Origin of the sequence: Klebsiella sp. 18074 (assembly GCF_902705905.1) — a bacterium.
GTDB classification, from domain to species: Bacteria; Pseudomonadota; Gammaproteobacteria; order Enterobacterales; family Enterobacteriaceae; genus Klebsiella; species Klebsiella terrigena.
On record NZ_CACSIS010000006.1, the window covers coordinates 1 to 223,701 of the forward strand.

Sequence of the window (223,701 nt, forward strand, 5' to 3'; positions counted from 1 at the left end):
TTTACGGGCCGTAAGTAATCCATAGATGCAAATGTCAGATTGCTATGCGCCTGTTAGGGCGCGGCTGGTAACAGAGCCTTATAGGCGCATATGAAAAACCTCCGGCTATGCCGGAGGATATTTATTTGCTCACCGCTCTTGCCCCGCCTCCCTGCCATTTTTAGCCGCTAGCTAAATCGACGATCGCCCTCTACACTGCCGGCACCCATCAACTAACTGAATAGAAAAGGAGGATCCCATGCCGTACTGTGAAATGTTTAATTTTTCACATACATTTGGCGATCGCACCCCCTCAAGCGTTATCGGTATCGTGCTGCGATAACTTTAGCTTGAGCGAAGAAACCAAACCTTAGTCCCCTTCCCTCGGGCTTACCGGGTTATCGTCAGCGATGTTTGACGAGGCATTCTCATGCCTGTAACTCTTGAGTAAGTTCACAATGAGCACATTCTTAACCGCACAATCTCTGTACGTTGAAACGGCATTTGGCCCCTTATTCAACGATCTCTCCTTTACCCTCAAAAAAGGCGACCGCGTTGGCCTGATTGGCTATAACGGCTGCGGAAAAAGTACCTTACTGCAGGTGCTCGACGGGACGCTTACGCCCAATTCCGGCCGCGTGGCGCTGGCTAACCACTGCCTGATGGCCCGCGTGGAGCAGCATCTGCCGCAGGCTGTACTAGCGCAATCTCTGGTGCAGGCGGTACTCGCTCGCCTCCCCGCCGCGGGTCGGGAAAACCATCGCTGGCAGGCGGAGCGCCTGCTGGCTGAAATGGGCTTTGACGGCGGCAGCTTCGAGCAGCTGGCGGCCACCCTGAGCGGCGGCCAGCATACCCGGCTGCTGCTGGCGCGGGCCCTGATTCAGCAGCCTGACCTGCTGCTGCTTGATGAACCCGGCAACCATCTCGATCTGCCGACCCTGCTGTGGCTGGAAAGCTTCCTGCAAACCTGGCAGGGGAGCTTCGTGGTGGTGTCGCACGACAACCTTTTATTGGATGCTGTAACTAATAGCAGTTGGATCCTCCGCGACAACTGCCTGCACGCCTTCTCTCTTCCCTGCAGCGCCGCTCGCCAGGCGCTGCAGGAGCAGGACGAAAGCGACGCCCTGCGCCATAGGGCCGAGCAAAAGGAGATCGACCGCGTCACCGCCAGCGCCAGGCGGTTAGCCACCTGGGGCCAGGTCTATGACAACGAAGATCTCTCGCGCAAAGCCAAACAGATGGAAAAACAGGTACTGCGTCTGCAGGAGAACCAAACCAGCGTGACCGCCGGAACGCCGTGGCGGCTGGCGCTGCACGGCGACGCGGTGCAGGCCGACCGGCTGCTGGAGATGGAAGGACTGCCGGTCCCGCCGGCGCCGGGTCTGCCCGCCCTCTTTACCACCGGGCTGGCGCGGCTGAAAAGCGGGGATCGGGTCGCCATTATGGGCCGCAACGGCGGCGGAAAATCGTCGCTGCTGCGCCTGCTGTGGCGACAGCTGCAGCAGCCGACGCCGGACGCCGGGCTGCGCCTGCATCCCCGCCTTAGCCCGGGTTATTATGACCAGACGCTGCATCAGCTTGACGATAATCACAGCCTGCTGGAGGCGCTTGAGGCCTTCGCTCCGGCGCCGGAGGCGCGTAAACGCGCGCTGATTTCCGCCGGATTCGGCTGGGCTCGTCACGGGCAGAAAGTCAGCACTCTTAGCGGAGGCGAGCGCTCCCGCCTGCTGTTTGTCGGGCTGTCGCTGGCGCGCTATAGCCTGCTGCTGTTAGATGAGCCCACCAACCATCTAGATATGGAAGGCAAAGAGGCGCTGGGGGATACGCTGCGGGACTACCCCGGCGGCCTGCTGCTGGTCAGCCATGATCGCCAGCTGATCGCTCGCAGCTGTAACCGCTTCTGGCTTATCGACGACCAGGGCCTCAGCGAATGGCACGACGTTGACGAGGTCTATGCCCGGCTGGGCAATGCGACCGGCCGCGGCGAGTGGTCAGCCCGGGCGCCAGCGGCGGTAACGCGCGTGGAGGAGAGCGACGCGCTGCTGGAACGGTTGATTAGCCTGGAGCAGCGCCTGGCCGAAGATATGGCGCGCAAGCCTAAGCACCAGAAACCGCAGCAGCAGGCGCAGTGGCTAGAGGAGATCGCGGAAATCAATGCCAGACTGAGTTAACACCCAACCCACCCGGCCCACGGCGTCAAGCCTGGGCCGGGTGGCGTGTGGCAGATTATTGCGGCTGCTTCGCTTTCCAGGCATCCCATGCCTGTTTAATTTCCTGCTTCGCCGCCGCGGCATCGTTAAAGCCGTTCAGCTCGACCTTTTTACGGCCCTCCGGCAGCTGCTTATAGACCCGGAAGAAGGCCTGCAGACGCTCCTGCTCCATTTTCGGCAGATCGCTGATGTTCTTAACATCATCATAGGTCGGGTCAATTTTGCTGGCCGGCACGGCGATGATTTTATCGTCCTTCTCGCCGCCATCGATCATCTTCAGTACGCCAATCGCCCGCAGCTTAATCAAGGTGCCGGGCGCCATCGGCGCACGGGTATAGAACACCACGTCAAGCGGATCGCCATCACCGGCCAGCGACTGGGTCAGCGAGCCGTAGTTGGCCGGGTAAGCCACCGGCATCGACTGGAAGCGATCGGCGATGATAAACCCGGTTTTGGCGTCAGTTTCATATTTGATAATACCGCCGGTCGGAATTTCAGTAACCGCATAAAACTCCTCCGGATTGTTTTCCGGCTGCGGAAAATCCAGCACGTTGTGGGCCTGAGCGGCGGCGGAGAAGAGCAGAGTTGTGGCGAGGATGCTTTTTACCAGATGCATTGGGTTATCACTCTGTTGTTATAAGAAATTGTCCGCTAACAGCCTGCCGGTCGGCTATGAAAGGAATATGACCAATTAATGACGAAAATATTAACAGCCATAATATTGACTAAAAAACGAACCTTTTGCTATCCGTGCTGATTGATACCACATTTTTCACTATCGAACTTGCATTACGCGGCATAAGAGTCAATCCTTAATGAGTATTATTCACAAAGAACGCGACGTAATTTGTCACTAATATCAAGGAGAAAACATGAAAGCTGCCGTTGTCACTCACGACCATCAGGTCAATGTAACGGAAAAAACGCTGCGCCCCCTGCAACATGGCGAAGCGCTGCTGAAAATGGACTGCTGTGGCGTCTGCCACACCGACCTGCACGTCAAAAACGGCGATTTTGGTGATAAAACCGGGGTTATCCTCGGACATGAGGGCGTCGGCGTGGTTCTGCAGGTTGGCCCCGGCGTCAATTCACTGAAACCCGGCGATCGCGCCAGCGTGGCATGGTTCTTTGAAGGCTGCGGCCACTGTGACTACTGTAATAGCGGCAACGAAACGCTCTGCCGCTCGGTAAAAAACGCCGGTTTTACCGTTGACGGCGGCATGGCTGAAGAGTGCATCGTCACCGCCAACTACGCGGTAAAAGTGCCGGATGACCTCGACTCCGCGGCGGCCAGCAGCATCACCTGCGCCGGCGTTACAACCTACAAAGCGGTGAAGGTCTCCCACATCAAGCCGGGCCAGTGGATTGCGATTTACGGCCTCGGCGGCCTGGGTAATCTGGCACTGCAGTATGCGAAAAACGTCTTCAATGCCAAAGTTATCGCCATCGACGTCAACGACGAGCAGCTGAAGCTGGCCGCAGAGATGGGCGCCGACCTGACCATCAACTCCCGCAGCGAAGATGCGGCGAAGGTGATTCAGGAGAAGACCGGCGGCGCCCATGCCGCGGTGGTCACCGCCGTCGCGAAGGCCGCCTTCAACTCCGCCGTTGACGCAGTGCGCGCCGGCGGCCGCGTGGTGGCCGTTGGCCTGCCGCCGGAAGCCATGAGCCTCGACATTCCGCGACTGGTGCTGGACGGCATCGAAGTGGTGGGTTCGCTGGTCGGTACCCGTCAGGACCTGATTGAGGCCTTCCAGTTTGCTGCCGAAGGGAAAGTGGTGCCGAAAGTGACGCTGCGCCCGCTGGGCGATATCAACGCCATCTTTAAAGAGATGGAACAGGGGCAGATCCGCGGCCGGATGGTTATCGACTTCCGCCGCTAGCCCCTGCGCCTCTCCCGAATCGGGGAGAGGCGTCTGCTCAGGCTATACGCACGGCCCCGTCGCGCACCCGTACATCATGTACAGCGGCACCAGCGGGATCAGCGCAATGGTTCCGAGGGTAGAAAGGGTTTGCGTTCGATCGTTGATCGAGACTACCACCGGGCTGGAGAGCCGCCAGGACTCTTCAAGCTCGTTCGGGTCCCCTGCCGTCCAGTAGCCGCTCGCTTTAAACAGCACGCCGAGATGTTCACTATCCAGCGCCGTCGCTTTATATTCATTGGTTAATATCGCCTGCTGCGCCGCGTCCAGCTTACGCTTATCAAGCACCACCAGATATTCCGCCACCACCTCATGCTGCTCAACCGCAAAATTTACCCGCACGCCCGAGGCAACTTTATTAAAACGCTGGTAGAAGCTGCTGTAGCGCTGGTACTCCTGCGGAGCGCCGTCGCGATAAAAGCGATAGGTATATTTATTGGACACCGCAATAACACCGGCCGAGATGGGCTTAACTTTGGTTATAGTATCGGTCGGCGGTAAATTCGGCGCCGCGGTACAGCCGGTCAATACCGCCACTGCCAACGCCAGTAAATATTTCAGCATTACCCTTTTCCCGTTTAGCAACATTCACTTATCAGCCATTAATCTATCAACCTTAAGTATCATCTCAATCTTTTTATTAAATTATGGGATTAGTGCCAGCCGACAAAATAAAAAATCCTTAACGCATTCACCCCGCAGTAAAGCGGCGAAAGAGGATCCCACCAACGCCGAAGTTATTTGAATACTGAAGCGTATTAATGCTTTTTACGCACATGCTTAGCGCAATTCCTTCGTTCCTTTGTCAATAACCGCGCCGGATGATGACAACACAATAGATAACAAAGGAATTCACCATGCAAAGCCGTTTTCGCCTGCCCGCGCTGGCAGCACTCTTTTTATCAGGCGCCTTTTCCGCCTGGGCCGCCGATACGCCGGTTAAAGGCGGCACCCTGATCTATCTTGAGCAGCAGCCGCACACCAACCTTTATCCGCCTGCCGGGGGCTTCTACCCCAACGGCGGGATCCTCAACCAGATCACCGATAAGCTGACCTGGCAGAACCCCAAAACCTTAGCGGTCGAGCCGTGGATTGCCGAAAGCTGGACCACCAACGCCGACAAAACCGAATATACCTTCAGGCTGCGCCCCGGCGTCACCTTCTCCGACGGCACCCCGCTGGATGCCAACGCGGTCGCGAAAAACTTTGATACCTACGGGCTGGGGAATAAAGCCCACCGCCTGCCGGTCTCGGAGGTGATAAACAACTACGATCGCAGCGAGGTCATCGACCCGTTGACGGTAAAGTTCTATTTCAAAAAGCCGTCGCCGGGATTCCTGCAGGGCACGGCGACCATCGGCTCGGGGCTGGTGTCGCTTAGCACGCTGCAGCGCAATTTCGAAGAGCTCGGCGACGCGCGCAATATTATCGGCTCCGGGCCGTTCAGCGTTAAAGATGAAAAGCCGGGCCGCGAGCTGACGCTGGTTGCCCGCAAGGATTATCAATGGGGACCCAAAAATCTGCCGCAGCAGGGGCCGGCGAACCTCGACGGCATTACCTTTATCGTGACCCCGGAAGATAGCGTGCGCATCGGCGCGCTGCTGGCGGGCCAGGCCGATTTTATCCGCCAGGTGCAGGCCTACGATGAAAAGCAGACCACCGACCAGGGCTTTACCCTCTACGCCGCGCCAACGCGCGGAGTGAACGACAGCCTGAGCTTCCGCCCGGACAACCCGCTGGTTTCCGACCTGCGCGTGCGCCAGGCGCTGCTGCATGCCACTGACGCAAAGCAGGTCGTCGATACCCTGTTTTCCGCCAACTATCCGCAGGCTACCTCGGCCATCGCCAGCTCGGCGGCGGGCTATATCAACCTCAGCGACAGGCTAACCTTCGACCCGGCTAAGGCCAACGCCCTGCTGGACGAAGCGGGCTGGAAAAAGGCCGCCGACGGCATTCGGGCCAAAGATGGCCAGCGGCTGGCGCTGACGGTCTACGAATCGCTGCCGCAGCCGCAAAATAAAGAGGTGCTGCAGCTGGTTGCTCAACAGTGGCGGCAGGTCGGCGTGGCGCTGAGCGTCAAGGCCGGAGACGCCGGCAGCCGCACCCTCGATAACCTCGATCCGCTGAAAACACCGCTCACTGTGTCCGAAGTCGGCCGCGCCGACCCGGACGTGGTGAAAAGCATGTTCTTCCCGGGCAACCGCGATGCCCTGCTGCAAAAAGGCGGCTCCAGCGACAAGGTGCAGAGCTTCCGCGACGATAAACTCAACGCCCTGCTCACCGCCATCTCCGCCGAGGTTGACGCGCAAAAGCGCCTGCAGCTGACCGGCGACGCCCAGCGCTATCTGCTGGATAACGCCTACGTGATCCCTATCTTTGAGGAGCCGCAGGTCTTTGCCGGCGCGAAATGGGTGAAAGGCGTCAGTTTTGAAGCGGTTGGCCGCCCGTCGTTCTACGGCGCGTGGCTCGACAAGCGCTAAGGAGCCGACGATGAGCCACTATCTTCTCAGCCGGCTGGGCCAGGGTCTCCTGGTGCTGTGGGCGGCGTTCACCCTCTCCTTCGTGCTGCTGCAGGTCCTGCCGGGGGATGCGGTGCTGATCAAGTTCCAGAATCCGGACCTTGGCCTCAGCCCGGCGCAAATCGCCGAAATGCGCCTCGCCTACGGCGCCGATAGCCCGCTGTGGCGGCAGTACCTGCACAGCCTGCTGGCGATGCTGCGCGGAGATTTTGGCTACTCGCTGCAGGCGGGGATCGCGGTCAACGCCCTGCTCGCCAGCAATCTTCCGCAAACCCTGAGCCTCGCGCTCCCGGCCTTTATCGTGGCGATCGCGCTGGCGTTTACCCTCGCCTTCGCCGCCCGGCTGCCGGGGCTGCCCTGGCTGAGCAACGCCCTGCAATCGCTGCCGGTGCTGTTTATCTCCCTGCCGACCTTCTGGCTCGGCATCGCCCTGATTCAGCTGTTCTCCTTCCAGCTGCGCTGGGTCCCGGTGATCAACCCCAGCCCGCTACAGGGGCTGATCCTGCCGATTATTGCCGTCGCGGTGCCGATCTCCGCGCCGCTGGCGCAAATACTGCTGCGCAGCATGGACCAGGTTGCCGCGCTGCCTTTTGTCGCCGTCGCCCGGGCCAAAGGAATGAGCGAAACCGGCGTGCTGTGGCGGCACGTCATCGGCAACGCGCTGCTGCCGGTGCTGAACATCGCCGGCCTGCTGCTGGGCGAGCTGATCGCCGGAGCGCTGATTACCGAAACTGTATTTGGCCGCGGCGGCCTCGGGCAGCTCACCCAACAGGCGGTGAATAATCAGGATATCGCCGTCCTGCAGGCGGTGGTAATGATCTCGGCCCTTGGCTTCGTGCTGATTAATCTGCTGGTCGATCTGCTGATGCCGCTGTTCGATCCTCGTCTGAAACCGCTCGCCGGAGGTGCCCTATGAGCCTGGTCGATTACGCTATCGCCGCCCGCAGACGGACGTTTAGCCGGCGCACCCTGCGCCTGCAGCCGGGGCTGTGGCTGGCCTGGGCGGTCATCGTTACCGCCGTGCTGCTGGCCGTCGCGCCGCAGCTCTTTACTCCCTATAACCCGCTGGAAGGGATACCCGGCGCCCAGCGCCTGGCGCCGCAGGCCGGACACTGGCTCGGCACCGACCAGCTAGGTCGCGACCTGTGGGCGCGAATTGTCTACGGCGCCGTGCACTCCCTCAGCGCGGCGCTGGCGGCGGTCGCCATCGGGCTGACCGTCGGCAGCGCGCTCGGCACCCTTGCCGGCGCCGCCGCCGGACGCGTGGAGTCGGTGGTGATGCGGCTGGTTGACGTCCTGCTGGCGATCCCTTCGCTGCTGCTGTCGCTGACGGTGATCATCATCCTCGGCTTCGGCACCGTTAACGCCGCCGTGGCCGTTGGCGTCGCCGCGATTGCCAGCTTTGCCCGTCTGGCGCGGGCGGAAGTGGTCCGCGTACGCCATAGCGATTACGTCGAAGCGGCTTACGGCAGCGGCGGAACCTTCTTCGCCGTCTTCTGGCGGCATATTCTGCCGAACTCGCTGACCGCCGTGCTGGCCTTCGCCACCCTGCAGTTCGGTCAGGCGATCCTCGCGCTCTCGACCCTGAGCTTTCTCGGCTACGGCACCCCGCCGCCGGTCCCGGAATGGGGGCTGCTGATTGCCGAAGGGCGTAACTATCTTTCAACCGCCTGGTGGCTGACCACCTTCCCCGGCGTGACGGTGGTGGCGGTGGTGCTCGCCGCCAACCGCATCAGCCGCCAATTTAGCGGAGAACGCGCATGAACGTATTAAGCGTCGAAAATCTGCGCATCAGCTACCGCTCCCGGCAGGAGTGGCGCGAGGTAGTGCATGGCGTCAGCTTTAGCGTCAGGCGCGGCGAAATGCTGGCATTCGTCGGCGAGTCTGGCTCCGGCAAGACGACCACCGCCCAGGCGATTATCGGCCTGCTGGCAGATAACGCCCGCCGCGACGGCGGGAAGATCGTCATTAACGCCGAGGATATCAGCGGCTGGTCGGGTAAGCGGCTCGATAGCCTGCGCGGCGCGCGCATCAGCCTGGTGCCTCAGGACCCGGGTAGCTCGCTGAACCCGGTGCAGACCATCGGCGCCCAGGTTGGGGAGATCCTGCGCCTGCATCAAAGGCACGGTGCCGCCGAGCGTAAGAGTCAGGTGCTGGCGCTGCTGGAGAAAGTCGGCCTTAGCCATCCGGAGCAGCGCTTTAACCAGTATCCGCACCAGCTCTCCGGCGGCATGAAGCAGCGGGTGCTGATCGCCATAGCCATCGCCCTGAAGCCAGATTTAATCATTGCCGACGAGCCCACCAGCGCCCTCGACGTCACGGTACAAAAGCGCATTCTCGACCTGCTCGATACCCTGCGCCGCGAATCCGGCACCGCGGTGCTGTTTGTGACCCACGATCTGGCGCTGGCGGCGCAGCGCGCCGACCGCCTGCTGGTGTTTCGCCACGGCGAGATTCAGGAGCACGGCGCTACGGCAGACGTCATCCACACGCCGCAGCACGCCTACACCCGCCAGCTGCTCAGCGACCTGCAGGGGCAAAACCTCACCATCTCCCCGGCGGACGGGCGCTGGCTGGCGACGCCGGCTATTCGCCTGGAAGGCGTCAGCAAGCGCTTCTCGTTGGGCCATTCGCATCTGCAGGCGCTGGACAGCGTGAGCTTCGAGGTGCGGCGCGGCAGCACCCACGCGCTGGTCGGCGAATCCGGTTCAGGGAAAACCACCCTCGCGCGGATCCTGCTCGGCTTTGAGCGCGCCGACAGCGGCGAGATTGCCATTGACGGCATCAATGCCGGACATTTAAGCCGCGAAGCGCAGCGCCAGCTGCGGCGCAAAATTCAGTTCGTCTACCAAAACCCGTTCGCCTCCCTCGACCCGCGCCAGACGCTGCAGGAAATTATCGAAGAGCCGCTGAAAAACTTTGACCGGTTCAGCCCGGCCCAGCGGCGCGTCCGCGTCGAGGCGGTTGCCGCCAGGGTCGCCCTCGCCCCCGAGCTGCTGGCGCGAACCGCCCGCGAGCTCTCCGGCGGCCAGCGCCAGCGGGTGGCGATTGCCCGCGCGCTGGTGCTGGAGCCGACCATTCTGGTACTGGATGAAGCCACCTCGGCGCTCGACGTCACGGTGCAGGCGCAAATTCTTGCCCTGCTGCAGCAGCTCCAGCAGCAGCTGGGGCTGACCTATCTGTTTATTACCCACGATCTGGCCACGGTGCGCCGCATCGCCCACAGCGTGACGGTGCTGCGCGCCGGCCTGGTTGTCGAACACGGTGAGGTTGGCCGCCTGTTCGCCGCGCCGCAGCACGATTACACCCGCGAGCTTATCGCCGCTATTCCCCACTTTTCCACCTCAAGCAAGGAGGTTGCATGACGCGTAAACGTCTGGGCTTTTTCACCCGTCTGCTGGACGACGCGGCGCCGAAGGAGCGCTATCGCCTGGCGACCGAGCAGATCCGCCACGCCGAACGACTCGGCTTCGATAGCGCGTGGATTGCGCAGCACCATTTCCATGAGCATGAGGGCGGCCTGCCGTCGCCGCTGGTGTTTCTCGCCCATGCCGCCGCGCATACCGAACGTATTCGCCTTGGCACCGCCATCATTACCCTGCCGATGGAGGATCCGCTGCGCGTTGCCGAAGACGCGGCGGTGCTGGATCTGCTCGCGGACGGGCGGCTAGAAGTGGGCTTTGGTTCGGGCGGCACGGCGACCTCGTTTTTACCCTTTGGCTTAACCAGCGAACGGCGGGGAGAGGTCTTCGCCGAACACCTGCATCTGATCCACAGCGCCTGGCGCGGCGATTCGCTGGCCCATCCGGATAACCATCTCTACCCGCCGGCGCCGCAGCTTGCGGAGCGCATATGGATTGCCACCTTCTCCGCCGAGGGGGCTGTCCGCGCGGGCCAGGCCGGGCACGGGCTGATGCTCTCCCGCACCCAGCCGCGCCCCGTCGGTCAGCCGCTGCTGCCGCTGGACGCCATTCAGAATCCGATTATCGACGCCTACCTCAGCGCGCTCCCGGCGGGGGTCGCACCGAGGATCCTCGCCTCACGCACCGCGTTTGTTGCCGACAGCCGTCAGTACGCCCTGCAGGTGGCGGAGCCGGGCCTGCGTCGTCAGGCGGCGGCGCACCGCGCTGCCGGACATCAGCTTATTGGTGACACCGTCACAGATTATCTTTCTCAGCTGGATGCGCACGTCGGCGATGTCGAACAGGTGAAGGCTTCGCTGGCGCAGGATAGCGTACTGGCGCGGGTGACCGATATTTCGTTCCAGGTCCACTCCGTTGAGCCCGCGCACCACGACACGCTGCGATCCATCGAGCTGATCGCTCAGCATATTGCCCCGCAACTACAGTAAGGAGTCACCATGACACTGAGTCAGGATATTTTGGCTGAGCTGGCCGATATTGCCCCAAATTCCGCATTGGCCGAGGCCCGCGCGGTGCGCGAAGCGGCCGCCCGCCATGCCCAGGGCAGCTATGAAACGCTGTTCGGTCAGCAGGAGGTGGATTTTCCGCTGAGCGAGCGCTTCGCGGTTGCCGCGAAGGTGGCCAAGCTGCACCAGGCCGACGCCCTCGCCGCCCACTACGCCGGATTCGGCCTTGCCGACCCGACGTCGCCGCGGCTGATCCCGGCGCTGGGATTTGCCCGCCTGCTGACCTTTACCCCAATCGAGGCCACGCCGTCGGCGCTGCAGGCGTTAACTCACGCCGGCTGGAGCCTGCGGGCGGTGGTCACCCTCGCCCAGCTCATCGCCTTTGTGAGCTTCCAGAGCCGGCTGATCGCCGGTCTGCGGCTGCTGAACGGTAAACCGGCGGCCAGCGCGGAAACGCCGGTGGTTGCCGGCTTCTGGCATACCGCGCCGCAGACGGTCAGCGGTAAGCGTGCGCCGGTGCACTTCACCCGCGATGAGCTGAGCTGGGAGCCGTGGATCGCCGCCAAACCGCTGGACGAATTCAGCGCAGCCGAACAGGGTATTCTGGCGAAATATGGCCACAGCGACTCGCCCTACTTTCGTCTGCTGGCCCGCAACCAGCCGCTGCTGGAGCAGCGCACGCTGACCGACAGGGGCATCTTCTACACGCCGGGTGGGCTGCCGCGCGCCGAAAGGGAGCTGGCGGCGACGGTGGCCAGCAAAGTTAACGGCTGTATTTATTGCGCGTCGGTGCACGCCCGCAAGGCGGCCCAGCTGGCAAAAGAGGAGACGGCGGTGGAAACGCTGCTGGCGGTAACGCCGGGCGATAATCTCAGCGACGGCCAGTCGGCGCGCTGGCAGACGGAAATTGATTTTGCCGCGGCGGTCTCTGTCACCCCGTCGGCGCTCAACGCTGCCCATCTGGCCGCCGTTGAGCATCAGGGGCTCGATACCCTCGCCCAGCTCGACCTGCTGCAATCCGCCGCCTTTTTCGCCTGGGCAAACCGCCTGATGCTGACCCTCGGGGAGCCGTTTACGGATTGACTCTTCGGCCCCGTGCGTCGCTCCAGGCGCACGGCGGCTAGCGGAGGCTGCGCTGATAGCAGGCGTAAATCAGCAGCGAACTCATAGCGAAGAAGGAGAGCCCGGCGGCAGGCAGCGCAACCGAACTCCAGCCAAAGCCCCAGGTCAGCATCATTCCCCCGCACAGGGCGCCAATCGCGCTGCCGAGGTTAAAGGCAATCTGTCCCCCCGCCGCCCCCAGCATCTCCCCGCCGCGGGCGTTTTGCAGCAGCAAGATTTGCAGCGGCGCCGCGAGCGCAAACAGACCGGTACAGCAGATAAAGGCCAGCAGCAGCGCCGCCGGCTGACGATCGCCGAAGATAAACATCAGCAGCAGCACCACGGCAATCATGCCGTCGGTGGCGGCAGCAATGCGCAAGGGGCTAAAGCGGGTGGAAATTTTGCCGCTGAGCACATTGCCCAGCACCATTCCCAGGCCGACCAGCATCATAATAAAGATGATCGCGCCTTCGGAAAAACCGGCAACGTTAATCATAAACGGCTTGATATAGCTGAACCACGCAAATACGCCGGCGTTACCAAACAGCGTCGCGGCAAATATCAGCCACGGTGCCGGTGATTTTAAAAAGTAAAACTGTTCGCGCAATCGCGTCGTCGATTTATCAAATAGCGTCGGCACCCAGCGGATAATAGACAGAAATACCGCGACGTTAAATATAGACAGAGCCAGGAAAGTGTCGCGCCAGCTAAACTGGTGCCCGAGCCAGGTTCCGGCAGGCACGCCAATGAGATTCGCTACCGTCATCCCGCCTATCATCCCGGCGACCGCCGCGGTGACTTTTCCCGGCGGGGCTATTTTCGACAAGATAATCGCGCCGACGCCAAAAAAAGCGCCGTGGGGAAAACCGGAGACCAGCCGGCCGACCGCCAGCATGGAATAGCTCGAAGAAAAGGCAAAAACGGCATTACCGATAACGCTGAGCGCGACCAGAAATAGCATGATCGATTTTAACGAAAAGCGGCTTGAGACCAGCGCCATCACCGGCGCGCCGATCACCACCCCACAGGCGTAATAAGAGATCATATTGCCGGCGACGGGGATCGAGATCCCCACGTCGTGGGCCACTTCCGGCAGTACGCCCATGATGCCAAATTCCGCCATTCCCAGACCAAAGGTGCCAAGCGCTAACGAAAAAATAGTCTTTTTCATACTTCTGAACCTTAAATAACTCAGGCCTGCTCTGGCCACAAACGGGCGCGACGACAGGCCGGGCAACGTGGCAAACAGGTCAATCCCGGGCGGTATAACCTTTTGTTTTTACTTTCGGTCGGCATTATTGTCCATTCGGCAACCGCAGGCCAGACAAAAACGTGAAGTGACCTGTTTATCCATATAACGGCGCGATCGCTGCATGAATATCGCTTCTGCCGCTTAATTAGCGGGCAGCGCGGCTGCGGTGAATGAATATTTTCCGCCGTACGCTGGCGCTGTTATTACACTTCATAGTAGAGCGCTGACCCGGCGCGATACACGACGGAGAAGAGCCCATGGGAAATAAGAAAAAGAGCAAAGCCATCGACAGCGTCGGTAAAACCGAGCCGCTCGGCGAAAAAGAGTATCAAAAGGCGCTACGCAAGCTGCACGTTGAGCTGGTCAAGCTGCAGCTGTGGGTCGTCAGCCAGGGGCTGAAGGTCTGCATCGTGTTTGAGGGTCGCGACGGCGCGGGGAAAGGCGGCACCATCAAAGCCATCACCGAGCGGGTCAGCCCGCGCGTGTTTCGGGTTATCGCCCTCCCGGCCCCCACAGAGCGCGAGAAGAGCCAGCTCTACTATCAGCGCTATATTCCCTTTTTACCCGCCGCCGGAGAGATAGCGATCTTCGACCGCAGCTGGTACAACCGCGCCGGCGTCGAGCGGGTGATGGGCTTTTGTACCCCCGAGCAGACGGATAAGTTCCTTGAAGGCGCGCCGATGGTCGAGCGGGCGATGGTCGAGTCCGGGATCATTTTGCTGAAATACTGGCTGGAGGTCACCCCGGAGGAGCAGGAGCGCCGCCTGCGCGACCGCATCAACGACGGGCGCAAGATCTGGAAGCTGTCGCCAATGGACATCAAGTCGTTTAACCGCTGGGACGACTACACCGCCGCCAGGGACGCGATGTTTGCCGCCACCGATACCGCCTGGGCGCCGTGGTTTGTCGCCCGCTCGGAGGAGAAGAAGCGCGTTCGCCTGAACATCATTACCCACCTGCTGGCGCAGATCCCCTACAAGAACCCGCATCTCGATCCGGTGAAATTGCCCAAGCGCAAAACGGGCAAGACGAAATCTACCGAGTACCCCTTCCGTTTTATCAAGGAACATTTCTAGTCTCTCCCGCCGGCTCCCGCCCGTTTTGGCGATCGCCGATGGCACAATTCGCACTTTACCTCAGGTTAACCTGAGGTATTACCGTTGTCGGCAGAGCAAAACGACCAGACAGGAGCAGCATGATGCAGGAGGTCGACAGCGGTTTTACCCACGTCGCTTTTATGGTGCGCGATCTGCAAAAAAGTATCGATTTTTATACCCGCTACACCGCAATGCAGGTGATCCACCGGCGCTCGCCCGATCTGCCCTCCGCGCGCCACGTGGCGTGGCTGAGCGACCGCACCCGCCCGTTTGCGCTGGTGCTGGTGCAGACGGATAGCCACACCGATACCCCGCTTGGGCCCTTCGGTCATCTCGGGGTAGCCTGCGCGACGCGCCAGGAGGTCGATGAAAAAACTGCGCTAGCGCGCCGCGAGGGGGTGCTGCGCAGCGAGCCTGAGCAGCTCGGCGAGCCGGTGGGCTACTACGTGTTTTTTGCCGACCCGGATGGCAATACCCTCGAGCTCTCCTGGGGCCAGCGCGTGGGGCTGGAGGTCCTGAGCGGCGAAGGCTAAAAAAATGGCGCGACATCGGTCGCGCCATGCAGAATTCCGCAGCAGGCCTATTTTATCCCCTGCGAACTCTCTTTCTTCGCCTCCAGGCGCTCGACGTCGCGGTACCAGCGCGGGTGGTGCTTTTTCGCCCAGCGGCGGCTCACCTTACCTTCGACCATGCCCTTAATCGACCCCTTCACCCAGAACGCCATATACATATGGATCAGGATGGCGTGGATCAGCACAATCGCCGACGCCGCGTGGATCAGCAGGCCGTAGCGGATGACCTGAATCGGGAAATAGTGCGCAAACCAGGGCCGCCAGATAATCACCCCGGTCACCAGCAGCACAAAAATCATGCTCATGATGGTCCAGAACATCATCTTCTGCCCGGCGTTATATTTCCCGACGCGCGCCACCTTATGCTCGTTGCCTTTCAGCACCTCAACAATCCCCTTCAGCCACGGAATATCCTGCTTGTCGGGGATGTTATGCTGCACAAAACGGACGAACATAAACATCAGGGCGATAAAGATAACCACCCCGAAGAAGGGATGCAGAATGCGCCCCATCTGCGGCGTACCGAAAGTTTCCGTCAGCCACTGCAGGGTCGGGAAGAAGAACGAGATCCCGGACAGTGAAACCAGAAAGAAGCAGATAACCACCGTCCAGTGACAGGCGCGGTCGATAAACTTCGTGCGCACAATCATCTTCGATTTACTCATCATGTTCCTCCTCATCGTCATCCACTTCCTTGTTCGGTCCGATACCGATGTAGTGATAGATAAGCCCGGCAAAGGTGGCGACAAAGCCCAGCGCCGAGAGCGGCTTCAGCACCCCTTTCCACAGATTGATGCTGGTATCGATTTTCGGCTCGTTCGGCAGCTTGTGGTACAGCTCCGGCTGGTCGGCGTGATGCAGCACGTACATCACGTGCGTGCCGCCCACGCCCGGCGGGTTGTACACCCCGGCGTGCGGATAGCCGCGCGCCTTCAGCTTATTGACCCGCTCCTGCGCCACCTCCAGCATCTCTTTCTTGCTGCCGAAATGAATCGCCCCGGTCGGGCAGGTTTTCACGCACGCCGGCTCCTGACCGACGCTAACGCGGTCAACGCAGAGCGTGCATTTATAGACCCGGTTATCCTCTTTATTGAGGCGCGGGACGTTAAACGGACACCCGGCGATGCAGTAGCCGCAGCCAATGCAGTTTTCCTGCTGGAAGTCGACGATGCCGTTCGCGTACTGAATAATCGCACCTGCGGAGGGACAGGCCTTCAGGCAGCCCGGTTCTTCGCAGTGCATGCAGCCATCTTTACGGATCAGCCACTCCAGCCTGCCGTTCTGTTCGGTTTCGCTAAAGCGCATCACCGTCCAGGATTTGGCGCTGAGATCCGCCGGGTTATCGTAAACCCCGACGCAGTGCCCCACCTCATCGCGGATATCATTCCACTCGGAGCAGGCCACCTGGCAGGCCTTACAGCCCACGCAGGATGACACATCGATAAGCTTGGCGACTTCCGCCTTAAAGTCCCGCGCGCGGGGCGCGGGAGTGATAGGGTTAGTCGCGGAGCGTTTAATAATGTCCTGTGTTTCCATCGCCATTGAATCGCCCCTTACGCTTTCTCGATGTTGACCAGAAACGCCTTATACTCCGGCGTTTGCGAGTTGGAATCGCCGACGTTCGGCGTCAGGGTATTGGCGATGTAGCCTTTACGGGCCACCCCTTCAAAGCCCCAGTGCAGCGGGATGCCGACGGTTTCCACCTGCTGGCCGTTGACGTTGAGCGTCTGCAGGCGACGGGTCACCACTGCCACCGCGCGAATAAAGCCGCGCATGCTGCTGACCGTCACCCGATCGCCGTTAGCAATCCCCTTGGCTTTCGCCAGCCCCTCGCTGATTTCGACGAACTGCTCCGGCTGCGCGATGGCGTTAAGCCGCGCGTGCTTGGTCCAGGTGTGGAAGTGCTCGGTCAGGCGATAGGTCGTACCGACGTACGGGAACCTGTCTTTCTTACCTAAGCGCACGGCATCCTCTTCATACAGACGCACCACCGGACTGGAGATAACGTTCGGGTGCAGCGGGTTGGTACCCAGCGGCGTCTCCATTGGCTCGTAGTGCTCAGGGAACGGACCTTCCGCCAGCTTATCCAGCGCAAACAGCCGGCCGAGGCCCTCCTGCTGCATGATAAACGGACCGGTTTTGCTCCCCGGCGGCGCGGTGTTGAAGTCCGGAATATCGTTCCCGACCCACTTAGCGCCGTTCCACTGGATCAGCATCCGTTTCGCATCCCACGGCCTGCCGTTGATATCCGCCGACGCGCGGTTATAGAGCACCCGGCGGTTTAGCGGCCACGCCCAGGCCCAGCCCAGGGTGTTGCCAAGGCCCGACGGATCGGCGTTATCGCGGTTGGCCATCTGATTGCCCTGCTCGGTCCAACTGCCGGTATAAATCCAGCACGAGGATGAGGTTGAGCCATCGTCGCGCAGCAGCGCGAAGCTGTTCAGCAGCTGGCCTTTTTTCGCCACCAGCGCGCCGTTGGCGTCGTAGAGATCCGCCAGCGCGTAGCCGTTGTTCTCTTTCGCCACCTCTTCCGATTCCGGACGATCCGGCTGCTTGTAGTCCCAGCCCATTTTCAGCAGCGGCTCGACGCCCTTGCCGCCCTCGGCGCGGTACATTTCGCGCAGACGGTGGTAGATCCCGGCAAGGATTTCGCCGTCGTTGCGCGCTTCGCCCGGTGCATCCTGGCCCTTCCAGTGCCACTGCAGCCAGCGTCCGGAGTTGGCGATAGAGCCATCTTCTTCGGCAAAGCAGGTGGACGGCAGGCGGAAGACTTCCGTTTGGATCGCCGCCGGGTCAACGTCGTTGGACTCGCCGTGGTTTTGCCAAAAGACGGAGGTTTCGGTCACCAGCGGATCGATAACCACCATGTACTTCAGCTTGCTGAGGCTGCGCACCACCTTGTTTTTGTCCGGGAAGGACGCCACAGGGTTAAAGCCCTGGCAGATGTAGCCGTTGACTTTGCCGCCATCCATCATGTTGAAATACTTGATAACGTCGTAGGTCTGATCCCATTTAGGTAACCAGTTAAAGCCCCAGTCGTTCTCTTTACGCGCCGCGTCGCCGTAGAAGGATTTCATCAGGCTGACGAAGAACTTAGGATAGTTGCTCCAGTAGTTCACCTGCTCGTCCAGCGTCGCTTTTGGCGTGTTGGCCTGCAGATAGCTGTGCAGATCCGTCTGCTTTTCCGACGGCAGCGTCAGATAGCCGGTCAGGCTGGTCGACAGCAGCCCGAGGTCGGTCAGCCCCTGGATATTGGAGTGGCCGCGCAGCGCGTTGACCCCGCCGCCTGCCATCCCCATATTGCCGAGCAGCAGCTGGATCATCGCCATGGTACGGATGTTCTGCGCCCCGACGGTGTGCTGCGTCCAGCCCAGCGCATAGAGGAAGGTGGTGGTGCGATCCGCCGCGCTGGTGGAGGCCAGCACTTCGCACACCTTGAGGAAGTCCGCTTTTGGCGTCCCGCAGATGTTCTCCACCACGTCCGGCGTATAGCGGGAGACGTGCTGTTTCAGCAGGTTCCAGACGCAGCGCGGATGGGTCAGGGTTTCATCGCGTTTGGCAAAGCCGTTTTCATCAAACTGGTAGTTCCAGGAGGACTTATCGTACTGGCGTTTTTCCGCGTCGTAGCCGCTGAACAGGCCGTCGTCGAAGGCAAAATCATCGCGCACCAGCAGGTTAGCGTTGGTGTAGTGCCTGACGTATTCGGCGTTAATTTTGTTATTTTCAATCAGGTACAGCAGTACCCCCGACAGGAAGGTAATGTCGGTGCCGGAGCGAATCGGCGCATAGATATCGGCCACCGATGCCGTACGCGTAAAGCGCGGATCGACGACGATAAGCGTCGCATCGTTGTTATTCTTTGCTTCTAACGCCCAGCGGAATCCCACCGGATGGGCTTCAGCGGCGTTGCCGCCCATCACCATCACCACGTTAGCGTTTTTGATATCAACCCAGTGGTTGGTCATCGCACCGCGACCAAATGTTGGAGCAAGACTTGCTACCGTTGGTCCGTGTCAGACGCGCGCCTGGTTGTCTACCGCCAGCATGCCGAGAGAACGCACAAACTTCTGCGTCAGCATGCCGGTTTCATTACTCGCCGCGGATGCGCACAGCATCCCGGTGGAAAGCCAGCGGTTAACCGTTACGCCCTGTTCGTTGTTCTCAATAAAGTTGGCGTCACGGTCGGCTTTCATTAGTTTGGCAATGCGATCGAAGGCCTCATCCCACGAAATACGCTGCCACCTGTCGGAGCCCGGCGCGCGGTATTGCGGGTAGCGCAGGCGGTTTTCGCTGTGCACGTAGTCCAGCAGACCGGCCCCTTTCGGGCACAGCGCGCCGCGGCTCACCGGGTGATCCGGGTCGCCTTCGATATGATAAATTGCTTCTTTTGCGTTCTTCGCGCCGTCGCCCAGGCTATACATTAATAGCCCGCAGCCCACGGAGCAGTATGTGCAGGTGTTGCGGATCTCTTTGGCACGCAATAGCTTGTAGTTACGCGCCTGAGCCAGCGCCATTTTGGGTGCAAAACCCAGGGCAGCAGCTGTTGTTCCGGCCATACCGCCTGCGCAGATTTTGAAAAACTTTCTGCGGCTGACGTCCATTGATTTTCTCCATACGGGAATTTTGTTCATCGCGGGGGAAAGCTAACAGCAATGTCCCTGTTTTTATTGCGCCAAATCAATGTCGAAAACGGTCGCCCCCTTAATAGTCAGACCTCGCAGGTTTAATTACTCACTTAGTATTAACGCCTAACGAAAATATCGGCCAGGCGGAATAGAAAAGTGTTATAAATCGAAGCTTAATTGGTATTGGCATCAGGTTTAAGATGGAAAAGAAAAAGGCAACGTTAACCGGACTGGTGGCTATTGTACTGTGGAGCACCATGGTCGGTTTGATTCGCGGGGTGAGCGAAGGGTTAGGTCCGGTAGGCGGCGCGGCAATGATCTACAGCCTCAGCGGTATATTGCTGGTGTTTACCGTTGGCTTTCCGCAGCTGCGTCAGTTCCCGCGCCCCTATTTACTGGCCGGCAGCCTGCTGTTTGTCAGCTATGAAATCTGCCTCGCGCTTTCTCTGGGCTTTGCCGGCACCCGCCAGCAGGCGATCGAAGTGGGTATGGTCAACTATCTGTGGCCCAGCCTGACGATTTTATTCGCCATTCTCTTTAATCAGCAGAAAAGCACCTGGCTGGTTATTCCCGGCTTATTTATTGCGCTGTTTGGCGTCATTTGGGTATTAGGCGGTGAGCATGGCCTGAATATTGATGAAATTATCAGCAACGTCGTCTCCAGCCCCCTGAGCTATATTCTGGCATTTGTCGGCGCCTTTATCTGGGCGGCCTATTGCACGGTCACCGCCAAATATGCGAAAGGCAAAAACGGTATCACCCTGTTCGTATTATTAACGGCGCTGACCCTGTGGCTGAAATTTCTGTTCAGCGAGCAGCCACCGATGAACTTTAGCTGGCCGGTGGTTATCAAGCTGGTGATGGTCGCGGTGGCTCTGGGGCTGGCCTACGCGGCGTGGAACGTGGGGATCCTCCACGGCAACGTCAGCCTGCTGGCGGCGGCATCGTACTTTACGCCGGTGCTCTCATCGGCGCTGGCGGCGGTTCTGCTGAGCGCATCCCTGTCGTGGTCGTTCTGGCAGGGAGCCGGCATGGTCTGCGCCGGCTCCCTACTCTGCTGGTACGCGACCCGACGCTAGCCGAGATCGCCCCCGGCCACCGGCAGCGTAACGCCGGTGATATAGCTTGCCTCATCGCTGGCGAGAAACAGGATCGCGTTTGCCTGTTCCGCCAGCGTCCCGTAGCGATGCATCAGGCTGCTCTGCACCGTTTGATCGACCACCTGCTGATACCAGGCCTGCTCCTGCGCCGTTGGCGTCTCGCTATTGCGTGGCGTCAGGCGCGCCGGGGCCTCGGTGCCGCCGGGCGCCACCGCGTTGATGCGAATGCCGCTGTCGCTGTACTCCATGGCAATCGAGCGGGTCAACGCGTTGACCCCGCCCTTGGCCGCTGAATAGGGAACCCGGTTCACTCCCGCGGTCGCCACGGACGAGACGTTAACGATAGCGCCCTTGCCCTGCCGTAGCATCCACGACAGCGCCGCCCGGCAGCCCCACAGCGTCGGAAACAGCGACCGGCGGATCTCCTGTTCAATCTGCTGCGGCTGATATTCGGCGAAGGGCCGCGCCCAGATGGTGCCGCCAATATTGTTGATCAGTACGTCGAGGCGGCCGAAATGGGCCACACCTTCGGCAAAAACCTGCTCGGTGCTCGCCCACTGCTCAAGGTCGGCCTCCAGCGCCAGCACGTCGCAGCCGGACTCCGCCAGCGCCGCCGCCAGCTCGTGTACGTAGCGGGAGCGGTCGATCAGCAGCAGCCGCGCGCCCTCGCGCGCCGCCTGCTCAGCCGTCTGGCGGCCGATCCCCTGGGCCGCGCCGGTGATCGCCACTACCTTATCCTGAAATCGCATGCTCTCTCCTTATGCCGCCGCGCTCTGGCTGGCAATAAACTTTTCATACCAAAAACCGGCCGGCTCAACGCCGCGGTCGCGAAGCGCGGAGGAGACCGCGTTAACCATCGGCGGCGGACCGCAGAGGTAGATATCAACATCCCCGGCGTTAAGCATGGATTCATCGAGATGGTCGGTGACAAACCCACGCTGCGGACAGCCGCTTTGCGGGTCGGCCACCACCGGCAGCCAACGGTAGCCACAGAGCTGGCCGACGAAGGCGTCCAGCGCCTCGGTTTTGACCAGATCGCTATCGCGGGTTACGCCGTACACCAGGGTTACCGGGCGGGTGCTACCCTGCTGCACGAGGGTGTGCAGCATCGACAGCAGCGGCGCCAGGCCGGTTCCGCCGGCGAGCATCAGCAGCGGACGCTCGCCGCCGCGCAGATAAAAGCTACCCATCGGCCCACTGAGGATCAGCCGCTCGCCGGGCCGTGCGCGCTGCGTCAGCCACTGGCTCATGATGCCGCCGGGCACGTTGCGGATCAGAAAACGGCCCTCGCGCGCCCCGGAAAGGGAGCTAAAGGAGTAGGCCCGCACGTGGGGGGTACCCGGCACCTGAATATTGATGTACTGCCCCGGCAGAAACGCCAGCGCTTCGTCAAGCGCGACCACCAGCTCAAGGGCGCTCTCCGACAGGGCGTTCACCGCCACCACCGCCGCGCCGACGCTGGCCAGCGCGGTTTTGCACTGCGCCGCCGCCACCGGCACGTCAATCACGCAGTCGCTGGTCGGGATCATCTGGCAGGTCAGCACCTGGCGCGCGGCGGCCTCCTCGTCGCTCAGCGCCTCTTCGAGATAGTCATCGCCGAGGGCGTAATCACCGCTGGCGCAGCGGCATTTACAGGTGCCGCAGACGCCGTCCGAGCAGTCCATCGGCAAATTCACCTTCTGTCGATAGGCGGCATCCAGCACCTTCTCCCCGGGGTTGCAGTGGATAAAGCGGGTGATGCCGTCCTCAAAATTGAGCGCAATATTAAAGGTCATAAGCCCCTCTTAAATATGGTAAACGTCGATGACCTGACGGATGTAGTCGTTGTTCAGGCGCACGGTTTTTCGCACAATCTGCGGCCTGCCGTCCTCGACGGTGAGAGTGCAGCAGGTCGAGCCAAAATAGGCATCGGTCTGCTGGTAGCGATGGCTCCAGGTCACCCAGCTGTAGCGCACCTCCAGGCCCTGCTCGCCTTCGCCCATTAGCTCCACGTTGCTTATCATGTGCGTGGTCCGCGGCTCCGGGGTGCTGGCGCCGGAGCGTTCCGTTTTGATGCGGTATACCCGGTCCTCAAGCCCGTCGCGGTTGGGGTAGTAGATCAGCGAAATCTCGCGCTGTGGGTCGCGGGTGAGCCGGTCGTCATCGCCCCACGCCGGCATCCAGAACACCACCTTCGGGCTGTAGCACGTCAGCCATTCGTCCCACTGGCGGTCGTCAAGCAGGCGGGCTTCGTAGTAGAGAAACTGGCGAACCTGTTCAAGCGTCAACATTACGCCACCTCCACGCGCTGGGTAATCGACTGGTCGTAGCGCTGCTGCTCTTTATCAAGCGCCGCCAGCATCACGTTCTGCCAGTGGTGGTGATGGGCGATATACAGGGCTTCATCCTCCGACTTGACTCCGCTCAGCAGCGGCGTAAATCCGGCGTGCCGGGCGTGTTCATCCGCGCCATCGACCCAGTGCAGCGCGCCGCGGCTGAGGTCGCTCCACGCCAGGCTCTCGCCGAGGTAGCCGCGCTGGCAGGCGCTGAACTCTTCGAGGTCATCCGGGGTGCCCATTCCGCTGACGTTAAAGAAATCCTCGTACTGGCGAATACGCAGGGCACGGGCCTCGTCGGGTTCCCCTTTTGGCGCAAAGCACCAGATGGTCACTTCGGTTTTGTCGACCGCGATCGGGCGGATCACGCGGATCTGAGTGGAGAACTGATCCATTAAGTAGACGTTAGGATAGAGGCACAGGTTGCGGGTCTCGTTGACCATCTGGTCAGCGCGCAGCTCGCCAAACTCCGCCTGCAGGCGCGGCAGGTGCGCGTAAACCGGACGCACCTCCGGATTGAGCGCGCGGGTCCACAGCAGCATATGGCCGTTTTCAAAGCCGTAGCCGCCGCCGAGGCTTTTCGACCAGCCGTTGGCGTCCACCGAGTGCGTCCCTTCCGCTTCGTAGTTGCGCCGCGACATCGTTGAGGCGTAGTTCCAGTGCACCACGCTGACGTGGTAGCCGTCGGCGCCGTTTTCCGCCCCCAGCTTCCAGTTACCCTCATAAACATAGCTCGAGGAGCCTTTGAGGACCTCCAGCCCTTCGGCCGCCTGATCGACCATCAGATCGATAATCTTCAGGGTCTCGCCGAGATACTGCTCCAGCGGCTGCACGTCGTCGCTGAGGCTGCCGAACAGAAAGCCGCGGTAGGACTGAAAGCGCGGGAGCTTTTTCAGGTCATGGGAACCCTCGTGCTTAAACGTCTCCGGGTAGCCGCCGGTGCTCTCGTCTTTCGCTTTTAGCAGCTTGCCGCTATTGCCAAAGGTCCAGCCGTGGAACGGACAGGTGAAGGAGTTTTTATTCCCGGTTTTGCGCCGACACAGCATGGCGCCGCGGTGCGCGCAGCTATTAATAAGCGCATGGAGCTGGTTCTGTTTATCCCGGGTAATAATCACCGGCTGGCGCCCGAGGGTCAGGGTATAATAATCTCCGGCCTCGGCAATTTGACTTTCATGGGCGAGGAACGCCCAGTTGCCTTCGAATATATGCTTCATTTCAAAATCAAATAGCTGGCTGTCGGTAAATATTGAACGATGACAGCGATAAATATGCTTTTCACGGTCAACAATTAATGCGTTGCTAATTTTAGCTTTTAACGTTGCGTACGTTTTTTGCATGAGTCAGGTCCTCCTGCATGATTCAGGATTAAAAGGCGGTGGTGAGATAATGACGACGCGGTACGGATTAATTAAGGCGATGGTACCGGTAGCCCGGACAGGGCGCGACGCCGCTGCCCGGGTTAAAAGAGCGGCTTACTCCTGCGCGCGCAGGCGGGTGCCGCGCTGCTCTTCATCGGCGTTTAGCGCCGGGCAGAGGGTGAAATCAAAGCACACTTCGGTATGCGCGCCGTCGAGCTTACGCTGCTGGATAAGCTCGCGATCGGTGATTTTAACCGGATCGGCGATCAGCCCGTCGCGGGTAGCAAAGGCGAAGTCATCCCACAGGTATTTATCGCCATTGAGGTTAATCTGACTGGTTAAATGCCTGTGGCCCGGCGCCGAGACGAAGAAGTGTATATGCGCCGGGCGATTGCCGTGGCGCCCCAGCTGGTCAAGCAGCTTCTGGGTCGGGCCATCCGGCGGGCAGCCGTAGCCGGAAGGCATGATGCTGCGCACGCTGTAGCGGCCGTCGGCGCCGGTACGAATGCGGCGGCGCAGGTTATATTCCCCCTGGCTCTGGTCGAAGAAGGAGTAATTTCCGAGGGTGTTGGCGTGCCAGATATCGACCACGGCGTTCGCAACCGGGCGCCCCTGGGTGTCGCAAACCTGGCCATGCAGCCACATGACCTCTCCCGCATCTTTGCCGTCATCCATTCGCGCGTGCCCATCGCTCAGCGGCGCGTTGGCGACGTACAGCGGCCCCTCAATCGTGCGCGGGGTGCCGGTTTCCCGGTGCTGGGCGGCTTCGATAGCGTCCTGGCGCAGGTCGAGGAAGTGCTCGATTCCGAGGCCCGCCGCCAGCAGCGCCGCCTCCTGACGCCCGCCCAGCTCGTGGAGATAGTTCACCGCGTGCCAGAACTCTTCCTGGCTAATATTATAATCATCGATCAGGGTGCACATATCTTCGAGGATGCGATGGACGATAGCTTTAAAGCGCTCGTTGCCGCCGGGAACGTTCAGGCCGGCGCTTTCACGTAATAATTTCTGCACGGCTTCTTGTTGTACGAAAGAATTTTTCATAACGATTCTCACTTATTGCTTGCAGCTTATTTGTAGGGTTTACGCCGATATAAACCGGCGCGAGGTTAATTATTATTATTTATCGTCTTCACGAATCGATGATGGATGACGGCAGAGCGCCTCCACGCGTATTTCCATAAACGGGTACAGCGGTAGAGCCATTAATATCTGATGCAGTTCTTCGGCATCCCGCACGTCAAAAATACTGACGTTGGCGTACAGCCCGGCGACGCGCCAAATATGTCGCCATTTACCTTCCCGCTGCAGCTGCTGCGAGTAGGCCTTTTCGCGCAGCTTGATCTCCTCAATTTCGGTGCCGGGAAACCCCAGCGGAATATTGACGGTCATATCCACTTTGAACAGCATTTCTCTCTCCTGTGCGCGCTTACGCTTTACGGGTATAAAACTGCAGCTTATCTTCGTCCAGCTCGACGCCGAGCCCCGGCGTCTGCGGCAGAACGACCTGCCCCTCGGCGAAGGTCAGCGGCACGCTGATGATGTCGTCCTTCAACAGCAGCGGGCCAAACATCTCGGTTCCCCACTGCAGCGGCAGCGTTGACCAGGCGTGCAGCGATGCCACCGTGCCGACGCTCCCTTCCAGCATGGTGCCGCCGTACAGGCCAATGCCCGCCGCCTGCGCCACCCGCGCGAGGGCCAGCACGCTGGCCGGACCGCCGGCTTTAGCAATCTTCAGCGCGTAGGCACCGCTGAATCCTTGCTGGGCCAGGCGGTAGCCGTCATAGTGGGTGGCGACGGCTTCATCCGCCAGGATCGCGGTCTCGACGCGGTGGCTAAGGCGCACCAGGGCGGCGTTATCCTGCGCGCTAACCGGCTGTTCGATAAGGTCGACCCCCATCGCCGCCAGCTCGCGGCAGCCCCTGGCCGCGGCGGTGGCGTCCCACGCCTGGTTGACGTCAACCCGGATGCTGGCCCGGTCGCCCAGCGCCTCGACGATCGCGCGGGTGTGCCTGAGGTCGGTAGCCAGCTCCCGGGCGCCAATTTTTAGCTTGAACGCCTGATGGCGGCGTTCGCTCAGCAACCGTTCGCCTTCAGCAATGTCCTTCGCGGTATCGCCGCTCGCCAGCGTCCACAGCACCGGCAGCGAGGTCTGCAGCGCCCCGCCCAGCAGCGCCGAAACCGGCAGCCCCAGCGCTTTGCCCTGGGCATCGAGCAGCGCGGTCTCAATCGCCGATTTGGCAAAGGTATTGCCTTTAACGGCGCCGTTCATGCGCTCGGTGAGCGCGTTGAGGTTATCCGCCGGCTGGCCCTTGAGCAGCGGCGTCAGATAGTGGGTAATGGCGGAGACAATGGCCTCCGGGCTTTCGACGCCATAGCTCAGGCCACCAATGGTGGTCGCCTCGCCGATCCCACAGATGCCGTCGGAGCGCGTGAGGCGAATAATCACCAGCGTCTGGCAGCCCATGGTGGCCATTGAGAGTTTGTGCGGGCGAATGGTCGGGACATCAACCAGCCAGCTTTCAATGCGTTCTACGGTCGCGGTCATCTTCTGTTCCCAATCGTGAAATAGCCGGACCCGGGAGCGTTCGCGCAGCGCCCGCGGCGGCCCCGGTAAGGTGGCCAGGCGCGGCGGCTGCATAAACGCTATCGGGTATAACTTTTTGTGCCCCCAACCATAACGGGAGGTGACGATGCCTTTGACAATAGGGGGCACTCGCCGGCACGGTCAACGGCGATAATCGAAATGTTGTGCGATTATCGACGCGCTTGTTAAATTGAGGTTAATAATGTGATCCGGGTGGAAAAACGCGCACATTCCGCCGCCGCCCGTTGCGCGCAGGGTATAGTGGTGCCCGCGAGCTTTGTCTTCGAATGGAGAGGAATTCAATGAGCGATAGACCCCCAACCACCCTCAGCGCCAGGCAGGCCGAACACGACCCAAACTTTATGCTGTCGCTGGCGCGCGGGCTGGAGGTGCTCAACGCCTTTACACCCCAGCGCCAGCGGCTGACCATTTCGCAGCTCAGCCAGAAAACGCAAATTTCTCGCGCCGCCGTGCGCCGCTGCCTCTATACCCTGGCGGCGCTCGGGATGGTGCACAGCCCCGATGGCCGCAGCTACGAGCTGCTGCCGCGCGTGCTGGCGGTGGGCCACGCCTACCTTGCCGGCACGCCGCTGGCAAAAGTGGCGCAGACCGCGCTGGATACGCTAGGCAAAACGCTGGGCGAGTCCTGTTCGGCCGCCACCCTGGATGGGGATAACGTGCTGTATATCGCCAGAGCCGCGGTCAACAACCTGCTCAGCGTCGACATCGGGCGCGGCAGCCGCCTGCCCGCCTGGGCCACCTCGATGGGCCGGGTGCTGCTCAGCGCGCTGCCGGAAGAGCAGCTTGAGGTGACGTTGTCACGGGCCGTGCTAATGCGCTACACCCCGCATACGGTGTGCGATCTGCCGGGATTGCGCGAGGAAATTGCTAAAGTCCGCATGCAGGGATACGCGCTTGCGGACAGGCAGATTGAGGTTGGGCTGTGCTCGCTGGCGGTGCCGCTGCTGTCGCGCGGCGGCCAGGTGGTGGCGGCGCTCAACGTTGGCGTGCCTGCGCCCGCGATGAGCGCCGGGGCGCTAAAAGAGCTGGCCCTGGCGCCGCTGCGCCGGGCCGCCATGGATCTCTCTCTCCAGCTATAGGGCGTCACTCACCGGCGGCACCTTCGCGAGGCTGCGCCAGATCCCCATTGCCAGCAGCAGCAGCAGGACGCCGGCCGTCGCCAGGACGATACTGTGGGCGCTGATAAACGCCGTTTTGGCCGCCTCAACCAGCGCATGGGCCGGAATAGCGGGCATCGACTGGGCCAGATTTATCGCCTCGCTGATAGAGGATGCGGCCTGCTCCGCCGCGCCGCCGTCAATACCGTTCGGTAATACAATCGACGCGCTGTAGCTGCGGGTCAGGATCAGGCCAAAGAGCGCTATGCCCAACCCGGCGCCGAGTTCATAGGCCATCGTTTCAATCGCTCCCGCCGCGGCCGCCTTCTCTTTTGGCGCGGCGGCCATAATCGCCGCGCTGGAGGCCAGCAGCGCGCTGGCAACGCTGAAGCCCAGCATCGTCATCAGCCCCCACGCCAGCCACGGCTGGCTGCTAAAGTCGGTCATCGACAGCCCGAGGAAGCTGAACGCGCTGAGCAGCATCCCGCCGGTGGCGACCTGACGCAGGCCGAGACGCGAGACCATCATCCCGGCGATCGGCCCGCTAAATCCGCTGGCCGCCATCAGCGGCAGCATAAATAGCCCGGCCTCAAACGGCGTTTTACCGTGCACAAACTGCAGCTCCTGCGCCATCAGCAGTTCGAAACCCACCAGCGTAATCAGCGCCGTCATTGCCATCATCACGCCGCTTAGAATAATGCGGTGCGTGAAGAGGCGCATATCCACCATCGGCCTCGCCGACGAGAGCTGCCGGCGCACGAAGGAGAACAGCATCCCCGCTCCGGCGAGGGCCACCAGTCCGGTGATCCACAGCTCAAGCTGCCCTTTGAGTGCCGTTTTGGCGCTAAAGACCAGCATCAGGATCGCCGTAATCAGCATCAGCGCCTGCAGCATATTGAGCGGCTGCTCGCGTCGCGCGGGCTGGCGCGGCACCATGCGCGCGCTGAAGGCCATAACCACCAGCACGATGGGGACGTTGAGCAGGAAGACCGATCCCCAGTAGAAGTGCTCCAGCAGCATTCCGCCCACCAGCGGGCCGAAAGCCGCGCCGCCTGAGCCAATCGCCGCCCACAGGCCCAGCGCCATGTTGCGGTGGCGGGCTTCGGCGAAGGTGTTACGAATGCCGGCCAGCGTCGCCGGGACGATCATTGCGGCCCCGATGGCCAGCAGCGCCCGGGAGGCAATCAGCGCCATCGCGCTGGGGGAAAAGGCCGCCGCCAGCGACGCAACGCCGAAAATCCCGCTGCCGAGCAGCAGCAGGCGCTTAAAGCCAATTTTGTCGCCAAGCGCGCCCATCGGCAGCACCATACCGGCCATCACTAATGAATAGATATCAATGATCCACAGCAGTTCGTTGCTGCTGGTTCCCAGCGATACGCTAAGCGTTGGCGCCGCCACGTGCAGCACCGTGGCATCGATCGCCACTGGCAGATAAACCAGCAAAATCGCTATCAGCGTTAACCATTGCCGAGACATACTACATTTCCTCAATTAACTAAATTGGACACGCGTCCAGGAATGCGATCCTGCCGGATTGTTGAACGACTGTCCAACTTTTTGTTACTATCGATGAAAACCACTGTGCGGCGGGAGAATATGAACTATTTAAGTCGGGAAGATCGGCGGGAAGTTATCCTGCAGGCGGCGATGCGCGTGGCCCTGCGCGGCGGCCTTGGCGCAATGACCGTTCGGCAGATAGCCGGCGAAGCCGGCGTGGCCACCGGGCAGCTGCACCACCACTTCACCTCCATCGGCGAGCTGAAGGCCCACGCCTTCGTCCAGCTGATTCGGGATATGCTGGCCATCCAGCTGGTTGACGATGCGGCGAGCTGGAACGAGCGCCTGTTTTCTATGCTCGGCAGCGAAGATGGCCGACTGGAGCCTTACATTCGCCTGTGGCGCGAGGGGCAGCTGCTTTCCAGCAGCGATAGCGACATCAAAGCGGCCTATCTGCTCACCATGAGCCTGTGGCACGAAGAGACCGTCAACATTATTCAGCGCGGAACCGTGGCCGGGGAGTTTCATCCCGGCGATAGCGCGGAGAACATTGCCTGGCGGCTCATCGCCCTCGTTTGCGGTCTGGACGGCATCTACGCGCTGGGAATGAAGGAGATTGATGACGCCACCTTTAGTCGTTATATAAAATATTATATAAAGATGGAGCTTCTACGTTCGCCTGAAAAGCCCCAGACCTGACGCCCCCGCCGCCTGCGGGAGGCGGCGTAGACCTTTCACCCGACGAGGCTCTTCTGTGGAAGCGGTAGCAAGCCCCTTAACCTCACAACTATTTTACATTTTGTAACAAATGAAAACCCTCTATTCACAGCGTGTTTTCTTCCGCCGCGCTTTTTTTATCTATTCTTTCAAACATTACAATAATTAAAACGACCAGCCTGCATAACAACCGCTGTTTTATTTTCTATTTTCCGCTCTTCCGATCTCTCTTTTCTTTGGTTACGGTGCAATCGAGGGCAATATGCCAACACAAAATGAGAAAGATAATCATTACCTTTTAAAAGACTGGAGACCCGAAAACCCGGCATTTTGGGAAAATAAAGGCAAAAAGATTGCGCGAAGAAATCTTTGTATTTCAGTCGCCTGCCTGCTACTCGCCTTCTGCGTCTGGATGTTATTTAGCGCAGTAGCGGTCAATCTTAATAAAGTCGGATTTAATTTCACTACCGACCAACTCTTCTTATTAACCGCCCTTCCTTCGCTTTCCGGGGCAATATTACGCGTGCCCTATTCGTTTATGGTGCCAATATTTGGCGGGCGCTACTGGACGGTAATCAGTACCGTTATATTAGCGATCCCATGCCTGTGGCTCGGCTTCGCGGTGCAGGACCCGGCGACGCCGTACTGGATATTTATCACCATCGCCCTGCTGTGCGGTTTCGCCGGTGCCAACTTTGCCTCCAGCATGGGCAATATCAGCTTTTTCTACCCGAAGGCTAAGCAAGGCAGCGCGCTCGGCGTTAACGGCGGGCTGGGCAACCTCGGGGTCAGCGTGATGCAGCTGCTGTCGCCTATTTTCGTGTTCCTCCCGCTGTTTACCTTCCTCGGCGTGCGCGGCACCGAACAGCCGGATGGTTCGATCCTCTGGCTCGGCAACTCGCCGCTGATCTGGGTTCCCCTGCTGCTGATTGCCACCGCCGCCGCCTGGTTCGGCATGAACGATATCGCCGGTTCCAAAACGTCAATTCGCGACCAGCTGCCGGTGCTAAAACGTCCGCATATGTGGCTGCTGAGCCTGCTGTACCTGGCGACCTTCGGCTCGTTTATCGGCTTCTCCGCCGGCTTTGCGATGCTGGCGAAAACGCAGTTCCCGGACGTCAATATTCTGCAACTGGCCTTCTTCGGGCCGTTTATCGGCGCCCTGGCCCGCTCGTTTGGTGGCATTATCTCAGACCGCCTCGGCGGGGTTAACGTGACGCTTGCCAACTTTGTCCTGATGGCGCTGTTTACCGGCCTGCTGTTTCTCACCCTGCCGGGCTCCGGCTCCGGCAGCTTCCTCGCCTTTTACGTGGTGTTTATGGGGCTGTTCCTCACCGCCGGCCTCGGCAGCGGCTCCACCTTCCAGATGATCGCCGTGATCTTTCGACAAATCACCGTCGATAGCGTCAAAAAACGCGGCGGGACCGACGAACAGGCCCAGCATGAGGCGGTGACCGATACCGCCGCCGCGCTCGGCTTTATCTCCGCCATTGGCGCCGTGGGGGGCTTCTTCATCCCCAAAGCCTTTGGCACCTCGCTGGCCATGACCGGTTCTCCGGTCGGCGCCATGAAGATCTTTTTTGTGTTTTACGTGGTTTGCGTGCTGGTGACCTGGCTGGTCTACGGGCGCCGCAAGCCGGCAACGAAATAAACAGAACAAGAAATACATGTTGAGCAGTGTAACCACGGGGGCGCAATCCCCCGTCAGGAGATAATGTCATGAGCAAACTACTGGATCGCTTTCGCTACTTTAAGCAAAAAGGCGAAAGCTTTGCCAACGGCCACGGCCAGGTGTACAACACCAACCGTGACTGGGAGGATAGCTACCGTCAGCGCTGGCAGTTCGATAAGATTGTCCGCTCCACGCACGGCGTAAACTGTACAGGCTCATGTAGCTGGAAGATCTACGTTAAAAACGGGCTCGTCACCTGGGAAACCCAGCAGACCGACTATCCCCGCACCCGCCCTGACCTGCCGAACCACGAGCCGCGCGGCTGCCCGCGCGGTGCCAGCTACTCGTGGTACCTCTACAGCGCCAACCGTCTGAAGTACCCGCTGGCGCGCAAGCGGTTGATTGAGCTGTGGCGCGAGGCGCTGACGCAGCACCCGGACCCGGTGAACGCGTGGAACAGCATCATGCAGGACCGGCAAAAATGCCTGAGCTACAAGCAGGCCCGCGGCAAAGGCGGGTTCATTCGCTCGACCTGGAAAGAGCTCAATCAGCTGATCGTCGCCGCCAACGTCTGGACCATTAAAAACTACGGCCCGGACCGCGTGGCCGGCTTCTCGCCCATTCCGGCAATGTCGATGGTCTCCTACGCCGCCGGTACCCGCTATCTGTCGCTGATCGGCGGAACCTGCCTGAGCTTCTATGACTGGTACTGCGACCTGCCGCCCGCCTCGCCGATGACCTGGGGCGAGCAGACTGACGTGCCGGAATCCGCCGACTGGTACAACTCCAGCTACATTATCGCCTGGGGCTCTAACGTCCCGCAGACCCGTACGCCGGACGCCCACTTCTTCACCGAAGTGCGCTACAAAGGCACCAAAACCATCGCCATCACCCCGGACTATTCGGAAGTCGCCAAGCTCTGCGACCAGTGGCTGGCGCCCAAACAGGGTACCGACAGCGCGCTGGCAATGGCGATGGGCCACGTGATCCTCAAGCGCTTCCACCTCGATAACCCCAGCGATTACTTCCTCAACTACTGTCGCCACTACACCGATATGCCGATGCTGGTGATGCTCGACAGGCGCGACGACGGCACCTGGGTGCCCGGGCGCATGCTGCGTGCTTCGGACCTGCTGGACGGGCTGGGCGAAAGCAACAACCCGGAGTGGAAAACCGTCGCTTTCAACGCCGAAGGGGAGCTGGTGGCGCCCAACGGCTCGATCGGCTTTCGCTGGGGTGAGAAAGGCAAGTGGAACCTCGAGCAGCTGGCGGCCGGCAGGGAGACCGAGCTGCGGCTCTCCCTGCTGGATATCAAGGATTCCGTCGCCGCAGTGGGCTTCCCCTACTTTGGCGGTAACGAAAACCCGCACTTTCGCAGCGTGAAGCAGGAGCCGGTGCTCATCCATCAGCTGCCGGTGAAGCAGCTGGCGCTGGCAAACGGTGAAAGCGGCCTGGTGGCCAGCGTTTACGATCTGGTGCTCGCCAACTACGGTCTCGATCGCGGCCTCGATGATGCCAACGCGGCGCAGGATTTTGACGATCTTAAAGCCTACACCCCGGCCTGGGCCGAGGAGATCACCGGCGTGTCGCGCCGACACATCGAGCAGATCGCCTGGGAGTTCGCCGATACCGCGCATAAGACCCACGGTCGTTCGATGATTATCCTCGGCGCCGGCGTCAACCACTGGTATCACATGGATATGAACTACCGGGGGATGATCAACATGCTGGTGTTCTGCGGCTGCGTCGGGCAGAGCGGCGGCGGCTGGTCGCACTACGTGGGCCAGGAGAAGCTGCGCCCGCAAACCGGCTGGCTGCCGCTGGCCTTCGCCACCGACTGGAACCGCCCGCCGCGCCAGATGAACAGCACCTCTTATTTCTACAACCACTCCAGCCAGTGGCGCTACGAAAAACTCACCGCCCAGGAGCTACTGTCGCCGCTGGCCGACGCCAGCCGCTTTAGCGGCCACCTGATTGATTTTAACGTCCGCGCCGAGCGCATGGGCTGGCTGCCGTCGGCGCCGCAGCTGAGCGTCAACCCTCTGACCATTAAGCAGCAGGCCGATTCCGCCGGACTCTCTCCCGCCGACTTCACCGCCCAGGCGCTGAAATCCGGCGATATCCGCTTTGCCAGCGAGCAGCCGGATAACGGCAAAAACCATCCGCGAAACATGTTTATCTGGCGCTCCAACCTGCTGGGCTCGTCCGGGAAAGGTCACGAGTACATGCTCAAATACCTGCTGGGCACCGACAGCGGCATTCAGGGCGATGAGCTGGGAGCGACGGACGAGGTGAAGCCGGAAGAGGTGGAGTGGCAGACCGCCGCCATTGAGGGCAAGCTCGACCTGCTGGTGACCCTCGATTTTCGCATGTCGAGCACCTGTCTGTTCTCCGATATCGTCCTGCCGACCGCCACCTGGTATGAAAAAGACGATATGAATACCTCGGATATGCATCCGTTTATCCATCCGCTCTCCGCCGCCGTTGACCCGGCCTGGGATGCGAAAAGCGACTGGGAAATCTACAAAGATATCGCTAAAGCCTTCTCCGAGGTCTGCGTCGGCCATCTTGATAAAGAGACCGACGTGGTGCTCCTGCCGCTGCAGCATGACTCCCCGGGGGAGCTGTCGCAGCCCTTTGACGTCTTCGACTGGCACAAGGGCGAGTGCGATCTGATCCCCGGGAAAACCGCCCCGACCATCGCGGTGGTTGAGCGCGACTACCCGGCGACCTGGGAGCGCTTCACCTCCCTTGGCCCGCTGCTCGACAAGCTGGGCAACGGCAGCAAGGGGATTTCGTGGAATACCCAGGATGAGATCGATTTCCTCGGCAAGCTGAACTACGTCAAGCTCGACGGTCCGGCCAAAGGTCGTCCGCGCATCGATAGCGCGATAGACGCCAGCGAAGTGATCCTCAGCCTGGCGCCGGAAACTAACGGTCAGGTGGCGGTGAAGGCCTGGCACTCCCTCGGCGAATTTACCGGGCGCGATCACACCCACCTGGCGCTCAACAAAGAGGATGAGAAGATCCGCTTTCGCGATATCCAGGCCCAGCCGCGCAAAATCATCTCCAGCCCCACCTGGTCCGGCCTTGAGAGCGAGCACGTGTCGTACAACGCCGGCTATACCAACGTGCATGAGCTGATCCCATGGCGCACGCTTTCCGGCCGCCAGCAGCTCTATCAGGATCACCCGTGGATGCGCGCCTTTGGCGAAAGCCTGGTGGTCTATCGACCGCCGATAGACACCCGCAGCGTCAGCCATATGAAGGAGATCCCGCCCAACGGCTTCCCGGAAAAAGCGCTGAACTTCCTGACGCCGCACCAGAAATGGGGCATCCACTCCACCTACAGCGAAAACCTGCTGATGCTGACTCTGTCGCGCGGCGGGCCGATCGTCTGGCTCAGCGAAACCGACGCTAAGGAGCTGGGAATTGAGGATAACGACTGGATTGAGGCATTCAACGCCAACGGCGCCCTCACCGCCCGCGCGGTGGTCAGCCAGCGCGTGCCGCCCGGAATGACCATGATGTACCACGCCCAGGAGCGAATAATGAACATTCCGGGTTCTGAAGTCACCGGACGGCGCGGCGGGATCCACAACTCCGTCACCCGTATCTGCCCGAAACCGACCCATATGATCGGCGGCTACGCGCAGCTGGCCTACGGCTTTAACTACTACGGCACCGTCGGCTCTAACCGCGATGAGTTCATCGTGATTCGTAAAATGAAAAACATTAACTGGCTGGATGACGAAGGTCGCGATCAGGTACAGGAGGCGAAAAAATGAAAATACGCTCACAGGTCGGAATGGTGCTGAACCTCGACAAATGCATTGGCTGTCATACCTGTTCGGTCACCTGTAAGAACGTCTGGACCGGGCGCGAAGGCATGGAGTATGCCTGGTTTAACAACGTCGAAACCAAGCCCGGCATCGGCTATCCGAAAAACTGGGAAGACCAGGAGGAGTGGCAAGGCGGCTGGATCCGCGGGATCACCGGCAAGCTCACGCCGCGCCTCGGCAGCCGCGTCGGCGTGCTGTCTAAAATCTTCGCCAACCCGGTGCTGCCGGGGATCGACGACTATTACGAGCCCTTTACCTACGACTATCAGCATCTGCACACCGCCCCCGAAGGCCAGCACCTGCCTACCGCCCGCCCGCGCTCGCTGATCAGCGGCAAGCGGATGGATAAAATCACCTGGGGCCCCAACTGGGAGGAGCTGCTCGGCGGCGAGTTTGAAAAGCGCGCCCGCGATCGCAACTTCGAGGCGATGCAGAAAGAGATGTACGGCCAGTTTGAAAACACCTTCATGATGTACCTGCCGCGCCTGTGCGAGCACTGCCTCAACCCGAGCTGCGCCGCCACCTGCCCGAGCGGCGCCATCTACAAGCGTGAAGAAGACGGCATCGTGCTGATCGACCAGGACAAGTGCCGCGGCTGGCGCATGTGCATCAGCGGCTGCCCGTACAAAAAAATCTACTTCAACTGGAAAAGCGGCAAGTCGGAAAAATGCATCTTCTGCTATCCGCGCATCGAATCCGGTCAGCCGACGGTCTGTTCGGAGACCTGCGTCGGGCGTATCCGCTATCTCGGGGTGCTGCTGTATGACGCGGACCGCATCGAAGAAGCGGCCAGCACCGAGCATGAAACCGACCTCTACGAACGTCAGTGCGACGTGTTCCTTAATCCGCACGATCCGGCGGTAATTGAGGAGGCCCTGAAGCAGGGGATCCCGCATAACGTCATCGACGCCGCGCAGAAATCACCGGTCTATAAGCTGGCGATGGACTGGAAGCTGGCGCTGCCGCTGCATCCGGAATACCGCACGCTGCCGATGGTCTGGTACGTGCCGCCGCTGTCGCCGATCCAGTCGGTTGCCGACGCCGGCGGCCTGCCGAACAGCGGCAGCATTCTGCCGGCGGTCGAAAGCCTGCGTATTCCGGTGCAGTATCTGGCTAACCTGCTGAGCGCGGGCGACACCGGCCCGGTGCTGCGCGCCCTGAAGCGCATGATGGCGATGCGCCACTACAAGCGCTCCCAAACCGTAGAAGGCGTCACCGATACCCGCGCCATCGAGGAGGTCGGCCTCAGCGTCGAGCAGGTAGAGGATATGTACCGCTACCTGGCTATCGCCAACTACGAAGACCGCTTCGTGATCCCCACCAGCCATCGCGAAATGGCGGAGGACGCCTTCCCGGAAAAAAACGGCTGCGGCTTCACCTTCGGCGACGGCTGTCACGGCTCGGATACCAAATTTAACCTGTTTAACAGCCAGCGTATCGATGCGATCAATATCGGGGAGAGAGACTAATGCGGATCCTCAAGGTCATAGGTCTGCTGCTGGAGTACCCGGATGCCGTGCTGTGGGACAACCGCGAGGAGGCGCTGGCGCTGGTCAGCGCCGATGCGCCGGCCCTGCTGGCATTTGTTGAGCCGCTGCTGGCCGCGCCGCTGCTCGACCGTCAGGCCGAGTGGTGCGAAGTCTTTGAACGCGGGCGCGCCACCTCGCTGCTGCTGTTTGAGCACGTGCACGCGGAGTCTCGCGATCGCGGCCAGGCGATGGTCGACCTGATGAATCAGTACGAGCAGGCTGGCCTGCAAATCGACTGCCGCGAGCTGCCGGACCATTTACCGCTGTATCTGGAGTATCTCAGCACCCTGCCGCCGGAGGGCAGCCGCGAAGGATTGCAGAACGTCGCGCCGATTATGGCGCTGCTCGGCGGGCGGCTGAAGCAGCGCCAGTGCGAGTATTATCAGCTATTTGACGTGCTGCTGGCGCTGGCCGGCAGCAAACTCAATAGTGACAGTGTCACGAAGCAGGTGGCGGGTGAAAAGCGCGATGATACCCGCCAGGCGCTGGATGCGGTGTGGGAAGAGGAGCAGGTGAAATTTATCGAAGATAAATCCACCGCCTGCGACAGCTCCCCGCTGCAAAACTATCAACGACGCTTTAGCCAGGACGTCGCGCCGCAGTATGTCGACGTCCGTGCCGGAGGCCCGAAATGATACAGTACCTCAACGTCTTTTTTTACGATATCTACCCCTACCTCTGCGGCACGGTGTTTCTGCTTGGCAGCTGGCTGCGCTACGACTACGGCCAGTACACCTGGCGCGCCTCCTCGAGCCAGATGCTCGACAAGCGCGGTATGGTGCTGTGGTCAAACCTGTTCCACATCGGCATTCTCGGCATCTTCTTCGGCCACCTCTTCGGCATGCTGACGCCGCACTGGGTCTACTCGTGGTTCCTGCCGATGTCGCAAAAGCAGCTAATGGCGATGATCCTCGGCGGCGCCTGCGGCGTGCTGACGCTTATCGGCGGCGCGGGCCTGCTGGTCCGCCGCCTGACCAACCCGCGCATTCGGGCGACCTCGTCGACGGCGGATATTCTGATCCTCAGCATCCTGCTGATTCAGTGCATTCTTGGCCTGACGACGATCCCCTTCTCCGCCCGGCACCCGGACGGTAGCGAGATGCTCAAACTGGTGGACTGGGCGCAGGCGGTGGTGACCTTCCACGCCGGCGCTTCGGCGCATCTTGACGGCGTGGCGATTATCTACCGCGTCCATCTGGTGCTGGGGATGACTATCTTCCTGATATTCCCGTTCACCCGGCTGGTCCACGTCTGGAGCGCACCGGTCGAGTACCTGACCCGCCGCTACCAGGTGGTGCGCTCAAGGCGCTGAACCCTTATCCTCTTACAAGCAAATGGTCTGTTGTTCGCAAACCGCATTCAACAGACCATCTCTTCTCAGACCCGATAGCTGCAGGTATCGATCAATCGATATCCGCGATTTTATTGCCAGGAGAGATGTTGCGGAATTTTAGTGTCGAAGAATAGCGGTTGGGATTGCGTTGGGTAGAGAGTGGAATACTCCTCGGGGAAAGTGTGTTGCGCCAGATTCTCCACCGCGTTCAACGTATCGCTTAAGCTTGCTCCGTTCAATTTAAGTTCGGCGAGCGCAGCCTGCGTTTTTCCGCCAATAACGCCATCAATATTGCCTATATTCTCGCCTAAGCGAATCAGTAGCGCCTGCAGCTGGGCCTCCTTCTGCTGACCACCAAAAAAGTCGACCGGAATATTCGTGGCTAAAATGGCCGAAGCCGCGCCGGCCATATAAGGGTCAGGGAAATTATTTCCGAACTTATTCTGATAATAATTAATAACGGTCTGATGACTCCCTCGGCATTCAAAATGCCATGCTTCGTTTTTATACATATCCGGTGAGGAAATAATGGGCACAATATTATATTTTTTAGCCAGCGACCAAAAATTAGCCAGCGGCATTCCTGTTTTTCCCAGCTCAATATCCATTGCTCTACCGGCCTCATGAAAACTCCCACCGGGAGGCGGGCTATAGGCCTTTTTTTTGCCGTTAATGTAATCTAAATGCGCCTGGAGTTGCATATCATGGGAGCGAAAGAGATCGCTTAGGACAAGTTTCCCGCCCAGGCTAGCAACCTCAGACGCCAGCGCGTAAATAGCTCCCGCCATATCTGGCGTCGCTTTTGCCATGTAGTCGGGCAGCATGACCGTCGCCCCGGACTTATTTTTATAAATGGATTCAATGACTACCGTAACCAGAGGTGTGTGCATTTTATTCCCCTATCAATAGCAATATTGTTGGCCGCCACCACAAAGCTACGGCCGTCAGCCGGCATGGAAATAAATGTTATAAAAAAATCAGCGTGTTATACTGGTCATACTTCAAGTTGCATGTGTGTTGGCTACGTTCGCTCACCCGAATCACTTACTGGTGTAAGCTCATCGGGATTCACTCCCTTGCCGCCGTCCTGCAACTTGAATTATTTAGAGTATATATTCAAGATGAGATATTTAAAATAGCATCATAACAAATTAACTAACCGCTATTTTTTCTATGAAATAATGGCATAAGTCGCTAAAAACACAATCCGAAAAAACAAAAGCAACAATAACTTAAAACCAACAAGTTATTGATTTTCCGACGGCTATATAAATTTCATATTTCACGGCCATCAATAATTAATAAAAAACTTTGGATGCCTTCGGCGCTCGTTGATACTCTCCGGGAAAATATCTTTCATAGTTAATTATTTTGTCGCAAAAAATTCCACAGATGTCATATCCACTCAGCAATGAATAGTGGGCAGTTTACCGCTGATGTCGACAGTATGAATAATCTGGAAGCGCTGAATGATCCGGATCAGGGGCCGGCATAGCCTTTTGTATTTCATCGTCGTTGAGCAAAGCCTCGTCAAAGGTTATGTAGAAAAACCGCGCTTCACCTCCAGATACCGAGTAGCGCGCAAGACCAATCTTTACCTATTCCGCGTTAAGCGCCGGCAGCGCTGCCGGCGCTTAAATGGCGTCGCTATTTACCCGCATCCGGATGGGTGTCGAACGCCGCCATCACCGCCGCGAGGTCCGCCTCGCTAAAGCCGTGCTTCGCGTCATTCACCCCGAGGCCAAATCGCGTTTGCAGCGTTTCATACAGTGCCGCCACGTCGGGCAAATCGACCTTCTCCACCACCCGGCTACTATCCCAGTGGGTAAAGTGGAAGTTGGTTAAGGTCATCTTCCCGCCGTCAGCCATGTGGCGGCACAGCAGCAGATGGTGGCGAAAATGCGACTGCGGCCAGTGGGCGGACCAGAAATTGCCCATCACGTAATCGGCGGCAAACTGATAGCCTAAATCGAAATGATACATCGACTGCCAGTGCTCGTGATGGCTGAACTGCAGCGTCCAGCGCTCGCCTTCGTGCAGCAGGCGATAAACCCCGTGCGGGGTCTGCTGCTCAACGTCCGCCAGCAGCCTGATAGGCGCCGTCAGCGTTTGCCCGCCGAAGCCGACGTCGGCAATCCAGCGCTCGCCCTCCACCTCAACCAGCAGCAGGCGATGGGTTCGCGGCGGCATCTGCGGCGGATTCGCCAGCACCACGCGCCCTAGCAGGCTGCGTACCGAGAAGCCAATCTCGCTCAACGCCCGCTCGAGCAGGCCGTTTTGCTCGAAGCAGTAGCCGCCGCGGCGGGCGTTAATCAGCTTCGCTTCCAGCGACCGATCGTCAAGATGGATCTCCCGCGGCAGCAGAACGTCGAGGTTCTCAAACGGGATCGCGCTGTTGTGGTGGATATGCAGCGTACGCAGGGTGTTAATCGACGCATCAGGGGTTCCCGTCCAGCCCAGACGAGAAAAATAGGCGCGTAAAAATGGGCTCATCAATGTCTCCAGCATTCGGTGTGCGTCATTTATAGCGTATTTTTCCCGCCTCACCGGTATTTTTGTGCGGTCGTGCGGCTCAGCGCGCGCTGCGCTGCATCAGCGCCAGGGCGCTCAGCATCAGCGTCAGGCCGGTGAGCAGGGTCAGCGTCGCCATCGCCATGCCCTGTCCCGCTGAACCTTGTTCAAACTGACGCCAGATAAACACCGCCACGGTCTGGGTGCCCGCCGGAGCCAGCAGCAGGGAGGTCACCAGTTCACGCGAGGCGACCGCAAACACCATCAGCATCGCCGCCAGCAGCGCCGGAAACACCAGCGGCAGGACGATCAGGCGCAGCGCTTGCAGCGGTGAAGCCCCGTGCACCCTGGCCGCCGGCTCCAGATTATTACCGAGCTGGCGCAGGGCGCTGCCCACGTAGCGCACCGGCCACGGCAGCAGCAGGCAGCAGTAGGAGAGCAGCAGCATAAACCAGCTGTTATACGGCGAAACCGGCCAGAACGGGCGGTTCCACAGCAGAATCAGCCCCACCCCGACCACCACGCCGGGCAGCGCCGCCGGCATCAGCGACAGCGCATCGATAATCGCGCTGCCGCGTATTTTTTGGATCAGCACCAGCCACGCCGCCACCAGCCCCAGCAGGCCAACAATCAGCGCCGAGGCCAGCGCCAGAGAAAGGCTGGTCCCCAGCGCCGAAAGCGCATCGCCCTGCTGGTTAAACAGCGCAATAAAGTGGTTAAAGGTAAAATTATCCGCGCCGATCCCGCCCGACAGCGTGCCCATCAGGCTGGTGACCACCGTCGATGCCACCGGCAGCACCACCGCCAGCCCGGCGACCGTCGCCATCAACAGCAGTGCCGGAACGGTAAACCAGCCCGCCGTCGCCCCGCTGTTCTCGCCGGGTTTTCCGGTCACGCTGGTCACTTCTTTATCCCCCACCAGCCGGCGCTGCAGCCACCAGGCCAGCAGCGCGACGACGATCAGCAGCAGCGAGAGCAGCGACGCGCCGTTGAGATCGATGGGCCAGTCGGCGAGCTTCTTCTCGATCCCGACGGTCAGCATCACCACTCCCGCCCGGGAGCCCAGCGCCGCGGGAACGCCGTACTCCTCAATCGCCAGGGTGAACGCCAGCAGCATACCCGCCGCCAGCGCCGGAGAGAGCATCGGCAAGGTGATATGCCAGAAGGCGCGCCAGGCGCTGGCGCCGTGCACGCGCGCCACGATAGCCAGCCGCTGCCCGCTCGCCAGCAGGCTGCGGGAGACGGCAAAATAGACCACCGGGAAAATATTCAGCGCCATCACCAGCACGATCCCGCTGCGGCTGAACAGCAAGTCGTTGAGATCCCAGCCGGTGAGCTGCTGCAGATAGCCGTTGCTCTGCAATACCAGCATCCACGACAGCGCGGCGATATAGGGCGGCGTGAGAAAAGGAATTAAGAACAGCAGGTCCCAAAGGCGCGGCAGCGGCAGGTTGAACAACCCGCGCAGCACGCCGAGCGGGAGCCCGATGGCGACGCTGACCAGCGCCACGCCGCAGGCGATCCACAGGGTGCCGCCGAGCATTGCCGGAAGCTGCGGATCGGCAAACAGCGTCGCTACGCCGCTAAACGCCCCGGCCAGCGAACCGGCGCTGAAGTGGGGAAATACCGCCTGTAAGACAATAAAAAACAGCGGCAGCGCCACCAGCACCAGCAGCGCCGCTAGCGTAGCGCCAGAAATAAGTTTTTGATTCACCGTATGTTCCTGCAAGCGAAGGATCCTCCGCCGCGCGCAGGCCAACGCGAGCCCGCCGCGGAGAGAGGAAAGGCAGATTACTGTGCGAAGAGCGTGTTGAAGCGGGCCAGGACCGCGCGGCGTTCGCTACTGCCGTCGCCGCTTGTCGGCAGAACCTTCAGCTCGTTAAGCAGCGGACGCTTTGCCGGGACGTCGGACCGCGCCGGCATCAGCCAGGCATCCGCCACCATCGCCTGACCTTCCGGCGACAGGACGTAGTCGACAAAGGCTTTGGCATCGTCAGCGTGCTGGGTAGTTTTCAGGATCATCATCGGGCGCGGCGCAATCACCGTTCCGCTGGCAGGGAAAATCACCTTCAGCGATTCGCCCTGGCTAATATTGCCGTAAGAGACGTAGTCCACCGCGCCGAATACCGCCGCTTTTGCGCCCTGCATCACCGGCGTCACCGCCTGCGCATTCGGCCCGCTGACCACCATCCCGTTCTTTTTCAGCGCATCGAACAGCGCCCAGGCCTTATCGCCCATCCCATTCTGCAGCCCGATCAGCAAATCCAGGGATGCGCCGGACAGCGCCGGGTCCGGGGTGGTCACCTTATCCTTAAACGCCGCTTCCGTCAGGTCGCGCCACTCCTTCGGCTCCGGCGTGCCGCTTTTGCTGTTCCAGACGATCCCCAGCGCCGAAATGCCCTGCGCTACGTAGTCGGCCGATTTCAGATTGGCCGGGACCTTGTCGGCGTTGGCGCTTTGATACGCCAGCAGCCAGCCGCGAGCGTGCAGATCTTCCGCGGTGTCCCACGAGGCGGAGATCAGCACGTCCGCCTGCGGGTTGGCCTGCTCGGCTTCCAGACGCGCCATCACCTTGCCGGTGGTGGCCTGGAAGATATTGACCTTAACGCCGGTTTTCTTTTCGTAACCGCTGGCGAGGCCTTTCGCCAGCGTGCCGGGACCGGCGGTGTAAACGGTTAGCGCGTGGGCGCTGGAGATCATCGTGGCCGACAGCATCATCGCGAGCGCTGCTCCTTTCTTAAAGGTCATAACGGATTTCATGCGGGTTCCCCTGAGGATGAAGTAACAATACGGACGGCAGCAACGCTGCCCGCCGATAAATGCACAATGCGGTCAGCCAGCAGCTCTGCTTCGCGGCGGTCGTGGGTGACGTAGACGGCGGTGATGCCAAGCTGGCGCAGCAGACGGCTCATCTCGATGCACAGCGATTCACGCAGCTCGCTGTCAAGATTAGAGAGGGGTTCGTCAAACAGCAGCACGCGAGGTTCGGCGACAATAGCCCGCGCCAGCGCGACGCGCTGCTGCTGGCCGCCGGAGAGGCCGGAGGGTTTACGCTCGGCAAAGCCGGTCAGCCCGACCCTCGCCAGCGCGGCGTTGACCCGCGTCTGGCGTTCGCCGCGTGGCACCCCGCGCATGCGCAGCGGAAAAGCGATGTTTTGCGCCACGGTCATGTGCGGCCACAGGGCGTAATCCTGGAAAACCATGCCGATATCGCGCTGCTCCGGGGCCATACCCCAGCCGGCTTTCGCCACCAGGCGGTCGCCAAAGCGGATCTCGCCGCTGGCGGGTACGGTGAGCCCGGCCAGCAGGCGCAGCAGCGTGCTTTTGCCGCAGCCGGATGGCCCCAGCAGCGCGACGATGCTGCCCGCTTCGATATGCAGATCGATATTATTGAGAACGGTGTTGGCGCCGAAAGCGAAGGAGACGCTATCAAGCTTGATGCCGGTAAGCGCGCACATTATTGCCCTCCCCGTTGGGAAAGCGATACTCTACCAACGGTCGAAAACCGCCGGGCCGCGCCCACCTGCGATAAATACAGGGGAGCTAACATGTTGTTATCCTCTTTGGGACTTAGTGCCGCCAACTATAGGGAGCCTGGATGACGTATTGATTACATTTTCATTGCGGCTTAACGTGTTGTCTGGCATCAGACCCATTTACCAAGGAACGCATATGAGCCGCTTTCGCCACGTCGAACTTCAGTACGCCAGTCGCCTGCTCAATCACGGCCCCACCATTCTGATAACCAGCTACGACGGTCAGTCCGGGCGCCGCAACGTGATGGCCGCCGCGTGGTCGATGCCGGTGGAGTTCGCGCCGCCCCGCGTCGCCATCGTGGTCGATAAGAGCGCCTGGACGCGGGAAATAATTGAGCGCAACGGGACCTTCGGCATCGTGGTGCCGGGCGTGGCCGCCGCCAGCTGGACCTACGCGGTCGGCAGCATCAGCGGGCGCGATGAGGATAAATTCAACGCCTACGGCATTCCGGTGGTGAACGGTCCGGAGCTCGGCCTGCCGCTGATTGAGGAGAAGTGCCTGGCGTGGATGGAGTGTCGGCTGCTGCCGCCCACCGCCGCTCAGGAGCAGTACGACACCCTGTTTGGCGAAGTGGTTTCCGCCGCCGCCGATGAACGGGCTTTCGTCACCGGACGCTGGCAGTTCGACGATGATAAGCTCAATACGCTGCATCATCTCGGCACCGGCAACTTTGTCGCCAGCGGACGTCACGTTCGGGCGAACACGCCGGAAGAGTAGCCTGGCTGCCGCAGCGGGCGGGTTAATGCCGGCCCGCTTATTCACACCGATGCCGAGAACCCGCCCTTTTACCGTTGACCTTGTCCTGGCTCGATCACATAGTTAGGCGCCGTACTACATTTCGTAGGCCGCAATGGAGCTTGAACAAAAATACCGCTCTCTGCTACAGGAGGCTGAACGCCATCAGCTTGTCGATCTCGACAATATTCGCCTTTGCTTTCAAACTCTGTCGCTGGCTCGATCGCGATTGTGCCGTGCTGCTGGCGCCCTGAGGTCTTTCCGAAGGCCGCGTTGTGCTGCTGTTTCTGCTCAACGCTGCGGCGGAAGGTCTGGCGCCCAACGTGCTGGCGGAAAAGGCGGGAGTCAGCCGCGCTGACCATTACCGGCCTGCTCAACGGTCTGCAGAGCGATGGCCTTATTGAAAGCCATGCCGGCGCTGCTGCGTGCTGTTTTCCCGGAGCTGCCGCCGCCGTCGGAGAACCTTGACGCGCAGGGTATAACCTGCTGTTGAGTGAGGCCCAACCGACGGCCCAGCAGCGCTGCCTGGCGCACCCGGCGGATACGGTTCGCGGCTGGGGCTGCTTTATGCTCGGCGCGCGATGCGCAATTTAGCCCACGCCAGCCGATGACGCAGCGACGGCCTCAGCGCTGCAGCCGGCGCCGGTCTTCGCTGGGAGTGAGGCCAAAAACCTTTTTATAGAGGGTGGTAAAGTGATTACTGTTGGCGAAGCCGCATAAATAGGCCACTTCGGTAATGGTCATATCGGTTTCACGCAGCTTTACCCTCGCTGAAACCAGGCGCAGGCGTTTTATATAATTATCCGGAGTTAATCCGGTCGCCTCTTTAATATGGCGAAAGGCGGTGCGGGTGGTCAGGTGAAATTTATCGGCCAGCAGCTGCCAGTTATGCTCTTCAAAACAGTGGTCCTGCAGCCAGGTGAGTAATTTATGTAATTTATATTTTGTATTGCTATATTCCGCTTCGCTTTCAGCATGCAGTATCGTCGTCGCCAGCTGAAAGAAAGTCGCCTCGCGCAGCGCGCTGTTTTCACTGCGCTGAAAATCCGCCGAGAATATCTTCTCAACCAACCCCTTACAGATATGGCGGGTATCAGGGGCCAGCCAACCGTAGCATGAGGCACGCTGCGCGGAGAATTTTCGTAATAACGCATCGACATTCTGCAAATAATGAAATTCAACGAAAGGGTTAATCAGAACGTTTATTAACTTGAGCGTTCCGAGCTCATCATAATAATGCATATCGCCCGGCTGCACGTAAAAAACGTCCCCCTGCTGAATATACAGCGGCCGGCCGTTAATAACGTGCAGACCATGCCCGTGCTCGACGATCACCAGTTCGGCAAACTCGTGACTATGTTCATGGCTGTTATCTTCGGGGTCACTGGCGTACATCGCCAGTTTGTCCTGCGGATGGGCGAAATAATATTCAACGGTCAGTGTCATCATTAACGAAGTCCAAAACGGCATACGGCGCAAGGGCAAGATAATGCATTTTACCGGCGCTCACGAGCCAAATTTATGGAATTGTGATCGCCAACCAGCCCACCACACCATCAGTGCCATATCCCGCGGTGCGTTGGCATTGCCAGAGTGGTTGACGCGGGTGGCGGCGTCTTATGCTGCGGATAAATAAACGTAGAGGACGTAGTATGTCGCAGGCTATCCAACACAACTCTGAGGTCACGATGACCCGTCACGAGGACTTTTTACGCGCCGCCGAGGCGCTCAGGCCGGCGCTCAGCAGCCGGACTCACCAGCCGCAGGCGGTTATCGACGCCCACGTCGATCCGCAGGCCATCTTTGGCTGGCGGGCGCAGCCGGTCAGCACACCCGAAGCGCTTTATCAGCGCGAGCTGACCCGCGGTGACAGCTTTATCATTGATTTCGGCAGCCACTACGTCGGCTACCTGCATTTCGCCTGCTCCGCCGTCGGCAGCCCGCCGGATGCCCCGGCTCATCTGCACTTTACCTTCGGTGAAACCCTCAGCGAAGTCTGCGAGCCGTTCAGCGAATATCAGGGCTGGCTGAGCAGCAGCTGGCTGCAGCAGCAGGACCTGTGGCTCGACGTGCTGCCCGCAGAGGTTAACCTGCCCCGCCGCTACTGCTTTCGCTACCTGAAGGTGGAGGTGAAGGCCGTATCGCAGAAATTCCGCCTTCGGGTTGGGAAAATTTGGCTGAATGCCGTGACCTCAGCGAGCGAAACCTGCCTGCCCGGAACCACGACGGACCCGCAGCTGCAGGCTATCGACCGGGTCTCTGTAGTGACCTTGAAAAACTGTATGCAGGAAGTTTTCGAAGACGGGCCTAAACGCGACCGCCGCCTGTGGCTTGGTGATTTACGCCTGCAGGCGCTGGTCAACGACGTCACCTTTACCCGCCACGACCTGGTTCGCCGCTGCCTGTACCTCTTTGCCGGCCATACCCGGGAGGACGGCATGGTCTCCGCCAACGTCTTCGTCCAGCCAGATGTTATCGCCGACGATACTTTTCTCTTTGATTATTCGCTCTTTTTCGTGGATGTTCTCTACGGCTATCTGCAAAGCACCGGCGATAGCGCCACCGCTCAGCAGCTGTGGCCAACAGCGCGCCGCCAGGTTGAGCTGGCGCTAACCCGCTGCGATGACGCCAACCTGGTGCGCGATAGCGACGACTGGTGGGTCTTTATCGACTGGCAGGCGTCGCTGAATAAACAGGCCGCGGCGCAGGGCGTGCTGATTTACTGCCTGCAGCGCGCTATCTGGCTGGCAGAGCGTTTTGAACCCGAGCTGGCACCTGCGCTCGGCGATCGTCTGCAGGCGCTAAAAGCGGCGGCCCAGCGCGAGCTTTGGGACCCGGAACGGGGCTTTTACGTTAGCGGCGCCGGGCGACAGGTTTCCTGGGCCTCGCAGATCTGGCTGGTGCTGGCGGAAACCGGCAGCGCAGAGCAGTGCCGGGAAATAATGCGCAATTTACGGGAAAATCCCCCGGCCATCGCCATGAATACCCCCTACCTGCGCCACCACTTTGTCGCCGCCCTGCTGCAGTGCGGGCTACGCGACGAGGCCATTGCGGAGATTAAAGCCTACTGGGGGGCAATGGTCGATTACGGCGCCGACACCTTCTGGGAGGTTTTTGACCCGGCGCAACCTGACTTTTCCCCTTATGGCAGCAAGCTGATCAACAGCTATTGCCATGCGTGGAGCTGTACCCCGGCCTGGTTTATTCGCCAGTACGGACTTTAACAACAACAACAACAACAACAATAAGCGAGCATATTTTATGGCAGAAACAACCTTTAGCCGGTGGCGGCAGCGCCTGGGCTACGGCATCGCCGACCTCTCCTGCAACCTCGTGTGGCAGCTTATCTCTCTGTATCTGATGTTCTTTTACACCGACGTAATGGGACTTCCCGCTTATTATGTCGGCCTGATGTTCCTCGTGACCCGCCTGGTGGATGGCTTCGCCGACGTGCTAATGGGGCTGGTGATTGATAACACCACCACCCGCTGGGGGCGCTGTCGTCCCTACCTGCTGCTTGGTGCAGTCCCCTTCGGGCTGCTGTGCGTTTTGGCCTTCTACGTGCCGGATTTCGGCACTACCGGCAAGCTGCTTTACGCCTTCATCACCTATCTGTGCCTGTCGTTTCTCTATACGCTGGTCAATATTCCGTTCTGCGCGATGCTGCCGTTCCTGACCAGCGATTCGCGTGAGCGAACCACCCTCTCGGCGGTGCGAATTCTGCTGGGCTCCCTCGGGGCCACGATTGTTGCCGTAGCGACCCTGCCGCTGGTTGGCGCTTTGGGCAAGGGCAGCCAGGCCCACGGCTTCTTCTATACCGCGGTCATTTTCGGCGTCATTGCAACGTTCTTCCTGCTGGTGAGCTTCCGCAACGTTAAGGAGAACATCAGCATTACCCAGGAACGAATGACCTTGAAACGCGCCTGGGTCAGCCTGCGCGCCAACCGTCCGTGGTGGGTGTTCGCCAGCAATATCTTCCTGATGTGGGGGGCGTTCTTCTTCCAGACCGGCGCGCTGGTTTACTTCTTCCACTACTACGTGGGCAACAACGATCTGACGGCCATCGTCGCCGGGATCTCCACCTTCGTTCCGCTGCTGGGCACTCTCACCGTGCCGCTGCTCGCCAGGCGGATGAAAAAGCGTCACGTCTACCTGATTGCCAGCGCCATTAACCTTGTCGGCATGGGCATGATGATGGCCGCGGGCGTCAATAGCTGGGGGCTGATTGCCGGGGCGATCGTGCTGTCTCTGGGCGCCGGCCAGCGTACCGCCATTTACTTCTCCATGCAGGCCGATCCGGTGGATTACGGCGTGTGGAAAACCGGCATCAACACGGCGGGAATTTTAACCTCAATCAACGGCTTCTTCGGCAAAGTTGCCATGGCCGGTGCGGGAGCGATTACCGGCGTACTGCTCTCTTCCGGCGGCTATGTCGCCAATCAGGCGCAGAACGAGAGCGCGATGCTGGCGATTAAAGCCTGCTATCTCTACATCCCGGCGCTGCTGATTGTCGCGTCGATGCTGTGGATTGGCCGCTTCTATCGTCTCGACGATGATTACGAGCAGATCCGCGCCGACCTCGACGCCGGTCGCCGCGCGCCGCCGGAAAGCCCGTCGGCCGGCGGAGAAAATCACGCCATGTAAGGCGTCCCCACCTCTTTACCTCTGAAAGAAATAAGGATTCTTATGCGTATCTCTGTGATTAGCGCAGCGGTTTGCTGCGCTCTTTTTTCGGCCTACGGCGTCTGCGCCGCGCCGCTGACCATCGAACAACGACTGGCGCAGCTCGAGGCCCGGCTCAATCATGCGGAGCAGGAAGCGGGAGACGCCAACCGCCGCGCACAGCAGTCAGAACAGCGCACAACCGCGGCGGAACAGCGCGCGGCAGCGGCGGAGAAACAGGTGCAGGCGCTCAGCCAGCGGACCGCCGCCAGCGAGCAAAAGCAGCAGGTCACCAACCAGCAGATCAATAGCCAGCTGGCGAAAACCTCGACCGGCGACGGCTTTGAGTTTAACGCCTACGCCCGCTCCGGCATGCTGGTGGATAGCCACGGCAAAGGGGCGCGCGGCGGCCCGGGGATCTCCCCTGCCAGCTCGCTCAACGGCGATGCCCACGTTGGCCGTCTCGGCAACGAGAAGGATAACTACGTGGAGCTCAGCTTTGGCAAGAAAATGACCTTTAGCGACGGCTCGTGGGCGCATTTCAAAACCATGCTCGCCGATGGCGCCACCAACCCGGACCCGTGGGTCCAGGATAACGACAGCCACCATCTGAACGTGCGCCAGCTGTACGTCGAAATGGGCGGCTTTGCCGATTTTTCCGGACCCTTTGAGAACGCCTCTATCTGGGCAGGCAAGCGCTTCGATCGCGACAATTTCGATATTCACTTTACCGACAGCGACATTATGTTCCTCGGCGGTACCGGCGGCGGCATCAACGACGTCAGTTGGGGCAGCAATCTGCGCGGCGATTATTCGGTCTATGCGCGCAACTTTGGCGATCTGGGTAGCGACAATTATGAAGATAACGATATTCAGAACCTGATGTTCACCGCTAACCACTTCTGGAACAACTGGCAGCTGATGACCACCGCGATGACTGCCCAGGGCAACGATGACCTGAAGGATAACACCTCCACCACCGGCAGCTACGCTCTGCGCAGCGACAATACCGCGAAGAGCGGCTACTACGCGATGCTGGCCTATCACGATAAGCAGCAGTTCTTCGGCCTGGCGCCGGGGGTATCCGAAAGCGCCTTACAGTACGGTGGCGGCCTTGGGGCCGAAGCACGTCAGCCCGGCAGCGATGGCGATCTCACCGAGAATGCAAAATCCTTGCGCTTTGCGTCATACGGTATTTTGCCGCTGGGGAAAAACTGGGAGCTGGCGCCGTCAGTCATCGCCCAGCATAGCGAAAGCCGCTACCGCGACGGCGACCGCTACGACTGGGCGACCTTCAACCTGCGGCTTTCTCAAGGCATCACCCGCAATTTCGCGCTGCTGTACGAGGCCTCGTGGCAGTATATGGACCTGAACCCCAACGGACGAACCTATCGCTACAACGACGAAGTCCATCAGTATCAGGCGGTAAGCGGTGATTTTTATAAGCTGACCTTCGCCCCGACCTTTAAGGTCGGCGACGTGTTTGATATTAAAGCGCGGCCGGAGATTCGGTTCTTCGTGACGTGGATGAACTGGGATAAGGCGCTGGATCGCTACGCCATTAACGATGATTTCGGCAGCAAAGGCTTCACAGCCGGCGGAAACTGGAACTTCGGTGTGCAAACCGAGATTTGGTTCTAAGGCGTGAGTCCCGGGTAAGCGGCGAACCGTTCTGCCTGGGCGACAAAGAGCACCGGCTTTTGTCGCCCAGGCAGGCGCTGAGCGCCGACTTCGGGAAACCGAAGCCGCTACATGCTGTAACCGGGTTTCTTAATCAGCTGCGCCATCTGCGGGGCGATTTCGCTGTCCCACACCTGCTGCCAGTCGCTCGGGTCAACCTGCTTCAGGGCCACGCTCACCGAGCTCTCCTTGCTGTTCAGGTGCTGTACTAATACGGCGGTGATATCGGCGGCCAGCGCCGCTTTTTGCTCATCATTCAGCTCGCGAGGAAAACACTTAATATCAACATGCGGCATAGCAGACTCCTTATTGTCAGAACGATAAAACTACCACAGCCCGGGCGCGCCGGTTTTCATTTTGTGCCTTAAATCAGCTCGTTGCGGCGCAACACCGCCTCCAGCTCGGCGCGTTGATATACCGCATCCGCGACGGCGACGAATTTCGGCGTGTGCGCTTCAAACCACTCCCGTCCCGGTCCCCACGAGCACATGACCGCGATATAGCAGTCCAGCAGGCTTATCCGCTCGCCCAGCGCGTAGGGCCCGGCGACGAGCTGCTGCTCCAGCCACAGGTAGAGCGACCGGCGATAGTTCACGCAGTTTTCCCGCAGCTGCTGCGGCGCATCCGCCGCCCAGCGCTCCGGGTAATCCGCGTAGGTGAAGGTGGGATAGACGTTGGCAACCAGCCAAATCAGCAGGCGCTGAAACGGATGTCGCTGCGGCGTTCCTGGCTCGGGCGCGAGGTCCGGCCGCTGGTCGAGGATGGTTAAGGCAATCGCGGCAGATTCGCTCATCACGCTGCCGTCCGCCAGCTTAAGGGTGGGTACCTGGCACAGCGGGTTTATCTGCATCAGGCTGTCGCGCTGTGGTCCGGGTTTATCAAAACCCTCAACGTTAACAAAGTGGTACGGGATTTCGGCCAGCGTCAGCATCAGTTCGCTGATTGCCGACCCCCAGCCCGGTACGCCATAGACGGTGATCATGTTCGGCCTCCACGGTAAACGTCGGGTGTCGGGTGAAAGCCGGAAAAAAAGCCCGTCGCGCGCTATTTAACGGCGTGCCTACGCCGACTCTCGCTCCAGCAAATGATAGCCCAGATCGATAATTGCTTCCCCTTCCCCCACGCCTTCAATGCGGTCGGCGAGGAGGGTTGCCGCGCGTTCGCCAATCGCATGGCGATCGACGCTTACGGTGGTAATCGCCGGCCGGTTGCTGGCGGCAAAATCCAGATCGCCGAAACCCATCACCGCTAAATCCTTCGGCACGCGCAGGCCGCGGCTTTCAGCCTCCATTATCGCCCCCTGCGCCAGGGTATCGGAACTGCAGACGATAATATCGAACTCGCCGGCGTCAAGCAGCTGGGCCAGACCGCTGCGTCCCAGCGCCAGCGAGGCGGGAAGCGGAACCGCCACCTGATGCGCATCGCTCATACCGCCTTTGACCAGCCTGGCGCACAGCCCCTGCTTACGCAGCGCCGCTCGCGCGTCCCCTGCCCACAACAGCCCCGGGCGTCGATAGCCCTTGTGCAGCAAAAACTCGCCTATCGTCTCGCCAACTTTCTCATGCGAAAAGCCCACCAGCATATCCAGCGGCGTCGGGGTCAGATCCCAAATCTCCACCACCGGGATGGCGGCGTTGAGGATGGTTCTCTTTAACGCCGGCGCATGCTGAATGCCGGTCAGCACGACCCCGTCCGGGCGACGGGAGAGCAGGGTTGCCACCAGCTCCGCTTCGGTCTCCCGACTGTAGCCCGCGACGCACAGCAGCATATGGTAACCGCGCGCCGCAAGGGTATCGCTCAGAGCCTGGATGGTGTCGACAAACATATTGTTGTTGATTTGCGGAACCACTACGGCAATCAGCCGGCTGCGTCGCGAAGCCAATCCGCCGGCCAGCGCATTGGGAATGTAGCCCGTGGACTGCACCGCCTGCAGCACCTTTTCCACCGTTTTAGGCCGCACCAGCTGCGGCGTATTTAGCGCCCGACTGACCGTCATTGATGATAACCCCGCCGTGCGGGCAACATCATCCAGCGTCGGCACGCGCGTCGGTTTTCTGCTTTTCACGGCTAAGCCCCTGTGTTGAGTCGTTCCCAGCGGGCATTATTGATGATGCCCCAGCCAATTGCCAGCACCCGCCCGCGCATCCCCATGAGGATCAACAACCTGAGAGATAAAATGTTATCGCTATCATTAATAGTTGTGCTATTTCACAGACTATTTTGGATCGTGATGTCACTTGCATAATTTTACCACTAATAACCTAAAATTGTGATCGTTTGTACAAATTAAACGCACTCCTGTGGTCGAAACACAAAAGCTGGATTAAAAATGTTAGCGCAAACATTTTATAACTCGTAAGGAACATGCCATGACCGCCAGCGCCAATTCCAGCTCCGTGACCTACGCCAAAACCACCGCCGTCAAAACCGCCGCCGAAACCGGCGACCGCATTGAGCACGTTAAGCTCTCCCTGGCTTTTCTCCCCTTAGCCACGCCGGTCAGCGATGCCAAAGTCCTCACCGGGCGGCAAAAACCGCTCACCGAAGTCGCGATTATTATCGCCGAAATCCGCTCCCGCGACGGTTTCGAAGGGGTAGGCTTTAGCTATTCCAAGCGCGCGGGAGGCCAGGGAATTTACGCCCATGCCAAAGAGATTGCCGATAACCTGCTCGGCGAAGACCCCAACGATATCGACAAGATCTACACCAAACTGCTGTGGGCGGGCGCCTCCGTCGGGCGCAGCGGCATGGCAGTACAGGCCATCTCTCCGCTTGATATTGCGCTGTGGGATATGAAAGCCAAACGCGCCGGACTGCCGCTGGCGAAGCTGCTCGGCGCCCATCGCGATTCGGTGCAGTGCTACAACACCTCCGGCGGTTTCCTGCATACGCCGCTGGATCAGGTGCTGAAAAACGTCGCTATCTCCCGGGAAAACGGCATCGGCGGGATCAAGCTGAAGGTGGGTCAGCCGAACACCGCCGAGGATATCCGTCGCCTGACGGCGGTGCGTGAAGCGCTGGGGCCGGATTTCCCGCTGATGGTTGACGCCAACCAGCAGTGGGACCGCGAAACCGCCATTCGTATGGGGCGCAAAATGGAGCAGTTTAATCTGATCTGGATTGAAGAACCGCTCGACGCCTACGACATCGAAGGCCACGCGCAGCTGGCCGCCGCGCTGGACACGCCGATTGCAACCGGGGAGATGTTGACCAGCTTCCGCGAACACGAACAGCTTATCCTCGGCAACGCCTGCGACTTCGTGCAGCCGGATGCCCCGCGCGTCGGCGGTATCTCCCCCTTCCTCAAGATTATGGATCTGGCGGCGAAGCATGGCCGCAAGCTGGCCCCGCATTTTGCGATGGAAGTGCATCTGCACCTCTCCGCCGCCTACCCGCTCGAGCCCTGGCTGGAGCATTTCGAGTGGCTAAACCCGCTGTTTAACGAGCAGCTTGAGCTGCGCGATGGGCGGATGTGGGTTTCTGAACGCCACGGGCTGGGCTTCACCCTGAGCGAGCAGGCGCGCCGCTGGACCCAGCACAGCTGCGAGTTTGGCCAGCGCCCCTGATGCTTGTGCCGGCTATTTCCCGGCCCTTGAGCGAAAGCACCGGGGCCGGGCTGGGGGATAAGCGCATCCCCCACCCTTGCGTAGTCCGGTCAGCTTACGGCCAGGGATAGTTATTAACGACCGGCGGATATCACTTTATCACCCCTCCCGCCCCTGACTTGCTGTACCCACATCACCAACCCTGAAACGGAGTTGAAAAGTGAATACACAATTAAAACGCAGCAACGTGCGTTACGGTATTTTATTATTTCTTTTTTTGGCCACCGTATTTAATTATGCCGACCGCGCCACGCTGTCGGTCGTCGCACCGATTATGAGTAAAGAGCTCGGGTTCGATCCGGAGGCCATGGGTCTGGCTTTTTCCGTGTTCGGTATTTCTTACGTGATAATGCAAATCCCCGGCGGCTGGCTGCTGGATAAATACGGCTCGCGGCTGGTGTACGGCTGCGCGCTAATCGGCTGGTCGGTGGTGACCATGTTCCAGGGGACGATCTTTCTGTTTGCCAGCCCGCTGGTGGTGCTGGTTATTCTGCGCCTGATGATGGGCGCGATAGAAGCCCCGGCCTTCCCCGCCAACAGCCGCCTCAGCGTGCAGTGGTTCCCGAATAAAGAGCGCGGGTTTGTCACCTCGGTATATCAGGCGGCGCAGTATATTTCGCTGGGCATTATCACACCGCTCATGACGATCATTTTGCATAATTTAAGCTGGCATTATGTCTTCTATTATATTGGCGCCATCGGGGTGGTCCTGGGGATATTTTGGCTGATTAAGGTCAAGGACCCTTTGCATCACCCGGAAATAAATCAGCAGGAGCTTGAATATATTCGCGAGGGCGGCGGCGAGCCGGAATTAGGCAGCAAAAAAACGCAGCGCAAGTTAACCCTCGCGCAGATCAAAAGCGTCTGCGTAAACCGCATGATGATCGGCGTCTATATCGGCCAGTTCTGCGTCACCTCCATTACCTGGTTCTTCCTGACCTGGTTCCCGACTTATCTTTACCAGGCGAAAGGAATGTCGATTCTGAAGGTCGGTTTTGTCGCCAGCATTCCGGCCATTGCCGGGTTTATCGGCGGCCTGCTCGGCGGGCTATTTTCCGACTGGCTGCTTAAACGCGGTCATAGTCTGACCACTGCCCGCAAAATACCGGTTATCTGCGGCATGCTGCTCTCCTGCGTCATCGTCGTCGCTAACTATACCGCTTCTGAGGTCGTGGTTATCGCCGCTATGAGTCTGGCCTTCTTTGCAAAAGGCTTTGGCAATCTCGGCTGGTGTATCCTCAGCGATACGTCACCGAAGGAGATGCTGGGTATCGCCGGTGGGGTCTTCAATATGTGCGGTAACCTCGCGAGCATCATCACGCCGCTGGTCATTGGGATCATTATTGCCAATACCCACTCGTTTGATTACGCCATTCTCTACGTCGGCTCGATGGGCTTGCTCGGCCTGCTCTCCTATCTGTTTATTGTCGGGCCGCTGGATCGTATCAACCTGACGCCTCGCGCGGCCTGATTATCAAACCTGGCGAGAGTTCGCCCCCGCTGTTTCGCAACACACTCCTGCGAAGCAGCGGCTTTTTAGTAGGTAATCCCCGGCGGATTGACCACCGACTGCGTTACCGCCTCCCCCTGTTCCCCCCAGCGCGCCAGCACCTGCTGGTACTCGCCGCGGGCTATCGCCCCGTCGAGCGCCGCCTGCAGCGCGTACACCAGGCCGCTGCCCTTTTTGGTGGTGGTGGCAACGTAAGCCTTTTTCGGCCCCAGGCCGACGACTTTGGTCGTCCCGGTCAGCGCCGCTTTGTAGGCCGCCACCGACTGCGGGCCAAAGAACACGTCGGCGCGTCCGGACTGGATATAGAGATTACCCGAGGCGTCGTCGGTCAGGTACACCGGCAGCGCCGGCTGGCGCCCTGCCGCTTCGTTCTCGGCGTTCCAGCCGAGCAGAATACGCTCCTGATTAGTGCCGGAGCCGACAATCACCTTCCGCCCGGCAAGATCCGCCGCGCCGCTCACCCTGGCTATCGGGCTGGTGGATTTAACGGAAAAGGCCAGGGAATCGACGCGATAGGTGGCGAAATCGAATTTCTGCTTGCGCTGCTCGGTCACCGCGATATTCACCAGCGCCACGTCGTAGCGCCCGGAGGTGATGCCCAGCGGCCAGTCCTCCCACGCCGTCGGCACCAGCCGGAGCCGCAGCCCCAGGCTGCCTGCCAGCAGGCGGGCGATATCCGGATCGCTGCCGATGCGCGTGCGGTTATCGCTCGCCAGCAGCGCCAGCGGCGGTGAATTCAGCGCCGAGATAGCCACCGTCAGCGTCCCGGGCTCAACGAAGCGATAGTTCGCCGGGATCTGCGCAATCGCCCGGCTGTCCGCCGTCACCGGCAGCGGCCGCTCGTTGGCCTGCAGGTCAATCTCCGCCTGCGCCCCCGCCGGGATAATACCCATCATTAATACCAGAAGTCCTTTTCTCATGCCGGAAGCACCTTCGATAAAAATTGCCGTGTGCGCTGATGCTGCGGATGGTTAAGGACCTCATCACTGCTGCCCTGCTCAATGATTTTACCATCGACCATAAAGACCACCTGATCGGCGACCTCGCGCGCAAAACCAATCTCATGCGTCACCACCACCAGCGTAGTGCCGGAACGCGCCAGCTTCTTGATAACGTCAAGCACCTCGCCCACCAGCTCAGGGTCCAGCGCCGAGGTGGGTTCGTCAAACAGAATCACCCGCGGCTTGAGGGCCAGCGCCCGCGCGATGGCAATGCGCTGCTGCTGACCGCCGGAGAGATGCCGCGACCAGGCATCGGCTTTGTTGCGCAGCCCCACCACGTCGAGCAGATCGTAGGCCTGCTCGATGGCCTCCTTGCGGCTGGCCTGTCCGTGGGCAATCGGCGCCTCAATCAGGTTTTCCAGCACCGTCAGGTGCGGGAACAGGTTGAAGTTTTGAAATACGTAGCCGACGTTCACGCGCTGGCGGAGGATCTCTTTTTCCTTCATCTCGTACAGCCTGTCGCCCTGGCGGCGATAGCCGATATAGTCGCCATCGATTTGGATAAAGCCCTCATCAACGCGCTCGAGGTGGTTAATGGCCCGCAGCAGGGTGGATTTTCCCGATCCGGAAGGGCCGAGGATCACCGTTACCGTGCCGGGCGCGATCTCAAGAGAGACATCGTCCAGCGCCTTATGGCGACCAAAATATTTGCTGACGCCGGTAATCGAGATATGGCCGTTATGAGAGTTGGGCATGGACAGGCTCCTGCGGCTGCGATGAACGAGACGGTTCGGCAAGGCGGCTGCGGCGCGGGCTGTTTACCGCCGAGCGGCGTTCGCTGCGCGCCAGCGCGCGTTCGACCAGATATTGGATCAGCGACAGTACGCTGGTGATCGCCAGGTACCACACCGCGCCGACCATCAGCAGGGGGATCACTTCCTGGGTGCGGTTGTAAATCATCTGGATGGTGTAAAACAGCTCCGGCATCGCCAGGACGTAGACCATCGCCGTCCCCTTGGCGAGGCTGATAATTTCATTGAAGCCGGAGGGTAAAATGGTGCGCAGCGCCTGCGGCAGAATAATGCGCAGGGTACGCCGCCATGCCGGCAGGCCGAGCGCCGCCGCCGCTTCATACTGACCGTGATCGACGCCGAGGAAGCCGCCGCGAATAATTTCCGCGGTATAGGCGCTCTGCACCAGCGTCAGCCCGACTACCGCGGTGGAAAACTGCCCCAGCACGTTGATGGTTTGATAGCTGCCCCAGCTGATGCTGGTAAAGGGAATACCGAGCGACAGCGTGTCGTACAGATAGGAGAAGTTGTAGAGAATAATCAGCACCACGATCAGCGGCAGCGAGCGGAACAGCCAGATATATCCCCAGGAAAGGCTGCTCAGCAGCCACGAGGAGGAGAGCCTGGCCAGCGCCAGCAGGCCGCCAAAGATCACGCTCAGCACGGTACCGAGCAGGGTCAGCAGCAGCGTTTGCCCCAGCCCTTCGAGGATAACCGGATCAAAGAACCAGCGCGCGAAGACCGCCCACTCCCAGCGGGGGTTAAAGGCCACCGACTGCACGACGATGGCCAGCACCAGCAGCGCCAGCACCGCGCCGACGGCGCGCAGCGGATAGCGCGCCGGGATAACTTTTATCGTTTCAGATGTTTTCATCGTTGCTCCTCAGGCGCTCTGGCCTAGCGCGCTAACCGCCAGCGCTTTGCTAAACCGCAGCCGTCCGTCATAGGGCGACTGGCTGTACTCTTCCGGGTTGCGGTCGAGGTCGAACTGCGGCTCATAGCCCTGGCTCAAATAGAGCTTCACCGCCTCCGGCTGACGAAAGCCGGTGGTCAGGTAGATATGGCTGTAGCCCGCCAGCACCGCCCGACGCTCCAGCTCCTGCACCACCTTTGCCGCCAGCCCCTGCTGGCGCAGCGCGTGGTGGGTCCAGATGCGTTTAATTTCGGCAGTGTTGGCGTCTTTGGGCTTGTAGGCACCGGTGGCGATAATCTCCCCCTCGCGCTCGAGTACGATAAACAGCCCCTGCGGCGCCAGATACCATTCGGTTAGCTCAACTTCGGCATCGCGGGAAAAATAGTCCCCGTAGCGCGAAGCGTACTCGGCAAACAGGCCGTCAATAACCGGCTGCAGCTCAAGGGCTTCGGGTGAAACATCGCGGAATACGTCGCTCATACTGACTCCTGTTAATCGCCCAGTCCGGCCGGATTAATCTCTGACTGCGGGATGCTCTCGACGCCTTCCCCCCAGCGGTTAAGCACTTTGGCGTAGTCGCCGCTTTGAATGGTGCCGTTCAGCGCCGTCTGCACCGGGGTGACCAGGCCGCTGCCCTTCTTCAGCGTCACTGCGATATGCGCCGCCTTTGGCCAGCCGCCGTCGACGCTGCCCACCAGCCTGGTTTTGCCGGTGAGCGCCGCTTTCCATGCGCCAATCACGTTGGGACCAAAGAAGGCATCGGCGCGGCCGGACTGCAGGGCGAGGGTCAGCGCGGCGTCATCTTTGGTGTAGATCGGGGTAAAGGGCTTCAGCCCCTTCTTGAGATTCTCCGCGTTCCACGCCAGCAGAATGGCCTCCTGGTTGGTGCCGGAGCCGACGATAATGCGCAGGCCGGCAATCTCCTCCGCTTTGTCAATTTTGCTCAGCGGGCTGGTGCTCTTGACGTAGAAGCCCAGCGAATCCTTGCGGTAGGTGGCGAAATCAAACTTCTCTTTGCGCTCTTTGGTCACCGTAATATTGCTGATCGCGGCATCATATTTGCCGGAGACCACGCCGAGCGGCCAGTCCTCCCAGGAGGTCGGGACCACGTTCAGCTGCAGGCCGAGGCTATCGGCCACCAGGCGGGCGATATCCACCTCGCTGCCGAGCAGGGTTTTGTTATCGTCGGAAAAGACGGTGAGCGGCGGCGAGTTCAGCGCTGCGACCGCGACGGTGAATTTTCCCGCTACCGCGAGGCGCAGATCCTTCGGCAGCTGGGCAATCGCCTGCGGATTTTTTGCCGTATGCACCGGCGCTTTATTGGCTTCAAGACTGACCCCGGTGCCGTTGATATTGACCTCCTGCGCCCACGACGAAGCGCTTGCGGCCAGGGCGAGCGCGAGGATAAGTGACTTTTTCTGCATAGCGGGTGTTCTCTTATTATTGTTGTTGGAATTGATTGACCGGCTCGGCCAGCCCTAAGCTTGCACGCAGGGTGGTGCCGGGATACGCCTCGCGGAACAGCCCCCGCTGCTGCAGAAGCGGCACCACCTGGTCAACAAAGCGCGGGAATGCGTCCGGCGTGCCGCCCTGGATAATAAAACCGTCGGCGGCCCGCTGTTCAAACCACTGCTGCAAACCATCGGCGACCTGCTGCGGCGTTCCGGAAAAGCGCGGACGCGGGCTGGCGGCTTCCAGCGCCACCTGGCGCAGGGTCAGGCCGCGCTCGCGGGCGCTGCGCTTGATCTCATCCGTGGTGCTGCGGAAGCTGTTTTGTCCGAGATCGCCGATGTCCGGGAACGGCGCATCAAGCGGGTACTGCGCAAAGTCGTGATGTTCGAAATAGCGTCCGAGGTAGTTCAGAGCATCCTCAATCGATACCAGCGCGGCAGTGGTCTGATACTGCTGCTCCACGTCTTCGGCGCTGTCGCCCACGATGATGCTGACGCCCTGGAAAATATGCAGCAAATCTTCCTGACGGCCGTACGCCGCGAGCTGGCCTTTAACATCGCGATAAAACGCCTGCGCCTCCTCAAGAGAGTCCTGATGGGTAAAAATGGCGTCGGCATGGCTTGCCGCCAGCTTTTTACCATCATCAGAAGCACCCGCCTGAAATATAATGGGACGCCCCTGCGGCGTGCGGGCAATATTCAGCGGACCGGCAACCTTAAAAAAGTCGCCATGATGATCGAGGGCATGCAGCTTATTTTTATCAAAGAACTGGCCGCTGGCCTTATTGCGCACGAAGGCGTCCTCTTCCCATGAATCCCACAGCCCTTTAACCACCTTTAGATATTCATCCGCGATGCGATAGCGCAGCGCATGGTCGGGGTGCTGAGCGCGGGAGAAGTTTTTTGCCGAGCCCTCCAGCGGAGAGGTGACGACGTTCCAGCCCGCCCGGCCCTGGCTGAGATGGTCGAGGCTGGCGAACTGGCGCGCGGTGGTAAAGGGCTCGCTATAGGAGGTGGATAGCGTGCCCACCAGGCCGAGGTTGCGGGTCACCGCCGCCAGCGTGGAGAGCACCGTCAGCGGCTCAAAGCGGTTTAAAAAGTGCGGGATGGATTTCTCATTAATATACAGGCCGTCGGCGACGAATATAAAGTCGAGCTTCCCTTCTTCCGCTTTTAACGCCGTTTGCTTAACAAACTCAAAATTAATGCTGGCATCCGCCTGCGCTAACGGGTGACGCCAGGCGGACATATTTCCCGAGGCGCCGTGTAATATGGTGCCAAGACGCAGCTGTCGTTTTTCAGACATCGTTCACCCTTCCCTTGCCGGTAATTAAAATTTAAATTTGCTGTAAAGCCCGTTCCGCCAGGGTCGCAAAATAGCGCGCCGCCGGGGCGATTAAATTCTCATCCGGATTAAATCCGGGATGGTGGAGACCGAATTCGCTGGCGCTGCCGATGCTGACAAAGGCGCCGGGAATATGCTGCAGGTAGACGGCAAAATCTTCCCCGCCCATGTGCAGGTCCGCGTGATGGGTACGGTAGCCGACGTCGTCGGCTACCTCGCTGGCAAACGCCGCCCAGCGCTCATCGTTAACCAGCGCCGTTGGCCCGGAGTACCAGAAAACGTCGATCTGCGCGCCGAAGGCGCTGGCAAAACCGGCGGCGATTTCGCTTACCCGCGCCTTCACCCGCTGCTGCACTTCGCTGCTGTGGGTGCGCAGCGTCCCTTCCAGCTCCACGCTCTCCGGCAGGACGTTCCAGGTGTTGCCGCCCTGGATCCGCGTCACGCTCAGCACCACCGAGTCGAGTGTATTCACCTCCCGGCTGGCGACGCTCTGCAGCAGGGTGACCAGCTGGCTGGCAAGCAGGATGGCGTCTTTACCCTCGTGCGGACGCGCGGCGTGAGCGCCTTTGCCGGTGACCTTAAAGACGAAGCGATCGACGTTGGCATAAAAGGCGCCGCCGCGGGTGGCGAACTCCCCTACCGGCAGCCCCGGCTCATTGTGCATCCCGAAAATGGCCGCCACCCCTTCCAGAGCGCCGGCGCGGATCAGCGTTTTGGCGCCGCCAAAATTCTCTTCCGCCGGCTGGAACAGGATCCGCACCCGGCCCGGCAGCTGCGCTTCGCGCTCTTTGAGCAGCAGCGCGGCCCCCAGCATCACGCTGGTGTGAATGTCGTGGCCGCAGGCGTGCATCACGCCTTCGTTTTGCGAGCGATACGCGAGGCCGGTCGCTTCTTCGATCGGCAGCGCGTCAATATCCGCCCGTAGGGCAATGAGCTTTTCGCCGCTGCCCACCTCAACCACCAGGCCAGTTTTCAGCTCGTAGGGCAGCAGACGCAGGCCGCCGCTTTGCAGCCAGTCGCGGATGCGCGCGGTGGTAGCCACCTCCTGCAGGGAGAGCTCCGGGTACTGGTGCAGCTCGCGCCGCCAGCGGATCAGCTGTTCAGCAAAGCTCATGGCAGCACCTCCGCACCCTGATGGACCTGGGCCAGCAGGCGCAGCGAGTTGAGCCGCGCCTCACCTTCGGCGACCGGCGTATCGATGATGAATTCGTCAATTCCCCACTCCGCGTGCAGCTCGTCCAGCTGCGCTTTGACCTCCTCGGCGGTCCCGGCCAGCAGGGAGGATTCGCGGCGGGCAATGCGCGTCGGGGCGCTCCCCGCCTGGCGGGCAAAGGCGATCCCCTGAGCCTCGCTGCCAACGGTCACCCGCTGGCCGTTTTCCAGCTCCACGCCCCAGACCTCAACCTGCTGCGCGAGATCCCGCGCCGCCGCACGATCCTCGGCGACGATCGCCTGCACGGCGATAATGGCATCCCGGCGGCTCAGCGTGCGCCAGCGGGTCAGCACCTCGCGAAGCAGCGCTTTATCGCCGTTAAGGTGGGCGGCAAAGACAAAGTTCCAGTCAAGCTGGGCGGCGAGACGAGCGCTCTCAAGGCTGGCGCCGAGCAGGAAGCCGTCCGCGCGCCGCGGCGGGATCGGCGTTGCCCGCACGCTCTCTTCACCTTCAGCCTCGGTCAGCGACAGCCAGTTATCAAGCTGGGCCAGCTGGTCGGCAAAGGTGCCTTTATCTTCCTGATTCAGCCCCTGCTGCAGCGCGCGGGTGGAGAGCGGCAGGCCGCCGGGCGCTTTGCCGACGCCAAGATCCACCCGACCCGGCGCAATAGAGGCCAGCAGGTTGAAGTTTTCCGCGACTTTATAGGGACTGTAGTGCTGGAGCATCACCCCGCCGGACCCAACGCGAATCTGCCGGGTCTGGCCGAGGATCCAGGCGATCGCCAGCTCCGGCGACGGGCTGGCTAATTGATCGGTATTATGGTGTTCGGCTATCCAGAAGCGATGATATCCCCAAGCCTCAGCCTGTTGCGCAAGGGTTAAAGTTCGGGTCAGTGCCTGAGCGGCCGTTTCCCCAGCCGCAAGCGGACTTTTATCCAGAATACTGATTCGATAAGACATTTCGCAGACTCGTATTAACTAACGTGTCTGCATTATTAGAATCTGGGGAGGCGGCTGAGAAACAATTTATTTACATGTGCTCTGCCGGAAAATAGATATACGGGCTTAATGCTGAGCAGGCTGCGCTGTCAACTGGCGGAGAAAATCCTCCGTCTGACGCCGGTTACGCAGGCGCACAAAGCGGATATGCTGCCAGGCCGGGTCGGCCATATCGGCAAGGTAGCGCTGGCGATTGTGACGCCAGGTTTTGATGGTCCACCAGATAATGGATTCGCGGCTAAAAAAGGAGCGACGGAAGCTTTCGCAGTTGCCGGTACCGGGCCACAGCTCCTGATGGCGGCTGGCGCGGGCGGCGGCGCGACACACCGCCTGCCGCAGCGTGCGGCAGAATCCGTAGTCGAGCCAGACCACCAGATCGACATCGCGCCATTTGATCTGACGGCTGCGGTTATAGTTGCCGTCCAGCACCCAGCCCGGCCCGGCGGTAGCGGCGGCTAATTTGGCAAAGAACGCTTCGTCCGGCGTGCCCTGCCAGTGCGGAAGCCAGTAGAGCCGATCCATTTCGATACAGGGAAGCGCCAGCTGCCGGGCAATCCGCCCGGCGAGGGTCGATTTGCCGACGCCGCTGGTCCCTACTACGTTGATTTTCATCGTCTGCGCTCAGCCATGTCTTGTTGTGGGGCTGAGAATAATAGCCGACAAACGGCCGCGCCGGGTGAGGAAAATTCCGGCGCAGCGCCTGCGCTAACCGGCGGCGGTAGCGTTTAGCAGCCCTGGTACTGCTCGTCGCTGACGTGCTCCTGCCAGGTCACCGCGCTGCCGTTTTCCGCTTCGGCGATGGCAATATGCACCATCGCGGTCGCGCTGCTGGCGCCGTGCCAGTGCTTCACGCCCGGCGGGATCCACGCGATATCGCCCGGATTCAGCGCCTGCGGCTCTTTGCCCCACTCCTGCAGCCAGCCGCGTCCCTGGACCACAATCAGCGTCTGGCCCAGCGGATGCGTATGCCAGGCGGTACGCGCGCCGGGCTCGAAGGTGACCGTCGCGCCGCCCACTTTCGCCGGCTCGGTGGCCTGAAAAGGCGCGTCGATACGCACGTCGCCGGTAAACCAGTCTGCGGGACCTTTTCGTGATGGCTGTGAGCCGCTGTGGCTAATATTCATGATGCTCTCCTCTTAGGTGTTGCACTAAAGATAGCGCAAGCGCCGGGCCGCGATTAGACTGCAAAATAAGAAAGGAACCATGAGCCAAATTCATTAATCCGGAATAACGATGCTTAAAGACAATATTAACGACCTGCTGTCGTTTATGGTGGTGGCCCGCGAGCGCAGCTTTACCCGCGCCGCCGCGCAGCTCGGCGTTTCTCAGTCGGCGTTGAGCCACGCCATGCGCAATCTGGAGGCCAGGCTCGACGTGCGCCTGCTGACCCGCACCACCCGCAGCGTCGCGCCAACCGAGGCCGGCGACAGGCTGTTTCAGCGCCTCGGCCCGCATCTGCAGGAAATTGAGCAGGAGCTCAGCGCCCTGCGTGACACCCGCGAGCATCCGGCCGGCAATATCCGCCTTACCGCCGGCGAGCACGCCGCCAGCACGGTGCTCTGGCCGACGTTGAAACCCTTTATGCTGCAGTATCCCGACATTCATATCGAAATTACCGTTGATAATGGCCTGACCGATATCGTCGATGGGCGCTTTGACGCCGGGATCCGCCTCGGCGAACAGGTGGCGAAGGATATGATTGCGGTACGGATCGCCCCCGATATGCGCATGGCCGTCGTCGGCTCGGCGGACTACCTTGCGCGCTACGGCACGCCGCAAACGCCCTATGAGCTCGACCGCCACCGCTGCATTAACATGCGCTTACCGACCCTCGGCGGCATTTATGCCTGGGAGTTTGCGCAGGAGGAGCGCGAAGTGCGCGTCCGCGTTGACGGACAAATCACGCTAAACAGCCTTCCGCAGCGCATAGATGCTGCCGCTGCGGGCCTCGGGCTGGCCTATGTCCCGGAGGATTCCGTTGCCGAGGCTCTCGCCGACGGGCAGCTGGTACGGCTCCTCGAAGCGTGGACGCCCTCCTTCACCGGCTACCATCTTTATTACCCCAGCCGCCGCCAGCACACCGCCGCCTTTTCCCTGCTTGTGGACGCGCTACGGCGCTGAACCCATTGATATATAAGCAAGTGCGGTGCAAACATGTTTTACGTGCGTCACTATCACGTTGCGTGTAGGATGCTGCGCCATGCTCTGCTTATCTCCTACGCCAGAATGATGAGAAAGCCAGCATAACGTGCTGCCAGTCGGCGGTGCGGGGACCACTCATGGACATTGACAGGAAAATGGGTTCATCAATGAATACAAAACACAACGCCGCGGCCGAGCATCAGGCCGCAAAACGTCACTGGCTCAACTCGCAGGAGTCGGGTTACCACAAGGCAATGGGCAACCGTCAGGTGCAGATGATCGCCATCGGCGGCGCAATCGGTACCGGTCTGTTTCTCGGCGCCGGCGCGCGCCTGCAGATGGCGGGGCCCGCGCTGGCCCTGGTGTATCTGGTCTGCGGCCTGTTCTCCTTCTTTATCCTCCGCGCGCTGGGTGAACTGGTGCTGCACCGGCCCTCCAGCGGCAGCTTCGTCTCCTACGCCCGCGAATTCCTCGGTGAAAAAGCGGCTTACGTTGCCGGCTGGATGTACTTCGTCAACTGGGCGATGACCGGCATTGTCGACATCACCGCCGTGGCGCTCTATATGCACTACTGGGGCGCGTTCGGCGACGTTCCGCAGTGGGTCTTCGCCCTCGGCGCGCTAGCGATCGTCGGCACCATGAATATGATCGGCGTGAAGTGGTTTGCCGAAATGGAGTTCTGGTTTGCGCTGGTCAAAGTGCTGGCGATTGTTGCATTCCTCGTGATCGGGACCATTTTTCTCGGCAGCGGAAAACCGCTGGACGGCAACGCCACCGGCTTCCACCTGATTACCGATAACGGCGGCCTGTTCCCGCACGGCCTGATGCCGGCGCTGGTGCTGGTGCAGGGGGTGGTGTTCGCCTTTGCCTCCATCGAACTGGTCGGCACCGCCGCCGGGGAGTGCAAAGAGCCGCAGACCATGGTGCCGCGCGCGATCAACAGCGTGATCTGGCGTATCGGCCTGTTCTACGTAGGTTCCGTGGTGCTGCTGGTGCTGCTGCTGCCGTGGAATGCCTATCAGGCGGGGCAAAGTCCGTTCGTCACCTTCTTCTCGAAGCTCGGCGTGCCGTACATTGGCAGCGTGATGAATATCGTGGTCTTAACCGCGGCGCTCTCCAGCCTCAACTCGGGCCTGTACTGCACCGGGCGCATTCTGCGTTCGATGTCAATGGGCGGCTCCGCGCCGCAGTTTATGTCGAAGATGAGCCGCCATCAGGTGCCTTACGCCGGAATTCTGGCGACGCTGGCGGTCTACGTCATCGGCGTATTCCTCAACTATCTGGTGCCGTCGCAGGTCTTTGAGATCGTGCTCAACGTGGCTTCGCTGGGGATTATTGCGTCGTGGGGCTTTATCGTGGTTTGCCAGATGCGGCTGCGAAAAGCGATTAAAGAAGGTAGAGCGGCGGAGGTGAGCTTTAAAATGCCGGGGGCGCCGTTCACTTCCTGGCTGACCCTGCTGTTCCTGCTCAGCGTGCTGGTGCTGATGGCCTTCGATTATCCGAACGGCACCTACACCATCGGTTCAATTCCGCTGATTGCGGTGCTGCTGGTCGCCGGTTGGTTTGGCGTTCGTCGCCGGGTGGCGGCGATTCATAGCACCGCACCGGGTGCGCAGACGGCGCAAAAATAGCGCGATTGCGGTTTGGCCTAAACCGGTCAAACCGCACTTTTCAACGACGATCCAGACTTAGTTATCTTTAACCAGCTGCGAAACGTCGCTGCTGTTAATTTGGCGCTGATTGCCCGATTCGTCGGTGTAGCTGGTCATGCCGGTATCTTTATCCAGCTGTGGCTTGCCGTGGGTCACAATGGTCTGCCCACTTTTCGTTGTCATCACATAGTTTGAAGTACAGCCCGCCAGTAAAGCCAGCATCGCGCCGGCGCACAGAACCATAAATGGCTTATTCATATCGTCTCCAGAAAGATTACCACTCTCCCGCAGCAGGCGGGAAAGCACTGATTATAAAGCCATTAGGTTAATACGGCTAACAGGTGATTGTAACAGAGGGTGATTCAGGCGAGCAGGAGGGGTCTCCCCCTCCGCTAAATCTTTACAGCGCGATGCGGATAACGTCATCCGGCGGAGTGGCTTCTTTCTGACGGGTTGATTCCTGCTTCACGCTGACGTACAGCGTTTTACCGTCGGCGGAGAGCGCGAGGCTGTTAGGATAGGTTGGCGTTTTGATGGTTTTCACAACCTTGTAGGTTTTACCATCGATCACGCTGACTTCGCCGGCCTTACGGTGGGTCACGTAGGCTTCATTGCGGGTTGGGTTGAACAGCACCGCCAGCGATTCCGGCGCGGCGATTTTCTCCAGCACCTTGCCGTCGCGCAGATCGACAACCAGCACTTCCGGCTGTTTGCCGTCGGTGATGAAGGCGCGATGGCCCGCGGTGTCAAGGCTCAGGTTCAGGTAGAAGTGCTCCTTACCGTCATCCTGCAGCTTTTTACGGCTCAGAATTTTGTTGCTGTCGCTGTCGATAGTCAGCAGCTCGCCGTCGGCATTGGTGGTGTAAATGCGCTTCGCGTCAGCATCAACCGCCAGCCCGGTCGCCATCGCGCCGGTGTTGGTAATGGTCTCTTTCAGGGTCAGCTTGTCGCCATCAACCACCCAGATAACGCTCTCTTTACCCAGCCCGGTAATATAAACGGTGTTGGTCTTCTCATTCACCGCCAGCTCGCGCGGCGCCAGCGGACGCACGGTTTCGCTGCGCTTGCGGGAGTCAAGCACCAGACGGCCTTTCACGGCGCCGGTTTTGGCGTCAATCGCGGTGACGGTGCTGTCGGTGGTGTTGCCAAACCACAGCGTCTGGGTGGCGTTGTTGATCGTCGCCCCGAACGGCTTGAGGTCGTTATGGATAACCTGAGTGACCTCCAGCGTCGTCGGGTCGAGGCGATAGACGATCCCGCCTTTATCCAGCGAACGACTTTGCGATGTCGCGACCCATAGCGCATTTTCCTGCTGGCTATAAGCCATCTCGTATGCGCCCTTTCCAACCGCCTTGCGCAGCATTTCTTCCGCCGCGTGAGCGCTGAAGCTCCCCGCCAGCAGCAGTGAAGTTAACAACAGTGAACGGCGCAGACGCGGCGTGGACAGATGACGTAATGACATGACGACTCCCTTTGATAAAACAAATATGTGCCTGCTCGACAGTGCTTCCGTGGCGTAAAGTCATGGCTTTACGCTATTTTATAGATGCGAATAATAATCATTATTTAACACAAAGTGGAGCGATAATTGCGCTCGCGGGCGAAAAAAATAGCCAATAGTTGCCATTATTTAACTAAACTTCCGTTAATAATTTTCAAAAAATTACAAAAGAGTTAACATATGGAGATATGTTCCGTTTGGTTCGTTTTGCGAGTGTTTCCATGAAAATCCTTTCCGTGCGCACGGTTGCGCTTCCCGCCCTCCTCTTGCCGCTGGTCGCTATGGCTCAGTCCAGCCCAGAAGGCGAGCAGACGATGGTCGTTACCGCCGCCCCAACGACGGTCTCCGAACTTGATACCCCCGCCGCCGTCAGCGTGGTCAACGGCGACGACATGCGCCACGCCGCGCCGCGGGTCAACCTTTCCGAGTCGCTGGGCGCGGTGCCCGGCCTGCAGGTACAAAACCGGCAGAACTACGCTCAGGACCTGCAGCTCTCGATTCGCGGCTTCGGCTCTCGCTCCACCTACGGCGTGCGCGGGCTGCGGATCTACGTTGACGGCATTCCGGCCACCATGCCCGACGGCCAGGGGCAAACCTCCAATATCGATATCGGCAGCGTAGAGTCGCTGGAGGTTCTGCGCGGGCCCTTCTCCGCGCTGTACGGCAACTCCTCCGGCGGGGTGATTAACGTCACCAGCCAGAGCGGCAGCCAGCCGCCGACCATCGAAGCCAGCAGCTATTACGGCAGCTTCGGTACCTGGCACTACGGCATGAAGGCCACCGGCGCCGTCGGCGACGGTACCCACGCCGGGGACGTCGATTACACCGTGTCGACCAACCGCTTCACCACTCACGGCTACCGCGATCACAGCGGCGCGCGGAAAAACCTCGCCAACGCGAAGCTGGGCGTGCGCATCAACGACGTCAGTAAGCTGACGCTGCTGTTCAACAGCGTGGATATCAAAGCCAACGATGCCGGCGGCCTGAGCTACGACGAGTGGCAGAATAACCCGCGCCAATCGCCGCGCGGCGATCAGTACAACACCCGCAAATCGACCAAACAGACCCAGGCCGGTTTACGCTACGAGCGCCAGCTGAGCGAGCGCGACGACCTGAGCGTGATGATGTACGCCGGCGAGCGTGAAACCACGCAGTATCAGTCGATTCCGCGCGCGCCGCAGCTTAACCCGAGCCACGCGGGCGGCGTGATTGACCTCACCCGCCACTATCAGGGTATCGATACCCGCTGGACCCATCGCGGCGAGCTGCTGGTGCCGGTGACCTTCACCACCGGGCTTGATTACGAAACCATGAGCGAGCGCCGCAAAGGGTTTGAAAACTTCGTGATGGCCAACGGTGCGCCGCAGTACGGCGAAGAGGGCAGCCTGCGCCGCAACGAACGCAACCTGATGTGGAATATCGACCCCTATCTGCAGACCCAGTGGCAGCTGACGGAGAAACTGACTCTCGATGCCGGGGTGCGCTACAGCTCGGTGTGGTTCGATTCAAACGATTACTACATTACCTCGGGCAACGGCGACGATAGCGGCGACGCCAGCTACCACAAATGGCTGCCGGCGGGTTCACTGAAGTATGCGCTGACCGATGCGTGGAACGTCTACGCTTCCGCGGGCCGCGGCTTTGAAACGCCGACCATCAACGAGCTCTCCTATCGCTCCGGCAACCAGGGCGGCCTGAACTTTGGCCTGCAGCCCTCAACCAACGAGACGTTTGAAATCGGCAGCAAAACGCGGATCGGCAACGGCCTGTTCACCGCTGCTTTGTTCCAGACCAATACCGATAACGAGATTGTCGTTGACGCCAGCAGCGGCGGACGCACCAGCTATAAAAACGCCGGCAAAACCCGCCGTCAGGGAATGGAGCTGGGGCTGGATCAGCAGTTCGCTGAGAACTGGCGCCTGAAGGCCGCCTGGACCTGGCTGGACGCCACCTACCGGACCAACGTCTGCGATGACGCCAGCTGCAACGGTAACCGCATTCCGGGGATCGCCCGTAACATGGGCTACGCCTCGTTTGGCTATCAGCCGGATCGCGGCTGGTACGCGGGCAGCGATATTCGCTACATGAGCAATATCATGGCTAACGATGAGAACACAGCTAAGGCGCCGTCGTGGACCGTCGTTGGACTCACCAGCGGCTATAAGTGGAGCTACGGCAATATGGATATGGACGTTTTCGGCCGTATCGATAACCTGTTTGACCGCAGCTACGTCGGGTCGGTGATCGTCAACGAGTCCAACGGCCGCTACTACGAACCGGCGCCGGGACGTAACTACGGCGTTGGCCTGAACCTCGCATGGCGATTTGAGTAACATGCCGCAGCCGCCGCCCGGGGAGTCCGCCGGGCGGCGGCGTTAATGACTGGCCCGGCGGCTGACGGTTGGTGGCTGAAAAACAGAAAATCTCAAAAATATCGAAAAAACAAAAGTTCTCGATCCTTTAGATAAAAAAACAAACTAAGAAAATCATCTTCTGAAGAAAAATAAAAATTAAGATAAAAAACATTCCATCCATTCAAAAACACACACAAAACATCCCCACTATATCTTTAGCAGACGAAACATATCCTAATAGCCTCAATAAATCCATTCTAGAGTCGGTAGCAAATAAACCATAACAATAATAAATTAAAACAATTTAGGAAGCGTAAATCTGGCGTTATTTTTGTGAGCGAAATATTTAACAAATCGTTTATCTAAAATATAGACTCACGTTCTACCGAGTATGTAAAAAAGGTAAACACCACAATTATATTTGTGAAAAATGTTCTACCAACCAATAAATAAAAAATCATTAACGATAATAGAGAGAGGCAGGCTAACCACCTGTGACTTAGCTGGAAATATCTATACTGAAGGTTAAATACCTAAAGAGTTTGACATCTACAGTTTCGGTTCTTACCTATCAACAATTTTTGAGTACCGAGAGACTGTAGTTTCAATCGCAGTCCCCCGGAAAAATATCAGTAGGATTTAACTGATTTCAATTCCATAAATTCCTCCCTAAAAACATCATCCGGTATTTTATTGAAAATAAATAATTGATCACCCAAATTTAAAATGGAGATTTCCATTGAGTTATCAAACTGAAGATTAACTCCAATGATTTTTTGTTCAACCCCAGAATACACCATATTAAAAGCAATGATTCTCTTATCAATCACCTCAATAAAAGCAGGATTCGAAGAAATATTTCTTATTATAAGCTTGCCATATTCACCCATATCACTTTTGCACAATGGCAATTCATCCAGCAACAATGAGGCACCATCAATACCACCAGCTAATCTCATAAAAAAGGATGAAGGGCCAAATTCCATCGTTATCTCTTGCAGATTGTCGAATGAAGTCTGTTCATCGCATGTGAACATAAGACCGCATACGGACTTTAGTATCCGTCCTACCACTTCCTCTCCATACATTTGCATATTTTCATTTATCATGTTATGGATTTTCCTTCAGTGCGTTTTTCACAGATGTATTATTGAATACACCATTTTTTAAAATAGTGACAAAAGTCCCATCAAGTTTTGTTACAACCACATCATTATCCTTTATTCGGAAAATTACATCCCCCCTACCACCATTTACCCCTTGGCCAGAAAATGTCCCTGAAACAACTATCTCAGGATGTTCTCCAATGTCCATAATACGTGACAGAACCATATTTCTGTCTGAAGCATTAGATGCATTACCACCGAAATCCTCAACATGCTTTCCTAATTTCTTACCGAGTTGAGCATTATCAACTTTAAATAAACTACCGGCTAACAACTCTTTCTTTATAGTATCAGCAACAGGTTGCAGATTGAATGCCTTATTTTTCAAAGATGTATCAGCGGAATGAACTGCTTGCAGCGTTAGATTTTTCACCAGGTCTTGGGTTTTGCCCACAACCAGAGTACTACCCGCAACAATAGGTCCGACGCCAATAAGTGCCTCTGGAGCAATAATATCGGCAGCATAGATACCCGCCTGGTTCAGACATAACGCCGGGTTGGTCTTACATCCAGCAACAATCAGACGCGCAGCTAAAACTATTTCAGGCGCTGCCCCTAAGATTGTTAATCCTCCGACGGTGACAGCAAGCCCACCGCCTGCGGTAACAGCAACCATGACTGCCGCTTCCCGGCGAGCCTGAACGCGTTTAGCTGCGTCCTTATCCCCCTTATCTGCAGCCAGAATATCCCGCTGATTATCCAGGGCATACTGTTGCAACATATGCTCCGTCATATTGTAGCGGTAAACATTTTGCGCGCTGTCCGCCCCGCTGTATGCGCCTTCAGGCGTATGTGTGGTCAGCGCGCCGGTCAACGCGCCAATCACGCGTGCCGTTTGCTCTTTTGCCTCATTACCGTTTAGCGCTTCCTGCAGACGCCGCAACTGGCGCTCTTGCTCATTCAGGTTAGCGGGTTCGAATAACGAGCTTTGCATGATGACACCGGCCAGCTCCGCCGCCAGGGCACCAGTGGCCGCACCTTTACCGTCACCCAGCCCGATTTCCGCGCTGATGCCAGCAAGGACCGCATGGCTGACCGATTTCCCGGCCACGCCTAACACTTCACCGTTGTCACCAATCAGCCCCGCGCCTTCGGCTTGAACCTGATTACCAATATTTGATAACAGCGCGTTGACCAGATTGTCCTTAAAGCTGCCGCCATTGATGCCGGTGTTCAGGCTGGAGCTGATAACCGACTGACCGGCCACGCGCTGGGTAACCTTGCTCCATCCTTCATCTTTCACCAGAGCAGGCAGGCGCGCCTTGTCCGGCGCCACGCTAACGTTCATCACCTCGTCAAACCCGGCCAGCGCCCCGCCGATAACCATAGAGGTTGCCAGAGATTTAACGGAGCTGCTGCTTTCCAGACTTTTAAGGGTTTTTGACAGATTCCCCTGATTTTCAACCAACGCAACCGCTGCCTGGGAAACCAGGGATGTCATACCCGCATAGGCTGAGCCATACACTGCCGCGGAAGCCGTTGCGCCCGTGACACCGGTTGCCGTAATAGCGCTGCTTCCAGCCAAAGCAGCGAGCCCTGTTCCGGCAGTAACTGCAGCAGCAGCTATCGCAATCACCGCGGCAACGGCCGGATTCAGGCTCTGGCTTTTATAGTTCCAGCTGTCATAGGCATCCTTAACCTCGTTCCACTGTACGTCATTGCGGGTGTTCAACCCTTTTAGCCATTCGGTGCCCGACTGAACGCCGAGGGCGGTAATAGCTCCCTGCAGCGCCTGACCATTTTTGGTTTTGACATCAGCACTGATGCCGTTTGCCGCATCCACCGTCAGCTTACCGCCGGCGTAAACGGAAGGAAGAACCCATTTCCCTTCGCTGTATCCCTTATCTGCCTGTTTAATATAAAAGCCTTTCGAGGTGCTGACGGTCTGCTCGAAGGTCGTATTCTTCACCGCAAGGAAATTGACTTTTCCGTTAGTACTGGTCAGCGTCGCATTTTTCCCCGCCTCAATTTTGCTGGCTTCATAGGTACTGTCATCGCGACTCAGCAGGTTAAGATTGCCTCCGGCGGTAAACTCAGTCACCCGATTGGTGGTCGTATGCTTTGTCTGCTTAACCGTGGTTTTCTGTCCCCACCATTTCCGTTTGGTGGTTTGCTTCTCATAATGGCTGGATTCTTCCATCGCCTGGGCGTATAGCCAGCCGCCTTTCGCCGCCACGTCCATCGCGCCTTTCGCCAACAGTCGCGATGCCTGGAACAGAATACTGCCGCCCGAAATCACCGTCAGGGCGCCACCCGCATTAAGCGTCACACCGGTCTGGCTGACGGTCTCCGTCCAGGTATTCCCGGACTCCCGATAAACGGTCCCCCGCGGACTGCAATTGCATATTCCCGCCGGAGGTCAGCGTGATATTATCGTTCGATGTCAGGGTGCTGCCGTCGGCCAGGATACTTTCGTTTGCCGCCAGCGTCAGTGCCCGCGCCCCGCGCAGGTTGGTAAGTACATTAAGCTCATCGCGGTTGTTATCGTTCTGACCATCCGTGACGCCATAGCCATAAGCGCCGAGCCAGATATTTTTCCCGGCCTGCAGGGTAGTTTTATTTCCGGCTATAACACTGGCGCCAGGCAATGCAATATCCGCAGCAGCATTAATGAGGATATCTTTTCCCGCGGTCAGTGAACTGCGCAATTCAGGCGTACGGTTTTCAGCAAAGTATGGGTTGAACCGGCCGCTCAGGGTGCGCATATTCATATCAGCATGCACGCCAGCGGTCATATTAATATTCCCTCCGGCATCAGCCTGTATACCGCGTAGTATTAAATACTTCCCGCTGCTTAGCGTGATATCCCCAGATGCGCGCAGAGGATCCCCTGGCAACATCTGATTAAAAAGCTCCTGTGACCTGGCTGCTGACAGGACATATCCTGGTCGTTCATGACTCAGCATGGCCTCATTTTTATCGATGGTGATGTTGCCGTTAGCAATCAGAGTGATGTTTTTACTTTGTACGGGAAGGCGGGTATTCCTCAGTAAAATATTTCCTCCTGCCGTCATCAGAAGGTCCCCTGTCGCTTCAACACTCCCTAGCCAACGGACGCCATCGGCATGGAAATAGTTCGGCTGTTCACTGGTGTGCGAGTTCACGTCGCCAGTGCGGCTGACGAGAGTGATATTTTGCCCCTTAAGTTCACTTTGCCATGAGTCGATATTCCCGCCAGCTAAAACAGAAATGTCCTTGCCAGCGGTCAGTAGCGCCAGTGCGACTTTAGTAAAAGTATCTGATTGAAGTGTAATATCACCGGCAGCCTTGATGACATCAGTGGTAATAATGCTACCTGCGTGCAGCAGGATATTTTTTGCGGTGATGGTGTCGGGTCGAGCGACAACATCCGAATATCCGGCCCGGGTATCATAAGGCTCATAGCTTTCAATCCGCTCAGAGAAATCAGCCACCAGATTACCTGTTGCCGCCAGGGTCGCTGGAGATAACGCTGAATTCCTCCAGCTCAGGAGTTCACCTGTTTTCTGGAAGGTGTAAGTTTTAGTTTGCTTGCCGGCAATCGTAAGCTGGTTTTCCGGTACCGGCGACGATGCGGTACCGGATGGTCGGTAAGATGTATCGTAAACCGCCCAGGTATCCATAATCCCCGTTTTGCCGCTAATATGTTTCAGCGTCTTTCCGGTCATAATCAGATCGCGTCCGGCTTTAATCTGACTTTCATTATTGATTAGCTGAGTAGCGTTTAAATAGCTATTTCCTCCGGACAGAATTGAAGCAGCAGGAGAGGATGCCGTCCTGCGTAACTCTTTTCGCCCACTGTTAACCAGCGCAGTCTGATTAAAATCAACCGTACCAAACCATTTCCCGCCCAGTTGAGCATTCCAGTATGTCACGTCGGCGAGAGTAATATTTCCGGATGCATGCCGAATAGAGTTGATAGTACGATGCTGCGGTAATTTCACGAATTGCGTTGAGTCCGGACTGATATCTTTCCATTCGTAAGTCAGAACATCACGGGTATTGTTCAGCGTTTCTGTACGGATGACCAAATCACCGGTATTGGTCTGAATACGTGCAGAGCGATTCTCCACCAGAGTCGCTTTATTACCCTGAGCATCCTTCTGTATCCACAGATTGTTGTTACTGTGCAGGGCGGCGCCCTCGCCGGTGTTGCGCACCGTGGAGGCAAACACCCGCATATCCCCATGGGCCGTGGTACCGCTGCGGTTATCCACGGTGGTGGCCGCCAGCGTCACATCGCGCTCTGCCCGCACGCTGCTGCCGGCTGACGTGACGATTTCCCGACCGCTAACGTTCAGGTCGGTCTGTGCTTTGACGTTGCTGAGGATAATTTTTCCAGCCGTCGTCAGGGAAATATCCCGCTGGGTGGCGGTAATTCTGTTCAGGTTGACCCCCACCCCGTCTTCGGTGGCAACAAGGCGGATTTTTCCGGCATACATGCCGCCCAGCGCCTTAGTATCGACGGCAAGTTGAGGTTTAGCCCCCTCCCCGGCAACAGGTTTTACCGTGCCATCCTTAAAACTGACCTGGTTCGCCCCCAGGGTCATGGTGAGGGTTTTCGCGTTAATTTTTCCATTTAGCTCAGTTGCCCGGCTGATAATATCAACATACTCCGCGCTATTTCCGTCGAGGCCATTGTTGCCGATAATCACTGAGCCTTTCTTAACGGCTAATGCATCCAGAGCCCCTTGTTTATCAAACTGCGGCTTGCCGGTGGTCAGGGTAACCGAAGGCGCGTTAATAAATCCGCAACCATCGCAGGTAATACCGTTCGGGTTGGCTATCATTACGCCAGCTTTATTACCAAAAACTTCCAGCTTGCCTTTTAACTCTGAGCGATTGCCGCTGGTGACTTCGTTGATAATGAGTTCAGCCGGTTTGCCTTTTAATCTGGCGTTACCGTTGTCAATGGTGACGCCCAGCTGAGTTTTTCCGCCCTGCGTCGCGTTATTTAACACGGCACCGGGGGCCCCCACGTTGAAATCCTGATAGGTGTTATGTGAAATGCCGGCACCGTTTGGCGTGGCGATGTTCACCACCGGTACGTTACCGGGCTTGATGACAACCTGAGTATTCCCGTTAGCTGCAACGATACCGGCGGCAATTGCGGGATGTAAAGGCTGAACGGCGGTAAGGTAGATCAACAGCCAACTGGCGCCCCTGGCCAGCGGATGGGCAAGCTTATCCATATCTGAACATCCTTTTATTCTGGAGCCAAAGGGCCCCTGCTGTGTGCCGGCAGTTAAAGTGAAACGGTGGCCTGCCAGTAAACCACCTGTTTATCCGGGTTAAGTCGGTCGGGATACGATATCGGCATGGCAACGGTCAAAGACTGGCTGAGCCAGCGGCCTGCCAGCTCCAGCCCTAGGGAGGTCCCCGTCAGCGTGCCGCCATCGGTTATTCCTTTCTGGCCCACCACATGCCCGGCATCCAGCGCCCCCGTGGCTGACAACGTTCCCATGCCTGGAATGGTCATCCATTGCCATGTCAGTTCATTACGCCAGTAGCCGCCGCGGTTGCCGCTGAGATATTGTTCTTTAAATCCCCTGACCGAGTACTGTCCGCCAACGGATAGCTGCTCGCTGGCATAAAGGCGATCGGGCGTGGTTTGTCCGTATGCGGATGTCAGCCAGTAGAGAGAGGGAGTCAGAGGATAAAACCAGCTAGCGCTCAGGCTAAAGCGGCGGAATTCGCTGCGCGGGAGTTCTGGGTGAGCGGGGTCGTCGCGGGTAGCTCCTGCGAGACTCAGCCCATGTGAAAGCGATGGGCCGACCGTCAGGTAGCCATTACCGAGACTCCGGCTGTAGCTGAGCCCAGCGACTACGCTGGTCAGCGTTGGACTGCTGACGCCGAGACGTACGTCTCCCAGACGGTTCTCAGTTTCCCGGCGAGAAAAGGCCATATCCAGCGCCATCCGCTGTTTCCCGTCACGCCATAGGGTTCGGCTAACCGCCAAACGCTGAGTCTGGACGGTTCCGTCGTACCGCCAGCGAGAGTCAGAATCACCAACAGATAAGGTCTGATAAAAATCGGACCAGCCGTATTGCGCGCTGAATAGCCAGTATCCGTAAGGTACTGTGACTCCGACCTGAAGGTTACGGCTACGGCGGTCATGATGAAACTCGCTGTCCCTGCCTGCGGATAGCATCCATTGATCCGCCAGGCTGAACGGATTATCCACGGTCAGCTGCGCATTCATCTGCCTGCTGCCGGTACTTTTTTGCCCGCTATTATCAACCGCTAAACTCAGGCTCACCGGCAAATGATGGTCAGTTGCGATCAGCTCCACCCGGGAGAAACCTTCCCTGCTCCCGGGAAGAATATCTATGGTCAGGGCCCTGGACCGCAGGCGATTAAGCTGATCAAGTCCTTGCTCAAGGTCCCGCAGATTCAGAATCCGACCTTCGGCCTGCGGGAACACCATTCTGAGGGCGTTATCCTGGCTGCCGGCAAGAGTGATGGTTTCCACTTTTCCTTCAGTGACTTCAATCAGCAGAAGCCCACCAGAAATATCCTGTTCCGGCAGCCAGGCGTGGGAGGTAATGAAACCGCGGGAGAGATAGGCCTGAGTGATATCGCGGACGCGTAGCTGAATTTCCTGCAGGGACATACATCCTTTTGCCGGCACTGATGTCAGCGTTTTCAGCGCATCGCGAGGCAAAACCGTGCTGCCCAGCAGCCGGAGCTGCTTAAGAGCAAAACATGGACCTTTTTCAGCCGACAAACTCTTATCCGGGGAAAGCTGTATGGGCGTGCTGTTTCGGAGCGCCTCTCGTTGCTGCTGAGTATGGTCCAGCAGAGCCTTCTGCTGTTGCTCAATGGCGCTCTGGTCGGCCGGACTCAAAGGTGCCGCTGACAGAGAAAAAGGTATGAGTAACGGTGCAACAAAAAACCAAAGACGGCGAGCGGCAGGCAATAATGTCAGCATCAAAAACTCCATTTTTTGAAATGTTGCGACATTAAATGTAATATTTTGTAATTAAATGTCTATTAAAAATTCAATATTGTGCATCAGTACTCATCTGGAAAGAGTGGCATGGCGCGTTACGGTTAGCCGCTGAGGTAACGTATTCACGTTCGCGGAAGAGAGGTAAGACAGGATATTTAATAAAGAGATGAGTTAAGGAAAACCCCGTATAGGGCGCGCCATTTCTGGCGCCTTGCAGATCGTCGCCCCGGCGCGCAACGCCGCCGGGGCATAAGTGTTACTCGTCCGGCGAAACGCGGACCACGACTTTACCGAAGTTCTCGCCCTTCAGCAGGCCGATCAGCGCGCGCGGGGCGCTCTCCAGCCCGTCGATTTGCTGCTCGCGGTACTTAATTTTACCTTCCTGCACCCAGCGCCCCATCTCCTGCTGGAACTCGGCGATACGGTGGCCGTAATCCTGGCCGATAATAAAGCCCTGCATCCGAATCCGTTTTTTCAGCAGTGTGCCCATCAGCAGCGGCAGACGGTCCGGGCCGTCGGGCAACGCGGTCGCGTTGTAGCCGCTGACCAGGCCGCACACCGGCACCCGCGCCGAGGTATTGAGCAGCGGCAGCACCGCATCGAACACCTTGCCGCCAACGTTTTCATAGTAAACGTCAATGCCCTGCGGGCAGGCCTGCGCCAGCTGTTCGGCAAAATCAGGCGCGCGGTGATCGAGGCAGACGTCAAAGCCCAGCGTCTCAACCGCATAGCGACACTTCTCGCTACCGCCGGCAATCCCGACGGTACGGCAGCCTTTAAGCTTAGCAATCTGCCCTACCGTTGCGCCCACCGGCCCGGTGGCGGCTGCGACCACCAGCGTCTCGCCGGCCTTCGGCTGCCCAATATCCAGCAGCCCCATATAGGCGGTAAAACCAGGCATGCCCAGCAGGCCGAGCGCCCAGGATGGATGCTCCGGCTGTGCGCCCAGCTTCACCAGCCCGCTGCCGTCAGACAGCTCATAATCCTGCCAGCCGCCGTAGCCCAGCACCCACTCTCCGGGGGTAAAGTCAGCATGATTTGACGCGACAACCCGGCTCACCGTGCCGCCCACCATCACCGCGCCGATGGCGACCGGCGGCGAGTAGGAGGGCGCATCGCTCATGCGGCCGCGCATATAGGGATCTAAAGAGAGAAACACGGTGCGTAACAGCACCTGTCCCGGGCCCGGCGAGGGCACATCGCCCTCTTCCAGACGAAAGTTTTCCCTGGTCGGCTCGCCGTGTGGACGAGAAGCCAGCACCCAGCGACGGTGACGTTGCGAATTAAAAGCCATAGCAAACTCCTCTTTTAAAGACCTGTACTGAGGCTAGCCGCAATTACCGCCGCCTGCATTGGCATTATGAGGCAGATTGATTCAGCCTGACGACCAGATAGATGCAGGAAGTGGCGGATTCATTGATAAAACGGCAGTCGTTCGGCGGCCCCAGCTCCAGGCAATCTCCCGCCTGCATTTCATGACGCGTGGCGCCCTCAACAAAGACCAGCTCGCCCTGCTGCAGCCAGATCAGCTGGCGCGCCAGCGCATAGGAGGCCGCGGGCATCGGGACATCGCTACCGGCGGGAAGCTCCACCTGCACCAGATCGATAGGCAGGTCGCTGCGCGGCGAGACGTGACGGCGCAGATAGTGGCTCTGCGGATCGCGCCACACCGGCTGGTTGGCAAAACGCAGCAGCTTGCCTTCCTGCATCTCCGCGCGGGCGATCAGCGTCGACATGCTGATGCCAAAGGCGCCGGACAGACGCCCGAGCATCGACGCCGTCGGGCTGCTCTCACCGCGTTCGATTTTGTGGATCATCGCCCGCGACGCGCCGGCCCGTTCCGCCAGCTCGCTCAGAGACCAGCCTCGGGACTCACGTTCGATGCGAATGCGGGCGCTGATGCGCTGATTGATGTTGTCTTCGATAGTATTCATAGCGTAGTACTATAGTGTATGAAATACGGCGTAACAAGACCATGAAAGGTAACCTGTTTCCACGGCTCTGATTCCCTCCATCCGCTTGTCGCCGCGCCGGCTGGCGTACCTTAGTAAAAAATTTCGCCTAAAACAGATGACAGCATTGCGTACATTATTGTAATAATATCGTACTACTATAGTGTACGAAACTTGAGGTTTGCTATGACCATCCGCTATGCCTGTAAAGAGGATTGTGCGGCGATTGCCGAGATCTATAACCATGCGGTGCTGCACACTGCCGCTATCTGGAATGATAAAACCGTCGATACCGATAACCGCATTGCCTGGTTTGAAGCGCGCCAGCTGGCCGGTTTCCCGGTGCTGGTAAGCGAAGAGAACGACGTGGTGACCGGCTACGCATCGTTTGGCGACTGGCGGGCCTTCGACGGCTTTCGCCATACCGTCGAGCATTCGGTCTACGTGCACCCCGATCGCCAGGGAAAAGGGCTTGGCCGCACCCTGCTTGTGGCGCTGATTAATGAAGCCCGTCGCCTGAAGAAACACGTGATGGTCGCCGGCATTGAGGCGCAGAACCACGCGTCGCTGCATCTCCATGAAACCCTCGGTTTTGTGACCACCGGCCAGATGCCGCAGGTCGGCACCAAATTCGGCCGCTGGCTGGACCTGACCTTTATGCAGCTCCAGCTCGACGATCGCCGCGATCCGGATCCCGAGGCATGAATCAGTCCCTGACGCTGGCCTGCCTTATCGCCGCCGGGATCGGGCTGGTGGTGCAGAATACGCTGATGGTGCGCATTACCCAGTCCGCCTCGACAATCCTGATTGCGATGCTGCTTAATTCGCTGGTCGGGATTGTTATTTTCGTCACCATTTTGCTCCTGCGCCACGGCGCGGCGGGCATGCATGAGCTGGCGGTTAGCGTGAAGTGGTGGACGCTGATTCCGGGCCTGCTGGGGTCGTTTTTTGTCTTTGCCAGCATCAGCGGGTATCAGAACATCGGCGCGGCGACCACCATTGCGGTGCTCATCGCCAGCCAGCTGGTCGGCGGCCTGATCATCGATTTAGTCCGCGCCCACGGCGTGCCGTTTCGCGCGCTGGTGGGGCCGTTTTGCGGAGCGGTCATGCTGGTGATTGGCGCCTGGCTGGTGGCCAGACGCCAGTTCTGATGCGGATATCAGAGGATAGATCCACCCTTGGTCAACTGCTCACGCCGCCCCTCCTGCTCTTCCTGGTGCTGGCGTCCATGATGCGCAATGGTGGTGCGTAAACGCTGCTGCTGGGTATAGCGATCGTCGCGATCCAGCCCGGCGTCATCGCTAAGTTCGATCAACAGCTCGTTCATGTGGGTAATCACCCCTTCGGCAATCGCCGCGTCCACGCGGGCGATAACCTCATCCAGATGTGCCATCCTGCTCTCCTTTCGGCTTAATTCAGTTTTACCTTTGAAAAATCGCTGCCCATCAGACTCACGCTATAGCCGCTGACGTTGCTGCGTGTGGCATAGAAGGTTTTTCCCGTCGCCAGGGTGATCCACGGCGCCTGCTGATAAAAAATCTCCTGCGCCTGGCCGTACAGCTTGGCCCGCGCCTGCGGATCGCTGACCAGAAGCGCTTTCTTCACCAGCGCGTCGTAGGACTTGTCGCACCAGCGAGCGACGTTAGAGCCGGTTTTGATGTTATCACAGCTTAAAAGCGTGCCGGCAAAGTTGTCCGGATCGCCGTTATCCGACATCCAGCCAAACAGGGCGCTATCGTGTTCGCCTTTACGCATCCCGGCGAGATATTCCCCCCACTCGTAGCTGACGATTTTGGCCTTGACGCCAACCTTGCTCCAGTCGCTCTGAATCATCTCTGCGATGCGGCGGGAGTTCGGGTTATACGGCCGCTGAACCGGCATCGACCACAGGGTGACCTCTGCGCCATTTTCCAGCCCTGCCTGCTTGAGCAGCGCTTTAGCCTTCTGCGGATCGTAGTCGTAGTCCGGGAGATCTTTCTTATAGCCGAGCATATTGGCCGGCAGCGGCGATTTCGCCACGGTGCCGGAATCGAGGAATACCGCTTTAACGATCGCCTGCTTGTCCGTCGCGTAGTTCAGCGCCTGACGCACCAGCAGGTTATCAAACGGCTTTTTCTCGGTGTTAAACGCCAGATAGCCAACGTTCAGCGCCTCAACCGAGTGCAGCGCCAGATCCTTATTGCCTTTGATGACCGGGAACTGCACCGGTGAAGGCGCCGGAATGATCTGGCACTCGTTGGTTTGCAGCTTTGCCAGCCGCGTCTCAACGTTTGGCGTGATCGAGAAGATCAGATGCTTTGTCGGCACCTCGCCTTCCCAATAGTGCGGATTCGCAATATAGCGGATCTGGGAATCCACCTTATACTGCTGCAGCGCGTACGGGCCGGTGCCGATAGGCCAGGTATCGACGTACTCCGGGGTGCCCTTTTTCAGCATCGCGTCGCCATATTCCGCGGAGAGAATTGAGGCGAAATCCATCCCCCAGTCGGCGAGGAAAGCGGCATTCGGCTCAGCCAGCACGAACTGGACGTGATAATCGTCGAGCTTTTTAACCTCTTTGATCAGCTTATCCAGCCCGACGTCGTGGAAGTACTCGTAGCTGCCCTGGGAAACGTTATGGTACGGGTGTTTTGCATCCTGCTGACGCAGTACCGAGAAGAGCACGTCATCGGCGTTGAAATCGCGGGTCGGCTTAAAGTATTTATTGCTGTTGAACTGAACGCCTTTACGCAGGGTAAAGGTCCAGGTTTTGCCATCCGGCGAAACGGTCCAGTCGGTGGCCAGCGAAGGAACCGGCGTATTTTTCTGCGGATCGAAGGTAATCAGGCGGTTGTAGAGCACCTGCGAGCTGGCCACAAACGAGGGGCCGGAGCTGGCAATCTGCGGGTTGAAGGATTCCGGCGAAGCTTCGGAGCAGTAGACCAGCGTATCGTTACCGGCCGCCGAGGCCGCAGCGGCAGGCAGCAGCAGTGCGCCGAGCGCCAGAGCAAGGCGTGTTTTCCCTGTAGACATGGTTATAAACCTTATTAATTTGTTATATACCCTCTAATAACAGCACAGCAGGAATCAACCAGCAAATAATCAATCGGTATCAGGTTATGCTGAAAACGCCATTTTTGCCGATTTATTCAACACTCACCGCCTTTTTGTACCGTTTAATCGGCTGAAGTTGTGAACTGCCTAAAAAGCTTGAAAAAAATCGTGCGATAACCGCCCTCCCGGCCCCCCGTCGTCTCCCCGCCCGGTACACTCGAAAAAACGCGAAAAGATGAGGTTTCCCGATGAGCTTAACCTGCAGCCTGTACACCAACGGCCGGTGGCACGACGCCGATGACGGTGCCACCTTTACCCGCAGCCATCCGCTGAACGCAGAGGCGCCCTCCACCGCTGCCGCTGCCAGCCTCGCCGACGCCCGACGCAGCGTTGAGGCCGCGGCCGCCGCATTCCCACAATGGCGCGATACTCCCCCTGGCGAACGCCGCCGCCTGCTGCTGAACGCTGCCGAACAGATGCTGCTGCGCGAAGCCCGGTTTATTGCCGCTATGGCGGCAGAAACCGGCGCAACGGCGCACTGGTCCGGCTTTAACGTCCATCTGGCCGCCGATATTCTGCGCGAAGCCGCCGCGCTCACGACCCAGATTGAGGGACAGATAGTGCCGTCAAACGTGCCGGGAAACCTGGCGATGGCCGTGCGCCAGGGCGCTGGCGTCGTGCTCGGGATGGCGCCGTGGAACGCGCCGCTGATCCTGGCGACGCGGGCGATTGCCACTCCTCTGGCCTGTGGCAATACGGTGATCCTCAAGGGCGCCGAACTGTCGCCCACCTCTCAGGGATTGATTATTGAGGCCCTCGCCGCTGCCGGCTTCCCCGATGGCGTGATCAACTATCTGACCTGCGCGCCTGAGGATGCGCCGGCGTTGGTCGAGTCGCTGATTGCCCATCCCGCGGTGCGGCGGGTCAATTTTACCGGCTCCACGCCGGTAGGCAGGATCGTTGCCCGCACCTGCGGCCAGCATCTGAAGCCCGCGGTTCTTGAGCTGGGCGGAAAAGCCCCGCTGCTGGTGCTCGATGACGCCGATCCCGAACAGGCGGCAGCGGGCGCCATATTTGGCGCTTTCGCCAACGCCGGGCAGATCTGTATGTCAACCGAACGCATTATCGTCGACCACGCGATTGCCGATGAGTTTGTCGCGCTTATCAGCCGCCGCGCGGCGAGCCTGCCCGCTGGTTTGATCGGCCCGGTCGTCGATATGAAGACCGTGACGCGCTGCAATGCGCTGATTGACGATGCGCTGGCAAAAGGCGCCAGGCTGCTGTGCGGCGGCAAAGCCACGTCGGTGCAGATGGATGCCACCCTGCTGGACGGCGTCACCCGCGACATGCGCATCTGGAGCGAGGAGTCGTTTGGGCCGGTGAAAGCGATTATCCGCGTCAGCGGTGAAGAGGAAGCCCTGGCCGCCGCGAATGAGAGCGAATACGGGCTTTCATCGGCGGTATACAGCCGGGACAGCGCCCGGGCATGGAACGTCGCGCAGCGCTTGCAAACGGGGATTTGCCACATTAATGGCCCCACCGTTCACGATGAGGCCCAGATGCCGTTCGGCGGCTGTAAATCCTCCGGCTACGGGCGCTTCGGTGGGCGCGCGGGCGTTGACGAATTTACCGAACTGCGCTGGATAACCCTGCAAATGCAGCCCCGCGAACTGCCGTTTTAACCCATTCCGCCGACTGGGGTCGTTCGCCTCAGCAGCGGCTGGCGATCGCGGCCGCCAGCGCGGCAGGATTTTCCCAGGCCATCGAGTGCCCGGCGTCGGGCACAACCCACAGCGTAATCCCTTGCGCGACGGCGTCCTCGGCTTCCTGTGCCGGAAGCGACAGCTCGCCATAGATAAGCGTCTTCGGACAGGAGAGCTGACAAAAAAGGGTAAACCATGACGGCGTTACGCCGCAGACCAGGCTGTCTGCCCCTCTCCAGACGGCCCAGGGGGCGCTGTTCTGCAGGCATCCGGCCCAGGGCGACGATTCCGCCGCCAGCATCTCGCCATAGCCGGCGGCGACAAACTCCGCTTCGGTCTGCGCGGCAATCGTCCGACTGTATACCCCACCGCCGGCGTACAGGTTGGGCTCGGCCACCAGCAGCGCAAGCACGCGTTCGCCTAAGCGTTCAGCCGCCTCGATGGCAATACTGCCGCCCATGCTATGGCCGTACAAATAGCAGCGTGACAGCTGCAGGTGGTCAAGGAGTTCGACCACCACCCGCGCCTGTTCCGTGGTGCTGTAACCAAACTCAGCGGGTTTATCGCTGTAGCCGTAGCCCGGTAGATCGATAAGCACGATCCGCCGCCCGCTCAGCGCGGGATCGGTAGCCACTCGAGGATAATCGTACGAGGAGGCGCACCCCAGACCGTGGATAAAAACGATCGGGTCGCCACCGCCGGGCAGATCGAGCCAGCGCACGGTGGTGCCGGCCAGAGAGGAGAAGAAACCGTTCATAAATAAGCTTCCGTTAATTAAGACTGTTTTTTTATACAGTCATTATTAACGAATGCCAACGCTTTCTTTAACCTCAGAATAGCGAAACGAGAAGTGCGGTCGGGAAGCTAAACGGCCAGGTTGCACCGATCAGCAGCGCGGCCAGCAGGCGAATCAGACGACTCTCTTTGGTTAAAAACCAGCTGATAACTGCGCAGATAGATCCCATCACCGCATAAAAAATCAGCATCTTTTGATATAGGGTCATTCTTAGTCCTTCCCTGAAAACGCCTTTACGACGCGCCTCTTTCAACAGCGCAAAGCGGACCAGGGATTAATGCATGACAAAGTAAAAATACTGCGCGTAGCCAACAGAAAACGCCCGATTCATCCTTGTCTGATAGCACATCCTTTGACCTCGTACTATACCTGTAGAGGCTTACTCATAAAGGTGGCGTTATGGATGTTTCCAGCAAAACCGTAATTCTGATTAATGTCGGCGCAGCATTTGCGCTTATTAGCCTGTTATCCGTTCGTTTTGGTTGGTTTTACTGATTTTTCCTCAGCAAAGAAACCTAAAAAAGCAGCCTTAAAGGGCTGCTTTTTTACGATTTGATAGCGACCATATGGGCGGTGTCCGCCTGTGAGGTAGCCTGCAGCACGGCCATAGCCTTGAGGTTGTCAGGGTTATACGCCGGCAGCGGATTGACCTTCTCGCTATCCCATTCAGCTGAGAGACAGACGGCTTCACTTGCCCCCTGCTTTTCACAACCTAAAACGCGCTGAGCGGGCAAGTTGCCATACAAAATGGCGCTGGCGCAGGCCACCAGCACAAAAAATGCTATGTTTTTCAAAACAAAATCAACTTCAAAGTAACAAATTATGACAAATTTTCGCATGGCCGCCCCGTCAAAGTCAAACACCAAACGGCCGCAAACATTTAATAGATACAAACTTGAACTAACCATTAACATTAATTAAACATTAACTTTAATTAATAAAGTCATTGCTAAGAAATAAATCTGAAATACATTTCGCCAATACTGCTGATACGCTTAAAAAAAGAGTCCGGGAAGGAGTATGGGCTGGCAAATAGCATCACAAAAAGAATGGATATAAAAAGTCAGGATGCCAGGAAAATAAATTAACCGTACTTTTTCAGGAAAACGATCCTCCACAACTACAGAACCACCCTCTGCCGTCAGGAAGTATCAGATTATGCTTAAAAAATCAGCATAAACGCACGTCTAAAGATAACTAACAATAATGTATGACGAAGCGTTCTATTAGCGGAAAATGCGATACTTCTTAAATCTCGTTTTGCTGACGGAGCGGCGACTATGCCGACAACCTCAAGGTTGGTGCGGCCTTAAGCCGATCCCTGGCGTCCCGACCTGCCGGCACTTCATTTGAAACAGAACAAATACCATTTGCGTTATCTCAAGGATGAATTTACATTCATAATCATTGGTTATGAATACTTTTCCAGTTGCTCATTTTAAATTTGAGGTGGTATATGTCCGGGATTGCCGTGCTTATAGTGGCGTTAATATTGCTGGTTATCGCAGTCTACAATCTTATTTCTTACGTGCGCGAACGCCGTCAGTCAAGCTTGCCGAGCAAGAAGAATAAACGCTAGGCAAATGGATTTATCTGCCTGAATAGTATCGGCAATAGCGAACACTTTATTTACCCTGGCCATTTTGTGCGTATTAGCTCGCGCGCTTAGCTGCGTGAGAGCGTTGCGCCGCTGCCCCCTCTTTCACACATTGATGGTGTAGAGCCCTCCCTTCCCTGCTCCGCTGCCCGTTTTTATTATTTCCCGCGCTAACGCTGCCGCCGGCTGATTATTGCAAAGTGGCCTCGGGGTTACGCGCATCGGGAAAACCGGCGAAAACGCTGGCGCACACCCAGTACCGTCCGCCAGGGCAAAATGCGGACGCGTTTTGAACGACGTTCACCTCGGCCCCGCAGGAGTGAGCCCCTCGAGGGGAGGCATACGGCGGCCAGCGAGGCCGCTCGGGACGACGGCGCAAAAAAAGCCCCTGCACTTGTTAATGCAGGAGCGGGGATATTTGCGAGCCCCATCCGGCGCTTATCTCCGGCACTCATCATGGCTTAGCTCTTGAAGGGGCGTAAGAATAATCTCATATCACTGCGCCATTTGTCTTAGCAATTCCTGCCATCGATGACTATTAGCAAGCTAACATGATTGCAGGGTGATTATTGCGCGCCAACGCCTGCGGTTTGCCGCCGCCGCGCCTGGCACCAAAACCCGACACAACCGCCCGGCGTTCCTGTTCACTTATCAGATCCTGTGCCATCATTCCAGGAGGCTAATAAATAAAGCGCCATTAACGACTTAAGCGCGACAGACAGCCGTTTTCCATCCGTTTGCGTACCACCAGAAGGAGTCCTGCATGACGAATAGTCAATATCTCTATGAGCATGTTGCGCCGAATGATCCACGCCTGTTGCAGTTCGCAGCACAGCTCACCCCCTCCTCTCAGCCCATCCAGGTACCGGTGATAGACACGCCGGGCCCGGCAGGAAACGCTTACTGGAACGTAGAGGCTGCGATAAAAAAAGTCGGCGGGAAGATGCGCCTCGGCTGGGATATTCATCTGTGGCGGGGATGCTTCATGGTCGCCACGCATCACGCAGTACTGCAGACCGCGGAAGGCGAGTTTTTCGATGTCACCCAAAGGCCGCCGGTTTCCGGCTCACCCTCCCTGACCACCTTTATTCCCGATGATTCTGTCAGCATCAGCCTGGATAAATCCCCGGCGGTAACGTCGCGATTTCTGCTGCTGAACGAAAGCCCGGAAATCGCCGGCTATGTCCGCGCCTATGAGAATCTCAACCAGTTCGAAAAAAGAATGAGCGATGCGCTCTATGAATACGGCTATCGCTGCGAAACCAACCGAACGATGGCGACGGGCGTGCCGGGCGCGAAAGCCAATCTCATCAACGTAGATGAAGCGAAAGTCAGCGAAATCAGGGATAAAATTGCCGAGCTGAGCTGGATAATGAAAGATAAGATCATCAAGCTAAAACGCTATTCTGATTCGATTAATGGCCTGACTCGCCATTGATTAGAAATACCGCCGCCGACGGGCCTGAACGGACCCCGTCGGCGACATGCTGCTATTAGTGCTTGATCATCACGTGGCGCACGACGGTGTAGTCCTCCAGGCCATACATCGACATATCCTTCCCGTAGCCCGACAGCTTTTGCCCACCGTGCGGCATTTCGCTCACCAGCATAAAGTGGGTATTCACCCATGTGCAGCCGTACTGCAGGCGCGCGCTGAGGCGATGGGCTCTGCCGACGTCCCGGGTCCACACCGACGAGGCCAGGCCATACTGCGAATCGTTGGCCCACGTCAGCGCCTGCTCCTCATCGCTGAACGCGGTGACGCTGACCACCGGGCCAAACACCTCGCGCTGGACAATATCATCCTCCTGCTTCGCCCCGGCCAGCAGCGTCGGCTGGTAGTAGTAGCCTTTCCCCGGTGCCCTGCTGCCGCCGGTCACCACTTTGATATGCGCCAGCGCGCGCGCGGCGTCGACGGCGGCGCTGACCCGCTCAAGGTGCGCCTGCGAGCTGACCGGCCCCAGCTCCGTCGCGCCATCCTCCGGCGGGCCGATTTTCAGGCTGGCAACGGCGGAACCCAGTTTCTCCACCAGCTGGTCATAAATGCCCTGCTGGGCGTAGATGCGGCAGGCGGCGGTACAGTCCTGGCCGGCGTTATAGAAACCGAAGGTCCGCACGCCCTCCACCACCGCGTCAATATCCGCGTCGTCAAAGACGATAACCGGCGCCTTGCCGCCCAGCTCCATATGCGTACGCTTGATCGAGGAGGCCGTATGGCCAATGATGTGCGCCCCGGTGGCTATCGATCCGGTCAGCGAGACCATCCGCACCTTATGATGTCCGGTCAGCGGATCGCCAACGGTTTTGCCCCGGCCAAACAGCACGTTGAGGACGCCGGCCGGGAAGATATCTTTTGCCAGCTCGGCCAGCTTCAGCGCAGTTAGCGGCGTGATCTCTGAAGGTTTAATCACCACGCAGTTCCCCGCCGCCAGCGCCGGGGCCAGCTTCCAGGCCGCCATCATCAGCGGGTAGTTCCACGGCGCGATGGAGGCCACCACCCCAACCGGATCCCGGCGGATCATCGAGGTGTGCCCTTCAAGATACTCACCGGCGGCCATTCCGGGCAGGCAGCGCGCGGCGCCGGCGAAGAAGCGAAACACATCCGCCACCGCCGGCAGCTCGTCGTTAATCACGCAGTGCAGTAGTTTACCGCAGTTCAATGACTCCAGTTTGGCGAGGGTATCCGCATGGGCGGTAATCACGTCCGCCAGCTTGAGCAGGCACTCCGCGCGGGTTTTCGGCGTGGTCTGGCTCCAGCCGACAAAGGCCAGATCCGCCGCCTCAACGGCCGCATCCACCTGCGCCGCCGTCGCCTCCGCAATCTCCAGCAGGGCTTCGCCATTAGCAGGATTGAATACCGGCACCAGTTCGCCTTCACCCGCCACTAATTCGCCGTTGATCAAAAGGTTATGTTGCATAGTATGATCCTGTACACGTCAGTTATTTGCCGTTTTCAGCGCTTATGTCGCCGTCACGGGTGAGCCACCAGGCTCCTAAAATCGGAATGGTCGTCACCAGCATCACCAGCAGCGCGACAACGTTGGTTATCGGCACATCGCGCGGGCGTCCCAGCTGATTCAGCAGCCATAGCGGGAGCGTGCGCTCGTGTCCGGCGGTAAAGGTGGTGACGATAATTTCATCAAACGATAGCGCAAACGCCAGCATTCCTCCGGCCAGCAGCGCCGACCCCAGATTGGGCAGCACCACGTAGCGGAAGGTCTGCCAGCCCGTCGCGCCTAAATCCATCGACGCCTCCACCAGGCTCCAGGAGGTCCGGCGAAAGCGGGCGATCACGTTGTTAAAGACCACCACCACGCAGAAGGTGGCGTGCCCGACAACGATGGTAAACAGACCCGGTTCGAGGTTAACCGCCTTAAACGCCGTCAGCAGCGCCAGGCCGGTAATGATCCCCGGCAGCGCGATGGGCAGCAGCAGCAGCAGCGACACCGCGTTCTTACCAAAAAAAGCGCGGCGCCACAGGGCTCCTGCAGCCAGCGTGCCAAGTACCAGCGCGATGGCGGTCGATAGCGCGGCAATTTTCAGTGACAACGTCACCGACTCGATAATATCGCCCCGCCCGGCCGCTTCGCTAAACCAGCGCAGCGTCAGGCCCTGCGGCGGAAAGCTGAAGGCGGCGTCTTCGGTGTTAAAGGCGTACAGGGCGATAATCAGCAGCGGGAAATGGAGGAAGATAACCCCGCCCCAGGTCGCTATTTTCAGCAACAGCGGCGCGCGTTCAGAGTGCATCAAACGCTCCCAGGCGTTTAACAAACGCCAGATAGAGGGCAATCAGGACAATCGGCACGAGGGTAAACGCCGCCGCCATCGGCATATTGCCAATCGCTCCCTGCTGGGAATAGACCATGTTGCCGATAAAAAAGCCCGGCGGCCCCACCAGCTGCGGTACGATAAAATCGCCCAGCGTCAGCGAGAAGGTGAAAATTGACCCGGCGGCGATACCGGGAATGGCCAGCGGCAGCACCACATGGCGAAAGGTTTGCCGCGGCCGGGCGCCGAGGTCAGCCGACGCCTGCAGTAGCGACGCCGGTATACGCTCCAGCGCCGCCTGTACCGGCAGGATCATAAACGGCAGCCAGATATAGACGAAGACCAGGAAGCGGCCCAGGCCTGAGGTCGACAGCGTATTGCCGCCCACCGCCGGGATTGTCAGCAGCAGATTCAGCGCGCCCTCCAGCCCAAGATGGCGAAGAAACCACTGCGCTACGCCATCTTTTGCCAACAGCAGCGTCCAGGCGTAGGCCTTAACGATATAGCTGGCCCACATCGGCAGCATCACCGCGATATAGAAAAATGCCTTCATCTTGCCGCTGGTGTAGCGCGCCATATACCACGCCATCGGCAGAGCCAGAACCGCACTGGCCAGCGTGACCGCCAGCGCCATCACCAGCGTACGGATAATAATGTCGTAGTTGGCCGGGTTAAACAGCGCCTTAAGATTAGCCAACGTCAGGTCGGTGCTGACCGACATGGTGAAATCGTCGAAGGTATAGAAGCTTTGCCACAGCAGCGTCAGCAGCGATCCCAGATAGACGATGCCAAACCACATCAGCGGGCCAAGCAGCAGTAAAAACAGCGCCAGCGAAGGCCGGCGCCAGAAAAGTCCTGACAGGCGACCGGAAGGCGCGTTAGCGATGAGCGTTGCCATATCAGCCACCGTTATCCAGAGAGACCATCGCCGCGCGCGACCAGGAGGCCAGCACCCTTTGCCCCGCCTGCGGCGCGCTCAGCGCAGCAGCACCGTCGCTATTGGCCTGGCTCACCAGCAGCCTGCCGCCCTCCGCCAGCTTTATCTCGATTCGCGTTGCCGCGCCCTGATACTGCACCGCCTGCACCACGCCCTCGACCTGAACCTCGCCACCGCCGTTGAGCCGGATATGTTCCGGACGCAGCGACCAGCTGCCCGCCATGCCGCACAGTCGGGCCGAGAGCTCGGCGTCAAAGACGTTGGCCGTGCCGACGAACCCGGCGACGAAGGCCGTTTTCGGCCGCAGGTAGAGATCGTGCGGCGCGTCGACCTGCTCGATGCGCCCGTGATTAAACACCGCCACCCGGTCGGACATCGACAGCGCTTCGCCCTGGTCGTGGGTGACAAAAATAAAGGTGATCCCCAGCGCCTGCTGCAGCTTTTTCAGCTCCAGCTGCATCTGCTCGCGCAGCTTTAAATCCAGCGCCCCCAGCGGCTCATCCAGCAGCAGCACCCGCGGCTCGTTAACCAGCGCGCGGGCAATCGCTACCCGCTGGCGCTGGCCGCCGGAGAGCTGGGAGGGTTTGCGCGCGTGGACAAAGCCGAGGGCCACTTTTTCCAGCGCCTCCTGCGCGCGGCGGTGGCGCTCTTTTTTGCCGATCCCCTTCACCATCAACCCGTAGGCGACGTTATCGAGGATCGACATGTGGGGAAACAACGCGTAGTCCTGGAAGACGGTATTGACGTCGCGCTGCCACGGCGGCAGCTCGCTGGCCTGCTGGCCAAAAATGGTGATCTCTCCGCCGGAGAGCTGTTCGAAACCGGCAATCAGCCGCAGGCAGGTGGTTTTGCCGGAGCCGGACGGCCCCAGCATCGAGAAAAACTCGCCGTCGCGGATGGCAATACTGACACCATCCACCGCGCGCACGTCGCCATACAGCCGCGAGACGTTATGGAACTCTACCGCATACGTCATTTCACGCCTCCGGCCGCTCAACGGCCGCCCATAATCGCGATATAGTCCTGGGTCCAGCGGCTGTAAGGGACGAACTTGCCGCCTTCCGCAATCGGGGTCTTCCAGAAGGCAATTTTGGCGAACTGATTATAGCCGTTGGTTTCGCAGCCTTTTTCTCCCAGCAGCGGGCTGGCTTTACAGCCCTGCGGCACCACCGGCAGCGAGCCGAACCACGCCGCCACGTCGCCCTGGACCTTCGGCGTCAGCGACCAGTTCATCCATTTATAGGCGCACACCGGATGCTTAGCATCGCTGTGCAGCATGGTGGTATCCGCCCAGCCGGTCACCCCCTCTTTCGGGAAGACGGTGGCGATAGGCTGGCCTTCAGCCTTGAGGCCGTTAGCCTGATACGGCCACGCGCTGGAGGCGACCACGCCTTCGTTTTTGAAGTCGCTCATCTGCACGGTGGTGTCGTGCCAGTAGCGGTGAATCAGCCCGCGCTGGTCGCGCAGCACCTTCAACACCGCCTGATACTGCTCCTCGGTAAGCTGATAGGGGTCGCTAATACCGAGCTGCGGCTGGGTGGCCTTGACGAACAGCGCCGCGTCGGCGATATAGATTGGGCCGTCGTAGGCCTGAACCCGGCCCTGGTTGCTTTTACCGTCGCTAAGATTTTGTTTTACAAACACCACGTTCCAGCTGTCCGGCGGGGTCGGGAACACTTTGGTGTTGTACATCAGCAGGTTTGGTCCCCACTGGTAGGGCGTACCGTAGACTTTACCGCCCACGTTGAACCACGCGCCTTTCTCCACCCGCGGGTCGAGCGTCTTCCAGTTGGCGATCAGCGCCGGGTTAATCGGCTGCACGCGCTTGCCCATAATCAGGCGCAGCGACGCGTCGCCGGAGGCGGTCACCAGGTCATAACCCCCTTTCGCCATCAGGCTGACCATCTCATCAGAGGTGGCGGCGGTTTTCACGTTGACCTGGCATCCGCTCTCTTTTTCAAACTGGGTAACCCAGTCGTAGTTTTTATCCGTCTGACCGCGTTCGATATATCCCGGCCAGGCAATGATATCGAGCCGGCCTTCGCCTTTATCCAACGACGTCGGCGGCTCGGCGGCCTGGGCGGTCAGGAAGGCCATACCCAGCACGCAGAGGCTGCCACGGGCAATTTTTTTGCTCATCGGGTGTTACTCCTGTCACAATAAAATTAGCGGCAGCCGTGCCGTAAAAATATCTCCCTTAATAACAGTAGACGGCGCGCTATGCCCCTCACGGGAAATTTATTCAGGTTGTGACAAAGGGCGCATTCCGTAAAAACCGGCAAAATCTGGACAACAATATGGATTATAGACAAGGAGTTAGGGGCAGAGAATGGGTATGCGAATTTCCTATGATCGATACCGGTAAAATAATGACCGGTATCGTCTGATAATAGTATTTAGTTATTTTCTGCCAGCCGTTGAGCAGTAGAAAAATAAGTCTAAGGCTCAGCCAGCAGCTCGCGAATAAGCTCGCCCAGGCGTTTAACCCCCTGCTCTTCTCTCTCCCCCCAGCCCCAGGCGGTATTGAAGCGGAAGAACGAGGTCCAGCTGGCGGTGGTGGAGAACATTTTTCCCGGCGCAATGCTGATGTTGTCGCGCAGGGCGCGCGCGCTCAGCTCCCCGGCATCGGCGCCCGCCGGCAGCTCCAGCCAGAGAAAGTAGCCGCTGTCGCTATGGTGAATTTTGACTTCGGCGGGCAGATGGCGCAGCAGCGCTTGCCAGGCCTGCTGCTTGCGCTCGGCCAGCTGGCGGCGCAGGCGCCGCAGATGGGCGTCGTAGCGCCGGGTCGACAGATAGTCCACCAGCGCCATCTGCATCGGCGAGCTGGTCGACAGCGTGCTCATCAGCTGCAGTTGCTGAATGCGCCGGGCGTGTTTGCCGGCGGCCACCCAGCCGATGCGAAAGCCCGGCACCAGGCATTTGGAAAAGGAGCTGCAGTGGAGCGTCATATCCTGGCGGTCCCAGAATTTGGCGGGCAGCGGCTTCTCGCGGCCAAAATAGAGCTCGCTGTAGACGTCATCTTCAATCAGCACCACGCCGTAGCGCGCCAGCAGCTCGACCAGCCGCGCCTTTTTCTCCGCGCTGAGGGTAAAGCCGAGCGGGTTCTGGCCGTTGGTCATCAGCCAGCAGGCCTTCACCGGATAGCTCTGCAGCGCCTGCTCCAGCGCCACCAGATCGATCCCCTCTTTAACGTCCGTCGCCACCGACAGCGCCTTCAGCCGCAGCCTTTCCAGCGCCTGCAGCGCGCCATAGAAGCAGGGATTTTCCACCACCACCCAGTCGCCGGGCTCCGTGACCGCCTGCAGGCTGAGGTTGAGCGCCTCCAGCGCGCCGGCGGTGATCACTATCTCATCCGGCGAAATGTTCATCCCCTGCAGCGCGTAGCGGCGGGCAATCGCGTGGCGCAGCTCGTCGTTACCCGGCGGCAGGTTTTCAATCACGCTCATCGCCGTTGCGGTTTTGCTGACCTGCGCCAGAGAACGGTTTAGCTGCTGGAGCGGAAACAGGCGCGGGTCGGGAAAAGCGGAGGCAAAAGGCAGCATCGAGGCCTGGCGGCTGGCCTGCAGCACCTCAAAAATGTAGGTATTAATGTCCACCGATTCATGGCGGGTCACCTGCGCCGGCGGCGCCGGCTGGCGCGACTTAACCGGCCTGGGCGCAACGTAGTAGCCCGACTGCGGACGGGCGATAATCCGCCCCTGGCTCTCCAGCAGCTGATAGGCGTGGCTGACCGTCATGAAACTCATTCCGCTACTGACCACCTGCTCGCGCAGCGAGGGCAAGCGGTCGCCGGGCTGCCAGACGCCGAGCGCAATCTGTTCGGTCAGCTGCTGTGCCAGCTGTTGGTATTTTTTCATAGGTGAGTCCGCGGATGAACGTTGTGGCCCATAGTATAACAGCTGATAAAAAATGGCAGTTTATAAAAACTGTTATGCACGACGTCACCGCGTTTCCACGCGACCGCTTTAGATCTAAATATTAACAAATGAGTTACAAGTCACAAAACGGGTCTAAAGCATCATTGCTGCTTTGACAGCGCCCTTTCTCCCTTCTAGAGTTCAGCCTACAGATTTTAGATTAGAGACTATCTGTCATTCATTAAGATGGTCTCTCATTGCCTTTTCTGTATGTAGCGGCCCTCTTTCGAGTCATGTAAAGGAGACCGCTATGTCTGTCGATATACCCTCAGCTAAAAAGAATATCCGCGGCATTGACGATATTATTCAGTTTATTGATGCTCAGCCGCGCATTGCGGGAAAAGCCGGTATTATCTGGTGGCTAGCCCTCGGTGGTTTATTTTTAGACGCTTTCTCCAATTCGGCCCTGAGCGCTGGATTAAACCCGATGACCCGCGATTTGCAGTTAAGCGCAACGGATATTGCGCTGCTGACCTCATTCTCATCGTGGGTGGCGATTATTTTTAATCCGGTCGGCGGCTGGATTGCCGACCGTTGGGGTCGGGTGACACCGCTGATTGCGGCAAAAATATGCGCGGTCGTGGGTGCCCTCCTCGTCACTTTTTCTCCTGATTTCAGCACCATAATCACCGGAAGATTCTTTGTCGGTATTGCCTACGGCATGGACTTCGCGGTGGCAATGGCAATGCTGGCAGAGTTTACGCCCGCCCGTTTAAAAAGTCGCCTCAATACCTGGCAAGGGGTCTGGTACGTTGCCGTTTGTTTAAACCTGGGGCTGGCGCTTCTGTTTTATTCATGGAACGTCGGCGACACCATCTGGCGTTATTCCATTGCCGTCACGGCACTCTGTGGGCTTATTATTCTGGTGCTGCAAATGCGTTACCTGGTAGAAAGTCCGGTATGGTTAGCGCGCAGATCCCGGCTCAGCGATGCCGTCACGGCGATGAGGAAAATATATGGCGATCGCTTTATTCTCGCCCCCGTCGGCGAGCAGCAGGCGATTATCGGTCAGGCGCAGAAAGGCATTAAAAACGTTCTGCTTATTTTTCGCGGAGTTTATTTACCGCGCACGATACTGGCCTCTACGGTGCAAATCTGTCAGTCGATTCAGTATTTCGGCGTGGGCTGGTACCTGCCAGTAATCAGCGCCAGTCTGTTCGGTAAAAACTTCGTTTACGCTACTCTTGGTTCACTATTTTTTAACATATTCGGTATTGTCGGCGGCTTCCTTTCGCCGCTTATTGGTCGCCGCCTCGGGCTGCGTCGCTCTTCGGCGATAGGTTTTGCCATCGCCTTCCTGGTCTTGCTGACGCTCGGGATGTACAGCGACACGATGCCGCTGTGGGCCTCGCTGATGGTGCCGGCGCTGTTTATCTTATTTCACTCCGGCGGCCCCGGCGCCAACGGCAAAAGCCTCTCCTCCCTGTCGTTTCGCAGCGAACTACGCGCCGGCGCCAACGGCATCGTCGGCGCGCTCGGCGCGATTGGCGCCGCTCTCGGCCTGTTTATCTTCCCTATCTTCCGCGAGCAGTACGGCCTGCAGAGCACCTTTTTGATCATGTCAGCGGTGCCACTATTCGCCAGCATCGTCTGCTTTTGCATCTCCTGGGATCCGACGCGGAGCGCGATCCAGCCGGATAACGAGCCCGGCGCTCCGCAGTTCGACCAGTCATCCAGCACGCGCCTACCGCCGGTGGCGCAGGAAACCGGCAGAGGAACAAAATGAAATATTCGCAGAACGTTATTCTGTCCATTGATGAAGGAACCTCCGGCACCCGCGCCGCGGTCGTTTGTCAGGACGGCCAGGTTCACTGCCTGGAATATCACCCGCTTCGGGTGAGCAGCCCGCGCCACGGCGTGGTGGAGCAGGATGCCGACGACATTCTGGCAACAACCCTGGCCGTTTGTCGCCAGACCATCGCCCAGGCCCGCAGCCTGAATATGCAGATTCAGGCCATCGCCATCGCCACTCAGCGCTCAACCGCCGTGCTTTGGGATAGCGAAACCGGCAAGGCGCTGGTGCCGGCAATGGTGTGGCAGGATTCACGCTACGCGCAACCGCTGAGGCAGATGGCCGGAGTCTGGGACCGTCAGCTATTGCAGCATACCGGTCGTCCGGTAGGCGTTCGCTCCCCCTATCTGTGGGCCGCGCGCCATCTGGCCGACTCGCCGACGGTCAGCGCGGCGCATAAAGCCGGACGCCTGATGTTCGGCACTATCGACAGCTGGCTGCTGTGGCATCTCACCGAAGAGCGCCGCTGCCTCTCCACGCCAACCAACGCCACCTCGGCCGGAGCCTATCGGATCCGCGAGCACCGCTATTACGCGCCGTGGCTGGAGGCGCTCGGCTTCCCGGAGCGGCTGCTGCCTGAGCTGGTCGACGATGCGGGCGCCCTCGGCACCACCCGCAAAGCGCTGCTCGGCATCGCCGTGCCGGTGCTCGCCTGCATGGGTGACCAGTTTGCCGGCGCCGCCGGGCTGGGCTGCATCAGCCGCGGGCAATCGCTCTGTATGCACGGCACCGGCAGCTTTGTCGATCTGCTGGTGGGAGAGCAGGTGCCGACCCTGCAACACGCCGGCGACAGCACGCTGGTGATGACCGCCCGTCGCCAGCACGGCGTGTCGCACTACTCCGTCGAAACCTTCGTCCCGACCACCGGCTCCGCCCTCAACTGGCTGTGCGAACAGCTCGGCTGGTTTGATAGCCCGCAGCAGATTAGCGCCCTCGCGGCGCAGGCCACCTGCTCCGGCGGCATCAGCTTTGTTCCGGCATTAACCGGGCTGAGAGTCCCCGACCTGCAGCCCGCGGCGCGCGCGTCGCTGAACGGCATCTCGATTTCCAGCACCCGGGCGCAGATTGCCAGAGCCATTCTTGAGGGCATCGCCCACTCGGTGGCCGCTTGTCTGCGCGCCAACGAGCAGGCAACCGGGCTCAGCGTGAGCGAACTGGTGGTCGGCGGCGGGATGTCAAACAGCGACGAGCTGATGCAAATCCAGGCCGACCTCAGCGGCATCCCGGTTCTGCGAATGGCCGAAACCGCGCGCGCCAGCCTTCGCGGCGCGGCGTTTCTCGCCGGATCCCAGGGGCTGCTCTGGGACTCTCTGGAAGCCGCCTGTCAAACTCTGCACGTCGCCCGCCGCTTTACGCCCGCTATCGATGGCGAGCGCCGCCGGCAGCAACGCACCCTTTGGGACAGCCGTATTCAGCAAGAGCTGGCGACGGCCACCCTCTCATCCCCTCACCTGGAGTAAAGGCGCCGATGAAGTTTTTTCCGTCTCGTAAAGCCAGTCAATCGCGCAGCGAAATGTTTGCCACCGCGCCGCTGCGCCTGCAGCGCGATGAACAGCTGGACGCGCTGGGCAGCGACGCGTTCGACATCCTGATCGTCGGCGGCGGCGTCACCGGTGCCTATACCGCGCTGGACGCCAGCCTGCGCGGCTATCGCGTGGCGCTGGTCGAAAAAAGCGATTTTGCCTCCGGCACCTCGTCGAAATCGTCAAAAATGGTTCACGGCGGGCTGCGCTACATTGAACAGGGCAATTTAGGGCTGGTGCGCCACTCCCTGCTCGAGCGCCAGCGGCTGCGGCGCAACGCGCGCCACCTGGTTCAGCGTCTGCCGTTTATGTTTCCCGTGCTGGATAAAAACGGCATTTTCGATAAGCGCATGGCCTCAGCCTTCGAAAGCCTGCTGTGGACCTACGATCTTGCCGGCGGCTGGCGGGAGGGCATTCTGCACCAAAAGCTCACCCCGGCGGAGGTCCTCTCCCACTGCCCGACGCTGAATGAAGAACAGCTGTCCGGCGGCTTCATGTACTTCGACGCCCGGGTCGATGACGCCAGATTAACCCTGGCGCTGGTACGCACCGCCGCCTTTCACGGCGCGACGGTAGCCAACCATACGCGGGTGGTCGCCACCACCCGCGACGGTCATGGCAAGGTGAACGGCGCCATCGTCCACGCCGGCGATCGTGAGATTCAGGTTAAGGCCCGGACGGTAATTATGGCGACCGGCGTATGGCTGCGCGACTGGGATGGCCAGAAAAAAGAGACCCCGTCAGCGCTGCAAATTCGCCCGGCGAAAGGCGTTCATGTCGCTATTCCGTGGCTGAAAATCCGTAACGACTGCACGGTGACCATTCCCGTCGCCGGACGCAAGCGCCGCGCCACCATCACCCGCTGGGGCAACGTCTCCTATCTCGGCACCACCGATGAAGATTACGACGGCGATCTCGACGATGTCTGCTGCACCCGCCAGGAACTGGATTTTCTTCTTGATGGGGCGAACTCGGCGCTAAAAACCCAGCTCACGGCCCAGGACGTGGTGGGAAGCATCGCCGGCTGCCGTCCGCTGGTGGGCAGCCCGGGGGGCAAAACCGTCGAGATGAAGCGCAATCATCAGATCGACGTCGCGGCGGATGGCCTGATAACCATCGTCGGCGGTAAGCTCACCACCTCGCGTCATATGGCGGAGCAGACCGTCGATGTTGCCGCCAGACTACTTGGCCGCAGGCGGGCGTGCTCAACCAAAAGCGCCTTCCTGCTCGGCGCCGCTGGCTACGATCCGCAGGCGATCCTCGCCTCCGGCGGGCTCTCTGCTCATCTCGGGGAACGCTACGGCGCCGAGGCGCATTTCGTCAGCGACATCATCCAGCGCGCGCCAGAGCTACAAACGCCGCTGATTGCCGGTCTCCCTTATACCGAGGCCGAGGTGGTCTACGCCATCCGCCACGAGCTGGCCAGCAGCGTTGACGACATTCTGTCGCGCCGGCTCCGCGCGCGATTGATGGCACGGGACGCCTCCGCCGACGCCGCCGGGCGGGTGGGCGAATTATTACAGCAGGAACTCAACATGGCTCCGCAGACGGTAGCGCAGCAAATTGCGCGCTATCGTGCGGCCGTTAAACACGAAAAATCCGTTCTTATGGGGACTTCAGAATGATCAGTAAAGAAGCGCTTAAACGTGGCTATAACCGTGGAAACTATCGGGTTGGGGTACACACCCCGCCGGGCTGGGCGGCGCAGCAGATGCCCGAAGGTTCGGGGCCGGGCATGCAACGTGACCCTGTCACGGTCAGTGAGGCGGTCGTCGACCAGCTGCGCGCCGTCGCGGATGAGGTGCTCACCGCCCGCCGCGACGTGGTGAACTGGACCCGGGACTGGTGGGCCGCCTCGATGATTGCGGAAACAGAAGGTTCTCCCGCCACGCAGGTTGCCACCATCGTACGGGTCTCCAGCGTCGAGCAGATCCAGGCGGTAGCGCGGATTGCCAGCCACCAGCGAATACCGCTGACCGTCTCCGCCGGGCGCAGCAACGTCACCGGCGCGGCGCTGCCGGTGCGCGGCGGGATCGTGCTCGACGTCTGCGAGCTGAATCAACTGGTCTCCTTTGACCCACAGAGCCAGATTGTGGAGGTCGAAGCCGGGATGTTTGGCGACGTCTTTGAGCAGACTATCCAGCAACAGTTCGGGATGACGATGGGGCACTGGCCCTCCTCTTTTGGTATCAGTACGGTTGGCGGCTGGGTCGCCTGCCGCGGCGCGGGCCAGCTTTCAACCCGCTACGGCAAAATTGAGGATATGGTTTACGGCATGGACGTGGTGCTGGCCGACGGGCGCTTAATCACCGTCGGCGGCGCGCCGCGCAGCGCCACCGGGGCGGATCTCCAGCAGCTGTTTGTCGGCTCAGAAGGGACCCTCGGCATCATCGTCCGCGTGCGGCTGAAGCTGCACCGTCTGCCGGAGTATGGCCGCGCCATTGCCTGGGGCTTCGCCACTTTTGCCGAGGGCCTCGAAGCCTGCCGGCAGATCCTGCAGCGCGGAGCAACCCCGGCGGCCCTGCGGCTGTACGATAACCTGGAAAGCGGCGTGCAGTTCTCGCTGGCACAAACCAACGTCCTGCTGATTGCCGATGAGGGCGAGAAGGAGCTGGTCGATGCGGTGATGGCCATCTCCGCGCGCGTCTGCCGGGCGCAAAACGGCCAGCAGCTGGAGAGCGACCCGATATTCGAACGCTGGCTGGATACCCGCTATCTGACCGGTAAAAGCGCCGAGGGCTTTACGCGCAGCCCGGGGCTGGTCGCCGATACCCTCGAGATGATCGGCCGCTGGCGCGATCTGGCGGTGATTTACGACGAAGTGGTGGCGGCAATCGACGCCGTACCGGGAACGCTGGCCGGTTCCGCCCACCAGTCGCATGCCTATGTCGACGGCGCCTGTCTCTATTTTTCACTGCGCGGCGACGTTGAGGTTAGCGAGCGCGCGGCGTGGTATCGCGCCGCCTGGGATGCGGCAAACGCGGTGCTGATCCGCCACAACGCTTCTCTCAGCCATCATCATGGCGTAGGTTTATTACGTTCCCCTTATATGCAGGACTCGCTGGGCGAAGCGCTGACCGTTATGGCGGAGATCAAAGCGGCGCTCGATCCGCACAATATTCTCAATCCCGGCAAGCTAGGGCTGAGCGATGAGCTAACCCCGTCAGCGGCAGGTCAACCATGATCAAAAACCTCGGCACGCTTCTGGCGTGCCACCCGATTATTATGGCGATCTACGGCATCGATCGGCTGAAAATCGCCCTCACCAGCCGAGCGCAGGTGTGCATTATTGCCAATATCGACCTGATTAAGCTGCAGCCGGTGATCGCCCTGCTGGCCAAGGCGGATAAATACGTCATCGTCAATATCGACAGCTGCAGCGGGCTGTCGCAGGACAAAGGCGGCATCGACTATATTGCGGAAACCGGTGCCATGGGGCTGCTCTCCACGCGGCTGCAAACCGTGCAGCGGGCGAAGAAAAGCGGGCTGGTCACGATGCAAAAAATCTTCGTCACCGACCGCTCCACCTGGCTTCGCAGCCTCAATGCGCTGGAGCAGAGCGAGCCGGACTACGTGCAGCTAATGCCCGCGCCGATGCTGCCGCTGATCCCCCAGGCCGACCGCCAGCGGCTGCCGCCGATCGTCGCCTCCGGCTTTGTCAGCCATGAAGGCGACATTCGCAGCGCGCTCGGCAACGGCGCGACGGCGGTTTCCAGCAGCGACAGCGCGCTGTGGAACCTCCCTCTTTCTCGTTAATCAACGGAGCTAAACATCATGGCAAAACAGCAGCTACAGGTCATCGCCCACTACTTTACCCGCCGGGATGAAGTGGAGAATGTCGCCAACGCGCTGCGGGCGCTGGCGCAGGCCTCCCGCCAGGAGGTGGACAACATCAGCTATGACTTCTTCCAGTCGCGCGAAAACGGCCAGCACTTTGTGATCCTCGAGCGCTACCGCAGCGAAAACGGGCTCGACGCGCACCGGGCGACGCCGCACTTTCAACATATTGGCATCGAGGTCATCGCCCCGCGGCTCGAAAATAAGCAGGTTGAGAGTTTTTTAGTTCCGGCCGATGACGACGGCAAATAGGGAGGCATCATGAGCACAACGGGCAACGCATTCTCCTTTTCCACCGTCGGAACCCTGCTCGTCGAGTGGCAGGGCGCCGCGCGGCTGGACGAGATCGTCGCGCGCCATTTTACGGCCCAACGCATACTGCTGGTCACCGATCCGGGCCTGGTGAGCTCGGGGGCGCTGGCGCCGGCGGAAGAGGCGCTGCGCCGCGGTGGCTACGCAGTTACGCGCTTTGACCGGGTTGTCGCCGATCCGCCGGCCGCGCTGGCCCTGCAGGCGGCGGAAGCGGCCCGGGAAGCGCGCTGCGATCTGGTCATCGGCTTCGGCGGCGGCTCCTCGCTGGACGTCGCCAAAATTGCCGCCGCGCTCGCGCCTTCTCAGCAGCCCCTCGACGCGATGTACGGTATCGATAAGGTGACGGGCTCGCGTCTGCCGCTGATGCAGATCCCGACCACTGCGGGCACGGGTTCCGAAGTGACCAATATCGCTATTCTGACTACCGGGGAAAACAGCAAAATGGGCGTCGTCGCGCCCCAGCTTTTCTGCGACCTGGCGCTGCTTGACGCGCACCTGACGTTGGGCCTGCCGCCGATCCATACCGCTGCCGCGGCAATTGATGCCATGGTGCATGCCATCGAGGCCTACACCAGCGCACATAAAAAGAACCCGCTCTCTGACGCCCTCGCCCGTGAAGCGCTGCGCCTTATCAGCCGTCATCTGCTTCGCGCCTGCCACCACGGCGCCGATCGCGAGGCCAGGGAGGGGGTGCTGCTCGGGGCTATGCTGGCCGGACAGGCCTTTACCAACGCCCCGGTGGCGGCGGTCCACGCTCTGGCCTATCCGCTGGGTGGACGTTATCACGTACCGCACGGGCTCTCCAATGCCCTGATGCTGATACCGGTTCTGCACTTCAACGCTCCCGCCGCCGCGCCGCTGTATGCCGATCTTGCCGCCGCTATCGGCCTGCCGCTCAGCGGCGACGCGCAGCGGGATACGGCGCGATTTATTGCCGAGCTGACGCGTCTCATCGTCGCCAGCGGCGCGCCGCAGAGATTACGCGATGTCGGGATTGAGGAGACGCAACTGCAGCTGCTCGCTCGCGACGCGATGCAGCAAACCCGGCTGCTGATAAATAATCCGCTGCCGCTGAGCGAGTCCGACGCGCTCCGGCTTTATCAGCAGGTCTTTTAACCCGCCGCCGCCCCGCTGCGTCGTACGGATACTGCGCCGCAGCGGGGCGGCGTTTATCCCAACGCCGGCTATTCCCGCAGACCATTCGGCTGCAGCGGCTGAGAAAAATCCATAACAGTCACCCGACTGTTATGGGAAAAAAGAGCCTTTCTGCCTCTGCAACCAAAGGCAGGCGACGCCTAAAATTGCGCTGAATCAATTTTGTTGCGGAGCACTGCATGTTTGGTCTTGATGCATTCCACCTGGCGCGAATTCAATTCGCCTTTACCGTGTCGTTTCATATTATCTTTCCCGCCATCACCATCGGGCTTGCCAGCTATCTGGCGGTGCTGGAAGGGCTGTGGTTAAAAACCAAAAATCCCGTCTGGCGATCGCTGTATCACTTCTGGTCGAAAATTTTCGCCGTCAACTTCGGCATGGGCGTCGTCTCCGGGCTGGTGATGGCCTATCAGTTCGGCACCAACTGGAGCGGATTTTCTGAGTTCGCCGGCAGTATAACCGGGCCGCTACTGACCTATGAGGTGCTGACGGCCTTCTTCCTCGAAGCCGGTTTCCTCGGCGTGATGCTGTTCGGCTGGAACCGCGTCAGCCCCGGCATGCACTTCTTCGCCACCTGCATGGTGGCGACCGGGACCATCATTTCCACCTTCTGGATCCTCGCCTCCAACAGCTGGATGCAGACGCCGCAGGGCTTTGAGGTGGTCAACGGCCAGGTGGTGCCCGTCGACTGGTTTGCGGTGATATTCAACCCCTCATTCCCCTACCGCCTGCTGCATATGTCGGTCGCGGCCTTCCTCAGCAGCGCGCTGTTCGTCGGCGCGTCGGCGGCATGGCATCTGCTGCGCGGCAATCAAACCCCGGCCATTCGCGCGATGTTTTCGATGGCCCTGTGGATGACGCTGATCGTCGCCCCCATCCAGGCAATGATTGGCGATATGCACGGCCTGAACACGCTCGAGCATCAGCCGGCAAAAATTGCCGCCATCGAGGGACACTGGGAAAACCGCCCGGGGGAACCAACGCCGCTGCTGCTGTTCGGCTGGCCGGATATGCAGCAGGAACGCACCCGCTACGGCCTCGAAATTCCGGCGCTCGGTAGCCTGATCCTCACCCACAGCCTCGATAAACAGGTTCCGGCGCTGAAGGAGTTTGCGCCAGAGGACCGCCCCAATTCGACCATTGTATTCTGGTCATTTCGCCTGATGGCCGGCCTCGGCATGCTGATGATCCTGCTCGGAGCGCTGGCGCTGTGGCTGCGCTACCGCCGGCGGCTCTACCACTCGAAGCCCTTCCTGCGCTTTGCGCTTTGGATGGGGCCATCGGGGTTGATTGCCATCCTCGCCGGCTGGGTGACCACCGAGGTAGGCCGCCAGCCGTGGGTTGTCTATGGCGTGCAGCGCACCGCCGACGCCGTTTCCGCCCACGGCGACCTGCATATGACCATCAGCCTGCTGACGTTTTTCGTGGTCTACAGCTCGGTCTTTGGCGTCGGCTACAGCTATATGCTGCGCCTGATCCGCAAAGGCCCGCAGGAGGTCAATCCGCCGGTAAGCGGCACCCCGGCGCGTCCGCTTTCCGCCGCCACCGGCAATATTGAGCATAAGGAGTCCCACTAATGGCTATCGACCTGTCGGTAATCTGGTTTGCCATCATCGTTTTCGCCACCCTGATGTATATCGTCATGGACGGCTTCGATTTAGGGATTGGCATTTTATTCTGCACCATCCGCGACCCCGAGGATCGCAACGTGATGGTAAACAGCGTGGCCCCGGTGTGGGACGGAAATGAGACCTGGCTGGTGCTCGGAGGCGCGGCGCTGTTCGGCGCCTTTCCGCTGGCCTACGCGGTCATTATCGACGCGCTGGCGATCCCGCTGACGCTGATGCTGGTTGGCCTGATCTTTCGCGGAGTGGCATTTGAATTTCGCTTCCAGGCCACGCCGTCGCACCGGCCCTTCTGGGACCTGGCTTTTCTTGGCGGCTCCCTGCTGGCGACCTTTGCCCAGGGCGTGGTGGTCGGCGCGGTCATTAACGGCTTCCCGGTCAGCGGCCGCGCCTTTAGCGGCGGTATGCTCGACTGGCTTACGCCGTTCACCCTGTTTTGCGGCCTGGGGCTGAGCATCGCCTACGCGCTGCTGGGCGCCAGCTGGCTGGTGATGAAAAGCGAGGAGCCGCTGCAGGAAAAAATGCGCGGCGCGTCGCGGGCCCTGCTGCTGGCGCTGCTGGCGGTGATTGCCGCTATCAGCCTGTGGACCCCGCTGGCGCAGCCCACTATCGCCACGCGCTGGTTCAGCTTACCGAACCTCTTTTTCCTGCTGCCGGTTCCGCTACTGGTGCTGGCAATCAGCGTCTGGCTGTGGCGGGCGTTAGGCAGCCGCGACCATCACGCGCGCCCTTTCCTGCTGACGCTTGGGCTGGTGTTCCTCGGCTTTAGCGGGCTGGGGATCAGTATCTGGCCGCATATTATTCCGCCGGCCATCACCCTGTGGCAGGCCGCCGCGCCGCCGCAGAGCCAGGGATTTATGCTGGTAGGCGCAGCGCTGATTATTCCGGTGATCCTCGGCTATACCTTCTGGAGCTACTACGTATTCCGCGGCAAAGTTCAACACGGTGAGGGGTATCATTGATGAATCGATTATGGCTTAAGCAGATAGTCTGGATGGTTGCGCTGTGGGGCGGGAGCGTGCTGGCGCTGGCGGCGGTGAGTATGGGTTTTCGCCTGCTAATGACCGCTGCCGGGCTAAAAGTCTAGCGTTTTATCTTAACCGTCCATCAACCGGCAGCGCATCTGCCGGTTTTTTTATCTTCCGTCAGCCGGCGCTGACAGAGCCTTTTCCCTTCTTTGACTGGCATAGAAAAAAGCTCAACAACCGGCAGGCATAGTGGCTGCACTCGCCCCCCATACGGAACAGGATATGATCAGGAGATGCGTTTCGACGCTGCTGCTGCTGTGCGCGCTCTTTTCCGGTCACCTGCTGGCCCGCCAGCAGGGGCACGACTACTTCCCGGTCCCCAGCCTCGAACAGCGGCTGCTGCACGAGGCCGATTGCGACGAATTACGCAGCCAGTACGACGATGCGGCGTCGAATCTGCGCGAACAGCACCGCTGGCAGAACGCCCGTCGGGCTAAAACCTATTCCCGCAGCTAGTCCCGGCGTCGATCAGGCGCCTTTGCGTTTGGGCAAGGTTTTCAGCAGCTCATCCGGGCTGACGGAGGCGACGATGCTCCCCGGAAGCGGCATTTTCAGAATATGGTTCTTCATTTTGCCCACCACGTGCATTTCGCAGGGACGACAGTCAAACTTCAGCGTCAGCACCTCGTCGCCGTGAATCAGCTGCATCGGCGTGGCTTTCCAGCTCTTAATCGAACCTTTAGCCTGTTTCGGGCACAGGTTAAAGGCAAAGCGCAGGCAGTGCTTGGTGATCATCACCGGCACGTCGCCTTTCTCTTCGTGCGCTTCATAGGCGGCATCAATCAGCTTCACGCCGTAGCGCTGATAAAACTCGCGCGCCTTGTGGTTATAGACGTTCGCCAGGAACGAAAGATGGGTTTCCGGATAGACCGGCGGCGGTACGGACACCGCCTTGCGCTGGCCGCGAGGCACGGCGTCCAGGCGCGCCCGATCGAGACGCTCTACCGTGTCGCGACGCAGCTGATTGAGCAGGCCGTTGGGCACAAACAGCGCGCCGGGCAGCGCTATCTCGACGTTGCGGGCGAAATAGATGGTCTGGCCTAATTTCGCCACCCCGTCGCGCAGGTTGGCCAGCGCCTTATCGGCCTGGGTCGCTTCGGCAAACTCGCCGTCGAGGGTGTGGGTCACGCTGACGCCGTCTTCGCAGGTCATCGTCAACACCAGCTGTTCCTGCCAGCCGCTGAGAGTGATATCTACCGCAATCCGCCGCTCGCTGGAGGTCTTTTGCAGCGCCTGCTGCCAGTTGTGGTCGAGATTGCGGTTCAGAGCCTGATGCGGGCGCGCCTTATAAAGATCCGCCGGCATTTCGTTTGGCCATACGCGGTAGCGATTTTCACCGGTTTTCTCTACCGTATTGGCGCGAAAACCGACGATTTCGCGTTTGATCATCACGTTCAGGCCATCGCCATTGGTCAGCGCTTCGCTCACCTCAACGTCAAGATGGTCTTTACCCACCTTCAGCACTTCACCCACCGGCAGGCCGATAAACTTCGGTGAATCGAACGCGCCGATATCCCCTTTACGCGCGTTAACGAAATAGTCGGTGCTGCCGCGATGGAAGGTTTTATCCGTGGACGGCACGAAGAAATGCTCGGTGCGTCCGGCAGAGGAGCGCGCGAGATCGCCCCGGTCTTCAATGATTGCGTCCAGCATCTGACGATAGTGGGCGGTAATGTTCTTCACGTAGCTCATGTCTTTGTAGCGGCCCTCAATCTTGAAGGAGCGCACGCCGGCGTCGATCAGCTGGGCCAGGTTGGCGGTCTGATCGTTGTCTTTCATCGACAGGAGGTGTTTCTCATAGGCCACCACCCGGCCCTGGTCATCTTTCAGGGTATACGGCAGGCGACACGCCTGAGAGCAGTCGCCGCGGTTGGCGCTGCGCCCGGTCTGCGCGTGGGAGATATTGCACTGACCGGAGTAGGCCACGCACAGCGCGCCGTGAATAAAGAATTCAATCGTCGCGTCGGTGTGTTCGTAGATGGCCTTAATCTGCTGCAGATCCAGCTCGCGGGCCAGCACTATCTGGCTGAAGCCGACGTCGGAAAGAAACTTCGCTTTTTCAACGCTACGGATATCGCACTGGGTGCTGGCATGCAGCTCAATCGGCGGGATATCCAGCTGCATTACCCCCATATCCTGCACGATCAACGCATCAACGCCGGTTTCATACAGGTCGGTAATCAGGCGCTGCGCGGGCTCAAGCTCATCATCATGCAGGATGGTATTCAGCGTCACAAAAATCTTCGCGCCGTAGCGATGGGCGAAAGGCACCAGTTCGGCGATATCGCTGAGGCTGTTGCTGGCGTTGTGGCGCGCGCCAAAGCCCGGTCCGCCGATATAAACCGCGTCCGCGCCGTGTAAAATCGCTTCACGGGCGATCCCGGTATCGCGGGCGGGGCTAAGAAGTTCAAGATGATGGTTTTGCAGGCGCATACGATCGTCGTTATCCGTTATAGGGGGGCGAAATGGCGGCTATTGTAGTCAGAAGTGGGCAGAGACCAAAACAATTTCCGCCGACGCCGCAGGGTGAATTTTCAGATTCTGGCAAAGCATTGAAGGAAAAGCTATTTCCCAGCGAAAACGGCGCAGGATAAAGTCACCACGTATTCCGGATTTTCCTCGTCACGTTGTGGATTGTTTTATCAGTCATCTTGATTGGCCGCCGGCTAACCCCCGGCGGCTTTTTCTTTGGGGTAGTGAATGAGCGAATGAAAATGGGCCGTCTGCGCGCCGACATTGCGATAGGCATGCGCCAGGTCGCCGGCAAAGCGCCGCCCTTCCCCCGCCTGCAGGGTCTGCCACTGTCCCTCAAGGCACAGATCCAGCGCTCCGCTTATTACCACCACGTGCTCGATCACCCCTTTTTCATGCGGCGTTGACTCGCTGAGCGCGCCGGGAGCGAGGGTGATAGAAAAATGGTCAAAACGCAGCTGCGGATCCCACGGAAAAACCGGCGTCACCACCATCGCCTGCTGCTGCGGGTCGAAGGCGGCCGGCGCGTCGGAATCATCGGCGACGATAAACGTCGAGAAGGCCACGTTCAGCCCGGTGGCAATTTTCCACAGCGTCGCCACGGTCGGGCTGGATTCGTTGCGCTCAATCTGCCCGAGCATCGCCTTCGACACCCCGGTCTCCTCCGCCAGGCGCGACAGGCTCCAGCCGCGCTGTTGACGCAGCGTTTTCAGGGTTGCCGCAAGATGTTGCGCAATATTCATTCCACCTCCTGATTTTCTCAGCGGAAATTATACGCGTATTAATATGATTCTACAGGGCGTTTAATTGCGAAAAGCGCCTGCGGTACTCCCGGGGGCCCACGCCAAACTGCTGATTGAACAGGCGGGAAAAATAGAGCGCGTCGTCGTATCCCACCAGCTGAGCGATATGCGCAATCGTCAGCTGCGCGTGCTGTAACAGCAGCGACGCGCGGTTCATACGCTGCTTTTCTCGCCAGGCGAAAATCGTCATTCCCGTCTCCTGGCGGAACAGGTGCGCGAGCCGCGACGGTGAAAGAAACGCCCGCGCGGCCAGCGTGTTGACGGTGATCTTCTCCTCGAGATGCTCATCAAGGTACTGACAGATGGCGATAATACGTGGGTCAAGCGACAGGCAGTTGCTCCCCGGCTGCAGCTTAAAACAGTGGAGTAGAATCTTTTCCAGGCAGTTTACCGCCAGAATCGCGTCCAGCCGGTCTGCCGAAGAGTAAAGGCGGATCACCTCTTTAAAATCGCTCTTCAGGCGCTGAATAAAATCAGCGTCGCTGCTCTGGGTTATGCCGACGTCGTGCCATTGGCGATCCCATTTCAGCCAGTCAATCCAGTACGGGCGCGGCATAAAGTAGATCCACAGGTGCTCCCAGCAATCGCTTTTCGCCTCGCGGCCATAATGATGAGGGCAGCCTGGGGGAAACAGCACGACGTCGTTGGGACGACAGATAAAGGTTTCATTATTACGATGAATTACCCCTGCACCGCGGAGGGTGATATTAATGATGTACCCTTTCATTCCCCGCTCGCGCTGAATAAAGGTATCCAGCCTGTTGCCCGGAAAAATGGGCGTATAGCCGGCAACCAGCCAGGCGTTAAAGGTGAAACTGCGCATTAATGGCGAATAGATAATCAGATCATCATCCATCGTCTCTGTATTCATTGTCGGCAACCACATCGCTCTCTAACCCATGTCGCTTATTCTGCCTGCATTAAAACGGGGCGCAACCGCGAGATTGCGCCCAAAGATTACTCCGCCAGTTTTCCCTGCGAAAGGTCCGCCTCGACCTGCTCGTAGAGCGTATCGAGGCGATAGAAATACATAATCACCATATTGATAAGCGCCAGGCCAAAGGGAAACGCGATGAATAAAAACTCAATCATCGATACCACCTGCGGCGACTGCACGGCATTACCGCCGCTGATAAACCCCGCAGCACCCAGCATCCAGCCGACGCTGGCGCTGCCCAGCCCCATTCCCAGGGTCTGCCCGAGGGTCCCGGCGCTGAAGAGGATGCCTTCAATCCGCAGGCCGGTTTTCCACTCGCCGTAATCGATGGTATCGGCGAGGAAAGCGAACATCGTCGCGCCGATACCGCAGAATCCGACGCTGCGCACGGCAGTGGCGAGGATGATAAACAGCGAGTTGGTTTTATCGAATAGCGGTAACAGATAGGCGATGCTGCACACCGTGAGCCCCAGCAGCGCCAGGTTGCGTTTGCCAAGGCGCTTGATAAGCCAGGGAATCACCAGCAGCGTAATCAGCCCGGGCGTGTATTGTGCGAGGCTGATCCACGACATCAGCGACAGGTCCTGCAGGATATAGCGCGAGTAATAGACGCTAACCGTTGATAGCGCCGTCAGGCTGGTAAAGGTGATCAGCAGATAAAAGAAGATCATTAACCAGTAGCGGTTGCCGATTATCGAGCGCACCACCTCCCGCGTTTGGATATGATGCCGGTTTTCCTTATTCACCGGTTTAATTCGCTCACGGGTCCAGGCGCCGGTCAGCAGCAGGCACAGGGCGGTGAAGAAACCAAATATCGCAAAGACGACGATCCACGCCGTCTGGCTATTGCCAAGAGCCGCCACCATCGGCAGGGTAAAGACGCCGACGGTCAAGGATCCGCAGGTAGAGAGCCCTTTGCGAAAGACGCTCAGGACGCCGCGCTGCCAGGTATCGCGGGTGATTAGCGCCAGCAGCGAACCGTAGGCGATATTGTTGGCGGTGAAAAAGATATTCGCCAGCAGGTAGGTCACGCACACGTAGATGATCTTACCGCTGTCGCCAATGTCGGGCACGGTGGCCATCAGGAATGCCGACAGGCCGAAAGGCACCGCCGTCCAAAGCACCCACGGTCGCGCCTTGCCCAGCCGGGTTTCCGTTTTATCGATACGGATCCCGACAAATACGCAGATTACGCCATCCACTACCCGGGCAAAGAACATTAAAGAGCCTATCAGGGCCGCAGAAATTCCGACGACATCGGTATAAAACCATGCCAGAAACGTCACCATCATCGTATAGGTGAGGTTTGTGCCGTAATCCCCTAAACCAAACGCCAGGCGCTCGCGAAAGCCGATCCGATTGTCAGCGGAGGGCTCCCGCTCAATGGATAAAGTACTCATGGTTGGTTCTCCAGCAGAATAATTTGCACATCCCAATCGCCTAAATGGATCTCATCCCCGGCATGGATATTTTCGCCGCTAAATAAGTTGCGTCCGGCGGGCGGACTGAATTTAACGCGCTGCGGCTCTGCGCTGTAGTTAAAGTAATAAATCAGCTGCTGGTTATTCTCAGCAAAGCCGTGGCGCATAATTACCGGGAAGGTTATATGCTCATCAGCTATTCCAGCGAGCGCGGTCTCAGCCAGCGCGTGACGGAATATTTCAGCTAACACCTCGGCAGATAAATGACAGCCGATATAGGTTGCGCTCCCCTGTTCAAAACGATTAAAGGTTACCGCCGCATATTTATTCCAGTAAGGATGATCGTAGCGGGCTAATACCGTCGCGCCCGGCTCCGGCTCCAGCAGCTCTATCCAGTCATGTACCCTGGTATCAAGGCCCGATAACGACAGGCGGCTCGATGTCAGCCCGGTGCGCTGTGGCTCAACAAAAAGCTGATAGCGGGCGCCGACGGCCGAAGAGATAATCCCCGGCTGCGCGCAGGTGCGCACCTGCATATTTTCATCAGCGAATGCGGATTTAAATGAGAAAATGGCATGGCCGCCCTGGCTAATATAGTCGTTAATCTGCCGGAGCTTTTCATCGCTCACCGTATAAAGCAGCGGGAAGATCAGCATCTCGTATTGAAATATTCGCGGATCGTCGACCGCCAGAATATCCACTGCAATATTCATTCGGTACAGCGTGTCATAGTACAGACGGAAAATGTCATTGTACTGATGCTGCGCATCGCGGGAGAACTGATGCCCGCGCCACGGATGCCAGTCGATTGCCGTCAGGCATTCATTACTCACCACCAGGGCGATGCGGCTTTTGCGCGAATAGGCCATCACCTGCGGCGCGAAATCGCGCAGTTCGGCCCCGGTCTGGCACACTTCCTGATACACCGGGTTGGGCTGCAGATCGTGGCTTAAAATCCCCTTCCAGTAGGTTTCGTATGAGTTATGCAGCGAATGCCAGTGCCAATAGCCAATCAGCCCGGCACCGCTGGCGACGTGGCTCCAGGCCTGCAGCCGCAGCTGTCCCGGGAACGGCGTCCACTCCTTGAAGGCCTGGGCCTGAGTCTCCAGAACCAGATAGCGGCGATCTTTGGTCACCCGCGCAATATCGCCGGCAAAGGCGATTTCCGCCCCCGTTAAGCTAAACTGGCTGGGGTGATAAACATCTACCCCGGTAATATCGACAACCGCGGAGGTTTTAAAATGGTCGACCTCCGCACGGATCCCGTACGACCAGTTGCGCCAGTCAAAATCAAAGTTGTGGGTGATAAACTGGCGGTCGCTTTTATACTCCCGCACCAGCTCTGCCTGCCAGCCGAGAAAGCGGGTGACCAGCGAACGTTGAAAGGCGCTGAACGCGCTGCCGAGGCTGGCGTTAATCGTCCCGGTCAGCGACGGGAAATCCTCCCAGGCGTCAATGCGGTTGCTCCAGTAATCCAGGCCGAAGACGCGGTTCATTTCAGCCAGATTATTATTAAAGCGTTTTTTCAGATGCTTGATAAATTCAATCTGCACGTTTTCAGAACAGCTGTCGTAATATTTGGTTTCGTTATCGATCTGAAAACCGATCGTCGCCGGGTGAGCGGCCGTTACTTTTAATAGCTGGCGAATAATCCGTTCGGCATACCATAAATAGGCGGGATGGGTAATATCCATTTTTTGCCGGTGGCCGTAGCTATTTTTCCCCTGAGGCGTTGTCGCCATCACCTCCGGGTGTTTTTTCGCCAGCCATGCGGGAATGGCGTAGGTCGGAGTACCGATAATCACCGCAATATTATTTTCATGCATGGCGTCGAGAACTGTGGTGACCGAACTGAAATCAAACTCCCCTTCCTGCGACTCAAAGGTACTCCAGGTACTTTCCGCAATCCGCACGTAATTAATACCCGCCGCTTTCATCAGGGCAATATCTTCCTGTAAGCGCTCCTCAGCTAAATATTCACGATAATACGCTACGCCGTACCAAAACTTTTCCATTTTTCGCTCCTCTTTGTTACCGGAAACATATCGCACAATCTTGAGAAGCGGATGAAATTAGCTGCTGGCAACATAGAGCAATCTGCTATCGCCGCCGGGAGTCGATAGCGATCACATTTCTGCAATGGCAGGCGGAGTCGATCGCTACGCTTGTGCGTTATAGCGCACAGTGATACATTTTATCGGATGTTATAACGCACAAGAGGTTTTCATGCGCTCGTTCTCCCTACCGCTGCCGACGCTGCTCGCCGGCTTTATCGCTGTGCTGGTCGGCTACGCCAGCTCTGCGGCCATTATCTGGCAGGCCGCCGCCGCCGCGGGGGCCGATGCCGGACAAATCGCCGGCTGGATGACGGCGCTGGGTTTGGGTATGGGGGCCAGCACCCTCGCGCTGACCCTGTGGCGTAAGGTGCCGATCCTCACCGCGTGGTCCACCCCCGGCGCGGCGCTGCTGGTCAGCGGGCTGCAGGGCGTGACGCTGGAGCAGGCGGTCGGGGTGTTTGTTTTCGCCAACGCCCTCATCGTGCTCTGCGGGGTGACCGGCCTGTTTGCTCGCCTGATGAAAATCGTGCCCCACTCGCTGGCGGCGGCGATGCTGGCCGGGATTTTGCTGCGTTTTGGCCTGCAGGCTTTCTCCAGCCTGCAGGGTAATCTGCTGCTCTGCGGCGGCATGCTCGGCGCCTGGCTTATCTGCAAGGCGCTGCTCCCGCGCTTCGCGGTCGTGGCCGCCCTGCTGGTGGGGGGCGCCATCGCCTGGGCCAGCGGCGAGGTGAGCGGTGAACACCTCAGCCTCTCTTTCGTTGCGCCGGCCTTTATCGCGCCGCAGTTTACCCCCTCTCTGCTGCTCAGCGTCGGGCTGCCGTTTTTCCTCGTCACCATGGCGTCGCAAAACGCCCCCGGCTTCGCCACGCTGCAGGCCTCCGGCTATCCGGTGCCGGTGTCACCGCTTATCGTGGCGACCGGCGGCCTGGCGCTGCTGCTGTCGCCGTTTGGCGTTTACTCCATCTGTATTGCCGCGATCACCGCTGCGATCTGTCAAAGTCCGGACGCCCATCCCGACCCTCAGCGCCGCTGGCTTGCGGCGGCAGCGGCCGGCGGTTTTTATCTGCTGGCGGGGGTTTTTGGCGGTTCGATTACCGCGCTGATGTCGGCCCTGCCGGTTGCGTGGATCCAGATGCTCGCCGGGCTGGCGCTGCTGGGTACCCTCGGCGGGAGCCTGTTTCAGGCGCTGAATCATGAGAGCGAGCGCGATGCGGCGGTGGTGGCCTTTCTGGTCACCGCCAGCGGAGTGACGCTGGCGGGCATTGGTTCCGCCTTCTGGGGCCTGCTGCTGGGCGGAGTGAGCTTCGCTCTGCTGTCAGCGCTGCGCCGCGCGTAGCTGCGACGGCGTCAGGCCGGTGGCGCCTTTAACGCGGTTGCTGAAATGGCTGGCGGAGCTAAAGCCGCAGGCCAGGGCGATATCGGTCAGCGAACGAGCGCTGTGGCAGATAAGCTCCTGCGCGCGGAGCATGCGCCGCTGCATGACGTACTGATGCGGCGCCATTTTCATCGACTGGCGGAACATGCGCGCAAAGTGATATTCGCTGAGCGCCGTTTGCTGAGCCAGGTCGGCCAGCGTCAGCGGCTGGTCAAGATTCTCTTCGATCCACGCCAAAAGCGTGCGCAGAACGTGCGGCGCCAGGCCGCCGGTCACCGTTGGCAGGCGCCACTGGACGTTCGAATAGTGCTGGATAAGGTGGGTCAGCAGCAGCGTGCTGGCGGAGCTTAAGGTCAACTGGTTGGCCTGCTGCTGCCAGTCGTAGTCGAGGAGAAACTGACGATAGACCGCGGTGATTTTATCATCCTGGGAAAAGGTCTGTTCCTGCAGGCTAAACGAGGCCGGGCTGCGGTCCCAGATCTGCTCCCCGACGCGTCGCAGATGCGCATCGGTGCAGTAAAGGTGGACAAAAGAGAGGTCGCCGCGGATATCCCAGGTACTCTCCGCCCCCTTTGGCATCAGGCAGAAGCGATCCGGCCCGCCGCCGTTTTTCCAGCCCTGCGGCGTTTTCTGATAGCTTTCGTAACCGTCGGCAACGTACAGGCTCAGCGTGTGGTGGTCGCTACGTACCGTCACCGTATCGAGGTTGTTGTACCACGCCGCCAGCTGAATGCCGGAGTTCAGCTCCACCGTTTCCCGCAGCACGGCTTTTTGTCGACGTAATGTTTCGAAAGTCCCGTAAGCCATAGCCTTCACAAGTCAGATTCCGCAAACCCGTAGTCTATGAAGAGTCGACGGTGGATACCAGACCTCCCGCCCTCTTAAAGCAAAATAAGCGCAAGATTTTGCAAGTCCGTAACAAGATGGTGACAGCGGCGCGCGCGACAGGCCGTCACACTGCCCGGGCGTGTTCTTACGGGAGAGATATTTTGAACGCATTACTCTATGGGCTGGTCGTGGTTATCTGGGGCACCACGTGGATTGCCATTTTTCTACAGCAGGGGCCGGTTGCCGCGCCGGTATCGATTTTTTGGCGCTTTGCCGTTGCCAGCCTCACTATGCTGGCGATCCTGCTGGCTACCCGCCGCCTGCGCCCGCTGGCGTGGCGCGATCATCTGTTCTGCGTCCTGCAGGGCTGCTGCGTGTTCTGCTTTAATTTCTGGTGCTTTTATACCGCAGCGGCGCATATCAACACCGGGCTGGAATCGGTGATTTTTTCTATGGCGGTACTGTTTAACGCCGTCAACGGCTTTATTTTCTTCCGCCAGCAGCCGCCGGGTCGTTTCTGGCTCGCCGCCGCGCTGGGCCTCGCCGGGATCGTGACGCTGTTCTGGGACGATCTGCTGCAAAACGGCCTGAACGCCTCTCTGCTGTGGGGCATTGGCCTTAGCGCGCTGGGAACCTACGGCTTTTCGCTGGGGAATATGCTCAGCATCCGCCACCAGCGTCGGGGTCTGGAAACGCTGACCACCAACAGCTGGGCGATGCTCTACGGAACTCTGGTGATGGGCGCCATTGCCCTGATACGCGGCGATGATTTTTCTCCCCAGTGGACGCTGAGCTACATGGGCGCGCTGCTCTATCTGGCCCTCTTCGGTTCCGTTATCGCCTTCGGCGCCTACTTCACGCTGGTCGGGCGAATCGGCGCCAGCAAGGCGGCCTACAGCACCCTGCTGTTCCCGCTGGTTGCGCTGACCATCTCGACCTTTTATGAAGGCTACGTCTGGCACGGCAATGCCATCGCCGGACTGGCGTTGATTCTGGTGGGTAATCTGGTGATGTTCGCCCGGCCGGAGCAGTTTTTCCTGCGCCGCAGGCTGGCGTAAACGGCGGTCGCTATCCGTGCTTCCCGGCGGCTCAATAGCACCGGGAAGACGATCGTTCGCGCCGTCGGTGGACGGCGCGGCGGGCTTATCTTTGCGTCGGGTCGAATTTCACCGCGTCGATAGCCATATCGTCGATAACCTGCTTCAGGGTATCAATGGTCATCGGCGTATTTTCGTTGGCCAGGTCTTTCCCCTCACCTTTACGCACCACTTTGATCACCGGCTTGTTGGTGGCGGCATCAATCAGCTCGCCTTCAAAGTAGAGGCTGGTATCCATCGTACTACGGTGCCCGATTGCCATTTCGGTCCCCGCAACCACCATCGCCACCGGCACCACTTCATAGAACTGTAGCCCCTCTTTTCTGGAGTCCACGCCGGCGATCGCGCCGCGGAAGATCAGGCTGCGCGGGCCTGCGGTGGTCGCCAGCGGTTTACGCTCGGCAATCGCCTGCTTCATCTGCTTATTGGTATAGTTAAGGATATCGCTCAGCGCCTTAGCCCCAACCTGGGTAGAGCGTTTCGGGATCGGGTAATAGGTGATTGGGTTGTAGACCACGTTATCATAGTTTTTCGGCTTGTAATCCGGGGAGATCCAGCGCAGTTCCGGCTTACCGGACGCCGAGGTGGTCTCTTTTAATTGGGAATAATCTTTTAAAAATCCTGAATACCGATCGGGTTAGGCAATTTTAGCCGCACAGCCGGTTAAGGCTAGCAGACCAGCAAGAGCGGCAGCTTTAAATATAAAATGAGTACGCATAATGAATCCCTGTAAATGCAGTTGTCGGCAAGGTTTATAGCAAAATAGCAGAATAAGCGTTGTGACAAAAAGGGGGAAATGCCAGAGGTTGAGAAAATAAATCCGCCACGGTGGGCGGATTTATTTCCGCTTGAGAAGAATACTATTCACGACCGCAGCCGCGCACCGGCCGACGGATTTATTCCAGATTCGCGTGACGGCTAAACATCTGCGCATCGCTTTGCGCCGTTTTATCTTTGAGATAAATAATTACACTGTCATATATAAGCCAGCTTAATTGTTCAAAAGAGGATCCTGTGGGTTGAATGGTCGCCGCCTTTGACGATGATTCCGCACTTTTGGCCGTAATGCCGGGAATACGGATCGCCACATCCGCCAGCCGGCCTATCGTGTGGTCCGGATAAATGGTTAGCGTCGCAATCCGTGCGCCCTGCCCGCTGGCTTTCTGCGCCATCGTCACCAGGCTGCCGGTTTCTCCCGACCCCGACCCGACAATCAGTAAATCATCTTGCTGAATGGACGGGGTGGTCGGTTCACCGACAAACCAGACGCTAAAACCAAGATGCATTAATCGGTTAGAAAAAGCCCGCGCGGCAAATCCGGAACGCCCGGCGCCGGCGACAAAGATACGTTTGGCCGTGAGGATCATCTCACCAAGGCGCGTCACCGTATCGCCGTCCACCTGGCGGGCGTCGTCGGCCAGTTCTGAGATAATAGCGAGCAGGTTATCGCAGCTTTTCATCATCATCTCCTTAGGCGTTAACCATCGCCGCTTTAATCAGGCGGGCTTCTTCCAGCGGATCCTCGGCGCGGGTAATGGCCGAGCCGACAATCACCACGTCCGGTTTTAGCGCCACATAGTCCGCAATCGTCCGGCTGTTGATGCCGCCGGCGACGGAGATGCGCGAATACCTGGCGTGCCGTTTGATAACCCGCAGGTCTTCAAGCGGCTCTCTTCCCGCCGCCTGCTGATCGGCGCCGGTATGGACAGCAAGATGTCGGACGCCAGCGTCCTCCAGCTCGCGAATACGCGTTGGCAGATCGTCAACGCAAATCATATCAACCACCACATCGCGGCCGGCCTCTTCCGCCGCCCTCAGGCAGGCCTTCACCGTGAGAATATCGGTGACGCCGAGCGTTGTTACGTAATTTGCCCCCGCATCAAAAGCCAGCTTACTTTCGAAGTAGCCGCCATCCATAATTTTCTCGTCGGACAGCAGCTCCTTCTCGGGAAAGCGTTGGTGAAAGCGCTTAACCGCCGCCATGCCCTCGGCAATAACAAACGGCGTACCGATTTCAATGATATCCACGTACTCACGGAGTTTTTCCGCCAGCGCCAGCGCCTCAGCAAGAGGTAATTCATCCAAAGCTAATTGCAGTTTCATCGTATCGTCCTTTTGATTATAAAGATGCCAGGCCCACGGCCGCAGCCGGAGCGTCAAGGTAGGTTTTGAGGGAGTCATCGAGCAGTAAAAGCGTCAGGCACAAGCCGTTCATTTCCAGCGAGGTGACATAGTTGCCAACGTAGCTGCGCCACAGACGATGGCCGCGCAGAGTAAGTAGATGGCCGATACGGCCCGCCATCAGATACTGTTCCATCAACGGCGTGGCGCCAAGGCCGGAGACCATGACGGCGAACTCTCTTTGCTCCTCCGCCAGGGAAAAATCATCCAGCAACGCCTCCACCATCACGGCGGCAATCTCTTCTGCTTTGGCTAAGGGGGAAACGTGGCTCCCGGCTTCGCCGTGGTGGCCGATACCAAACTCATAGGTGCCGTCGGCGATGGCAAAGTTAGGCTTACCCACGGCCGGAATTGCGCATGGAGCCAGCCCGACGCAGATGCTACGCGTGTTGTTCGCCGCCAGGCTGGCGGCAGCGACGGTCTCTTCCAGCGAGCCGCCCGCCGCCGCCACCGCGCCGGCCGCCTTCCACATAAAGATGCCGCCGGCGATACCGTGCCGCTGCTCCGCCCGCTCCGGCGGCGCGGAGGCAATATCATCCCGCGCTTTGACGATGGCGATGCTGTGGCCCAGCGCCTCGGCCTGCTTCAGCGCCATCTGTACGTTCATCGAGTCGCCGGCATAGTTGCCAAACAGGCAGGCCACGCCACGGCCGCGATCGGCAATACGCATCGCATCAAGGAAGGCGTTGGCCACCGGAGATGAGAAGACTTCGCCAACGGCAACGGCATCCAGCATGCCGGCGCCGAGGTAGCCCAAAAATGCCGGTTCATGCCCGCTGCCGCCGCCGCTAACCAGCCCCACGCGAGGGGCCGTATCGGCAGAATGGCGACGGTGCACAACCCGGTGATTTTCGGCGCTCAGCTGCACCTCGCTGCCGTGCGCCAGCAGAAAGCCCGCCAGCATGTCGTCCACAACGTCATCAGGGTCATCTATAAATCGTTGCATCCGTTTACCCCTTTATTGATTAATACCATCGCTGCGTCGGCAAAAGCGCTCAGCAGCAGCATCGATGAACCGGCTCCCGCATCGGGGCAGCCCCGGCTGCGTTCTCCCAGACGGCTGGCGCGGCCGACCCGGGAAACCAGGCCGCTCGTCGCGGCGAAGCTGTCCCTGGCCGTTTGCCGCATTGACTCAAGAGCGCGTATCTCGCCTTCCCCACGAGCAAGTCGCGAGCTAAGCGCATCGGTGGCGGGGATCAGCACGTCGAGCAGCGTTTTATCTCCGGGTCCTGCCGGGGTGAGTTCACGCAGATCGGCCAGCGCGCCAGTGAACATCTGCCCAAGCACGGCGGCGTCAATCACCTCCTCTGCACCGCCGCGACTGAGCCCGGCAAACCAGCAGCCATACAGAGGCCCCATTGAGCCGCCAATGTCGTTTAACAGCGTCTCGCCGATAATCTGAAAAGCCTCGGTCATGGTCATTGCCGGCGTTAGCGCCTGTCCGGCCAGGGTGAACCCCTTATTCATATTTATGCCGTGGTCGCCATCGCCCGCGGCACCGTCTATTTCACTCAGCCAGGTTTTATTTTTCTGAATAACGGCAATCATATTTTTGGCAATAGCAAGCCCGTCTTTGTTGGTAAAAGACATAAACACCTCAAAAAATCAGAATGTCAGTGCGGCATTAGCGCTGCATATTGAAATAAAAGCGCATCATGCAGCCGCGTATTTTGTCGAATGCCGGTAAAGTGCGTTATTGCCTGACTCGCATTATGTTCAGCGATATATTTTTGCAAAATAACGCTTTGTTCATCTTGCGGATCGAAATAGTGCATCGCGGCCGCAAGGCCCTTAACTAAATAATCTGCGGGGAGCCCCGCGGCCTCACACTGCACGCAGGGGGCGGTCAGGCGATCCTCCGGCGACAGCTTGCGGATCGGCGAACGGCATACCCGGCGAACGGTATCCGTGATGCCGGGAGTGCTAAACCGCTTGATAACAAAGCGGATATATTCCTCCAGTTCGACAAGCGGAAAAGCATACTTCAGGTGCAGCAATCGCGCCGTTTCGCGCATGCTCTGCTGTATCTCGTCCCGCAGCCCGTCATTGCTGAAGATTTCCTGCATCGTCTGATAGCCTTTGAGGTGTCCGATATATCCGGCCCACGCGTGCCCGCCGTTAATAATATACAGCTTACGCTCGAGGTATTTACGCAGGTCATGGGTGTAGATAGCGTCATTAATGGGCCGCGAGTCCTCATCAGCGAGGCCGTGTTTATCAATAACCAGCTCATAATCGACGCCAATATCAACGACGTCGAGCCCTTCCCGCCGGCTGGTTAGGACCATGCGGTCTACCGCGGTATTGGGAAAAGCGGCCAGCTCATCAATTTCTGCTATCTCGCTACCGGCGCAGCGCTGAATTTCGCCACGCAGGATCTCGCCGTTAAGCAGCGCGTTCTCGCAGGCCAGCACGTTAACGCGCGGGCGGCCGGCGCGTCCCCTGGCAATCAGTCCCGCCAGGAGCAGCGGAGCGATTTTCGGCAGATTATCCGCCCACACCGCGGTCGTAATCAGGTCCGCATCAACCATGGCCTGAATAACTTCCTGGCGCTCAGTTTCCGGAGATAACGCGCGTACGGTAGGAATAAATTTTTTTTGGTATCCTTTCTCGATAATGTACAAACTGTAGCCATGGTGTGCGTTTATTTGCGCGTTAAGCTCGACGTTACGCTCAACGAACGTAATATCATAGCCAGACTCAGCCAGCAGATCGCCAATAAACCCGCGTCCAATGCTGCCGGCGCCAAAATGTAAGGCTCGCATATTACCTCCTGTCAGAATATGCCGAATAGAGCGCCAAAAATAGAGACGGCGATAATCAGGACCATAATAATCGTAAAGTTTTGATTGCGTTTAAGCAGCCACCAGTAAATACCGAATACGGCCAGCAGCGGTAAAATACCGGGGACAATGTTGTCAATAACCTGCTGCAAAATAAACGGCTTATTTTGGTCGCCAAAGCTAAACTGCAGCGGCGTGCTTAATTTCACATAAGTCGATGAGAGTGCGCCCATCATAAACAGCCCGAGGGTGCTGGCGCCGTTTATCAGAGTGCGAATATGCCCCGACTGCAGTATTTCGCGAATTGACGCCTGGCCCGCCCGGTAGCCGTAGGCGGCGAGATTACGTCCGACGATGATCTGGATCAGCGGCAGCATCAGTAAGAAAAATGCGCCAAGAATACTGCCGTTGGTTGACAGGGTGACGGCAAGGCCAAAAATAATTGGCTTTAAGGTTGCCCAGTCAATTGAATCCCCTATTCCCGCCATCGGCCCCATCAGCCCGGTTTTAATACCGGTAATAGTGTCATCATCAATATCGGCCCCCCTGGCCTTCTGCTCCTCCATCGCGATCACAATACCGTTGATCGGCGCGCCGTATACGGCTTCAGTATTGTAGAACACCAGGTGACGTTTAATCGCCTGCTTCAGGTCTTCCTTTTCCGGATACAGTTTTTGTAAAATCGGCAAAATTGCGGTGACGAATCCCAGGGCCTGCAGGCGTTCGTATGAGATGCCCATTTCGGCAACGATATAGTAATAAAGCCAGCTGTTCTTAACGTCTTTTTCAGTGATTTTTTTGGAGTCCATAGCGTTAATCCTCAGGCACCTTTTTGGTTTTGATAATAGGAGATAAGCAGAACGGCGCTGAGACCAAAAATAGCGGCACCAAATACCGGAATACCGCTAAACTGCACCAGAAAGTAACCAATAAAAAACCATGGCAGGAGCGCAGCTTTACCAATCACAAAAATGGTCAGGGCGAACCCCAGCGCGGGCAGCAGCCCACCGGCGACGCTGAATCCGTGAATCAACCATTCCGGAACGCTATTCAGGAAAGCGGTAATACTGTCTTTCCCATACATGTTGGCCAAAAAGGGGACCGGGAAACGAATAAAGAAACCGAGCACCGTCGGCCAAACGATAGCGCACATTTTGATCTGTCTGACGTTTCCCTCTTCGGCATACCTGTCGGCCATATGCACAAATACCGCATTCACCGTTTTGCGGAACTGGTCTAAAAAGACCCCCATGACCCCGACCGGGACGGCGATAGCGATCGCCAGCGTTGGCGATAGCCCCGTATTCAGCGCCAGCGGTATAGCCACCAGTCCCGCCAGGCAGTCATCCGCGGGGAGATTTGAGCCCGCGGCCACCAGGCCGATGTAGAGAATTTGAATCGCGGCGCCGATAATAACCGCCTGGGTGACATCCCCCATAATCAGGCCGATAAGTACCGAGGCGAACAGCGGCTGGCGGATCGCGTGGGTGATGGCGTAGCCCACGTCCGTTTTACAAATCCAGTACCAGATACCGGTAAAAATTGCGACTTCAACCATGATTAACCCTCCAGACGGGCAATGGCTTTATCCAGGCTTAATTTGACTTCTTCCGGAGTCACCTGGAAATAAACCTCTGCTCCACCTTGCCGTATATATTTCAGGTCTTGTAAATCCTGCTCATCGATCGAAATACCGCTGACGACGCTGCGCCGGTTCACGCCACCGCCAAGTCCGCCAATCTGCACGGAGCTAAATAGCACCTCGCGCTCAACCAGTTTCTTAACGTTGCCAATCGATTTAAAAAGCAACAGCACATTATTTTTGCCATTACTAAAATAACCATCGTGAAGCCTCGAAAGGAAACTCTCTTCTGACAGCACGTGAACATCAACGCCCGGAGGCGCCGCCATCACATAAATATCCGCCAGAAAGCTATCCTGCGAGAGCTTATTATCAACAATAACAATTTCAGTTGCTGCGATGATGTTACGCCATTTTGTAATGACCTGACCGTGGATCAGTCGAAAATCGACCCGGACCAGTTTTATATTATTCATATTCATTACCATTAGTTATAGAGGTGATGTTCTTGATACTGCCGTTTCCTGCTTCAATAATTCGTAAAACCAGCTCTGACAAAGTCACTTCTTCACGCTGCATTTCCGCTTCAATTAGCATCGGTAAATTCATGCCACAAATAACCGGGTAACCTCTGAGCTTGGCAAAAATAGCCGCCACGTTAGATGGCGTACCGGCATAAATATCAGTGAAGATAATAATATTTTCCGGGGCAGCGGAAAGTAATGCTGAAATATCATCCATGAGCTGCTCCGGCGCCATTCCCGGCTCAAGGGAAAAGCAGTAAACATTGTCCATTTTGCCTAAAATCATTTCACAGCTTTTGACTAACTCGCGGCCAAAGCCGCCGTGAGAAATCACCAGAATCCAGGGTGCTGCCATCTTTTGATCCATAAAGAAATCCTGATAGAGATAATTAACCGCGGGATTTCCCTCCGGTGATATTAATCGTCGTTCCGGTGATATAGCTGGCCCTGTCCGACAGTAACCAGCTCACCAGATCGGCGATCTCTTCCAGACGACCGGGTCGTCCGAGGGGAATTTTGTGACCGTAGTCTTCGTCTATGCTGGCGAACGCCATGCCGCGGGTATAGGCCAGCGCTTTACGGTGCACAGCGTTCCCCATCGGCGTGGGTTCATTGATGCCCGGGGCGACGCCAACGACCCGAATACCAAACGCCCCAAGCTCTTTTGCCCACGAGAGCGTAAAGCCGTGCAACGCGGCTTTGGTTGCGGCATAGCAGCTTTGTCCTTTTGACCCCTCAATGCCTGCTTCTGAGACGATATTAACGATCGCCCCGGACTTCTGGCCGATCATGATCCGCGCCGCTTCCTGGGTAAAAATAAAAGGGCCTTTTTGATTAATGCTGACCATAAAGTCAAAATCATCATCGCTTAATTCATACTCAGGCTGGCTGCCGTAATAATCGACGAGCAGGCGCGCCCGATTAACCGCGGCATTATTCACCAGCCCGTCAAGACGCCCGTAGCGGGCAACGACATCGGCGATAAGCCGGCACACGGATGGGCGGTCGGTAATATCGCACTGACGGTAATCAACGCCGCCGATCGCGCTCCCCGCCGCCGGCTGCTGAATATCCGCCACCACCACCTGAGCGCCGTTGCCGGCAAGCCCTTTGGCTATCCATTCGCCAATTCCTGAACAGCCGCCGGTAACAATAACCACTTTGGGACCAAGCGCGATCCACTGTGTTGATGCCATTTGCATTATCTCCAGTTGAGAGTCAGTGCAATGACTAATACAATTAACGTGCCAGATTTATTTAAATAATATTATCAACAAGTTAACAGTAGTGTTTAAGGTTAATTTTTCGTTAAACACTATTCAGCCCCGTTTTCAACACTTCCTCTTCGGGCAGCGCGATCCACGGCTCCATCAGTTCATAAATCATCAACGCTTCGGTGGTTGTCAGCGAAATACGATATTTATTAATCAGCGTGCGGAATGCATCCGGAACCAGGGCCATAAAGCGCTGCTGGCGTTCGTTAAGTTCAAACGCATCGCGGTGGGTCAGGCCGTCATGGGTCAGCAGGCGTTCAATTAACGCCGCCAGATGCATAAAAAGATTGATCCGCAGATAGCTTTCAAAATGAATGCTGTAGCTCAGCTCGAAATACTTAACAACCTGCTCTACTTCCTCAATGATAATATTCGGGTTGAGAAAAGTAAGATGGCTCACTACCCCTTCGAGGGTAAAAAGAATGACGATTTCATCAATCATCTTTTGCAGCTCATCCGCGGTGAGCAAATCTGAAAAGTAGTTCTTCCAGAGCAGTTCCGGCTTATCATTTATCAGCTGTCGGGTATTAACCTGCGGGATATAGCCGGCATTAAGCTCGGTGGTGGTGATCAGTAAACGCGTGCCGTACAGGGCGCTATCGGCTTTCGAGAGTTTCCATTTCAGATCGTCATACTCCATGGTCACAATTTCCAGCGTGTCATCAGCAATATAGCGGCGGGTAATTTCCTGCAGCTGGCGCGATACGCCCTCGCCGGAAATACAGGAGATAATAATCTTATTGCCCTGCAGCAGCCCGGAATAGTAGCGAGCCTCCACCTCCCATGCGCCTTTAATACTATCGACAACGGCCTTCATCGACAGCTGATGCTGAATTTTCCCCGCAATATCCAGCGCCATTGAGGTGCTGACGTTGTTCATCACCAGCAGGTCGCCCTGGATGTGCAGCTTTATTTCGCTATAAATATCCTGCAGCGATCCCATATCGACCAGAATAATCATGCCGCGCTGCTCTTCCAGCTGATTAATCCAGGTGGTGAGATGGGAAATAATGCCCCGGGTATTCACCGACAAAGGCATATCAAACGCCTTAAGGTAGAACCCGCCTAACAGACGGTTGGCGGTACCGGCAATACTTGAGGCCGTCGCGCGCCCGTGCGCGACAACGATGCCCTGAATCAGCGGCGCGGACTCGATCTGATGATAAAAAATAGCGCTGAGCAGCGGCTTCATTAGGGCGAGCTGCATACGGGGAAACTGTTTGGCAAACAGGGTAATACACTCATCCGCCAGCAACCGGGCCCGTTGAGGAACATATCCGGTCACGCCGGTGAGCCGCCCGACGCTGTCGGGATCGACCTCCCTGCTCAGGCACCACTGCAGGCTATGAAAGACCGCTTTCTCTGCCATTGCCGGAACGGAAATACCGGTTAGCTCGCTAAACTCCTGCAGCGTATCCCGCACCAGTTGCCAGACGATCCCGTGGTACAGATTACCTCCGGGCAGGCTCGCATGCTCCTCCAGCTTATTGACGAACAGCGGCACGTTGGCGGCGCGGCAAAAATTATCCAGCAGCTGTTCATCGCGGGTGATGTAAGAGGCAGCCAGAAGATCTACGGGTAGCGTCCCGTCATCTCCCTCGCTAAACGTGACCGTATCGTGCTCGCCGCGAACGCCGGAGGCACTGCGGATAGTTATCTCCTCTGCCCCGCGCTGCGCCCATGCCGAAGCGCAAAGCACTTTAATGCGATTCTTTAGCTCACCGATATTACCTTTTGCCGGGGTGGCGAGCAGTTGACGGATCAGCGCACCGTCAACATGAACCCGCTGCTTAAAACGTCGGGCTTCCCGGGCAAAAAAATGTGAGATAAGCGCCAGTCGTTCCATATAGGGGCGCGCGTTCCAGCCGGGTAGCTCAACGGTAACGGGAATACGTCGCAGGAAGGTGGTCAGCAGTACGTTTTCACTATTTTCAGTCGTCGCAAATAAAAAGCGAACCTTCGCATGATGGGGCTGGCGGTTATCCCCCAAGCGATAAAAGTAGCCTTTATCCATAAATAAAAAGAGCTTTTCCTGGTTCTCCGCCGACAGCCGATGTATTTCATCGAGAAAAAGAAAACCGCCGTCGGCCTCATCGAGCAGGCCGGATTTGTTCTTTTCCGCACCGGTAAAAGCACCTTTGATATAACCAAACAGGGTCCCGGACAAGAGTTCCGGGTTATTAGCGTAATCGGCACAGTTTAGTTCTATTAATTTTACCTGCGATGAGATAATCCCTGCCGTTCCCGCGTGCTGATGCAGCAACTGCGCCAGGTAACTTTTGCCGACGCCGCTTTCCCCGGTAATCAATACCGGCAGGCCGCCGTCGGGATAGCTGACCGCGGCGAGGCACAGCTCAACAACCTGTTTCAGGCTACCGTTGGCGCCTATCAGCGACTGGAATACGCCGGGGCTCCGCGGCTCATCATCGGTCACGGAAGGTATGCGGTCCGTTAGCCAGAAGCGAACGGGCCGCGTGGTCTCTTTGCGCAAATAACCCTCATCGCAAAGCTGATTGAGATAAAGACTAATAACGCTGCGGCTCGCGGACGTAAAGGACTCACAATCACGCGTGGTAAATCCTGATACGCCATCGCGATAAAAGGTATTAAGTTTACGATAAAGGTTTTCTTTGGCTGACATCGTTTCCCCCGCAGTTCCCGGCATTCCAGATGGGCACCATGTTGCTTTAAACGGGCTTTAGCAAGGAGTCAGCGGTACGAAATCAATCCATCTCACAGTTTCAATAAAAAGCGCCCGACCTGTTTCCAGGCCGGGCGGGGTTTATTTTATATCAACCTGATAAAAAATATGCTTGCCAAAAGGGTCAATCTCGTAGCCGGAAACATCTTTACGCACCGGTTCAAAAATAGTCGAGTGGGCAATCATGACCGCCGGCATTTGATCGTGCATCATCTGCTGGGCCTGTTTGTAAAGCGCCTCGCGCTGGGGACGATCGCTTATCGCTTTCGCCTCGCTGATCAGCTTATCGAACGGCGGATAGCACCACTTCGCCGAGTTGGAGCCGCCGTTGGCCGACTGGCAGGTAAACAGCGGGCCGAAGAAGTTATCCGGGTCGCCGGTCGCGGTCGTCCAGCCCATCAGGGCCGCCTGATGCTCGCCGTCTTTGACGCGCTTGAGGTATTCACCCCACTCATAGGTCGTGATTTTGGTCTGTACGCCAATTTTCGCCCAGTCCGCCTGGATCATCTCCGCCATGCGCTTAGCGTTGGGGTTATACGGGCGCTGGACCGGCATCGCCCACAGGTCGATGGTCAGGCCGTTGGCCATCCCCGCTTCCTGCAGCAGCGCCTTCGCCTTCTGCGGGTCATAGTCATAATCTTTCAGCTCGGCGTCCGCGCTCCAGACGCCCGGCGGCAGCAGATTTTTCGCCGCCGTCCCGGTGCCGTGGAATACGGCTTCAATAATTGCCGGTTTATTAATCGCCAGCGCCAGAGCCTGGCGCACTTTGACATTATCCAGCGGCGGCTTTTGGGTATTGAACGCCAGGAATCCGGTATTCAGACCCGCCTTACTGAGCAAATTAATATTTTTATTTTCCTTCATCCTCGGCAAATCCGCCGGGTTAGGGAACGGCATAACCTGGCACTCGTTCTTTTCCAGTTTGGCATAACGCACCGACGCGTCCGGGGTGATGCTAAATATCAGGCGATCGAGCTTCGCCTTGCCCTGCCAATATTCCGGGAAGGCGGTATAAAGAATGCGCGAATCTTTTTGGTACTGGGCGAGCTTAAACGGCCCGGTGCCGATCGGATCGTTGTCGACGCGCTCCGGAGTTCCCGCTTTGAGCATCGCATCCGCATACTCTGCCGACAGAATCGAGGCGAAATACCAGCCGAGATCGGCCACAAACGGCGCTTCCGGATGGGCTAAGGTAAAGCGCACCGTATATTCATCAGGCTTATCAATTGCGGTGATCAGCTGACCAAATTCGAGGCTTTCGAAATTGGAATAATTGCCGTTGGAGACGTTGTGGTAAGGATGCTGCGGATCCTTTTGCCGCATAAAGGAGAAAATAACGTCATCGGCATTAAAATCCCGCGTGGGGGTAAAGTACTTGTTGCTTTGAAACTTCACGCCCTTGCGCAAATGGAAGGTGTAGGTTTTACCATCCTCGCTGACCTCCCAGCTTTCGGCGAGGCTCGGCTGCAGCTCGGTGGTGCCGACCTTAAAGTCCACCAGCCGGTTATAGACCGGGACCGCGCTGGCATCGACGCTGGTGCCGGAGGTGTAGAGTTGAGGATTGAAGTTCTCCGGCGATCCTTCGGAGCAGTAAACCAGGGTTTTGCCCGCGACGGTGGAACTGACCGTCAGAGCGGCGAATGCCAGGGCAAGCGTTGTGAGTTTGCGTTGCATCGGGTTTCCTTTTTAATTTGCCAGCTAATGAATAGCTTGTTGTTTTCTTATCCATACATAACACTAAAGCCTGATTGCAAACACCTGAAAAAATAATAAATAAGGAACGTCTATGTCATCTCCACTCGCCGAACGGCTCACCCAGCGCTTCTTCCGCTACCTCGCGATTAGCAGCCAAAGCGACCCTCGCGCCACCACGCTGCCAACCACCCCAGGGCAACACGAGATGGCCCGCGAGCTGGCGCAGGAGCTGCGTCAGCTGGGACTGGACGATATCGAAATTGACGAGCATGCGACCGTCACCGCGGTGAAGAGAGGCAACGTGCCCGGGGCGCCGCGGATCGGCTTTATCACCCATATCGATACCGTCGACGTCGGGCTATCGCCGGACATCCACCCGCAGATCCTGCGCTTTAACGGTGAAGACCTGTGCCTGAATGCGCAAAAAGAGATCTGGCTGCGGGTTGCCGAACACCCGGAGATCCTCGCCTATCCCGGAGAGGAGATTATTTTCAGCGACGGCACCAGCGTGCTGGGGGCCGATAATAAGTCGGCGGTGACGGTGGTGATGACGGTGCTGGAAAGCCTGACCCCGGAGCATCGCCACGGCGATATCGTGGTGGCGTTTGTCCCGGATGAGGAAGTCGGCCTGCGCGGCGCGAAGGCGCTTGACCTGAGCCGTTTCGCCGTCGATTTCGCGTGGACCATCGACTGCTGCGAGCTGGGGGAGATTGTCTATGAGAACTTCAACGCCGCGGCGGCGGAAATCCGCTTTACCGGCGTCACCGCGCATCCGATGTCGGCGAAGGGCGTGCTGGTCAACCCCCTGCTGATGGCCACCGAGTACATCAGCCACTTCGATCGCCAGCAGACCCCCGAACACACCTCCGGACGCGAAGGCTACGTGTGGTTTAACGGCATTCAGGGGGACCAGAGCAGCACCCTGCTGCAGGCCAGCATTCGCGATTTCGACCTCGACGGTTTTAACCGCCGCAAGCAGCAGATTGGCGAGGTAGCGGCCAAAATCGCCGCACGCCACCCAACGGCAAAAGTTGACTATCAGGTGAGCGATACCTACAGCAATATCAGCAACGCGCTGGGCGAGGACCGCCGGGCCATCGACCTGTTGTTTACCGCGATGGAGAGCCTGGGGATTACGCCCAAGCCGACGCCAATGCGTGGCGGCACCGACGGCGCGGCGCTGTCGGCAAAAGGCCTGCTGACGCCGAACTTCTTTACCGGCGCGCATAACTTCCACTCAAAGTTCGAGTTTCTGCCGCTGCGCGCCTTTGAGGCCTCTTACCACACCGCGTTCGCGCTCTGCCTGCTGGCGGCGCGCTAGGCCGGTTTATGCGCCAGCATGGTGGCGAAGCGCAGCTTGATACGATTACCGTTGGCGTCGGTGCGGTGCAGCTCACCAACCTCTTCGTTGTACTTGAGGAACGTCCAGCCGGCGTAGTAGCTACGCAGCTCTTCCGGCTTAAAGGCAAACGGGAAGCCAACGGTGCATGGATAATCTTCGGTATCCATCGCCGCCACGATCAGGTTATAGCCGCCCGGTTTGGTGCAGCGCTGCATGTTGGCGATTAGGCCGGGGATAGTTTTCGCTTCGAGAAACATCATCACCACGGTGGAAAGAATAAAATCGTACTCTCCGTCAAAGCTCAGCGTATTGAGGTCCTTGATTGCCGACTGCAGGTTATCAATCCCCTCCTGCGCGCGAATCGACTCCAGATTATCGATGCTCGCCGGATTTTTATCCCAGGCGGTGACCTCAAAACCGTTGGCCGCCAGATAGAGGCTGTTGCGCCCGTTTCCGCAGCCGAGATCGAGGGTTTTGCCCGGCTGCATCAGCGTCGCGGCGTGGACCACTTCGGAGTGGGTGCGGGTCATACCATATTTTTCAGTAAAGTAGTTTTCGTCACGGATAGTCATGCTTAATCCTTATTTTTGAACAGAGTGGCGCGCTCGACGCGGATCAGCAGCTTACCGCGCACCAGCAGCAGGAAAGTGCGAATCAACAGCAGCCCGATAATCAGATTGGTAAAGACGAACAGCGGGATAGCCAAAAAATGGAAAAAACCGTTTGGCTGGCTATGCCCAAGATGCAGCCCGGTCGTCGCCAGCGCCGAGATCCCGAACGAGAAGCTCCAGAAAGAGGCGTTGAACGGCTGCTGCAGATACCACGGCATCAGCCGCAGCATAAACAGCAGCTGCAGCAGGCCGTAGCCGAACAGCAGCTTAGCGAAGGTGTCCGCCTCCCCGCCGTTGACGCTCAGCCAGGCGCTGCAGGCCACCAGCGCGGGCGCCAGCTGAATGCCCAGCGAGGTGCGCAGCGCGGCAGGCAGCTCGCCGTCGCTGCGCAGCCGCTGCAGAATAACCGGCTCCAGGCTCAGCCAGGAGAAAATCCCGGCGCCAAGGAACACCAGACCGGCATCGTTAAAGCCCAGTGCGCCGCAGGCCATGGCGCTGATAAAGTTATTGGCTACCGTCGGCAGATAGAGACCCGGCGTCGTCGCGTCGCTGGGGTGATTGCCGCGCCACAGCCCGGCGCTTTGCCAGGCCGAATAGGCGAGCTGCAGCGCCACGCCGATGATAAACAGGCCCAGCGAGAGCGGGCGGCACCACGGCACGAAGCCGATGGAGACCAGCATGGTGGTTGCCGGAAACAGGCTGACGAAGCTGCTGGCGACCGGATGACGCATCTCCTGGCGGACGCTCCACGGAAAGCGGATCGCGCGGGTGATAAACGCGACGGCCAGCAGCGCCCATATTGTGGCCGCCAGCACCACTAAGCCATCGCCAACGCTGCGGCTTACCGGCCAAATGGTGCTGGCATAGCGCCAGGCAAAGCCCATTCCGATAATGCCCAGCACCATCCCAAAATAGCCCGCGGGTAGATTCAGCACCCGCTGCCCCGACTGTTGTTTATTCATTTTATTTATTTTTTCAATTTATCTTTAAGATGCATTTTAAAAGAACCTTCAAAAACGCGCTACGGAGATTTTTGCTATGTTTATGTTAACCAAAAGTAAAGGGAGCCGCAGATGAACAAATATTGCCTGGGCGCGCAGGTTCGCCAGTTTCACTATCAGGAGGATGGGGTTAAACATAGCGTAAATCTGCGGCAAATTGTGGCCTTACGTGATTTCGCCGACGTGAAAGCGGGTAGCGAAGGCGGCTGGCTGGACGACGAGGCCGCCCTGAGCCAGGAGGGGGAGTGCTGGATTGACGATGCCAACAGCGCCGTTTTCGCCGGGGCGCGGGTTGAAGGCAACGCGCGGCTCAGCGGCACCTGCACCGTCAGCCATTACGCTATTATCGGCGGCAACGCCCGGCTGGAGCGCGCCGACGTCAGCCACCACGCCCATATTAGTGACAACGTCACCGTTACCGATTCGCAGGTGCGCGGCCGCTGCCGGCTGGCCGACGAGGCGCGGATCCTCCCCCGCTGCCTGATTATCGCCGCGCAGGGTCTTACCGACGACGGGGACAAAATCCTGCAAATTTACCAGCGGGCTACGGTCAGCGCCTCGCGGATCGTCCATCAGGCGCAAATTTACGGCGACGCCTTTGTCGAACGGGCCTTCATTGAGCATCGGGCGGAGATTTTTGACCACGCCCGGCTGGAGGGCAACGAGATCAACGACGTCTGGGTTTGCGATAATGCGCGGGTGTATGACCACGCCCGACTGATCGCCGGGCGCGAAGAGGATGCCATTCCGACCCTGCGCTACAGCTCTCAGGTCGCGGAAAATGCCGTGGTTGAGGGCAACTGCCTGCTTAAACATCGGGTGATGGTCGGCGGTCACGCCCGGCTCTGCGGCGGCCCCATCCTGCTGGATGACGAGGTGCTGATTCAGGGCCACGCCCGCATCAGCGGCGACCTGGTGATCGAACATCAGGTGGAAATTACCGATAACGCGCTGATTGAAGCCCTTAACGGGGAGGCAATTCACCTACGCGGCCGCAAGCTTATCAACGGCGACGAGCATATTACCCGCACGCCGCTGGCCGGCTTTTTGTCACCGTGAATCACTCCTCGCCGGCACAATAGTCGATAATCCGCCCGTAGATATTCTGGTCGTCATAGGCGCCGTTGAGATACTCCGCCTGCTGCAGGCAGCCCTCGAGGGTAAAGCCATTGCGCAGCGCCACCTGGTTACTTTTGTGGTTGGCGACCCGGCACTTAATCACGAAGCGGCGAACGATACCGCTGCGCGCGTAGTGGTCGATAAAGGCCTGCAGCGCCTGCGAGAGCAGCCCCTGCCCCTGGTGGCTTTCGTCAATCCAGTAGCCGATATAGGCCGTCTTGTTGATCGGTTCAATCTGGTTAAACGACAGGACGCCGATCATCTCATCCTCCAGGAACAGCAGGAACATTTTGGCGTAGCCGCGCTGATGGAGCATGACGTTGCCCTGCACGTGGCGTCGGGTTTCATCTTCGCCGCTCACCGCCGCCGGCCAGCTCAGGGAGTTCTGCAGCCAACGCTGGTTTTTTTCCACCAGCCGATGCAGGACGGTGACGTAGCGTTCATCAACGGCGCGTAGCACCAGCCCGTCGTTAACGACGATCTCTTCCGCTCCGGGGGTATTTTCTGTGGTCATAGCACTCTCTCACTGCGCGCAGGCCGACCCGGGCGCATTCGTCCAGGTCGGCCTGCCGGGCGGTTACTTCATCACCCGGTCATCGACGTAGCGACGCTCGTCCGCAGCCGGTGGGAAATACTGATACAGCCAGGTTTCGCTGATCGCATCGCCCTGGCAGCGCAGGAACATGCGCATCTCTACCGGGTCGGTGGAGTCGTTAGTCGGGTACCAGTCGAAGAGGATCCGGTAGCCATCAAACGGTTCAACGTAGAGGATCTCAACCTGCTTCGCCTCGCCGTTGGAGAGGGTGATCACCGGCTCGATGCCTCTTGGCGCCGCGGCCTTCAGGTCACCGCCGACAAAATCAATCGCAAAACGACGGGCCCACTTGTCCGGATAGTGCTCGCCAGGCGCCCAGCCTTCCGGGAAGCCGCCCATACCGGTACGGGTTGCCAGCACGCGGGCCAGCGGTGAACGGACCGGTGGCTGCGCGCTCCAGTAGAGGCGGTAGCTGAAGTCAAGTTCATCCCCCGCCTTGATCGCTTTTTCCGGCTGCCAGAAGCAGACGATATTATCCAGCGTCTCGCCGGTGGTCGGGATCTCCATCAGGCTGACCGCGCCCTTGCCCCACTGGTTACGCGGCTCGACCCACAGGCTTGGGCGCTTGTTGTACCAGCCCATAATGTCCTGATAGTGCGAGAAATCGCGGTCGAGCTGCAGCAGGCCAAAACCGCGCGGGTTTTTGTCCTGGAAGGCGTTGAACTGCAGCTTCTGCGGGTTATTCAGCGGACGACATACCCACTCGCCGTTGCCGCGCCACATGGCGAGACGATCGGAGTCGTGAATTTGCGGGTGAATGGTATCGCAGGTCCGCCGCTCGTTGTTGCCGCAGCTGAACATGCTGGTCATCGGCGCGATGCCGAGCTGCTTGATGTCCTTGCGGGCGTAGATGTGGTTCTCCACATCCATGATCACCTGCGTCTCCTGGCAGTTGATGACAAACTTGTAGGCGCCGGTCACACTCGGGCTGTCGAGCAGCGCGTAGACGGTAAAGACGGTGGCGCCCGGCTTGACGGTTTCAAACCAGAACGAGGTAAAGTCCGGGAACTCTTCCGGCGTATCGGTAAAGGTATCCACCGCCAGGCCGCGGGCGGAGAGCCCGTACTGGTAAGTGCTGTCCACCGCGCGGAAGTAGCTCGCGCCGAGGAACGCTACGATATCGCGACGCGCCAGCTCCGGCGCTTTGAAGGCGCGGAACCCGGCGAAGCCGAGGTCGGTCTGCCCGACCAGCTGTTTGGTGTCTACGCCGGCATCGTTGTAGTTAAACAGCTCCGGACGGAAGTGAATTTCACGCGCCTGCTGGCTCTGCGTATCGAGCGAGAACATACGCACCCGGCGACGAAAGCCCATGCCGACGTGGAAGAACTGGATGTCCAGCTTGCGATCTTCGATATTGTTCCACAGCGAGTGCCCGGCATCGTACTGGATGCTGTTATAGGCCTGCGGGGTCAGATTCGCCAGCGTCGGCGGCAGGTCTCGCGGAGCGCCGCCCCAGGGCTGACGGGAGAGATCGTGGGCCATCCCTTGTAACACGGAGAAGTCAAAGCGGCGCGTCAGCCCATCGGCAATGCCTGATTCTTCAGCAAGCGCGGCTTTTGAGAAAAGAGAGGCGACTCCTGACGTTCCGCATACGGCGGCAACTGCCATGGAAGATTTAAGAAAACGTCTGCGGTTCATGCCTGAGAAAGCGTCCTTCTGTTGTGCCAATTGGGAGGCAACGCGACAAACAGATGCGTCGTGAATTTCGCTCACTCTAGACAAAAACGATTAATAATCCAATTGTTGGCGACAGAAAAAGCGTGAAAAAAATATGTCCACCGGACCAGACCGAATTCCCCGCCGGATAAACCGGCGGAGAATGATGCATTATTTGACGCTAACATCGATGCCCGGGAAGTATTTCGCCGCCAGCCGGGTGATGGTGCCGTCGGCGCGCACTTTATCAATCGCGGCATCAAGCTGCTTTTTCGTCGCCTCATCGCCCTTGCGCAGACCGTAGCCAATCCCGCTGCCGAGGATGGTATCGTCAGCCACCGGCTTGCCGATAAAGCCAAAGCCTTTCCCCTGCGGCTTGCTGAGGAAACCGGCCTGCCCGGCGGCGGACATCACCAGCGAAGCGTCGATACGCCCGTTGAGCAGATCGGCCCACGCCATATTCTGATCTTTATAGGAGACCACGCTGACGCCGTGCTTCTCCCAGTGCTCCTTGGCGTAGGTTTCCTGAATCGACCCCTGCAGCACGCCGATGGTTTTCCCCTTCAGCCCTTCCGGGGTCGCCTGCATACCGCTGTCGGCTTTACCGACCAGCTGTGACGGAATGCGGTAGATAGGCTGGGTAAAGTCGATGCTCTTGTACCGCTGCTCGGTAATGTTCATCGCCGAGTTAATGGCGTCGAATTTCTTCGCCACTAGCCCCGGGATCAGCGCATCAAACGAGGTTTCCACCCAGCTGCACTTGAGCTGCGCGGCCTGGCAAATCGCCATCCCCAGATCGATATCGAAGCCTTCCAACTCCCCGGCCGAATTACGGCTTTCGAACGGCGGGTATTCCGCTTCCACGCCGTAGCGTAATTCGCCGGCGGCGAGCGAAGAGAAGGTACAAATCATCCCCAAAGCGAGGGTAAGGGCTTTTATTTTCATCGTGTGGCTCCTCAACGCGGCTTAACGTGACACAGCGCCTGCGCGCCGGCCCGTAACGTGGCTTCATCTTTAGCAAAAGAAAGACGTATCAGTTTGTTATCAGTACCATCCGCGTAAAACGCCGACAGTGGAATAGTGGCGACGCCGTAGTCGACGATCAGCCTCTTCACCATTTCGCTGTCACTTTCGTCGCTGAAATGGCTGTAGTCCGCCAGCATGAAGAAGGAGCCGGCGCTCGGCAACAGGCGGAACGGCGAATCCGCCAGCTGCTGCTTCAGCAGATCGCGCTTTTGCTGATAAAACGCCGCCAGCCCCAGCCAGGATTGCGGGTCGGTCATCTGCTCAGCAAACGCGTACTGCATCGGCGTATCGGCCGAGAACATCAGAAACTGGTGAACCTTGCAGATTTCATCCATCAGCGCCGCCGGCGCAACGCAGTAGCCTACCCGCCAGCCGGTCACGTGGTAGGTTTTGCCGAAGGAAGAGACGATCACGCTGCGCTCTGCCAGCTGCGGATGAGTGGCCATCCCGTGATGCTGCGCCCCGTCGAAGACCACATGCTCATACACCTCATCCGACAAAATAACGATATCGGTATTGCGGGTCAGCGCCGCCAGGCGGGCTAAATCCTCGGCGGAGAGCACCTGGCCGCTGGGATTGTGCGGCGTGTTGATCACGATCATCCGCGTCCGCGGCGTGATGGCGGCGGCGACTTCGTCCCAGTTGATGGTGAAATCGGGCACCGTCAGCTTGATCGCCACCGGCGTGGCGCCCTGCAGGCGCACGATCGGCCCGTAGCTGTCGAACGCCGGTTCGAAATAGATAACCTCATCGCCGGGATGCACCAGCCCGCCGATGGCGGAGTAGAGCCCCTGGCTGGCGCTGGCGGTAATCAGCACTTCGTCGTCAACGTCGTAGCGGGTGCCGTAGAGCGTGGCGATTTTCTCGGCGATACGCTCTTTCAGCACGCGCAGCCCGGTCATCGGCGCATACTGGTTATGCCCTTCGGCCATCGCCCGCGTCACCCCCTCAACCAGCCGGGCATCGCAGGCAAAATTGGGCGCGCCCTGAGAAAGGTTGATCGCGTTATGCTGCGCGGAGAGCTGGCCGATTACGCTAAAAATGGTCGTACCGACATCGGGTAGTTTGGAGCGGGTGGTCACCGGAGAAGTGAGACGCATGGTTAATCCTTTCTCATTATATTTGCATAACCATTCAATCTAAAGGTACCGGCGGCGACAAACGAATTGTTGTCATAGTAGCCATGAGCGTTGATCATGGCTGAGGGAAAAAGAGGGCCAGCCACAGGCTGGCCGCGGCAGGAATTACTTGCTGGTTAAGGTGTTAAAGCTGGTCATCAGATTGCGATAGTCCGGGATGTGGTTAGCAAACAGCGTCCCCAGCCCTTCAACATCATTTCTCCAGTCGCGATGCAGCTCACAGGCGGCGCCAAACCACGACATCAGCTGCACGCCGGCCTGCGACATCCGATCCCATGCCGCATCGCGGGTAATTGGGTTAAAGGTCCCCGAGGCGTCGGTTATCACGAAGACATCGAACCCCTCTTCGATGGCCGACAGCGCCGGAAACGCCACGCACACTTCGGTGACCACCCCGGCGATAATCAGCTGCTTCTTGCCGGTCGCCTTCACCGCCTTGACGAAATCTTCGTTATCCCAGGCGTTAATATTCCCCGGTCGGGCGATATAGGGCGCATCCGGGAACTGCGCCTTCAGCTCGGGCACCAGCGGGCCGTTGGGGCCATTTTCAAAGCTGGTGGTCAGGATGGTTGGCAGGCCGAAGTACTTAGCCATGTCGCCAAGAGCAAGGACGTTGTTCTTGAATTTATCGGGGTCGATATCGCGCACCAGCGACAACAGCCCGGCCTGATGATCGACCAGCAGCACGGCTGCATCACTCTTATCCAGACGAACGTACGGTTTAGCCATGACCTTTTCCTCATATCAACATCGGATGATCCCACCGGAACGAGCGCTCCGGCAGCTGTTTTCACAATAAGGTTGATCATAGTTTAACCGCGGGCCGCTGATTAGCCGTCGAAAGTGCAACGCATTGTCCCATTCCCGGAACGAAGCGTGGCATACTGCCTATGATCAAAATGCATAGCTGGAGACGACATGTCGCGGAGCGCCCTGCCTTTTAATACCGTCGAGACCTTTCTGGTGACCGCCAGACACCTCAACCTGACCCACGCCGCGCGCGAGCTGTGCCTGACCCAGGGCGCGGTGAGCCGCCAGATTGCCGCGCTGGAAGGCTGGTTCGGTTTCCCGCTGTTTGAACGCCACGCGCGCGGGCTACGCCTGTCGCCCCAGGGCAGCGCCCTCTATCCGGAGCTCCAGTCGGCGTTTGGCCGCCTGGTCACCGTCGCCGAACAGGCGCGTCAGCAGCAGACCGTGGTGCGCCTGAAGGCGCCAACCTGCGCCATCCGCTGGCTGGTGCCCAGGCTGGTGGCGATAGAACAGCGCCACCCGGAGCTGCAGATAGCCCTGACCACCACCATCGAACATAGCGTTAACTTCAAAACGGAGCCCTACGACGCGGCGATCGTTTTCGGCACCCATCACAGCGCCGGCGATCTGCTGTTCGACGAGGCGCTGACGCCGGTCATCAGCGGCAGTACGCCCTGCGACGCCCGCCTCGACGGCGCGACGTTTTTACATCCGACGCGGGATAAAACCGACTGGTCGCTGTGGCTGACGCAGTTCTCCCCCGATGCGCCGCTGGCGATGCGCAAAAACCAGCACTTCGATACCATGGATCTGGCGATCACCGCCGCCATGCAGGGGCTGGGGATCGCCATCGCCGACGCGACGCTGGTGGCGGAAGACCTGCGGGTTGGCCGCCTGGTGCGTCCTTTTACCCTGAGCGTGAAAACCGGCGCCAGCTACCGCCTGCTGGTGCGGGCATCGCAGAGCAAAGCCGATGGCCTGGCGCGGTTTCGCGAGGAGCTGGTTAATCCAGCGTCACGTGATGGCGCATCACCCGGCGGAACAGCGCCAGCCGCGCGCGCATAAAGCGGTTCTCCAGCTTAAACCCCACCCTTTTATGCAGCCCGATACGCAGCAGCCGATCGCGACCGCGCCGGCAGGCCAGCCAGCGCACCGGGCCCGGCAGCTCGCTGCAGCCGCTGCCGGCGAGGCGGGCGAAGCTGGCCCAGTAGTTGGCTATCTGCCCGGCAAAGGCTTTATCGCCCTCATCGGCGTAGCCGCGTACCGGCTCGGCGAGCGCGAGGGTATCAAAGACGTAGGGAACCTCGTCCCCGTGCCACGCGCCGTGCGGATAGGTCTCATCCACGGCCTGCGGAACGTAGTCGAACCAGTAGCGCCAGCAGGGCTGTCCGACCCGCTGCTGGGCCTGCATCACCACGTAGCCAAGGGTGGTGAACGCCATGTCCCGGCACACTTCGCGGCCGAGCGCCGCGTCGCCCTTCACGCCGGGGTAGAGCAGCTTAATCAGTCCGAGGCCGAAGCGCCGCTCGCGGCGCAGCTTCTGGATCTGCCCGGCGATATCAACGCCGAAGACCGCCATCACGCTGGCCTCGTCGCTGTTCGAGCCGATCATCACCGGCATGGGATGCTGACGGCCGGCGAAGAAGGTCTCCAGCATCGGCTGCGGCAGCACCGCATCGCCGACGATGGGGGCCGGGCCAATGCTCAGCGGCGCGGTCAGCGCCCAGAAGGCGTCGGCGGGGATCGCCCGCAGCTGCTCAGCGCTGGCGTCCGGCAGCGAAAAATGCTCCGCCAGCAGCCGCCCTTTCTCCAGCGCCCTGGCGCGCGGAAGATCCGGTAGCGTATAGCCGCTTTGGACGATTGCTTTATGGAATAATCCTTTGGCCTTCGGCGAGACCATCAGCGACAGCACGCTGCGCGCGCCGGCCGATTCGCCAAACAGGGTGACGTTTGCCGCATCCCCGCCGAAGGCGTGAATGTTTTCCTGCACCCACTGCAGGGCGGCAATTTGATCGAGCAGCGCAAAGTTATATACCCGCTCGCCCTCCTCGCCCTCCAGCGCCGGGTGCGCGAAGAAGCCGAGATGCCCCAGCCGGTAGTTCACCGTCACCACCACGACGTCCCGACCCGCCAGCGCCTGCCCGTCGTACGGCGGCAGGCTGCCGGCGCCGATGGTAAAGCCCCCGCCGTGCAGCCAGACCATCACCGGCAGCGGCTGGGTGCGGGCGGCAGGTGCCCAGACGTTGAGATAGAGGCAGTCTTCCGAGAAGCGCCCGGGATCGCCGCCCCCCAGCTCGCGGCAGTACTCAATGTCCTGCCAGCTGGCGGCGGAGAAGGCGTCGGCCCGGCGGACGCCCTGCCAGCGCGCCGGCGGGCGCGGGGCGCGCCAGCGCAGTTCGCCAACCGGCGGCGCGGCGAAGGGGATGCCGCGCCAGATGTGGATCCCCTGCTCGGCGCTCCCGGATAACGTGCCCTGGCGGGTTTTCACCAGCGGCGTAGACGGATTCTGCATGACCTGCTTCCTTTTACGGTTTATGCCAGCAGAGTACCGGTTTCAGAGCAGACCGCAACGCCGTTTACTGCGTTCCTCCGCCTGCTGATAGAGCGCAAACTCGTCGAGCACCGGGCAGCCGAGGGCCGTTTCGAAGGCGTCGCGGCTGGCGTTGCCGTGGCTGCGGGCCTGGGTTTCGTTCCCCAAATTAGACTGGAAAATTCCCGCCGCGCTCACCGGCAAAAAGTCTTCATAAATAATCGGCTGGGCAATCAGCCAGCCGCGCTCAATCAGCGGCTGCGGATCGTCGCCGGGGCCGAAAGCCTGGCGATGGGCTTCTCCCGCCGGCATCAGCCGATAGCGGAACCAGGCCAACCCCTGCTGGCGCAGCAGAAACTCGCTGTCCGGAAACTGGCTGAACACGTCCTGCAGGTGGCGCTGATGCTGGAGGTTGTCTTTGCCAACCCCGGCCTCGTTCAGCAGGCGATCGTACAGCGCCCGCCCCTTCGGCGTCAGCGCGATCCCGCGCTGCTCGATTTCGCCAAAACGCGCACTGTGAGTGCCTTTATGCTCCCCGGCGAAGATCACCGGCTCCTCCAGCGCCTTAAAGCTGGTCTGGCGCAGCAGGATCGGCACCTCCCGGCGCGGCGGGCCTTCAATCAGCGCCTTCGGCACGATACCGCACTCCGGCATCAGGGCCTGAACCCGGTCGATATCCAGCGTGCGCGGCGTCAGGTGATTGATATGGCAGCCCGGGAAGCAGACCACATCGGCAATCAGCCGGTGCTCGTTCTGCAAGGCGTGATAGGTTTCATCATCTACCGTGGCGTGGCTGTGCCAGCGGAAGGTCTCTAACGCCTCGCGAACGAACTCCCGCGCTTCAGCGGGCGTGAAGGCGCCGCTCTCTTCGTGCTGCGTAATCAGCTCCCGACAGCGCGGGGTAAAAATGTCGCGCTTAGCCAGAATCTCCGCCGCCCGCTGGCGCAGCTCGACGCTGGCGATCAGCTCGAGGCGCAGCAGCGAGGTGAAAATACGGAATGGGTTGCGCACCAGGGCGGCGTCGTCAACGGGGCGAAAGGCGGTGGAATGAACCGGCACCCCGGCCTGGGAGAGATCGTAATAGCTCACGGGGAACATCCCCATGATGGCAAACATACGGCGCAGCGTCGCCAGCTCTTCGGCAGTGCCGACGCGGATTGCGCCGTGGCGCTCAACGTTCAGCCGGGCCAGCTCATCGGCGTTCGCCAGCTGCTCATGCAGCCTGGGGTTGTTCTCCAGCACCGCCAGATTGACGTCAGCGACCAGTTCGAGGAGCGTCCCGTACTGCGGAACTTCCTGCTGATACATCGCCGACATAGCCTGTGAAAATTGTTCCCGAATCTCATCAGCCGTGATGGTGTTCGCCATGATGTCTTACCTCCAGTGAATACTTCCTGGAGTGTAGAGAAGGCCTCCCGCGCCAGCAGGAAGAATTTACAAACTGTGATGCGGGTAACCTGCCCCTGCCCTTTGTCCGGCGCGGGACATAACCCTAAGTTATGGAATAGAACCTTTAATTTCACTTTAAATTAACAAAACATTTACACACACTGTTTCTGGCGACATTAAAACAACAAGCCCTGTACCGAATAAAACGGAGTACGTACCCTATGAACGATAAATGGTCCCCGCGCGAGGTGGTTCATCGCGACTATAACAGCCATCCTCCCGCTTACGCCCCTGGCTACAAAACCAGCGTTCTGCGCTCGCCGCGCAATGCGCTGATCTCCCTGCAGAACTCGCTTTCTGAAATTACCGGCCCGGTGTTCAGCCACGATGACCTCGGACCGCTGGATAACGACCTTATCCTTAACTACGCCAAAGAAGGCCTGCCGATCGGCGAGCGTATCATCGTCCACGGCTACGTTCGCGACGGCTTTGGCCGGCCGATGAAGAACACTCTGGTGGAGGTCTGGCAGGCCAACGCCGGCGGCCGCTACCGGCATAAAAAGGATAGCTATCTGGCGCCCATTGACCCCAACTTTGGCGGCTGTGGCCGGGTACTGACCGATGAAAACGGCTACTACTGTTTTCGCACCATCAAGCCGGGCCCCTACCCGTGGCGCAATCAGGTCAGCGACTGGCGTCCGGCGCATATTCACTTTTCCCTCTCCGGGGACGCGTGGGCGCAGCGCCTGATCACCCAGATGTATTTTGAAGGCGACCCGCTGATTAAGCAGTGCCCGATCGTCAAAACCATCAATAACGACGATGCCGTTCGCACCTTAATTGCCGAGCTGGATACCCATGCCGCCGTGCCGCTGGACTGCCTGGCGTACCGCTTTGACCTGGTGCTGCGCGGCCACCGCGCGACGCTATTTGAAAACCGCACTCAGGGGGCCGCCCGATGAAAGACTATTTACCCGAAACCGCCTCGCAAACCGCCGGCCCCTACGTTCATATCGGACTGGCGCCGGATGCCGCGGGCTTCCACATTTTCGAGAATAACTTTGGCCCGCGGCTCACCGCTGCGGATACCGAAGGCGAGCGTATTACCATTGAGGGGCGGGTTATTGACGGCTCCGGCACGCCGGTGCGCGACGTGCTGCTGGAGATCTGGCAGGCCAACGCCGCCGGGCGCTACGCGCACCCCGACGACCGGCAGGCCGGCAAACAGCGCGACCCGGTGTTTCGCGGTTGGGGCCGCAGCTGCTCCGACTTCGACACCGGGATCTGGCGCTTTGAAACCATCAAGCCGGGCGCGGTTGTCGGCCGCGACGGCCGGATGATGGCGCCGCACGTCAACCTGTGGGTGGTGGCGCGGGGGATCAACATCGGCCTGAATACGCGGATGTACTTTGCCGACGAAGAGGAGGCTAACCGGGCCGATCCGGTGCTCAATCTGATCGAGTGGGAGGTTCGCCGTCAGACGCTGATTGCCCGGCGCGAAGTACGCGGCGGCGAAATTGTCTATCGGTTCGATATTCATCTGCAGGGCGAGAACGAAACCGTCTTTTTCGATCTTTGAGGTCATTGCGCCCCCGACATGCCCCGGTTCTACCCGGGGCATCGGATTTTTGGCGTCAGGTAAAATTATTTGTAATATAACAAGAGTAAATGTTAATAATATTTTGCCATTGGGTTATCAAATTTAAACAATATCGCTTGTCACCCATACCGCTCTGTTTTTAGTATCAATTATGGAAAAAAACGCTCTCTTTAGTCAGCGCATTCGCTTGCGCCATCTACACACCTTCGTGGCCGTCGCTCAACAGGGAACGCTGGGGCGCGCGGCTGAAACACTTAATCTTAGTCAACCCGCTTTATCAAAAACGCTCAACGAGCTGGAGCAGCTGACCGGAACGCGGCTTTTTGAGCGCGGACGGCTGGGCGCGCAGCTGACGCTGGTTGGGGAGCAGTTTCTCACCCACGCGGTGAAGGTCCTCGACGCGCTCAATACCGCGGGTCAGGCGCTCAACCGCAAAGAGGGGATGAACCCCGACGTAGTGCGTATCGGCGCGCTGCCGACCGCCGCGCTCGGCATTCTGCCAACGGTAATCGGCCAGTTTCACCAGCAGCAGAAAGATATCACTCTGCAGGTCGCCACCATGAATAACACCATGCTGCTGGCGGGTCTGAAATCGGGGGAGATCGATATCGGCATCGGGCGCATGTCCGACCCGGAGCTGATGAGCGGACTCAACTATGAGCTGCTGTTTCTGGAGTCCCTGAAGCTGGTGGTTCGCCCCGGCCACCCGCTGCTGCAGGAGACGGTGACGCTCAGTCGGGTGATGGACTGGCCGGTCGTCGTTTCACCAAAGGGGACCATCCCCCGCCAGAATGCCGAAACGCTGCTGCAAAGCCAGGGATGTAAAATTCCCGCGGGCTGCATAGAAACGCTCTCGGCTTCGCTATCGCGCCAGCTGACCGTCGATTACGACTATATCTGGTTCGTCCCCTCCGGGGCGGTGAAGGACGATCTGCGGCGCGGCCTGCTCAGCTCCCTGCCGGTACCGACCCAGGGCGCCGGGGAGCCGATCGGTATTCTGACCCGGGTTGATGCCACCCTCACCTCCGGCGCGCAGACCCTACTCAGCGCGATTCGAAAATCGATGCCCGCCTGAGCCTCAATTCCGGACGGAGCGCCGCCTCCCGGCGCCTCTTGCGGGCAAACCTGTGCCCCCTTCCGGCATCCGTAGCCTCCCGGCCGCTCCCGGTTTGACTCCCGCCAGGCCCGGCGGCGCCCGAGCGCGGATAACGCCGCTTGCTTAGCAGCGTAATCAATTAGTGCGAAATTATTTATTAACAATTGCGCAAACTTCAGTAACAGATTTATCATTGCCACGATTTCACCATAAGGTTCACATGAAATAAAAATTAGCGAAAAACCCTCTTTCATGAAGCCATTTATCGCTTCACTCAAAAGACACACATTTATTTTTTGATTCATTTGGTTCACACCTGAGAACGGGTGGTTAAGGAGACAACATGACAACGGGTCACGCGCCACGAGGATTCCCCCGGATCCTGAAGTGGCTTCTCGCCGGGCTGATGCTGATAATCGGCCTGGCCATCGGTATTCCTGGCATAAAGCTCGCCACGCTCGGCGGCAGCCTCTATTTCAGCCTGATGGGGCTGGCGATGGTTATCGCCTCCGTACTCATCTTCCGCAACCGTCGCAGCGGCATCCTGCTGTACGCGCTGGCGTTTGTCGCGTCCATTATTTGGGCCATCAGCGATGCCGGATGGACCTACTGGCCGCTGTTCTCGCGCCTGTTTGTCTTCGGCGCGTTGGCGCTTCTTTCGGCCCTCGTCTGGCCTTACTTCTCGGCTAAAGCGACCGCCAAAGGCCCGGCCTTTGGCCTCGCCGCAGCGCTGGCCGTGGTGCTGGCCGTCAGCTTCGGCTGGATGTTCAGGGCACAGCCGCTGGTGAGCGCCACCGAAGAGGTGCCGGTTAAGCCGGTTGCCGCCGGCGAACAGCAGAAAAACTGGGAGCACTGGGGCAATACTACCCACGGCGATCGCTTCGCCGCGCTGGATCAGATTAATAAGCACAACGTGAATCAGTTGCAGGTGGCGTGGGTCGCCCACACCGGGGATATTCCGCAGAGCAACGGCTCCGGCGCGGAAGACCAGAACACCCCGCTGCAAATCGGCGATACGCTGTACGTTTGCACCCCTTACAGCAAGGTGCTGGCGCTGGACGTTGATAGCGGCAAGGAAAAATGGCGCTACGATTCAAAAGCCAGCGCGCCAAACTGGCAGCGCTGCCGCGGACTCGGCTATTACGCGGACGGTGTGGCCCAATCGGCCCCGGCGGCTGACGTTCAGCCCGCCGCCTGCTCCCGTCGCCTGTTTCTGCCGACAACCGACGCGCGCCTGATCGCCATCGACGCCGATAGCGGCAAACCCTGTGAAGCCTTTGGTGAACACGGCGTCGTCGATCTGAGCGTTGGGATGGGTGAAATCAAAGCGGGCTACTACCAGCAGACCTCGACGCCTCTGGTGGCGGGGAACGTGGTGGTGGTCGGCGGCCGCGTGGCGGATAACTTCTCCACCGGCGAGCCTCCGGGCGTGGTGCGCGCCTACGACGTCCACAGCGGCAAGCTGGCGTGGGCGTGGGATCCGGGTAACCCGAGCCTGACCGGTCTGCCGCCGGAGGGCCAAACCTACACGCGCGGTACGCCTAACGTCTGGTCAGCCATGTCTTATGATGCGAAGCTGAATCTGATTTATCTGCCGACCGGCAACGCCACGCCGGACTTCTTTGGCGGCAAGCGCACCGCACTTGACGATAAGTACAGCTCGTCGATCGTGGCCGTCGATGCGACTACCGGCCGGGTACGCTGGCACTACCAGACAACCCATCACGATCTGTGGGACTTCGACCTGCCGTCACAGCCGCTGCTGTACGACCTGCCGGATGGCAAAGGCGGGACCACCCCGGTGCTGGTACAGACCAGCAAGCAGGGCATGATCTTTATGCTCAACCGCGAAACCGGTGAGCCGGTTGCCAAAGTGGAGGAGCGTCCGGTTCCGCAGGGCAACGTGGCGGGCGAGCGCTATTCGCCAACCCAGCCCTACTCCGTCGGCATGCCGATGATCGGTAACGAAACGCTGAAAGAGTCGGATATGTGGGGCGCCACGCCGGTCGATCTGCTGATCTGCCGCATTGCCTTTAAATCCATGCGCCATGAGGGTATTTTCACCCCACCGGGCGAAGATCGTTCATTGCAGTACCCGGGCTCGCTGGGCGGCATGAACTGGGGCAGCGTATCGGTCGACCCGAATAACGGCCTGATGTTCGTCAACGATATGCGTCTCGGCCTGGCAAACTATATGGTGCCGCGCGCCAAAGTGGCAAAAGACGCCAGCGGGATTGAGATGGGTATCGTGCCGATGGAAGGTACGCCGTTTGGCGCAATGCGCGAACGTTTCCTGTCGCCGCTGGGCATTCCGTGCCAGAAGCCGCCGTTCGGTACGATGTCGGCGGTGGATCTGAAAAGCGGGAAGCTGGTGTGGCAGGTGCCGGTCGGCACCGTTGAGGATACCGGCCCGCTGGGGATTCGGATGCATATGCCAATTCCAATCGGCATGCCGACCCTCGGCGCATCGCTCTCTACTCAGTCCGGCCTGCTGTTCTTCGCCGGTACCCAGGACTTCTACCTGCGGGCGTTTGATACCGCCAGCGGTAAGGAAATCTGGAAATCCCGTCTGCCGGTCGGCAGCCAGTCCGGTCCGATGACCTACGTTTCGCCGAAAACCGGCAAGCAGTACATCATCATCAACGCTGGCGGCGCTCGCCAGTCGCCGGACCGCGGCGATTACATCATCGCCTACGCGCTCCCCGAGCAGAAGTAAGTCTCAGGGCCCTAAACGGGGCCCTTGATTGCTGGCAAATGCGTTCTTCTGTCATCGCCCGGCGGCGCTACGCTTGCACGGGCCTACAGGAAACCACGGTTTTCGTAGGTCGGGTAAGGCGCCAGCCGCCACCCGACAAACAGCCAGCAAAATAGCAAAACTGTTTTCTCGCCATCCTACGGGCCTCTTACAGGGCCCTTTCTTTATTCAGCCATGTTATTATTGCGAATGGTTATCAATAAGAACAACTGAACAAGGATAATGGATGAAACCTTCAACCTGCCGCCTGCTTGCGGGCACCATTATGTCGATAATGGCTGCATCGGCTCAGGCGTTGAAGGCTCCAGAGGTGGACCTGCGCAATCCGACGATATGGGAAGAAAAAACCGTGAATCCGCTCGCCGATAAACAACAGCCCTGCGAAGTGTTCAGCGGGCCAAACTGCTCGGTGTGGGAAGATGAAAAATCGGATATCCAACGTGAACGGGAGCGACGAGAACAGCGGCGGTGGCAAAACGGTTATGAAAACCTGCGGCGGGAGTAATTCTGCTTTAGCGATAACCCGGGCATGCCCGGGTTATTATTTTTACCGAAAGATCAATTCTCGCCGAAATGAATCACGGTGCGAATGGATTTACCTTCATGCATCAGATCGAATGCTTCGTTGATCTGATCCAGCGGCATACGGTGGGTGATAAACGGGTCGAGGCGAATTTTGCCCGCCATCGCGTCTTCAACCATGCCCGGCAGCTGGGTGCGCCCCTTCACGCCGCCGAATGCGGAACCGCGCCATACGCGACCGGTTACCAGCTGGAACGGCCGGGTTTTAATCTCCTGGCCCGCACCGGCCACGCCGATAATCACGCTCTCGCCCCAGCCTTTATGGCAGCACTCCAGCGCCGAACGCATGACGTTGACGTTGCCGATACACTCAAAGCTGAAGTCCACGCCGCCGTCGGTCAGCTCAACGATGACGTCCTGTACCGGCTTTTCGTAATCACGCGGATTGATAAAGTCGGTTGCGCCCATCTCTTTAGCGAGGGTGAACTTATCCGGATTGGTATCAACCGCCAAAATACGCCCGGCTTTCGCCTGTACCGCGCCCTGAATCACCGCCAGACCGATGCCACCGAGGCCAAATACCGCCACCGTATCACCCTCTTTTACCTTCGCGGTGTTGTGAACCGCACCGATCCCGGTGGTCACGCCGCAGCCCAGCAGGCAGACTTTCTCCAGCGGCGCCTGAGGGTTAACTTTCGCCAGCGAAATCTCCGCACACACGGTGTATTCGCTGAAGGTGCTGGTGCCCATATAGTGATAAATCGGCTCGCCGTTGTAGGAAAAACGGGTGGTGCCATCCGGCATCAGGCCTTTGCCCTGGGTGGCGCGAACCGCCTGGCAGAGGTTGGTTTTGCCGGATTTACAGAATTTGCACTCGCCGCACTCGGCGGTGTACAGCGGAATAACGTGGTCGCCCGGCTGCAGGCTGGTCACCCCTTCGCCAACTTCAACGACAATGCCGCCTCCTTCATGCCCCAGCACCGCCGGGAACACGCCTTCCGGATCGTCGCCGGAAAGGGTAAAGGCATCGGTATGGCAGACGCCGGTGTGGGTGATTTTGACCAGCACTTCGCCTTTTTTCGGCGGCGCGACGTCAATCTCAACGATCTTCAGCGGCTGGCCCGGGCCAAACGCGACTGCTGCACGTGATTTCATAAGAGTCTCTTCCTTCGTCGTGATTTATTTTAAGTAGGATCGTAGCAGATGGCCAACTTCCGCCATTCTTATCGCTCTCTGGTCGGGGGTGGTTTCGCCGCTTACCAGCTCATCCTGGAGATGAATTTCCACCATCTCCCCCATCAAACCGTTGGTTGCGCCGCGAATTGAGGCAATCTGCTGCAGGATTGTCATACAGGACTCGCCGGACTCCAGCGCGCGCTCAAGCGCCTCGACCTGCCCGCGAATACGGCGCACGCGGCTCAGGGCGCGTTTTTTGTCTTCAGGTGAATGTGGCACGGTGACGCCCTCCATATCATATAGGGGGGTATACTATATTTAATTACGCCAGCTGGCAAATTGAAACGCCGCTTTAACCGTAGCACAGCGGCGCCGTTTTGGGCTCAGTTCAGCTCCAGCGCCATATCCACACAGCGCAAATCGGCGTTAGCCAGCTTTGATGGCAGCCATTTTTCACCGAGCGCGGCAAAGCCGTGACGCAGATAGAAACCGGCGGCGTTGGGCGTGGCTTCCAGAGTGATCCGCGTCAGCCCCCGGCGGCGCGCTTCGGCGATTATCGCCGTCACGATAAGCCCGGCGTAGCCCTTACCGAAGCACTCCGGGCGGGTAAAAATCGCCTCGACGCTGCCAGCACGCAGGTCGAGATAGCCGGTGGCGGCCGTTCGCCCGCCCTCCTCTTCAACCACGTAAAAGGGGTTGTCGCGCACCGCATGACGATAGCCTTCCGGCATCATCTCCGGCGTCCAGGCCCGCAGAACCTCAGCCTCATAGCTTTCACGACAGCCGTGGCGTATCGCCTGATTGCGGATCTCCCATAGCGTCGGCGCTTCGTCCGGCGCGGCAAGTCTGACTCTCATCTTTATCCCCTCTTCCTGTTGGTGCGATCAGATGTATCACAGTCTGCGGCAAAAGAGATAAAAAAAACCCGCACGAGGCGGGGTCTGAAGGTAGAGAGCCAACGGGCGCTAGCGCCTGCGCGGCATCATGCGCAGCAGCGTATTGTCTTTCCACAAATAGTGATGCATCAGCGCCGCCAGCGCATGGAGGCCAACGACAAAGTAGCCGGTATTCGCCAGCAGGCTGTGTACGCCCTTCAACGTGTCCACCAGCTCAAAATTACTTTGCGCCGCATAGGGCATCGTCAGGCCAAACGCATACCACGGGTTACCGCGGTTATACATCATGACCATGCCGACGATCGGCAAGGCGATAAACAGCAGATAGATAACCAGATGCCCGAGGTGCGCGAAGCCGGTCATCATCGGCGATGGCTTCGGCACAATCGGCGGTGCGGGCGACTTCAGACGCACCAGCAGTCGTACCACCATCAGTACGCAGATGGAAATGCCGCAGGAGACGTGGATCATATTAATCAGCGGCCGGTCGCTGCGGGGGAAAAAGCCCCGTAGCTCCATGGCGGCATAGGCACCAACCACTAATAAAAATACCAGCCAGTGGATGCCTATCTGCAGGCCGGAGTATTTATCGCGCATGGAAAACCCTTAACAAAACTGTGATTCCGACAACATAACGGCCTTTTATTAAAAATTCATTAACTTTTACGTACTTATAAGAAACAATCGCGGGGAATCATTCGTTTATTGGCAATACAAGGCGTTAGGTTGTGCAGCTAACGGACAATAGCGCACGTTTACGGCCTTTTTAACGCCCCAAAAATCGCCCCAACCCCCCCCTAAAATACGGCATGTTTTCTCCATTAAATTGACGCGTTCCAGGTAGGTTTTATGTTTGAACACAGAACTTCACTCGAAGTGAAATCACGATATTTATCCATCATCAGGCATGAACGTCTGTGCAACTCTCTTAGCCAGCCTATTTCCTCTACTTAAGGCGCATTCACATTTTACTGCGGGGAAATCATGTGTGGACGCTTTGCTCAATCACAAACCAGAGAGGAATATCTGGCTTATCTGGCAGAAGAGGCCGAGCGGGATATTTAGTGTATGGTCTGCCGATAATAATTACTTTGGATCAGCTGACAGAAGATGGTGATTGGCCTGGCTGGATTATTAGCGTGTATGAAGGTGTAGTGGATCGGTAATTCAGGACACCTCGAAATCCTGTTAATGTTAAAACAGTGAACATGAGGTGATGCATGATCAAAACTCGTCGGACTAAACGCACATTTTCCCCGGAGTTCAAACTCGAAGCTATCGAACAGGTTGTTAAATACCAGCGAGATGCACGGGAAGTTATCGCGCTAATCACACGGCTGAAAGCAAAGTGGCCTGTGCAGGTTCTTTGTCATTTATTCGGTATTCACCGTAGCGTTTATTACGCGCAGGTGAAGCATCCGGTTAATGTGCAAAGAATTGAATTGCGAAGCCGGGTGAGAGCATTCCATGCTCTCAGTCGTGGCGCTGCAGGGAGTCGGGCAATCAGCCAGATGTTACGCCAGAGTGGCGTTGATGCAGGCCGGTGGCTGGCGCGACGACTGATGCAGGAATGCGGGCTGACCAGTCACCAGCCTGTTAAACATCGCTACCGGGTAAATGCAGACAACATTCGCCGATGGAAAAAGTCTTTCGCAGCCTTAAAAGTGAATGGCTACCGAAAGGCGGCTATGGTGATTTTAGTCATGCAGTACGCGATATAAACCAGTGGATAAATGGTTATTACAACGTTTACCGTCCTCATACGAACAATGGTGGATTACCGCCTTGCGTGCATGAAGAAAAGTGGAAGCAGGTTATTCCGGTGTCCTGAATTTGAGATCCACTACAGAGCGGCAGAAGCGGCTTATGTTCTGCGCTAAAAAACTGATAAAATGCGCAAAATTTTTGAGATACGTGAAAACTTATGCCAGGAAAAAAACTGCATCTGCGCACTCTTATGCTGATGTTGTCCGTCGGAGGGATCCTGCTGACATCAATGTTGCTGCTCAGCGCCCTGACGCTTTTCCAGAAGGGCAATATAGAGAACCGGCTGCTTGAGAACAACCTCGCTTACGCCCGTAAGCTGGCGGATACCACCGACCGCTACCTGGTGACGGCGCAGCGGGAGCTCGCCTACAGCGCCGGACAAATAAAAACCCTTAACAACTCCCACCAGCTGCAAAATGAAGCTGACCGGCTGCGGCTGCAGTCCGGCTTTTTCAACTCGGTGGTTATCGTCAATTCCGACGCCGTTATTGCCGCCGCCTCCCCGGAGAGCCTCAAGCTGGTGGGAATAAAGCTGCACTCGAATGCCAGCCGACAGGCCATTACCTCAAAGAAGCTCTTTATCTCTGAACCTTTCATCTCGGCGGCGGGTAACTACGTGGTGTTTGTCTCTCAGCCATTATTTAGCCCCGGCGGCGACTATCTCGGCTATATCGGCGGCAGCATCTACCTGCAAAAAGAGAGCATGCTCAGTGATATTCTCAGCATGCATTTCTATGAAAATACGACGGACGTCAGCGTTATCGATAATGACGGAAAAATCATCTTTAATCGCAATCCGGCGCGCGTGGGAGGCGAGTTTAGCTCTACTCCAGGCCTGCAGGAGCAGATTATTAACGCGCAGAACGGCCACTTTTTTGGCGATGACAAAAGCACAGACAGCCTGGTGGGCTACGCCAGCCTGAAACAGGCCGACTGGAAGATTATCATCTCGGGGGCGTCGGAAAGCGTATCGCGTATATTAATGCAGACGGTGGTTAACGCCTTCTGGTTCACGCTCGCAATTATCATCCTTACGGTAACAACCGTAACGATTTTTGCCGCCATCATTTCGGCACCGCTGGAGAAACTCGCCGAATTCACCCGCGCGGAAAACAACGAGTCCACGCTCAAAAAGCTGGCCAACATTAACGTCTGGTATAAGGAAGCGGAGCGCCTTAAAGAGGCGTTCAGCCTACATCTGCAAGTAATGGCCCGGCGGGTCAACGCCCTCAGCGATGAAACGATGACGGACCCCCTTACCGGACTCTATAACCGCAAAGGGTTTAGCACCCTGCTAAAACAGTCCTCCCAGTCCGCCGAGCGCTGCGTCATTGCGATTGATATCGACCATTTCAAAAAGATTAACGATCTGCACGGCCATGACGGCGGGGACGCGGTGCTGGTCACGTTCAGCGAGAAGCTGCGCAACCTCTGCGCCGACGGGCAGGTTGCCTGCCGGTTTGGCGGCGAGGAGTTTGTCGTATTCCTCCCGGATGCCGGCCTGACCGCGGCGGCCGAAGTGGCGGAACGCATCCGGGTGGAGATCGAGAATGCCGATTTCCCCCACGCCGAAAGGGTGACCATCTCCCTCGGCGTTGCCGGGTTCAGCGATAGCGAAAACGACGTTTACAGCGTCCTGCGCAGAGCTGATTTGGCGCTCTATGAAGCCAAACGCTCCGGCCGCAACGCCGTGGTCATCGCCGATGCCGGAGGCTTTTCCCGCATCTGAACGGGCACGAATTACTGCGCAATGCAGGTGCCATAATGCTGAGAGCCGAAAATACCTCCCGGCATAACCGTATTGCGGCTATGCACCGAATCACCGCTGCGCGTCATTGTCGTCACGGTGACGTTGCCCACCTCTGAGGTTTCAATAAAGGACATGCCATCGACGCCATTAGGCACGATGGCTACCTCGGCCGAACCGACGTTTCCGGCGATATAGGCCTTATTCGTTCCGCTATCGATAATAAACGTAAATACCAGCGGATTTTTAGCCGCATGATTGCCGCTCTGGTCGCTATAGGTCGGATAAGAGCACTTAACCGACGTTGTTTTCGCCGCTGCCGCAAACGATATGCCACACAGCGCCAATGCGGCCAAAATACAGCCGCCCGATATATTCATTGCTCATCCCTTTTATTGATAACCCCACCCGCGGCGGATAAAGCGATCGTACCGCACTAATCAGCCGTCCGGCCGCGCCATTTCTTATGCGCTATGGCGATTTTTTCTGTCACAACCGAATCGACAACGCCCTCTTCAAATCTTCGCGCGTTGGCGAATGTTAAATCCTGTGCCGCCTTTTCTTCCTGCTCCCTCAATGACGGGGCGTTCAACGCCCCGCTCTTCAGCAGCCGCAGCTTTATTGCCAGCTGCCGTTTAGCCTCCGCTCTGTTACGGGGCGGGATCTTCAGCGCCTCGATATCCGCCTGAAGTTCAGGCTTCATGGGGGGCGTTTTTCCTGCCGCAATCAGCCGTCCGATCCTACGCTTTTTTGACATCGCTTTGATCCTTAATCAGCTTCGCGGACGCCATCTATTCAGATTATCCGAGATAATGCCCCTCCTGAGGCCCGCGACGCCAGGCCTAATTCATTCATCATGCAAATACATCCCTCAGCATTCACAGCCACCATCACACCGCCAACATATGGAATGATTAGCGCCCACTTTTCAGGAGGCGTTATGTCAGCTTACTCTTCATCTTTACCCCATTGCTCTGCTTGCAGCTCAGCGTTAACCGCGGCAATCCCCTGGGGAGATTTTCATATTTTAACCTGCCCCAATCATGGAACCTTCACCGTAACGGATACCGCCGTGGCCATGGCAAACGCCAGCCAGAAGCACAGAACCGCTCTGGCGCTAAAAGTGGCGGAAGGGAGCGGTGTGGGAAGCGCGGCGATGATTTGGTCAGGCGATCTGGAGAGCGCCTGAGCCCGGCAGGATCAGGCCCGCAAACCCGCTTTTAGCAGCCTGCTTGCGCCCTCTACGCGATGAGCAAACGCATTAATGTTTCTGTCGCGTTTTTTCAAAAGCTTAGCCGCCCGGTCGATTTTGCGGGTTGCCCAAACCGGCCGACTGGAGTATGCCTGTATGAGTTTTACCCTCTAACCGACTCACCAGGAGATTTTCCATGAGCAAGCTTGGAATTAATGGCTTTGGTCGTATCGGACGTCTGGTATTACGCCGTTTATTGGAAGTTAACAGCCCGCTGGAGGTCGTGGCCATTAACGACCTCACCTCACCAAAAGTGCTGGCCTATCTGCTAAAACATGACTCTAACTACGGTCCCTTTCCGTGGAGCGTGGACTTCACCGACGACGCCCTGATCGTTAACGGTAAGAGCATCACCGTCTACGCGGAGAAAGAGGCCCGGAACATTCCGTGGGAAAGCGCGGGCGCGGAGCTTATCGTTGAGTGCACCGGCTTCTATACCTCGACGGAAAAAGCCCAGGCCCACCTCAGCGCCGGGGCGAAAAAGGTCCTGATCTCCGCCCCCGCCGGGGAGATGAAAACCATCGTCTACAGCGTCAATGACGACACCCTCACCGCGGACGACACCATTATCTCCGTCGCCTCCTGCACCACCAACTGCCTGGCACCGATGGCGAAAGTGCTCCACGATGCGTTCGGCATCAGGCTCGGCACGATGACCACCATTCACGCCTACACCGGCACCCAGTCGCTGGTGGACGGCCCGCGCGGCAAGGATTTACGCGCCTCGCGCGCGGCGGCGGAAAACATCATCCCGCACACCACCGGGGCGGCGAAGGCGATTGGTCTGGTGATTCCCGAGCTCAGCGGCAGGCTGAAAGGCCACGCCCAGCGCGTGCCGACCAAAACCGGGTCGGTCACCGAGCTGGTGTCGATTCTTGAGAAAAAGGTCACCGCCGAAGAGGTCAATCAGGCGATGAAGAACGCGGCGGCGAATAATGAATCCTTCGGCTATACCGAAGAGGAGATCGTCTCGTCCGACGTGATTGGCAGCCATTTTGGTTCGATTTACGACGCCACCCAGCTTGAAATCGCCGAGGCCGGCGACGTTCAGCTGGTCAAAACCGTGGCGTGGTACGACAACGAATACGGCTTCGTCACCCAGCTCATCCGCGTGCTGGATAAGTTTGCAAAATAGGTTGTAACCGCAGCGGATAGCCCTCGGCTATCCGCTTTTCATCCGCGGCTCAGGCCTGCAAATAGACCACCTGGGTCTGCAGGTACTCGTTCAGACCGTGGCGGCCGTCGGCACCGCCGATACCCGATTTGCGCCAGCCCGCATGAAATCCCTGCATGGCTTCAAAGTTCTCGCGGTTAACGTAGGTTTCACCGAACTTCAGCCCCTTAATCGCCTTCATTGCCACGTTCAGGTCGCGCGTATAGATGGACGACGTCAGGCCGTAGTCGCTGTCGTTAGCCATCGCCAGCGCCTCCTCAAGCGTGTCAAACGCCACCACCGGCAGCACCGGGCCAAAGGTTTCTTCGTGGACAATATCCATATCCTGGCGCACGTCCAGCAGCAGCGTCGGCGGGTAAAAATAGCCGCGACCGCCGGTTGCTTTGCCGCCAAGCGCCAGGCGCGCGCCCTGAGCCAGCGCTTTGGCTACCTTCTGCTCGACCCGCTCCAGGGCGGCGGCGTTGATCAGCGGCCCCATGGCGATATCATCCCTCTGCGCCGGGTCGCCAAACTGCACCGCTTTCAGCGCTTCGCCGAGGCGGTTAACGAAGCGATCGTAGATCCCCTTCTGGACGTAAACGCGCTCGACGCAGTTGCATACCTGCCCGCTGTTAATCACCCGCGAATCGACGACCGCCCGCACCGCCAGCTCGAGGTCGGCGTCGTCCATCACAATCGCCGGCGCCTTGCCGCCCAGCTCGAGGGACACTTTGGTGATGTTTTTCGCCGCGGCGGCCATGATTTTTTCACCCGCGCCCACGCTTCCGGTCATGCTGACCATCGCCACTTTCGGGTTCGCCGCCAGCTCCTGACCAACGGTCTCCCCGCGGCCCAGCACGAGGTTAAACACCCCTTTCGGCAGGCCGATATCATCGACAATCTGCGCAAAAACGATGGCGTTATTGGGGGTGAACTCGCTCGGTTTGATCACCATCGTGTTGCCGGTCAGCAGCGCGGGGGCGAGCTTGCGGGCAATCAGGAAGAACGGGAAGTTCCACGGCAGAATGCCGGTGGTCACGCCGAGGGCGCGTTTGAACACGAGGATATTTTCACCGGGACGGTCGCTTTGCACGATTTCACCTTCGTAGCGCCGCGCCCACTCGGCCATATAGTCGAGATAATCGGCGGTAAAGGAGACCTCCACCGCCGCCAGCTGCTGAGTCTTCCCGCCCTCGGCAACGATAAGCGCCGCTATCTCCCCGGCACGCTCGCGGATCCCAGCGGCGATTTTACGCAGCCAGCCGGCGCGCTCGATAGCCGGCAGCGCCTCCCAGCCCGGCTGCGCGCGATCGGCGGCATCAATGGCCCGCCGCGCGTCTTCGGCGCTGCCGTCGGGAATGCGGGAGAGCAGCGCTTCGGTGGCGGGATTAAGCACGTCAATCCAGGCGTCGCCGCGCCCGGCAACAAACTGACCATCAATATACATCGGGTGCTGAACGGGTGCTGTCATAGCCTGCTCCTGTGGATTTATTGTTTTTAACAAGTGATTTATTTGTTAAAAATCTATCCGTAACGGGCAGCCGGAGCAGTCCATACGCGTGATTATGTGAATTACTTCATAGAATCTGGCCCGAAGCCCGGAAAAAACGTTACATTCAGGCAACACAAACTGCCCGTTTGCGGCAAATCCGGCGCAAACGGGCAAAAATCATCAGCCTAAGGTGCGATCCCCGAGGGCGCGGGTCAGGAGGCTATCTTCACGCAGCTGGCGCCACGCGCTGACAATCCGGGGAGGCGTATCAACGTGGGCAATAAAATCTTTGCCCAGCGGGCCGTATCCCAGGGGGCTGTCCTGCAGGCGCGGTAGCTCGCCAAGGAGTAGCGCCAGATAGCGCCCCACCGGCCATAGCCCCTGCGCTGCGCCGCTGAACTCGGGGCCCTGCTCCGCCGTATTGTGCAGCTGCGGCACGCAGCCCGGATAGCTGTACCAGCGTGGGAGCGGATCCTCTCCCTGCCAGACGCGGGCGAAGGTCGCCATCGTGCGCCGCTGCATGGTCGGGTCCTGGATAACCACCCCGACGCGGTGCGCCAGCCCCTCGGCCTCGAGCACATCGCGGGTAAAGCGCGCGTTCTCGCCGCAGTTGGTGGAGCGCGCTTCCGCCACGATCCGCCCGCGCGGTATGTGCCAGTACTGATGAGCGATATCGGCAAGGATATGCGCCTCGGCGCGCCCCTCAACCGGCAGCGAGCCATAGCGCGGGTCGTTGCGTACCGCCTCATAGAGGAACGACGTTGAATGGCCAATCCCGCCGCTTATCAGCAGCGGAACCCCGGCCTCGGCCGCCAGCCGACAGGCGGCATCAATGGTTGGGATCACCGCGTTGCCCGCCAGCACCACCACCTCAAACGGCGGCTTCTGCGCCAGCGCTGTAAAATCGTCCTGCGCCAGCCATGCGCCGACGAGGTTCGCTGCCGCCAGCGTATCGGCGGACAGCGCCGGGAAATTATCTGACATACCCTCTCCTTTTCAATTTGCGCGGCGACAAAGTCCCTCTTTATCGCCGCGCAGCCGATTAGGCCGATTGTATCCCGTCAGGCGTTAAGTTTCTCCAGCCGCGTTTGTCCTTCTCGCTTCTGCTTCATTTTCCAGCACAGCCACAGGGCGATAAACCACAGCGGCGTGGCGATCAGCGCCTTCAGGGTATCGGGGTCGAAGATCATGATAAAAATAGCGAAGGCAAAAAACAGCAGGCTAAGCCAGCTCATCGCCACGCCCGCCGGCATCTTAAAGGTCGAGCTTTCATGCAGGTCCGGGCGCTTTTGCCGATACACCAGGTAGGCCACGAGGATCATTCCCCAGCTGAAGACCACCATGATGGCCGCCAGCGTCGAGACGATGGTGAACAGGGTCATCACGTTCGGCACGAGGAACAGCAGCAGCGTGCCGCTGAGCATGCAGAAGCAGGAGAACAGCAGGCTGCGCACCGGAATGCGGGTGTGGCGCGACAGGATGCGGAACTGCCCGTGGGCGTGCTTCTCAACCGACAGGCCGTACAGCATGCGGGTGCTGGAGTAGACCCCGCTGTTGGCCGACGACATCGCCGAGGTCAGGGCCACAAAGTTAATCACCGCCGCGGCGGCGGGTAGGCCGGCTTTGGCAAACAGGGTCACGAACGGGCTGGTATCGGGCGATACGCCCGGCCACGAGGCCACGGCAATAATCACCACCATCGACAGCAGATAAAAAATGATGATCCGCAGCGGCAGCGCGTTGATCGCCTTAGGTAAAATCTTCTGCGGATCGCGGGTCTCGGCGGTCATCGTCCCGAGCAACTCAATCCCGGTGAAGGAGAAAATCGCTATCTGGAAGCCGGCCAGGAACCCGGTGACGCCGTGGGGCATAAAGACCGCCGGGTCGGTGATATGGTGCAGCGAGGCCTTCACGCCGTCCGGCGAGATCCAGCCGATGGCGATCATCCACGCGCCGGTCATAATCAGCGCGATAATCGTAATCACCTTGATCAACGCAAACCAGAATTCAGCTTCGCCAAACATCTTCACCGACAGCAAATTGAACAGGAACAGAATGCCGAGGGTGCTCAGGGCCGGCATCCACGCCGACATCTCGGGAAACCAGTACTGCATATAGCTGCCGCACACCACCACGTCAGCGATACAGGTCACCACCCAGCTCAGCCAGTAGGTCCAGCCGAGGTAAAAGCTCGCCTGCGGCCCCAGATAATCGCCGACGAAATCGGCAAAGGAGCGGTAATCCAGGCGGGTGAGCAGCACTTCGCCCATCGCCCGCATCACCATATAGGTAAAAAAGCCTACCAGCAGGTAAATCAGCAGGATCGAGGTGCCCGCCACCGCAATATTTCGTCCCGCCCCCATAAACAGGCCGGTACCGATAGCGCCGCCCAGCGCAATCATCTGAATGTGCCGGGCGCCAAGGCCGCGTTTGAGCTGCGACGGGCACTCCCCGTCGATGGCAGGATGCTCCTGCCCCTCACGTTGATGTTGAGTCATGTCGATTCCTTCAGAGAGGCAAAGAAAGGCATGGCGCGGCAGACTTCAGCAGCAAACCGGCGCGTTGCCCGCTTGCCACTCCCGCATTCGGAAACAGGATATAGGGAGCCTGAACATCGATAACCCACGTCTTCTCCGCCTGGCGGGCAACAACCTGCCCGGCAGCAAGCGCGGTGAAGTTTTCGATTTTGGGATCGAGGTGCAAGGTGAAGCGATCGTCGCCCTTGATGATGCTCTCCTGAACCACAAAATGGTGCATCGGCTCCTTAAGGCGTGAAGGCAGCGCCCCGTCGCCGATCGTCGCCCGCAGCGCCGCGTCGGCGGCGGCAAACAGGCTAAGATCGTTCTCACCAAAGGGCATCACCTTGCCCAGCTCGAGGGTCGCGCTTTCGGCGGCAAACGCCTCGCCGGTAAAGTGGGTGAAGGTCCCGCCGGGTTCGGTATGCCGCACCACCGCGTCCATACCGCTGGCAGCGAGCAGCCGATAAAACTCGGCGCTGTACTCCTCCTCCCGGGCGGGCAGAAGCGCAAACTGGCGGTAGCGCGAGCCGCGGATGGCGGTATGCAGATCGAGATGCGCTCTGCCGACGGGGCCATGCGCGTCGGCCGCCGTATAGAACGCCAGGGTCGCCGCCTCCAGCTCTGCCGCGCGTCGGGACTCGTTGCCCAGCGCAACGCGCAGATGACGCCCGCCGAACAGGCGGTTGAGGTCATTATGCAAATAGCGGCGAGAGGCGCGGATCGCCGGCAGGTTGCCGAAGACGATCAGCAGCGCCTGCGACAGCGGCTGCCGGCCCTGGCTAAGCGCATGCACAATCTCCAGCAGCAGCTCTATCGGCGCGGTTTCGTTGCCGTGGATCCCGGCCGAAACGATCGTCGCCTGCCGCCACGGCCTCTGCGGCAGCAACTGCAGCACGCCTTCCGCCAGCCAGCGCGCCTCGATTTCCGCGGGAAACGCCCACTCCGCCAGCCGGCAGTACAGCAAATCATTCACCTTGTTGTCCATTCCCGGCCCCTTAGCGCTGGAAGTCATAGATGCAGCCCAGGCGCAAAATCTGCGTCAGTTCATCAAGGGCCTGATAGACCTCGCTCAGGAGCTGCGGGTCGGCCAGGTCGCGGGCGTGGAGGCGATCGCGGTAGTGCTTCTCGACCCACTGCGTGAGCTGCAGATAGCGCGCGTCGTCCATCAGGCTGTGCGGATTCACCGTCGCCAGCTCGGCGTGGTTCAGCACCACCCGCAGGCGCAGGCAGGCCGGGCCGCCGCCGTTGCGCATGCTTTCGCGCAGATCGAATACCGCCAGCTCGTCGATCGGCGAGGCGCTGTCGCTCACCAGCCCGCTCAGGTAGTGCCAGACGTTATCGCGCTGGCGGCACTCTTCCGGCACCACGATCAGCATTTTGCCGTCCGGCTTGCTCAGCAGCTGGCTGTTGAACAGGTACGAGGCAACGGCGTCATTGAGCCCCACCTGCGCCTGCGGAACCTCGACGCTGACAAACGGAATATCCAGGCGGGCCGCTTTTTCCCGCAGGGTCTCCAGCAGCGCCTGCTGCTGCACAAAAGCCTGCTGATGGTGGAACAGCACGTGGCGATTGCTCACCGCAATGACGTCGTTATGGAACACGCCGCCGTCGATGGCCGCCGGGTCCTGCTGGGCAAAGACGGTATATTCCGGGTTCAGCCGATGCAGCCTCGCCACCGCCTGGCTCGCCTCCAGGGTCTGACGCGCCGGATATTTTTGCGGGGCCACGCCGCCGCTGGCTCGCCTGCCGTAGACAAACAGCTGCAGCCCCTGACGGCCGTAGTCGTAGCAGAAGCGGTTGTGGTTTGCCGCGCCTTCATCACCCAGATCGCCGTGCTGAGCGAGGGCATGGTGATGGACGAAATAGCTCTCGTCGGCAAAGGTCGCGCGTAAAATCGCCGCGGTGGTGGGCGCTTCCTGGGAGCGGTGCAGCTTATTGGTCAGGTTGGCGACCGTAAAGTGCAGCCTGCCGTCGGCGCTGTCGGCGGATGGCGATACCGTTGCCGCGTTGGCGGTCCACATCGATGACGCGGAGCTAAAAGCCGAGAGCAGATGCGGCGCGTCGGCGGCGGCACGGGTAATCACCTGCTCATCGCTGCCGTAAAAGCCCAGACCGCGCAGGGCGGCGATATTCGGCCGCGGCTGCGGCGGTAAAATCCCCTGAATAAAACCCCTGTCGGCGAGGGCCTTCATTTTGCATAAGCCCTGCAGCGCCGCTTTCTTCGGGTTGGATACGCCGTCGCGGTTATTTTGCGAGGCTTCGTTACCGACCGACAGCCCGGCGTAGTGGTGCGTTGGCCCAACCAGGCCGTCAAAATTAGCTTCAAAACCAGACATAGTGTCCTCACAGAATCCGTTGTCAGAATGGCAGGCCGGGCGACGTTGCCGCCGGCAGCGTCAGCGTTTCGCTAATCAGCGAGGCCATCGGCCATGCGCAATAGTCCGCCGCGTACCAGGCCGACGCTCGGTGGTTGCCGGAGGCACCCACGCCGCCAAACGGCGCTTTGCTGGAGGCGCCGGTCAGCGGCTTGTTCCAGTTGACGATCCCGGCGCGCGCTTCGTCGCTGAACCTGGCGAACAGCGCCGGGTCGACAGAAATCAGCCCCGCCGCCAGCCCGTAGCGGGTGTTATTCGCGATGCGGATCGCCTCATCAAACTGCTCGTAGCGCACCACCGTCAGCAGCGGGCCAAAATACTCTTCGTCGGGCACGTCGATCCCGGTCACGTCAATAATCCCCGGCGTGAGCAGCGTGGAGTTCGGATCCGGCTGGGTCATGCGCAGCAGCACCTTGCCGCCGAGGCGTTCCAGATTGTCCTGCGCCGCCAGCATTGCCTGCGCCGCCTGCAGTGAGATAACGCCGCCCATAAACGGCTGCGGTTCGGCATCCCAGCGGCCGGCGCGAATGCTGGCGCTGGCGGCAACCAGCCGCTGCAGCAGGGCGTCGCCCTGCTGCCCGTGTCTGACCAGCAGCCGGCGGGCGCAGGTGCAGCGCTGTCCGGCGGAAATAAACGCCGACTGGATAATCACGTGCAGCGCCGCGTCGGTATCGGCCGCGTCGGCGACGATCAGCGCGTTGTTGCCGCCCATCTCCAGCGCCAGCATCTTCTCCGGCTGGCCGCCGAGATAGCGGTGGAAGTGGGCGCCGACCGAGGCGCTGCCGGTAAACAGCACCCCGTCGATATCGCGGTTTTCCAGCAGCGCCTGGCCGGTCTCTTTGCCGCCCTGAATCAGGTTGATAACCCCTACCGGGATCCCCGCCTGCTGCCATAGCTGAACGGTCAGTTCGGCGGTCGCCGGCGTCAGTTCGCTGGGCTTAAAGACCACCGTGTTGCCGGCAATCAGCGCCGGAATAATATGGCCGTTCGGCAAATGGCCGGGGAAGTTGTAGGGGCCGAAGACCGCCATCACCCCGTGCGGCCTGTGGCGCAGCAGCGCTTTGCCGTCCGGCATCGCCGATTCGCGATCGCCGGTGCGCTCGGCGTAGGCGTCGATGGAGATCGCCGCTTTACCGATCATCGCCTGCACCTCGGTGCGGGTTTCCCACAGCGGCTTGCTGGTTTCGCGAGAAATCATCTCCGCCAGGGCCTCTTTATGCGCATCCAGCAGCGCGGCAAAGCGCTGCACGCAGGCAATACGCTCCGCCAGCGCCAGATGAGACCAGGCGTAAAAGGCGCCGCGCGCCGCTGCACAGGCGGCATGCACCTCCGCCGCTCCCGCGCTGGCCGCCTGCCACAGCGGCGCCTGGTTTTCCGGCGCCAGCTTGGTTAACGGCGCACCCGAGCCCTGCTGCCACTCTCCTGCGATAAAATGTGCGTTTATTGCCATGATGTTCTGCTCTCCGGATTGAGTGTTACCGCATGCACCCGGTCAGTCTCGCTAACCTCGAGGGCATCCAGCGCGGCGTGTTCGCATTGGTGGTTCTCTTCCGGGGTCAGCAGCACCGCGCGGAAGCGTTCAAACTGGTTATTGGCGACGATGATCGGTGCCGCCCGCTGCGCCATGACGTGCATGGCCGGGATAAACTGGCTCTCGCCGATCGCTCTGATGCTGTCGGTTTTCGCTTCAAGCACCGGGCCGGCGTCGAAAATGTCGACCGACCCGCACCAGCTGAAGCCCTCTTTTTCGAGGATCGCCCGCGCCGGTGAGGTATTGGCATGCACCTCGCCAATCGCTTCGCGGGCGTTTTCCGGCAGCAGCGAGACGTAAATCGGATACGCCGGCATCAGCTCGGCAATGAAGGTTTTCATGCCGGTACCGGTCAGCCGGTCAGCGTCGGCAAAGGGAATATCGAAGAAGTGGTGGCCCAGGGCGTCCCAGAACGGTGAATTGCCCTGCTCATCGCTGCGCCCGCGCAGCTCGGCGAACAGATGCGGCGAAAACAGCTCCCGGAAGGCGGCGATAAATAAAAACCGCGCTTTGGAGAGGAACAGCCCGTTGCGGTTTTTTTGATACTCCGGGTCGAGAAACAGAGTACAGAGCTCGCTGTGGCCGGTGTGGTCGTAGCTCAGGTTCAGCAGCTCCTGATTTTTATAAACCCCCAGCTCCTTCGAGGCGCGAACCGTGCGCTGCAGGCGGAAATTGTAAAAGGGTTCGTCGAGCCCTACCGCCACCTCGATGGCGCTGACGCCCACCGCCCGCGACAGGTCGGTATCCTCCAGCACAAACAGGAAGCCCTGCTGCCCGCGGGGAAGCCTGCCGGCGAAGGTGTCAACGCTGCGTTGGATCCGCGCGGCCAGCCGCGCGGGATCGTTGGGGAGCGACGTCATGCCAACCCCCGCCCGTGAGGCGAGGCGGATGATGTCGTCGAGATCGTTTTCCCTGACGGGACGAAATAGCATCATAAACCGTCTCCCGAATTAGCACGTCAGGCGGGCGACGGCGCGATCGAGGCGCGCGAAGGCTTCCTCAATGTCCGCCAGCGGAATATTGAGCGCCGGGGCAAAGCGCAGGACGTCGGGCCCGGCAATCAGGGCAATCAGTCCCTCCTGCGCCGCGAGGTTGGTCAAGGTTTTGGCCTGACCGCGCAGGCGGCTTGCCAGCTCGGCGCCAATCAGCAGCCCGACGCCGCGCACCGCGCTGAAGAGATCGTACTTCGCGTTCAGGGCATTCAGCCCCGCGACGATCGCGTCGTGGCGCTCACCAACCCCGGCCAGCAGGGCATCATCGAGCTGTGCCAGAACGCCGTTGGCCGCCGTTGCCGCCAGCGGATTGCCGCCGAAAGTGGTGCCGTGGGTTCCCGGCTGGAAAACCTGCGCCCACGTCTCTTTCACCAGCATGGCGCCAATCGGGAAGCCGCCGCCCAGCCCCTTGGCGCTGGTCAGAATATCCGGGACCACGTTGTAGTGCTGGTAGGCGTAGAGCGAGCCGGTCCGCCCGGCGCCGGTCTGAACTTCGTCAAAAATCAGCGTGACGTTATGCCGATCGCACAGCGCCCGCAGCGTGCTGAGAAATGCCGGGTCGGCCGGAACCACCCCGCCTTCGCCGATGATCGGCTCAACGATAACCGCGCAGGTACGCCCGGAGATAGCGGCGGTAAGCGCCGCAATATCGTTATACGGCAGATGGGTAATATCCGGCGGCAGCGGCGCGTAATCGCAGGAGTATTTCGGCTGTCCCCCTACGGATACGGTAAACAGCGTGCGGCCGTGGAAGGCGTTGTTGAAGGCAATGATTTCGCTTTTATCGGCGCCGAACTTATCGTGCGCATATTTGCGCGCCAGCTTCAGCGCCGCTTCGTTGGCCTCCGCCCCGGAGTTGCAGAAGAAAACCTTATCGGCAAAGGTGGCGTTAACCAGCGTTTTAGCCAGCTGCAGCACCGGCTCGTTGGTATAGCCGTTGCCGATATGCCACAGGCTATCGAGCTGCGCCTTTAGCGCCGCCACCAACGCCGGGTTACAGTGCCCAAGAGAGTTAACGGCGATACCGCCCGCCAGGTCGATATACTCTTTACCCTGCCGATCCCATACTCTCGAACCCGCCGCTTTCAGCGGAATAAACGGGGCTGGAGCGAAGCAGGGAACCATATAAGAATCAAAATCTTCACGAGTAATACTGCCTGACATAACACTTCTCCGGAACAATGGTTGACAATAATTAAATTTGTCAGTCGTGGATATTTGAAATTAACAATTCCCGGCCGCCGTTTTTATTGCGAGCGAATCCGTTGCGCGGAGGTGAAATTCAGCGCAGGAAATAAATCCCTTATTAATGCAGGGGTAATTGTTAAGTCACGGTTAACACCTTGTGTATTGCGTGCTCTCATGCTGGGGCCTGTCGTGCCGTAAAGTCAATACGGCATCACGGCATTTATTCACTTTTTGAAGATCATCAAGGTAATGAAAAATATAGATAATTTATTTTTATATTCACTAATTTGCATAAAATACGCATATCAATGCACTGCATGCGGCGGGTTTTCAGTGCTTAGTTATTCACTTAAAAAACAAAATTTCTAACAAAAATGTAAAATTCGCCATTGCCGTCAAATACTGCTTTATAAAATTGGTGATATTATTCTTCACACAGAGTTTACTGCTGTAGCTATTCCACGGTTTCACACGATATAAATAACACTGAGAACAGGACTCTTATGGAAAAGTTATCTTACGCATCTGAAAGTAGTGCATCTCCCTGGACCACCTATCTGCGCCAGATCGACCGCGTAGCGCCTTATCTGGGCGACCTTGCCTACTGGGTGGAAACCCTGCGTCACCCGAAGCGCGCGCTGATCGTCGATATCCCGGTGCAGATGGATGACGGCACCATCCGCCATTTTGAAGGCTATCGCGTACAGCACAATCTTTCGCGTGGCCCGGGTAAAGGTGGTGTTCGCTACCATCCGGACGTTGACCTGAACGAGGTGATGGCGCTTTCTGCCTGGATGACCATTAAGTGCGCGGCGGTCAATATTCCTTACGGCGGCGCGAAAGGCGGCGTTCGTGTTGACCCGTTCAGCCTGTCGGAAGGCGAGCTGGAGCGTCTGACCCGCCGCTACACCAGTGAAATCGGCCTTATCATCGGACCGCAAAAGGATATCCCGGCGCCGGATGTCGGCACCAACGGCAAAGTGATGGCGTGGATGATGGATACCTACTCCATGAACCACGGCACCACCATCACCGGCGTGGTCACCGGTAAACCAATCCACCTCGGCGGTTCTCTCGGTCGTGAAAAGGCCACCGGCCGCGGCGTGTTTATCACCGGCCGCGAAGTGGCTGGACGCTTCGGGATTGAAATTGAGGGCGCGAAGGTCGCGCTGCAGGGCTTTGGTAACGTGGGTAGCGAAGCGGCCCGCCTGTTCTCCGAAGTTGGCGCTCGGGTGGTGGTGATTCAGGACCATACCGCGACGCTGTTCAATGAGGGCGGGATTGATATGGCCGCCCTGACCGCATGGCAGGCGGAGAAGAAGCAGATTGCCGGCTTCCCTGGCGCCCGCGAAATCGACAAAGAAGCCTTCTGGACCACGCCGATGGATATTCTGATCCCGGCGGCGCTGGAGGGTCAGATCACCCGCGAGCGCGCGGAAAAAATCAGCTGCAAGCTGGTGCTGGAAGGCGCGAATGGCCCGACCTACCCTGAGGCCGATGACGTGCTGGCCGAGCGCGGCGTGATCGTGGTGCCGGACGTTATCTGTAACGCCGGCGGCGTGACCGTCAGCTACTTCGAATGGGTGCAGGATATGGCGAGCTTCTTCTGGAGCGAGGAGGAGATCAACGCCAAAATGGACCGCATCATGACCGATGCAATCGTCCACGTCTGCGAGAAAGCCTCCGAGAAAGAGTGTTCTCTGCGTACCGCAGCTTACATCGTTGCCTGTGAGCGTATTCTGATGGCGCGTAAAGATCGCGGGATCTATCCGGGCTAAGGTTCGACGACGATCGCCCCAACCGCCCGGGCCCTGGCCCGGGCTTTTTTTTGCCCTTTCACCGCCGCCAGTACATTTTTCGTACAGACCATTAACAATTTTTTTATTTCACCTTGAATTCGCCAATCCGTCGGGCATAAACTCATTAGAGCTCTAATGACTTTGCAGAAGATTATGGATAACCGACAGCTCACCTTTTCCCATTTACTCTACCTCACCGCCCATCACTGGCGGCTGGCGGTTAACCGCCGGCTCAAAGACCTCGGCATGAGTCAGGCCAGTTGGGTCGCCGTCTCGGCGATTGCCCGCAACGAGCAGCCGCTATCGCAAAGCGAGCTGGCCCAGGAGCTGGGCGTAGAGAGCGCCACCATCGTCCCGCTGATCAACCGGCTGGTGGACCTGGCGCTGGTGGAACGCGTAAAAACCGACAGCGACCGGCGCAAGCGCCTGCTGGTTGCCACCGACAAAGGCCTGGAACTCTATCTGCAGGTCAAAACGGTGGCCGATGATTTACGCGAAGAGATCTTAAGCGCCATTAGCCCCGAAGAGCGGCAGCAAACCCACCTGGTGCTGGAAAAACTGCTGCGCGAGGTGGAGAAAAAGTAATGCCTCGCCGTCCTGAAAACCCCTACGTGCCGCACGACTGGGCACCGCATGAAAAGCCGGCGATCCTCGGCTCGCCGTCGACACCGATTCACTCTACGCCAAAGCGTATCGCCTACGGCATCGTCGGGCTACTGGTCTGCCTGACCGGCGCGCTGGGCAATGCGGTGGTCACCGCCAACCTGCAGAACCTGCAGGGAACCTTCGCCGCCTGGTCGACGGAGATCGCCTGGCTGCCGGCGGTCTACGTTATGACCAACGTCTCGATCAACCTGCTGCTGGTAAAATTTCGCCAGCAGTTCGGCCTGCGCGCCTTTACCGAAGGCTTCCTGGTACTGTACGTGCTGGTGACCTTTTTCCACCTCTTCGTCAACGATCTCAGCTCGGCCATGATGGTCCGCGCCGCGCACGGTATGGTGGCGGCGGCGCTCAGCTCGCTGGGCATCTATTATCAGGTGCAGGCGTGGCCCGCCCGTCACCGCCTGAAGGCGCTGACCATTGGGATCACCGGCTCATCGCTGGCGATTCCCCTCGCCCGCCTCTTCTCCACGGAGCTGCTGCAGATTGACGAATGGCGCGGCCTCTACTTTTTTGAACTGGGGCTGGCGCTGGTCTCACTCGCCTGCGTGATGGTGCTCAAGCTGCCCCCCAGCGATCGGAAGAAGGTGTTCGAGAAAAAGGATTTCATTACCTTTATTCTGCTGGCCCCGGGCATGGCGCTGGTCTGCGCCGTCCTCTCTCTGGGCCGTCTTGACTGGTGGTTTGAGGCCCCGTGGATTGGCTGGGCGCTGGCGGGCGCGGTGGTGCTGATTGTCTCGGCCATCGCCTTCGAGCACAACCGCAGCAACCCGCTGCTCAACACCCACTGGCTCTCCAGCGGTAGTATCCTGCGCCTGGGGTTAATTATGCTGCTGATGCGAATTGTACTGGCGGAGCAGAACACCGGTGTTATCGGCTGGCTGCAGTACGTCGGGCTACAGAACGAACAGATGACCCAGTTGGCGTGGTCGATTTTCGCCGGTATCCTCTGCGGAATTATCGCCAGTTGCCTGACGCTCAACCCGCAGCGGCTCTACTGGCCCACCGCCACCGCGCTGGCGCTGATCATGATAGCCTCGCTGCTCGACAGCCAGTCGACTATCCTGACGCGTCCCGAACAGCTGATGTTCAGCCAGTTCCTGCTCGGCTTCGGCAGCGCGTTCTTCCTGGCGCCGGCGATGCTGGCCGGGATCGGCGGGGTCATTGCCGACCAGCGCAACCTGGTGAGCTTTTCTGTGCTGTTTGGCATGAGCCAGAATATCGGCGGTCTGCTGGGGTCGGCGATCCTCGGCACCTTTCAGACCTGGCGGGAAAAGTTTCACTCCAGCCAGCTCGCAGACCAGATAACCACGCTGAATCCGCTAATTGCCGAACGTCTTCGGCAATATAGCCAGATGTATCAAAGCCAGATTGGCGACAGCACGCTGCTGAACGTTCAGGCCAGCACGCTCTTGCAGAACGCCTCAACGCTGCAGGCCAATATTCTTGCCTACAATGACACCTATCTGCTGACGGCGATGATTTCTGCCGGCACGCTGATCTGGGTGTTCTGGCGCCTGATAAGGCTGCGTATTACCGCTCGCATTGCGCTTAAACGCGCGACGGGAAACAAATAACAACGATAATTTTTACTCTGGAGTCGTTATGAGTCAGCAGGATGCCGCCAGGCAACAGGCCAATACCCGCAATAATATTCGCGTGGTCTCTATTTTTACCGCCGCCGCCATTGGCCTTGTTGGGGTGCTGGTGATTTTGTATGCATGGCAGCTGCCGCCCTTTACCCGCCACAGCCAGTTTACCGATAACGCCTACGTGCGCGGGCAGACCACCTTTATCAGCCCGCAGGTCAGCGGCTATATCACCGCCGTCAACGTTCAGGATTTTGCCCAGGTTACGCCCGGGCAGACGCTGTTCCAGATTGACGACAGGATCTACAGGCAGCGCGTCCACCAGGCGCAGGCCACCCTGGCGATGAAGGAGTCGGCACTGAAAAATAACCAACAGCAGCGCAGAAGCGCTCAGGCGGTGATTGCCCGCAACGAGGCCGCGCTGCAAAACGCCCGCGCGCAGAATCAGAAAACCCAGGCCGATTTAAAACGCGTACAGGATTTAACCGCCGACGGCTCGCTGTCGATTCGCGAGCGCGACTCGGCAAGGGCCAGCGCCGCGCAGGGTGCCGCCGATATTGAACAGGCGAAAGCCACGCTGGAAATGTCGCGTCAGGATCTGCAATCCACCATCGTCAACCGCGACGCGCTGGAGGCCGACGTTGCCAGCGCCAGGGCCGCGCTGGAGCTGGCGGATATCGATCTGCAGAACACGCGGATCGTTGCGCCAACCGCCGGACAGCTGGGACAAATTTCCGTGCGGCTCGGTGCCTACGTCAGCGCCGGTACCCACCTGACGTCGCTGGTGCCGCCGCAGCACTGGGTGATTGCCAACATGAAAGAGACCCAGCTGGCGCACATTCGCATTGGCCAGGCCGCCACCTTTAGCGTCGATGCGCTCAGCGGCGAGAAGTTCCGCGGCGTCGTCCAGAGCATCTCCCCGGCGACCGGGGTTGAGTTCAGCGCCATTTCGCCTGATAACGCCACCGGCAACTTTGTCAAAATTGCCCAGCGAATTCCGGTGCGCATCGCGGTCGATGAGGGGCAGAAAAATAGCCAGCATCTGCGCCCCGGCATGTCGGTGCAGGTCACCATTGATACCCGCGAGGGAGAGAAGCCATGATGCGCCGGATCTCCTTTGCGCTGGCGCTCGGCATCGCGCTGGCCGGCTGCCGGTCGGCGGACGTGCCCCCTGCACCGCCGTCGCTGCAGATCCCCGCCGCCTGGCGCGCCGATATTGGCCCCGCCAGCCCGCTTGAGGGCTGGTGGTGGCGCAACTTTCACGACAGCCAGCTCAATCAGTACGTGGAGCAGGCGCTGCGCTATAACAGCGATGTGCTGATCGCCCGCGAGCGGGTGAATGAGTATCAGGCGCGGGCCTACGCCGCCGACAGCAGCCTGTTTCCGTCGCTTGACGCCTCGTTGACCGGCAGCCGCGCCCGCGCGCAGTCCGCCGCCACCGGCCTGCCCGTCCACAGTACGGTCTATAAGGGCGGGCTGACCGCCAGCTATGACGTTGATATCTGGGGAGCCAACCGCAGCGCCGCCGACGCCGCCGAGGCCACTCTTGCGGCGCAGAAGGCCGCCGCCGCTGCCGCCGATCTGACCGTCGCCACCTCGGTGGCGGCCGGCTACCTGACGCTGCTCTCTCTTGACGAGCAGCTGCGGGTCACCCGGCAGACGCTGAAATCCCGCGAGGACGCCTACAACATGGCTAAACGCCAGTTTGAGACCGGCTACACCTCGCGCCTCGAGCTAATGCAGGCCGATTCAGAGCTGCGATCTACCCGGGCGCAGATCCCGCCCCTGCAGCATCAAATTACCCAGCAGGAGAACGCCCTTAGCGTGCTGATCGGCAGCAACCCACAGGCCATCAACCGCCAGGACTTTGCCCATTTGACGCCGCTGGCGCTGCCGTCACAGCTGCCCTCCAGCCTGCTGAACCGCCGACCGGATATCGTGCAGGCCCAGCGCCAGCTGCTCGCCGCCGATGCCACCCTTGCCTCTTCTCAGGCCCAGCTGCTGCCGTCGATCAACTTAACCGCCACCGGCAGTATGCAGGACCGCACGCTGCCCGACCTGCTCGATAACCCGCTGCGGCTGTGGAGTCTCGGCGGCAGTATTCTCGCCCCGCTGCTTAACCGCCAGGCGCTGAACGCCCAGGTCGACGTCTCGATGGCCCAGCGTAATCAGGCGCTGTACGGCTATGAGAAAACGGTGCGCGGCGCGTTTCGCGAGGTCAACGATAGCCTGGACGCCATCACCCGCTACGGCGAGCAGCTGACGGAGCTGCAGGAACAGGAGGCGGTGGCGCAGGAGACGCTGCGGATTGCTGGAAACCGCTATCGCAACGGCTACTCCTCTTATCTCGACGTTCTTGACGCCCAGCGCACCCTGTTCTCGACGCAAACCAGCGTCGTGCAGGTGAAAAATAACCTGCTGCTGGCGCAGGTTGATTTATATCGGGCGCTGGGAGGCGGCTGGTCTGTTTCATCAGGGACGTAATACAGGAAATTATGCATGCAACAACAATGGTCTGCTGTAGATAGTTATCTTGTTGAATCGCTGATCCCGTCCGACCCGCTATTACAGCAGGTGTTAGAGAATAACCAGCGCGCCGGCCTTCCGGCCTACGACGTTGCCGCCAACCAGGGACAGTTTCTGGCGCTGCTGGTGCGCATCACCCGCGCCCGGCGGGTGCTGGAGATCGGCACGCTCGGCGGCTATAGCACTATCTGGATGGCGCGCGAGCTGCCGCCGGACGGCGAGCTGCTGACCCTGGAAGCCGACCCGCACCATGCGCAGATCGCGCGGCAGAATCTTCAGCTGGCGGGCGTGGACGATCGGGTCGCGCTGCGCGAAGGCCCGGCGCTGGAGACCCTTGAGAGCCTCGGCGATCGCCCCGCTTTTGATCTGATTTTTATCGATGCCGATAAGCCCAACAACCCGTACTATCTGCAGTGGGCGCTGCGCTACTCCCGCCCGGGAACGCTGATTATCGGCGATAACGTGGTGCGGGAGGGTGAAGTGACCAATCCGCACAGCGCCGATGAGCGAGTCCAGGGCGTGCAGCGATTTATTGAGATGATGGGCAGCGACCCGCGCCTGACGGTGACGGCGCTGCAGACGGTGGGCAGCAAGGGATGGGATGGATTTACGCTGGCGTGGGTCAACGGGTAGCTTTTACGCGGTTCGGGTCGGGCTTAGCTGATGGATCGCCGTGGAACGGTGGTTTGGGTGAAAGCTGTTTTTTAAGTTCCGTTCATATTCCGTGGAATGTTCCGTTCACCATTGGTCCCGCATACTTCTGTTTCCAGCAGTGCAGGTGAACGGCCCAGGGCCGGTTTCGCCCGGCCCTGGGGACCCGGCATCCCGGCAAGAAAAATCGTCGCTGCGCGATACCTTCGTCTCCGCCGTCTGGCTATTCGGGGACGGCAAGAGGTAACTTCCCTGTAAGGCTTGCCTCCGCCAGCATCCATGCTGGCGGCCCCGGCCAGCCGCCTGCGCCTCAGCGATTTTTAGCCGGCCCAACCCCCCTGCTACATGTCCCGATGCCCCATGCCTGCATGGTCATTGCTGAAAATTCTTTCAGCAATGAAATCGCAACCTAATTGCCACGGGTTGGCAGCGCGGGGGTTAAGGCGCATCAAGAAAACTGGCGGGAACGCAGGCGCGCATCCAGGACTGGCCGCCAGGACAAAAACGCCGGGAGTGTTTTTGAACGACGCTAGCGTCGGCCCCGAAGGGGTGAGTCCCATGGATGGGACGAATAAGACGGTCAGAGAGGCAGGTCGAGACAGGGACGTCGAGTCCTGCCCGGTCCGCCAGATGAAGCCGGAGTGGAGCGTACCGCGCAGCGGCAGTTTTCAGCGCCATGCCGGGGGCCACGGGGGGCGGGCGAAACGCCCCCCGTACCGTTCACCCGCAGCGGGTTTGAGAATAGCGCCAGATTTACCGTGAACGGAATATTCCACGAAACTGGACGGAATATCCATGCCACGAGCAGCCAACGCGCTTCACCCAAACCACCCAAAAACGACCATCAGCCGGCCGTTCAGGCGACGATCTGCTCCATCGCCTGCAGGATCCGCTTATCGGAAATCGGGTACGGGGTACCCAGCTGCTGGGCGAAGAGGCTAACGCGCAGCTCCTCGATCATCCAGCGGATCTCCTGCACGTCCTCATCGTCGCGCCGCGCCGGCGGCAGCTTATTCAACCACTGCTGCCACGCCTGCTGAATGCTCTCAATCTTCAGCATCTGCGCGCGATCGCGATGAGGATCGACGGCCATTTTCTCCAGCCGCTTTTCAATCGCCTGCAGATAGCGCAGCGTATCCCCCAGCCGGCGGAAACCGTTGCCGGTGACGAATCCGCGATAGACCAGACCGCTCATCTGCGCCTTGATATCCGACAGGCCCAGCGCCATGGTCATATCCACGCGCCCTTTCAGGCGCTTGTTGACGTTGAACACCGCGGTCAGGATCTGCTCAACCTGTTTGGCAATCTCCACCACCGTATCGTTGAGCTCGGCACGGACCTTCTCGTGCAGCTTCGCAAAGCCCTCTTCGGTCCATACCGGCCCGCCGGCCTCGTCGATAAGCTTATCGACGCCGCAGGAGATGCAGTCGTCAATCAGATCCAGCACCTTACCGTAGGGGTTAAAATAGAGCCCCAGCTTGGCTTTATTCGGCAGCTTCTCGTGCAGATATTTAATCGGCGACGGAATGTTCAACAGCAGCAGCCGCCGCAGACCGCGCCACATCGCCTGCTGCTGCTCGAGCGGATTGTCGAACAGCTTAATTGCGACACTGTCACGTTCGTCCACCAGCGCCGGCCAGGCCTTAACCCGATAGTTGCCGCGCTTTTGCTCATAGCTTTCCGCCAGGGTGCCGAAGCTCCAGATATGCAGCCCGCTCTGCTCGATACCGTCATCGGCCACCGCGGAGAGCGTCTCCTGCACTTTCCCCTTCAGCGCGTCCTTTAACTCCTGCAGCGAGCGGCCTTCGGCGAGCTTCTTGTTCTTATCATCCACCACCCGGAAGGTGATTTTCAGGTGATCGGGCACCTGATCCCACTGCCAGGCCTCGCGGTCAATGGTCACGCCGCTCATCCGCCGCAGCTCGCGCTCCAGCGAATCCAGCAGCGGCAGCTCCAGCGGCGTTGCCCGGCCTAAAAAGGCTTCGGCGTAGTTCGGCGCCGGGACAAAGTTACGCCGCACCGGTTTCGGCAGCGACTTAATCAGGGCGATAATCAGCTCCCGGCGCAGGCCGGGGATTTGCCATTCAAAGCCGGCCTCCTCCACCTGATTGAGCAGCGGCAGCGGAATATGCACCGTCACCCCGTCGGCGTCGGCGCCCGGTTCAAACTGGTAGGTCAGGCGCAGCTTGAGGTTGCCCTGATGCCAGAAGTTCGGGTAGTCCAGCTTGCTGACCTGCTCCGCGCCCTCTTTAATCAGCATGCTCTTTTCGAAGTTGAGCAGATCCGGCGTCTCGCGGCTGGCCTGCTTCCACCAGTTGTCGAAATGGCGCGCCGAGATAACATCATGGCTGATGCGCTGATCGTAGAACTCAAACATCGTCTCGTCATCGACCAGGATGTCGCGGCGGCGTGATTTGTGCTCCAGCTCTTCGATCTCAGTGCGCAGCTTGAGGTTATCGCGGAAGAAGGCGTGACGGGTCTGCCAGTCGCCCTCCACCAGCGCGTGGCGGATAAACAGCTCGCGGCACAGCGCCGGGTCAATCTGGCTGTAGTTCACCTTGCGGGCGGCAACGATCGACAGGCCGTAGACGGTCACTTTCTCCGTCGCCATTACCGCCCCCTGCGCCCGCTCCCAGTGCGGTTCGCTGTACGAGCGCTTAATCAGATGCTGCGCCACCGGCTCCACCCATTCCGGATCGATGCGCGCGGCGATGCGCCCCCACAGGCGGCTGGTTTCCACCAGCTCGGCCACCATGGTCCACTTCGGCGGCTTCTTAAACAGCCCGGAGCCCGGGAAGATCGAGAAGCGGGCGTTACGCGCGCCGGTAAACTCCTGCTTGTCGGTATCCTTCATGCCGATATGCGACAGCAGCCCGGTCAGCAGCGCGGTGTGAATTTCGCGGTACTCCGCCGGTTCGCTATTGACCGGCAGGCCCAGCTCTTTCACCACCTGGCGCAGCTGAGTGTAGATATCCTGCCACTCGCGCACCCGCAGATAGTTAAGAAAATCAAGGCGGCACTGGCGGCGGAACTGGTTCGACGACAGCGCCTTCTGCTGCTCGCCGAGGTAGTTCCACAGGTTGACGAAGGCGAGGAAGTCCGACTCTTTATCGTGGAAGCGACGGTGCTTCTCATCCGAGGCCTGCTGCTTGTCCATCGGCCGTTCGCGCGGGTCCTGAATCGACAGTGCCGAGGTGATGATCATCGCCTCGCGCACGCAGCCGTGCTTTTGTGCCTCCAGCACCATCCGCGCCAGCCGCGGGTCAACCGGCAGCTGGCTGAGCTGGCGGCCCATCGGCGTTAGCTTATAGGCGGTCATCTGCTCGTCGGTGGTAATCGCCCCGAGCTCCTCCAGCAGGCGCACGCCGTCCTGGATGTTACGCTTGTCCGGCGCCTCAACGAACGGGAAGGCGGCGATATCGCCCAGCCCCAGCGCGGTCATCTGCAGAATAACCGACGCCAGGTTAGTGCGCAGGATTTCCGGGTCGGTAAACTCCGGGCGCGACAGGAAATCATCTTCGGAATAGAGACGAATACAGATCCCTTCCGATACGCGACCGCAGCGGCCTTTACGCTGGTTAGCGGAGGCCTGAGAAACGGGCTCAATCGGCAGGCGCTGCACCTTGGTGCGGAAGCTATAGCGGCTGATGCGCGCGGTGCCCGGGTCGATAACGTACTTAATTCCCGGCACCGTCAGCGAGGTTTCCGCGACGTTGGTCGCCAGCACGATGCGCCGCCCGCTGTGGGACTGGAAGACGCGGTTCTGCTCGCTGTTCGACAATCGGGCGTAGAGCGGCAGCACTTCGGTATGCCGCAGGTTGAGCTTATTGAGCGCATCGGCGGTATCGCGAATCTCCCGCTCGCCGCTCATAAAGATCAGGATATCGCCGGGGCTTTCATGGCCCAGCTCATCCACGGCGTCGAAAATCGCCTGCAGCTGATCGCGTTCGGTGTCGTCGGCCTCTTCCACGATCGGCCGGTAGCGAACTTCGACCGGATAAGTGCGGCCGGAAACTTCGATAATCGGCGCGTGGTTAAAGTGGCGCGAGAAGCGTTCCGGGTCGATGGTCGCCGAGGTGATGATGATTTTCAGGTCCGGACGCTTCGGCAGCAGCTCCCGCAGGTAGCCGAGCAGGAAGTCGATATTGAGGCTACGCTCATGGGCCTCATCGATAATGATGGTGTCGTACTGCATCAGCAGCCGGTCCTGCTGGATTTCCGCCAGCAGAATACCGTCGGTCATCAGCTTGACCATGGTGTTGTCGCCGACGTGGTCGCTAAAACGCACCTTATAGCCGATGCAGCCGCCCGGTTCGCTTTGCAGCTCCTCGGCGATACGGTTCGCCACGGTGCGCGCCGCCAGACGACGCGGCTGGGTGTGGCCGATTAAGCCTTTCACCCCGCGCCCTAGCTCCATACAGATTTTTGGCAGCTGAGTGGTTTTACCGGAGCCGGTCTCCCCCGCCACAATCACCACCTGGTGGTCGCGCACGGCTTCGAGGATCTCCTGCTTTTTCTGGCTTACCGGCAGGTTTTCCGGATAGGTGATCGCCGGCCGCGCCGCTTCGCGTAGCAGGACTCTCCCTGCCGCCGCCGCAATCTCCTGCGCCATCTCCCGCAGAATAGCCTGCTGGGATTCAGGATTTTTAACCTTCTTCACGCCGTGCAAACGGCGGGAAAAGCGTGACCTGTCGCGCAGCATCAGGCCATCAAGCTGCTGGAAGAGCTGGGGGAAGGTGAAAATTTGTTGTTCTGTCATAGCGTTATCGGGCAGTGCTCTGCCAGGAAAAATCTCTTTTGAAGTATTGCTGTAGATTACCACAGCTGATCACTTCATGCCTTGTTCAAAAAAACTGAACACGGAGTTCGATTTATTGCGCTTTCTCTGTGGCATGATTGTGAATAAAGTGTCAGCAAGCACCAGGGCATCGACCCGTCAATCTCATATAAGGAAACACCCATGAGCAAAGTATTAGTTCTCAAATCCAGTATTCTGGCAGGGTACTCGCAATCCGGTCAGCTGTCCGACTATTTTGTTGAACAATGGCGTGAAAAGCACGCTGAAGACGTTATCACCGTGCGTGACCTGGCAGCAAATCCGATTCCGGTACTGGATGGCGAACTGGTGGGTGCTCTGCGTCCGAGCGATGCGCCGCTGACCCCGCGTCAGCAGGAAGCGCTGGCGCTGTCCGACGAGCTGATCGCTGAGCTGCAGGCGAATGACGTGATTGTTATCGCCGCGCCGATGTATAACTTCAACATCCCGACTCAGCTGAAAAACTACTTCGACCTGGTAGCACGCGCTGGCGTCACCTTCCGCTACACCGAGAAAGGGCCGGAAGGTCTGGTGACCGGTAAACGCGCTGTTGTTGTCACCAGCCGCGGCGGCATCCATAAAGATACCCCGACTGACCTGGTCACCCCGTATCTGTCGACCTTCCTCGGCTTCATCGGCATCACCGACGTGAACTTCGTCTTCGCTGAAGGCATCGCTTACGGTCCGGAAGTGGCAGCCAAAGCGCAGAACGACGCCAAAGCGGCCATCGATAGCGTAGTTGCGGCGTAATAGATTTCCACTCCCACCGCCCGGTGGGAGTTTTTTCTCCCCATCACCCACTTTACGAGACGCCTCGTAACATCAGCAGCTCATTCAGCCAGAAAACCATTCAGCCTGTACGATAGCGCTCACGGCTTGAGGCAACCCGTCTCCGACCTGCGGGCACCCGCCTGACAGATTGCCGTAAAATTCTGGATGGGTACTATGTACACATGAAAGTGTACATGGTACCTTAATAAGGAGCGTACTCATGTGCTGTGCGATTGAATTTATCGAAACGCCGCTGTTTACCCGGCAGATACAACAGCTTGCTACTGACGATGAGCTTCGGGCGCTGCAGAAAGAACTCATTGGCAATCCGGATGCCGGGGAGATCATCCAGAATACGGGTGGCCTACGGAAAATCAGGATGGCGACAGGCTCTCAGGGGAAAAGCGGCAGCGCGAGGGTGATTTATTTCCTCGCAACCGCTGAGATTATCTATCTGGTTTTGGCTTACCCAAAAAGCACTAAAAATAGCCTGACCGATGCTGAAAAAGCGCAGCTCAAAAAACTAGCAAAACAACTGAAAAATGAGGTGTGATATGAGTTTTTTTGATGAACTTCAAACGTCTCTCAAAGAAGCCGTTGATATCAAAAATGGCGATAAAGCCCCGGCCCGCGTGACTCGCTATGAGATTGCTGACGTGAAGGCCATTCGAGCGCGGCTGAACGTTTCCCAGACGGAAATGGCGCAAGCGCTGGGAACCAGCGTGGATACCATTAAAAGCTGGGAATCCAGACGACGTAACCCAACGGGGCTGGCGGCAAAAGTGCTGGCGGCGATTCAGGCGAACCCGGCGCTCTTTCAGGAGCTGGCTAAATATTAGGCCCTCCATGCCGGAGGGCTATCGCTCAGGATGATGATTTCGGCCGCAGGCTTTCGTCAAACTCCAGGCGCTTTCTCTGCGGTTCCACCTCTTTCAGCGGCTCCACCTGATGCAGCGTTTGCTGGCAGCGTTCGACCAGCACCTGATACTCCCGCGTCCCCTGCTTTTTCCACGCGATCTCCTGCTCGCTCAGGGTGCGAATCGCCTTCGCCGGGCTGCCGACGATCAGATGATTGGCCGGCATCTCGGCTTTGGCCTTCACGAACGCCGAGGCGCCAACGATGCTGTTTTCGCCAATCGTCGCGCCGTCGATAATCACCGCGCTCATCCCCACCAGCGCGTTGCGGCCGATGACGCAGCCGTGGAGGATCGCCCCGTGGCCGATATGCCCGTCCTCTTCGACTACCGTATCCTGGCCGGGAAAGCCGTGCATCACGCAGTTATCCTGAATGTTGGCGCCGTCTTTCACCACGATGCGCCCAAAATCACCGCGCAGGCTGGCGTTAGGGCCAACGTAAACGCCTTTGCCGAGGATCACGTCGCCAATCAGCACCGCCGTGGGGTGAACGTAGCTTTCATCCGGTACCACCGGGGTCATACCGTCTATCTGATAAATCGGCATCGGCTCTCCTTAAGCGGCGCTCAGGCCGCCAAAACGTTGAAAATAGAGCGGCCCCGGCGCCGGCAGTTCGCCGACCGAGCTCTCCCCGTGCTCGCTCACGAAGGCCAGCGCGCCGGGGGCGACGCGTTGATAAATATTGATGCACAGCTGGCGCGCGGTCTGCCCCAGCCAATGCGCCGGCAGCAGCTCCTCCGGCAGGAGCGGATCTTTGAGCACCACCCGACGATAAAAATGGATTAACAGCAGCTGGATCTGGAAGCAGCGCTGCGCGGTGAGTTCCGCGCTATCGACGTCGCGCAGCAGCAGCAGCAGCGGGCGAAACAGCGAAATAAAGGTTTCGTACATCGTGTTTTGCTCGGTCAGATGCCAGCACTCCTCGACGCGTGCGCGCAGCGCCGCCCGGGAGAGCGCCAGCGGAGAGTGCGCTTCAAAGCAGATGACGTTTTCCGCCACCCCCGCCTCATGCAGCAGCGACTGGACGTCCGCCAGCTTCTGCGCCGGCGAGGCGAGCAGGCTCGGCGCAAGCGCGCCAAAACCCTGCCACAGAAGCTGCTTTTTCACCTCAGCCAGCGTGTTTTTTTCCAGCCCCTCGGAGAGCAGCAGCAGCCAGGTGCCATCCCACTCCGGGGCGCCGGCGCGATAAATTTTGTGCTCCGCGCGGCGGGTCAGGCGCAACCCCTTGTCGCTCAGACGATAGAAGCTGCGGCGGCCGATGCGCACCACGTCCAGCCACTCCTCCTTGTTCAGGCGAAACAGCGCCGTACGCACAAAGCGTTCGCCAAACCCCAGCCCTTCGAGCAGGGCCGCCACGCTGCCGAGCCACACTTCACCCCCGCGCTGCAGCAGCGAATCGCCGTACAACGAAGCGATCAGCGAGGTCCCGCTAATCGGCATCGCCGTTACCGCCTGTTGAATAAAATTATCAAGCCTGCTCATCTGATTCATTCCGTTGCCCGTTATTAGTCCATGACGAATCATAGCACAGGGAACTCCCGGCAGGCGCGCTGCGTCCCGCCGGGGATTTCATCGCCCGGCCGAGCTGCGAGGCGCGGGCCGGGAGGCACTGACCTAGCCGTTGGCGGCAACCTTGCGCAGATCGAACACCCGGCAGGCTTTCCCTTCCGAGCGCGGGATGCTGCCGCAGTTGACGATGCTGATATCGGTGGAGATCCCGACCATCGACTTGATGCGGTGACGCAGATGATGGCAGATCTGGCAGCGCTGCTCGTGGCTCAGCGACAGGCTGCTCTCTTTCAGCTCCACGCGTACCGAAAGTGAATCAAGATGCCCGCGACGATTGACCTCCAGCTGGTAGTGCGGCGCCAGATGCTCCACCTTGAGGATCTCCTCCTCCAGCTGCGACGGGAAGACGTTGACGCCGCGAATGATCAGCATGTCGTCGCTGCGTCCGCTGATGCGATCCATCCGCCGCATGCTGCGTGCAGTGCCCGGCAGCAGGCGGGTCAGATCGCGGGTGCGGTAGCGGATCACCGGCAGCGCCTCTTTGGTCAGGGTGGTAAACAGCAGCTCGCCGTGTTCGCCATCCGCCATCGGCGTGCCGTCGTGCGGGTTGACCACCTCCGGGTAGAAATGATCTTCCCAAATGGTCGGGCCGTCGGCGGTTTCCAGACACTCCATCGCCACCCCCGGCCCCATGACTTCCGAAAGTCCGTAGATATCCAGGGCGGTGATCCCGAGACGGCGCTCGATTTCCGCCCGCATTGCCAGCGTCCACGGCTCGGCGCCGAATACGCCAACCCGCAGGGAGCAGCGGCTGGCGTCGCCGCCCATCTGCCGCTCGAGCTCTTCAATCAGGTTCAGGCAGTACGAGGGCGTAACCATAATCATATCCGGCTGAAAATCGCGGATCAGCTGCGCCTGTTTCTCCGTCTGGCCGCCGGACATCGGGATCACCGTGGCGCCCAGGCGCTCCGCGCCGTAGTGCGCGCCAAGTCCGCCGGTGAACAGGCCGTAGCCGTAGGCAACGTGGATTTTGTCCTTCGCCGTGCCGCCCGCCGCGCGCAGGGAGCGGGCGACGATGTTAGCCCAGGTATCAATGTCGTTTTGCGTGTAGCCCACCACCGTCGGCTTGCCGGTGGTTCCCGAGGAGGCGTGGATGCGCACAATCTGCTCCATCGGCACCGCAAAGGTATCGAACGGGTAGTTATCGCGCAGATCCTGCTTGGTGGTGCACGGGAACTTGCTCAGGTCGCTCAGTTCATGGAAATCGTCAGGATGCACCCCCGCCGCGTCAAACTTGCGGCGGTACATCGGAACGTTGTCGTAAGCGTGTTTCAGCGTCCACTTCAGACGCTGGGTTTGCAGAGCCTGTAATTCGTCACGAGAAGCGTTTTCAATCGGATCTAATTTTGTATTAGTTATCATTTTAGGGTACTCGCAGGTAAATTAGCTCACACTCGCTCGAGGATCATGGCAATGCCCTGACCCACGCCAATACACATCGTACACAGGGCGTAGCGCCCGCCGCGGCGCTGCAGCTCAAGGCTCGCGCTCAGCGCCAGCCGGGCGCCGCTCATTCCCAGCGGATGGCCGAGGGCGATGGCGCCGCCGTTGGGGTTAACGTGCGCGGCATCGCCCGCCACGCCCAGCTGTCTGAGCACCCCCAGCGCCTGGGCTGCGAAGGCTTCGTTCAGTTCAATGACGTCCATATCGTTGATATTCAGCCCCGCGCGCTCCAGTACCTTGCGCACGGCGGGCACCGGCCCGAGCCCCATCAGCCGTGGTTCAACCCCCGCCGTGGCCATCGCCACGATGCGCGCCCGCGGCGTTAGGCCCTGGGCCAGCGCCTGCTGTTCGCTGGCGATAATCAGCGCTGCGGCGCCGTCGTTGACCCCGGAAGCGTTTCCGGCGGTGACTACGCCGCCCTTGCGGAACGGGGTTTTTAGCTGTGAAAGCTGCTCCAGGGTGGTCTCCGCCCGCGGATGTTCGTCGTCGCAAACGGCGCTGACCGCCCCTTTCTTGCCGATAATCTGTACCGGGACGATCTCCTGCGCCAGGATGCCGTTACGCTGGGCCTTCGCCGTCAGCTGCTGGCTGCGCAGGGCGAAGGCGTCCTGATCGGCGCGGCTAATATTTAACAACTCGGCTACATTCTCCGCCGTTTCCGGCATGCTGTCAGTGCCAAATTGCTGCTGCATGAGCGGGTTCACAAAACGCCAGCCGATGGTGGTATCAAACAGCTCCGCCTGACGCTGGTAAGGCGCGCTGGCCTTACCCATCACAAACGGCGCCCGCGACATCGACTCCACGCCGCCGGCAATCATCAGGTCGGCGTCCCCGGCCCTGATGGCGCGGGCGGCAAAGCCGATTGCGTCCAGTCCGGAGCCGCACAGGCGGTTGATAGTGGTGCCGGAGACACTCTGCGGATAGCCCGCCAGCAGCGTCGCCATATGCGCCACGTTGCGGTTATCTTCTCCGGCCTGGTTGGCGCAGCCGAAAATCACGTCGTCAATGCAGCCGGGATCGAGGCGCGGATTGCGGCTCAGCAGCTCGCGCAGCGGAACGGCGGCCAAATCGTCTGCCCGCACGCTGGCGAGCACCCCGCCGTAGCGGCCGATGGGCGTACGAATTCCGTCACAAATAAAGGCGTCGCGCATCAGACTTCTCCTGTGATTGTGCCGCCGATGCGGTGCGATTTGCCGCGAAACAGGGCCACAATTTTCTGTTGTTGGTTAACGATTTCGATGTCGTAGACGCCGGTCAGTTTGCCCTGCTGCCTGACCCGCGCGGTGGCGACCAGCCGGTCGCCGGCGAAGGCCGGGCGCAGAAAGTCGATGCTCGCCGCCGAGGCCACTGCCGCCAGCCCCTGGCTGTTGCAGGCGTAGGCAAAAGCGGTGTCGGCGAGGGAAAAGAGCTGCCCGCCGTGGCAGGTTTGATGGCCGTTAAGCATGTTCGGCGCGACGGTCATAGTCATCTGCGCGTAGCCTTCGTCCATCTCAATAATGTCGATCCCCAGCGTTTGGGCGCAGGTATCGAGTTCGTACATCGCGCGCGCGTTGCGCCAGGCCTTATCGTTCATGACGCATCTCCTGCAGCGCCTTCTGGCGCAGTAGCGAACAGGGGCGATAGCGCTCCTCGCCGTAGTGCTGCTGGAGGTTTTCCAGCAGGTGCAGCACGCGGTTCCAGCCCAGTCGGGCGCCCCACGCCAGCGGACCGTGCGGATAGTTCACCCCGAGGCGCATCGCGGTATCGATATCCGCTGGCTCGGCCACCCCTTTCTGCACCGCATCCAGCGCCTCGTTTACCAGCATCGCCACCGTGCGCCACACCAGCAGCCCCGGATAGTCGGCAATCTGCAGCACTTTTTTGCCCTGCTGCTGAAAATAGTGCACCGCTTTATCGGTGGCCGACTGCGGGTTAGACTCCGCGCTCGCCAGCACCACCGTCTCCCCGGCGCTGTGGTCATAGACCACTACCGGACGACCGTACTGGGCGCTCAGGGCCTCGGCGGTTTGGCCTTCGGTCTCCATCAGCAGCAGCTCGTCAATTTCCGTGACATTGTCACGTTTATCGCTCACCTTCAGCGCCCCTGCCGGGTCGGCCACCGCGCTGAGGGCCAGATCCGCCTGGGCATCCAGCGGCCAGCGGTACACGCCCTGCCCGCTCTTTTTGCCCAGCCGACCGGCCAGCGCCAGCTCCTGCTGCAGCAGCGAGGGAAGGAAGCGCCGGTCCTGCCAGAAGGCGTTGAATACCGAACAGGTCACCGCGAAGTTGACGTCCTGGCCGATCAAATCGGTCAGCGCCAGCGGCCCCATCGGGAAGCCGCCGCCGTCGCGCAGCGCGGCGTCAATAACCGGCGCGGAAGCCACCTGCTCCTCCAGCGCCCGCCAGGCTTCGGCGTAGAACGGCCGCGCGACGCGATTGACGATAAACCCCGGCGTTGAGCGGCAGCGCACCGGCTGCTTGCCCCACGCGGTGACGCACAGGCACAGCTGTTCGACCACTTCCGGCGAGGTGGCCAGGCCGCTGACCACTTCCACCAGCCGCATCACCGGCGCCGGGTTAAAGAAGTGCAGGCCGGCCACGCGCTCCGGGTGCTTCACTCCGGCGGCAATCGCGGTAATCGAAATCGAGGAGGTGTTGCTGGTCAGCAGCGTCGAGGGCGAGCAGATCTCCGCCAGCTGGCTGAACAGCGTTTTTTTAACCTCAGGACGCTCAGAGGCCGCCTCAATCACCAGCTGCGCCGGCGCCAGCGCGGCCAGCTCCGTCGTCGGCACGATGCGGGCCAGCAGCGCCTCGGCCTGCTCTGCGGTCAGCCTGCCGCGCGCGACGCGCGAGGCCAGTCGCTGACGAATACCCTCCACCGCACGGGTTAGCGCATCGGCGGCGATATCATAGAGCAGCACCTGATGTCCGGCGCCAGCGGCGACTTCCGCAATCCCTGAGCCCATGGTGCCGCCGCCGATCACGGCGACAAGATGCAGTGTTGTGCTCATAGGTTATTTCCCGCTGAACTGTGGTGGACGTTTGGCGAGGAATGCGCTCACGCCTTCGCGGTAGTCGGCGCTGCGTCCGGCCAGGCGCTGGTAGTCGCGCTCTAAATCAAGCTGGGCGTCAAGGCCGTTGGTTTCCGCGGCCAGCAGGGCTTGCTTAATCAGGCCGAGGCCAAAGGTCGGCTGCGCCGCCAGATGGCGGGCCAGCTGAAGGCTGGTATCCGCCAGCTCGGCGTCTTCCACCAGCTGCCAGATCATCCCCCACTGAGCGGCCTGTTCGGCGCTGAGCTTCCCGCCCAGCAGCGCCAGCCCCATCGCCCTGGCGCGTCCGGCAACCCGCGGCAGGAACCAGCTGCCGCCGCAGTCGGGCACCAGTCCGAGCCTGCTGAAGGCCATCACGAAGCTGGCGGATCGCGCGGCGAGCACCATGTCGCAGCCCAGCGCCAGGGTTGCCCCGGCCCCGGCCGCCACGCCGTTAACCGCCGCAATCACCGGCTTCGGCAGCGCCGCCAGGCGGCGCACCAGCGGGTTATAGAAACGCTCCACCGACAGCCCCAGATCCGGCGCCGGGCCGTTGGGGTCAACGTTGCGGTCGTTAAGATCCTGGCCGGCGCAAAATCCGCGTCCGGCGCCGGTGATCAGCAGGCAGCGCACGCTGTCGTCACGCTCGGCCTGGGTCAGGCACTCGGCGAGCTGCTGATGCATCAGGTCATTAAAGCTGTTCAGGCGATCCGGACGGTTAAGGGTAATCGTCATCACGCCCTGTTCTACGGTGCTGAGAATAAAAGCTTCCACCATTAGCGTCCTTTAAATTGCGGGGTACGTTTTTGTAAAAAGGCGTCGATGCCTTCGCGTCGATCTTCCGTCGCGCTGAGCAGCGTAAACAGCTGGCGCTCCTGCTGGAGCCCGGCCTGCAGCCCCACCTCCTGCGACTGACGCAGCGCCTGCTTCGCCGCCCGCAGCGCCAGCGGCGAGTGGCGGGCTACGGTGGCGGCCAGCCTGAGGGCATATTCATCGGTTAACGCCGGCGGATAGATATCGCTCACCAGCCCGGCCTGCTGCGCTCGCCGGGCGTCAATGGCTTCGCCGGTCAGCACCATACGGCTGGCCAGCGCCTTGCCGACGCAGCGGATCAGCCGCTGGGTGCCGCCCGCGCCGGGCATAATGCCGAGGGTGATTTCCGGCACCCCGAAGCGGGCGTTATCCCCCGCGACCACCAGGTCGCAGAGCAGCGCCAGCTCGCAGCCCGCGCCGAGGGCGTAGCCGTTCACTGCCGCAATCAGCGGTTTCGGGAAGGCGTCAATTCGCGCCCACAGGAGGGGGCGAATATCATCGAACGTGGCCGGGAGATCTTTTTCCGCCATTTCGTTCAGGTCGGCGCCAGCGGCAAAGAAGCGCTGGCCGCCGCTAATCACGCAGGCGCTCACCTCCGCGTCTGCCGCCGCGGCTTCCAGCGCCTCGGCAAGCTGCGTCAGCAGCGCATTATTGAGCGCATTGCGCGCCTGCGGCCGGTTGAGGGTCAGATGCAGCACCCGCTCGTGGCGGCTAATCAGCAGTTCGCTCATGCCATCCCCCGGGCGTCAAAATCCACCACCACGTCGCCGCTGGTCGGCAGCGCCTGGCAGCTAAGCACGTATCCGGCCGCCAGCTCCTCCGCTTCGAGGCTGTAGTTTGCCGCCATCGCCACTTCCCCGCGCAGCACCTTGCATTTGCAGGTGGCGCAGACGCCGCCTTTACAGGCGAACGGCAGATCCGCCCCCTGGCGCAGCGCCGCGTCGAGAATGCTGTCATCCTCCGCGCTGAGGGCCACCAGCTGGTCGCGGCCGTCCTGACGAATGGTGACGGTGCGGCCCTCGGCCTGCACCCCGGTCGCGCGCTTAACGCTGCTGCCTGGGGTATTAAAACGCTCAAGATGAATGCTGTTCGCCGCCATTCCGAGCTCCCCCAGCGCGGCCTCAGCGTCATCCATCATCAGCGCCGGGCCGCAGATAAAGGCCTCGTCGAAGCGGCTGAAGTCCAGCAGCCGGCCGGAGAGCGCGCGCAGCTTAGCGCCGTCGATGCGCCCCTGCAGCAGATCGCTGTCCATTGATTCCTGGCTAAACAGGTGCACCACCTGCAGCCGCTGCGGATAGCGGTCTTTCAGGTCCGCCAGCGCCTGGCGAAACATCATGCTGTGGCTGCTGCGGTTGCCGTAAATCAGGGTGAAGCGGCTTTGCGCTTCGGTGGCGAGCGTGGCGCCAATAATCGCCATCATCGGCGTAATGCCGGAGCCGGCGGCAATCGCCAGGTATTCACCGCGCCTTTCGGCCTGCGGCTGGTAGCCAAAATGGCCCTGCGGAACCATCACCTCCAGGGCCATGCCCTGGTGGATATCGTTCTGCGCATAGCGGGAGAAGCGGCCGCCGTCGATGGCCTTCACCGCCACGCTGATTTCGGCCGGGGAGCGGCTGCGGCAGATGGAGTAGCAGCGCCGCAGCTCTTCCCCGCCGAGGCGGGCTTTTACGGTCAGGTGCTGGCCGGGACGGAAGGCGTACTCGGTCTGCAGCGCGTCGGGGATAGCAAAGGTAATGGTCACCGCATCGCGGGTTTCCGGCTCCACTCTCGCGACGGTAAGCGAATGAAACGTCGTCATGGCAACCTCAAATACATTTAAAGTAATCAAAGGGTTCGCGGCAGCTGTCGCAGCGGTAGAGCGCTTTGCAGGCCGTGGAACCGAATTCGCTAATCAGCGAGGTGTGGACGCTGCCGCAGCGCGGGCAAACCACCTCCTGCGGCATATCGGCGTGGCAGGCGTGCCCCTGCGGCGGGCTGATCCCGTACTGGCGCAGGCGCTCGCGGGCCGCCTGATTCATCCAGTCGGTGGTCCACGGCGGGTCAAGCTGCAGGACAATATGCACCGGCGTGTAGCCGTGGCGGGCCATCGCCGCGCGGATCTCGCCCAGCAGATGCTCCGTTGCCGGGCAGCCAGAGTAGGTCGGCGTAAAGCCAATCACCCAGCCCTCGCCGCGCGGCGCCACGCTGCGCACCATCCCGAGGTCGGTAATGGTCAGCACCGGCACTTCCGGGTCGGAGATCTCGCTGAGCAGGGCCCAGATAGCGTGCACGTCGGCGGGGGCGATCGCGGTCAGTCGTTGCATAGCCACCTCCTGCTACCACTGCTGGCCGGGATAGGCGCGCTGCAGATACTGCATCTCCGCGAGCATCGGTCCGAGGTGTTCGCTGTGCAAACCCTGCTTGCCGCCGCTGCGAAACGCCGCTTCCTGCGGGATCTGCAGGCCCGACTCCAGCAGCGCGGTATGCACCGTGCTCTGCCACGCCCCCTGAAGCTCGCGCGGGTCGACGGCAATTCCCTGCTCGACCAGGCTCAGCTCCAGCGCGTCGGCCATAAACAGCTCGCCGGTAAAGCGCCACAGGCCATCGACCGCCTGCTGCATTTTTTGCGCAGAAAGCGGCGTGCCGTTGCCCAGACGTTCGAGCCAGCCGCGGCTAAAGCGCAGGTGGTAGCGCACCTCCTTCAGTCCCTTGGCGGCGATCGCGGCAATTTGCGCATCGCGGCTCTCTACCAGGCGGGTGAACAGCGCCACGTGCCAGGCGTCGATAAAGAACTGGCGGACGAGGGTGTCGGCGAAGCTGCCGTTCGGCTGCTCCACCAGCAGCAGGTTGTGGAACTGGCGCTCATCGCGGCCAAAGGCGAGCGTGTCTTCGTCCCCGCTCCCCACCAGCTCCGCCGCATAGGTAAGGAAGTTACGCGCCTGGCCGAGCAGGTCGAGGCCGATATTGGCCAGCGCCAGGTCAATCTCCAGCTCCGGCGCGTGGCCGCACCACGCCCCCAGGCGCTGGGCCAGCACCAGGCCGTTATCGCCCAGACGCAGAGCATAGGTTGCAACGGGATTCAGGTTATTCATCGCTGCCTCACATATGTTCCATGCCGTCCGGCACGCTGTAGAAAGTGGGATGGCGGTAAATTTTGCTCTCCGCCGGGTCAAAGAATTCGCCGCGCTCTTCCGGCTGCGAAGCGATGATTTCGCTGGCCTTGACCACCCACAGCGAGCAGCCTTCGCTGCGGCGGGTGTAGACGTCGCGGGCGTTTTCCAGCGCCATCTGGTCGTCGGCGGCGTGCAGGCTGCCGACGTGGCGGTGCGAAAGTCCCTGTTTGCTGCGGACAAAAACTTCATATAACGGCCAGTAAACGTTGCTCATGTGGTGCTCCTTACGCCGCGTCGCGGGAGTGTTGTTTTTGCGCGTGGGCCAGCGCGGCTTCCCGCACCCATGCCCCCTCTTCCCAGGCTTTACGCTTGGCGGCCAGCCGTTCATGGTTGCAGATCCCGCGACCGCTAATGACCTCGTTCAGCTCCTGCCAGTCAATCTCGCCGAAACGGTAGCGGCCGCTGGCCTCGTCGAAGCGCAGTTCCGCGTCCGGGACGGTCATCCCGAGGAGCTCGACCTGCGGCACGGTGTTGTCGACAAAGCGCTGGCGCAGCTCATCGTTGGAGTGCAGCTTGATCTTCCACGCCATGCTGCGCGCGCTGTTGGGCGAGCTGTCATCGCTGGGGCCAAACATCATCAGCGCCGGCCACCAGAAGCGGTCGATCGCGTCCTGCAGCATCCGCCGCTGCTCGTCACTGCCCTGGGCCAGCACCATGCAGGCGTCAAATCCCTGGCGCTGGTGGAAGCTCTCTTCCTTGCAGATTTTGACCATCGCCCTGGCGTACGGGCCGTAGGAGGTGCGGCACAGCGCCACCTGGTTGACGATGGCGGCGCCGTCCACCAGCCAGCCGATCACGCCGATATCCGCCCAGCTCAGCGTGGGGTAGTTAAAAATAGAGGAGTACTTCATCCGCCCGTCGAGCATCTTCTGATAGAGATCTTCCCGGGCGCAGCCGAGGGTTTCCGCCGCGCTGTACAGATAGAGGCCGTGGCCGGCCTCATCCTGCACTTTAGCCAGCAGGATTGCCTTGCGGCGCAGCGTCGGCGCGCGGGTGATCCAGTTCCCTTCCGGCAGCATGCCGACAATTTCGGAGTGCGCATGCTGGCCAATTTGGCGGATCAGCGTCTGGCGATAGGCATCGGGCATCCAGTCCTGCGGCTCGATGGCCGTATCCTGCGCGATGCGCTGGTCAAAGCGTTGTTCTTCTGTCACGTCATCACCTTTATGATTCCTATAAATTAAACAAATCAATTTTCGTGAATCGCTTTGTTTTATAAAAGTTACACTCTGGTTAAATAAAACCACAAATTTTGTTTGTTCTTTTTGTGACGATCGCCGCAAAACATTCCACTAACAGCGTAAATACAACAACATACGGCGCACACTCACGCCGCCATCGATCACAATGTTAATAAATTATTAAATATAGGCTTGCATTTAATGATTCATAAAATAACTATTTATAGATATTTCACGTAACACATCTGGAGATTCGCGATGCAGCAGTTAGCCAGCTACTTATCCGGCGCCTGGCAGACCGGCCGGGGCCGCACCCGTACTATTCACCACGCCATCAGCGGCGAAGCGCTGTGGGAAGTCTCCAGCGAAGGGCTGGATATGGCGCAGGCGCGCCGCTTTGCCATCGAGCGCGGCGGCAAAGCGCTGCAGGCCATGACCTTTATTGAGCGCAGCGCGATGCTCAAGGCGGTGGCCAAACACCTGCTGGAGCACAAGGCTGACTTTTATGCTATTTCGGCGCAAACCGGGGCGACCCGCGCCGACAGCTGGGTCGATATCGAAGGCGGCATCGGCACGCTGTTTACCTATGCGGGACTGGGCAGCCGGGAGCTGCCGGACGATAATCTGTGGCCGGAAGATGAGCTTATCCCGCTGTCAAAACAGGGAGGCTTCGCCGCCCGCCACGTGCTGACCTCAAAGTCCGGCGTGGCGGTGCATATCAACGCCTTCAACTTCCCCTGCTGGGGGATGCTGGAGAAGCTGGCGCCAACCTGGCTGGCCGGGATGCCGGCGATCGTCAAGCCGGCCACCGCCACCGCGCAGCTGACCCAGGCGATGGTGAAGTCCATCGTTGACAGCGGCCTGGTGCCGGAAGGCGCCCTCAGCCTGATTTGCGGCGGTGCGGGGGATCTGCTCGAGCGTCTCGATAGCCAGGACGTGGTGACCTTCACCGGCTCCGCCGCCACCGGCCAGCAGCTGCGCGTGCACCCGAACCTGGTGGCGAAATCCATCCCCTTCACCATGGAAGCCGACTCGCTGAACTGCTGCGTGCTGGGGGATGACGTCACGCCGGAGCAGCCGGAGTTCGCGCTGTTTATTCGCGAAGTGGTGCGCGAAATGACCGCTAAAGCCGGGCAGAAATGTACCGCTATCCGCCGGATTATCGTGCCGCAGGCGCAGGTCAGCGCGGTAAGCGAGGCGCTGATCGCCCGCCTGGAGAAGGTGGTGGTGGGCGATCCGGCGCAGGAAGGGGTTAAAATGGGCGCGCTGGTAAATAGCGACCAGCGCCGGGACGTGCAGGAGAACGTCAATAAGCTGATTGCGGCCGGCTGCGAAATCCGCCTCGGCGGCCGGGCGGACCTCAGCGCCGCCGGGGCCTTTTTCCCGCCAACGCTGCTGTTCTGCCCGCAGCCGGATGAAACCCCGGCGGTGCATGCCATCGAAGCCTTCGGCCCGGTAGCAACCCTGATGCCGTACCAAAACCGAGAACACGCCCAGACCCTCGCCCGGGCGGGCGAAGGCAGCCTGGTGGGGACGCTGGTCACCGCCAGCGGCGAGCTGGCGCGATCGTTTATTCTCGGCGCCGCCCGCTGCCACGGCCGTATTCAGATCCTCAACGAAGAGTCGTCCGCCGAGTCCACCGGCCACGGTTCTCCGCTGCCGCAGCTGGTTCACGGCGGCCCGGGCCGCGCAGGAGGCGGCGAAGAGCTCGGCGGGCTGCGGTCGGTGAAGCACTATATGCAGCGCACGGCGGTTCAGGGCAGCCCGACCATGCTGGCCGCCATCTCCAGACAGTGGGTCCGCGGCGCGCAGGTGGCCGAAGACCGCGTTCACCCGTTCCGCAAATATTTCGAAGAGATCCAGCCCGGCGACAGCCTGCTGACGCCGCGCCGCACGCTGAGCGAGGCGGATATCGTCAATTTTGCCTGCCTGAGCGGCGACCACTTCTACGCCCACATGGATAAAATTGCCGCCGCCGAGTCGATTTTCGGCGAACGCGTAGTACACGGTTACTTCCTGATCTCCGCTGCCGCCGGGCTGTTCGTCGATGCCGGCGTCGGACCGGTTATCGCCAACTACGGCATGGAAAATCTGCGCTTTATCGAGCCGGTGAAGCCGGGAGACACCATCCAGGTACGCCTGACCTGCAAGCGTAAAACGGTCAAACGCCAGCGCACGGCGGAAGAGAAAGCCACCGGCGTCGTCGAGTGGGCGGTAGAGATATTTAACCAGCACCAGCAGCCGGTGGCGCTCTACTCCATTCTGACCCTCGTTGCCCGCCAGCACGGCGACTTCCCGGCCTGACGGCAAAACGCCTACCCCATCGCCCCGGGTCATGGCCGCAGCGCCCCCCCCGGGGCATAACTGGCAAATCTGACAAACAACCTGGCAAGAGCAAACAAACGCCTGATGGCCCGGCGCTGATAGCTTAGTGCTACTGAAGCCGACTTTCGCAGCGGCAAGGCACAACACAACAATAAGACGAGGTCACAATGGCAAACGGCTCGATTCTTTCCCCACGTAAAACGGCTTTGGCCCTGGCGGTCGCCCTGTTTTGCGCCTGGCAAACGCCGGTACTGGCGCACGGTAGCGAAGCGCATATGGTCCCGATGGACAAGACGCTGCAGGAGTTTGGCGCCGACGTGCAGTGGGACGACTATGCCCAGATGTTTACGCTGATCAAAGACGGCGCCTATGTCAAAGTGAAGCCCGGCGCTAAAACGGCCATCGTCAACGGCAAGCCGCTGAACCTGCAGGTTCCGGTGGTGATGAAAGAGGGTAAAGCCTGGGTTTCCGAGACCTTTATTAACGACGTATTCCAGTCCGGCCTCGATCAAACCTTCCAGGTTGAAAAACGCCCCCACCCGCTCAACTCCTTAACCTCGGCGGAAATCAGCGAAGCGGTCACCATCGTCAAAGCGGCGCCGGAGTTCCGCCCGAATACGCGCTTCACTGAAATCTCCCTCCACGAGCCGGATAAGGCGGCGGTGTGGGCCTTTGCCCTGAACGATACCGCCGTGGACGCGCCGCGTACCGCCGACGTGGTGATGCTCGACGGGAAGCACGTTATCGAAAGCGTGGTCGATTTACAGAACAAGAAGATCCTCTCCTGGAAAGCGATTAAAGACGCCCACGGCATGGTGCTGCTCGACGATTTCGCCAGCGTGCAAAACATCATCAACGCCAGCGATGAGTTTGCCGCGGTGCTGAAAAAGCACGGCATCACCGATACCAAAAAGGTGATCACCACCCCGCTGACCGTCGGCTACTTTGACGGCAAAGATGGCCTCAAACAGGATGCGCGGCTGCTGAAGGTGGTGAGCTATCTGGATACCGGCGACGGCAACTACTGGGCGCACCCGATTGAGAACCTGGTGGCGGTGGTCGATCTCGAGCAGAAGAAAATCATCAAGATTGAGGAAGGTCCGGTGATCCCGGTGCCGATGGAGTCCCGCCCTTACGACGGCCGCGACCGCGTGAAGCCGGCGGTGAAGCCGCTGGATATCACCGAGCCGGAGGGCAAAAACTACACCATCACCGGCGATATGATCCACTGGCAGAACTGGGATTTCCACCTGCGCCTGAACTCGCGCGTCGGGCCGATTTTGTCCACCGTGACCTACAACGACAACGGTAAAAAGCGCCAGATGATGTACGAAGGCTCCCTCGGCGGGATGATTGTGCCGTACGGCGATCCGGACGTCGGCTGGTACTTTAAGGCCTATCTCGACTCCGGCGACTACGGGATGGGCACCCTGACCTCGCCTATCGTGCGCGGCAAAGACGCGCCGGCCAACTCGGTGCTGCTGGATGAAACCATCGCCGACTACACCGGCACGCCGACCACCATCCCGCGCGCCGTGGCGATCTTTGAGCGCTATGCCGGGCCGGAGTACAAGCACCAGGAGATGGGCCAGCCCAACGTCAGCACCGAGCGTCGCGAGCTGGTGGTGCGCTGGATAAGCACCGTCGGCAACTACGACTACATCTTTGACTGGGTCTTCCACGAGAACGGCACCATCGGCATCGACGCCGGCGCCACCGGCATTGAGGCGGTGAAGGGCGTGCTGGCGAAGACCATGCACGATCCGAGCGCCAAAGAGGATACCCGCTACGGGACGCTGATCGACCATAATATCGTCGGCACCACCCACCAGCATATCTACAACTTCCGCCTCGATCTCGACGTCGACGGCGAGAACAACAGCCTGGTGGCAATGGACCCGGAAGTGAAGCCGAATACCGCCGGCGGCCCGCGCACCAGCACCATGCAGATTAACCAGTACGCCATCGATACGGAACAGAAAGCGGCGCAGAAATTTGACCCGGGTACCATCCGCCTGCTGAGCAACACCACGAAAGAAAACCGGATGGGTAACCCGGTGTCGTACCAGATAATCCCTTACGCCGGCGGGACGCATCCGGTGGCAACCGGCGCCAAGTTTGCTCCCGATGAGTGGATCTATCACCGCCTGAGCTTTATGGATAAACAGCTGTGGGTCACCCGCTATCATCAGGAAGAGCGCTACCCGGAAGGCAAGTATCCCAACCGTTCGATTCACGATACCGGCCTTGGTCAGTACGCAAAAGATAACGAGTCGCTGGACAACCATGATGACGTGGTGTGGATAACCACCGGCACCACCCACGTGGCGCGCGCCGAAGAGTGGCCGATTATGCCTACCGAATGGGCCCACGCGCTGCTGAAGCCGTGGAACTTCTTCGATGAAACCCCAACCCTGGGCGAAAAGAAGAAGTAGACGGAGCCCTGCTGAAGCAAGACGGCCTAACGCCGCCGGAGCCCTCTCCGGCGGCGTTTTTTTATTATCAGGCTCCGCCGCTGTTCCATGACTGAACCTTGAAACGCAGCCTGCCTGAAATCCCCGGCACCGAGGGCCGCTTATTGCCGCCGGCGTCAACGGTCACGCTTTCAACCGGGATCGTAACCTCGCAGGCGGCATCGGCGGTGATCTGCGGGTCGAGCACAATATCGGCGCTGGAAAATCCGCTATCCTGCCACGCATATTTTATCCTCCATGCCCCGCTGTCGTCCGCCGGCGGCACGATTTCAAGAATCAGCGAGTTACGAAACAGATATCCGCCCTCAAAGTGCTCATTGAACCAGAAGCGTTTATCAATTTCATAATCCGGGATCTTGACCCCGAGTATCAGGCTGTAGGCCAGCGAGCGCCGGGTTTTCTGCACCCGCGCGCGTTTGGACAAAAAGACGCTGGAGAGGTATTGCGAAGATGAGCCTCGCTGATTCCACTCTTTTTGCGTCAGGCAGGCAACGGAGTCCTCTTCCGAGACCCGGCGGGTTAACGACCAGGGCTTACCTCGCGGCGAGGCAATCGCTTCTACCTGATAGATGGCGTCAATTTTCGTTGCATCCCCGCCCGCCGCTTTCACCGCCGCATCGGGAAGGCGAATGTCGCTGAGATCCAGCCATATATCCACCCGCACGTCGCCAAAAAGAAAGCGCGACAGGTTCTGAAACGCCTCCTCGCTATTCACGATGCCGAAATAGCCGGAGTGCGCGCGATAGGTGAAGGCCTTGGCGCAGGGCGCACCGATGGAACCGTCGTCATTCAGGCCGCTCAGCGTCGCATTCTCGATTTTTACCAGACCATCGCTGCCGTTGCCGACGAAGGTTCGCGATAGCCCGGCCGCCGCGTCGTAATCCATGCGGTTGGTGCCGACCATCGTGAAGATACGCGACGATGCGAGGCGGGATTCAGGTATCAAATCGACCCGCTGATAGCGGCCATAGGCCTGCTGAAGGTTGAGATACTGGGCCATGCGATCGCGGCTAAAGTTGGTGACGCTGCTCTGCCACGGCAGATCGGGAATATTGATGCCCGCAAAATCAATCCCGTTATGCGGCGTCGCGTAGGTAAAAAACTTATCGACGCTTTTCGCCATCCCCTGAGGATCAAGCTCCGCATTTTGCAGGAAAGCGCGGCACACCAGTCCTCCCATCGAGTGGGCCACCAGATAGCAGCGAAAATCGGCCGCTGCCTGCACGCCGCTGTTTGGATTATCCAGCAGCAGCTGCCTGACCTGCGCCAGCAGGCTGGAAAGCCCCGCGGCGGCCGCCAGGATGTCCGGGGTGCTGCCGGAGCCCAGCAGCGTGGAGGCCTCGTCGTAATAGCGATAGACGATCACCGATTTGTCATCCAGCGTATTGCCGGTGGGTTTTCCCATCGGGTCGAACGCCCAGCCCGCGTCGGTGATATCCAGCCCCTGCTCAAAAACATCGCTGTAGCCAAACTCCGATGCCAGGCGAATAACGGGTGATTCAAAATAAAACTTTCTCGGCCGCTCTTTCTGACTCACAGAAGCGCGCAGCATCGTTGAGCCAAGATTAAAACCATTAAACGGATCTGCTGTAGTCTCATTGATCTCGCGCTGGGTCATGGCATAACCGCGAACGTAGATAATGGGATAAAAAGGCGCTTTTTTATTCGTCATTTTATTTTCCTGACCGCATTTAATTATTATCAGGGATGTCGCGAGAGCCCGTAGAGCCCCTTAAACTTGTCGTTTGTGGCGGAGGTGACCAGCACTGACCATGAATAATGAAATAGGTTAACTTTCGCCGGCCAGGCTCCGCGATTGCCCTCGACAGTCCACAAAATACCGTCAGCATAGCGCTGCACGATACCGACGTGGCCTTGCCAGGCCGTCTCCTTCACTTTGCTGGGGTCAACCCTCAGCCAGCAGATAATATCGCCCGGCTGCGGCGGGTTGCTCAGCGAGGGAGTATAGGAATAGCCCAATGATTTCATTTTGTTGTGCAGCGCCTGCGCCGACGTTTGATAGCCAAATAGCGGCTCCGCGCCCAGCGCCTGGCTAAAACAGTAGCTGACAAACGCGGCGCACCAGCTTTGTCCCTGCTTCCCGTGGCCGGCGAAATACCTTTTAATATCAGGGCCATAATTGTCAGACGCCCCTTCACCCTGTCCGACTTCCGCCAGCGCTATCTTAAGCGCCGCCTGGCCGGTTTTGCTGCCGCCCGTCACCGGCGGCAAGGACGGCGGCTGTGCGTGTGGCACGATCCCGCTATGCTTACCCAGCGCCGCATCCAGCGCCCAGCGGGTATGGGGACCGACCTTACCATCGACAACCAGCGGCTGGCCGGAGGAGTCAACGTTGGCAACCTGAAATGCTTCTACCGATTTTTTTACCAGCGCATCAAATTTATTACCTGGGGCCAGGCCAAATAATAGCTTTCGCAGATCGTCAACTAATTGCGCTACCGCAATACCTTCATCACCCATCTTTAACATAAAACCTCCGTCGAGCTTTTGATGTTATTAAGCAGAATAAAACAGGCTCATGCATATAATAATTAGCGCTAGCGTCATTTTTTAAAACCAGTGCAGGCGTGGGTCACCATTACGCCCGGAAAAATAAATTTCAGATATAAAAAACACGGGGAGAGCCCCGAAAGAAGGTGTGAAATAAATCGCCAGAGTCAGAATAGAATCGTGCGGTGGCTGAGCTTAAACGCAACGCTACCTTTTTAGGGTAGCCAGCTCTTTGCAGAGATCAAGCCGCCCGGCGGCACCTCCCCGGCTTTATCTGCGGGCAACCCGGCGACAGCGCCGCCGGGCTCGCTGAAATCGAGCAGGATTTTGCGCTCTCTTCCCTGCCGCTCGCTGTCGGCGATGGCTTCCCGCCAGCGCAGAAAAGGCAACACCTGCGCCGCGGGCATGGCGGTTTGAGGCAGCAGCTGCCAGATGTCGCTAAACGCCGCCCGCCACTCGCCGACGTCCAGCGGCGGCAGCGCCTCGCGCAGATGAAATTTGCTCACCCGCGCGCCGTAGCGCGACTGCGTCAGCGGCGCGCCGGAAAGTAAGCCCCAGGAGATAAGCGTCGAGGACGCCGGCAGCATGGCCAGCATCTCGCTGGCGGACTCGCCGCCCACCGCATCAAACAGCAGATCGGTCTGCTGCAGCACCTGCCCAAGCATGCCGCGATCCGTCGTCATCAGCGGATAGACCCCCTGCTGCTCCAGCCGTTCACGATGCTGCGGCGAACGAATCACCCCGCATACCGAACGCGCGCCCATCCGCAGCGCCCACTGGCCCAGCAGGCTGGCGCCGGATGAGGCGGCAGCCGTAAGGACGATATTTTTACCCGCCATCGGCCAGCGCCTGAGCATCAGCAGCGCGGTCAGCGGATTGATATAGCCCCGCGCGGCGAGCCTGTCGTCAATCTCGTCCGGCACCGGCACCAGCCACTCGCCGGCGATATCCAGATAGCTCTGCCAGGTCCCCTCGCCGCGCAGCGGCAGAACCCGCTGGCCGGGGGCTACGCCCGAGCCCGACGATGCGGCAACCACCACGCCAACGCCTTCATAGCCGGCAACGGCGGGAAGCGTCGTACGGTGGCGATAGGCGCCGGTGACGGGAATAAGATCGGAAGGGTTGAGCGGCGCATAGCGCATTTGCACGCGCACTTTCCCCGCCGCCAGCGCCGGCAGAGGCTGCGTGTGCAGGTCCAGCACGCGCGCCGGCGGCCCGTAACGGTGGTAGCAGATGGCATGGTTGAGCATCTTCAGCACCGCACGATAAAAGCAGGATGATAGCAGAATTTGCGCACTGGCCTACCCGTCGAGAGTGTGGCGAGCGGGGACGACAAAATCAGCGGCAATCAGATCCTTAATGCGATTCAGGCGCGGGTTCTCTTTTCTGTGATGCCAGACGAGGTAGAGATGGCTGCCGGGTGAAACCTCCGGCGGCGTTGGCGAAACCAGCCGTCCTTGAGCTAACGCCTCTGCGCAGTGATAGTCCGGCAAGACGCTCCAGCCCTGCCCCTCAATCACCATCTGGCGAATAATTCGCATATCTGCCACCGTTAACGCGGCCTGAACCGACGGTTGAGTCTGAAACATCTGATGCCATAGCGTTCTTATCAACGGCAGCTCTTCATCAAAGGCGATTAACGGCAGCTGGCTCAGCGCTTGCGCCGTCGGGTTGCGGCCAATCTGCTCGCTTAACGCCGGGCTGTGAACCAGCAGCATTCTTTCGCTGTGCAGCAGAAAATAACGATAGTTTTTTTCATCGGGGATGCTGGCGGTAATCGCAAAATCAACGCTTTCATCCTCCAGCATCGCGTAAATTCGCGACCTGTCGCCAATGGTAAAACGCACCCGATACCCCGCCTGAATCAAGCGGGACAGGGTAGATGAAAAACGATAGTAGACAAAGTCCGAAGAACCGACAAAAAAGACCGTACCACCCGCATCAGCCTGCGGGCGATAGCCGGCAATTTTGGCCTCTATGCCATCAATAAAGGGCGCCACAGAACGTGCCAGCTCCTCGGCCGCAGCCGTCGCCACCACTCCCCGAGCCTGGCGAACAAAAAGCGGTTTGCCGACCAGAGATTCCAGCGCCTGTATGTGCTGTGAAGCTGCGGGCTGGGTTATTCCCAACTCCTCGGCGGCGCGCGAAAAGGAGCCGCTTCGGTATGCTTCAAGAAATGTCCTCAGGTGGGTCAGGTGGCTCATACAGATTTGCTCTCAGACTATTGAGCCTTCAGGCTACCGCATCCCTGGCTGAACCGCCAAGGCGACGACGGCTAATTTGCCACAGCAGCAAGCCTAATCCCAACAGCGACAGCATCGCTCCGGCTATCCCCACATAGCTAATGCCGACGCGGGCAATAGTCACACCGCCTAATACGGAGCCAAGCGCAATTCCTGAATTAAAGCCGGCAATATTCAGCCCGGCGGCCACCCCGTGCGCATGCGGCGCATGCGGCTGCGCCACGCCGATCAGCCGCGCCTGCAGTGCCGGAACGGCGGCGAAAGTGAGCATGCCGAGCAGCGCAATCAGCACACCCATTATCCACGGCGATGAGCTGAACAGCCAGACTCCTGCGGTCACAATAACAATCCCCAGCACAATACACGCCGAAGCCCGATGAACACCCAGCGTATCGGTCATTTTGCCGCCAAGGATATTGCCCAACGCCGCCATCACGCCGTAAATCAGCATAAACAGGCTAACCGTCGCCGTTGTGACGCCGGTAAGAGAGGTCAATACCGGGGCAATATAGGTGTAGGCCGTAAACGAGCCGCCGTAGGCCAGCACGGTGACCAGCGCACCCGATAACAGAGCCGGGTTAACCATCGCCGCAAGGCTAGCAAAAACCGTCGCCCCCCGTTCGCTTTTAGGCGTAGGAAGCGCATTCTTCATGCCGAACAGCAGGCCGAAGAAGCCGATTGCTCCGAAGAGACCGATTGCCGCCATAACGTAACGCCAGGATACGTGCTCAGCCAGAACGGTACTTAGCGGCACGCCTATCGCCATCGCCAGCGTAAAGCCACCAAACACCACGGCCACAGCACCACCCGCTTTTTGTGGACCTGCTAAACGCGCTGCAGTGCTGGATGCCACGGCAAGAAAGAGACCATGCCCGAGTCCCGCCACGAACCGGGCGCTCAGCAACCACGTGAGATTCCCGGCAAAGGCGGCAACTACGCTGCCGAGCGTAAATACCACGGCGGTCACCAGCATAACGTTTTTACGGCTCCAGGACGCCGTGAGCGCGGTGAGTATTGGCGCGGCAACGGTCGCGCCCAGCGCGTAGGTCGTAACCGCCCCGCCGCTCTGTTCGACGCTGACGCCCAGACCGTGGGCCATCACGTCCGTCAGGCCAATTGGCACAAACTCAGCTAACCCCAGCGCGAACGCGCTAATGGTAAAGATATAGATAACGAGTGGCATAAACGCCTCCAGTAAGAGAGAGGCGTTCACCTTAATCGGCGTGGACATATAAATGAAATTATCTATTTTATAGAATATATAATCTATTTTATATGAACTGCATCGTTAGCCGACCGCTGCGGCGGCCGGGGATTTATCAGCCCGGCCCGTCGCTGGCGGCGGCCAGCAGCGGCACGATAAGATCGCTCAGCGGCGTCGGGATAGCGTGCTGGCGAGCGCGTCGCTGCACCACGCCGTTGCGAATATCCCACTCCAGCGGCAGCCCGGCCTCGCGGTCGATAAGAATGGAGGTGCTCAGATCGGCGGGCGCGCGGTGAAAGACCTCAACGATCTCCTGCGGCACGCTGTCGCTCAGTTTTGCACCCTCGGCGCGCGCGACGCTCAGGCACTCGCGCAAATAGGCTAAGGCCACGGCGGTAATATCCTCCCGGGCAAACATACCGGCGCGACGCCCCGCCAGCACCATCAGGCCGGCAACGGCGTTCTGCAGCAGCTTGCGCCACGCAACGGTCGTGAAATCATCGGCCAGATCCACGGCGCAGCGGGTCCCGCGCAGCGCGTCCTGCACCCGTCTGGCCTGCGCGGTGTCGGGTAGCGTCAGCCTCGGGGCCGCGCGCAGCCAGACGCAGGCGTCAGCTTCCCGCAGTGCCGGGAACCACACCACCGCAGGCAGCACCGTGGCGCCCGCAACTCTGGCGGCAAACTGCTCCTGCTGTTCAACGCCGTTTTGCAGCACGCAAACCAGGGTATTTTTATCGCACAGCGCCGTCAGCCATGCGCTAATGCCGTCAATCTGCGTCGCCTTCACCGCCACGAAAACCAGGTCGAACGGACGCGCAACGGCCGCGGGATCGATCAGTACCGGACCGGGAACGGTAATCTGTCCGCCGTCAAAGCGCAGCGATAGCTGCGGATGAGCGGTACGCCCGCAGACCGTCGGCGTACGACCGACTTCGTGCAGCGCTGCCGAGATGGTGGTACCGATGGCGCCGGGGCCTATCAGCGCAACTGCAGGTTCTTTCGACATGACGATCGCCTCCTGTTGAGTCAGCTCCCGCCCTGACGGCGGGAAGGAAAACAAACAGTAGCGATAAATCATCGCTTTCAGCAAGCCCTGCCGGCAGGAAAACGATTATTGGGGGTCCGCGGCCGGTTTAGCGGCTGACGGTCAGGGCGACGCTGCCGCGATTGTTATCGTACATCTGCCAGGCGTCGTTGGCATAAGCGTATAGATAGCCGCTTCTGGTCGGCGTAAAGCGGCATCCGCTGCCAATGACGAAGATCTGATGCAGTTGCTGAGGGACGGCGGGAACGGCGTCGGCGCCATTGGCGACCACGCCGATCAGCGCGAACCACGGCGCCGTGCCAACGCGCCTGCTCAGCCAAAAATCGACGTCCTGATTTTTAGTCGCCCCTTTCCACAGCATCTCCAGCTTATCGGCAACGGAAGCCAGAATCTGCGCCGCCTCGCCGGGGTAAAACTTCCCGTCATCGGTGCCGTCTGCATCGCAGGGAATCGAGCTGTCCATCCATTTTCCCGAGGCGCTGAACCGGTACTCGACGCCCGCCTCCAGCCAAACCCCAGTTTCGTTCCAGCGTTCGCGAGAAAAGACGTCGAACGTTACCGGATGCGCTGGCGTCAGCGCCCTGAGGCGCCGGTAGCCGCCGTGGAGCAGCGACGGCTGGCTTTGACGCTGCAGGACGCTGTTATCAACGTCGGCGCTGCCCGCCACAATCTGCGGTACCCCGCGCGGGCAGGTGTGCAGCAGCTTAAACACCCCGGTCACCGAATCGTGCAGCAGAGCCTGGGGGTCGGGCTTGAGCTGGGTAGCGATATCCGGATGCAGCTCAAGGCCGAGATCGCGTGCTTCGGACATCATCCACCGCAGCGGGATATCCGATAGGCCGCACTGCGCGTAGCCGCCGCCAACGTCGGAGTGCACGCCGACGAACCAGCGCTGCTTCACCCGCGGGTTTGCCGCCACGTTATCCCACAGCGTCGGGATAAAGCTTTGCCGCTGCTCGTCCAGCGCCAGCGCGTGGCGGGCATTTTTGACGATCGGGCTCAAGGAGGTATCGTGGAACGCATACTTTTTCGTGTCGTCCAGCAGGTTGGCTAAGGCCAGGTCGTCAGGGATCCCCAGCGACCCCACGGTTTCCCAGACGCCAATAAAATAGACAGGCACGCTCTCTTTGGTGGGATTTCCCGTGGCGACCTCATAGAAAGGCCGCCCGACGCTGGCTATCACCGCCGGCGCGCTGGCCGCCGGCTGGCGATAAAGGCTGAACAGCGCGTTGATGTCCTCCCAAACTTTATCGTCGCCGGTTCCGGCTCCGCCGGCATTTAATAAACCGCAGCGCGAGATCATTCCGCCAAGGCTTCTCACCGTATAAGCTCCGCGGCTAAAGCCAAATAACCATATTTTATCGCCGGGTCGATAGTTGGTGGCGAGCCAGTAATAGGCGCTAATAATATTTTTATCCAGACCGTCGCCTATGCCACCGCCGATATAACGATCGACAACGCCGCCGTCGGTGCCGACGCCGGGGTGATAATAGACGCGCTGGCCGCTATTTTCCGCCACGGCATTGCGCAGTTTGACCACGTTCGTCGGCGCGGATTTGCCATCATCAAGCTGCTGGGGGGTATTCCAGGTACCGTCACAAAAGACCAGTAAGTTCATATGAACCTCATCGACAGGCCGCATTAAAGGGGGTGTTTGACAAATTAAAAATAGCAGACTGTAATCGGATCGGCAGAACAAATGAAAAGACGCCCTCTTACTCCCCGCACGGTCGAGCGGCAGGCGCTGACGGCGATATTTGGCTAGCATGCTAAGCAAGTCAACGTTATTGCGGGGATCATCATGGGGACACAAACTCACCGGCCCGCCGTGCTGAGCGATATAGCCAAGCTGAGTTCATTGAACCAGTCGCAAAAGCTCGAGGCTATTTTTTCAACCTGTAACGAATACGAAGAAAATATAATTGGCTGGTATCAAAAGGAAGTAAAGAAAAAGCGCTGGCTCTCGTTGCTTCTTTTATTCACGGTATTTGCGGCGATTGTTGCTATTGCCGTTATTCAGATTTTCAGTCTCCCATTTATGCAAACTGACGCGGGTAAGCTGTGGTTAACCCAGATTTCACTGGGGCTGCTGACAATTGCGATGCTGCTATTTGTTGCCGACCGCGTGTTTCGCCTGACCGACGGTTGGATGAACTATATTCGAACAATTATTGCCATTGAGACGCGCTATGCGGAGTTTATTAGCGGATGGATCCAAAACGATGCTTCCGGTCACGCGGACGCGGATTTGCATTATATAAACGCCGCCGGGATTGCCGCGGCGTTTATTAATGATATCCACCGCATCCAGCAGCAGGAAACCCAGGCGTGGTCAAGCCAGCTTACGGAATCTATCGGCCTGCTGGGATCGCTGCTCAAAGAGCAGCAGAGCAAGGCAGCGGGGCAGAAGCAAAATCAGCCGCAGAACGGCGGCGGCCAGCGCCACACGGCGCCCAACATTCGCCGCCGAGGTAAGCGGCCGAACCTCAGGCGCCGGGTCAGCGGCTAATAGCGCACGCAGACCGATTTGGTTTCACACCAGTCATCCAGCCAGTCCGGGCCGAAGTCGCGCCCGGTACCGGACTGCTTCATGCCGCCAAACGGCAGGTTGGCGTCGATAAGCGTATGGCTGTTGACCCATACCGTGCCCGCCTGCAGGCGCTCGGTGTAGCTCAGCGCCTGGCTCAAATCGCCGGTCCAGACGCTGGCCGTCAGGCCAAAATCGCTGTCGTTGGCGAGACGCAGCGCCTCTTCGCCATCGGCGACGCGCACCAGATTCACCACCGGACCGAAGACTTCCTCTCTGCTGAGCCGCAGCCCGGCATCGGGGTTAATCACCAGCGTCGGCGCAATGTAGTAGCCCTTGCCGTCCGGCCCGCTGCTGCCGGTAATCAGCTCGGCGTTCTGCTGCCGCGCCTGATCGAGATAGGCGGCGACCTTGTCGCAGTGCGCCCTGGAAACAACCGGGTTAATGTGGGTTGATTCCTGCATTCCGGGGCCGACCTGCAGCGACTTCACCGCCTGCTCAAAGCCGCTCACCAGGGTATCGAACAGCGGCGCTTCGATATAGATCCGCGAGCTGGCGGCGCACACCTGCCCCTGATTGAGGAAGCTGCCGGTCATCAGCCCTTCAATGACCCACTCCGGGTTGGCGTCTTTCAGCACAATGGCCGGGTTTTTGCCGCCCAGCTCAAGCGTCACGCGGGTCAGCCGATCGGCGGCCACGCGGGCAATCTGTTTGCCGGTGGCCGTCGAGCCGGTAAAGCTCACTTTTGCCACCTGCGGATGCGAGGTTAACGCCGCCCCACACTCCGCGCCGCTGCCGGTGACCACGTTAAATACGCCGTCCGGCACACCGGCTTCGCTCGCCAGCTCCGCCACGCGCAGCAGGGTCAGCGGCGTGGTCTCCGAGGGCTTAATCACGATGGAGCAGCCCGCCGCCAGCGCCGGCATCACCTTCCACATGCCGATCATCAGCGGGAAGTTCCACGGTACGATCCCCGCCACCACGCCGACCGGCTCCTTGCGGGTCCACGCCTGGTAACGCGCGCCCTGCGGGAACGGAATCGACACGTCCAGCGTGCGGCCGCTGATTTTGGTGGTCAGCCCGGCGGTGTAGCGCATCCAGTTCAGCGTGCAGCCGACTTCAAAGGCGCGGGAGATATTAATCGATTTGCCCTGCTCGAGGGTCTCCAGCTGCGCCAGCTCCTCGCCGTGCTGCTCAACCAGGTCGGCAAAGCGCAGCAGGATACGTTCCCGATCGGCCGGCGTGCGTCCGGCCCAGCTGCGGGCGACAAACGCGCGCCACGCCGACATCACGGCGCGGTCGACATCCGCGGCGCCGGCGTCCGCCGTGCTGGCTATCGCCTCCCCGGTCGCCGGGTTCCAGACGGTCAGCCGCTTTTCGCTCTGCGCCGCCTGCTGGGCGCCGTCGATATACACGCCATGCTGTCTGTCTAAAAACTGCTGTACGCTGGCAAGCAGCGCTACCTGTGCTGTGGACATATCGCTTCCTTATTCCTTACGGATCGTGAATTCAGTCTACGACGCACTCAGGCTTCGCGCTTTTTTCTCTGTGACATTCGTTTTTGCCGCTGTGACAGCCGCCGCAATTAGGCATATTGCGCGGGCAAAAATGTGCCTCAGGTAATAGTTCTTTCATATACTCCGCGCTTCGCTCTTGTTTGGCGCAGCGTAAATGCAACAATACGAAAACATTATTATTACAAGAGACGAGCTATGGCGGCGGCAGATAACGGACAGGACTACCAGCGCTGGTTGGCGAAAATCAATCAGGTCTGCGGAAACTTTGCCGCACGTCCGCTGGACAGCGACTTTCACGGGGAGATTGACGCCAGCTATGCCGGCAATCTCAAGGTCAGCACCGTCACCGCGCGCGGCGTCAACCTGTACCGCACCCGCACCGAAATCAGGCGCGATAACGATGCCTGGTTTTATACCGTATTCCAGCTCTCCGGCCAGGCGGCCATTGAGCAGGACGATCGTCAGGTGGTGCTGGAAGCCGGCGATATCACCCTGATCGATGCCTCCCGCCCCTGCTCTATCTTCTGGCAGCAAACGTCGCGCCAGGCGTCGCTGCTGCTGCCCCGCCAGCTGCTGGAGCAGCAGCTGCGCGGGAGCGAAATCAGCATCGCCACCCGCCTCGGCAAATCCTTGCCAATGGTGCAGCTGAGCCAGCGCCTGCTGCACGAAAGCATGAGCAGCCCGGCGCTTTCGCAAAGCGAGAGTGAGGCCGCGCTGGAAGCCATCGTCTGCCTGCTGCGCCCGATGCTGCACCATCACGACGCCCAGCCGTCGCGGCGGGAGAAGCAGTTTCAGAAAATTATGGCTTTGATTGATGAGTCGATTCAGGCGGAACATCTGCGCCCGGAGTGGCTGGCCGGCGAAACGGGGATGTCGGTGCGCAGCCTCTACCGGCTGTTCGCCGATAAGGGGCTGGTGGTGGCCCAGTATATTAAGAACCGCCGTCTGGATCTGTGCGCGCGGGCGCTGAGCAACGCCCACGATGATGAAAAGCTGGCGGGGATCGGCTACAGCTGGGGATTTAGCGACCACAGCCACTTCTCGACCGCCTTCAAGCAGCGCTTCGGCGTTTCACCGGGAGAGTACCGCAAGCGCTGCCGCTGATTACTTACGCAGCCATTTGCCGTTCAGACCCTGCACGTATTCACCCGGCTGCGCCCGCGTCACCAGCTTCTGACCGGCCATTTTCGCCACCTCATCCACCGGCAGATGGTTATCATCCGCCAGCCGCTGATAGCCTTCGCTGCGCGCGGCGTTGATCTGCTTCACCAGATCCAGCGTTTCCCGGTCCTGGCGCAGCGGGGCAAGATAGCCGCTCTGCGTTTCGCCAACTCGTCCCTGCTCCCGCGCTTCGCCGAGCGTCAGGGCCATCGCCGGGGTGCTAAAGAGCGTCAGCGCCAGGGCGGTCGTTAACAGTCGTTTTCTCATCGCCACCTCAGAACAGGTCGCTACGCGACTTGAGCAAATCCTCGACGTCCTTATCCACTTTAATATGAATCTCATGCTCAATTTTGACATTCATATTGATGGTGATCGGCTCCTTCGATGCCGCAATCTCAATCCTCGGCGTACAGCCCGTCAGCAGTATCGTCGTTGCCAGCAGCATCGTTAGCAGTTTTATCATCGTTGTTCCTTAGAGCCTGTCCCAACAGGCGTACAGTGTTGCTTATCCTTACAGCGCTGAGCGGGAAGCGCCGCGTTCTGTTCAAGCCATGCCTGCAGGTTGTCGCCGAAGCGCAGGCTGCGCCACAGATCAAAAATGTTCTCTTGATGAGAGTAGTTGAGGTGCACCGTATTGCTTCTCTCCCCGACGCGGCTGGTGCCGCTAATCGTCGCCTGCAGCGTCAGGACGCCGAGATTATCGAGATTAATGCGCGTCCACGAGCGGGCGATCTCCATATAGCGCAGCCAGTTGATCGCCGCGCCCGCTGAAATATTGTCCTTCACCATCGCATCGGCCATATCCGGGTCAAGGCGCAGGGTCATCGGACCGGGGTTACTCAACCAGCCGTCCTTGACTATCCATTTTTCGTTATCCAGCCACAGCGGCAGCGCGCCGTTAAACGCGCCGGACATGGCAAACTGTTTGATATTCACCGCGCTCACCAGCTCGCTGCTGGAGATGTGCCGCAGGCGCAGCAGCGCCGGGTCGTGCTGCGGCATGCGCAGCTGCTGCATGGTCAGCTGGCCGCCGAGAATATCGACGCTGACGTTGCTGAGCTGCAGCGGGCTGCTTTCACTCCAGGGATATGAGCCCTGCAGGTCGGCGGTGAGATTCCGCGCCGTCACCTGGTTAACTATCTCGCCGATGCGCAGCGAAACCGGCCGCCGGGTGCCGAGCTGCCAGGTCCCCTGGCTGAAACGAAACGGCAGCACAAAATCGACGCCGTTGATCTGATTATCCGGCATCCAGGCGCTTCCGCCTTTCAGCACCCCGTGCCCGCCGGCCTCAAAGCCCTGATCGGCAGCGGCGGAGAAGGCCACCTGGGCGTACAGCGCCCCTTCGCGCAGGTTCATTTTCCACTCCGGCGGCAGCAACGGCTGGAAGACGGTCAACGACTGCTTCGGCCACCACGCCTGGCCGCGCAGGCGCTCGCCGTCCCAGCGGCCGGTCAGCCGCACGGGGCCGATTTTATTGGCGTGCAGCGACCCGTTAAACTGGAACCAGGTCGGATCGCGCCCGTCGAGGCTAAATTTCAGCGTTGAGGGCGGCAGTTCGCTGCCGCTGCTAAAGCTGGTTTTGCCTGCATCCAGCGACAGCGCGCCGGTCAGCTTCGGATGCTGTTCGTCGCGCAGCCAGCGAATCGGCTGTTCCAGCGTCAGCCGTGGGGAGCTGACCAGCATGGTGCCGTACTGCAGCTTATCGAAGCCGGTCGACAGGCTGTTCAGGACGATGGCGCTGTCCACCCACTCTCCCGCGCCCTTCACGTCCCAACGCGCCTGCATCGGCGTGAAGTGCCCCTCTCCCCAGTAGCGCCACTGCCAGCGGCCGCGGTCGGGCATAAAGTTGTCGGCCTTGCCGTCAAGATGCAGGACGAAGTCGCCCATCTCCTGCTCGTGAGCGCGCAGAATCGCCTGCAGCCGACCGTCGACGCCCTGCTGGGTGACCTTGACCCCCGCCAGCGGCAGGCGTATTTCATCAATATTGAGGGAGTCAATCACCCGCCCGCGCGAGCGCAGCAGCGCGCCGGGCTGGAAACTCAGCTCAGGAGTCGTCAGCGAACCGCTCAGCCTGCCCGGCAGCGCGGCGTAGACGATAAGATCCCCGAGCTTCGCCTCGCCGGTGAGCCGCAGCGGCATATCGCTGCTATCCATACTCAGCTTACCGGGCCCCACGTTCAGCACCGCGTTGCCTTTTCCGGCCTCCCCCTGGGTCAGCACGTTCAGGCGCCCGCTGATCTGCATATTCTCGGTTCCCTCCTGCCAGTCGTCCACCGACAGCGCCACGCGGCCGCTCAGCGGATAGCCGGCATATTCGGTGCTCCAGCGACCATCGCTGATCGCAATGCGTTCGGAGGTAATTTCCCACGGCAGGTCGAGCATCGGCTGCACCTCACCCCGCGGCGTCACCAGCAGCTGCCCGCGGTTTTTCTGCCACTCCAGCTCGGCGTCAACCAGCCCCGGCTGCTGCGGAAATTCGAAGGTGCTCAGCAGATGGCCGCCAACCGGGAAACCGTCCGGCACCAGCGGCATATGGAACTCACCGACCAGCCTGACCGGCGCCTGGCCTTCAACCAGTCGCGCGGAGAAGTCGCTGACGGTCAGCGCCTGGCCACGCAGGCGGGCCTGTACGGTGACCTCCGGCCCGCTGTAGCCGATATCCTGCTGCGTCGGCGTGAGCGACATCACCAGCCGCCCCTGCCATTTTTCCCACGGCGACAGGCGCAGATTCTCGATGGTCAGCCAGCTATAGGGCAGCATCGACTGCCATTCTGCCAGGGTGCGCGGCGCGCCGGGGGCGGGTTCACTCTCCGGGAGTTTGCTCAGGCAGACGCTGTTGATATCCAGCTCATCGAGATGCAGGCGCCAGCGGCTGGGGTGGGAAAGCTGGGCGTTGGTGACTCTTGCCAGCTCGCAGTCGCCAACCATGTAGCGTAAATCGGGGATACGCAGCGCGGTGCGCGTCAGGCGCGGGCTGTCGGTTAGTGAGATCCGGGTCCCCGCCGGGAGCCAGATCCCGGCGAGCGTCGGCACCCAGTGGGTTAGCGTCGACAGCAGCGCCAGCGGGAGCAAAAGGAGTGCTAACACCAGCGCGATAGCGGCTTTATATTTACCCTTCATGGGCGCTTAATATCCTGAATCAACAAAAGTATATGCCGAATGTAGCGCGTATTGTGGCACGTTCGACCAGTGAGTTAAAGTTTGCGTCCTGCCTAAGAATAGCCGCTGCGCCGCCATCGTTGCGGCGATTTTTGACCCGCCGCTGATTTAGCCTTCATTTAGCCAACCCCTGTCACACTGGCCAATCATCATCAGAGCAGGCCGGAGGGAAAGCGTGGCGTTTATCTACTCGCTGATTGAGTCGGCGCAGGACCACTACGCGCTGCTGTTGCTGCTGGTGTTCCTGCTGACGTTCAGTAAATCCTGCGCGATCGTGTCGCTGCTGGTGCCCGGCACCTCGGGTCTGCTGCTGCTCGGTACCTTCGCCTCCACCAGCCTCGGGCATTTCCTGCTAATGTGGCTCAGCGCCGGGCTTGGGGCAATCGGCGGATTCTGGCTCTCCTGGCGGGTGGGACGCCGCTATCAACACCATCTTCACCGCCTGCGCTGGCTTAGCGCCGAGCGCCTCGCCCACAGCCGGCTGTTTTTACGCCGCCACGGGGCCTGGGCGGTATTTTTCAGCCGCTTTCTCTCTCCGCTGCGCGCCACCCTTCCGCTCGCCAGCGGGGCCAGCGGCGCCTCTTTCTGGCGCTTTCAGCTCGCCAACGTCAGCTCCGGTCTGCTGTGGCCGCTGATCCTGCTGACGCCAGGCGCCTTCAGCTTCAGCCTGTGGTAAAAACGCATTATGTTTTAAAGCGATACCTCCACGCAGAGATATACTCTAGAATTATGATTATAACCTGTTATTTAAACTAATTTTTAATAATTGTACGATTATTTTAAATATGCTACCGTGACGATATAATCACTGGAGAAAAGTCTTATGAAAATCGCTGTTTATAGTACAAAGCAGTACGATAAAAAGTACCTTCAGCATGTTAATGATACATATGGCTTTGAACTCGAGTTCTTCGATTTCCTGTTAACCGAAAAAACCGCCAAAACGGCCAACGGCTGCGAGGCGGTATGCATTTTCGTTAACGACGACGGCAGCCGCCCGGTGCTGGAAGAGCTGAAGTCGCACGGCGTGAAGTACATCGCCCTGCGCTGCGCCGGCTTTAATAACGTCGATCTGGACGCGGCCAAAGAGCTGGGTCTGCGGGTGGTGCGCGTGCCGGCCTATTCGCCGGAAGCCGTCGCCGAGCACGCCATCGGCATGATGATGTCGCTGAACCGACGCATTCACCGCGCCTATCAGCGCACCCGCGATGCCAACTTTTCCCTTGAAGGCCTAACCGGCTTCACCATGCACGGTAAAACCGCGGGCGTTATCGGTACCGGGAAAATCGGCGTGGCAACCCTGCGGATCCTCAAAGGCTTTGGCATGCGCCTGCTGGCGTTCGATCCTTACCCAAGCGCCGCCGCGCTGGATCTCGGCGTCGAGTACGTTGACCTGCCGACGCTGTACGCGCAGTCGGACGTGATCTCATTACACTGTCCGCTGACCGATGAGAACTATCATCTGCTGAACCATGCGGCATTCGATCAGATGAAGGATGGCGTGATGGTGATCAACACCAGCCGCGGCGCCCTGATTGATTCACAGGCGGCAATCGACGCCCTGAAGCACCAGAAAATCGGCGCGCTGGGGATGGACGTCTATGAGAACGAGCGCGATCTGTTCTTCGAAGATAAATCCAACGACGTGATTCAGGATGACGTGTTCCGCCGCCTGTCGGCCTGCCATAACGTGCTGTTCACCGGGCATCAGGCGTTCCTCACCGCCGAGGCGTTAATCAGTATTTCGCAAACCACCCTCGATAACCTGCGCCAGGTTGACGCCGGTGAAGAGTGCGCCAACGCGCTGGTCTGATATCCTTCCCCTTTTGTGCCCTCCCCCTGCGGGGGGCACATTCAGATAAGCCCCACAGAATTTGCCTGCAGTACAGTTACACTCCGCTTACCTAAAAGATGTGAAATATTTCTGGAGAAAAAATGAATAAGTTTGCTGCACTGCTGGCGGCAGGAGTGCTGCTTTCCGGCTGCGTATATAACAGCAAGGTGTCCACCAGCGCGGAGCAGCTTCAGCACCATCGGTTTGTCCTGACCAGCGTCAACGGTCAGCCGCTCAAGGAGGGCTCGAAGCCGCTGGAGCTGAGCTTTGGCGAGAAGACGTTCGTCTCAGGCAATATGTGCAACCGCTTTAGCGGCGAAGGCAAGGTGTCGGATGGCGAGCTGAAGGTCAAAGAGCTGGCGATGACCCGGATGCTGTGCGCTGACCCGCAGCTAAACGAGCTGGACGCCACGCTCGGTAAAATGCTGCGCGACGGGGCGCAGGTCGATTTGACCGAAAATCAGCTGACGCTGGCGACCGCCGATCGCACGCTGGTGTATAAGCTCGCCGACCTGGTTAACTAACTCCCCCGTCCGGCTGGCGCCCAAGGGTGCCTCAACGCAGCGGGCGCGAGGGTAGCTCACGGCGCCCGCAGAGGCAGGAGTGCGGCTTAGTAGTTACCGCAGCTGCCGCCGGCCAGAGCCTGCTCGCTGCAGCGCTTGCCGTTAGGCAGCGCGCACATCCCTATCGCCGAGCCGTCCAGCTGACGCGCCACCGACAGCGAGCCGCCGATCATCGCGCAGTTTGCCTGCCCGGTACTGCTCATCGCAGCGCGCATGCCCGGTGATACGTGGGCCGCCGTCGCCTGCTGAACGGGTTCACTACTGCAGGCCGACAGTAATAACGCGGCACACCCAACTAAAAACGCAGCTCGCATCGTCTCTCCCCTCGGAAACATCTTAAAATAAACAAACCCAAGAATAATAGGCAGCCCGGCGCCCGACGTCGAGAGGCGAAACCGCTATTTATGCGCTCCATTAACATTTTCTAGCAAATTATCTGGCGTACCCTTGATCTCGACAGGGTTTATCACACGTCTACGGGTCTGAATCCCCCACAGCTCAACTCCGGTTTACTGCTATAGGAAGCAAACGTCCATTGCAAATCAGGCTGGCGTAGAGGACATGTACTCCTCAGGCGGGTACACGCCGGGCATCCGCAAGGCCATCTGCACACCACATAACACGATAGCATTGCTGAACAGCGTGATCCGTGCAGCTATTAAGAAATGTAAAGTGCTCCCGACGGACGACTCGGTCAGTAAGGATGTTTATTTGCTGTGCAAGGATGCATGAACAAATGTAGTGACAGGCTCAGCAATATAAATGGGAACATTATCGCGCCCCATGCACTAAACAATTTAAACTGCCGCTTTATTTTAAAGAATCAATGAATTGATTCAATCCTTCCATAAGTTCATCATCAATATATGCTGCTGCAATTGCCAATTACCGCATTCATTTTTATGATAACCTGCAGAAATTAAATCAGCATCCGAAAGTGCCATTTTAAAGCCTCCAGTCCTTAGCTCAGTGATATGGACACACCACCCTATTTACATATACGATCATTCATCCACAATAACATGAATACGAATGATTATCACAATTGGTATTATTTAATGAATACCGCCAGGGGAAGACTAACGTAAAAAATGACATGGAGTTATTATCTACATAACATTGACATTGCAGCGATAAATCTCGCTATATTTATAACGACCTGGCTAATTCTGGATGATGTAAACCCGCTATTTATTGTACCTGCGGCCGTCTACTCAGCTCTATACCCTTGCTGGAAGCGCTCATTGATGGGAAACCTTCAAATAAAAATTGAGGGGACCGAAATTCGCTTACGCCTGGAGGATATGTAATCTATAGAATATTAATGCCACTGCTAACATTGCCGTTATGTATTATATTCATAATTAATATCATTAAAGGAAAAATAATAAGATAAATATATTTTGGCAGTAATCACAACATCTCGACCCTCATTCATTGAACGAGATACTTAGCCGCATTACCCACAATCTGACTGGCATCGCGCGCCCTGGTAATAAATTCCATATATCTTACCAGCGAGGCACTTTAAATATCCTTAATCCATTCCTCGACAAAACCCTTAGACGAAAATAAAGAGGAACGACCTATATAGGTTAGAATAATATCCATGGTCACTAGCCAACTGATTCACATCTGGTTATGAACGTTCAAATATACATTTATCCAAACCCGCTTCATTTTATTTTTAACATGAATAGTTCCCGGTAAAAATGACCAATGTCGATGAGTATCAGTAGTGCCCCACTAATGAGTACGACAGAAGCATCCAGTAGAGCATTTTGTCGTTTTTTGTGAAACGGCATGACGATATCTGGAAAAAATTCAAGCATATTTTGCGAGCAGAAACGCAATCTATCTCATTGAATTACTATACTCTAAATAATTCAAGTTGCAGGACGGCGGCAAGGGAGTGAATCCCGATGAGCTTACACCAGTAAGTGATTCGGGTGAGCGAACGTAGCCAACACACATGCAACTTGAAGTATGACGAGTATATACTCTAAATAATTCAAGTTGCAGGACGACGGCAAGGGAGTGAATCCCGATGAGCTTACACCAGTAAGTGATTCGGGTGAGCGAACGTAGCCAACACACATGCAACTTGAAGTATGACGAGTATAAGACAGTTAGTAGAACACAAAATACTACACCTGTCTTTCTCACCCTCACATTGCTGGGGATTCCTCAGCCCGCAGCGCTTGTCTTTTATGGATCAATTTGTGCACTCGAAAGCCGCATAACTTCAAGGGCATACTGAAAGCCCCTATACTTACTCCATATAATTACAGGATCCGCCACCGTTTAGCGGGTCCCTTCTTTTTTTGTTTGCGCAATGTTAGGGGCTCTTTTTATGATTACTATCGACGGTAATGGCGCGGCCGCTTCTGTCGCGTTTCGCACCAGTGAAGTTATCGCCATCTACCCCATAACCCCCAGCTCAACGATGGCCGAGCAGGCGGATGCCTGGGCAGGTAACGGGCTAAAAAATATCTGGGGCGACGTGCCCCGGGTGGTCGAAATGCAGTCGGAAGCCGGGGCTATCGGCGCCGTGCACGGGGCGTTGCAAACCGGAGCCCTCTCGACCTCTTTCACCTCCTCGCAGGGTCTGCTGCTGATGATCCCGACGCTTTACAAACTGGCCGGTCAGCTGATGCCGTTTGTCCTGCACGTCGCCGCGCGTACCGTCGCGACCCACGCGCTGTCTATTTTCGGCGATCACTCCGACGTGATGGCCGTGCGGCAGACCGGCTGCGCGATGCTCTGCGCCAGCAACGTCCAGGAGGCGCAGGATTTCGCCCTGATTTCGCATATTGCGACCCTCAAAAGCCGGGTGCCGTTTATCCATTTCTTTGACGGCTTCCGCACCTCGCACGAAATCAACAAAATCGCGCCGCTGGCGGATGACACCCTCCGCAGCCTGCTGCCGCAGGCTGAGATCGACGCGCATCGCCTGCGCGCGCTGAATCCGGAACACCCAACGATCCGCGGAACCTCGGCTAACCCGGACACCTATTTCCAGTCCCGTGAGGCCACCAACCCGTGGTACGACGCGGTCTACGACCATGTCGAAACGGCAATGGACGATTTCGCTGCCGCCACTGGCCGTCGCTATAAACCGTTCGAATTCTATGGCCACCCGCAGGCCGAACGGGTGATTGTGGTGATGGGTTCCGCCATCGGCACCTGCGAAGAGGTGGTGGATGAGCTGCTCAGCCGCGGCGAAAAGGTCGGCGTGTTGAAAGTGCGACTCTATCGTCCCTTCTCCGCCGCTCACCTGCTGGAAGCGCTGCCGGAAAGCGCGCGCGCCGTCGCCGTGCTGGACCGCACCAAAGAGCCCGGCGCCCACGCGGAACCGCTGTACCTCGACATCATGACCGCGCTGGCGGAGGCGTTTAACCGCGGTGAACGCGAAACGCTGCCGCGCACCATCGGCGGCCGCTACGGCCTGTCGTCAAAAGAGTTCGGCCCGGAGTGCGTGCTGGCGGTGTTTAACGAGCTGAACGCGGCGAAACCGAAGCCCCGCTTCACCGTCGGTATCTATGACGACGTCACCAACCTTTCTCTGCCGCTGGGGGAAAACACCCTGCCGTCGGAGGCGAAGCTGGAGGCCCTGTTCTACGGCCTGGGCAGCGACGGCAGCGTGTCGGCCACCAAGAACAACATCAAAATCATCGGCAACTCGACGCCGTGGTTCTCGCAGGGCTACTTCGTCTACGATTCGAAAAAGGCCGGCGGACTCACCGTTTCGCACCTGCGCGTCAGCGAGAAGCCGATTCGCTCCTCCTACCTTATCTCGCAGGCCGATTTCGTCGGCTGCCATCAGCTGCAGTTTATCGACAAGTATCAGATGGTGGAGCGGCTGAAGCCCGGCGGGATTTTCCTGCTGAATACGCCGTATGCCGCCGATGAGGCGTGGTCGCGTCTGCCGCAGGAAGTGCAGGCGATGCTTAACCAGAAGCAGGCGCGCTTTTATATCGTCAACGCTGCCAAAATTGCGCGCGAATGCAGCCTCGGCGCGCGTATCAACACCGTGATGCAGATGGCGTTCTTCCATCTGACGCAAATTCTTCCGGGCGACAGCGCGCTGGCCGAGCTCCAGGGCGCGATTGCCAAAAGCTACAGCAGCAAGGGCAAGGAGCTGGTTGAGCGTAACTGGCAGGCGCTGGCGCTGTCCCGGGAGTCGCTGGCCGAAGTGCCGCTGCAGCCGGTCAACGCCGCCAGCCCTAACCGCCCGCCGGTGGTCTCCGATGCCGCACCAGACTTTGTCAAAACCGTCACCGCCGCCATGCTGGCCGGCCTCGGAGATGCGCTGCCGGTCTCCGCCCTGCCTCCGGACGGCACCTGGCCGATGGGCACCACCCGCTGGGAAAAACGCAATATCGCCGAAGAGATCCCTATCTGGAAAGAGGCGCTGTGCACCCAGTGCAACCACTGCGTCGCGGCCTGCCCGCACTCGGCAATCCGCGCCAAGGTTATCTCTCCTGAAGCGATGGAAGCGGCCCCGGCCAGCCTGCATTCGCTGGACGTAAAATCCCGCGATATGCGCGGCCAAAAATACGTGCTGCAGGTGGCGCCGGAAGATTGCACCGGCTGTAATCTGTGCGTGGAGGTTTGCCCGGCCAAAGACCGGCAGAACCCGGAGATTAAGGCCATCAATATGATGTCGCGCCTTGAGCACGTCGAGGAGGAGAAGGTCAACTACGACTTCTTCCTCAGCCTGCCGGAGATCGACCGCAGCGCGCTGGAGCGCATTGATATTCGTACCTCTCAGTTGATAAGCCCGCTGTTTGAGTACTCCGGCGCCTGCTCTGGCTGCGGCGAAACGCCGTACATCAAGCTGCTGACCCAACTCTACGGCGACCGGATGCTGATCGCCAACGCCACCGGCTGCTCGTCGATTTACGGCGGTAACCTGCCATCAACGCCGTATACCACCGACGCCAAAGGACGCGGCCCGGCGTGGGCTAACTCGCTGTTTGAAGATAACGCCGAATTTGGCCTCGGCTTCCGCCTCTCCGTGGACCAGCACCGTCAGCGCGTGATGCGCCTGCTGGAACAGTTTGCCGACGCGATACCGGCGGAGCTCAACGATGCCCTGCACGCCGAGACCACCCCGGACGTCCGCCGCGAGCAGGTGGCGGAGCTGCGCCGCGCGCTGGCCGGCGTTGAGGGCGCCCAGGAGCTGCTGACCGACGCCGACGCGCTGGTGGAAAAATCCATCTGGCTGATCGGCGGCGACGGCTGGGCCTACGATATCGGCTTTGGCGGCCTCGACCACGTGCTGAGCCTGAGCGAAAACGTTAATATCCTGGTGCTCGACACCCAGTGCTACTCCAACACCGGCGGCCAGGCCTCGAAGGCCACACCGCTCGGCGCGGTCACTAAATTTGGCGAGCACGGCAAGCGTAAATCGCGCAAAGACCTCGGCGTCAGCATGATGATGTACGGTCACGTCTACGTGGCGCAGATTTCGTTGGGCGCCCAGCTAAACCAGACGGTGAAAGCGATTCAGGAAGCGGAGGCCTATCCGGGACCGTCGCTGATTATCGCCTACAGCCCGTGCGAAGAGCACGGCTACGATCTGGCGCTAAGTCACGATCAGATGCGTCAGCTGACCGCCACCGGGTTCTGGCCGCTCTACCGCTTCGACCCGCGCCGGGCGGATGAAGGTAAGCTCCCGCTGGCGCTAGACTCTCGCCCGCCGTCGGACGCGCTGGCGGAAACCTTGCTCAACGAGCAGCGCTTCCGTCGCCTCAACGCCCAGCAGCCGGAGGTGGCGGAGCAGCTGTGGAAGGATGCCGCAGCCGATCTGCAAAAACGCTATGAGTTCCTTGCGCAGATGGCAGGTAAAGCGGAGAAACCCGCCGTCGAAAGCTAATTTGTACTGCGCCTGAGCGATGCCGTAAAAAACCACCTGCATAGCAGGTGGCATTGAAAACGCCCCATAGGGGCGTACTAAGTCCAGACTCTGAGAGCCTTCCCTTCACACCTCTTTTAGAGGGAGCTGGCTCTCTTCAACTTCATGCTTT

At 59.3% G+C, this 223,701-nt stretch carries 187 protein-coding genes and 9 pseudogenes; 77 read left to right on the forward strand and 119 right to left on the reverse strand.

Going from position 1 to position 223,701, the window contains the following annotated elements:
* Positions 1–437 precede the first annotated feature (437 nt).
* The gene (locus GVK32_RS07650; RefSeq protein ID WP_159869863.1) at positions 438–2,150 is read left to right on the forward strand and encodes an ABC-F family ATP-binding cassette domain-containing protein; all 1,713 of its coding nucleotides are present in this window, start codon (positions 438–440) and stop codon (positions 2,148–2,150) included.
* Between the two features lie 55 nt (positions 2,151–2,205).
* Here the strand turns inward: GVK32_RS07650 and GVK32_RS07655 are convergent, their stop codons facing one another.
* Positions 2,206–2,805: an inorganic diphosphatase gene (locus GVK32_RS07655; protein ID WP_159869865.1), complete on the reverse strand. Its 600-nt coding sequence runs from the start codon at positions 2,803–2,805 to the stop codon at positions 2,206–2,208.
* Between the two features lie 256 nt (positions 2,806–3,061).
* Here GVK32_RS07655 and adhP point away from each other — a divergent pair, with 256 nt between their 5' ends.
* On the forward strand, positions 3,062–4,072 hold the full coding sequence (gene adhP / locus GVK32_RS07660) for an alcohol dehydrogenase AdhP (RefSeq protein WP_159869867.1): 1,011 nt from the start codon (positions 3,062–3,064) through the stop codon (positions 4,070–4,072).
* 42 nt (positions 4,073–4,114) lie between these two features.
* Here the strand turns inward: adhP and GVK32_RS07665 are convergent, their stop codons facing one another.
* Positions 4,115–4,675, reverse strand: coding sequence for a hypothetical protein (locus GVK32_RS07665; protein ID WP_159869869.1), 561 nt, complete (start codon positions 4,673–4,675; stop codon positions 4,115–4,117).
* 293 nt (positions 4,676–4,968) lie between these two features.
* Between GVK32_RS07665 and GVK32_RS07670 the strand changes: the two genes are divergently transcribed.
* Genes GVK32_RS07670 through GVK32_RS07695 form a run of 6 tightly spaced genes read left to right on the forward strand, consistent with a single transcriptional unit; the run spans position 4,969 to position 12,082 of the window.
* A complete protein-coding gene (locus tag GVK32_RS07670) occupies positions 4,969–6,591 on the forward strand; it encodes a TIGR04028 family ABC transporter substrate-binding protein (RefSeq protein ID WP_159869871.1) in 1,623 nt (540 codons plus the stop codon).
* 10 nt (positions 6,592–6,601) lie between these two features.
* Positions 6,602–7,546 (forward strand): ABC transporter permease, encoded by a 945-nt coding sequence (locus GVK32_RS07675; RefSeq protein WP_159869874.1) that lies wholly within the window; start codon positions 6,602–6,604, stop codon positions 7,544–7,546.
* On the forward strand, positions 7,543–8,394 hold the full coding sequence (locus GVK32_RS07680) for an ABC transporter permease (RefSeq protein ID WP_159869877.1): 852 nt from the start codon (positions 7,543–7,545) through the stop codon (positions 8,392–8,394). Before GVK32_RS07675 ends, GVK32_RS07680 begins: the two co-directional genes overlap by 4 nt.
* Positions 8,391–9,995, forward strand: coding sequence for an ABC transporter ATP-binding protein (locus tag GVK32_RS07685; RefSeq protein ID WP_159869880.1), 1,605 nt, complete (start codon positions 8,391–8,393; stop codon positions 9,993–9,995). Before GVK32_RS07680 ends, GVK32_RS07685 begins: the two co-directional genes overlap by 4 nt.
* Entirely contained in the window at positions 9,992–10,981 is a 990-nt protein-coding gene (locus tag GVK32_RS07690) for a putative FMN-dependent luciferase-like monooxygenase (RefSeq protein WP_159869883.1), read from the forward strand. Before GVK32_RS07685 ends, GVK32_RS07690 begins: the two co-directional genes overlap by 4 nt.
* A 9-nt stretch (positions 10,982–10,990) precedes the next feature.
* Positions 10,991–12,082 (forward strand): alkylhydroperoxidase domain protein, encoded by a 1,092-nt coding sequence (locus GVK32_RS07695; protein WP_159869886.1) that lies wholly within the window; start codon positions 10,991–10,993, stop codon positions 12,080–12,082.
* 37 nt (positions 12,083–12,119) lie between these two features.
* Here the strand turns inward: GVK32_RS07695 and araJ are convergent, their stop codons facing one another.
* Entirely contained in the window at positions 12,120–13,271 is a 1,152-nt protein-coding gene (gene araJ / locus GVK32_RS07700; protein ID WP_159869889.1) for an MFS transporter AraJ, read from the reverse strand.
* Between the two features lie 338 nt (positions 13,272–13,609).
* Between araJ and ppk2 the strand changes: the two genes are divergently transcribed.
* Together ppk2 and GVK32_RS07710 are read left to right on the forward strand one after the other, a co-directional pair.
* On the forward strand, positions 13,610–14,428 hold the full coding sequence (ppk2, locus tag GVK32_RS07705; RefSeq protein WP_159869892.1) for a polyphosphate kinase 2: 819 nt from the start codon (positions 13,610–13,612) through the stop codon (positions 14,426–14,428).
* Positions 14,429–14,550: 122 nt separating this feature from the next.
* Positions 14,551–14,982 (forward strand): VOC family protein, encoded by a 432-nt coding sequence (locus GVK32_RS07710; protein WP_159870189.1) that lies wholly within the window; start codon positions 14,551–14,553, stop codon positions 14,980–14,982.
* 47 nt (positions 14,983–15,029) lie between these two features.
* Here the strand turns inward: GVK32_RS07710 and fdnI are convergent, their stop codons facing one another.
* Genes fdnI through fdnG form a run of 3 tightly spaced genes read right to left on the reverse strand, consistent with a single transcriptional unit; the run spans position 15,030 to position 19,622 of the window.
* A complete protein-coding gene (gene fdnI, locus GVK32_RS07715; protein ID WP_132511201.1) occupies positions 15,030–15,686 on the reverse strand; it encodes a formate dehydrogenase-N subunit gamma in 657 nt (218 codons plus the stop codon).
* Complete coding sequence (gene fdxH / locus GVK32_RS07720) at positions 15,679–16,563, reverse strand: formate dehydrogenase subunit beta (protein WP_159869895.1); 885 nt, start codon at positions 16,561–16,563, stop codon at positions 15,679–15,681. Before fdxH ends, fdnI begins: the two co-directional genes overlap by 8 nt.
* A gap of 11 nt (positions 16,564–16,574) precedes the next feature.
* On the reverse strand, positions 16,575–19,622 hold the full coding sequence (gene fdnG, locus GVK32_RS07725; protein WP_159869898.1) for a formate dehydrogenase-N subunit alpha: 3,048 nt from the start codon (positions 19,620–19,622) through the stop codon (positions 16,575–16,577).
* Positions 19,623–19,846: 224 nt separating this feature from the next.
* On the opposite strand from fdnG, the gene yddG reads away from it, so the two are divergent.
* Entirely contained in the window at positions 19,847–20,725 is an 879-nt protein-coding gene (gene yddG, locus GVK32_RS07730; RefSeq protein WP_159869901.1) for an aromatic amino acid DMT transporter YddG, read from the forward strand.
* On the opposite strand, the gene benD is transcribed toward yddG, so the two are convergent.
* The 7 genes from benD to GVK32_RS07765 all read right to left on the reverse strand — a co-directional run bounded on the left by benD (position 20,722) and on the right by GVK32_RS07765 (position 26,964).
* Positions 20,722–21,495, reverse strand: coding sequence for a benzoate diol dehydrogenase BenD (gene benD / locus GVK32_RS07735; protein WP_159869904.1), 774 nt, complete (start codon positions 21,493–21,495; stop codon positions 20,722–20,724). The genes yddG and benD overlap by 4 nt on opposite strands.
* 9 nt (positions 21,496–21,504) lie before the next feature.
* The gene (benC, locus tag GVK32_RS07740; protein WP_159869907.1) at positions 21,505–22,521 is read right to left on the reverse strand and encodes a benzoate 1,2-dioxygenase electron transfer component BenC; all 1,017 of its coding nucleotides are present in this window, start codon (positions 22,519–22,521) and stop codon (positions 21,505–21,507) included.
* Between the two features lie 9 nt (positions 22,522–22,530).
* Positions 22,531–23,016 carry a benzoate 1,2-dioxygenase small subunit gene (gene benB, locus GVK32_RS07745; protein ID WP_133599862.1) on the reverse strand — a complete coding sequence of 162 codons (486 nt, stop codon included), beginning with the start codon at positions 23,014–23,016 and terminating at the stop codon, positions 22,531–22,533.
* A complete protein-coding gene (locus GVK32_RS07750) occupies positions 23,016–24,398 on the reverse strand; it encodes a Rieske 2Fe-2S domain-containing protein (RefSeq protein WP_159869910.1) in 1,383 nt (460 codons plus the stop codon). Before GVK32_RS07750 ends, benB begins: the two co-directional genes overlap by 1 nt.
* A gap of 135 nt (positions 24,399–24,533) precedes the next feature.
* Entirely contained in the window at positions 24,534–25,460 is a 927-nt protein-coding gene (gene catA, locus GVK32_RS07755; RefSeq protein WP_041145416.1) for a catechol 1,2-dioxygenase, read from the reverse strand.
* Positions 25,461–25,535: 75 nt separating this feature from the next.
* Positions 25,536–25,826, reverse strand: a complete 291-nt coding sequence (gene catC / locus GVK32_RS07760) for a muconolactone Delta-isomerase (protein ID WP_159869913.1) — start codon at positions 25,824–25,826, stop codon at positions 25,536–25,538.
* Between the two features lie 19 nt (positions 25,827–25,845).
* On the reverse strand, positions 25,846–26,964 hold the full coding sequence (locus GVK32_RS07765; protein ID WP_159870192.1) for a muconate cycloisomerase family protein: 1,119 nt from the start codon (positions 26,962–26,964) through the stop codon (positions 25,846–25,848).
* A 252-nt stretch (positions 26,965–27,216) separates the two neighbouring features.
* On the opposite strand from GVK32_RS07765, the pseudogene GVK32_RS07770 reads away from it, so the two are divergent.
* Positions 27,217–28,103, forward strand: a pseudogene (locus GVK32_RS07770) (IclR family transcriptional regulator C-terminal domain-containing protein).
* Here the strand turns inward: GVK32_RS07770 and GVK32_RS07775 are convergent.
* Entirely contained in the window at positions 28,098–29,597 is a 1,500-nt protein-coding gene (locus GVK32_RS07775; RefSeq protein WP_159869919.1) for an MFS transporter, read from the reverse strand. The pseudogene GVK32_RS07770 and the gene GVK32_RS07775 overlap by 6 nt on opposite strands.
* 120 nt (positions 29,598–29,717) lie before the next feature.
* Between GVK32_RS07775 and GVK32_RS07780 the strand changes: the two genes are divergently transcribed.
* The 6 genes from GVK32_RS07780 (at position 29,718) to narI (ending at position 38,690) form a co-directional block, all read left to right on the forward strand.
* A complete protein-coding gene (locus GVK32_RS07780; RefSeq protein ID WP_159869922.1) occupies positions 29,718–30,317 on the forward strand; it encodes a TetR family transcriptional regulator in 600 nt (199 codons plus the stop codon).
* 280 nt (positions 30,318–30,597) lie between these two features.
* Positions 30,598–31,986 carry a NarK family nitrate/nitrite MFS transporter gene (locus GVK32_RS07785; protein ID WP_159869925.1) on the forward strand — a complete coding sequence of 463 codons (1,389 nt, stop codon included), beginning with the start codon at positions 30,598–30,600 and terminating at the stop codon, positions 31,984–31,986.
* Positions 31,987–32,054: 68 nt separating this feature from the next.
* A complete protein-coding gene (locus GVK32_RS07790) occupies positions 32,055–35,795 on the forward strand; it encodes a nitrate reductase subunit alpha (protein ID WP_159869928.1) in 3,741 nt (1,246 codons plus the stop codon).
* Positions 35,792–37,318 carry a nitrate reductase subunit beta gene (narH, locus tag GVK32_RS07795; protein ID WP_159869931.1) on the forward strand — a complete coding sequence of 509 codons (1,527 nt, stop codon included), beginning with the start codon at positions 35,792–35,794 and terminating at the stop codon, positions 37,316–37,318. Before GVK32_RS07790 ends, narH begins: the two co-directional genes overlap by 4 nt.
* Positions 37,318–38,013: a nitrate reductase molybdenum cofactor assembly chaperone gene (narW, locus tag GVK32_RS07800; RefSeq protein WP_159869934.1), complete on the forward strand. Its 696-nt coding sequence runs from the start codon at positions 37,318–37,320 to the stop codon at positions 38,011–38,013. Before narH ends, narW begins: the two co-directional genes overlap by 1 nt.
* Entirely contained in the window at positions 38,010–38,690 is a 681-nt protein-coding gene (gene narI / locus GVK32_RS07805) for a respiratory nitrate reductase subunit gamma (protein ID WP_041145407.1), read from the forward strand. The genes narW and narI overlap by 4 nt, the downstream gene beginning before the upstream one ends.
* A gap of 110 nt (positions 38,691–38,800) precedes the next feature.
* On the opposite strand, the gene GVK32_RS07810 is transcribed toward narI, so the two are convergent.
* The 5 genes from GVK32_RS07810 to GVK32_RS07830 form a co-directional block, all read right to left on the reverse strand.
* Positions 38,801–39,601 (reverse strand): D-alanyl-D-alanine carboxypeptidase family protein, encoded by an 801-nt coding sequence (locus GVK32_RS07810; RefSeq protein WP_159869937.1) that lies wholly within the window; start codon positions 39,599–39,601, stop codon positions 38,801–38,803.
* Between the two features lie 757 nt (positions 39,602–40,358).
* Positions 40,359–41,204, reverse strand: coding sequence for an N-hydroxyarylamine O-acetyltransferase (gene nhoA, locus GVK32_RS07815; protein WP_159869940.1), 846 nt, complete (start codon positions 41,202–41,204; stop codon positions 40,359–40,361).
* A 79-nt stretch (positions 41,205–41,283) separates the two neighbouring features.
* Entirely contained in the window at positions 41,284–42,936 is a 1,653-nt protein-coding gene (locus GVK32_RS07820; RefSeq protein ID WP_159869943.1) for an iron ABC transporter permease, read from the reverse strand.
* A gap of 77 nt (positions 42,937–43,013) precedes the next feature.
* Entirely contained in the window at positions 43,014–43,982 is a 969-nt protein-coding gene (locus GVK32_RS07825) for an ABC transporter substrate-binding protein (protein WP_159869946.1), read from the reverse strand.
* A complete protein-coding gene (locus GVK32_RS07830; protein WP_200842852.1) occupies positions 43,979–44,683 on the reverse strand; it encodes an ABC transporter ATP-binding protein in 705 nt (234 codons plus the stop codon). Before GVK32_RS07830 ends, GVK32_RS07825 begins: the two co-directional genes overlap by 4 nt.
* A gap of 211 nt (positions 44,684–44,894) precedes the next feature.
* On the opposite strand from GVK32_RS07830, the gene GVK32_RS07835 reads away from it, so the two are divergent.
* A complete protein-coding gene (locus tag GVK32_RS07835; protein WP_159869952.1) occupies positions 44,895–45,476 on the forward strand; it encodes a flavin reductase family protein in 582 nt (193 codons plus the stop codon).
* A 363-nt stretch (positions 45,477–45,839) separates the two neighbouring features.
* On the opposite strand, the gene GVK32_RS28860 is transcribed toward GVK32_RS07835, so the two are convergent.
* Both GVK32_RS28860 and GVK32_RS07845 read right to left on the reverse strand, forming a co-directional pair.
* Positions 45,840–46,028, reverse strand: coding sequence for a hypothetical protein (locus tag GVK32_RS28860; protein WP_200842848.1), 189 nt, complete (start codon positions 46,026–46,028; stop codon positions 45,840–45,842).
* 90 nt (positions 46,029–46,118) lie between these two features.
* On the reverse strand, positions 46,119–46,943 hold the full coding sequence (locus tag GVK32_RS07845) for a helix-turn-helix domain-containing protein (protein WP_159869955.1): 825 nt from the start codon (positions 46,941–46,943) through the stop codon (positions 46,119–46,121).
* A gap of 203 nt (positions 46,944–47,146) precedes the next feature.
* Between GVK32_RS07845 and GVK32_RS07850 the strand changes: the two genes are divergently transcribed.
* From GVK32_RS07850 to GVK32_RS07860, 3 genes are read left to right on the forward strand one after another with little or no spacing between them, the layout of a single operon-like run.
* Positions 47,147–48,718, forward strand: a complete 1,572-nt coding sequence (locus GVK32_RS07850; protein ID WP_159869958.1) for a sugar hydrolase — start codon at positions 47,147–47,149, stop codon at positions 48,716–48,718.
* A 37-nt stretch (positions 48,719–48,755) separates the two neighbouring features.
* Entirely contained in the window at positions 48,756–50,138 is a 1,383-nt protein-coding gene (locus GVK32_RS07855) for an MFS transporter (protein ID WP_159869961.1), read from the forward strand.
* Positions 50,139–50,180: 42 nt separating this feature from the next.
* Complete coding sequence (locus GVK32_RS07860; protein WP_159869964.1) at positions 50,181–51,797, forward strand: carbohydrate porin; 1,617 nt, start codon at positions 50,181–50,183, stop codon at positions 51,795–51,797.
* Between the two features lie 107 nt (positions 51,798–51,904).
* Here GVK32_RS07860 and pptA read toward each other — a convergent pair whose 3' ends face one another.
* The 3 genes from pptA to GVK32_RS07875 form a co-directional block, all read right to left on the reverse strand.
* Positions 51,905–52,132, reverse strand: coding sequence for a tautomerase PptA (gene pptA, locus GVK32_RS07865; protein WP_159869967.1), 228 nt, complete (start codon positions 52,130–52,132; stop codon positions 51,905–51,907).
* Positions 52,133–52,200: 68 nt separating this feature from the next.
* Positions 52,201–52,818: a glutathione S-transferase family protein gene (locus tag GVK32_RS07870; RefSeq protein ID WP_159869970.1), complete on the reverse strand. Its 618-nt coding sequence runs from the start codon at positions 52,816–52,818 to the stop codon at positions 52,201–52,203.
* Between the two features lie 78 nt (positions 52,819–52,896).
* On the reverse strand, positions 52,897–53,901 hold the full coding sequence (locus GVK32_RS07875) for a LacI family DNA-binding transcriptional regulator (RefSeq protein WP_159869973.1): 1,005 nt from the start codon (positions 53,899–53,901) through the stop codon (positions 52,897–52,899).
* A 304-nt stretch (positions 53,902–54,205) separates the two neighbouring features.
* On the opposite strand from GVK32_RS07875, the gene GVK32_RS07880 reads away from it, so the two are divergent.
* A complete protein-coding gene (locus tag GVK32_RS07880) occupies positions 54,206–55,402 on the forward strand; it encodes an L-talarate/galactarate dehydratase (RefSeq protein WP_159869976.1) in 1,197 nt (398 codons plus the stop codon).
* A gap of 199 nt (positions 55,403–55,601) precedes the next feature.
* Complete coding sequence (locus GVK32_RS07885) at positions 55,602–56,912, forward strand: MFS transporter (RefSeq protein WP_159869979.1); 1,311 nt, start codon at positions 55,602–55,604, stop codon at positions 56,910–56,912.
* A gap of 65 nt (positions 56,913–56,977) precedes the next feature.
* Here GVK32_RS07885 and GVK32_RS07890 read toward each other — a convergent pair whose 3' ends face one another.
* The 9 genes and pseudogenes from GVK32_RS07890 to GVK32_RS07935 form a co-directional block, all read right to left on the reverse strand.
* Positions 56,978–57,844 carry a transporter substrate-binding domain-containing protein gene (locus GVK32_RS07890; RefSeq protein WP_165972972.1) on the reverse strand — a complete coding sequence of 289 codons (867 nt, stop codon included), beginning with the start codon at positions 57,842–57,844 and terminating at the stop codon, positions 56,978–56,980.
* A 23-nt stretch (positions 57,845–57,867) separates the two neighbouring features.
* Positions 57,868–58,647 (reverse strand): amino acid ABC transporter ATP-binding protein, encoded by a 780-nt coding sequence (locus GVK32_RS07895; protein WP_159869985.1) that lies wholly within the window; start codon positions 58,645–58,647, stop codon positions 57,868–57,870.
* Positions 58,631–59,557: an amino acid ABC transporter permease gene (locus GVK32_RS07900; RefSeq protein WP_159869988.1), complete on the reverse strand. Its 927-nt coding sequence runs from the start codon at positions 59,555–59,557 to the stop codon at positions 58,631–58,633. Before GVK32_RS07900 ends, GVK32_RS07895 begins: the two co-directional genes overlap by 17 nt.
* 9 nt (positions 59,558–59,566) lie before the next feature.
* On the reverse strand, positions 59,567–60,076 hold the full coding sequence (locus GVK32_RS07905; protein ID WP_159869991.1) for a GNAT family N-acetyltransferase: 510 nt from the start codon (positions 60,074–60,076) through the stop codon (positions 59,567–59,569).
* 11 nt (positions 60,077–60,087) lie between these two features.
* Positions 60,088–62,353: pseudogene (locus GVK32_RS29090) on the reverse strand (NtaA/DmoA family FMN-dependent monooxygenase).
* Between the two features lie 31 nt (positions 62,354–62,384).
* Positions 62,385–63,506 carry a M20 peptidase aminoacylase family protein gene (locus GVK32_RS07920; protein WP_159870000.1) on the reverse strand — a complete coding sequence of 374 codons (1,122 nt, stop codon included), beginning with the start codon at positions 63,504–63,506 and terminating at the stop codon, positions 62,385–62,387.
* Entirely contained in the window at positions 63,503–64,504 is a 1,002-nt protein-coding gene (locus GVK32_RS07925; protein WP_159870003.1) for an LLM class flavin-dependent oxidoreductase, read from the reverse strand. Before GVK32_RS07925 ends, GVK32_RS07920 begins: the two co-directional genes overlap by 4 nt.
* Positions 64,505–64,609: 105 nt before the next feature.
* Positions 64,610–65,155, reverse strand: a complete 546-nt coding sequence (locus GVK32_RS07930; RefSeq protein WP_159870006.1) for an adenylate kinase — start codon at positions 65,153–65,155, stop codon at positions 64,610–64,612.
* A 113-nt stretch (positions 65,156–65,268) separates the two neighbouring features.
* Complete coding sequence (locus GVK32_RS07935; RefSeq protein WP_123707801.1) at positions 65,269–65,667, reverse strand: cupin domain-containing protein; 399 nt, start codon at positions 65,665–65,667, stop codon at positions 65,269–65,271.
* Between the two features lie 109 nt (positions 65,668–65,776).
* On the opposite strand from GVK32_RS07935, the gene GVK32_RS07940 reads away from it, so the two are divergent.
* Together GVK32_RS07940 and ansP are read left to right on the forward strand one after the other, a co-directional pair.
* On the forward strand, positions 65,777–66,664 hold the full coding sequence (locus tag GVK32_RS07940; protein ID WP_159870009.1) for a LysR family transcriptional regulator: 888 nt from the start codon (positions 65,777–65,779) through the stop codon (positions 66,662–66,664).
* A 188-nt stretch (positions 66,665–66,852) separates the two neighbouring features.
* The gene (gene ansP / locus GVK32_RS07945; RefSeq protein ID WP_159870012.1) at positions 66,853–68,316 is read left to right on the forward strand and encodes an L-asparagine permease; all 1,464 of its coding nucleotides are present in this window, start codon (positions 66,853–66,855) and stop codon (positions 68,314–68,316) included.
* Positions 68,317–68,373: 57 nt separating this feature from the next.
* On the opposite strand, the gene GVK32_RS07950 is transcribed toward ansP, so the two are convergent.
* Entirely contained in the window at positions 68,374–68,595 is a 222-nt protein-coding gene (locus tag GVK32_RS07950; protein WP_041145366.1) for a YgdI/YgdR family lipoprotein, read from the reverse strand.
* A gap of 142 nt (positions 68,596–68,737) precedes the next feature.
* On the reverse strand, positions 68,738–69,799 hold the full coding sequence (locus GVK32_RS07955; protein ID WP_159870015.1) for a YncE family protein: 1,062 nt from the start codon (positions 69,797–69,799) through the stop codon (positions 68,738–68,740).
* A 260-nt stretch (positions 69,800–70,059) separates the two neighbouring features.
* Between GVK32_RS07955 and pqqU the strand changes: the two genes are divergently transcribed.
* Positions 70,060–72,171: a TonB-dependent receptor PqqU gene (gene pqqU / locus GVK32_RS07960; RefSeq protein ID WP_200842849.1), complete on the forward strand. Its 2,112-nt coding sequence runs from the start codon at positions 70,060–70,062 to the stop codon at positions 72,169–72,171.
* A 650-nt stretch (positions 72,172–72,821) separates the two neighbouring features.
* Here the strand turns inward: pqqU and GVK32_RS07965 are convergent.
* The 5 genes and pseudogenes from GVK32_RS07965 to GVK32_RS07990 form a co-directional block, all read right to left on the reverse strand.
* Positions 72,822–73,178 (reverse strand): hypothetical protein, encoded by a 357-nt coding sequence (locus GVK32_RS07965; protein ID WP_159870018.1) that lies wholly within the window; start codon positions 73,176–73,178, stop codon positions 72,822–72,824.
* A 394-nt stretch (positions 73,179–73,572) separates the two neighbouring features.
* Positions 73,573–78,529, reverse strand: a pseudogene (locus tag GVK32_RS28865) (DUF637 domain-containing protein); the annotation flags it as partial.
* A gap of 53 nt (positions 78,530–78,582) precedes the next feature.
* Positions 78,583–80,268: a ShlB/FhaC/HecB family hemolysin secretion/activation protein gene (locus GVK32_RS07980; protein ID WP_159870024.1), complete on the reverse strand. Its 1,686-nt coding sequence runs from the start codon at positions 80,266–80,268 to the stop codon at positions 78,583–78,585.
* Between the two features lie 277 nt (positions 80,269–80,545).
* Positions 80,546–81,583 carry an NADP-dependent oxidoreductase gene (locus GVK32_RS07985; protein WP_159870027.1) on the reverse strand — a complete coding sequence of 346 codons (1,038 nt, stop codon included), beginning with the start codon at positions 81,581–81,583 and terminating at the stop codon, positions 80,546–80,548.
* 64 nt (positions 81,584–81,647) lie between these two features.
* A complete protein-coding gene (locus tag GVK32_RS07990; protein WP_095097557.1) occupies positions 81,648–82,223 on the reverse strand; it encodes an XRE family transcriptional regulator in 576 nt (191 codons plus the stop codon).
* A gap of 204 nt (positions 82,224–82,427) precedes the next feature.
* Between GVK32_RS07990 and GVK32_RS07995 the strand changes: the two genes are divergently transcribed.
* Positions 82,428–82,946 (forward strand): GNAT family N-acetyltransferase, encoded by a 519-nt coding sequence (locus GVK32_RS07995; RefSeq protein WP_159870030.1) that lies wholly within the window; start codon positions 82,428–82,430, stop codon positions 82,944–82,946.
* On the forward strand, positions 82,943–83,392 hold the full coding sequence (locus tag GVK32_RS08000; RefSeq protein WP_159870033.1) for a DMT family transporter: 450 nt from the start codon (positions 82,943–82,945) through the stop codon (positions 83,390–83,392). Before GVK32_RS07995 ends, GVK32_RS08000 begins: the two co-directional genes overlap by 4 nt.
* 8 nt (positions 83,393–83,400) lie before the next feature.
* Here GVK32_RS08000 and GVK32_RS08005 read toward each other — a convergent pair whose 3' ends face one another.
* Positions 83,401–83,634 carry a YdcY family protein gene (locus GVK32_RS08005; RefSeq protein ID WP_159870036.1) on the reverse strand — a complete coding sequence of 78 codons (234 nt, stop codon included), beginning with the start codon at positions 83,632–83,634 and terminating at the stop codon, positions 83,401–83,403.
* Between the two features lie 17 nt (positions 83,635–83,651).
* Positions 83,652–85,253: an ABC transporter substrate-binding protein gene (locus GVK32_RS08010; RefSeq protein WP_159870039.1), complete on the reverse strand. Its 1,602-nt coding sequence runs from the start codon at positions 85,251–85,253 to the stop codon at positions 83,652–83,654.
* Positions 85,254–85,522: 269 nt separating this feature from the next.
* On the opposite strand from GVK32_RS08010, the gene GVK32_RS08015 reads away from it, so the two are divergent.
* Positions 85,523–86,956, forward strand: a complete 1,434-nt coding sequence (locus GVK32_RS08015; RefSeq protein WP_159870042.1) for an aldehyde dehydrogenase — start codon at positions 85,523–85,525, stop codon at positions 86,954–86,956.
* 28 nt (positions 86,957–86,984) lie between these two features.
* Here the strand turns inward: GVK32_RS08015 and GVK32_RS08020 are convergent, their stop codons facing one another.
* Entirely contained in the window at positions 86,985–87,734 is a 750-nt protein-coding gene (locus GVK32_RS08020; protein WP_159870045.1) for an alpha/beta fold hydrolase, read from the reverse strand.
* Positions 87,735–87,807: 73 nt separating this feature from the next.
* Complete coding sequence (locus GVK32_RS08025) at positions 87,808–87,981, reverse strand: GhoT/OrtT family toxin (RefSeq protein WP_159870048.1); 174 nt, start codon at positions 87,979–87,981, stop codon at positions 87,808–87,810.
* A gap of 191 nt (positions 87,982–88,172) precedes the next feature.
* Here GVK32_RS08025 and yncL point away from each other — a divergent pair, with 191 nt between their 5' ends.
* The gene (gene yncL, locus GVK32_RS08030) at positions 88,173–88,268 is read left to right on the forward strand and encodes a stress response membrane protein YncL (protein WP_071844919.1); all 96 of its coding nucleotides are present in this window, start codon (positions 88,173–88,175) and stop codon (positions 88,266–88,268) included.
* Between the two features lie 50 nt (positions 88,269–88,318).
* On the opposite strand, the gene GVK32_RS08035 is transcribed toward yncL, so the two are convergent.
* Positions 88,319–88,687: a hypothetical protein gene (locus GVK32_RS08035; protein WP_227697825.1), complete on the reverse strand. Its 369-nt coding sequence runs from the start codon at positions 88,685–88,687 to the stop codon at positions 88,319–88,321.
* A gap of 542 nt (positions 88,688–89,229) precedes the next feature.
* On the opposite strand from GVK32_RS08035, the gene GVK32_RS08040 reads away from it, so the two are divergent.
* Positions 89,230–89,352: a small membrane protein gene (locus GVK32_RS08040; RefSeq protein ID WP_095097533.1), complete on the forward strand. Its 123-nt coding sequence runs from the start codon at positions 89,230–89,232 to the stop codon at positions 89,350–89,352.
* A gap of 781 nt (positions 89,353–90,133) precedes the next feature.
* Entirely contained in the window at positions 90,134–90,808 is a 675-nt protein-coding gene (locus tag GVK32_RS08045; RefSeq protein WP_159870051.1) for a hypothetical protein, read from the forward strand.
* A 55-nt stretch (positions 90,809–90,863) separates the two neighbouring features.
* Here GVK32_RS08045 and patD read toward each other — a convergent pair whose 3' ends face one another.
* From patD to GVK32_RS08075, 6 genes are all read right to left on the reverse strand, one after another.
* A complete protein-coding gene (patD, locus tag GVK32_RS08050) occupies positions 90,864–92,288 on the reverse strand; it encodes an aminobutyraldehyde dehydrogenase (RefSeq protein WP_159870054.1) in 1,425 nt (474 codons plus the stop codon).
* Between the two features lie 22 nt (positions 92,289–92,310).
* Positions 92,311–93,117, reverse strand: coding sequence for an ABC transporter permease (locus GVK32_RS08055; protein WP_159870057.1), 807 nt, complete (start codon positions 93,115–93,117; stop codon positions 92,311–92,313).
* Entirely contained in the window at positions 93,107–94,036 is a 930-nt protein-coding gene (locus tag GVK32_RS08060; RefSeq protein ID WP_159870060.1) for an ABC transporter permease, read from the reverse strand. Before GVK32_RS08060 ends, GVK32_RS08055 begins: the two co-directional genes overlap by 11 nt.
* A gap of 1 nt (position 94,037) precedes the next feature.
* On the reverse strand, positions 94,038–95,051 hold the full coding sequence (locus GVK32_RS08065) for an ABC transporter ATP-binding protein (protein ID WP_159870063.1): 1,014 nt from the start codon (positions 95,049–95,051) through the stop codon (positions 94,038–94,040).
* 17 nt (positions 95,052–95,068) lie between these two features.
* Positions 95,069–96,214: a putative ABC transporter substrate-binding protein YdcS gene (ydcS, locus tag GVK32_RS08070; RefSeq protein WP_159870066.1), complete on the reverse strand. Its 1,146-nt coding sequence runs from the start codon at positions 96,212–96,214 to the stop codon at positions 95,069–95,071.
* A 299-nt stretch (positions 96,215–96,513) separates the two neighbouring features.
* On the reverse strand, positions 96,514–97,932 hold the full coding sequence (locus GVK32_RS08075) for a PLP-dependent aminotransferase family protein (RefSeq protein WP_159870069.1): 1,419 nt from the start codon (positions 97,930–97,932) through the stop codon (positions 96,514–96,516).
* A 310-nt stretch (positions 97,933–98,242) separates the two neighbouring features.
* On the opposite strand from GVK32_RS08075, the gene GVK32_RS08080 reads away from it, so the two are divergent.
* The 11 genes from GVK32_RS08080 (at position 98,243) to GVK32_RS08130 (ending at position 109,720) form a co-directional block, all read left to right on the forward strand.
* A complete protein-coding gene (locus GVK32_RS08080; RefSeq protein ID WP_159870072.1) occupies positions 98,243–99,718 on the forward strand; it encodes an MFS transporter in 1,476 nt (491 codons plus the stop codon).
* Positions 99,715–101,244 carry an FGGY family carbohydrate kinase gene (locus GVK32_RS08085; protein WP_159870075.1) on the forward strand — a complete coding sequence of 510 codons (1,530 nt, stop codon included), beginning with the start codon at positions 99,715–99,717 and terminating at the stop codon, positions 101,242–101,244. Before GVK32_RS08080 ends, GVK32_RS08085 begins: the two co-directional genes overlap by 4 nt.
* 8 nt (positions 101,245–101,252) lie before the next feature.
* Positions 101,253–102,932: a glycerol-3-phosphate dehydrogenase/oxidase gene (locus tag GVK32_RS08090; protein WP_159870078.1), complete on the forward strand. Its 1,680-nt coding sequence runs from the start codon at positions 101,253–101,255 to the stop codon at positions 102,930–102,932.
* Entirely contained in the window at positions 102,929–104,491 is a 1,563-nt protein-coding gene (locus tag GVK32_RS08095) for an FAD-binding oxidoreductase (protein WP_159870081.1), read from the forward strand. The genes GVK32_RS08090 and GVK32_RS08095 overlap by 4 nt, the downstream gene beginning before the upstream one ends.
* Entirely contained in the window at positions 104,488–105,063 is a 576-nt protein-coding gene (locus GVK32_RS08100) for a glycerol-3-phosphate responsive antiterminator (protein WP_132510564.1), read from the forward strand. Before GVK32_RS08095 ends, GVK32_RS08100 begins: the two co-directional genes overlap by 4 nt.
* An 18-nt stretch (positions 105,064–105,081) precedes the next feature.
* The gene (locus tag GVK32_RS08105) at positions 105,082–105,396 is read left to right on the forward strand and encodes a putative quinol monooxygenase (RefSeq protein ID WP_159870084.1); all 315 of its coding nucleotides are present in this window, start codon (positions 105,082–105,084) and stop codon (positions 105,394–105,396) included.
* A gap of 9 nt (positions 105,397–105,405) precedes the next feature.
* A complete protein-coding gene (locus tag GVK32_RS08110; protein ID WP_159870087.1) occupies positions 105,406–106,572 on the forward strand; it encodes an iron-containing alcohol dehydrogenase in 1,167 nt (388 codons plus the stop codon).
* A 218-nt stretch (positions 106,573–106,790) separates the two neighbouring features.
* Positions 106,791–108,188 (forward strand): cytochrome ubiquinol oxidase subunit I, encoded by a 1,398-nt coding sequence (locus GVK32_RS08115; RefSeq protein WP_115192872.1) that lies wholly within the window; start codon positions 106,791–106,793, stop codon positions 108,186–108,188.
* Positions 108,188–109,198, forward strand: a complete 1,011-nt coding sequence (gene cydB / locus GVK32_RS08120) for a cytochrome d ubiquinol oxidase subunit II (protein ID WP_159870090.1) — start codon at positions 108,188–108,190, stop codon at positions 109,196–109,198. The genes GVK32_RS08115 and cydB overlap by 1 nt, the downstream gene beginning before the upstream one ends.
* The gene (locus GVK32_RS08125) at positions 109,198–109,323 is read left to right on the forward strand and encodes a DUF2474 domain-containing protein (protein WP_071844918.1); all 126 of its coding nucleotides are present in this window, start codon (positions 109,198–109,200) and stop codon (positions 109,321–109,323) included. The genes cydB and GVK32_RS08125 overlap by 1 nt, the downstream gene beginning before the upstream one ends.
* A 163-nt stretch (positions 109,324–109,486) precedes the next feature.
* Positions 109,487–109,720 carry a DUF2554 family protein gene (locus GVK32_RS08130; protein WP_045855218.1) on the forward strand — a complete coding sequence of 78 codons (234 nt, stop codon included), beginning with the start codon at positions 109,487–109,489 and terminating at the stop codon, positions 109,718–109,720.
* Positions 109,721–109,732: 12 nt separating this feature from the next.
* Here GVK32_RS08130 and GVK32_RS08135 read toward each other — a convergent pair whose 3' ends face one another.
* The 5 genes from GVK32_RS08135 to GVK32_RS08155 form a co-directional block, all read right to left on the reverse strand.
* Positions 109,733–111,697 (reverse strand): U32 family peptidase, encoded by a 1,965-nt coding sequence (locus tag GVK32_RS08135; protein ID WP_159870093.1) that lies wholly within the window; start codon positions 111,695–111,697, stop codon positions 109,733–109,735.
* A 233-nt stretch (positions 111,698–111,930) separates the two neighbouring features.
* Positions 111,931–112,479, reverse strand: coding sequence for a helix-turn-helix domain-containing protein (locus GVK32_RS08140; protein WP_159870096.1), 549 nt, complete (start codon positions 112,477–112,479; stop codon positions 111,931–111,933).
* A gap of 49 nt (positions 112,480–112,528) precedes the next feature.
* On the reverse strand, positions 112,529–113,410 hold the full coding sequence (araC, locus tag GVK32_RS08145; RefSeq protein ID WP_045855215.1) for an arabinose operon transcriptional regulator AraC: 882 nt from the start codon (positions 113,408–113,410) through the stop codon (positions 112,529–112,531).
* 86 nt (positions 113,411–113,496) lie between these two features.
* Entirely contained in the window at positions 113,497–114,876 is a 1,380-nt protein-coding gene (locus GVK32_RS08150; protein ID WP_159870099.1) for an MFS transporter, read from the reverse strand.
* Positions 114,873–116,912 (reverse strand): beta-galactosidase, encoded by a 2,040-nt coding sequence (locus tag GVK32_RS08155; RefSeq protein ID WP_159870102.1) that lies wholly within the window; start codon positions 116,910–116,912, stop codon positions 114,873–114,875. Before GVK32_RS08155 ends, GVK32_RS08150 begins: the two co-directional genes overlap by 4 nt.
* A 211-nt stretch (positions 116,913–117,123) precedes the next feature.
* On the opposite strand from GVK32_RS08155, the gene GVK32_RS08160 reads away from it, so the two are divergent.
* Positions 117,124–118,290, forward strand: coding sequence for a benzoate/H(+) symporter BenE family transporter (locus tag GVK32_RS08160; protein WP_159870105.1), 1,167 nt, complete (start codon positions 117,124–117,126; stop codon positions 118,288–118,290).
* On the opposite strand, the gene GVK32_RS08165 is transcribed toward GVK32_RS08160, so the two are convergent.
* On the reverse strand, positions 118,270–119,136 hold the full coding sequence (locus tag GVK32_RS08165; RefSeq protein WP_159870108.1) for a helix-turn-helix domain-containing protein: 867 nt from the start codon (positions 119,134–119,136) through the stop codon (positions 118,270–118,272). The two genes, GVK32_RS08160 and GVK32_RS08165, sit on opposite strands and share 21 nt — an antisense overlap.
* A 182-nt stretch (positions 119,137–119,318) precedes the next feature.
* Here GVK32_RS08165 and GVK32_RS08170 point away from each other — a divergent pair, with 182 nt between their 5' ends.
* Positions 119,319–120,215 (forward strand): DMT family transporter, encoded by an 897-nt coding sequence (locus tag GVK32_RS08170; RefSeq protein ID WP_123707772.1) that lies wholly within the window; start codon positions 119,319–119,321, stop codon positions 120,213–120,215.
* Between the two features lie 85 nt (positions 120,216–120,300).
* Here the strand turns inward: GVK32_RS08170 and GVK32_RS08175 are convergent.
* The 13 genes and pseudogenes from GVK32_RS08175 to GVK32_RS08235 all read right to left on the reverse strand — a co-directional run bounded on the left by GVK32_RS08175 (position 120,301) and on the right by GVK32_RS08235 (position 132,973).
* Positions 120,301–120,972, reverse strand: a pseudogene (locus tag GVK32_RS08175) (DUF3313 domain-containing protein).
* Positions 120,973–121,150: 178 nt separating this feature from the next.
* Positions 121,151–121,714 carry a 6-phospho-3-hexuloisomerase gene (gene hxlB, locus GVK32_RS08180; RefSeq protein WP_159870111.1) on the reverse strand — a complete coding sequence of 188 codons (564 nt, stop codon included), beginning with the start codon at positions 121,712–121,714 and terminating at the stop codon, positions 121,151–121,153.
* Positions 121,715–121,724: 10 nt separating this feature from the next.
* Positions 121,725–122,357 (reverse strand): 3-hexulose-6-phosphate synthase, encoded by a 633-nt coding sequence (gene hxlA / locus GVK32_RS08185; protein WP_159870114.1) that lies wholly within the window; start codon positions 122,355–122,357, stop codon positions 121,725–121,727.
* Between the two features lie 16 nt (positions 122,358–122,373).
* Positions 122,374–123,381 carry a dihydroxyacetone kinase subunit DhaK gene (locus GVK32_RS08190; protein ID WP_159870117.1) on the reverse strand — a complete coding sequence of 336 codons (1,008 nt, stop codon included), beginning with the start codon at positions 123,379–123,381 and terminating at the stop codon, positions 122,374–122,376.
* Complete coding sequence (locus tag GVK32_RS08195) at positions 123,366–124,025, reverse strand: DAK2 domain-containing protein (RefSeq protein ID WP_159870120.1); 660 nt, start codon at positions 124,023–124,025, stop codon at positions 123,366–123,368. The genes GVK32_RS08190 and GVK32_RS08195 overlap by 16 nt, the downstream gene beginning before the upstream one ends.
* Positions 124,026–124,048: 23 nt before the next feature.
* Positions 124,049–125,200 (reverse strand): mannitol dehydrogenase, encoded by a 1,152-nt coding sequence (locus GVK32_RS08200; RefSeq protein WP_159870123.1) that lies wholly within the window; start codon positions 125,198–125,200, stop codon positions 124,049–124,051.
* An 11-nt stretch (positions 125,201–125,211) separates the two neighbouring features.
* Entirely contained in the window at positions 125,212–126,027 is an 816-nt protein-coding gene (locus GVK32_RS08205; RefSeq protein WP_159870126.1) for a PTS system mannose/fructose/sorbose family transporter subunit IID, read from the reverse strand.
* Positions 126,028–126,038: 11 nt separating this feature from the next.
* On the reverse strand, positions 126,039–126,776 hold the full coding sequence (locus GVK32_RS08210; RefSeq protein ID WP_095097458.1) for a PTS sugar transporter subunit IIC: 738 nt from the start codon (positions 126,774–126,776) through the stop codon (positions 126,039–126,041).
* Between the two features lie 2 nt (positions 126,777–126,778).
* On the reverse strand, positions 126,779–127,276 hold the full coding sequence (locus tag GVK32_RS08215) for a PTS sugar transporter subunit IIB (RefSeq protein ID WP_045855482.1): 498 nt from the start codon (positions 127,274–127,276) through the stop codon (positions 126,779–126,781).
* Positions 127,269–127,691 (reverse strand): PTS sugar transporter subunit IIA, encoded by a 423-nt coding sequence (locus tag GVK32_RS08220; protein ID WP_159870129.1) that lies wholly within the window; start codon positions 127,689–127,691, stop codon positions 127,269–127,271. Before GVK32_RS08220 ends, GVK32_RS08215 begins: the two co-directional genes overlap by 8 nt.
* 22 nt (positions 127,692–127,713) lie before the next feature.
* Positions 127,714–128,520, reverse strand: a complete 807-nt coding sequence (locus GVK32_RS08225; protein WP_159870132.1) for a sorbitol-6-phosphate dehydrogenase subunit — start codon at positions 128,518–128,520, stop codon at positions 127,714–127,716.
* Between the two features lie 112 nt (positions 128,521–128,632).
* A complete protein-coding gene (locus GVK32_RS08230; protein ID WP_159870135.1) occupies positions 128,633–131,239 on the reverse strand; it encodes a sigma 54-interacting transcriptional regulator in 2,607 nt (868 codons plus the stop codon).
* 141 nt (positions 131,240–131,380) lie between these two features.
* Positions 131,381–132,973, reverse strand: a complete 1,593-nt coding sequence (locus tag GVK32_RS08235; RefSeq protein ID WP_159870138.1) for an ABC transporter substrate-binding protein — start codon at positions 132,971–132,973, stop codon at positions 131,381–131,383.
* Between the two features lie 112 nt (positions 132,974–133,085).
* Here GVK32_RS08235 and pepT point away from each other — a divergent pair, with 112 nt between their 5' ends.
* The gene (pepT, locus tag GVK32_RS08240) at positions 133,086–134,315 is read left to right on the forward strand and encodes a peptidase T (protein WP_159870141.1); all 1,230 of its coding nucleotides are present in this window, start codon (positions 133,086–133,088) and stop codon (positions 134,313–134,315) included.
* On the opposite strand, the gene tehB is transcribed toward pepT, so the two are convergent.
* Both tehB and tehA read right to left on the reverse strand, forming a co-directional pair.
* A complete protein-coding gene (tehB, locus tag GVK32_RS08245; protein WP_159870144.1) occupies positions 134,312–134,908 on the reverse strand; it encodes a tellurite resistance methyltransferase TehB in 597 nt (198 codons plus the stop codon). The genes pepT and tehB overlap by 4 nt on opposite strands.
* A 2-nt stretch (positions 134,909–134,910) precedes the next feature.
* Positions 134,911–135,909, reverse strand: coding sequence for a dicarboxylate transporter/tellurite-resistance protein TehA (gene tehA / locus GVK32_RS08250; RefSeq protein ID WP_159870147.1), 999 nt, complete (start codon positions 135,907–135,909; stop codon positions 134,911–134,913).
* Between the two features lie 111 nt (positions 135,910–136,020).
* Between tehA and ydcK the strand changes: the two genes are divergently transcribed.
* A complete protein-coding gene (ydcK, locus tag GVK32_RS08255) occupies positions 136,021–137,007 on the forward strand; it encodes a YdcK family protein (RefSeq protein ID WP_159870150.1) in 987 nt (328 codons plus the stop codon).
* 1 nt (position 137,008) lies between these two features.
* Here ydcK and rimL read toward each other — a convergent pair whose 3' ends face one another.
* From rimL to ycaC, 5 genes are all read right to left on the reverse strand, one after another.
* Positions 137,009–137,581 (reverse strand): 50S ribosomal protein L7/L12-serine acetyltransferase, encoded by a 573-nt coding sequence (rimL, locus tag GVK32_RS08260; RefSeq protein WP_159870153.1) that lies wholly within the window; start codon positions 137,579–137,581, stop codon positions 137,009–137,011.
* Between the two features lie 63 nt (positions 137,582–137,644).
* Positions 137,645–139,300 carry a glucan biosynthesis protein D gene (locus tag GVK32_RS08265; protein ID WP_159237316.1) on the reverse strand — a complete coding sequence of 552 codons (1,656 nt, stop codon included), beginning with the start codon at positions 139,298–139,300 and terminating at the stop codon, positions 137,645–137,647.
* A 189-nt stretch (positions 139,301–139,489) separates the two neighbouring features.
* Complete coding sequence (locus GVK32_RS08270) at positions 139,490–140,263, reverse strand: transporter substrate-binding domain-containing protein (protein WP_159870156.1); 774 nt, start codon at positions 140,261–140,263, stop codon at positions 139,490–139,492.
* A gap of 11 nt (positions 140,264–140,274) precedes the next feature.
* On the reverse strand, positions 140,275–141,444 hold the full coding sequence (locus tag GVK32_RS08275; protein WP_159870159.1) for a pyridoxal phosphate-dependent aminotransferase: 1,170 nt from the start codon (positions 141,442–141,444) through the stop codon (positions 140,275–140,277).
* Positions 141,445–141,588: 144 nt separating this feature from the next.
* Positions 141,589–142,212: an isochorismate family cysteine hydrolase YcaC gene (ycaC, locus tag GVK32_RS08280; protein WP_159870162.1), complete on the reverse strand. Its 624-nt coding sequence runs from the start codon at positions 142,210–142,212 to the stop codon at positions 141,589–141,591.
* A gap of 189 nt (positions 142,213–142,401) precedes the next feature.
* On the opposite strand from ycaC, the gene GVK32_RS08285 reads away from it, so the two are divergent.
* The gene (locus GVK32_RS08285; RefSeq protein WP_159870165.1) at positions 142,402–143,298 is read left to right on the forward strand and encodes a LysR family transcriptional regulator; all 897 of its coding nucleotides are present in this window, start codon (positions 142,402–142,404) and stop codon (positions 143,296–143,298) included.
* On the opposite strand, the gene GVK32_RS08290 is transcribed toward GVK32_RS08285, so the two are convergent.
* Together GVK32_RS08290 and GVK32_RS08295 are read right to left on the reverse strand one after the other, a co-directional pair.
* Positions 143,237–144,745 carry a carboxylesterase/lipase family protein gene (locus GVK32_RS08290; protein WP_159870168.1) on the reverse strand — a complete coding sequence of 503 codons (1,509 nt, stop codon included), beginning with the start codon at positions 144,743–144,745 and terminating at the stop codon, positions 143,237–143,239. The genes GVK32_RS08285 and GVK32_RS08290 overlap by 62 nt on opposite strands.
* A gap of 42 nt (positions 144,746–144,787) precedes the next feature.
* Positions 144,788–146,131, reverse strand: a complete 1,344-nt coding sequence (locus GVK32_RS08295) for a VOC family protein (protein ID WP_159870171.1) — start codon at positions 146,129–146,131, stop codon at positions 144,788–144,790.
* Between the two features lie 242 nt (positions 146,132–146,373).
* Here GVK32_RS08295 and pcaH point away from each other — a divergent pair, with 242 nt between their 5' ends.
* The 5 genes from pcaH to GVK32_RS08320 all read left to right on the forward strand — a co-directional run bounded on the left by pcaH (position 146,374) and on the right by GVK32_RS08320 (position 152,108).
* The gene (gene pcaH, locus GVK32_RS08300) at positions 146,374–147,114 is read left to right on the forward strand and encodes a protocatechuate 3,4-dioxygenase subunit beta (protein WP_123551404.1); all 741 of its coding nucleotides are present in this window, start codon (positions 146,374–146,376) and stop codon (positions 147,112–147,114) included.
* On the forward strand, positions 147,111–147,731 hold the full coding sequence (gene pcaG / locus GVK32_RS08305) for a protocatechuate 3,4-dioxygenase subunit alpha (protein ID WP_159870174.1): 621 nt from the start codon (positions 147,111–147,113) through the stop codon (positions 147,729–147,731). Before pcaH ends, pcaG begins: the two co-directional genes overlap by 4 nt.
* Positions 147,732–147,903: 172 nt before the next feature.
* The gene (locus GVK32_RS08310) at positions 147,904–148,827 is read left to right on the forward strand and encodes a LysR substrate-binding domain-containing protein (protein WP_041145324.1); all 924 of its coding nucleotides are present in this window, start codon (positions 147,904–147,906) and stop codon (positions 148,825–148,827) included.
* A 364-nt stretch (positions 148,828–149,191) separates the two neighbouring features.
* A complete protein-coding gene (locus tag GVK32_RS08315; RefSeq protein WP_159870177.1) occupies positions 149,192–151,564 on the forward strand; it encodes a membrane-bound PQQ-dependent dehydrogenase, glucose/quinate/shikimate family in 2,373 nt (790 codons plus the stop codon).
* A 265-nt stretch (positions 151,565–151,829) separates the two neighbouring features.
* A complete protein-coding gene (locus tag GVK32_RS08320; RefSeq protein WP_159870180.1) occupies positions 151,830–152,108 on the forward strand; it encodes a hypothetical protein in 279 nt (92 codons plus the stop codon).
* Positions 152,109–152,161: 53 nt separating this feature from the next.
* Here the strand turns inward: GVK32_RS08320 and GVK32_RS08325 are convergent, their stop codons facing one another.
* The 4 genes from GVK32_RS08325 to cybB form a co-directional block, all read right to left on the reverse strand.
* A complete protein-coding gene (locus GVK32_RS08325) occupies positions 152,162–153,280 on the reverse strand; it encodes an S-(hydroxymethyl)glutathione dehydrogenase/class III alcohol dehydrogenase (RefSeq protein ID WP_159870183.1) in 1,119 nt (372 codons plus the stop codon).
* A 24-nt stretch (positions 153,281–153,304) separates the two neighbouring features.
* On the reverse strand, positions 153,305–153,580 hold the full coding sequence (locus tag GVK32_RS08330) for a metal/formaldehyde-sensitive transcriptional repressor (RefSeq protein ID WP_041147608.1): 276 nt from the start codon (positions 153,578–153,580) through the stop codon (positions 153,305–153,307).
* A 104-nt stretch (positions 153,581–153,684) separates the two neighbouring features.
* Complete coding sequence (locus GVK32_RS08335) at positions 153,685–154,158, reverse strand: GNAT family N-acetyltransferase (RefSeq protein WP_159870186.1); 474 nt, start codon at positions 154,156–154,158, stop codon at positions 153,685–153,687.
* Positions 154,159–154,266: 108 nt separating this feature from the next.
* The gene (gene cybB, locus GVK32_RS08340) at positions 154,267–154,794 is read right to left on the reverse strand and encodes a cytochrome b561 (RefSeq protein ID WP_045855179.1); all 528 of its coding nucleotides are present in this window, start codon (positions 154,792–154,794) and stop codon (positions 154,267–154,269) included.
* Positions 154,795–155,181: 387 nt separating this feature from the next.
* Here cybB and GVK32_RS28870 point away from each other — a divergent pair.
* The 3 genes and pseudogenes from GVK32_RS28870 to GVK32_RS08350 all read left to right on the forward strand — a co-directional run.
* Positions 155,182–155,259: pseudogene (locus GVK32_RS28870) on the forward strand (SOS response-associated peptidase); the annotation flags it as partial.
* A 158-nt stretch (positions 155,260–155,417) separates the two neighbouring features.
* Positions 155,418–156,028 (forward strand): annotated as a pseudogene (locus GVK32_RS08345) (IS3 family transposase).
* Positions 156,029–156,121: 93 nt separating this feature from the next.
* Positions 156,122–157,693: a sensor domain-containing diguanylate cyclase gene (locus GVK32_RS08350; protein WP_159872900.1), complete on the forward strand. Its 1,572-nt coding sequence runs from the start codon at positions 156,122–156,124 to the stop codon at positions 157,691–157,693.
* 11 nt (positions 157,694–157,704) lie between these two features.
* Here GVK32_RS08350 and GVK32_RS08355 read toward each other — a convergent pair whose 3' ends face one another.
* Together GVK32_RS08355 and GVK32_RS08360 are read right to left on the reverse strand one after the other, a co-directional pair.
* A complete protein-coding gene (locus tag GVK32_RS08355) occupies positions 157,705–158,091 on the reverse strand; it encodes a hypothetical protein (RefSeq protein ID WP_159872902.1) in 387 nt (128 codons plus the stop codon).
* Positions 158,092–158,147: 56 nt separating this feature from the next.
* The gene (locus GVK32_RS08360) at positions 158,148–158,414 is read right to left on the reverse strand and encodes a hypothetical protein (protein WP_227697826.1); all 267 of its coding nucleotides are present in this window, start codon (positions 158,412–158,414) and stop codon (positions 158,148–158,150) included.
* 685 nt (positions 158,415–159,099) lie between these two features.
* Here GVK32_RS08360 and gap point away from each other — a divergent pair.
* Complete coding sequence (gene gap / locus GVK32_RS08365; protein WP_159872906.1) at positions 159,100–160,098, forward strand: type I glyceraldehyde-3-phosphate dehydrogenase; 999 nt, start codon at positions 159,100–159,102, stop codon at positions 160,096–160,098.
* 49 nt (positions 160,099–160,147) lie between these two features.
* Here the strand turns inward: gap and aldA are convergent, their stop codons facing one another.
* From aldA to GVK32_RS08405, 8 genes are all read right to left on the reverse strand, one after another.
* Entirely contained in the window at positions 160,148–161,587 is a 1,440-nt protein-coding gene (gene aldA, locus GVK32_RS08370) for an aldehyde dehydrogenase (RefSeq protein ID WP_159872908.1), read from the reverse strand.
* A gap of 201 nt (positions 161,588–161,788) precedes the next feature.
* Entirely contained in the window at positions 161,789–162,592 is an 804-nt protein-coding gene (locus GVK32_RS08375) for a YdcF family protein (RefSeq protein ID WP_159872910.1), read from the reverse strand.
* Positions 162,593–162,669: 77 nt separating this feature from the next.
* Positions 162,670–164,106 carry an amino acid permease gene (locus GVK32_RS08380; RefSeq protein ID WP_159872912.1) on the reverse strand — a complete coding sequence of 479 codons (1,437 nt, stop codon included), beginning with the start codon at positions 164,104–164,106 and terminating at the stop codon, positions 162,670–162,672.
* A gap of 10 nt (positions 164,107–164,116) precedes the next feature.
* Entirely contained in the window at positions 164,117–165,112 is a 996-nt protein-coding gene (gene astE / locus GVK32_RS08385) for a succinylglutamate desuccinylase (RefSeq protein WP_159872980.1), read from the reverse strand.
* A 10-nt stretch (positions 165,113–165,122) separates the two neighbouring features.
* On the reverse strand, positions 165,123–166,463 hold the full coding sequence (gene astB, locus GVK32_RS08390; protein WP_159872914.1) for an N-succinylarginine dihydrolase: 1,341 nt from the start codon (positions 166,461–166,463) through the stop codon (positions 165,123–165,125).
* Positions 166,464–166,485: 22 nt separating this feature from the next.
* Positions 166,486–167,952 (reverse strand): succinylglutamate-semialdehyde dehydrogenase, encoded by a 1,467-nt coding sequence (astD, locus tag GVK32_RS08395; RefSeq protein WP_159872915.1) that lies wholly within the window; start codon positions 167,950–167,952, stop codon positions 166,486–166,488.
* Positions 167,943–168,965, reverse strand: coding sequence for an arginine N-succinyltransferase (gene astA, locus GVK32_RS08400; RefSeq protein ID WP_200842853.1), 1,023 nt, complete (start codon positions 168,963–168,965; stop codon positions 167,943–167,945). The genes astD and astA overlap by 10 nt, the downstream gene beginning before the upstream one ends.
* An 18-nt stretch (positions 168,966–168,983) precedes the next feature.
* Positions 168,984–170,189, reverse strand: a complete 1,206-nt coding sequence (locus tag GVK32_RS08405) for a bifunctional succinylornithine transaminase/acetylornithine transaminase (RefSeq protein WP_159872917.1) — start codon at positions 170,187–170,189, stop codon at positions 168,984–168,986.
* A gap of 234 nt (positions 170,190–170,423) precedes the next feature.
* Here GVK32_RS08405 and GVK32_RS29500 point away from each other — a divergent pair.
* The 7 genes and pseudogenes from GVK32_RS29500 to GVK32_RS08435 all read left to right on the forward strand — a co-directional run.
* Positions 170,424–170,498, forward strand: a pseudogene (locus GVK32_RS29500) (hypothetical protein); the annotation flags it as partial.
* Between the two features lie 218 nt (positions 170,499–170,716).
* Positions 170,717–171,991, forward strand: a complete 1,275-nt coding sequence (locus GVK32_RS08410) for a Glu/Leu/Phe/Val dehydrogenase (RefSeq protein WP_041145285.1) — start codon at positions 170,717–170,719, stop codon at positions 171,989–171,991.
* Positions 171,992–172,165: 174 nt separating this feature from the next.
* Positions 172,166–172,597 carry a MarR family winged helix-turn-helix transcriptional regulator gene (locus GVK32_RS08415; protein ID WP_045855151.1) on the forward strand — a complete coding sequence of 144 codons (432 nt, stop codon included), beginning with the start codon at positions 172,166–172,168 and terminating at the stop codon, positions 172,595–172,597.
* Positions 172,597–174,249, forward strand: a complete 1,653-nt coding sequence (locus tag GVK32_RS08420) for an MFS transporter (protein ID WP_159872918.1) — start codon at positions 172,597–172,599, stop codon at positions 174,247–174,249. The genes GVK32_RS08415 and GVK32_RS08420 overlap by 1 nt, the downstream gene beginning before the upstream one ends.
* Before the next feature lie 28 nt (positions 174,250–174,277).
* Positions 174,278–175,363 (forward strand): HlyD family secretion protein, encoded by a 1,086-nt coding sequence (locus GVK32_RS08425; protein ID WP_159872919.1) that lies wholly within the window; start codon positions 174,278–174,280, stop codon positions 175,361–175,363.
* Positions 175,363–176,745, forward strand: coding sequence for an efflux transporter outer membrane subunit (locus GVK32_RS08430; RefSeq protein ID WP_370461200.1), 1,383 nt, complete (start codon positions 175,363–175,365; stop codon positions 176,743–176,745). The genes GVK32_RS08425 and GVK32_RS08430 overlap by 1 nt, the downstream gene beginning before the upstream one ends.
* 15 nt (positions 176,746–176,760) lie before the next feature.
* On the forward strand, positions 176,761–177,420 hold the full coding sequence (locus GVK32_RS08435; RefSeq protein ID WP_159872921.1) for an O-methyltransferase: 660 nt from the start codon (positions 176,761–176,763) through the stop codon (positions 177,418–177,420).
* An 874-nt stretch (positions 177,421–178,294) separates the two neighbouring features.
* On the opposite strand, the gene hrpA is transcribed toward GVK32_RS08435, so the two are convergent.
* The gene (hrpA, locus tag GVK32_RS08440; protein ID WP_159872922.1) at positions 178,295–182,197 is read right to left on the reverse strand and encodes an ATP-dependent RNA helicase HrpA; all 3,903 of its coding nucleotides are present in this window, start codon (positions 182,195–182,197) and stop codon (positions 178,295–178,297) included.
* A gap of 201 nt (positions 182,198–182,398) precedes the next feature.
* On the opposite strand from hrpA, the gene azoR reads away from it, so the two are divergent.
* The 3 genes from azoR (at position 182,399) to nadS (ending at position 183,864) form a co-directional block, all read left to right on the forward strand.
* The gene (gene azoR / locus GVK32_RS08445) at positions 182,399–183,004 is read left to right on the forward strand and encodes an FMN-dependent NADH-azoreductase (RefSeq protein WP_133599964.1); all 606 of its coding nucleotides are present in this window, start codon (positions 182,399–182,401) and stop codon (positions 183,002–183,004) included.
* 241 nt (positions 183,005–183,245) lie between these two features.
* Complete coding sequence (locus GVK32_RS08450) at positions 183,246–183,578, forward strand: type II toxin-antitoxin system RelE/ParE family toxin (protein WP_159872924.1); 333 nt, start codon at positions 183,246–183,248, stop codon at positions 183,576–183,578.
* A gap of 1 nt (position 183,579) precedes the next feature.
* Positions 183,580–183,864 carry a NadS family protein gene (gene nadS / locus GVK32_RS08455; protein ID WP_041145276.1) on the forward strand — a complete coding sequence of 95 codons (285 nt, stop codon included), beginning with the start codon at positions 183,580–183,582 and terminating at the stop codon, positions 183,862–183,864.
* Between the two features lie 25 nt (positions 183,865–183,889).
* Here the strand turns inward: nadS and paaY are convergent, their stop codons facing one another.
* From paaY to paaA, 13 genes are all read right to left on the reverse strand, one after another.
* A complete protein-coding gene (paaY, locus tag GVK32_RS08460; RefSeq protein WP_041145275.1) occupies positions 183,890–184,486 on the reverse strand; it encodes a phenylacetic acid degradation protein PaaY in 597 nt (198 codons plus the stop codon).
* A 9-nt stretch (positions 184,487–184,495) separates the two neighbouring features.
* A complete protein-coding gene (paaX, locus tag GVK32_RS08465) occupies positions 184,496–185,422 on the reverse strand; it encodes a phenylacetic acid degradation operon negative regulatory protein PaaX (RefSeq protein WP_200842851.1) in 927 nt (308 codons plus the stop codon).
* 132 nt (positions 185,423–185,554) lie between these two features.
* Positions 185,555–186,871 (reverse strand): phenylacetate--CoA ligase PaaK, encoded by a 1,317-nt coding sequence (gene paaK / locus GVK32_RS08470; protein WP_159872928.1) that lies wholly within the window; start codon positions 186,869–186,871, stop codon positions 185,555–185,557.
* Between the two features lie 26 nt (positions 186,872–186,897).
* Positions 186,898–188,103 (reverse strand): 3-oxoadipyl-CoA thiolase, encoded by a 1,206-nt coding sequence (gene pcaF / locus GVK32_RS08475; protein WP_159872930.1) that lies wholly within the window; start codon positions 188,101–188,103, stop codon positions 186,898–186,900.
* A complete protein-coding gene (gene paaI / locus GVK32_RS08480; RefSeq protein ID WP_159872932.1) occupies positions 188,103–188,525 on the reverse strand; it encodes a hydroxyphenylacetyl-CoA thioesterase PaaI in 423 nt (140 codons plus the stop codon). The genes pcaF and paaI overlap by 1 nt, the downstream gene beginning before the upstream one ends.
* Positions 188,515–189,942, reverse strand: a complete 1,428-nt coding sequence (locus tag GVK32_RS08485; RefSeq protein ID WP_159872934.1) for a 3-hydroxyacyl-CoA dehydrogenase — start codon at positions 189,940–189,942, stop codon at positions 188,515–188,517. The genes paaI and GVK32_RS08485 overlap by 11 nt, the downstream gene beginning before the upstream one ends.
* Before the next feature lie 3 nt (positions 189,943–189,945).
* Positions 189,946–190,734, reverse strand: a complete 789-nt coding sequence (gene paaG, locus GVK32_RS08490; protein WP_159872982.1) for a 2-(1,2-epoxy-1,2-dihydrophenyl)acetyl-CoA isomerase PaaG — start codon at positions 190,732–190,734, stop codon at positions 189,946–189,948.
* Between the two features lie 2 nt (positions 190,735–190,736).
* Complete coding sequence (paaF, locus tag GVK32_RS08495; RefSeq protein ID WP_159872936.1) at positions 190,737–191,504, reverse strand: 2,3-dehydroadipyl-CoA hydratase PaaF; 768 nt, start codon at positions 191,502–191,504, stop codon at positions 190,737–190,739.
* Positions 191,501–192,571 (reverse strand): 1,2-phenylacetyl-CoA epoxidase subunit PaaE, encoded by a 1,071-nt coding sequence (gene paaE / locus GVK32_RS08500; RefSeq protein WP_159872938.1) that lies wholly within the window; start codon positions 192,569–192,571, stop codon positions 191,501–191,503. The genes paaF and paaE overlap by 4 nt, the downstream gene beginning before the upstream one ends.
* Before the next feature lie 7 nt (positions 192,572–192,578).
* Positions 192,579–193,076, reverse strand: coding sequence for a 1,2-phenylacetyl-CoA epoxidase subunit PaaD (gene paaD, locus GVK32_RS08505; RefSeq protein ID WP_159872940.1), 498 nt, complete (start codon positions 193,074–193,076; stop codon positions 192,579–192,581).
* A gap of 12 nt (positions 193,077–193,088) precedes the next feature.
* Positions 193,089–193,844 (reverse strand): 1,2-phenylacetyl-CoA epoxidase subunit PaaC, encoded by a 756-nt coding sequence (paaC, locus tag GVK32_RS08510; protein WP_159872942.1) that lies wholly within the window; start codon positions 193,842–193,844, stop codon positions 193,089–193,091.
* A 7-nt stretch (positions 193,845–193,851) separates the two neighbouring features.
* Complete coding sequence (gene paaB, locus GVK32_RS08515) at positions 193,852–194,139, reverse strand: 1,2-phenylacetyl-CoA epoxidase subunit PaaB (protein ID WP_041145265.1); 288 nt, start codon at positions 194,137–194,139, stop codon at positions 193,852–193,854.
* A gap of 10 nt (positions 194,140–194,149) precedes the next feature.
* Positions 194,150–195,079 (reverse strand): 1,2-phenylacetyl-CoA epoxidase subunit PaaA, encoded by a 930-nt coding sequence (paaA, locus tag GVK32_RS08520; RefSeq protein WP_159872944.1) that lies wholly within the window; start codon positions 195,077–195,079, stop codon positions 194,150–194,152.
* A 285-nt stretch (positions 195,080–195,364) separates the two neighbouring features.
* Here paaA and paaZ point away from each other — a divergent pair, with 285 nt between their 5' ends.
* Both paaZ and tynA read left to right on the forward strand, forming a co-directional pair.
* Positions 195,365–197,410 carry a phenylacetic acid degradation bifunctional protein PaaZ gene (gene paaZ, locus GVK32_RS08525; RefSeq protein ID WP_159872946.1) on the forward strand — a complete coding sequence of 682 codons (2,046 nt, stop codon included), beginning with the start codon at positions 195,365–195,367 and terminating at the stop codon, positions 197,408–197,410.
* A 188-nt stretch (positions 197,411–197,598) separates the two neighbouring features.
* Positions 197,599–199,866 (forward strand): primary-amine oxidase, encoded by a 2,268-nt coding sequence (gene tynA, locus GVK32_RS08530; protein WP_159872948.1) that lies wholly within the window; start codon positions 197,599–197,601, stop codon positions 199,864–199,866.
* A gap of 67 nt (positions 199,867–199,933) precedes the next feature.
* Here tynA and GVK32_RS08535 read toward each other — a convergent pair whose 3' ends face one another.
* The 7 genes and pseudogenes from GVK32_RS08535 to GVK32_RS08565 form a co-directional block, all read right to left on the reverse strand.
* Complete coding sequence (locus GVK32_RS08535) at positions 199,934–201,577, reverse strand: triacylglycerol lipase (protein WP_159872950.1); 1,644 nt, start codon at positions 201,575–201,577, stop codon at positions 199,934–199,936.
* 29 nt (positions 201,578–201,606) lie between these two features.
* A complete protein-coding gene (locus tag GVK32_RS08540; RefSeq protein ID WP_123707715.1) occupies positions 201,607–202,395 on the reverse strand; it encodes a CHAP domain-containing protein in 789 nt (262 codons plus the stop codon).
* A 329-nt stretch (positions 202,396–202,724) separates the two neighbouring features.
* Positions 202,725–203,666, reverse strand: a pseudogene (locus GVK32_RS08545) (zinc-dependent alcohol dehydrogenase family protein); the annotation flags it as partial.
* A 51-nt stretch (positions 203,667–203,717) separates the two neighbouring features.
* On the reverse strand, positions 203,718–204,620 hold the full coding sequence (locus GVK32_RS08550) for a LysR family transcriptional regulator (RefSeq protein WP_159872954.1): 903 nt from the start codon (positions 204,618–204,620) through the stop codon (positions 203,718–203,720).
* Between the two features lie 28 nt (positions 204,621–204,648).
* Complete coding sequence (locus GVK32_RS08555) at positions 204,649–205,842, reverse strand: MFS transporter (RefSeq protein WP_159872956.1); 1,194 nt, start codon at positions 205,840–205,842, stop codon at positions 204,649–204,651.
* A gap of 136 nt (positions 205,843–205,978) precedes the next feature.
* Positions 205,979–206,869, reverse strand: a complete 891-nt coding sequence (locus GVK32_RS08560; protein ID WP_159872958.1) for an oxidoreductase — start codon at positions 206,867–206,869, stop codon at positions 205,979–205,981.
* 127 nt (positions 206,870–206,996) lie between these two features.
* Complete coding sequence (locus GVK32_RS08565; protein WP_159872960.1) at positions 206,997–208,526, reverse strand: DUF2235 domain-containing protein; 1,530 nt, start codon at positions 208,524–208,526, stop codon at positions 206,997–206,999.
* A gap of 183 nt (positions 208,527–208,709) precedes the next feature.
* Here GVK32_RS08565 and GVK32_RS08570 point away from each other — a divergent pair, with 183 nt between their 5' ends.
* Positions 208,710–209,417 (forward strand): SLATT domain-containing protein, encoded by a 708-nt coding sequence (locus GVK32_RS08570; RefSeq protein WP_159872962.1) that lies wholly within the window; start codon positions 208,710–208,712, stop codon positions 209,415–209,417.
* Here the strand turns inward: GVK32_RS08570 and GVK32_RS08575 are convergent.
* Positions 209,414–210,913, reverse strand: coding sequence for an aldehyde dehydrogenase family protein (locus GVK32_RS08575; RefSeq protein WP_123707708.1), 1,500 nt, complete (start codon positions 210,911–210,913; stop codon positions 209,414–209,416). The two genes, GVK32_RS08570 and GVK32_RS08575, sit on opposite strands and share 4 nt — an antisense overlap.
* A 234-nt stretch (positions 210,914–211,147) precedes the next feature.
* Between GVK32_RS08575 and feaR the strand changes: the two genes are divergently transcribed.
* The gene (gene feaR / locus GVK32_RS08580) at positions 211,148–212,056 is read left to right on the forward strand and encodes a transcriptional regulator FeaR (protein WP_159872964.1); all 909 of its coding nucleotides are present in this window, start codon (positions 211,148–211,150) and stop codon (positions 212,054–212,056) included.
* Here the strand turns inward: feaR and GVK32_RS08585 are convergent, their stop codons facing one another.
* The 3 genes from GVK32_RS08585 to GVK32_RS08595 are packed head-to-tail and all read right to left on the reverse strand — an operon-like array spanning position 212,057 to position 215,233.
* The gene (locus tag GVK32_RS08585; RefSeq protein ID WP_159872966.1) at positions 212,057–212,380 is read right to left on the reverse strand and encodes a YdbL family protein; all 324 of its coding nucleotides are present in this window, start codon (positions 212,378–212,380) and stop codon (positions 212,057–212,059) included.
* 7 nt (positions 212,381–212,387) lie between these two features.
* Entirely contained in the window at positions 212,388–212,558 is a 171-nt protein-coding gene (locus GVK32_RS08590) for a YnbE family lipoprotein (RefSeq protein WP_370461201.1), read from the reverse strand.
* A 14-nt stretch (positions 212,559–212,572) separates the two neighbouring features.
* Positions 212,573–215,233: a YdbH family protein gene (locus GVK32_RS08595; RefSeq protein ID WP_159872968.1), complete on the reverse strand. Its 2,661-nt coding sequence runs from the start codon at positions 215,231–215,233 to the stop codon at positions 212,573–212,575.
* 214 nt (positions 215,234–215,447) lie between these two features.
* Between GVK32_RS08595 and GVK32_RS08600 the strand changes: the two genes are divergently transcribed.
* The 3 genes from GVK32_RS08600 to hslJ all read left to right on the forward strand — a co-directional run bounded on the left by GVK32_RS08600 (position 215,448) and on the right by hslJ (position 217,630).
* A complete protein-coding gene (locus GVK32_RS08600) occupies positions 215,448–215,948 on the forward strand; it encodes a DedA family protein (protein ID WP_159872970.1) in 501 nt (166 codons plus the stop codon).
* A 147-nt stretch (positions 215,949–216,095) separates the two neighbouring features.
* Positions 216,096–217,085, forward strand: coding sequence for a 2-hydroxyacid dehydrogenase (locus tag GVK32_RS08605; RefSeq protein ID WP_159872972.1), 990 nt, complete (start codon positions 216,096–216,098; stop codon positions 217,083–217,085).
* Between the two features lie 122 nt (positions 217,086–217,207).
* Complete coding sequence (gene hslJ / locus GVK32_RS08610; protein ID WP_159872974.1) at positions 217,208–217,630, forward strand: heat shock protein HslJ; 423 nt, start codon at positions 217,208–217,210, stop codon at positions 217,628–217,630.
* An 86-nt stretch (positions 217,631–217,716) separates the two neighbouring features.
* On the opposite strand, the gene GVK32_RS08615 is transcribed toward hslJ, so the two are convergent.
* Positions 217,717–217,983: a DUF333 domain-containing protein gene (locus tag GVK32_RS08615; RefSeq protein ID WP_041145253.1), complete on the reverse strand. Its 267-nt coding sequence runs from the start codon at positions 217,981–217,983 to the stop codon at positions 217,717–217,719.
* A 265-nt stretch (positions 217,984–218,248) separates the two neighbouring features.
* Here GVK32_RS08615 and GVK32_RS28875 point away from each other — a divergent pair.
* Both GVK32_RS28875 and nifJ read left to right on the forward strand, forming a co-directional pair.
* Positions 218,249–218,398: pseudogene (locus tag GVK32_RS28875) on the forward strand (IS256 family transposase); the annotation flags it as partial.
* A gap of 1,624 nt (positions 218,399–220,022) precedes the next feature.
* Positions 220,023–223,550: a pyruvate:ferredoxin (flavodoxin) oxidoreductase gene (gene nifJ, locus GVK32_RS08620; RefSeq protein ID WP_159872976.1), complete on the forward strand. Its 3,528-nt coding sequence runs from the start codon at positions 220,023–220,025 to the stop codon at positions 223,548–223,550.
* Positions 223,551–223,701: the final 151 nt, after the last annotated feature.

Excerpts from the sequence above, each read along its gene's own strand:
- GVK32_RS08290 (WP_159870168.1), bottom strand. The coding sequence starts at position 144,745 with ATGCAGAATCCGTCTACGCCGCTGGTGAAAACCCGCCAGGGCACGTTA.
- GVK32_RS08100 (WP_132510564.1), top strand. The coding sequence starts at position 104,488 with ATGATCAAAAACCTCGGCACGCTTCTGGCGTGCCACCCGATTATTATG.
- feaR (WP_159872964.1), top strand. The coding sequence starts at position 211,148 with ATGGCGGCGGCAGATAACGGACAGGACTACCAGCGCTGGTTGGCGAAA.
- GVK32_RS07935 (WP_123707801.1), bottom strand. The coding sequence starts at position 65,667 with ATGAATATTAGCCACAGCGGCTCACAGCCATCACGAAAAGGTCCCGCA.
- nifJ (WP_159872976.1), top strand. The coding sequence starts at position 220,023 with ATGATTACTATCGACGGTAATGGCGCGGCCGCTTCTGTCGCGTTTCGC.
- gap (WP_159872906.1), top strand. The coding sequence starts at position 159,100 with ATGAGCAAGCTTGGAATTAATGGCTTTGGTCGTATCGGACGTCTGGTA.
- GVK32_RS08550 (WP_159872954.1), bottom strand. The coding sequence starts at position 204,620 with ATGAGCCACCTGACCCACCTGAGGACATTTCTTGAAGCATACCGAAGC.
- GVK32_RS07990 (WP_095097557.1), bottom strand. The coding sequence starts at position 82,223 with ATGAATACTATCGAAGACAACATCAATCAGCGCATCAGCGCCCGCATT.
- ydcK (WP_159870150.1), top strand. The coding sequence starts at position 136,021 with ATGAACAAATATTGCCTGGGCGCGCAGGTTCGCCAGTTTCACTATCAG.
- GVK32_RS07675 (WP_159869874.1), top strand. The coding sequence starts at position 6,602 with ATGAGCCACTATCTTCTCAGCCGGCTGGGCCAGGGTCTCCTGGTGCTG.
- GVK32_RS07825 (WP_159869946.1), bottom strand. The coding sequence starts at position 43,982 with ATGAAATCCGTTATGACCTTTAAGAAAGGAGCAGCGCTCGCGATGATG.
- GVK32_RS08590 (WP_370461201.1), bottom strand. The coding sequence starts at position 212,558 with ATGCTGCTGGCAACGACGATACTGCTGACGGGCTGTACGCCGAGGATT.
- GVK32_RS08285 (WP_159870165.1), top strand. The coding sequence starts at position 142,402 with ATGTCGCGGAGCGCCCTGCCTTTTAATACCGTCGAGACCTTTCTGGTG.
- fdxH (WP_159869895.1), bottom strand. The coding sequence starts at position 16,563 with ATGGCGATGGAAACACAGGACATTATTAAACGCTCCGCGACTAACCCT.
- paaX (WP_200842851.1), bottom strand. The coding sequence starts at position 185,422 with ATGAGCAGGCTTGATAATTTTATTCAACAGGCGGTAACGGCGATGCCG.
- yddG (WP_159869901.1), top strand. The coding sequence starts at position 19,847 with ATGGAAAAGAAAAAGGCAACGTTAACCGGACTGGTGGCTATTGTACTG.
- pcaF (WP_159872930.1), bottom strand. The coding sequence starts at position 188,103 with ATGCGCGACGCCTTTATTTGTGACGGAATTCGTACGCCCATCGGCCGC.
- GVK32_RS08275 (WP_159870159.1), bottom strand. The coding sequence starts at position 141,444 with ATGCGTCTCACTTCTCCGGTGACCACCCGCTCCAAACTACCCGATGTC.
- GVK32_RS08160 (WP_159870105.1), top strand. The coding sequence starts at position 117,124 with ATGCGCTCGTTCTCCCTACCGCTGCCGACGCTGCTCGCCGGCTTTATC.
- hrpA (WP_159872922.1), bottom strand. The coding sequence starts at position 182,197 with ATGACAGAACAACAAATTTTCACCTTCCCCCAGCTCTTCCAGCAGCTT.
- GVK32_RS07880 (WP_159869976.1), top strand. The coding sequence starts at position 54,206 with ATGACCGCCAGCGCCAATTCCAGCTCCGTGACCTACGCCAAAACCACC.
- cydB (WP_159870090.1), top strand. The coding sequence starts at position 108,188 with ATGGCTATCGACCTGTCGGTAATCTGGTTTGCCATCATCGTTTTCGCC.
- GVK32_RS07765 (WP_159870192.1), bottom strand. The coding sequence starts at position 26,964 with ATGACCGCGACCGTAGAACGCATTGAAAGCTGGCTGGTTGATGTCCCG.
- GVK32_RS08410 (WP_041145285.1), top strand. The coding sequence starts at position 170,717 with ATGGAAAAGTTATCTTACGCATCTGAAAGTAGTGCATCTCCCTGGACC.
- GVK32_RS07900 (WP_159869988.1), bottom strand. The coding sequence starts at position 59,557 with ATGAAAACATCTGAAACGATAAAAGTTATCCCGGCGCGCTATCCGCTG.
- GVK32_RS08485 (WP_159872934.1), bottom strand. The coding sequence starts at position 189,942 with ATGAGCACAACACTGCATCTTGTCGCCGTGATCGGCGGCGGCACCATG.
- GVK32_RS08435 (WP_159872921.1), top strand. The coding sequence starts at position 176,761 with ATGCAACAACAATGGTCTGCTGTAGATAGTTATCTTGTTGAATCGCTG.
- astB (WP_159872914.1), bottom strand. The coding sequence starts at position 166,463 with ATGTCTGGTTTTGAAGCTAATTTTGACGGCCTGGTTGGGCCAACGCAC.
- ansP (WP_159870012.1), top strand. The coding sequence starts at position 66,853 with ATGAATACAAAACACAACGCCGCGGCCGAGCATCAGGCCGCAAAACGT.
- pqqU (WP_200842849.1), top strand. The coding sequence starts at position 70,060 with ATGAAAATCCTTTCCGTGCGCACGGTTGCGCTTCCCGCCCTCCTCTTG.
- GVK32_RS08565 (WP_159872960.1), bottom strand. The coding sequence starts at position 208,526 with ATGAACTTACTGGTCTTTTGTGACGGTACCTGGAATACCCCCCAGCAG.
- GVK32_RS08125 (WP_071844918.1), top strand. The coding sequence starts at position 109,198 with ATGAATCGATTATGGCTTAAGCAGATAGTCTGGATGGTTGCGCTGTGG.
- GVK32_RS08325 (WP_159870183.1), bottom strand. The coding sequence starts at position 153,280 with ATGAAATCACGTGCAGCAGTCGCGTTTGGCCCGGGCCAGCCGCTGAAG.
- paaY (WP_041145275.1), bottom strand. The coding sequence starts at position 184,486 with ATGCCGATTTATCAGATAGACGGTATGACCCCGGTGGTACCGGATGAA.
- pcaH (WP_123551404.1), top strand. The coding sequence starts at position 146,374 with ATGAACGATAAATGGTCCCCGCGCGAGGTGGTTCATCGCGACTATAAC.
- GVK32_RS08430 (WP_370461200.1), top strand. The coding sequence starts at position 175,363 with ATGCGCCGGATCTCCTTTGCGCTGGCGCTCGGCATCGCGCTGGCCGGC.
- adhP (WP_159869867.1), top strand. The coding sequence starts at position 3,062 with ATGAAAGCTGCCGTTGTCACTCACGACCATCAGGTCAATGTAACGGAA.
- astD (WP_159872915.1), bottom strand. The coding sequence starts at position 167,952 with ATGGCAATAAACGCACATTTTATCGCAGGAGAGTGGCAGCAGGGCTCG.
- paaE (WP_159872938.1), bottom strand. The coding sequence starts at position 192,571 with ATGACGACGTTTCATTCGCTTACCGTCGCGAGAGTGGAGCCGGAAACC.
- GVK32_RS08130 (WP_045855218.1), top strand. The coding sequence starts at position 109,487 with ATGATCAGGAGATGCGTTTCGACGCTGCTGCTGCTGTGCGCGCTCTTT.
- GVK32_RS08200 (WP_159870123.1), bottom strand. The coding sequence starts at position 125,200 with ATGCGAGCCTTACATTTTGGCGCCGGCAGCATTGGACGCGGGTTTATT.
- GVK32_RS08270 (WP_159870156.1), bottom strand. The coding sequence starts at position 140,263 with ATGAAAATAAAAGCCCTTACCCTCGCTTTGGGGATGATTTGTACCTTC.
- GVK32_RS07775 (WP_159869919.1), bottom strand. The coding sequence starts at position 29,597 with ATGTCTCGGCAATGGTTAACGCTGATAGCGATTTTGCTGGTTTATCTG.
- GVK32_RS07810 (WP_159869937.1), bottom strand. The coding sequence starts at position 39,601 with ATGCACACACCTCTGGTTACGGTAGTCATTGAATCCATTTATAAAAAT.
- GVK32_RS07855 (WP_159869961.1), top strand. The coding sequence starts at position 48,756 with ATGGCAGAAACAACCTTTAGCCGGTGGCGGCAGCGCCTGGGCTACGGC.
- GVK32_RS08190 (WP_159870117.1), bottom strand. The coding sequence starts at position 123,381 with ATGCAACGATTTATAGATGACCCTGATGACGTTGTGGACGACATGCTG.
- yncL (WP_071844919.1), top strand. The coding sequence starts at position 88,173 with ATGGATGTTTCCAGCAAAACCGTAATTCTGATTAATGTCGGCGCAGCA.
- GVK32_RS07905 (WP_159869991.1), bottom strand. The coding sequence starts at position 60,076 with ATGAGCGACGTATTCCGCGATGTTTCACCCGAAGCCCTTGAGCTGCAG.
- GVK32_RS08540 (WP_123707715.1), bottom strand. The coding sequence starts at position 202,395 with ATGTTAAAGATGGGTGATGAAGGTATTGCGGTAGCGCAATTAGTTGAC.
- GVK32_RS08065 (WP_159870063.1), bottom strand. The coding sequence starts at position 95,051 with ATGACGTATGCGGTAGAGTTCCATAACGTCTCGCGGCTGTATGGCGAC.
- GVK32_RS08020 (WP_159870045.1), bottom strand. The coding sequence starts at position 87,734 with ATGAACGGTTTCTTCTCCTCTCTGGCCGGCACCACCGTGCGCTGGCTC.
- GVK32_RS07920 (WP_159870000.1), bottom strand. The coding sequence starts at position 63,506 with ATGAGCTTTGCTGAACAGCTGATCCGCTGGCGGCGCGAGCTGCACCAG.
- catC (WP_159869913.1), bottom strand. The coding sequence starts at position 25,826 with ATGCTGTTCAAAGTGGATATGACCGTCAATATTCCGCTGGGGTTTCCC.
- benD (WP_159869904.1), bottom strand. The coding sequence starts at position 21,495 with ATGCGATTTCAGGATAAGGTAGTGGCGATCACCGGCGCGGCCCAGGGG.
- GVK32_RS08265 (WP_159237316.1), bottom strand. The coding sequence starts at position 139,300 with ATGAACCGCAGACGTTTTCTTAAATCTTCCATGGCAGTTGCCGCCGTA.
- GVK32_RS07710 (WP_159870189.1), top strand. The coding sequence starts at position 14,551 with ATGCAGGAGGTCGACAGCGGTTTTACCCACGTCGCTTTTATGGTGCGC.
- GVK32_RS08215 (WP_045855482.1), bottom strand. The coding sequence starts at position 127,276 with ATGAATAATATAAAACTGGTCCGGGTCGATTTTCGACTGATCCACGGT.
- GVK32_RS08165 (WP_159870108.1), bottom strand. The coding sequence starts at position 119,136 with ATGGCTTACGGGACTTTCGAAACATTACGTCGACAAAAAGCCGTGCTG.
- araJ (WP_159869889.1), bottom strand. The coding sequence starts at position 13,271 with ATGAAAAAGACTATTTTTTCGTTAGCGCTTGGCACCTTTGGTCTGGGA.
- GVK32_RS07785 (WP_159869925.1), top strand. The coding sequence starts at position 30,598 with ATGCCAACACAAAATGAGAAAGATAATCATTACCTTTTAAAAGACTGG.
- GVK32_RS08080 (WP_159870072.1), top strand. The coding sequence starts at position 98,243 with ATGTCTGTCGATATACCCTCAGCTAAAAAGAATATCCGCGGCATTGAC.
- GVK32_RS07870 (WP_159869970.1), bottom strand. The coding sequence starts at position 52,818 with ATGATCACCGTCTATGGCGTACCGGGCTGGGGGTCGGCAATCAGCGAA.
- GVK32_RS08310 (WP_041145324.1), top strand. The coding sequence starts at position 147,904 with ATGGAAAAAAACGCTCTCTTTAGTCAGCGCATTCGCTTGCGCCATCTA.
- astE (WP_159872980.1), bottom strand. The coding sequence starts at position 165,112 with ATGGACAACAAGGTGAATGATTTGCTGTACTGCCGGCTGGCGGAGTGG.
- aldA (WP_159872908.1), bottom strand. The coding sequence starts at position 161,587 with ATGACAGCACCCGTTCAGCACCCGATGTATATTGATGGTCAGTTTGTT.
- tehA (WP_159870147.1), bottom strand. The coding sequence starts at position 135,909 with ATGAATAAACAACAGTCGGGGCAGCGGGTGCTGAATCTACCCGCGGGC.
- GVK32_RS08150 (WP_159870099.1), bottom strand. The coding sequence starts at position 114,876 with ATGAGTACTTTATCCATTGAGCGGGAGCCCTCCGCTGACAATCGGATC.
- GVK32_RS08225 (WP_159870132.1), bottom strand. The coding sequence starts at position 128,520 with ATGGCATCAACACAGTGGATCGCGCTTGGTCCCAAAGTGGTTATTGTT.
- GVK32_RS08010 (WP_159870039.1), bottom strand. The coding sequence starts at position 85,253 with ATGTCTACAGGGAAAACACGCCTTGCTCTGGCGCTCGGCGCACTGCTG.
- GVK32_RS07835 (WP_159869952.1), top strand. The coding sequence starts at position 44,895 with ATGAGCCGCTTTCGCCACGTCGAACTTCAGTACGCCAGTCGCCTGCTC.
- GVK32_RS07895 (WP_159869985.1), bottom strand. The coding sequence starts at position 58,647 with ATGCCCAACTCTCATAACGGCCATATCTCGATTACCGGCGTCAGCAAA.
- GVK32_RS08320 (WP_159870180.1), top strand. The coding sequence starts at position 151,830 with ATGAAACCTTCAACCTGCCGCCTGCTTGCGGGCACCATTATGTCGATA.
- GVK32_RS08605 (WP_159872972.1), top strand. The coding sequence starts at position 216,096 with ATGAAAATCGCTGTTTATAGTACAAAGCAGTACGATAAAAAGTACCTT.
- GVK32_RS08360 (WP_227697826.1), bottom strand. The coding sequence starts at position 158,414 with ATGAAGCCTGAACTTCAGGCGGATATCGAGGCGCTGAAGATCCCGCCC.
- GVK32_RS07955 (WP_159870015.1), bottom strand. The coding sequence starts at position 69,799 with ATGTCATTACGTCATCTGTCCACGCCGCGTCTGCGCCGTTCACTGTTG.
- GVK32_RS08060 (WP_159870060.1), bottom strand. The coding sequence starts at position 94,036 with ATGGCAACGCTCATCGCTAACGCGCCTTCCGGTCGCCTGTCAGGACTT.
- rimL (WP_159870153.1), bottom strand. The coding sequence starts at position 137,581 with ATGACCACAGAAAATACCCCCGGAGCGGAAGAGATCGTCGTTAACGAC.
- paaI (WP_159872932.1), bottom strand. The coding sequence starts at position 188,525 with ATGAACGATAAGGCCTGGCGCAACGCGCGCGCGATGTACGAACTCGAT.
- GVK32_RS07985 (WP_159870027.1), bottom strand. The coding sequence starts at position 81,583 with ATGGCTTTTAATTCGCAACGTCACCGTCGCTGGGTGCTGGCTTCTCGT.
- GVK32_RS07670 (WP_159869871.1), top strand. The coding sequence starts at position 4,969 with ATGCAAAGCCGTTTTCGCCTGCCCGCGCTGGCAGCACTCTTTTTATCA.
- GVK32_RS08315 (WP_159870177.1), top strand. The coding sequence starts at position 149,192 with ATGACAACGGGTCACGCGCCACGAGGATTCCCCCGGATCCTGAAGTGG.
- hxlA (WP_159870114.1), bottom strand. The coding sequence starts at position 122,357 with ATGAAACTGCAATTAGCTTTGGATGAATTACCTCTTGCTGAGGCGCTG.
- GVK32_RS08350 (WP_159872900.1), top strand. The coding sequence starts at position 156,122 with ATGCCAGGAAAAAAACTGCATCTGCGCACTCTTATGCTGATGTTGTCC.
- GVK32_RS08220 (WP_159870129.1), bottom strand. The coding sequence starts at position 127,691 with ATGGATCAAAAGATGGCAGCACCCTGGATTCTGGTGATTTCTCACGGC.
- GVK32_RS08295 (WP_159870171.1), bottom strand. The coding sequence starts at position 146,131 with ATGGCGAACACCATCACGGCTGATGAGATTCGGGAACAATTTTCACAG.
- GVK32_RS07845 (WP_159869955.1), bottom strand. The coding sequence starts at position 46,943 with ATGATGACACTGACCGTTGAATATTATTTCGCCCATCCGCAGGACAAA.
- GVK32_RS07890 (WP_165972972.1), bottom strand. The coding sequence starts at position 57,844 with ATGGGTATTATCCCGGCGGGGGCGCAGGCGGAGATTGACCTGCAGGCC.
- GVK32_RS08005 (WP_159870036.1), bottom strand. The coding sequence starts at position 83,634 with ATGGCACATCTGGATGAGGTTATCGCCCGCGTGGACGCGGCGATTGCC.
- GVK32_RS08115 (WP_115192872.1), top strand. The coding sequence starts at position 106,791 with ATGTTTGGTCTTGATGCATTCCACCTGGCGCGAATTCAATTCGCCTTT.
- catA (WP_041145416.1), bottom strand. The coding sequence starts at position 25,460 with ATGAAAAATTCTTTCGTACAACAAGAAGCCGTGCAGAAATTATTACGT.
- GVK32_RS08405 (WP_159872917.1), bottom strand. The coding sequence starts at position 170,189 with ATGTCAGGCAGTATTACTCGTGAAGATTTTGATTCTTATATGGTTCCC.
- GVK32_RS08420 (WP_159872918.1), top strand. The coding sequence starts at position 172,597 with ATGCCTCGCCGTCCTGAAAACCCCTACGTGCCGCACGACTGGGCACCG.
- GVK32_RS08230 (WP_159870135.1), bottom strand. The coding sequence starts at position 131,239 with ATGTCAGCCAAAGAAAACCTTTATCGTAAACTTAATACCTTTTATCGC.
- pepT (WP_159870141.1), top strand. The coding sequence starts at position 133,086 with ATGTCATCTCCACTCGCCGAACGGCTCACCCAGCGCTTCTTCCGCTAC.
- GVK32_RS08155 (WP_159870102.1), bottom strand. The coding sequence starts at position 116,912 with ATGGAAAAGTTTTGGTACGGCGTAGCGTATTATCGTGAATATTTAGCT.
- GVK32_RS07950 (WP_041145366.1), bottom strand. The coding sequence starts at position 68,595 with ATGAATAAGCCATTTATGGTTCTGTGCGCCGGCGCGATGCTGGCTTTA.
- GVK32_RS08110 (WP_159870087.1), top strand. The coding sequence starts at position 105,406 with ATGAGCACAACGGGCAACGCATTCTCCTTTTCCACCGTCGGAACCCTG.
- GVK32_RS08135 (WP_159870093.1), bottom strand. The coding sequence starts at position 111,697 with ATGCGCCTGCAAAACCATCATCTTGAACTTCTTAGCCCCGCCCGCGAT.
- GVK32_RS07655 (WP_159869865.1), bottom strand. The coding sequence starts at position 2,805 with ATGCATCTGGTAAAAAGCATCCTCGCCACAACTCTGCTCTTCTCCGCC.
- GVK32_RS08355 (WP_159872902.1), bottom strand. The coding sequence starts at position 158,091 with ATGAATATATCGGGCGGCTGTATTTTGGCCGCATTGGCGCTGTGTGGC.
- GVK32_RS08595 (WP_159872968.1), bottom strand. The coding sequence starts at position 215,233 with ATGAAGGGTAAATATAAAGCCGCTATCGCGCTGGTGTTAGCACTCCTT.
- GVK32_RS08075 (WP_159870069.1), bottom strand. The coding sequence starts at position 97,932 with ATGAAAAAATACCAACAGCTGGCACAGCAGCTGACCGAACAGATTGCG.
- GVK32_RS08045 (WP_159870051.1), top strand. The coding sequence starts at position 90,134 with ATGACGAATAGTCAATATCTCTATGAGCATGTTGCGCCGAATGATCCA.
- GVK32_RS07850 (WP_159869958.1), top strand. The coding sequence starts at position 47,147 with ATGTCGCAGGCTATCCAACACAACTCTGAGGTCACGATGACCCGTCAC.
- GVK32_RS07995 (WP_159870030.1), top strand. The coding sequence starts at position 82,428 with ATGACCATCCGCTATGCCTGTAAAGAGGATTGTGCGGCGATTGCCGAG.
- GVK32_RS08380 (WP_159872912.1), bottom strand. The coding sequence starts at position 164,106 with ATGACTCAACATCAACGTGAGGGGCAGGAGCATCCTGCCATCGACGGG.
- ppk2 (WP_159869892.1), top strand. The coding sequence starts at position 13,610 with ATGGGAAATAAGAAAAAGAGCAAAGCCATCGACAGCGTCGGTAAAACC.
- GVK32_RS08210 (WP_095097458.1), bottom strand. The coding sequence starts at position 126,776 with ATGGTTGAAGTCGCAATTTTTACCGGTATCTGGTACTGGATTTGTAAA.
- GVK32_RS08105 (WP_159870084.1), top strand. The coding sequence starts at position 105,082 with ATGGCAAAACAGCAGCTACAGGTCATCGCCCACTACTTTACCCGCCGG.
- benC (WP_159869907.1), bottom strand. The coding sequence starts at position 22,521 with ATGACCTTTAATATTGCGCTCAATTTTGAGGACGGCATCACCCGCTTT.
- GVK32_RS08140 (WP_159870096.1), bottom strand. The coding sequence starts at position 112,479 with ATGAATATTGCGCAACATCTTGCGGCAACCCTGAAAACGCTGCGTCAA.
- GVK32_RS08375 (WP_159872910.1), bottom strand. The coding sequence starts at position 162,592 with ATGTCAGATAATTTCCCGGCGCTGTCCGCCGATACGCTGGCGGCAGCG.
- GVK32_RS08415 (WP_045855151.1), top strand. The coding sequence starts at position 172,166 with ATGGATAACCGACAGCTCACCTTTTCCCATTTACTCTACCTCACCGCC.
- GVK32_RS08335 (WP_159870186.1), bottom strand. The coding sequence starts at position 154,158 with ATGAGAGTCAGACTTGCCGCGCCGGACGAAGCGCCGACGCTATGGGAG.
- ycaC (WP_159870162.1), bottom strand. The coding sequence starts at position 142,212 with ATGGCTAAACCGTACGTTCGTCTGGATAAGAGTGATGCAGCCGTGCTG.
- GVK32_RS07680 (WP_159869877.1), top strand. The coding sequence starts at position 7,543 with ATGAGCCTGGTCGATTACGCTATCGCCGCCCGCAGACGGACGTTTAGC.
- GVK32_RS08205 (WP_159870126.1), bottom strand. The coding sequence starts at position 126,027 with ATGGACTCCAAAAAAATCACTGAAAAAGACGTTAAGAACAGCTGGCTT.
- GVK32_RS08570 (WP_159872962.1), top strand. The coding sequence starts at position 208,710 with ATGGGGACACAAACTCACCGGCCCGCCGTGCTGAGCGATATAGCCAAG.
- GVK32_RS08040 (WP_095097533.1), top strand. The coding sequence starts at position 89,230 with ATGTCCGGGATTGCCGTGCTTATAGTGGCGTTAATATTGCTGGTTATC.
- GVK32_RS07930 (WP_159870006.1), bottom strand. The coding sequence starts at position 65,155 with ATGAAAATCAACGTAGTAGGGACCAGCGGCGTCGGCAAATCGACCCTC.
- ydcS (WP_159870066.1), bottom strand. The coding sequence starts at position 96,214 with ATGAGCAAAAAAATTGCCCGTGGCAGCCTCTGCGTGCTGGGTATGGCC.
- GVK32_RS07925 (WP_159870003.1), bottom strand. The coding sequence starts at position 64,504 with ATGTCTTATCGAATCAGTATTCTGGATAAAAGTCCGCTTGCGGCTGGG.
- GVK32_RS07690 (WP_159869883.1), top strand. The coding sequence starts at position 9,992 with ATGACGCGTAAACGTCTGGGCTTTTTCACCCGTCTGCTGGACGACGCG.
- GVK32_RS07650 (WP_159869863.1), top strand. The coding sequence starts at position 438 with ATGAGCACATTCTTAACCGCACAATCTCTGTACGTTGAAACGGCATTT.
- GVK32_RS07780 (WP_159869922.1), top strand. The coding sequence starts at position 29,718 with ATGAACTATTTAAGTCGGGAAGATCGGCGGGAAGTTATCCTGCAGGCG.
- GVK32_RS07665 (WP_159869869.1), bottom strand. The coding sequence starts at position 4,675 with ATGCTGAAATATTTACTGGCGTTGGCAGTGGCGGTATTGACCGGCTGT.
- tehB (WP_159870144.1), bottom strand. The coding sequence starts at position 134,908 with ATGACTATCCGTGACGAAAACTACTTTACTGAAAAATATGGTATGACC.
- GVK32_RS08585 (WP_159872966.1), bottom strand. The coding sequence starts at position 212,380 with ATGAGAAAACGACTGTTAACGACCGCCCTGGCGCTGACGCTCTTTAGC.
- paaB (WP_041145265.1), bottom strand. The coding sequence starts at position 194,139 with ATGAGCAACGTTTACTGGCCGTTATATGAAGTTTTTGTCCGCAGCAAA.
- GVK32_RS08015 (WP_159870042.1), top strand. The coding sequence starts at position 85,523 with ATGAGCTTAACCTGCAGCCTGTACACCAACGGCCGGTGGCACGACGCC.
- GVK32_RS07695 (WP_159869886.1), top strand. The coding sequence starts at position 10,991 with ATGACACTGAGTCAGGATATTTTGGCTGAGCTGGCCGATATTGCCCCA.
- GVK32_RS08235 (WP_159870138.1), bottom strand. The coding sequence starts at position 132,973 with ATGCAACGCAAACTCACAACGCTTGCCCTGGCATTCGCCGCTCTGACG.
- GVK32_RS08535 (WP_159872950.1), bottom strand. The coding sequence starts at position 201,577 with ATGACGAATAAAAAAGCGCCTTTTTATCCCATTATCTACGTTCGCGGT.
- pptA (WP_159869967.1), bottom strand. The coding sequence starts at position 52,132 with ATGCCGCATGTTGATATTAAGTGTTTTCCTCGCGAGCTGAATGATGAG.
- GVK32_RS07790 (WP_159869928.1), top strand. The coding sequence starts at position 32,055 with ATGAGCAAACTACTGGATCGCTTTCGCTACTTTAAGCAAAAAGGCGAA.
- GVK32_RS08025 (WP_159870048.1), bottom strand. The coding sequence starts at position 87,981 with ATGACCCTATATCAAAAGATGCTGATTTTTTATGCGGTGATGGGATCT.
- astA (WP_200842853.1), bottom strand. The coding sequence starts at position 168,965 with ATGCTATTTCGTCCCGTCAGGGAAAACGATCTCGACGACATCATCCGC.
- paaK (WP_159872928.1), bottom strand. The coding sequence starts at position 186,871 with ATGATAACTAATACAAAATTAGATCCGATTGAAAACGCTTCTCGTGAC.
- GVK32_RS08085 (WP_159870075.1), top strand. The coding sequence starts at position 99,715 with ATGAAATATTCGCAGAACGTTATTCTGTCCATTGATGAAGGAACCTCC.
- GVK32_RS08425 (WP_159872919.1), top strand. The coding sequence starts at position 174,278 with ATGAGTCAGCAGGATGCCGCCAGGCAACAGGCCAATACCCGCAATAAT.
- hslJ (WP_159872974.1), top strand. The coding sequence starts at position 217,208 with ATGAATAAGTTTGCTGCACTGCTGGCGGCAGGAGTGCTGCTTTCCGGC.
- paaZ (WP_159872946.1), top strand. The coding sequence starts at position 195,365 with ATGCAGCAGTTAGCCAGCTACTTATCCGGCGCCTGGCAGACCGGCCGG.
- GVK32_RS07750 (WP_159869910.1), bottom strand. The coding sequence starts at position 24,398 with ATGCAAAAAACGTACGCAACGTTAAAAGCTAAAATTAGCAACGCATTA.
- GVK32_RS07860 (WP_159869964.1), top strand. The coding sequence starts at position 50,181 with ATGCGTATCTCTGTGATTAGCGCAGCGGTTTGCTGCGCTCTTTTTTCG.
- GVK32_RS08035 (WP_227697825.1), bottom strand. The coding sequence starts at position 88,687 with ATGTTAATGGTTAGTTCAAGTTTGTATCTATTAAATGTTTGCGGCCGT.
- GVK32_RS08195 (WP_159870120.1), bottom strand. The coding sequence starts at position 124,025 with ATGTCTTTTACCAACAAAGACGGGCTTGCTATTGCCAAAAATATGATT.
- paaF (WP_159872936.1), bottom strand. The coding sequence starts at position 191,504 with ATGAGCGAACTGCTGATTAGCCGCCACGAGCGGGTGCTGCATCTGACC.
- GVK32_RS08095 (WP_159870081.1), top strand. The coding sequence starts at position 102,929 with ATGATCAGTAAAGAAGCGCTTAAACGTGGCTATAACCGTGGAAACTAT.
- GVK32_RS08575 (WP_123707708.1), bottom strand. The coding sequence starts at position 210,913 with ATGTCCACAGCACAGGTAGCGCTGCTTGCCAGCGTACAGCAGTTTTTA.
- narH (WP_159869931.1), top strand. The coding sequence starts at position 35,792 with ATGAAAATACGCTCACAGGTCGGAATGGTGCTGAACCTCGACAAATGC.
- paaC (WP_159872942.1), bottom strand. The coding sequence starts at position 193,844 with ATGAATAACCTGAATCCCGTTGCAACCTATGCTCTGCGTCTGGGCGAT.
- GVK32_RS07685 (WP_159869880.1), top strand. The coding sequence starts at position 8,391 with ATGAACGTATTAAGCGTCGAAAATCTGCGCATCAGCTACCGCTCCCGG.
- pcaG (WP_159870174.1), top strand. The coding sequence starts at position 147,111 with ATGAAAGACTATTTACCCGAAACCGCCTCGCAAACCGCCGGCCCCTAC.
- GVK32_RS08450 (WP_159872924.1), top strand. The coding sequence starts at position 183,246 with ATGTGCTGTGCGATTGAATTTATCGAAACGCCGCTGTTTACCCGGCAG.
- fdnI (WP_132511201.1), bottom strand. The coding sequence starts at position 15,686 with ATGAGTAAATCGAAGATGATTGTGCGCACGAAGTTTATCGACCGCGCC.
- nhoA (WP_159869940.1), bottom strand. The coding sequence starts at position 41,204 with ATGAGCCCATTTTTACGCGCCTATTTTTCTCGTCTGGGCTGGACGGGA.
- GVK32_RS08560 (WP_159872958.1), bottom strand. The coding sequence starts at position 206,869 with ATGTCGAAAGAACCTGCAGTTGCGCTGATAGGCCCCGGCGCCATCGGT.
- paaD (WP_159872940.1), bottom strand. The coding sequence starts at position 193,076 with ATGCAACGACTGACCGCGATCGCCCCCGCCGACGTGCACGCTATCTGG.
- GVK32_RS08090 (WP_159870078.1), top strand. The coding sequence starts at position 101,253 with ATGAAGTTTTTTCCGTCTCGTAAAGCCAGTCAATCGCGCAGCGAAATG.
- cybB (WP_045855179.1), bottom strand. The coding sequence starts at position 154,794 with ATGCGCGATAAATACTCCGGCCTGCAGATAGGCATCCACTGGCTGGTA.
- narW (WP_159869934.1), top strand. The coding sequence starts at position 37,318 with ATGCGGATCCTCAAGGTCATAGGTCTGCTGCTGGAGTACCCGGATGCC.
- nadS (WP_041145276.1), top strand. The coding sequence starts at position 183,580 with ATGAGTTTTTTTGATGAACTTCAAACGTCTCTCAAAGAAGCCGTTGAT.
- GVK32_RS08055 (WP_159870057.1), bottom strand. The coding sequence starts at position 93,117 with ATGCACTCTGAACGCGCGCCGCTGTTGCTGAAAATAGCGACCTGGGGC.
- GVK32_RS07980 (WP_159870024.1), bottom strand. The coding sequence starts at position 80,268 with ATGCTGACATTATTGCCTGCCGCTCGCCGTCTTTGGTTTTTTGTTGCA.
- hxlB (WP_159870111.1), bottom strand. The coding sequence starts at position 121,714 with ATGAAAAGCTGCGATAACCTGCTCGCTATTATCTCAGAACTGGCCGAC.
- benB (WP_133599862.1), bottom strand. The coding sequence starts at position 23,016 with ATGTTGACGCTTGAACAGGTTCGCCAGTTTCTCTACTACGAAGCCCGC.
- GVK32_RS08000 (WP_159870033.1), top strand. The coding sequence starts at position 82,943 with ATGAATCAGTCCCTGACGCTGGCCTGCCTTATCGCCGCCGGGATCGGG.
- GVK32_RS08615 (WP_041145253.1), bottom strand. The coding sequence starts at position 217,983 with ATGCGAGCTGCGTTTTTAGTTGGGTGTGCCGCGTTATTACTGTCGGCC.
- patD (WP_159870054.1), bottom strand. The coding sequence starts at position 92,288 with ATGCAACATAACCTTTTGATCAACGGCGAATTAGTGGCGGGTGAAGGC.
- GVK32_RS07965 (WP_159870018.1), bottom strand. The coding sequence starts at position 73,178 with ATGGAATTTGGCCCTTCATCCTTTTTTATGAGATTAGCTGGTGGTATT.
- tynA (WP_159872948.1), top strand. The coding sequence starts at position 197,599 with ATGGCAAACGGCTCGATTCTTTCCCCACGTAAAACGGCTTTGGCCCTG.
- GVK32_RS07940 (WP_159870009.1), top strand. The coding sequence starts at position 65,777 with ATGCTTAAAGACAATATTAACGACCTGCTGTCGTTTATGGTGGTGGCC.
- GVK32_RS08555 (WP_159872956.1), bottom strand. The coding sequence starts at position 205,842 with ATGCCACTCGTTATCTATATCTTTACCATTAGCGCGTTCGCGCTGGGG.
- araC (WP_045855215.1), bottom strand. The coding sequence starts at position 113,410 with ATGAATACAGAGACGATGGATGATGATCTGATTATCTATTCGCCATTA.
- azoR (WP_133599964.1), top strand. The coding sequence starts at position 182,399 with ATGAGCAAAGTATTAGTTCTCAAATCCAGTATTCTGGCAGGGTACTCG.
- narI (WP_041145407.1), top strand. The coding sequence starts at position 38,010 with ATGATACAGTACCTCAACGTCTTTTTTTACGATATCTACCCCTACCTC.